The sequence below is a fragment of the Micromonospora sp. NBC_01699 genome, from assembly GCF_036250065.1.
Classification (GTDB): Bacteria; Actinomycetota; Actinomycetes; order Mycobacteriales; family Micromonosporaceae; genus Micromonospora_G.
Genome location: NZ_CP109199.1, coordinates 2,930,549 through 3,161,234, shown reverse-complemented (window position 1 = coordinate 3,161,234; position 230,686 = coordinate 2,930,549). Strand labels below are relative to the sequence as shown.

Annotated in this window: 182 protein-coding genes, 2 pseudogenes and 3 riboswitches (2 of these 187 cut by a window edge); of the genes and pseudogenes, 97 read left to right on the top strand and 87 right to left on the bottom strand. The window is 71.7% G+C overall.

The annotated features are described in order from the left end of the window. The 3 genes from OG792_RS14070 to OG792_RS14060 all read right to left on the bottom strand — a co-directional run. Positions 1 to 170 carry the start of an ABC transporter ATP-binding protein gene (locus OG792_RS14070; protein WP_329109975.1) on the bottom strand. 1,600 nt of this gene lie to the left of the window's left edge, so only the first 170 of its 1,770 coding nucleotides appear in the window; its start codon is at positions 168 to 170; its stop codon lies beyond the left edge, outside the window. A gap of 77 nt (positions 171 to 247) precedes the next feature. Then, positions 248 to 1,411, bottom strand: coding sequence for a zinc-dependent alcohol dehydrogenase (locus OG792_RS14065; protein WP_329109974.1), 1,164 nt, complete (start codon positions 1,409 to 1,411; stop codon positions 248 to 250). Continuing rightward, positions 1,404 to 2,429 carry a Gfo/Idh/MocA family protein gene (locus tag OG792_RS14060; RefSeq protein ID WP_329109972.1) on the bottom strand — a complete coding sequence of 342 codons (1,026 nt, stop codon included), beginning with the start codon at positions 2,427 to 2,429 and terminating at the stop codon, positions 1,404 to 1,406. Before OG792_RS14060 ends, OG792_RS14065 begins: the two co-directional genes overlap by 8 nt. A gap of 230 nt (positions 2,430 to 2,659) precedes the next feature. On the opposite strand from OG792_RS14060, the gene OG792_RS14055 reads away from it, so the two are divergent. The 4 genes from OG792_RS14055 (at position 2,660) to ctaD (ending at position 7,744) form a co-directional block, all read left to right on the top strand. Further along, entirely contained in the window at positions 2,660 to 3,652 is a 993-nt protein-coding gene (locus OG792_RS14055; protein WP_442932412.1) for a glucosyl-3-phosphoglycerate synthase, read from the top strand. Positions 3,653 to 3,668: 16 nt separating this feature from the next. Further along, on the top strand, positions 3,669 to 4,823 hold the full coding sequence (locus OG792_RS14050; RefSeq protein WP_329109970.1) for a glycosyltransferase: 1,155 nt from the start codon (positions 3,669 to 3,671) through the stop codon (positions 4,821 to 4,823). Positions 4,824 to 5,013: 190 nt separating this feature from the next. Next, on the top strand, positions 5,014 to 5,490 hold the full coding sequence (locus OG792_RS14045) for a DUF4383 domain-containing protein (RefSeq protein ID WP_329109969.1): 477 nt from the start codon (positions 5,014 to 5,016) through the stop codon (positions 5,488 to 5,490). Positions 5,491 to 5,743: 253 nt separating this feature from the next. After that, positions 5,744 to 7,744, top strand: coding sequence for an aa3-type cytochrome oxidase subunit I (gene ctaD / locus OG792_RS14040; protein ID WP_329109968.1), 2,001 nt, complete (start codon positions 5,744 to 5,746; stop codon positions 7,742 to 7,744). Positions 7,745 to 7,769: 25 nt separating this feature from the next. Here ctaD and OG792_RS14035 read toward each other — a convergent pair whose 3' ends face one another. The 4 genes from OG792_RS14035 to OG792_RS14020 form a co-directional block, all read right to left on the bottom strand. After that, the gene (locus OG792_RS14035; protein WP_329109967.1) at positions 7,770 to 8,951 is read right to left on the bottom strand and encodes a SigB/SigF/SigG family RNA polymerase sigma factor; all 1,182 of its coding nucleotides are present in this window, start codon (positions 8,949 to 8,951) and stop codon (positions 7,770 to 7,772) included. Positions 8,952 to 9,204: 253 nt separating this feature from the next. Next, complete coding sequence (locus OG792_RS14030) at positions 9,205 to 10,611, bottom strand: hypothetical protein (protein ID WP_329109966.1); 1,407 nt, start codon at positions 10,609 to 10,611, stop codon at positions 9,205 to 9,207. A gap of 276 nt (positions 10,612 to 10,887) precedes the next feature. Further along, entirely contained in the window at positions 10,888 to 12,678 is a 1,791-nt protein-coding gene (locus tag OG792_RS14025; protein ID WP_329109965.1) for a thiamine pyrophosphate-requiring protein, read from the bottom strand. After that, on the bottom strand, positions 12,671 to 13,795 hold the full coding sequence (locus OG792_RS14020; protein WP_329109964.1) for a baeRF2 domain-containing protein: 1,125 nt from the start codon (positions 13,793 to 13,795) through the stop codon (positions 12,671 to 12,673). The genes OG792_RS14025 and OG792_RS14020 overlap by 8 nt, the downstream gene beginning before the upstream one ends. Positions 13,796 to 13,986: 191 nt before the next feature. Here OG792_RS14020 and OG792_RS14015 point away from each other — a divergent pair, with 191 nt between their 5' ends. Then, complete coding sequence (locus OG792_RS14015) at positions 13,987 to 14,541, top strand: hypothetical protein (RefSeq protein ID WP_329111258.1); 555 nt, start codon at positions 13,987 to 13,989, stop codon at positions 14,539 to 14,541. A 64-nt stretch (positions 14,542 to 14,605) separates the two neighbouring features. Here OG792_RS14015 and OG792_RS14010 read toward each other — a convergent pair whose 3' ends face one another. Continuing rightward, positions 14,606 to 14,941: a DUF3817 domain-containing protein gene (locus OG792_RS14010; RefSeq protein ID WP_329109963.1), complete on the bottom strand. Its 336-nt coding sequence runs from the start codon at positions 14,939 to 14,941 to the stop codon at positions 14,606 to 14,608. A 257-nt stretch (positions 14,942 to 15,198) separates the two neighbouring features. Here OG792_RS14010 and OG792_RS14005 point away from each other — a divergent pair, with 257 nt between their 5' ends. Both OG792_RS14005 and OG792_RS14000 read left to right on the top strand, forming a co-directional pair. Next, on the top strand, positions 15,199 to 16,680 hold the full coding sequence (locus tag OG792_RS14005) for a glutamate--cysteine ligase (protein ID WP_329109962.1): 1,482 nt from the start codon (positions 15,199 to 15,201) through the stop codon (positions 16,678 to 16,680). 259 nt (positions 16,681 to 16,939) lie between these two features. Beyond that, positions 16,940 to 18,358: a glycosyltransferase family 4 protein gene (locus tag OG792_RS14000; protein WP_442932469.1), complete on the top strand. Its 1,419-nt coding sequence runs from the start codon at positions 16,940 to 16,942 to the stop codon at positions 18,356 to 18,358. A 94-nt stretch (positions 18,359 to 18,452) separates the two neighbouring features. Here OG792_RS14000 and OG792_RS13995 read toward each other — a convergent pair whose 3' ends face one another. The 4 genes from OG792_RS13995 to OG792_RS13980 form a co-directional block, all read right to left on the bottom strand. Further along, on the bottom strand, positions 18,453 to 19,736 hold the full coding sequence (locus OG792_RS13995; RefSeq protein ID WP_329109961.1) for a citrate synthase: 1,284 nt from the start codon (positions 19,734 to 19,736) through the stop codon (positions 18,453 to 18,455). Between the two features lie 155 nt (positions 19,737 to 19,891). Next, on the bottom strand, positions 19,892 to 21,967 hold the full coding sequence (locus OG792_RS13990) for a sulfatase-like hydrolase/transferase (RefSeq protein ID WP_329109959.1): 2,076 nt from the start codon (positions 21,965 to 21,967) through the stop codon (positions 19,892 to 19,894). Further along, complete coding sequence (locus OG792_RS13985) at positions 21,960 to 23,411, bottom strand: methyltransferase (protein WP_329109958.1); 1,452 nt, start codon at positions 23,409 to 23,411, stop codon at positions 21,960 to 21,962. Before OG792_RS13985 ends, OG792_RS13990 begins: the two co-directional genes overlap by 8 nt. 20 nt (positions 23,412 to 23,431) lie before the next feature. Then, entirely contained in the window at positions 23,432 to 23,578 is a 147-nt protein-coding gene (locus OG792_RS13980) for a hypothetical protein (protein ID WP_329109957.1), read from the bottom strand. A 285-nt stretch (positions 23,579 to 23,863) separates the two neighbouring features. Here OG792_RS13980 and OG792_RS13975 point away from each other — a divergent pair, with 285 nt between their 5' ends. Continuing rightward, positions 23,864 to 24,256 (top strand): VOC family protein, encoded by a 393-nt coding sequence (locus OG792_RS13975; protein WP_329109956.1) that lies wholly within the window; start codon positions 23,864 to 23,866, stop codon positions 24,254 to 24,256. Between the two features lie 255 nt (positions 24,257 to 24,511). Here OG792_RS13975 and OG792_RS13970 read toward each other — a convergent pair whose 3' ends face one another. After that, positions 24,512 to 25,213 (bottom strand): AraC family transcriptional regulator, encoded by a 702-nt coding sequence (locus tag OG792_RS13970; RefSeq protein ID WP_329109955.1) that lies wholly within the window; start codon positions 25,211 to 25,213, stop codon positions 24,512 to 24,514. A gap of 196 nt (positions 25,214 to 25,409) precedes the next feature. Here OG792_RS13970 and OG792_RS13965 point away from each other — a divergent pair, with 196 nt between their 5' ends. Beyond that, positions 25,410 to 26,564 carry a phospholipase D-like domain-containing protein gene (locus OG792_RS13965; protein WP_329109953.1) on the top strand — a complete coding sequence of 385 codons (1,155 nt, stop codon included), beginning with the start codon at positions 25,410 to 25,412 and terminating at the stop codon, positions 26,562 to 26,564. A gap of 46 nt (positions 26,565 to 26,610) precedes the next feature. Here the strand turns inward: OG792_RS13965 and OG792_RS13960 are convergent, their stop codons facing one another. From OG792_RS13960 to OG792_RS13950, 3 genes are all read right to left on the bottom strand, one after another. Beyond that, complete coding sequence (locus tag OG792_RS13960; RefSeq protein ID WP_329109952.1) at positions 26,611 to 27,471, bottom strand: NAD-dependent epimerase/dehydratase family protein; 861 nt, start codon at positions 27,469 to 27,471, stop codon at positions 26,611 to 26,613. Between the two features lie 111 nt (positions 27,472 to 27,582). Continuing rightward, on the bottom strand, positions 27,583 to 29,469 hold the full coding sequence (locus OG792_RS13955) for a Xaa-Pro dipeptidyl-peptidase (protein ID WP_329109950.1): 1,887 nt from the start codon (positions 29,467 to 29,469) through the stop codon (positions 27,583 to 27,585). Between the two features lie 226 nt (positions 29,470 to 29,695). Then, positions 29,696 to 30,973, bottom strand: a complete 1,278-nt coding sequence (locus OG792_RS13950) for a L,D-transpeptidase (RefSeq protein WP_329109948.1) — start codon at positions 30,971 to 30,973, stop codon at positions 29,696 to 29,698. Positions 30,974 to 31,191: 218 nt separating this feature from the next. Between OG792_RS13950 and OG792_RS13945 the strand changes: the two genes are divergently transcribed. The 10 genes from OG792_RS13945 to OG792_RS13900 all read left to right on the top strand — a co-directional run bounded on the left by OG792_RS13945 (position 31,192) and on the right by OG792_RS13900 (position 40,574). After that, complete coding sequence (locus OG792_RS13945; protein ID WP_329109947.1) at positions 31,192 to 31,869, top strand: HAD family hydrolase; 678 nt, start codon at positions 31,192 to 31,194, stop codon at positions 31,867 to 31,869. A 77-nt stretch (positions 31,870 to 31,946) separates the two neighbouring features. Next, a complete protein-coding gene (locus OG792_RS13940; RefSeq protein WP_329109945.1) occupies positions 31,947 to 32,486 on the top strand; it encodes a 2Fe-2S iron-sulfur cluster-binding protein in 540 nt (179 codons plus the stop codon). After that, positions 32,483 to 33,475 (top strand): FAD binding domain-containing protein, encoded by a 993-nt coding sequence (locus OG792_RS13935; protein WP_329109944.1) that lies wholly within the window; start codon positions 32,483 to 32,485, stop codon positions 33,473 to 33,475. The genes OG792_RS13940 and OG792_RS13935 overlap by 4 nt, the downstream gene beginning before the upstream one ends. Next, on the top strand, positions 33,472 to 35,580 hold the full coding sequence (locus tag OG792_RS13930; protein ID WP_329109943.1) for a xanthine dehydrogenase family protein molybdopterin-binding subunit: 2,109 nt from the start codon (positions 33,472 to 33,474) through the stop codon (positions 35,578 to 35,580). The genes OG792_RS13935 and OG792_RS13930 overlap by 4 nt, the downstream gene beginning before the upstream one ends. A gap of 194 nt (positions 35,581 to 35,774) precedes the next feature. Beyond that, entirely contained in the window at positions 35,775 to 36,983 is a 1,209-nt protein-coding gene (locus OG792_RS13925; protein WP_329109942.1) for a cytochrome P450, read from the top strand. Continuing rightward, positions 36,980 to 37,207: a ferredoxin gene (locus OG792_RS13920; RefSeq protein WP_329109940.1), complete on the top strand. Its 228-nt coding sequence runs from the start codon at positions 36,980 to 36,982 to the stop codon at positions 37,205 to 37,207. The genes OG792_RS13925 and OG792_RS13920 overlap by 4 nt, the downstream gene beginning before the upstream one ends. Positions 37,208 to 37,394: 187 nt before the next feature. Next, positions 37,395 to 37,751 carry a DUF952 domain-containing protein gene (locus tag OG792_RS13915; protein ID WP_329109939.1) on the top strand — a complete coding sequence of 119 codons (357 nt, stop codon included), beginning with the start codon at positions 37,395 to 37,397 and terminating at the stop codon, positions 37,749 to 37,751. Positions 37,752 to 37,893: 142 nt separating this feature from the next. After that, on the top strand, positions 37,894 to 38,370 hold the full coding sequence (locus tag OG792_RS13910; protein ID WP_329109938.1) for a hypothetical protein: 477 nt from the start codon (positions 37,894 to 37,896) through the stop codon (positions 38,368 to 38,370). Between the two features lie 45 nt (positions 38,371 to 38,415). After that, on the top strand, positions 38,416 to 39,045 hold the full coding sequence (locus OG792_RS13905) for a nucleotidyltransferase domain-containing protein (protein WP_329109937.1): 630 nt from the start codon (positions 38,416 to 38,418) through the stop codon (positions 39,043 to 39,045). Beyond that, positions 39,042 to 40,574, top strand: a complete 1,533-nt coding sequence (locus OG792_RS13900; RefSeq protein ID WP_329109936.1) for a PQQ-dependent sugar dehydrogenase — start codon at positions 39,042 to 39,044, stop codon at positions 40,572 to 40,574. Before OG792_RS13905 ends, OG792_RS13900 begins: the two co-directional genes overlap by 4 nt. 100 nt (positions 40,575 to 40,674) lie before the next feature. Here OG792_RS13900 and OG792_RS13895 read toward each other — a convergent pair whose 3' ends face one another. Further along, positions 40,675 to 41,583 (bottom strand): EamA family transporter, encoded by a 909-nt coding sequence (locus OG792_RS13895; RefSeq protein WP_329109935.1) that lies wholly within the window; start codon positions 41,581 to 41,583, stop codon positions 40,675 to 40,677. Positions 41,584 to 41,881: 298 nt separating this feature from the next. Further along, positions 41,882 to 42,172: a hypothetical protein gene (locus tag OG792_RS13890; protein ID WP_329109934.1), complete on the bottom strand. Its 291-nt coding sequence runs from the start codon at positions 42,170 to 42,172 to the stop codon at positions 41,882 to 41,884. A gap of 321 nt (positions 42,173 to 42,493) precedes the next feature. On the opposite strand from OG792_RS13890, the gene OG792_RS13885 reads away from it, so the two are divergent. The 5 genes from OG792_RS13885 (at position 42,494) to OG792_RS13865 (ending at position 46,514) form a co-directional block, all read left to right on the top strand. Then, complete coding sequence (locus OG792_RS13885) at positions 42,494 to 42,733, top strand: DUF397 domain-containing protein (protein ID WP_329109933.1); 240 nt, start codon at positions 42,494 to 42,496, stop codon at positions 42,731 to 42,733. Positions 42,734 to 42,944: 211 nt separating this feature from the next. After that, positions 42,945 to 43,775 (top strand): helix-turn-helix domain-containing protein, encoded by an 831-nt coding sequence (locus OG792_RS13880; RefSeq protein ID WP_329111255.1) that lies wholly within the window; start codon positions 42,945 to 42,947, stop codon positions 43,773 to 43,775. Positions 43,776 to 43,886: 111 nt separating this feature from the next. Then, positions 43,887 to 45,131, top strand: a complete 1,245-nt coding sequence (locus OG792_RS13875; protein ID WP_329109932.1) for an alanine racemase — start codon at positions 43,887 to 43,889, stop codon at positions 45,129 to 45,131. A gap of 302 nt (positions 45,132 to 45,433) precedes the next feature. After that, positions 45,434 to 46,312, top strand: coding sequence for a helix-turn-helix domain-containing protein (locus OG792_RS13870; RefSeq protein ID WP_329109931.1), 879 nt, complete (start codon positions 45,434 to 45,436; stop codon positions 46,310 to 46,312). Continuing rightward, on the top strand, positions 46,305 to 46,514 hold the full coding sequence (locus OG792_RS13865) for a DUF397 domain-containing protein (protein ID WP_329109930.1): 210 nt from the start codon (positions 46,305 to 46,307) through the stop codon (positions 46,512 to 46,514). The genes OG792_RS13870 and OG792_RS13865 overlap by 8 nt, the downstream gene beginning before the upstream one ends. Positions 46,515 to 46,548: 34 nt before the next feature. On the opposite strand, the gene OG792_RS13860 is transcribed toward OG792_RS13865, so the two are convergent. From OG792_RS13860 to OG792_RS13835, 6 genes are all read right to left on the bottom strand, one after another. Continuing rightward, complete coding sequence (locus OG792_RS13860; protein ID WP_329109929.1) at positions 46,549 to 47,961, bottom strand: xylulokinase; 1,413 nt, start codon at positions 47,959 to 47,961, stop codon at positions 46,549 to 46,551. Between the two features lie 280 nt (positions 47,962 to 48,241). After that, positions 48,242 to 49,660 (bottom strand): glutamine synthetase family protein, encoded by a 1,419-nt coding sequence (locus tag OG792_RS13855; RefSeq protein WP_329109927.1) that lies wholly within the window; start codon positions 49,658 to 49,660, stop codon positions 48,242 to 48,244. Continuing rightward, on the bottom strand, positions 49,657 to 51,459 hold the full coding sequence (locus OG792_RS13850) for an IucA/IucC family protein (RefSeq protein ID WP_329109926.1): 1,803 nt from the start codon (positions 51,457 to 51,459) through the stop codon (positions 49,657 to 49,659). Before OG792_RS13850 ends, OG792_RS13855 begins: the two co-directional genes overlap by 4 nt. A 1-nt stretch (position 51,460) precedes the next feature. Next, positions 51,461 to 53,272, bottom strand: coding sequence for an IucA/IucC family protein (locus tag OG792_RS13845; protein WP_329109925.1), 1,812 nt, complete (start codon positions 53,270 to 53,272; stop codon positions 51,461 to 51,463). A 51-nt stretch (positions 53,273 to 53,323) separates the two neighbouring features. Beyond that, entirely contained in the window at positions 53,324 to 54,691 is a 1,368-nt protein-coding gene (locus tag OG792_RS13840) for a lysine N(6)-hydroxylase/L-ornithine N(5)-oxygenase family protein (RefSeq protein ID WP_329109924.1), read from the bottom strand. Beyond that, on the bottom strand, positions 54,688 to 56,334 hold the full coding sequence (locus tag OG792_RS13835) for a pyridoxal phosphate-dependent decarboxylase family protein (RefSeq protein ID WP_329109923.1): 1,647 nt from the start codon (positions 56,332 to 56,334) through the stop codon (positions 54,688 to 54,690). The genes OG792_RS13840 and OG792_RS13835 overlap by 4 nt, the downstream gene beginning before the upstream one ends. Positions 56,335 to 56,775: 441 nt before the next feature. Here OG792_RS13835 and OG792_RS13830 point away from each other — a divergent pair, with 441 nt between their 5' ends. From OG792_RS13830 to OG792_RS13820, 3 genes are all read left to right on the top strand, one after another. Beyond that, complete coding sequence (locus OG792_RS13830) at positions 56,776 to 57,120, top strand: histone-like nucleoid-structuring protein Lsr2 (RefSeq protein WP_329109922.1); 345 nt, start codon at positions 56,776 to 56,778, stop codon at positions 57,118 to 57,120. A gap of 226 nt (positions 57,121 to 57,346) precedes the next feature. Beyond that, positions 57,347 to 58,030, top strand: a complete 684-nt coding sequence (locus OG792_RS13825) for a hypothetical protein (RefSeq protein WP_329109921.1) — start codon at positions 57,347 to 57,349, stop codon at positions 58,028 to 58,030. A 94-nt stretch (positions 58,031 to 58,124) separates the two neighbouring features. Further along, positions 58,125 to 59,090 carry a TAXI family TRAP transporter solute-binding subunit gene (locus OG792_RS13820; RefSeq protein ID WP_329109920.1) on the top strand — a complete coding sequence of 322 codons (966 nt, stop codon included), beginning with the start codon at positions 58,125 to 58,127 and terminating at the stop codon, positions 59,088 to 59,090. 7 nt (positions 59,091 to 59,097) lie between these two features. Here OG792_RS13820 and OG792_RS13815 read toward each other — a convergent pair whose 3' ends face one another. Further along, a complete protein-coding gene (locus OG792_RS13815) occupies positions 59,098 to 60,480 on the bottom strand; it encodes a sensor histidine kinase (protein ID WP_329109919.1) in 1,383 nt (460 codons plus the stop codon). Between the two features lie 12 nt (positions 60,481 to 60,492). Further along, positions 60,493 to 61,149 (bottom strand): response regulator transcription factor, encoded by a 657-nt coding sequence (locus tag OG792_RS13810; RefSeq protein ID WP_329109918.1) that lies wholly within the window; start codon positions 61,147 to 61,149, stop codon positions 60,493 to 60,495. 244 nt (positions 61,150 to 61,393) lie between these two features. On the opposite strand from OG792_RS13810, the gene gndA reads away from it, so the two are divergent. Beyond that, the gene (gene gndA / locus OG792_RS13805; protein WP_329109917.1) at positions 61,394 to 62,860 is read left to right on the top strand and encodes an NADP-dependent phosphogluconate dehydrogenase; all 1,467 of its coding nucleotides are present in this window, start codon (positions 61,394 to 61,396) and stop codon (positions 62,858 to 62,860) included. A 58-nt stretch (positions 62,861 to 62,918) separates the two neighbouring features. Here gndA and OG792_RS13800 read toward each other — a convergent pair whose 3' ends face one another. Both OG792_RS13800 and OG792_RS13795 read right to left on the bottom strand, forming a co-directional pair. Further along, positions 62,919 to 63,593: a TNT domain-containing protein gene (locus OG792_RS13800; protein ID WP_329109916.1), complete on the bottom strand. Its 675-nt coding sequence runs from the start codon at positions 63,591 to 63,593 to the stop codon at positions 62,919 to 62,921. Between the two features lie 130 nt (positions 63,594 to 63,723). Then, the gene (locus OG792_RS13795) at positions 63,724 to 65,577 is read right to left on the bottom strand and encodes a PAS domain-containing protein (RefSeq protein WP_329109915.1); all 1,854 of its coding nucleotides are present in this window, start codon (positions 65,575 to 65,577) and stop codon (positions 63,724 to 63,726) included. Positions 65,578 to 65,996: 419 nt separating this feature from the next. On the opposite strand from OG792_RS13795, the gene OG792_RS13790 reads away from it, so the two are divergent. The 6 genes from OG792_RS13790 to lysA all read left to right on the top strand — a co-directional run bounded on the left by OG792_RS13790 (position 65,997) and on the right by lysA (position 71,466). Then, positions 65,997 to 66,494: a hypothetical protein gene (locus OG792_RS13790; protein ID WP_329109913.1), complete on the top strand. Its 498-nt coding sequence runs from the start codon at positions 65,997 to 65,999 to the stop codon at positions 66,492 to 66,494. Beyond that, the gene (locus OG792_RS13785; protein ID WP_329109912.1) at positions 66,491 to 66,913 is read left to right on the top strand and encodes a hypothetical protein; all 423 of its coding nucleotides are present in this window, start codon (positions 66,491 to 66,493) and stop codon (positions 66,911 to 66,913) included. The genes OG792_RS13790 and OG792_RS13785 overlap by 4 nt, the downstream gene beginning before the upstream one ends. A 298-nt stretch (positions 66,914 to 67,211) precedes the next feature. Next, on the top strand, positions 67,212 to 69,509 hold the full coding sequence (locus tag OG792_RS13780; protein WP_329109910.1) for a bifunctional SulP family inorganic anion transporter/carbonic anhydrase: 2,298 nt from the start codon (positions 67,212 to 67,214) through the stop codon (positions 69,507 to 69,509). Between the two features lie 69 nt (positions 69,510 to 69,578). Further along, positions 69,579 to 69,704 carry a hypothetical protein gene (locus tag OG792_RS13775; RefSeq protein ID WP_329109909.1) on the top strand — a complete coding sequence of 42 codons (126 nt, stop codon included), beginning with the start codon at positions 69,579 to 69,581 and terminating at the stop codon, positions 69,702 to 69,704. Next, entirely contained in the window at positions 69,701 to 70,105 is a 405-nt protein-coding gene (locus OG792_RS13770; protein ID WP_329109908.1) for an Lrp/AsnC ligand binding domain-containing protein, read from the top strand. Before OG792_RS13775 ends, OG792_RS13770 begins: the two co-directional genes overlap by 4 nt. Then, positions 70,102 to 71,466, top strand: a complete 1,365-nt coding sequence (lysA, locus tag OG792_RS13765; RefSeq protein ID WP_329109907.1) for a diaminopimelate decarboxylase — start codon at positions 70,102 to 70,104, stop codon at positions 71,464 to 71,466. Before OG792_RS13770 ends, lysA begins: the two co-directional genes overlap by 4 nt. Before the next feature lie 210 nt (positions 71,467 to 71,676). Here lysA and OG792_RS13760 read toward each other — a convergent pair whose 3' ends face one another. The 7 genes from OG792_RS13760 to OG792_RS13730 form a co-directional block, all read right to left on the bottom strand. Continuing rightward, complete coding sequence (locus tag OG792_RS13760; RefSeq protein WP_329109905.1) at positions 71,677 to 72,852, bottom strand: VWA domain-containing protein; 1,176 nt, start codon at positions 72,850 to 72,852, stop codon at positions 71,677 to 71,679. Beyond that, the gene (locus OG792_RS13755) at positions 72,839 to 75,157 is read right to left on the bottom strand and encodes a DUF5682 family protein (protein WP_329109903.1); all 2,319 of its coding nucleotides are present in this window, start codon (positions 75,155 to 75,157) and stop codon (positions 72,839 to 72,841) included. The genes OG792_RS13760 and OG792_RS13755 overlap by 14 nt, the downstream gene beginning before the upstream one ends. Beyond that, positions 75,150 to 76,211, bottom strand: coding sequence for an ATP-binding protein (locus tag OG792_RS13750; RefSeq protein WP_329109901.1), 1,062 nt, complete (start codon positions 76,209 to 76,211; stop codon positions 75,150 to 75,152). Before OG792_RS13750 ends, OG792_RS13755 begins: the two co-directional genes overlap by 8 nt. Then, complete coding sequence (locus OG792_RS13745) at positions 76,208 to 79,063, bottom strand: DUF5691 domain-containing protein (protein ID WP_329109900.1); 2,856 nt, start codon at positions 79,061 to 79,063, stop codon at positions 76,208 to 76,210. Before OG792_RS13745 ends, OG792_RS13750 begins: the two co-directional genes overlap by 4 nt. 98 nt (positions 79,064 to 79,161) lie before the next feature. Further along, complete coding sequence (locus tag OG792_RS13740; protein WP_329109898.1) at positions 79,162 to 81,072, bottom strand: glycosyltransferase; 1,911 nt, start codon at positions 81,070 to 81,072, stop codon at positions 79,162 to 79,164. 98 nt (positions 81,073 to 81,170) lie between these two features. Next, a complete protein-coding gene (locus OG792_RS13735; protein ID WP_329109897.1) occupies positions 81,171 to 83,234 on the bottom strand; it encodes a glycerophosphodiester phosphodiesterase family protein in 2,064 nt (687 codons plus the stop codon). Between the two features lie 171 nt (positions 83,235 to 83,405). After that, a complete protein-coding gene (locus OG792_RS13730; RefSeq protein WP_329109895.1) occupies positions 83,406 to 85,286 on the bottom strand; it encodes a potassium channel protein in 1,881 nt (626 codons plus the stop codon). 114 nt (positions 85,287 to 85,400) lie between these two features. On the opposite strand from OG792_RS13730, the gene OG792_RS13725 reads away from it, so the two are divergent. The 4 genes from OG792_RS13725 to OG792_RS13710 all read left to right on the top strand — a co-directional run bounded on the left by OG792_RS13725 (position 85,401) and on the right by OG792_RS13710 (position 89,854). After that, positions 85,401 to 86,564 carry an acyltransferase family protein gene (locus OG792_RS13725; RefSeq protein WP_329109893.1) on the top strand — a complete coding sequence of 388 codons (1,164 nt, stop codon included), beginning with the start codon at positions 85,401 to 85,403 and terminating at the stop codon, positions 86,562 to 86,564. 104 nt (positions 86,565 to 86,668) lie between these two features. Continuing rightward, positions 86,669 to 87,115, top strand: coding sequence for a GNAT family N-acetyltransferase (locus OG792_RS13720; protein ID WP_329109892.1), 447 nt, complete (start codon positions 86,669 to 86,671; stop codon positions 87,113 to 87,115). A gap of 169 nt (positions 87,116 to 87,284) precedes the next feature. Continuing rightward, on the top strand, positions 87,285 to 88,499 hold the full coding sequence (serA, locus tag OG792_RS13715; protein ID WP_329109890.1) for a phosphoglycerate dehydrogenase: 1,215 nt from the start codon (positions 87,285 to 87,287) through the stop codon (positions 88,497 to 88,499). After that, positions 88,496 to 89,854 (top strand): FAD-binding oxidoreductase, encoded by a 1,359-nt coding sequence (locus OG792_RS13710; protein ID WP_329109888.1) that lies wholly within the window; start codon positions 88,496 to 88,498, stop codon positions 89,852 to 89,854. The genes serA and OG792_RS13710 overlap by 4 nt, the downstream gene beginning before the upstream one ends. Before the next feature lie 76 nt (positions 89,855 to 89,930). Here the strand turns inward: OG792_RS13710 and OG792_RS13705 are convergent, their stop codons facing one another. Next, positions 89,931 to 90,524 (bottom strand): TIGR03086 family metal-binding protein, encoded by a 594-nt coding sequence (locus OG792_RS13705; protein WP_329109887.1) that lies wholly within the window; start codon positions 90,522 to 90,524, stop codon positions 89,931 to 89,933. Positions 90,525 to 90,642: 118 nt separating this feature from the next. Between OG792_RS13705 and OG792_RS13700 the strand changes: the two genes are divergently transcribed. The 3 genes from OG792_RS13700 to OG792_RS13690 all read left to right on the top strand — a co-directional run bounded on the left by OG792_RS13700 (position 90,643) and on the right by OG792_RS13690 (position 92,834). Next, on the top strand, positions 90,643 to 91,014 hold the full coding sequence (locus tag OG792_RS13700; protein ID WP_329109886.1) for an Mth938-like domain-containing protein: 372 nt from the start codon (positions 90,643 to 90,645) through the stop codon (positions 91,012 to 91,014). A 118-nt stretch (positions 91,015 to 91,132) separates the two neighbouring features. Further along, on the top strand, positions 91,133 to 91,495 hold the full coding sequence (locus OG792_RS13695; RefSeq protein ID WP_329109885.1) for a YciI family protein: 363 nt from the start codon (positions 91,133 to 91,135) through the stop codon (positions 91,493 to 91,495). Between the two features lie 139 nt (positions 91,496 to 91,634). Further along, positions 91,635 to 92,834: an RNA polymerase sigma factor gene (locus OG792_RS13690; RefSeq protein ID WP_329111254.1), complete on the top strand. Its 1,200-nt coding sequence runs from the start codon at positions 91,635 to 91,637 to the stop codon at positions 92,832 to 92,834. Between the two features lie 77 nt (positions 92,835 to 92,911). Here OG792_RS13690 and OG792_RS13685 read toward each other — a convergent pair whose 3' ends face one another. The 7 genes from OG792_RS13685 to OG792_RS13650 all read right to left on the bottom strand — a co-directional run bounded on the left by OG792_RS13685 (position 92,912) and on the right by OG792_RS13650 (position 101,625). Next, entirely contained in the window at positions 92,912 to 94,339 is a 1,428-nt protein-coding gene (locus OG792_RS13685) for a GH1 family beta-glucosidase (protein WP_329109883.1), read from the bottom strand. A gap of 108 nt (positions 94,340 to 94,447) precedes the next feature. Then, complete coding sequence (locus OG792_RS13680; protein WP_329109882.1) at positions 94,448 to 95,467, bottom strand: ABC transporter ATP-binding protein; 1,020 nt, start codon at positions 95,465 to 95,467, stop codon at positions 94,448 to 94,450. Further along, positions 95,464 to 96,525 (bottom strand): ABC transporter permease, encoded by a 1,062-nt coding sequence (locus tag OG792_RS13675; protein ID WP_329109881.1) that lies wholly within the window; start codon positions 96,523 to 96,525, stop codon positions 95,464 to 95,466. The genes OG792_RS13680 and OG792_RS13675 overlap by 4 nt, the downstream gene beginning before the upstream one ends. Positions 96,526 to 96,528: 3 nt before the next feature. Further along, complete coding sequence (locus OG792_RS13670; protein ID WP_329109880.1) at positions 96,529 to 97,509, bottom strand: ABC transporter permease; 981 nt, start codon at positions 97,507 to 97,509, stop codon at positions 96,529 to 96,531. Beyond that, on the bottom strand, positions 97,506 to 98,612 hold the full coding sequence (locus OG792_RS34690) for an ABC transporter ATP-binding protein (RefSeq protein ID WP_442932411.1): 1,107 nt from the start codon (positions 98,610 to 98,612) through the stop codon (positions 97,506 to 97,508). Before OG792_RS34690 ends, OG792_RS13670 begins: the two co-directional genes overlap by 4 nt. 113 nt (positions 98,613 to 98,725) lie before the next feature. After that, the gene (locus OG792_RS13655) at positions 98,726 to 100,399 is read right to left on the bottom strand and encodes an ABC transporter substrate-binding protein (protein ID WP_329109878.1); all 1,674 of its coding nucleotides are present in this window, start codon (positions 100,397 to 100,399) and stop codon (positions 98,726 to 98,728) included. Between the two features lie 221 nt (positions 100,400 to 100,620). Then, a complete protein-coding gene (locus OG792_RS13650; RefSeq protein ID WP_329109876.1) occupies positions 100,621 to 101,625 on the bottom strand; it encodes a LacI family DNA-binding transcriptional regulator in 1,005 nt (334 codons plus the stop codon). A gap of 363 nt (positions 101,626 to 101,988) precedes the next feature. On the opposite strand from OG792_RS13650, the gene OG792_RS13645 reads away from it, so the two are divergent. Next, the gene (locus OG792_RS13645; RefSeq protein ID WP_329109875.1) at positions 101,989 to 103,905 is read left to right on the top strand and encodes a ricin-type beta-trefoil lectin domain protein; all 1,917 of its coding nucleotides are present in this window, start codon (positions 101,989 to 101,991) and stop codon (positions 103,903 to 103,905) included. Between the two features lie 210 nt (positions 103,906 to 104,115). Beyond that, a complete protein-coding gene (locus OG792_RS13640) occupies positions 104,116 to 104,463 on the top strand; it encodes a histone-like nucleoid-structuring protein Lsr2 (protein ID WP_329109873.1) in 348 nt (115 codons plus the stop codon). A gap of 445 nt (positions 104,464 to 104,908) precedes the next feature. Here the strand turns inward: OG792_RS13640 and OG792_RS13635 are convergent, their stop codons facing one another. Then, entirely contained in the window at positions 104,909 to 105,571 is a 663-nt protein-coding gene (locus OG792_RS13635; protein ID WP_329109871.1) for a 4'-phosphopantetheinyl transferase family protein, read from the bottom strand. Then, on the bottom strand, positions 105,568 to 106,446 hold the full coding sequence (locus OG792_RS13630) for a metallophosphoesterase family protein (protein WP_442932410.1): 879 nt from the start codon (positions 106,444 to 106,446) through the stop codon (positions 105,568 to 105,570). The genes OG792_RS13635 and OG792_RS13630 overlap by 4 nt, the downstream gene beginning before the upstream one ends. Before the next feature lie 170 nt (positions 106,447 to 106,616). Here OG792_RS13630 and OG792_RS13625 point away from each other — a divergent pair, with 170 nt between their 5' ends. Continuing rightward, the gene (locus OG792_RS13625; protein WP_329111252.1) at positions 106,617 to 106,964 is read left to right on the top strand and encodes a hypothetical protein; all 348 of its coding nucleotides are present in this window, start codon (positions 106,617 to 106,619) and stop codon (positions 106,962 to 106,964) included. Positions 106,965 to 107,021: 57 nt separating this feature from the next. Here OG792_RS13625 and cobN read toward each other — a convergent pair whose 3' ends face one another. Next, on the bottom strand, positions 107,022 to 110,642 hold the full coding sequence (gene cobN, locus OG792_RS13620) for a cobaltochelatase subunit CobN (RefSeq protein ID WP_329109869.1): 3,621 nt from the start codon (positions 110,640 to 110,642) through the stop codon (positions 107,022 to 107,024). A 123-nt stretch (positions 110,643 to 110,765) separates the two neighbouring features. Then, positions 110,766 to 110,886: riboswitch (cobalamin riboswitch) on the bottom strand. 136 nt (positions 110,887 to 111,022) lie between these two features. Between cobN and cobG the strand changes: the two genes are divergently transcribed. From cobG to OG792_RS13590, 6 genes are all read left to right on the top strand, one after another. Then, complete coding sequence (cobG, locus tag OG792_RS13615; RefSeq protein WP_329109868.1) at positions 111,023 to 112,288, top strand: precorrin-3B synthase; 1,266 nt, start codon at positions 111,023 to 111,025, stop codon at positions 112,286 to 112,288. Then, positions 112,288 to 112,911, top strand: coding sequence for a precorrin-8X methylmutase (locus OG792_RS13610; RefSeq protein WP_329111251.1), 624 nt, complete (start codon positions 112,288 to 112,290; stop codon positions 112,909 to 112,911). The genes cobG and OG792_RS13610 overlap by 1 nt, the downstream gene beginning before the upstream one ends. An 83-nt stretch (positions 112,912 to 112,994) precedes the next feature. Beyond that, positions 112,995 to 114,551: a precorrin-2 C(20)-methyltransferase gene (locus OG792_RS13605; RefSeq protein WP_329111249.1), complete on the top strand. Its 1,557-nt coding sequence runs from the start codon at positions 112,995 to 112,997 to the stop codon at positions 114,549 to 114,551. Between the two features lie 134 nt (positions 114,552 to 114,685). Continuing rightward, the gene (locus OG792_RS13600) at positions 114,686 to 115,900 is read left to right on the top strand and encodes an NAD(P)/FAD-dependent oxidoreductase (protein ID WP_329109867.1); all 1,215 of its coding nucleotides are present in this window, start codon (positions 114,686 to 114,688) and stop codon (positions 115,898 to 115,900) included. 4 nt (positions 115,901 to 115,904) lie between these two features. Next, positions 115,905 to 116,969, top strand: a complete 1,065-nt coding sequence (locus OG792_RS13595) for a hypothetical protein (protein ID WP_329109866.1) — start codon at positions 115,905 to 115,907, stop codon at positions 116,967 to 116,969. A 43-nt stretch (positions 116,970 to 117,012) separates the two neighbouring features. Further along, positions 117,013 to 117,519, top strand: a complete 507-nt coding sequence (locus OG792_RS13590) for an NUDIX hydrolase (RefSeq protein WP_329109865.1) — start codon at positions 117,013 to 117,015, stop codon at positions 117,517 to 117,519. An 88-nt stretch (positions 117,520 to 117,607) separates the two neighbouring features. On the opposite strand, the gene OG792_RS13585 is transcribed toward OG792_RS13590, so the two are convergent. Then, positions 117,608 to 117,982: a hypothetical protein gene (locus OG792_RS13585; protein WP_329109863.1), complete on the bottom strand. Its 375-nt coding sequence runs from the start codon at positions 117,980 to 117,982 to the stop codon at positions 117,608 to 117,610. A gap of 118 nt (positions 117,983 to 118,100) precedes the next feature. On the opposite strand from OG792_RS13585, the gene OG792_RS13580 reads away from it, so the two are divergent. Continuing rightward, the gene (locus OG792_RS13580; RefSeq protein WP_329109861.1) at positions 118,101 to 118,976 is read left to right on the top strand and encodes a helix-turn-helix domain-containing protein; all 876 of its coding nucleotides are present in this window, start codon (positions 118,101 to 118,103) and stop codon (positions 118,974 to 118,976) included. An 8-nt stretch (positions 118,977 to 118,984) separates the two neighbouring features. Continuing rightward, the gene (locus OG792_RS13575; protein ID WP_329111248.1) at positions 118,985 to 119,185 is read left to right on the top strand and encodes a DUF397 domain-containing protein; all 201 of its coding nucleotides are present in this window, start codon (positions 118,985 to 118,987) and stop codon (positions 119,183 to 119,185) included. 95 nt (positions 119,186 to 119,280) lie between these two features. On the opposite strand, the pseudogene OG792_RS34685 reads toward OG792_RS13575, so the two are convergent. After that, positions 119,281 to 120,135, bottom strand: a pseudogene (locus tag OG792_RS34685) (IS701 family transposase); the annotation flags it as partial. 174 nt (positions 120,136 to 120,309) lie between these two features. On the opposite strand from OG792_RS34685, the gene OG792_RS13565 reads away from it, so the two are divergent. Next, positions 120,310 to 121,095 (top strand): phytanoyl-CoA dioxygenase family protein, encoded by a 786-nt coding sequence (locus OG792_RS13565; RefSeq protein WP_329109858.1) that lies wholly within the window; start codon positions 120,310 to 120,312, stop codon positions 121,093 to 121,095. Between the two features lie 267 nt (positions 121,096 to 121,362). Here the strand turns inward: OG792_RS13565 and OG792_RS13560 are convergent, their stop codons facing one another. The 3 genes from OG792_RS13560 to OG792_RS13550 all read right to left on the bottom strand — a co-directional run bounded on the left by OG792_RS13560 (position 121,363) and on the right by OG792_RS13550 (position 127,648). Further along, positions 121,363 to 122,031: a hypothetical protein gene (locus tag OG792_RS13560; RefSeq protein ID WP_329109857.1), complete on the bottom strand. Its 669-nt coding sequence runs from the start codon at positions 122,029 to 122,031 to the stop codon at positions 121,363 to 121,365. Positions 122,032 to 122,141: 110 nt separating this feature from the next. Beyond that, entirely contained in the window at positions 122,142 to 125,810 is a 3,669-nt protein-coding gene (locus OG792_RS13555) for a LamG domain-containing protein (protein ID WP_329109855.1), read from the bottom strand. Between the two features lie 407 nt (positions 125,811 to 126,217). Then, positions 126,218 to 127,648 carry a GH1 family beta-glucosidase gene (locus OG792_RS13550; protein ID WP_329109854.1) on the bottom strand — a complete coding sequence of 477 codons (1,431 nt, stop codon included), beginning with the start codon at positions 127,646 to 127,648 and terminating at the stop codon, positions 126,218 to 126,220. A gap of 319 nt (positions 127,649 to 127,967) precedes the next feature. Between OG792_RS13550 and OG792_RS13545 the strand changes: the two genes are divergently transcribed. Continuing rightward, complete coding sequence (locus tag OG792_RS13545) at positions 127,968 to 131,441, top strand: discoidin domain-containing protein (RefSeq protein ID WP_329109853.1); 3,474 nt, start codon at positions 127,968 to 127,970, stop codon at positions 131,439 to 131,441. 134 nt (positions 131,442 to 131,575) lie between these two features. Then, complete coding sequence (locus tag OG792_RS13540; protein WP_329109852.1) at positions 131,576 to 132,625, top strand: LacI family DNA-binding transcriptional regulator; 1,050 nt, start codon at positions 131,576 to 131,578, stop codon at positions 132,623 to 132,625. Positions 132,626 to 132,757: 132 nt separating this feature from the next. Here OG792_RS13540 and OG792_RS13535 read toward each other — a convergent pair whose 3' ends face one another. Further along, entirely contained in the window at positions 132,758 to 134,104 is a 1,347-nt protein-coding gene (locus tag OG792_RS13535) for a DUF1996 domain-containing protein (protein ID WP_329109850.1), read from the bottom strand. 295 nt (positions 134,105 to 134,399) lie between these two features. After that, positions 134,400 to 135,149: a cobalt-precorrin-6A reductase gene (locus OG792_RS13530; RefSeq protein WP_329109849.1), complete on the bottom strand. Its 750-nt coding sequence runs from the start codon at positions 135,147 to 135,149 to the stop codon at positions 134,400 to 134,402. A 47-nt stretch (positions 135,150 to 135,196) separates the two neighbouring features. Here OG792_RS13530 and OG792_RS13525 point away from each other — a divergent pair, with 47 nt between their 5' ends. Next, positions 135,197 to 136,285 (top strand): cobalt-precorrin-5B (C(1))-methyltransferase, encoded by a 1,089-nt coding sequence (locus OG792_RS13525; protein WP_329109848.1) that lies wholly within the window; start codon positions 135,197 to 135,199, stop codon positions 136,283 to 136,285. Between the two features lie 230 nt (positions 136,286 to 136,515). On the opposite strand, the gene cobM is transcribed toward OG792_RS13525, so the two are convergent. The 7 genes from cobM to OG792_RS13490 all read right to left on the bottom strand — a co-directional run bounded on the left by cobM (position 136,516) and on the right by OG792_RS13490 (position 143,604). Next, on the bottom strand, positions 136,516 to 137,259 hold the full coding sequence (cobM, locus tag OG792_RS13520; protein WP_329109847.1) for a precorrin-4 C(11)-methyltransferase: 744 nt from the start codon (positions 137,257 to 137,259) through the stop codon (positions 136,516 to 136,518). After that, positions 137,256 to 138,554, bottom strand: coding sequence for a precorrin-6y C5,15-methyltransferase (decarboxylating) subunit CbiE (gene cbiE, locus OG792_RS13515; RefSeq protein WP_329109846.1), 1,299 nt, complete (start codon positions 138,552 to 138,554; stop codon positions 137,256 to 137,258). Before cbiE ends, cobM begins: the two co-directional genes overlap by 4 nt. A 100-nt stretch (positions 138,555 to 138,654) precedes the next feature. After that, positions 138,655 to 139,071, bottom strand: a complete 417-nt coding sequence (locus OG792_RS13510) for a pyridoxamine 5'-phosphate oxidase family protein (protein WP_329109845.1) — start codon at positions 139,069 to 139,071, stop codon at positions 138,655 to 138,657. Then, positions 139,068 to 139,604 (bottom strand): cobalamin biosynthesis protein, encoded by a 537-nt coding sequence (locus OG792_RS13505; RefSeq protein ID WP_329109844.1) that lies wholly within the window; start codon positions 139,602 to 139,604, stop codon positions 139,068 to 139,070. The genes OG792_RS13510 and OG792_RS13505 overlap by 4 nt, the downstream gene beginning before the upstream one ends. Next, the gene (locus OG792_RS13500; protein WP_329109843.1) at positions 139,595 to 140,944 is read right to left on the bottom strand and encodes a cobyrinate a,c-diamide synthase; all 1,350 of its coding nucleotides are present in this window, start codon (positions 140,942 to 140,944) and stop codon (positions 139,595 to 139,597) included. The genes OG792_RS13505 and OG792_RS13500 overlap by 10 nt, the downstream gene beginning before the upstream one ends. Continuing rightward, positions 140,938 to 141,540, bottom strand: coding sequence for a cob(I)yrinic acid a,c-diamide adenosyltransferase (gene cobO, locus OG792_RS13495; RefSeq protein WP_329109841.1), 603 nt, complete (start codon positions 141,538 to 141,540; stop codon positions 140,938 to 140,940). The genes OG792_RS13500 and cobO overlap by 7 nt, the downstream gene beginning before the upstream one ends. Before the next feature lie 33 nt (positions 141,541 to 141,573). Beyond that, the gene (locus tag OG792_RS13490; RefSeq protein ID WP_329109840.1) at positions 141,574 to 143,604 is read right to left on the bottom strand and encodes a VWA domain-containing protein; all 2,031 of its coding nucleotides are present in this window, start codon (positions 143,602 to 143,604) and stop codon (positions 141,574 to 141,576) included. 84 nt (positions 143,605 to 143,688) lie between these two features. Continuing rightward, positions 143,689 to 143,811: riboswitch (cobalamin riboswitch) on the bottom strand. Positions 143,812 to 143,910: 99 nt separating this feature from the next. Here OG792_RS13490 and OG792_RS13485 point away from each other — a divergent pair. Continuing rightward, positions 143,911 to 144,549 carry a hypothetical protein gene (locus OG792_RS13485; RefSeq protein ID WP_329109838.1) on the top strand — a complete coding sequence of 213 codons (639 nt, stop codon included), beginning with the start codon at positions 143,911 to 143,913 and terminating at the stop codon, positions 144,547 to 144,549. On the opposite strand, the gene OG792_RS13480 is transcribed toward OG792_RS13485, so the two are convergent. Then, entirely contained in the window at positions 144,461 to 145,336 is an 876-nt protein-coding gene (locus tag OG792_RS13480) for an SMP-30/gluconolactonase/LRE family protein (RefSeq protein ID WP_329109836.1), read from the bottom strand. The two genes, OG792_RS13485 and OG792_RS13480, sit on opposite strands and share 89 nt — an antisense overlap. A 955-nt stretch (positions 145,337 to 146,291) precedes the next feature. Between OG792_RS13480 and OG792_RS13475 the strand changes: the two genes are divergently transcribed. After that, on the top strand, positions 146,292 to 146,963 hold the full coding sequence (locus OG792_RS13475) for a C40 family peptidase (protein ID WP_329109834.1): 672 nt from the start codon (positions 146,292 to 146,294) through the stop codon (positions 146,961 to 146,963). Positions 146,964 to 147,216: 253 nt separating this feature from the next. Here the strand turns inward: OG792_RS13475 and OG792_RS34680 are convergent, their stop codons facing one another. Further along, positions 147,217 to 151,659 (bottom strand): DUF7507 domain-containing protein, encoded by a 4,443-nt coding sequence (locus tag OG792_RS34680; protein ID WP_442932409.1) that lies wholly within the window; start codon positions 151,657 to 151,659, stop codon positions 147,217 to 147,219. 297 nt (positions 151,660 to 151,956) lie between these two features. On the opposite strand from OG792_RS34680, the gene OG792_RS13460 reads away from it, so the two are divergent. Genes OG792_RS13460 through OG792_RS13450 form a run of 3 tightly spaced genes read left to right on the top strand, consistent with a single transcriptional unit; the run spans position 151,957 to position 155,221 of the window. Continuing rightward, positions 151,957 to 153,042, top strand: a complete 1,086-nt coding sequence (locus tag OG792_RS13460; RefSeq protein WP_329109831.1) for a Bug family tripartite tricarboxylate transporter substrate binding protein — start codon at positions 151,957 to 151,959, stop codon at positions 153,040 to 153,042. After that, entirely contained in the window at positions 153,042 to 153,674 is a 633-nt protein-coding gene (locus OG792_RS13455; protein ID WP_329109830.1) for a tripartite tricarboxylate transporter TctB family protein, read from the top strand. The genes OG792_RS13460 and OG792_RS13455 overlap by 1 nt, the downstream gene beginning before the upstream one ends. Next, on the top strand, positions 153,671 to 155,221 hold the full coding sequence (locus OG792_RS13450; protein ID WP_329109829.1) for a tripartite tricarboxylate transporter permease: 1,551 nt from the start codon (positions 153,671 to 153,673) through the stop codon (positions 155,219 to 155,221). The genes OG792_RS13455 and OG792_RS13450 overlap by 4 nt, the downstream gene beginning before the upstream one ends. Positions 155,222 to 155,263: 42 nt before the next feature. Here OG792_RS13450 and OG792_RS13445 read toward each other — a convergent pair whose 3' ends face one another. Together OG792_RS13445 and OG792_RS13440 are read right to left on the bottom strand one after the other, a co-directional pair. Then, complete coding sequence (locus OG792_RS13445; protein ID WP_329109828.1) at positions 155,264 to 155,941, bottom strand: response regulator; 678 nt, start codon at positions 155,939 to 155,941, stop codon at positions 155,264 to 155,266. 31 nt (positions 155,942 to 155,972) lie between these two features. Next, complete coding sequence (locus OG792_RS13440; RefSeq protein ID WP_329109826.1) at positions 155,973 to 157,532, bottom strand: sensor histidine kinase; 1,560 nt, start codon at positions 157,530 to 157,532, stop codon at positions 155,973 to 155,975. Positions 157,533 to 157,773: 241 nt separating this feature from the next. Here OG792_RS13440 and OG792_RS13435 point away from each other — a divergent pair, with 241 nt between their 5' ends. Further along, positions 157,774 to 158,757, top strand: coding sequence for a tripartite tricarboxylate transporter substrate binding protein (locus OG792_RS13435; RefSeq protein ID WP_329109825.1), 984 nt, complete (start codon positions 157,774 to 157,776; stop codon positions 158,755 to 158,757). A gap of 31 nt (positions 158,758 to 158,788) precedes the next feature. Here OG792_RS13435 and OG792_RS13430 read toward each other — a convergent pair whose 3' ends face one another. Further along, entirely contained in the window at positions 158,789 to 160,054 is a 1,266-nt protein-coding gene (locus OG792_RS13430) for a low temperature requirement protein A (RefSeq protein WP_329109823.1), read from the bottom strand. 123 nt (positions 160,055 to 160,177) lie between these two features. Then, positions 160,178 to 160,387, top strand: a riboswitch (cobalamin riboswitch). Between the two features lie 30 nt (positions 160,388 to 160,417). Here OG792_RS13430 and OG792_RS13425 point away from each other — a divergent pair. From OG792_RS13425 to OG792_RS13410, 4 genes are read left to right on the top strand one after another with little or no spacing between them, the layout of a single operon-like run. Continuing rightward, positions 160,418 to 161,449 carry an ABC transporter substrate-binding protein gene (locus OG792_RS13425; protein WP_329109822.1) on the top strand — a complete coding sequence of 344 codons (1,032 nt, stop codon included), beginning with the start codon at positions 160,418 to 160,420 and terminating at the stop codon, positions 161,447 to 161,449. A 2-nt stretch (positions 161,450 to 161,451) separates the two neighbouring features. Beyond that, positions 161,452 to 162,528, top strand: a complete 1,077-nt coding sequence (locus OG792_RS13420) for a FecCD family ABC transporter permease (protein ID WP_329109821.1) — start codon at positions 161,452 to 161,454, stop codon at positions 162,526 to 162,528. Beyond that, positions 162,528 to 163,295: an ABC transporter ATP-binding protein gene (locus OG792_RS13415; protein WP_329109820.1), complete on the top strand. Its 768-nt coding sequence runs from the start codon at positions 162,528 to 162,530 to the stop codon at positions 163,293 to 163,295. Before OG792_RS13420 ends, OG792_RS13415 begins: the two co-directional genes overlap by 1 nt. A gap of 40 nt (positions 163,296 to 163,335) precedes the next feature. Further along, positions 163,336 to 164,640, top strand: coding sequence for a CaiB/BaiF CoA transferase family protein (locus OG792_RS13410; RefSeq protein ID WP_329109818.1), 1,305 nt, complete (start codon positions 163,336 to 163,338; stop codon positions 164,638 to 164,640). 108 nt (positions 164,641 to 164,748) lie between these two features. Here the strand turns inward: OG792_RS13410 and OG792_RS13405 are convergent, their stop codons facing one another. Further along, positions 164,749 to 165,609 (bottom strand): PhzF family phenazine biosynthesis isomerase, encoded by an 861-nt coding sequence (locus OG792_RS13405; RefSeq protein ID WP_329109817.1) that lies wholly within the window; start codon positions 165,607 to 165,609, stop codon positions 164,749 to 164,751. Positions 165,610 to 166,111: 502 nt separating this feature from the next. On the opposite strand from OG792_RS13405, the gene OG792_RS13400 reads away from it, so the two are divergent. From OG792_RS13400 to trpA, 5 genes are all read left to right on the top strand, one after another. Further along, on the top strand, positions 166,112 to 166,828 hold the full coding sequence (locus OG792_RS13400; RefSeq protein WP_329109815.1) for a DUF981 family protein: 717 nt from the start codon (positions 166,112 to 166,114) through the stop codon (positions 166,826 to 166,828). A gap of 318 nt (positions 166,829 to 167,146) precedes the next feature. Further along, the gene (locus OG792_RS13395) at positions 167,147 to 167,890 is read left to right on the top strand and encodes a dienelactone hydrolase family protein (protein WP_329109813.1); all 744 of its coding nucleotides are present in this window, start codon (positions 167,147 to 167,149) and stop codon (positions 167,888 to 167,890) included. 37 nt (positions 167,891 to 167,927) lie between these two features. Then, positions 167,928 to 168,209: a DUF6295 family protein gene (locus tag OG792_RS13390; RefSeq protein WP_329109812.1), complete on the top strand. Its 282-nt coding sequence runs from the start codon at positions 167,928 to 167,930 to the stop codon at positions 168,207 to 168,209. 423 nt (positions 168,210 to 168,632) lie between these two features. Further along, positions 168,633 to 169,949, top strand: a complete 1,317-nt coding sequence (gene trpB / locus OG792_RS13385) for a tryptophan synthase subunit beta (protein WP_329109810.1) — start codon at positions 168,633 to 168,635, stop codon at positions 169,947 to 169,949. Beyond that, positions 169,946 to 170,740: a tryptophan synthase subunit alpha gene (trpA, locus tag OG792_RS13380; protein ID WP_329109809.1), complete on the top strand. Its 795-nt coding sequence runs from the start codon at positions 169,946 to 169,948 to the stop codon at positions 170,738 to 170,740. The genes trpB and trpA overlap by 4 nt, the downstream gene beginning before the upstream one ends. Before the next feature lie 165 nt (positions 170,741 to 170,905). Here the strand turns inward: trpA and rph are convergent, their stop codons facing one another. Further along, complete coding sequence (gene rph / locus OG792_RS13375) at positions 170,906 to 173,503, bottom strand: rifamycin-inactivating phosphotransferase (RefSeq protein ID WP_329109808.1); 2,598 nt, start codon at positions 173,501 to 173,503, stop codon at positions 170,906 to 170,908. 360 nt (positions 173,504 to 173,863) lie between these two features. Here rph and OG792_RS13370 point away from each other — a divergent pair, with 360 nt between their 5' ends. Beyond that, the gene (locus OG792_RS13370; protein WP_329109806.1) at positions 173,864 to 174,358 is read left to right on the top strand and encodes a nitroreductase/quinone reductase family protein; all 495 of its coding nucleotides are present in this window, start codon (positions 173,864 to 173,866) and stop codon (positions 174,356 to 174,358) included. Between the two features lie 67 nt (positions 174,359 to 174,425). On the opposite strand, the gene OG792_RS13365 is transcribed toward OG792_RS13370, so the two are convergent. After that, a complete protein-coding gene (locus OG792_RS13365) occupies positions 174,426 to 176,828 on the bottom strand; it encodes a galactose-binding domain-containing protein (protein ID WP_329109805.1) in 2,403 nt (800 codons plus the stop codon). 483 nt (positions 176,829 to 177,311) lie between these two features. On the opposite strand from OG792_RS13365, the gene OG792_RS13360 reads away from it, so the two are divergent. From OG792_RS13360 to OG792_RS13350, 3 genes are read left to right on the top strand one after another with little or no spacing between them, the layout of a single operon-like run. After that, positions 177,312 to 178,688, top strand: coding sequence for an ABC transporter substrate-binding protein (locus OG792_RS13360; RefSeq protein ID WP_329109804.1), 1,377 nt, complete (start codon positions 177,312 to 177,314; stop codon positions 178,686 to 178,688). An 8-nt stretch (positions 178,689 to 178,696) separates the two neighbouring features. Further along, positions 178,697 to 179,683: a carbohydrate ABC transporter permease gene (locus OG792_RS13355; protein ID WP_329109802.1), complete on the top strand. Its 987-nt coding sequence runs from the start codon at positions 178,697 to 178,699 to the stop codon at positions 179,681 to 179,683. Then, on the top strand, positions 179,680 to 180,528 hold the full coding sequence (locus OG792_RS13350) for a carbohydrate ABC transporter permease (protein WP_329109800.1): 849 nt from the start codon (positions 179,680 to 179,682) through the stop codon (positions 180,526 to 180,528). Before OG792_RS13355 ends, OG792_RS13350 begins: the two co-directional genes overlap by 4 nt. A gap of 27 nt (positions 180,529 to 180,555) precedes the next feature. On the opposite strand, the gene OG792_RS13345 is transcribed toward OG792_RS13350, so the two are convergent. Together OG792_RS13345 and OG792_RS13340 are read right to left on the bottom strand one after the other, a co-directional pair. Beyond that, on the bottom strand, positions 180,556 to 181,383 hold the full coding sequence (locus OG792_RS13345) for an SAM-dependent methyltransferase (protein WP_329109799.1): 828 nt from the start codon (positions 181,381 to 181,383) through the stop codon (positions 180,556 to 180,558). 195 nt (positions 181,384 to 181,578) lie between these two features. Then, on the bottom strand, positions 181,579 to 181,950 hold the full coding sequence (locus OG792_RS13340) for a hypothetical protein (RefSeq protein ID WP_329109797.1): 372 nt from the start codon (positions 181,948 to 181,950) through the stop codon (positions 181,579 to 181,581). Positions 181,951 to 182,547: 597 nt separating this feature from the next. Here OG792_RS13340 and OG792_RS13335 point away from each other — a divergent pair. Both OG792_RS13335 and OG792_RS13330 read left to right on the top strand, forming a co-directional pair. Next, positions 182,548 to 182,769 (top strand): hypothetical protein, encoded by a 222-nt coding sequence (locus OG792_RS13335; RefSeq protein ID WP_329109796.1) that lies wholly within the window; start codon positions 182,548 to 182,550, stop codon positions 182,767 to 182,769. An 800-nt stretch (positions 182,770 to 183,569) separates the two neighbouring features. Beyond that, complete coding sequence (locus tag OG792_RS13330; protein WP_329109795.1) at positions 183,570 to 184,541, top strand: hypothetical protein; 972 nt, start codon at positions 183,570 to 183,572, stop codon at positions 184,539 to 184,541. Between the two features lie 91 nt (positions 184,542 to 184,632). Here the strand turns inward: OG792_RS13330 and OG792_RS13325 are convergent, their stop codons facing one another. Further along, positions 184,633 to 186,270: an ABC-F family ATP-binding cassette domain-containing protein gene (locus OG792_RS13325; RefSeq protein WP_329109794.1), complete on the bottom strand. Its 1,638-nt coding sequence runs from the start codon at positions 186,268 to 186,270 to the stop codon at positions 184,633 to 184,635. A 348-nt stretch (positions 186,271 to 186,618) separates the two neighbouring features. Beyond that, a complete protein-coding gene (lon, locus tag OG792_RS13320; RefSeq protein WP_329109793.1) occupies positions 186,619 to 188,961 on the bottom strand; it encodes an endopeptidase La in 2,343 nt (780 codons plus the stop codon). Positions 188,962 to 189,183: 222 nt separating this feature from the next. Between lon and OG792_RS13315 the strand changes: the two genes are divergently transcribed. The 4 genes from OG792_RS13315 to OG792_RS13300 all read left to right on the top strand — a co-directional run bounded on the left by OG792_RS13315 (position 189,184) and on the right by OG792_RS13300 (position 192,152). Further along, the gene (locus OG792_RS13315) at positions 189,184 to 190,143 is read left to right on the top strand and encodes an ABC transporter substrate-binding protein (RefSeq protein ID WP_329109792.1); all 960 of its coding nucleotides are present in this window, start codon (positions 189,184 to 189,186) and stop codon (positions 190,141 to 190,143) included. Positions 190,144 to 190,303: 160 nt separating this feature from the next. Beyond that, positions 190,304 to 191,266, top strand: coding sequence for a PDR/VanB family oxidoreductase (locus OG792_RS13310; protein WP_329109790.1), 963 nt, complete (start codon positions 190,304 to 190,306; stop codon positions 191,264 to 191,266). A gap of 108 nt (positions 191,267 to 191,374) precedes the next feature. Beyond that, positions 191,375 to 191,521, top strand: coding sequence for a hypothetical protein (locus OG792_RS13305; protein ID WP_329109789.1), 147 nt, complete (start codon positions 191,375 to 191,377; stop codon positions 191,519 to 191,521). 13 nt (positions 191,522 to 191,534) lie between these two features. After that, positions 191,535 to 192,152 (top strand): DedA family protein, encoded by a 618-nt coding sequence (locus OG792_RS13300; RefSeq protein WP_329109788.1) that lies wholly within the window; start codon positions 191,535 to 191,537, stop codon positions 192,150 to 192,152. Positions 192,153 to 192,229: 77 nt separating this feature from the next. Here OG792_RS13300 and OG792_RS13295 read toward each other — a convergent pair whose 3' ends face one another. The 10 genes and pseudogenes from OG792_RS13295 to OG792_RS13250 form a co-directional block, all read right to left on the bottom strand. After that, entirely contained in the window at positions 192,230 to 192,598 is a 369-nt protein-coding gene (locus OG792_RS13295) for a SchA/CurD-like domain-containing protein (protein ID WP_329109787.1), read from the bottom strand. A 123-nt stretch (positions 192,599 to 192,721) separates the two neighbouring features. Further along, positions 192,722 to 193,027: pseudogene (locus tag OG792_RS13290) on the bottom strand (antibiotic biosynthesis monooxygenase family protein); the annotation flags it as partial. A gap of 17 nt (positions 193,028 to 193,044) precedes the next feature. Next, a complete protein-coding gene (locus OG792_RS13285; protein ID WP_329109786.1) occupies positions 193,045 to 194,304 on the bottom strand; it encodes a beta-ketoacyl synthase N-terminal-like domain-containing protein in 1,260 nt (419 codons plus the stop codon). Continuing rightward, positions 194,301 to 195,572, bottom strand: a complete 1,272-nt coding sequence (locus tag OG792_RS13280; protein WP_329109785.1) for a beta-ketoacyl-[acyl-carrier-protein] synthase family protein — start codon at positions 195,570 to 195,572, stop codon at positions 194,301 to 194,303. The genes OG792_RS13285 and OG792_RS13280 overlap by 4 nt, the downstream gene beginning before the upstream one ends. Next, positions 195,569 to 195,988, bottom strand: coding sequence for a cupin domain-containing protein (locus OG792_RS13275; RefSeq protein WP_329109784.1), 420 nt, complete (start codon positions 195,986 to 195,988; stop codon positions 195,569 to 195,571). The genes OG792_RS13280 and OG792_RS13275 overlap by 4 nt, the downstream gene beginning before the upstream one ends. Beyond that, entirely contained in the window at positions 195,981 to 196,859 is an 879-nt protein-coding gene (locus tag OG792_RS13270) for an SRPBCC family protein (protein ID WP_329109783.1), read from the bottom strand. Before OG792_RS13270 ends, OG792_RS13275 begins: the two co-directional genes overlap by 8 nt. Beyond that, on the bottom strand, positions 196,856 to 198,316 hold the full coding sequence (locus tag OG792_RS13265) for an acetyl-CoA carboxylase biotin carboxylase subunit (RefSeq protein WP_329109782.1): 1,461 nt from the start codon (positions 198,314 to 198,316) through the stop codon (positions 196,856 to 196,858). Before OG792_RS13265 ends, OG792_RS13270 begins: the two co-directional genes overlap by 4 nt. Before the next feature lie 18 nt (positions 198,317 to 198,334). Continuing rightward, a complete protein-coding gene (accB, locus tag OG792_RS13260; protein WP_329109781.1) occupies positions 198,335 to 198,802 on the bottom strand; it encodes an acetyl-CoA carboxylase biotin carboxyl carrier protein in 468 nt (155 codons plus the stop codon). Beyond that, a complete protein-coding gene (locus OG792_RS13255) occupies positions 198,799 to 200,601 on the bottom strand; it encodes an acetyl-CoA carboxylase carboxyltransferase subunit alpha (RefSeq protein ID WP_329109780.1) in 1,803 nt (600 codons plus the stop codon). Before OG792_RS13255 ends, accB begins: the two co-directional genes overlap by 4 nt. Beyond that, positions 200,598 to 200,942: a TcmI family type II polyketide cyclase gene (locus tag OG792_RS13250; protein ID WP_329109779.1), complete on the bottom strand. Its 345-nt coding sequence runs from the start codon at positions 200,940 to 200,942 to the stop codon at positions 200,598 to 200,600. Before OG792_RS13250 ends, OG792_RS13255 begins: the two co-directional genes overlap by 4 nt. A 475-nt stretch (positions 200,943 to 201,417) precedes the next feature. Between OG792_RS13250 and OG792_RS13245 the strand changes: the two genes are divergently transcribed. Next, entirely contained in the window at positions 201,418 to 202,254 is an 837-nt protein-coding gene (locus OG792_RS13245; protein ID WP_329111245.1) for an AfsR/SARP family transcriptional regulator, read from the top strand. A 17-nt stretch (positions 202,255 to 202,271) separates the two neighbouring features. On the opposite strand, the gene OG792_RS13240 is transcribed toward OG792_RS13245, so the two are convergent. Further along, positions 202,272 to 204,350, bottom strand: a complete 2,079-nt coding sequence (locus OG792_RS13240) for a multicopper oxidase family protein (RefSeq protein ID WP_329109778.1) — start codon at positions 204,348 to 204,350, stop codon at positions 202,272 to 202,274. A 303-nt stretch (positions 204,351 to 204,653) separates the two neighbouring features. On the opposite strand from OG792_RS13240, the gene OG792_RS13235 reads away from it, so the two are divergent. The 10 genes from OG792_RS13235 (at position 204,654) to OG792_RS13190 (ending at position 213,731) form a co-directional block, all read left to right on the top strand. Further along, on the top strand, positions 204,654 to 205,406 hold the full coding sequence (locus tag OG792_RS13235; RefSeq protein WP_329111244.1) for an NUDIX hydrolase: 753 nt from the start codon (positions 204,654 to 204,656) through the stop codon (positions 205,404 to 205,406). Next, complete coding sequence (locus tag OG792_RS13230) at positions 205,403 to 206,410, top strand: molecular chaperone DnaJ (protein WP_329109776.1); 1,008 nt, start codon at positions 205,403 to 205,405, stop codon at positions 206,408 to 206,410. The genes OG792_RS13235 and OG792_RS13230 overlap by 4 nt, the downstream gene beginning before the upstream one ends. Positions 206,411 to 206,435: 25 nt before the next feature. Beyond that, the gene (locus OG792_RS13225; RefSeq protein WP_329109775.1) at positions 206,436 to 207,413 is read left to right on the top strand and encodes a hypothetical protein; all 978 of its coding nucleotides are present in this window, start codon (positions 206,436 to 206,438) and stop codon (positions 207,411 to 207,413) included. A gap of 68 nt (positions 207,414 to 207,481) precedes the next feature. Next, positions 207,482 to 208,729, top strand: a complete 1,248-nt coding sequence (locus tag OG792_RS13220) for an adenylosuccinate synthetase (RefSeq protein ID WP_329109773.1) — start codon at positions 207,482 to 207,484, stop codon at positions 208,727 to 208,729. A 92-nt stretch (positions 208,730 to 208,821) separates the two neighbouring features. Then, on the top strand, positions 208,822 to 209,139 hold the full coding sequence (locus OG792_RS13215) for a hypothetical protein (protein ID WP_329109772.1): 318 nt from the start codon (positions 208,822 to 208,824) through the stop codon (positions 209,137 to 209,139). Positions 209,140 to 209,365: 226 nt separating this feature from the next. After that, positions 209,366 to 210,199: a helix-turn-helix transcriptional regulator gene (locus tag OG792_RS13210; RefSeq protein ID WP_329109771.1), complete on the top strand. Its 834-nt coding sequence runs from the start codon at positions 209,366 to 209,368 to the stop codon at positions 210,197 to 210,199. A gap of 82 nt (positions 210,200 to 210,281) precedes the next feature. Beyond that, positions 210,282 to 211,043 carry a glucose 1-dehydrogenase gene (locus OG792_RS13205; RefSeq protein ID WP_329109770.1) on the top strand — a complete coding sequence of 254 codons (762 nt, stop codon included), beginning with the start codon at positions 210,282 to 210,284 and terminating at the stop codon, positions 211,041 to 211,043. A 120-nt stretch (positions 211,044 to 211,163) separates the two neighbouring features. Beyond that, positions 211,164 to 211,997 carry a phosphatase PAP2 family protein gene (locus OG792_RS13200; RefSeq protein ID WP_329109767.1) on the top strand — a complete coding sequence of 278 codons (834 nt, stop codon included), beginning with the start codon at positions 211,164 to 211,166 and terminating at the stop codon, positions 211,995 to 211,997. Positions 211,998 to 212,027: 30 nt separating this feature from the next. Beyond that, entirely contained in the window at positions 212,028 to 212,765 is a 738-nt protein-coding gene (locus OG792_RS13195) for a phosphatase PAP2 family protein (protein ID WP_329109766.1), read from the top strand. Positions 212,766 to 212,921: 156 nt separating this feature from the next. Then, positions 212,922 to 213,731, top strand: a complete 810-nt coding sequence (locus OG792_RS13190) for an ArsR/SmtB family transcription factor (protein WP_329109765.1) — start codon at positions 212,922 to 212,924, stop codon at positions 213,729 to 213,731. Between the two features lie 45 nt (positions 213,732 to 213,776). On the opposite strand, the gene OG792_RS13185 is transcribed toward OG792_RS13190, so the two are convergent. Then, positions 213,777 to 214,532 (bottom strand): Stf0 family sulfotransferase, encoded by a 756-nt coding sequence (locus OG792_RS13185; protein ID WP_329109764.1) that lies wholly within the window; start codon positions 214,530 to 214,532, stop codon positions 213,777 to 213,779. 169 nt (positions 214,533 to 214,701) lie between these two features. Here OG792_RS13185 and yaaA point away from each other — a divergent pair, with 169 nt between their 5' ends. Then, complete coding sequence (yaaA, locus tag OG792_RS13180) at positions 214,702 to 215,499, top strand: peroxide stress protein YaaA (RefSeq protein WP_329109763.1); 798 nt, start codon at positions 214,702 to 214,704, stop codon at positions 215,497 to 215,499. A gap of 12 nt (positions 215,500 to 215,511) precedes the next feature. Here the strand turns inward: yaaA and OG792_RS13175 are convergent, their stop codons facing one another. From OG792_RS13175 to OG792_RS13165, 3 genes are read right to left on the bottom strand one after another with little or no spacing between them, the layout of a single operon-like run. After that, positions 215,512 to 216,765: a glycosyltransferase gene (locus tag OG792_RS13175; RefSeq protein WP_329109762.1), complete on the bottom strand. Its 1,254-nt coding sequence runs from the start codon at positions 216,763 to 216,765 to the stop codon at positions 215,512 to 215,514. 30 nt (positions 216,766 to 216,795) lie between these two features. Then, positions 216,796 to 218,880 (bottom strand): HAD-IIIC family phosphatase, encoded by a 2,085-nt coding sequence (locus OG792_RS13170; RefSeq protein WP_329109761.1) that lies wholly within the window; start codon positions 218,878 to 218,880, stop codon positions 216,796 to 216,798. Between the two features lie 7 nt (positions 218,881 to 218,887). Beyond that, positions 218,888 to 219,103 (bottom strand): MbtH family protein, encoded by a 216-nt coding sequence (locus OG792_RS13165; protein WP_329109760.1) that lies wholly within the window; start codon positions 219,101 to 219,103, stop codon positions 218,888 to 218,890. Between the two features lie 281 nt (positions 219,104 to 219,384). Here OG792_RS13165 and OG792_RS13160 point away from each other — a divergent pair, with 281 nt between their 5' ends. The 4 genes in view from OG792_RS13160 to OG792_RS13145 are tightly spaced (at most 33 nt apart) and all read left to right on the top strand, a layout consistent with a single transcriptional unit that may run on beyond the window. Continuing rightward, complete coding sequence (locus tag OG792_RS13160; RefSeq protein ID WP_329109758.1) at positions 219,385 to 222,510, top strand: condensation domain-containing protein; 3,126 nt, start codon at positions 219,385 to 219,387, stop codon at positions 222,508 to 222,510. 20 nt (positions 222,511 to 222,530) lie between these two features. Continuing rightward, positions 222,531 to 225,746 carry a non-ribosomal peptide synthetase gene (locus OG792_RS13155; RefSeq protein WP_329109756.1) on the top strand — a complete coding sequence of 1,072 codons (3,216 nt, stop codon included), beginning with the start codon at positions 222,531 to 222,533 and terminating at the stop codon, positions 225,744 to 225,746. A 33-nt stretch (positions 225,747 to 225,779) separates the two neighbouring features. After that, on the top strand, positions 225,780 to 229,250 hold the full coding sequence (locus OG792_RS13150) for an amino acid adenylation domain-containing protein (protein ID WP_329109755.1): 3,471 nt from the start codon (positions 225,780 to 225,782) through the stop codon (positions 229,248 to 229,250). A 26-nt stretch (positions 229,251 to 229,276) separates the two neighbouring features. Continuing rightward, on the top strand, positions 229,277 to 230,686 hold the beginning of the coding sequence (locus OG792_RS13145) for a non-ribosomal peptide synthetase family protein (protein WP_442932468.1). Its footprint extends 3,168 nt past the window's final position; the window shows 1,410 of its 4,578 coding nt (coding positions 1-1,410); it begins with the start codon at positions 229,277 to 229,279; its stop codon lies beyond the right edge, outside the window.

Sequence of the window (230,686 nt, the reverse complement as noted above, 5' to 3'; positions counted from 1 at the left end):
GCGGCACCGAGGGCGTCGAGCACCTCCCGGGTGAGCAGCGGTTGGACCAGCGCGGCGCCGGCGCTGAGCAGCGACAGTACGGCGACGACGAGCAGCGTGCCGCGGTGCGCCCGAAGGTAGGGCAGTAGCGCCGGCAGGCCGACGCGCCGGGTGGTGGGGTGCGCGGTCATGTGCCCACGGTAACGGGGCGACCCCGCTGCCGGCCCGACCACGCGCCGGCCCGTGCCTCGATCGAGCCGGACCGGGGTCAGCAGGCGAGGACGACCTGTAGCTCCCGGCGTCTGCCGGTGGCCAGGTCGACCAGCAGGGCGGGCCCGTCCTGGAACGGGACGATCGCCGACACCAGGTGCCGGGCGACGAGTTCGCCGTACGCCCGCAGCAGCGCGGTGGTCTCGCCGGAGAGCCGCTCGCGGTCCCAGGCCGGGGCGAGCCCGCGCGGCACCCGGCCGATCTGCGCGCACCGCAGGGTGAGGCCGTTGTGGTGGAACTCCTCGCCGAACCGGACCTGCTCCGCGCCGGACTGGTAGAAGGCCAGGTCGACGACCGTGCCCTGGGGGCGCAGCAGGCGCAGTGCCAGCCGCAGCGCCGAGTCCTGCCCCCGGCACTGGAACACCACGTCGGCGCCCCGGTCGCCCGGCCCGTGCGCCCACCGGGTCTTCAGCAGCACCGCCGGGTCGCCGGCCACCGGGTCCGGGATGGTCGGCTCGGTGCCGGTCGGCGGTCCCGGGTCGAGCGTCTCCAGGCCGAGTGCGGCGGCCACCGCGCGGCGCTGGGCGGTGGGGTCGACCACGACCACCGACGCGGCGCCGTGGTGGCGGGCGAGCAGGGCGGTGAGCAGGCCGACCACGCCGGCGCCGGTGACCGCCACCCGGCGCCCGCGCACCCCGTCGCCGACGGTACGGACGTCCGCGCCCACCAGGTCGGCGGCGGCGTGCAGCAGACCGTTCACGCAGATCGGGCCCATGTGCGCGACGTAGACCCCGAGCAACGGATCCAGGTCGTCGGGCAGCGGCACGAACCGGTCGGCCAGCGGATCGGCCAGGTAGCCGGTCCGGTGGCCGTACGCCATCGCCCCGATGGTGCCCACGGCGACGGCCGGGGTCCGGCTCTCGGTCACCTGGGCGACCTCCATGTAACCGAGGCGGTCCACCGGGTAGCCGGTCGCCGGCTCGCCCGGCTGGAACAGCCCGAGGTCGGCGTTCCAGGTCGCCGACAGGTAGGGGTTGGTGCCCTTGAGATAGCTCAGTTCGGTGCCGGCGGAGATGCCGGTGTAGAGGGTCCGGACCCGGAAGGTGTCCGGCCGCAGCGGGGCGGGCTTCTCCTCACGGACCGTCACCTCGCCCGGCCCGGTCACCACGATCACCCGGTCGGCCGCGTCCATCGGACCGTTGGCGGGCGGCCGGTCAGGCATCGAGGCCGAACCCGACCCGGTTGCTGCGGGTCGCGGTGGCGAGCGCCTCGACCACGGGCGCGATCCGTACCGTCCGCCCGGTCGCCGCCGACTGGGCCACGGCGCAGGCCAGCCGGTGGGTGCGCAACGCCTCCGGGTACGGGACCCGCACGTCGTCGCCGATGCCGCGGACGGCGTCGACGAAGGCCCGGTCCACGGCGATCCTGGCCGCCTCCGGGTCGGCCGCCAGCCAACCCTCCCCGGTCCCGTCCCGCCATCCCAGACCGTCCTCGGCCAGGGTGAGGACCAGCCCGTCGGCCACGATCTCCACTCCGGCCCGGTGCTTCCAGCCGAGGGTGCAGCCGGAGACCAGGGTGCCCACCGCCCCACTGGCGAAGCGCAGGCTGGCGGTGGTGACCGAGTCGATGTCGGCGCCCTCGACGTCCGGTGGACTGCCGTCGCCGTACGCGCTCACCTCGATCGCCTCCCCGGCGACGAGCCGGAGCAGGTCGAGTACGTGCGCGGCCTGCTCGACCACCGGGCCGCCGGACAACTCGCGCCGGCCCCACCAGGACACCGGCGGTACCCGGTCCAGCCAGGCGCCGGCGGCCATCCGTACCGGCCGGTCGGCCAGCAGGTCCCGGGCCCGGTCCAGGACCGGCAGGTAACGCCAGTGGTGGCCGACCGCGGTACGGATGCCCCGCTCGGCGACGAGCCCGGCGATCCGCTCGGCGGTGGCCAGGTCGGCGGCGAGCGGCTTCTCGACGAACATCGGCAGCCCGGCGGCGACCACCGCCTCCTCCACCGAACCGTGCGCGAAGGGCGGTACGCAGACGTACACCGCGTCCAGGTCCGTCCGTAGCAGCGCGGCGACGTCCGGGTACACCGGTGCGGCGTACCGGTCGGCCAGCCGCCGGCAGGCGTCGGGCAGTACGTCGGTGACGCCGGTGAGTTGTACGTCGGCGAAACCGGTCAGGACGCGGGCGTGACGCTGCGCTACATTTCCCGCGCCGATCAGCCCAACGCGACACCTGCCCATCAACCGACCTCCGCTTCGGCCCCGGTGACATCATCGGACACACCTGTCGCCACGACAGGGGTGACATCAAACGTTCATCGGGACGAGACAGGAAATAGCAGGTTTTGGTGATCAATATGTTAGAGCGTCGTCGGTTAGTCAGGTCCCCGTCCGGGAAATCCGCTACCGCTTCGATCGACTCTTGACTCGGGGGTGGGCCAGTGCGGCACTCGCAAACGACCGTCTCACCCGTGGTGGAGGCGTGGTCCACGTACCGTACCGGCTCGGCTCGGCAGTGGACCGCGCACCAACTCAGCCGGGCCAAGGGCGACACCTCGGTCAGTGTGGTCATACCCGCCTTCGACGAGGAGGCGACCGTCGGTGCGATCGTGGCGACCATCCGCGAGCACCTGGTCGAACGGGTGGCCCTGGTCGACGAGGTGATAGTGGTCGACTCCCGGTCCGGGGACCGCACCGCCGCGGTGGCGTCCGCCGCCGGGGCGCGGGTGGTCAGCCAGGACGAGGTGACCCGGGGGCTGCCCCGACTCGACGGCAAGGGTGACGCGCTCTGGGCCGGTCTGGCCGTGGCGGCCGGCGACGTCATCGCCTTCGTCGACGCCGACCTGCGCGAGTTCCGGCCGCACTTCGTCACCGGACTGCTCGGGCCGCTGCTCACCGACCCGTCGGTCTCCTTCGTCAAGGGCTTCTACCACCGGCCGCTGATCGAGGCGGGCACGGTCGAGCCGGACGGCGGCGGGCGGGTCACCGAACTGATGGCCCGGCCCCTGTTCAACCTCTTCTGGCCGGAGCTGGCGGGCTTCGTCCAGCCGCTCGCCGGTGAGTACGCCGGCCGCCGCGAGGTGCTGGAACGGGTCCCGTTCGTCTCCGGATACGGCGTGGAGACGGCCATGCTGATCGACCTGCTCGAACTGGTCGGGCTCGACGCGCTGGCCCAGGTTGACCTCGGCGAACGGCTGCACCGGCACCAGGACACCGCCGCGCTGGGCCGGATGTCGGCCCAGATCATGCTCACCGCCTGGTCCCGGCTGCACCGGCAGGGACACGTCAGCTCGGCCACGCCGCCGGCCACCCTGCTCACCCAGTTCCGCCGGGGCGGCACCGACACGCTGCCGAACCTGGAACGGGAGATAGTGGTCAGTGACGTGTCGGTGCAGGAGCGCCCGCCGCTGATCCAGCTGCGCCAGAAGATGCGACGCTGGCAGGGCGAAGCGGTGCCCCAGTGAACGCGGCGGGCCGCCGATGGGCCTGACCGTGCTGATGAACGCCGGGCCCTGGTTGTCCGTACCGCCGCCGGGCTACGGCGGGATCGAGAACGTGGTCGCCACCCTGGTACCCGAGCTGCGCCGGCTCGGGGTACGGGTGGTGCTCGCCTCGGTCGGCTCCAGCACCCTGGCGGCGGACGAACGGCTGTCGGTCTTCGCCGACGGCCAGTTCCCGTCGTTGCAGCGGCCGTACAACCAGGTGTGCGGGATCGCCCAGGCGCACCTCGGCGGGGTGGTCCGGGCCGTACGCGGGCGCGACGACATCGACCTGGTGCACGACCACGTCGAGGCGGTCGGCCTGGCGACCCTGGCGGCGATGGGTCCCGACGGCCCGCCCGTGCTGCACACCCTGCACTGGGATCTCGCCAAGCACCCGGACCTCTACGGGCAGCTCGACGGCGGCGACCGGGTCCGGGTCAACGGCGTCTCGGCGGCACAGCTGGCCCGCGCCCCGGCGGCGTTGCGCGCGCACTCGGTCGGCCACGCGCACCTGGCCACCCCGCTGGCGGTCGACGCGGACCGGCGGCCGGCGGTGGAGAAGGGCGAGCACGTGGTGGTGCTCGGCAGGATCAACCCCGGCAAGGGGCAGGAGGTGGCGGTGCGGTTGGCCCGCCGGGTCGGCTTCCCGCTGGTGCTGGCGGGACCGGTCGGCCCGTACCACCGGCCGGAGGAGTTGGCCGCCGCGGGCGACCAGGCCCGGCAGAACCCGGACGTACGGTACTGGGACGAGCGGGTGGCGCCGTACGTCGACGGTGTCCGGGTGCGTTGGGTGGGTACGGTCGTCGGCCGGGACCGCGACGACCTGGTGGCGAGCGCCCGCGCGACGCTCTTCCCGCTGCGCTGGGAGGAGCCGGGCGGGACGGCGGTGGTGGAGTCGCTGGCGCTGGGCACCCCGGTGGTGGCCACCGCGCGGGGTTGCCTGCCGGAGCTGGTCACCCACGGCCGGACCGGCCTGCTCACCGAGGACGAGGACGAGTTGGCCGACCTGCTGGTGGCGGCCACCCTGATCGAGCCGGACGAGTGCCGACAGGAAGCCGCCCGCCGGTTCACCCCGGCGGTGATGGCGCGACGCTATGTCGAGTTCTACGACCGGGTCCGGGACCTGGCCGGGCCCGTCCTGAAGGCCGCGTAAGCCAAAGGCCGCGTAAGCCACCCGAGGGCTGCGTAGGGGCCACCCTGGGGCCCACGCAGGGACCCGGCCACGTAGGCCCACCCGAGGGCGGCGTGGGCCGATCCGCTCTCCGGGCCAGTGGGAAGCGGCCGGGCATGTTTGTCCGTTGCCGTACCGGGGATCCCGCCGGGCGGCGGACGGAGGTACGGCAATGGCCGGAGAGTTCCGCGCCCCGAGCGGCGCAGCCGGCCCGGCGGCCACCGGATCGTCCCGACCGGCCCTGGTCCGGATCGCCGCGGCAACGGTGGCGGCGGCGTTCCTGCTGATCGGTGTGCTCGGCTTCATCCCCGGTGTCACCACCGGGTACGACCGCCTCGGCTTCGCCGGGCACACCTCCGGCGCGCAGTTGTTCGGGGTGTTCCAGGTGTCGGTCCTGCACAACCTGGTGCACCTGGCGTTCGGGCTGGCCGGCCTCGCGCTGGCCCGTACGGTCGCCGGATCTCGCGGATTCCTGGTCGGCGGCGGCGCGATCTACCTGTTGCTGTGGCTGTACGGCCTGGTGCTCGGGCACGGGACCACCGTCAACTTCCTGCCGCTCAACCGGGCCGACGACTGGCTCCACCTCGGCCTCGGCCTCGCCATGATCGGCCTAGGACTCCTAACCACCCGCGCCCCAGTCGCCCCATAACCCCCTCCCCCTCCCCTCCCCCTCTCCCCTCCCCTCCCCCCTCCCCGCCCCTTCACGTCGCCGATCTAGGGCGAATGGGGGCTACTTGATCTCTAATCACACGTATTTGCCCTAGATCGACGCGGTGGGGGGCGTGGGGTGGGAGGGCGGGATTGGGTGGTGCGGCGGGAATTTACCGAGGTGCCGGGTTTCGGCCCGGGCAGACCGGGTAGCCACGCCCGTCCTTTCTGTGGCCATGACGGAGTGAGAAGCGATGCCGAAGCGGGTTACCACCGAGCCGGAACGCGAGCGAGGGCCGATCGTGCTGGCACCGGCGCGCTTCGGCGGATACCCCGGTCCGATCCGGGAGGCGATCCGGGGCAGCCACCTGGTCAAGTTGATGGGCACCACCGACGCGAAACAGATCGGACTGCTCTACCTGGTCACGTCGTTCGGCTTCTTCATCGCCGGCGGGGTGATGGCGATGCTGATGCGGGCCGAACTGGGCCGGCCCGGCCTCCAGTTTCTCTCCAACGAGCAGTACAACCAGCTCTTCACCATGCACGGCACGATCATGCTGCTGCTGTTCGCGACGCCGCTGGTGTTCGCGTTCGGCAACTACGTCGTACCGCTCCAGATCGGCGCGCCGGACGTCTCCTTCCCCCGGCTGAACGCGTTCGCGTACTGGCTCTACCTGCTCGGTGGCTCGCTGGTGCTGCTCGGGTTCGCCACGCCCGACGGGGCGGCCGACTTCGGCTGGACCGCGTACACCCCGCTGAGCCGGGCGCAGCACAGTCCCGGCATCGGACCGGACATGTGGGTGATCGGCCTGGTCGTCTCCGGCCTGGGCACCATCCTCGGCGCGGTCAACATGATCACCACGATCATCACCCTGCGGGCGCCCGGCATGACCATGTTCCGGATGCCGATCTTCACCTGGAACGTGCTGCTCACCGCCGTACTGGTGATCCTGGTCTTCCCGCTGCTCGCGGCCGCGCTGCTCGCGCTCTACGCCGACCGCCGGATCGACGCCCATGTGTACGATCCGGCGACCGGCGGCCCACTGCTGTGGCAACACCTGTTCTGGTTCTTCGGCCATCCCGAGGTCTACATCGTGGCGCTGCCGTTCTTCGGCATCATCACCGAGATCATTCCGGTCTTCGCCCGTAAGCCGCTCTTCGGCTACAAGGGCATCGTCTTCGCCACCATCGCCATCACGGTGCTGTCGATGACGGTCTGGGCGCACCACATGTTCGGCACCGGGCAGGTGCTGCTGCCCTTCTTCAGCATTCTGAGTTACCTGATCGCCGTACCGACCGGGGTGAAGTTCTTCAACTGGATCGGCACCATGTGGAAGGGGCAGATCAGCTTCGAGACCCCGATGCTGTTCGCCATCGGTTTCCTGGTCACCTTCCTGTTCGGCGGGCTCACCGGGGTCCTGCTGGCCAGCCCGCCGGTCGACTGGCACGTCACGGACACCTACTTCGTGGTGGCGCACTTCCACTACGTGCTGTTCGGCACCATCGTGTTCGCGGCATTCGGCGGGATCTACTTCTGGTTCCCGAAGATGACCGGACGGATGCTCGACGAGCGCCTCGGCAAGCTGCACTTCTGGACCATGTTCATCGGCTTCCACGGCACCTTCCTGGTCCAGCACTGGCTGGGCAACGAGGGCATGCCCCGCCGGTACGTCGACTACCTGCCCGGCGACGGCTTCACCGTGCTGAACATGGTCTCCACGATCAGCTCCTTCATCCTCGGCGCCTCGACCCTGTTCATCATCTACAACCTGTGGAAGTCGTACCGATTCGGTCGGATAGTGGCCGTCAACGACCCCTGGGGCTTCGGCAACTCGCTGGAGTGGGCGACGAGTTGTCCACCGCCGCTGCGCAACTTCGACCGGATGCCACGGATTCGCTCCGAGCGACCGGCCTTCGACGACAAGTACGGTCCGCTCGTCGCCGACCTGGGCCGGGACCTGCCGCAGCGGTCGACGAAGCCGCCGCAGGGCATCGCGGACGAGTTGCACGCCGAGGAGCACCACGGCTCGGACAAGTCCAGCCCGGACGGCGCGTACGGGGCCCGCGAGGCGATCCGGTGGCAGCCCGATCCACGTTCGGGTGCCCGGCCGATCGAGGTGCCGGAGCCGGAGCAGGTACGCCGGCCGAGTTTCGAGCCGAGCGCGCCGGACGTGCACCTCGACGCCGACCGGGGCGGTCCGGGCAGCGAGCGCTGGCGGACCGGCCGCTCGAAGGACAGGGACGAGGAGGCGTGATCCGATGCCGGCGGACCGGAGGGGATCATTCGTGCAGCGGGGCCAGCCCGGCCGAGGCGAGCGAGTGCCGTACGCCGGGCTGGGCCCGGGTGAGCCTCAGGGCCACGCCACTGCGGGCGGCCGCGTCCCGGCCGGCGATCAGCGCGGCGATCCCGCCGGGTTCGAGCAGCCCCACGTCGACCAGGTCGACCACCACCTCGGTGGGCTGGCCGCTGCTGACCGCCTCGACCACCGCCCGCCGCAACTGGTCGCTGGTGTCGCGGTCGAGTTCGCCGCCGATCGCGATGACCGTACGGTCCCCGGACTGGCGGACCGAGAGCCTGGTGTCCGGCGCGTCCGGATCCACCCCGCCGGCCTGCCAGGGTGCCGGGGCGTCGGCGAGCATGGCCTGACGCAACCAGGTGAGCGCGCGGGAGAGCAGCCGGGAGACGTGCATCTGGGAGATGCCGAACCGGGCGGCGATCTCGGCCTGGGTCTGGTTGCCGTAGAACCGCATGGCCAGGATGCGGCGTTCCCGCCAGGGCAGCCGGCCGAGCAGACCGCTCACGGTCACCCGGTCGTCCACCGACTCCAGGTCGGCGTCGGACTCCCCGACCAGGTCGCCGAACTCGGCCGAACTCTCCCCGCCGACCGGGGCGTTGAGCGAGGCCGGGCTGTAGCCGGCGGCGGATTCGAGGGCCGCCAGGATCTCCTCCTGCGGGGTCTCCAGCCGGGTCGCCAGTTCGGCCACCGTGGGTGCCCGGGACAGTTCGCTGGTGAGCGCGGCGGTCGCCTGGCCGACCTCCAGGATCAGGTCGCGCAGCCGGCGGGGGACGTGCACCCCCCAGGTACGGTCCCGGAAGTGCCGCTTGATCTCGCCGACGATGGTGATCGCGGCGTACGCCGTGAACGATCCGCGTTCCGGGTCGTACCGGTCGACGGCGTTGACCAGACCGAGCCGGGCGACCTGTTCGAGGTCCTCCAGCGGCTCGCCACGTCCCCGGTAGCGGCGGGCCAGCCGACCGGCGAACGGCAGGGCGAACCGGACCAGGTCGTCGCGGGCCTCCTGCCGGCGCTCGTCCGGCAGGCCCTCGATCCGGGCCGCGTACGCCAGAGCGGCCGCGTCGAGGTCCTCCAGCCCGCGCTCGTTCGGCGCGGCCGTGGTCGTACCCGTCCCCGTGCCCGTGCCTGTGCTCGTGCCTGTGCCCGTGGTGATCTGTCCGAACATCCGCGCCTCCCGAAGGTCGGTCTCCCACCCGGATTTACGGAACCGGTCAGTGACGCCCATGCCACGGTGGACCGGACCGGAGCGCGACGATCTGACCGGAAACAGCCCAACCGCGCCCGCCCACCATTTCGTTACGTAGCGCAGTCGACCGGTTGCAGTCAGCGACGTTCCCGCTCTGTAGGTACTCAATCACGGGACCGGACTTTCGCGGGATGTTTTGCCGGCGGACCCCCTCGACGAAGCGGCCGACCGCTCAGCAGACCAGCAGCCCGTGCGCGGTGCCGGCGGCCCGCAGCCCGGCCAGGGCGTCCTGCACCCCCAGCCGGGCCGGTGCCGGCAGGTCGTAGGGCTGCCCGCGCAACACCTCGGTGGCGTGCCGGGTCGGTACCGAGGTGACCGGATAGCCCCGCGCCGCGATCCGGTCCAGGGCCCGGCGACGGCGGCCGAACGACGCCACCGCCAGCCACTGCGGCAGCCCGGCCAGCGCCGGTGACCGCATCCCCGGTGGTTCCGGCAGCACGTCGACCGAACTGAACGGCGTACTGCCGGCCAGCCACCACTCCGCGCCGGCCACCCGGCGGCTGGTGGCGTTCTCACACCAGTACGGCACCAGCCCGGCCCGGATCACCTGCCACGGGTCGAGCAGCCGTCCGCACTCCACCACGCACCGGTCACCGCTCTTGCCGGCGGCCCGCAGCCAGCCCCGGTACACGTCCGCGGTCGCCGCGCTCAGCGCCTCCGGCTCGGCGAACAGCACCCGGTGCAGCACACCGTCGGACTCCCGGACCCGGTCCAGCAGACTCTGCTCGAAACCGGGCTCGATGCCGTGCTCGGCGTAACCCTGCGGGCCGGCCGGCGGCGGCGGTTCCCACCGGTCGGGGGCACCGCCGGCGGCCCGCAGCACCTGGTCCAGCGGCTCGCTGAGGATGCGGAAGTCGGCCGGCGTCAGCCCGCTGCCCGGACTCCCCAGCTGGAACGCGTGCCCCTGCCCCTGATCGGCGACCGGCCAGGTCCGTACGTCACGCAGCAGCAACACCGGTGCACCGGGCGCCAGCCGCTCGTCGAGGAAGGTCCGGTACGCCTCCGGCAACTGCCGCCAGCGCAGGACCAGGGAGACGGTCGAACCGGCGAGCACGCCCCGGACCGCGGGGTCGTGCACCTGCCGGACCCGGATGCCGGGATTCGCCGCCACCAGTCGCTGGGCCACCTGGGCCCCGTACGCGAACGAACCGGCCAGGTTGTCCACCGCGCCCTGTGGCCACTGCACCGAGACCTCGAACCCGGCCGGCAGCCACGGCATGCCCAGCGCGGTGGCCAGGTGGACGGCGGCACCGCTCGGCGAGCCGAGCACCACCCCGGGGAACTCGCCGGCCGGGTAGTGGTCGACCATCCAGCGGGCCACCCACTCCGCGTCGACCTGGCCCACCTGGCGTACCGGCAGGGCCGCACGGGCGCCCGCGCGGGCCACCGCCGCCCGGCGTACCGCCTCCGGGGTGCCGGGGAACCGGGCCAGCATCGGCTGGTAGCCGAGATCCGCGCAGTCCTCGCCGCGCAGGGCCCGGGACGCCGCGGCGAGCAGCACCCGGGCCGGGCTGTCCAGCGCCACTATCCGGCGCGGTCCGGGGACGTCGGGCCCACTCTCGGCCACCCATTCCTGCATCTCCCGCACCGGGACCCGCCCTTCATCGTCCACTTGCCACACGCGGGCTTCCCGTCCGGATCGCGTTCAAACGACCTTCCGCAACCCTGAGGGAGTGAATCCGTGGCCGGAGCCCGTCTACGCCACCGCGGGCACAACGCACCCGGTCAGCCGGTTGCGTACCGGCCGTCCGGTTGCCGGCCGCGCGTCGTACGGAACACGCTCACGGGCCCGCTCCGGCGCCGCCCGGCGGCGACTCCACGCCCACCCGCCGCCGACAACCGGCGGCGGGTGGGGTCAGGTCAGTTCGTCGCCGCCGTCGGCCCGTTCCCGGATCAGTTCGGCCCGCGCCCGGCTGGCCACCTCGCCGCCGTCGGCCGACCGCTCGGCCAGCAACCCGCGCAGGTCGGCGAATGGCCGGTCGGGCGGGGACAGCGGCACCGAGGCGTCCACCACCGCCTCGATCAGGGTGGGCCGGTCGGCGGCGAGCGCCTCGTCCCAGGCCGCGCCGATCATCTCCGGCCGGTCGATGCGCAGCCCGTGCATCCCGAGCAGCCGGGCCCAACCCGCGTACGGGACGTCCGGCAGCCGCTGGGCCTCCGGCGTGGCCGGCTGCCCGGACCCGAGCTGGGTCTGGCTCATCCCGGCCTGGTCGCGGTTGTTCAGCACCAGCACGACGAACCGCGGATCGGCCCAGCCCGCCCACCGGTTCGCCACCGTGACCAGCTCGGCCAGCCCGTTGAGCTGCATCGCCCCGTCCCCGGCGAGCACCACCACCGGGCGGTCCGGCGCGGCCAGCTTCGCCGCCACGCCGTACGGCAGGGCGCAGCCGGTCGAGCCGAAGGTGCTGGACAGGTGGGCCGGCACGCCCGGTGGCAGTTGCACGTGGCGGGCGTACCAGTAGGTCACCGAGCCGACGTCCACCGCGACCGCGCTGTCCCAGGGCAACCGGGGCGACAGCTCGCGCAGCACGTGCTGCGGGTTCATCGGCTGTGCCGGGGCGTCGGCGCGGGCCGTGGCATCGCCCCACCACCGGTCGACGGCGACCTCGATGGTGTCCCGCCACTCCCGGTTCGCCCGCTGCGGCACCCGGTCCAGCAGGGCGCGCAGCGTCTCGGTGGCGTCGCCGACCAGCGGCACGTCGACCGGGTAGCGGTTGGCCAGCCGACGGCCGTCGATATCGATCTGGATCGTGGCCGCCTGACCCGGCATCGGGTAGTAGTCGGTCCACGGGTCGTTCGTGCCGACCAGCAGCAGGGTGTCGCAGCCGCCGAGCAGTTGCGCGCTGGCGGTGCTGCCCAACTCCCCCATCACCCCGGTGTGGAACGGCAGCCGCTCGTCCAGCACCGGCTTGCCGAGCAGCGAGGCGGCGATGCCGGCGCCGACCCGGTCGGCCAGCGCGACGATCTCCTCGGCCGCGCCGTAGCCGCCCTGCCCGACCAGGATCGCGACCCGTCGGCCGGCACCGAGCAGTTGCGCCGCCGCGTTCAGGTCCGCCTCGTGCGGCACCACCCGGGCCGGGGGCAGTCCCGGCGCCATCGACAACACGCCGTCCGCGCGGGGCGGCAGATCGGGTACGGCGGCCGCCTGCAACTGCTGCGGCACGATCACACAGGTCGGACTCCGGGTGGCGACCGCGGTGCGGAACGCCCGGTCGATCAGCGAGGGCACCTGTTCGGCGGTGTCCGCCACCCGGACGAACTCGCACACGTCGCCGAACAGCCGGACCAGCTCGATCTCCCGGTACGCCGCACCGAACGGGCCGTCCAGCTGCTGCCCGACGATCGCCACCACCGGCTTGCCGTCCAGCTTGGCGTCGTACAGGCCGGCGAGCAGGTGGATCGCTCCCGGCCCCTGGGTGGCCAGGCAGACGCCGACCCCGCCGGTGTACTTGGCGTGGCCGGTGGCCATGAATCCGGCCGTCTCCTCGTGTCGCGCCTGGACGAAGGCGGGACGGCCGCCGGCCCGGTGCAGCGCCGCGACGATCGGCTCGATCCCGTCCCCGGAGGCACCGAAGACGCGCGGTACGTGCCACGCCCGCAGCCGCTCGACCAGCAGGTCCGCCACCACCCGGGTCGGCTCAGCCATCGGTGCGCCCCGGCGTGCTGGCGTCGGCGTACCGCAGGATCGCGCCCACCCCGTCGGGCAGCTCCGGCGCCTCGTCCGGCCCGAGCACGGTCAGCCCGGCGTCGGTCCCGACCAGTGCCCGGACCAGCGCCGCGTCGGCCCGTACCGGTTGCGGGTCGGCCACCGACAGGGCGGTGAGCTGCTCCGGACCGATGGCGATCTCGGTCGGCTCCGAGCCGACCCACAGCTGCTCGGTAGAGGACGCGTCGTCGACCAGTAGCAGGTTCTCGACCTGGCCGCGTTGCAGCGCGGTCACCACCGCGTCCAGCCCGTTGCCGATCTGCTCCTGCATGCCGAACCTGTCCAGGGCCGCGTCGGCGTGCGCGGTCGCCACCTCCGCGATGGCCTGTACGGTCACGTCGTCGAGCGCGGCGTTGTCGGTGCCGGCGGCCCGGAAGCCCGCGTCGGTGTGCACTATCCGGTCCTGCCAGCGGGCCGGCAACTGGGCGGCGAGCATCTGCCGGGCCTGCGTGTCTCCGGCCACCACGACAACCTCGGCGCCGACCAGGTCGGCTAGTTCGGCGGTGGCCGCCGCCGCGTCACCGGCGTTGCGCTTCCACGCGGTGAGCGCCGCCCGTTGGAAGTTCCCCTGCGACCAGGCGCCGGGCTTGACCCGGCGGACCGGGAAGGTGTTGCCGCCGCCGACCTCCGCGCGCCGGGCCACCCCGCCGGCACTGACCCCCTCGACACTGGCGCCGGTACGGTCGGCCAGTACGCGTACCCAGGGCACCTGTTCGCCACGCTGGGCGAGCAGCGGCATGGTGTGGGCCAGCGGGCCGTTGGCGGCGATGTCCCTCAGCGGCGGGGCGGACAGGTACTCGGTGAGCACCACCTCCCCGTCGGTGGCGAAGGCGGCGATGCCGTAGTCGCCGGCCATCGGGTCGTGTCCGCGTACCACGCTGTCGAGTGCCGCGACCGTCGCCGGATCGGCCCGCTGCTCGGCCAGCCGCTCCCGCAGGGCGCGCCAGCGCAGGTCCAGTGCGGGCCGGGCGTCCTGGCTGTCGCGTGAGGCATCCAGGTAGACCGAGGCCCAGGGTCCGGGTCGGGCGTAGATCGGGCGCAGGAAGGACAGCTCCATGGTGGTCGACCCCTCTCCAACTCGCCCCTCGCATACCCGCGCCGCCCGGCTTGTCACCTGGCGGCCACCCGCCCCACCCGTTGCCCGTCACGGGGGACGCCGGCGGCGGTACGGGTCGCGGACGCGCGATTCACTCACTTTCCGCCCACCCCCCACTACAGATACAATGCGTGAACCAAAGCGGACTCTCGGTGGTGAAAATGGACAGCGAGCTCTATCCCGAGCGGGTGACGTACCGGCGGGGGCCGATCGTCACCGGCCGGGTCATCCGGTTGCTCGACGGCTATTCACGCGAGATGCGGGTGCAACAGCCCATCGTCGTCGCGGTGCTCGCCACGGCCGGGGTCTTCCGGGTGATGATGCTGCTGCTCGCCTCGCTGCTGCGCGCGGGCGCCGGGGCCGGGGCGCAGCGTCGCTGGAAGGAACTGCGCAAGGGCCCGGAGTTCCTGGTCACGCCGCTGCGGATCCGGGACTCCGAGGGTGTGCTCTGCGAGATGGAGATCCACGGCCACCTGCCGCAGACCGCTATCGAACCGGCCGACCACATCCAGGTGACCATCCGGCCGCAGAAGGATCCGCAGCTCGCACCGAGGGTGGAGCGGATCGTCAACCTGACCACCGCGCAACTGCTCACCCCACGCCCGCCGACCGTCTGGTCGCACCTGGGACCGGCGCTGCTGCTACAGGCAATCGTCGGGCTGCTGCTGATCGGCGCGATCGCCGCCTGCACCGTGGTTGCCGCCTGACCGGTTGCCGACCCACCCGAGCGCCGGTCGGCGAGCCGGCACGTACCGGCGGGGCGCGGGCGGCTCAGGCCACCGGCACCGGGGTCGGGGCCGGTGCGGGGTCGGCCAGCAGGCCCCGGCGGCGGGCCCAGCGCTCGAACCCGAGCGTCGCCAGCGGTGGCACCGCGCAGGCCAGCGCCACCAACGTCACCAGCCAGCTCCACCGGCCCAGGCGACTGACCAGCAGGACCAGCCCGACGTAGGCGACGAACAGGCCGCCGTGGATCGGGCCGAAGATCTGTACGCCGATCTCGTTCCCGGTCGGACCGTACTTGAAGATCATTCCGGTCAGCAGCGCCAGCCAGGAGATCGCCTCCGCGATCGCGGCCACCACGAACAGTTTCTGCGCCGTACGCCGCATCGGCCCTCCTTCGGCTTCCGACCCGTGATCGTACGCGACACCGCGACCGCTCCCCGGCGATACCGCCGATCGGGGCCCACCCGACGGTGCTCGCCCCGATCCTGCCCGTCGACCGACGGGCGGCGTACGGACCGACGGGCGGCGGACGCCGGGTGTGTCAGCACCGCCCGTGCGGGGAACGACGTCGATCGAGGACTTCCCATGCGGCACCGGCCGTGCAAGGTTGGAACAACTCGGAGTAGCTGGATGGTGACCTGATGGGTGAAGAGGTAGGCCCGCGGACGTTCACGCGTGAGGACCGCGCGCGGTACCGGGAGAAGATCCGGCACTGCCTGGACGTCTTCGCCGAGATGCTGCGCGAGGCCCGGTTCGACGTCGAGCGCCCACTGACCGGGATGGAGATCGAACTCAACCTGGTCGACGAGCACTCGCTGCCGGCGATGCGCAACGCCGAGGTGCTCGCCGCGGTCGCCGACCCGCAGTTCCAGACCGAGCTGGGACAGTTCAACGTCGAGATCAACGTGGCGCCGCGCCAGCTCTCCGGAACCGGCACGGCCGACTTCGAAGCCGACGTACGGGCGAGCCTCAACTCGGCGAACCTGAAGGCCCGTACGGTCGACACCCAGCTGGTCATGATCGGCATCCTGCCCACCCTGCGAACCGACCACCTCACCGTCGACGCGCTGTCGGCGAACCCCCGCTACACCCTGCTCAACGAGCAGATCTTCGCCGCCCGGGGGGAGAACCTGCCGATCCGGATCGCCGGGGTGGAGCGGCTGGAGACGACCACCGACACCATCACCCCCGAGGCCGCCTGCACCAGCACCCAGTTCCACGTGCAGGTCAGTCCGGGCCAGTTCGCGGCGTACTGGAACGCCGCCCAGGCGATCGCCGGGATCCAGATCGCGCTCGGCGCCAACGCCCCGTTCCTGTTCGGCCGGGAACTGTGGCGGGAGACCCGGATCCCGCTGTTCGAACAGTCCACCGACACCCGGCCGGAAGAGATCAAAGCCCAGGGCGTACGGCCTCGGGTGTGGTTCGGGGAACGCTGGATCACCTCGGTGTTCGACCTGTTCGAGGAGAACGTCCGCTACTTCCCCGCGCTGCTGCCGATCTGCGACGCCGAGCAGCCGGCGGCCACCCTCGCCCGAGGCGGCATTCCCGCCCTGTCCGAGCTGCGGCTGCACAACGGCACCGTCTACCGCTGGAACCGCCCGGTGTACGACGTGGTCCACGGGCGCCCGCACCTGCGGGTCGAGAACCGGGTGCTGCCGGCCGGACCGACGGTGGTCGACACCATCGCCAACGCCGCCTTCTACTTCGGGCTGGTCCGCAGCCTGGCCGAGTCCGACCGGCCACTCTGGTCGCAGATGTCGTTCAGCGCCGCCGAGGAGAACTTCCACACCTGCGCCCGGCAGGGCATCGCCGCCCAGGTCTACTGGCCCGGTCTGGGCTACCTGCCGGTGACCGAACTGGTGCTGCGCCGGCTGCTGCCGATGGCCCGCGCCGGCCTGGACCGGTGGGGGCTGGCAGCGGCCGAGTCGGAGCGGCTGCTGGGCATCATCGAGCAGCGCTGCCTGACCGGCCGCAACGGGGCGACCTGGCAGGTGGCGACGCTGCACGAGCTCGAACGGGCCGGCGGCCTTGACCGCCCGGCCGCGCTGTGCGAGGTGCTGCGCCGCTACATCCCGCTGATGCACAGCAACCAGCCGGTGCACGAGTGGCCGTACCCCGGCTGAGCCGACCCGGACCGTCCGGACCCCGCCGCCGGCCACTGTGGAGCCGGCCGATGGACGAGCGGTCGGTACGGCGGTGTCATCGGTCACCTTCGGGCCTTTCGGGATGCGAATCCGGCCCGAGTGCCCTTTCCTTGTACGTGGGTCGCGCTCCGCGGTGTGGCGGTGGGACGGCCCACCCCGGCCGGTTCGGCCGCCCTCCCCCTTACTTTCTGCCGGCACCGGCGCCGGCGTGCCCACTCTCGCTCGGATGGAGACGAATGTGACGACCCGACGGGTCGGCGAGCACCTCGCGAACGGTTCCAGCGGTCAGGACCTGCCCTGCCGCCCCAACCCCACCTCCCGCCCGCAGCACGGGCTGCCGACCGCCACCGGCGGTCCGGTCGAGGCCCGGCAGCGGATTCTGATGCTCTCCTGGGAATACCCACCCGTCCTCGTCGGCGGACTCGGCCGACACGTCCACGCCCTCTCCGTCGCCCTCGCCGCCGCCGGCCACGACGTCACCGTCATCACCCGCCACGCCGACAACACCCCCTACGAGGAATACGCCGACGGCGTCCGCATCATCCGCGCCCCCGAAGACCCCGTCACCTTCCCCCTCGCCACCGACTCCCTCCTCGCCTGGACCATGGCCTTCAACCACACCCTCACCCGCGCCGCCCTCCGCGCCAACAACACCAGCACCGGCTACGACGTCATCCACGCCCACGACTGGCTCGTCGCCCACACCGCCATCAACCTCAAAGAACACCTCGACATCCCCCTCGTCACCACCATCCACGCCACCGAAGCCGGCCGACACCAAGGCTGGCTCCCCGGCGACATGAACCGCTCCATCCACTCCATGGAATGGTGGCTCAGCCACGAATCCGACCGCGTCATCACCTGCTCCGGCTACATGCGCGACCAGGTCAACAACCTCTTCAACCTCCCCACCACCCAAATCGACGTCGTACCCAACGGGGTGGAGACGCACCGCTGGCAGGCCAGTGCCGCCGCCGTCGCCGCCGCCCGCAAGCGCTTCGCCGGGGACGGACCGCTGGTCACCTTCGCCGGCCGGCTGGTCTACGAGAAGGGCGTCCAGCACCTCATCGCCGGGCTGCCCCGGCTGCGCCGGGAACACCCCGGACTGCGCCTGGTGATCGCCGGCGACGGACCGTACCGGGGTGAGCTGGAGGCCGACATCGACCGGTACGGGGTACGGGGCGCGGTCACCATGCCGGGCTTCCTCGGTGGTTCCGACCTGCCGGCGATGATGGCCGCGTCGGACTGTTTCGCGGTGCCGAGCATCTACGAACCGTTCGGCATGGTGGCGCTGGAGGGTGCCGCGGCCGGTGCCCCGCTGGCGGTCGCCGCCACCGGTGGGCTGGCCGAGATCGTCCAAACCGGGGTGACCGGGATGACCTTCGAGCCGAAGGACCCGGACGCGCTCGCGGACGCCGTACACGCCCTGCTGGTCGACAGTGACCGGGCACGGCAACTGGCCCGCCGGGCCCGCCGGATGGTGGCCGACGACTACGGCTGGGCGTCGATCGCCCAGCGCACCTCGGCGACGTACGCCACGGCGATCGGCCGGGCCGCCGAGTTCACCACCGAGCAGGCGGCGCACCGGATGGCGCACGGCCGCCCGGTGCTGGACATCCCGGCGGGGAACCTGCTCGCCGCCGTCGGCGCCCGCTGACCGACAAACGAGCCCGTACGACTCCGGCCGCCGACGCCCTCGGGCATCGGCGGCCGGTGGTGTCTCGGCTCGTAAGTCGTACCGGTGGTGCCGTTCAGCGCTGGTCGACCGGGAGAAACGCCCGCTCGCCGGCACCGGTGTAGAGCTGCCGAGGGCGGCCGATCTTGGTCTCCGGGTCGGAGATCATCTCGCGCCACTGGGCGATCCAGCCGGGCAGCCGGCCGAGTGCGAAGAGCACGGTGAACATCTTCGTCGGGAACCCCATGGCCTTGTAGATCAGGCCGGTGTAGAAGTCCACGTTCGGGTAGAGCCGGCGGGACACGAAGAAGTCGTCGGCGAGCGCGATCTCCTCCAGTTGCAGGGCGAGGTCGAGCAGCGGGTCCGGCTTGTTCATCCGGGCCAGTACGTCCTGCGCGGCCTTCTTGACGATGGCCGCCCTCGGGTCGTAGTTCTTGTAGACCCGGTGGCCGAAGCCCATCAGCTTGACGCCCTGCTCCTTGGCCTTGACCCGGCGCACGAAGGCGTTGACGTCCCCGCCGTCGGCGCGGATGCCCTCAAGCATCTCCAGGACCGCCTGGTTCGCGCCGCCGTGCAGGGGCCCGAAGAGCGCGTTCACCCCGGCCGAAACCGAGGCGAACAGGTTGGCCTGGCTGGAGCCGACCAGCCGGACGGTGGAGGTGGAGCAGTTCTGCTCGTGGTCGGCGTGCAGCACGAACAGCATGTCGAGCACGCGGGCGACCACCGGGTCGACCTCGTACTCCTCGGCCGGTACGCCGAACGTCAGGCGCAGGAAGTTCTCCACGTACCCGAGCGAGTTGTCCGGATAGAGCTGCGCCTGGCCGATCGACTTCTTGTACGCGTACGACGCGATCGTCGGCACCTTGGCCATCAGGCGCACGGTGGAGATCTCGACGTGCTCGGGATCGAACGGGTCCAGGCTGTCCTGGTAGAAGGTCGAGATGGCACTCACCGCCGAGGAGAGCACCGCCATCGGGTGCGCGTCGCGCGGGAACCCGTCGAAGAAGCGCCGCATCTCTTCGTGGAGCAGCGAGTGCCGGCGGATCCACTCGCTGAACTCGGTGAGCTGCTGGGCGGTCGGCAGCTCGCCGTAGATCAGCAGGTAGGAGACCTCCAGGAACGAGGCCTTCTCCGCCAACTGGTCGATGGGGTACCCGCGGTAGCGGAGAATCCCAGCGTCCCCGTCGATGTAGGTGATCTCCGAGGAGCAGGCGGCGGTGTTGACGAAACCAGGGTCGTAGGTGACGTACCCGGTCTCGCCCAACAGCTTGCCGACGCCGATCCCGGACGGGCCCTCGACAGCGGGCCGCACCGGCATAGACAGTTGCCCGCCGGGGTGGTCGAGCTTGACATCCGTCATGTGGTTCCTCGCTTCGGCGGCAAAATCTTCGTTGAATTGCCTCTGTTCCTACGGTAATCGTGGCGCGGAACCAACACCTGGCCATGGTCGAGGGGTGAGGGATGCGTCACCCGTCACCCCACTTGCGAAACTGTCACCGGTGAATGTCGACCGCGTCACAGGTGTAACCGATGTAACGTCTGCCCGTCACTGACCAGGAACAACTCCAGTCGGTTCGCTCCGGGGACGAACAGCGACTCATCGCTCAACAGGGCACCGAAGCGACGACCGCGCTTGTCCGGGTCGACCACCGGGACAACCGCCCCGATCCGACCGTTGACCGCTACCGCGATCCGGGCACCGGTACGGACCGAGGCCGGGACGGTGCCGCAGACCAGCGCCGGCAACCGGCCGCCGGCCGGGTCGACATCGTCGAAGGCGGCCCGGTCGGTCACGCTGACCCCGGTACGGTCGTCGCTGACCGACAGCTCAGCGACCCGACGGCCGACCAGTTCCGGTGACGGGGGCGCGCGCAGTGCCGGCCGGGCCGCGCCGCTGATCACGTCGGCGAAGGTGTCGCCGGGAAGTAGCAGGGGAAACGTCGGCTGGTCGTGGAACCGCTTCTCCGACCGTTCCCGGCGGGCACCCGGCGCGACCAGGCCCTCCACCGGCCACGGGACCTCCACCCCGGCCCGGTCGGCGATGGTCGGCAGCAGGTCGACGTGCTCCCAGTTGCGGTCGTCGACCCGACCGTCGCGCTGCCCCGGTTCCTTGACGAACAGCGGCACCCAGGCCACCTCGCCGGGGGACCGGTCGATCGCCGCCCGGCCCCGGCCCTGCACGCCGGGGGTGAAGCTGAGGCCGTGGTCGGCGGTCACCACCACCAGGGCGTCGTCGTACAGACCGGTTTCCCGCAGGGTACGTAGCGTCTCGCCGATCAACCGGTCGGTGTAGCCGAGTTGCAGCAGGTGGCGCTCGCGGGCGAGTTCGACCCAGCCGTCACCGTCGTTGGGTACGCCCGGTGGTGAGTCGTACCGGATCCCGGACGGCAGGTAGCTCCACGGCGTGTGCGGCATCAGCAGGTGCAGGAAGTGCAGGGTGGGCTTGTCGGCGGGACGCAGGTCGGCGAGGAACCGGGTGAACCGGGCCGGCTGGTTGGCGTCCAGCGCGCCCCACCCGAACCTCGGGTCGGTCGGCCCCGGCTGCTCCTCCTGCTCCTCGATCTGCGCCTCCTGCCGGGTGGCCTCCCGGTACGACGACTCCGGGTCGTCCGGCACGTCGACCGGCAGGGCGATCTGGCGGAGCAGTCCGGCGCTCTCCCGCAGCAGCTCCGGCAGGCCGCCGCTGGCCGGTGCCGTGCGCTCGGCACACAGGCTGGGCGGACAGAGCTGGCTGATGCTCTCCTGCACCCTCAGGTCGTACGTCCCGCCCAGCGCCGTGAACAGGTTGTCCGGGTACTGCGAGTAGTGCGGGGCGCGGGCCGACGACGGGTAGCGGCCGGTGAGCATCGCCGGCAACGCGTACGGGGTCCAGCCGCTCACCCCGGTGGCGTTGCGGTACCAGGTCGATCCGCCGGCCAGCGCGGCGAAGTTCGGGAACCGCGACGCGTCGACCCGGCCGTCGTCGCCGAGCAGCGAGACCAGCGGCAGCTCGTCCAGGACGAGTATCACCACCGGTGGATGACTGGCCGCACCGTTGGCGGCGCCGGGGCCCGAGCCCCGCCCGGCCGGCAGCACGACCGCCGAGGCCGGTGAGGCGAAGACGAAGAGCAGGACGAACACCAGTGGCCCGACCGAGGCGATCCGCAGCAGCTGGCCGGCGGCCCGCCAGCGCCGGTGGGCGTACGCGCCGACGGTGCCGACCAGCAGCGAGACCAGCACCAGGGTCGGTCCACGCCACGGCAGCAGGTGCTTGCCGACCTGGATCGCGAGCGCGGCGAGCAGCAGCCCGACCGAGACCGTGTGCACGGCGGCCCGGACCGCCGGCCCGACCGGCCGGGTGAACGCGCCGACCGCCCAGACCAGCAGCGGCAGCGGGACGGTGAAGGCGGCCACCAGCAGCAGGACCTCGACCGGTCCGGCGCCGTAGAACAGGAAGAAGTCGGGGCTGCGCCCGGTGACGTCGAGCAGCGGTTGGGTGACGACCAGCCCGCAGAGCGCCACGATCTCCAGCAGCGCTGCCAGCTCGGCCCGCCACCAGCGGGACAGCCGACCCCGGGGCGGTACGTCGGGCGGGGCCGGCGAGTCAGCCACGCGGCACCCCGACGTAGAGCGTACGGGTGCCCGAGGGCAGTTCCTCCCGTGCGGTGATCTCGCACCGTCCGGCCAGCAGTCGCTCGAACTCCTCCCGGCGGTAGTCGGGGAACGTGCCGGCCGGCTTGTTGGCCAGCAGCCGCCGGGCCATCGGATCCTCCGGGTGCACGAACTCGGCCACCAGCCGACCGCGCCGGCCGGCGGTGGCCAGGAAACCGACCAGCCAGTCGACGACCCCGGTCAGCGGCACGTTGCGACCGATCGCCAGGTGGTGAATCACGGCGAGCGCGAGCACCGCGTCGGCGTCGGCCCGGTCGGCGAAGGAGGCCCGCTCGACCCCGCCCCAGCCGCCGCCGGGCGACGGGTCTGCCAGGTCGAGCACGAGCGGCAGGATCCGCCGCTCGCCGTCGGCGCGCAGCCGCCGGTAGAGCTGCTCGGCCACGGCCGGGTCGCTCTCCACGGCCACCACGTACGCGGCGTGCCGGGCGGCGAGTCGGGAGTAGTCCCCGTCGTTCGCGCCCAGGTCGAGGACGAGTCGGGGGGCGGTCCCGGCCAGCGCCACGTCCACGAACCGCGCCTTGCGTTCCCGATCCGCCTCGGAGTAGGCACAGGTCCGGCGGTACTGCTGCCAGTGGCTCGCCGGTGGCTGCCAGTCCAGCCGCCGGACCAGCTTCTCGACCGCCCGTACGCCGGTCAGCACCAGGTCCCGGGAGAAGCCGGCGTCGCGCAGTTCCTCCCGGACCGTCCCGGTGCTCGCGTCGGCGTGCCGGGCCTGCATGGCGTCGTGCAGGTGCACGTGCTTGAAGACGCCGGCGGAGAACCGGCGGGTGCCGCCGAAGAGGCGGCGCATCTGGCCCGGTTCGACGCCGTCGATCCGGGAGCGCAGCCAGGGCTGGAAGTCCAGGCCGAGATGGGCCTGCATCATCAGTGGGTAGAGCATCGTCTGGCAGAACTGCCGGTAGCCGGGCCAGGGTTCGCCGTCACGCGCCGGTTCGAAGGAGCCGACGTCGATGAAGACCGGCGTGGCACCGCGCCATTGCAGGTTGTACGCCGATCCGTCCTTGGTGCTGAAGCCGGCGCCCAGGGCGGTGGTGAGGATCTCCAGGTGCAGCAGTGCGGCGTCCCGCAGCATGCCGAACGACCACTCGTAGGGGTGGGAGACGAACGGGATCCGCTCGTGTCGCAGCACCGTGTCCCAGCGGCTGTCGTCCGGGATCGTCAGCGTGTCCCGGTCGACCGGTTCGGTGCCGCAGACCTTGCCGGCGGCGAGCAGCGGTGGGAAGAAGTCGCTGGCGGCCAGCGCGTGCCAGTCCTCGGTGGCCCGGCGGTCGAGCCCGCGCAGCACCTGTCCGTCGAGGTGGAAGATCCGGTTGCCGGGGTCGCGGAACGAGCCCGGCTCCGCGCGGGCGCCGGTCTCCGGCGCGGAAAGTGGTGGCGAGGACATGCGTCGACCGGTTCCCGCCCTCAGTCCTTGTCGGCCGACTGCCGGCGCAACCGGCCGACCAGTCGGCGCCAGTACAGCCTGGCCGCGACCGCGACCCCGGCGGCGCCGCCGATCACCGCCTGCACGATGAGACTGCCGGATCCCGCATCCAGATAGGCCAGGTCCATCTCGGCCGCCCCTTTCCTCTCGTCCCGCCTGGTGAGACATCGAACGGCCGCGTGGGTCCGCCGCTGCGACGACGCCGTCCTCCGCGTCGGCGGGTCGCGCGCAGCGACCACCGCCGGCAGCCCGCCGCCCACCCGGGCGTCAGATGTCGTTAATCACACGGTACGCCCGAGATTGCCCGCTCGCATACGCACTGCGGAGCTGGTGCCCGGTGTCCGTTTCGGTCCCCCGAACGGGTGTCCGATTCGTTCAAGACGACCGCCGGCCAGCGCCCCTATGGTGGGCCGATGACACCCGTTCTTGACGTGATTTCCCTGGTCGTTGCCGATATGGGTCGATCCCTGACCTTCTACCGCCGGCTCGGGCTGGACATCCCGGCCGATGCCGAGGGCGAGCCGCACGTGGAGGCGCCGCTGCCCGGTGGGCTGCGCCTGGCCTGGGACAGCGCTGAGATGACCGCCTCGATCGACCCGAGCTGGACCCCACCCACCGGCAACGGTCGAATCACCCTGGCCTTCCGCTGCGACAACCCCGCCGACGTCGACGCGACGTACGCGAACATGACCGACGCCGGCCACACCGGCCATCTCAAACCCTGGGACGCTTTCTGGGGCCAGCGCTACGCCACCCTGCTCGACCCCGACAACAACGGCGTGGACCTCTTCGCCCCGCTCGACTAACGCCGAAGTTGTCGCAACGGCGCGGCTCGGGGCTCACCTCAACCAACGCCGCCGGGCCGGCCCACGGCCGGACCTCCCCGACGCTGCCCGACGCTGCCTGACGCGAGCGCGCCGATCTTGCACTTGTGGTCGTGGATAAACCCGGACGAGTGTCCTAACTCGGGCACCACAAGTGCAAGATCGGCGAGAGGAGTGGTGGGGCGGGGGGCGGGGTGGGGGGCGGGGCGGGGGGCGGGGGGGGCGGGGGTGGGGGAGTTAGGGGGTGGTGGTTAGGAGGGTGCGGGGTGGGAGGCCGGTGAGGGCTCGGATCTCGCGGGACAGGTGCGGCTGGTCGGCGTAGCCGGTCCGCGCGGCGGCGTCGGCGGCCGGCACCCCGGTTCGGAGCAGGGACAGGGCCCGCTGCATTCGCAGGATCCGGGCCAGCGTCTTGGGCCCGTAACCGAACAGGGCCAGGCTGCGCCGGTGGAGTTGACGGGGGCCGAGGCCGAGATCGGCGGCGGCGCGAGCCACCTCCCCGCCGGCATCGAGCCGGGCCACCAGCGGACGGGCGACCGGGTCGGGGCCACCGGCCTCGCCGAGCCGGGCGGCGGCGACCGACTCCAGCAGGCGTTCGGGTCGGTCCGCGTACGCGGCGCGCTCGTCGAGTTCACGGGTACGCCCCTCGGACCAGAGTGCGGTGAGCGGAACCCGCCGGTCGCGCAGCTCGTACGCGGGCAGACCGAACACCGCCGGCCCGGTGCCCGGCGGGAACCGCAGCCCGACGTACCGCTCCCCCGGCGAGGCGGTCCCGACCTGGGCGGTGGTGTCCGGCCCCGCCACCAGCAGCCCGTGCCGCTGCGACCAGATCAGGTCCATGCAACCGTCCGGCAGGATCCGGACCGGGGTCGTCCACGACGGTGACGTGCTCCACCACAGCACGGCCCCGCGCACCCGCGCGGACGGCACCTCCCGGTACATGCGCCCAGCCTGCCAGTAGGAGCCCGCCGCCGAGGTAGCCCAGCGCCCAGCACCCGCCGTCGGTGTCGTGCCCGGGCCACCGAGACCGGCGGATGGCCCGAAATCCGCCGCTTGTGCTGGTAGGTGCGTGTTCCGGCACCGAGGTGGTCAAGGAAGCCGACACTACCCAGCGTTACGCAGTGTCAGCCTGACAGCTATGACACGTTTCGCCGCGGGCAAGATAGAGGCCTTCGTCGGGCCGCCCGAACTCGGCGCCGCCGACGATCTCGAACAGGTCATCGTCAGCTTCATCGCCGGCGCCAAGACCTCACTCGACGTTGCCGTACAGGAACTCGACTCGGAGCCGATCGCACAGGCACTGTTGGACGCCAGGTTCCGCGGCGTCGACATCCGGATCGTGCTCGAACAGGACTATCTCCGTACGGCGAAGGTGCCCCGGGTGGCGACGCGGACCGGCGAATCGGCGCAGGCCGCCCAACGACGGGTCCAGTGGGCGGCCGAACCCGGCGGCCGGAGCCTGGAACCCAACCGCAAGATCATGGCGGCGCTGCTGCGCTGCGCCGTCGACGTGAAGGCCGACTACAACCCGGCGATCTTCCACCAGAAGTTCATCGTCCGCGACTACCGGAAACGGGCCGTCGCCACCTCGGCCGTGCTGTCCGGCTCGGCGAACTTCACCAGCACCGACTGCCACCGCAACCTCAACCACGTGGTGACCTTCCACGACGCGCGGATCTGCCAGGAGTACGCGGGCGAGTTCGCGCAACTGCGGGCCGGGCTGTTCGGGCGCGGGGCGCACGGGCCGGTGCCCCGCGCGTACAACCTCGGCGGGATACCGGTGAAGGTGCTGTTCGCACCGGACCACACCCCCGAGCTGGAGATCATGAAGCAGATGCTGAAGGCCACCGCCCGGGTGGACTTCGCGGTGTTCACCTTCGCCGGCTCGTCCGGGCTGGACGACGCCATGATCGCGCTGGCCGCCGGCGGCCGAACGGTCACCGGCGCGGTGGACCCCGGTCAGGGGGCGCAGCGCTGGGCCGCGACCCACGACCTGAACCGGGCCCAGATCGCGATCTACGCCCCGGTCAGGTCACCCGCGTTCGGCAAGCTGCACCACAAGCTGATGACGATCGACGACAGTACGGTGATCGCCGGCTCGTTCAACTACACCGCCCCGGCGAACCTCTACAACGACGAGAACATCTTCGTCCTCGGCAGCCCGTACCCGGATCTGCCCAGCCGCGAGGGCGGGCCGGTCGACGTCGACCGGTGTGCCGAGCTGACCGGCTTCTTCCGGGCCGAGATCCAGCGGATCATCGACGCCGGCGAACGCTTCGTCGGCGCCGGCTGACCCGCCACGCTCGCCGAGCCGAGCCCGGGTGATGCCGGCCCCGACGTCACGCCGGCCCGTGTTCCCGCCAGGTGTGCGCGGGCCGGTAGCCGAGGATCCGGCGCGCCTTGTCGATCGACATCAGGGTCTCGTTGCCGACGAGTTCGCGGGTCAGCGGGACGTCCGGGAAGACCTCCGCGGCCAGCTCGGCACTGGGTCGACTCATCACCGTGTCGGCGTTGGCGATCACGAAGACGTCCACCCCGGTTCCCCGGTGCTCCAGCGCGAGACGGACCGCCTGGGCGCCGTCGCGGCAGTCGATGTACGACCACAGGTTCCACCGGCGCAGGGCGGGGTCGGCGTCGAAGGCCGGGAAGTCGGCGTAGTCGGCCGGCTCCATCACGTTGGAGAACCGCAGGCCGATCATCTTCAGGTCCGGCTGCCACCGGCAGAGCTGCCCGGCAAGCTCCTCCTCCAGGTGCTTGACCAGCGCGTAGTTGCTCTCCGGTCGGGCCGGGTAGCCCTCGTCGATCGGAATGTACGGCGGCGGCGTGTCGAACGGCAGCCCGAGCAGGGTCTCGCTGGAGGCCCAGACGATGTTCCGGATGCCGACCGCGCGGGCGGCGGTGAAGACGTTGTACGTGGCGGCGATGTTGTGATGGAAGGTCGCCGAGTTGGTACGCAGACCCGGCGCGGGAACCGCCGCGAGGTGCACCACCGCGTCCACCCCGCCGTGCCGGTCGTCGATCGCGCTGAGCGCCTCGATCGTCTGGCCGTAGTCGGTCAGGTCCACCCTCGTGTACGGGCACCGGGGCGCGGCGGGCGGCGCCGCGTCGAGGTTGACCACCCGGTAGTCGTGGCCGAGCAGGTCGTCGACGACGGCCCGGCCGAGCTTGCCGCTGCCGCCGGTGACCGCGACCCGGGTCACCACTGCCGTCCACCCGCGCTGGAGATCATGGAGTCAATCTAGTCAACCGGCCGCCGGGGATCGCTCCCCGGCGGCCGATTGACCCGTGTCACGTACGGGTGGTGCGCAGACTCAGAAGCCGAGCGCGGAGCGTCCGCCGACCACGGGGATACGCAGTTCACTGTCGTGCGGCGCGACCCGCAGGCGGGTGCCGCCCAGCGGCAGCAGGGTGTACTCCTGGTCGCTGGAGAAGACCACCACGCCGATCCGGTGCCCGGCGGCGAAGATGTAGTCCTTCGGTTCCAGGGTCCACCGGAAGTCGTACAGCTTGCCCTGCTTGATCTTCTCGGTGCGGTCGACGTCCTTGCGGTTCTGCGGGTCGGTCCACCCTCGGGTGACCACGACGGGCGCGGCGGTCGAGCCGGCCGGACCGTAGTCGACCAGGTAGGTGGTCAGGTTGGCGTCGGGCTTGTTGTCGATCGCCATCCGCAGTCGCATCTCCGGTCGGCCGGAGAGCCGGACGTCCCGGTCGAGCACCGGCGAGGTGTAGACCAGCCGGTTCGGGTTGGCGGTGTCCGGCTGGGCGACCAGTTGGTTCGGTGTGATCGTCCGTCCCTCGTCGACGAAGCCCTGTTCGACCCTGGTCTTCGGCGGCTTGCCGCTGGTCAGGGTGCCGGGCGCGGTCGCGGTGGTGGCGGCGAGGCGCAGGTCGACCTCGCGGGCGCCGGGGTCGGGCCAGTTGGCGTACGTGGTGTAGGCGCGGTTCTCCCGCTGCACCACCGCGGTCGGCTCGTCCATGATGCCGTTGGGCACCCGCCACAACCAGAAGTCGAACCAGCGGTTCTCGGTCTGCTTGTAGGTCCACGACCTACCGTCCGGCAGCGGTACGGTGGCGCCGCTACCGGGACCGCCGTGCCCGCCCTGGTGCAGCCAGATCTTGCGCGGTACGTCGTGCCGGGCGAGCTGGTCCCACCAGCCGGCGAAGTTCTCGGTCTTGACGTTCCAGTCGTTGAGTCCGTGTACGACGAAGACGCTGGCCTTCACGTCCCGCGCGCCGTCGAGGTAGTCGCGCTCGGCCCAGAACCGGTTGTAGTCGCCGCTGACCCGGTCCTGCTCGCGGGTGATCTCGGCGATCTCGTCGGCGCAGGTTCCCTCGGCCCGTGCCTGCCCACCGGTGTACTGGGCCAGGATGTCGGCGTCCTCACCCTGGTACGTGCCCGGCGCGACGACCAGACCGTTGGCCCGGTAGTAGTTGTACCAGCTGCTGATCGCCGAGACCGGGATGATCGTCTTGAGGCCCTTGACCCCGGTGGTGGCGACCTGGTTGGGCAGGCTTCCGTTGTAGGAGACCCCGGTCATGCCGACCGAGCCGGTGGTCCAGCCGGCGGTGACCGGCGTCCCGTTGGCGTCGAATCCCCTGGCCCGGCCGTTGAGCCAGTCGATGACCGCCTTGGTGCCGAGCGTCTCGGCCGAGTCGCCGCTGGTCGGGCAGCCGTCCGAGTCGCCGGTGCCGACGCTCTGGCCGAGCACGACGGCGTAGCCGCGCGGCACGTAGTAGTCGTCGAGCGAGCCGGGCAGGTTGGCCTTGGCGACCGCGCGCCGGGTGTCGCCGTCACCGGCTGATCGGGCGCCGTTGCGGCCGGTCAGGCCGTTCTGCGGCAGCTCGTCCACCAGCACGCTCGGGTACGGCACGTCGCCCCAGGTGCCCTTGCGGTACGGGCTGTGCTCGAAGATCACCGGCACCTTGAAGCCGCTGGTGGCGGTCTCGGCGGGACGGGAGATGTCGATGGCGACCCGGTCGAGGCGACCGTCGTGATCGGTGTCCAGCGGCGTCTGGACGTACACCCGCTCCTCGATCGCGTCGGCGAGGGAGAAGACCGGCTGGGTCATCCCGTCGACGACCACGATGGACGGTGGCGGGGTGGTGGTGCCGGCCGAGGCGGGCACCACGGGTGCGGTCAGCACCAGCGTGCCGGTCAGGGTGGCGGTGAGCAGTACCAGGCGACGGGGTCGACGCATGGGCAGTTCCCTTCGATCGGGCTCGTGGCCGGAACCGGGCAGGGGGGCGGATCGAGACAGTTCCATCGGCCACACATGCTAGGCGCGTCGACGCCGGTAGTCGATCAATAGCCGAGGGCCCCCTCCCGGTTGGGAAGGGGCCCTCGGCGACAACGGGACCGGGCGGCGAGGCCGGGCGGGGCGGGCTCCCCGTCGGCCGCACCGCCCGGCGTACGCTCCGGCTCGGTCAGCCGCCGGGGTTCGACGGTGCCGGGGCCGGCGGCTGGTTCGCCGACGGCGAACCGCTGGGCGCGGGTGCGCCGGCGGCCGCCGGCGGCGCCGCGGCCGGCTTCAGATCCTGCGGTACGGGCAACGCGCTGCCCTTGACGTACTCGTTCCAGTCCATGTTCCAGGCGGTCCAACCGTTGCCGTCCTCCAGTTGGACCTCGGTCCCGCGCACCGTGACCAGGTCACCGACCTGGGTGGTCTTCATCAGGAAGGCCGCGTCGGCGGGCGAGACGTTGGTGCAGCCGTGCGAGGTGTTCGTGCTGCCCTGGGCGTATTCCGACCATGGCGCCGAGTGGATGAACTCGCCACCCCAGGTCAGCCGCTGGGCGTCCTGGACGGTGACCACGTACGGGTCGGCCGAGCCGGTGGTGTCGAAGACCGTCTGCTCGTGCTTCTCCATGATCACCATCTTGCCGCTCGACGTCGGTGTGCTCGGCTTGCCGAGGCTGACCGGGATCTTGCGGACCAGTTTGTCGTCCTTGAACACCGACATCTGCTTCTTGCCGTTGTCGATGTCCAGGGTCACCTTCTCGCCGATCTTCGCGGTGGCGGTCCGGTCGGCGTCCCCGAAGCCCTCCTTGCCCATCGGCACCCCGCCGAGCATGGCCTTGACGCTGATCGTCGTACCCGGCTTCCAGAAGTCGGGCGCCCGGTAGTAGACCTGCTGGCCGTCCTCGGTCCAGTGCCAGGCACCGGGCTGGGCCGGAGTGGTCGTCACGAAGAGTCGTCGCTGTACGTCGGCCCGCTGCTCCTTGGGCACTCCCGGGTCGAAGTCGACCGTTACCGGCATAGCCACCCCGTACGTCCGTTTGTCCTGGAAATAAAGGGTGGAGAAGATTTCCTTGGCCGGCTTGTCCATGGTGGTGAAGTTGGTCGTCTGGGTCACCTTTTTGCCCACATCGTTGGTTGCGGTGACCTGCGCCGTATAGCGCTGTTTGTTCTTCAGTGCTTTATCCGGCAGCCAGGACGAACCGTCCGGGCGCAACGAGCCGGTGACCTTCCCACCCTTGTCGTCGGTGAGCGTTACCTCGGTTACCTTCCCGCCGGTGACGGTCAGGCCGACCTCGGTGCTGATCGGGAGGTCCTTCGCATTCGCCGCAGGACTCACGGCCAACTGCGGCGGCGCCGCCTCGGACTTACCCTCCTTCTTGTCCTGATTGCTGGTGCACCCCACCAGGGCCAGTGAAGCGGTAGCGACCATCGCCACCAGAATTGTGGCCCGTCGCCTCTTATTCATGATCCCCACCCCATTCCGCTAGCATCTCGCCACATTGTGTAACGAGAGTCGCGGGCACCGTGTCGGTTCGGAACAGAAGAATCGGAACGCGCAACGCGCATTCGGATTGATGCCGGACAGAGCGCGATTACCCGGTCCGGCGGCGAATAGACCAGTCGGATCCGGGTATGTCGGCGCCGGGGGAGACACCGGGCCCGGTGATCGGGCACGATGGGCCTGTGACGGACGCGGTGATCTTTGACCTGGACGGCGTGATCGTGGACTCCGAACCGGTGTGGGAGGAGGTCCGCCGGCGCTACGTCGCCGATCACGGCGGGCAGTGGCAGCCGGACAGCCAGCGCCGGCTGATGGGGATGAGCACCGGCGAGTGGGCCCGCTACCTCAGCACCGAGCTCGGCGTCGACCGGTCGCCGGAGCAGGTCGCCACCGAGGTGGTGGACGAGATGGCCCGGCGCTACCTCGATCACGTACCGCTGATCGACGGTGCCGACGAGGTGGTCCGCCGGCTCGCCGCGAGCTGGCCGATGGGGCTGGCCAGTTCGTCGCCGGCCCGGCTGATCGAGGCGGCGCTGCGGGCCACCGGGCTCACCGACGCGTTCACGGTGACGCTCTCCACCGAACAGGTGCCGAGGGGCAAGCCGGCACCGGACGTGTACCTGCGGGTGGCGCAGCGACTGGGCTTCGACCCCGCCCGCTGCGTCGCGATCGAGGACTCCTCCAACGGCATCCGGTCGGCCAGCGCGGCGGGTACCCGGGTGGTGGCCGTACCGCACGCGGCGTACCCGATCGACCCGGACGCCGAGCGGCTCGCCACGCTGGTCGTGCCGACCATCCGCGACCTGACCGACCAGGCCGTACGCGACGCGGCGCCGGGTGCCGGAGCGAGCGACGGTTAAGCCCGATCGAGCCCCCGTCGCCGACAAACCGGATAATCTGCGCGTATCCGGAGGAACGGGCGGGAGGCGTGGTCGGCATGCCCGAGGTGACAGAGCGGTCGTCGGTCACGTTGGCCGTCAACGGCGAGCAGCAGCGCCTCCGACTGGACAACCGGACCACCCTGCTCGACGCGCTGCGTGAGCAGTTGGGGCTGATCGGGGCGAAGAAGGGCTGCGACCACGGCCAGTGCGGCTCGTGCACCGTGCTGCTCGACGGCCGCCGGGTGAAGAGCTGCCTGATCTTCGCGGTGGCGGTGTCCGGCTCGGCGGTGGTGAGCGTGGAGGGCCTGGCCGATCGCGGCAACCTGCGGCCACTGCAACAGTGCTTCGTCGACCACGACGCCTTCCAGTGCGGCTACTGCACCTCCGGCCAGCTCTGCTCGGCCACCGGCATGCTCGACGAGGTCCGCCGGGGCTGGCCCAGCGTGGTGACCGAGGACGTCGCCGCCGCCGGACCGGTCCGGCTCACCGACGAGGAGATCCGCGAACGGATGAGCGGCAACCTGTGCCGCTGCGCGGCGTACCCGCAGATCGTGGCGGCGATCCGGGCGACCGCCACGGCGGAGGTGACCCGGTGAGGACGTTCCGCTACCACCGGGCCACCGACCCGGCCGAGGCCGTACGGCTGGTGGCCGGCGAGCCCGAAGCGGCCTACCTGGGCGGCGGTACGAACCTGGTCGACCAGATGAAACTGAGCGTGCAACGCCCCCGGCTGCTGGTCGACGTGACCCGGTTGCCGCTGGGCTCGGTCGAGCCCCTGCCCGACGGCGCGCTGCGGATCGGAGCGACCGTACGCAACAGCGACCTGGCCGCCCATCCGGTGGTCCGGCGCGACTTCCCGGTGCTGACCCGGGCCCTGCTCGCGGCCGCCTCCGGTCAACTGCGCAACATGGCCACCGTCGGCGGCAACCTGCTGCAACGGACCCGGTGCGTCTACTTCCAGGACGTCGGCAAACCGTGCAACAAGCGGGAACCCGGCGCCGGCTGCTCCGCGCTCGACGGCCAGAACCGGGACCTGGCCATCCTCGGCTGGTCACCGTCGTGCGTGGCGACCCATCCCTCGGACATGGCGGTGGCCCTGGCCGCACTGGACGCACGGGTCGAGGTGCTGGAGCCGGACGGCGCCCGGGAGATCCCGCTGACCGAGTTCCACCGGCTGCCCGGCGACCGACCCGACCGGGAGACCACCATGGCACCCGGAGGTCTGGTCACCGGCGTACGGATTCCGGCCCTGCCGTACGCCCGGCGGTCGACCTACCGCAAGGCGCGCGACCGGGCCTCGTTCGCCTTCGCGGTCGGCTCGGTGGCGGCCGTGCTCGACCTGGACGGGGACCTCGTCCGCGACGTCCGGATCGCGTACGGGGCGGTGGCGCACCGACCCTGGCGGGCCCGGCTGGCCGAGGAGGCGCTGCGCGGGCGACCGGCCACGGTGGAGAGCTTCGGCCTGGCCGCCGACGAGGAGTTGGCCGCCGCCCGACCGTTGCCGCACAACGGCTTCAAGGTGCCGCTGATCCGCAACCTGACCGTGCGTACGCTCGCCGACCTGGCCGAGACGGCCCCCCGGTGACCGCGCCGACCGGTGCCGTCGGCCAACCGCACACCCGACTGGAGGGCCGGGAGAAGGTCACCGGCACGGCCAGGTACGCGGTCGAGTACCCGGTCGACGGCGTCGTCTACGCCTGGCCGGTGCAGGCCAGCGTGGTACGGGCCGGGATCACCCGGCTCGACGCGGACGAGGCGCTGGCCACGCCCGGTGTGCTGGCCGTGCTCTGGTACGCCAACGCGCCCCGGCTGCACGCGGAGTCCGACGTCGACCTGTTCCTGTTGCAGCGCCCCGAGGTGCACTTCCGGGGCCAGGTGGTGGCGCTGGTGGTGGCCGAGACGCTGGAAACGGCCCGGGAGGCGGCCGGTCGGGTCCGGCTCGACTACGACACCCTGCCGCACAGCACGGTGCTGACCGAGACTCATCCGGGCCTGTACAGACCCGGCCACGTCAACCCGGCCTACCCCACCGACACCTTCGTCGGCGACTTCGAGGCCGGTTTCGAGGCCGCCGAGGTACGCGTCGACCACACCTACCGGACCCCGGCGTACCACAACAATCCGATGGAGCCGCACGCCGCCACCGCACAGTGGCGGGACGGGGAGCTGGTGCTGCACGACTCCAACCAGGGCTCGACGCCGGTCGTCGGGACGCTGGCCGCCCTGTTCGACGTGCCGCCGGGATCGGTGCGGGTGATCAGCCGGCACGTCGGCGGCGGCTTCGGCTCGAAGGGCACGCCGCGCTGCCAGTCGGTGCTGGCCGCGATGGCCGCCCGCGCGGTCGACCGGCCGGTACGGCTGGCGCTCACCCGACAGCAGCAGTTCTCCCTGGTCGGCTACCGCACCCCGACCATCCAGCGGATCCGGCTCGGCGCCGACGCGGACGGCCGGCTCGCCGCCATCGCCCACGACGCGATCAGCCAGACGTCGACGACAACCGAGTTCGCCGAGCAGACCGCCGTCTACACCCGGGGCATGTACGCCGCCCCGCACCGGCGTACCAGTCACCGGATCACCCGGTTGGACGTACCGACGCCGTCGTGGATGCGGGCGCCGGGCGAGTGCCCCGGCTCGTTCGCGCTGGAGTCGGCGATGGACGAGTTGGCGGTCGCCTGCGGGGTGGACCCGGTGGAGCTGCGGATCCGCAACGACGCCGTGGTCGATCCCGAGGACGGTCGCCCGTACAGCAGTCGCAACCTGGTCGCCTGCCTGCGCGAGGGGGCGCGGCGGTTCGGCTGGGCGGACCGGGATCCGACCGTCGGAGCCGACCGTCGGGGCCGGTGGCTGCACGGCAGCGGTGTGGCGGGCAGCAGCTATCCGGCCCGCGCCGGTGCCTCGTCGGCCTCGGCCCAGGCCAACCCGGACGGCACCTACCTGGTCCGGACCAACGCCGCCGACATCGGCACCGGAGCCCGTACGGCGCTCTGGCAGGTGGCCGTCGACGCGCTCGGTGCGCCGGCCGACCGGGTCCGGGTCCAGATCGGCGACAGTCGACTGCCCTGGGCGCCGGTGGCCGGCGGCTCGACCGGCATGGCATCGTGGAGTTGGGCGGTGGTCAAGGCGTGCCGGGAGCTGCGGGAACGGCTCGGCGACCGGACCCCCACCGAGGAGGTACGGGTCGAGGCGAACACCACCCCGGAGACCGGTGCCCTGACTGCCGACCCGTCGTACGCGCGCTACGCCTTCGGCGCCCACTTCGTGCAGGTACGGGTCGACGTGGACAGTGGCGAGATCCGGGTGGGCCGGATGCTCGGCGTGTTCGGCGTCGGGCGGGTGGTCAACCCCACCACCACCCGGTCCCAGCTGATCGGCGGCATGACCATGGGCATCTCGATGGCGCTGCACGAGGAGGGGCTGCTCGACCCCCGCTTCGGCGACTGGGTCAACCACGACCTGGCGACCTACCACATCACGTCGAACGCGGACGTGGAGCGGATCGAGGCGCACTGGGTCGAGGAGGACGATCCGCATCTCGGCCCGCTCGGCATCAAGGGCGTCGGGGAGATCGGCATCGTCGGTTCGGCCGCCGCCGTCACGAACGCGGTCTACCACGCGACCGGCGTACGGGTCCGGGAGCTGCCGGTCCGGCTGGACAAGCTGCTGGCCGGGGTCACCGCTCTCGCTGGTTAGCGACCCGCCGGGGTCCATCGTGGACCGTCGCGATGTCGATCACGGCATCGATGACCGCCGGTAGCATAAATGCACATGTTTCGCTACCATCCGTACTCGGAGCATGACCCGAGGTGAGCCCCCGCGTCATGGTCGCGCCACCGCACGTCGTACGCGTCATCTGAGTATGCGCAATCTGACGATAGGGAGCCACGGTGACGGAAACCCAGCAGGCGTCGAGCGCCCGCGCCTATCCGTTCCACCCACCCGAACGCCTGGACCTCGACCCGCACTACGCGCAGCTACGCGAGCACGAACCGCTGACCCGGATCCGGATGCCGTACGGCGAGGACGCCTGGCTGGCCACCCGCTACGCCGACGTACGGGTGGTGCTCGGTGATCCCCGGTTCAGCCGGGCCGCCGCCGCATCCCGCGACGAGCCGCGCAGTACGCAGCAACGGCTCGCCACCGGCATCCTCAGCATGGACCCACCGGAGCACACCCGGATCCGTACGCTGGTCACGAAGGCGTTCACCGCCCGCCGGGTGGAGCAGTTGCGGCCGCGTACCCAGCAGATCGCCGACGAGCTGGTCGACGAGATGATCACCACCGGCCCGCCGGCCGACCTGGTCGAGCACTTCGCCACCCCGCTGCCGATCCGGGTCATCTGTGAGCTGCTCGGGGTGCCGGTCGCCGACGAACACAGGTTCCACCTCTGGTCCGAGGCGATCGTCTCCACCACCTCGCTGCCCCCGGAGACGATCCAGGAGTACTACGGCAACCTGCACGCGTACATGGGCGGGCTGATCGCGCAGCGCCGCGAGGAGCCGACCGACGACCTGCTCGGCGCGATGGTCCGGGCCCGCGACGCCGACCAGGGCCGGTTGACCGAGGAGGAGATGGTGCGGCTGGCGGCCGGTCTGCTCGCCGCCGGGCACGAGACGACCGTGACCCAGATCCCGAACTTCGTCTACACCCTGCTCGGCCACCCGCAGGAGCTGGAGCGGCTGCGGGCCGACCGTACGCTGCTGCCCGGCGCGATCGAGGAACTGCTCCGCCACGTGCCGCTCGGGGCCGGCTCCGGCTTCGCCCGGTACGCGCTGGAGGACGTCGAACTCGGCGGGGTGCTGGTCCGGGCGGGCGAACCGGTGATCGTCGAACTCGGCTCGGCCAACCGGGACGAGCGGGTCTTCGCCGACCCGGACCGGCTCGACCTCACCCGCGAACACAACCCGCACATGGGCTTCGGACACGGCGTACACCACTGCCTCGGTGCGCAGCTGGCCCGGATGGAGTTGCAGGTGGCCATCGGTACGCTGCTGGACCGGCTGCCCGGACTGCGGCTGGCCGTGCCGCCGGCGGAGCTGACCTGGAAGAGCGGAATGCTGGTCCGCGGCCTCAAGCACCTGCCGGTGCAGTGGTGAGCGCCGACTGGCGGGTCCGGGTGGACGCGCGCCGCTGCATCGGTTCGGGAATCTGCGCCCACACCGCGCCGAAACACTTCGTCCTGGTCGACGGGCTCTCCACCCCGGTCGCCGAGACGATCGTGCCGGCCGACGAGGTCGCCGACGCGGCCGACTCCTGCCCGGTGGAGGCGATCACCGTACGCGACTCGACCGACGACCGGCTGATCGCGCCGGAGGCCTGAGCCGGGGAATCCCCGTACTCGGTGCGGCCCGCCCGACGACACCGGGTCGGGCCGTACCGAGCGGCGGGAGCCGGCGGGCGAGCTTGAGCCGACGGGATCGTGCGATCGGGTACGGTGCGGGTCGTACCCGAGGAAGAGGTGGTCATGGCCGTGCTCGCCGATCCGATGTGGCGCCGGGTGGTGACCGGTGGCTGAGACCGACCGGAGGATCTACAAGCTGCTGGCGGCCGCCGAGTGGGCCGAAGCCGAAGCCCTGGGCCGGTACGACGGTTCGGCGGTCGACCGCCGGGACGGCTTCATCCACCTCTCCGGGCGGGACCAGGTGGTCGAGACGGCGGCCCGGCACTTCGCCGGCCAGTCCCACCTCGTCCTGCTGACCGTCGCCGCCGACCGGCTCGACGCCGACCTACGCTGGGAACCGTCCCGTGGCGGAGCACTCTTCCCGCACCTGTACGGGCCGCTCCCGACCGACGCGGTGGTGACGGCGACGCCACTGCCGGAGCACCTTCCGGTGCCGGACGCGGTGTCCACCCTGCTCACCTGAACCCGACCCACCGCCGTACGGGGAAATGTGAAACACGCTCACGCCATTGGAAAAACCGGGCAGAAATAGTTCGTGGTCTGCGCCACACTGAACGCCATGAATACGCCTCGCCCGAATCCCCGTCGATCACGGTGGTCCCGACGTGGGTGAATCCGACGACGCGCTCGACGATCTTCGTGCCGAACTCGCGGTCGGGGTCCGGGCATATCTTTCCATGATCGATCGGAACTCGGCGGTCGGGCAGGAACGGCTGCAACGGGTCTGCGCCCAACTGGAATGGTTTCTCAACGGCCTGCTGCGCGACCATCCCGGCTGGACCCGCCACCGGTACGTGGACGGGCTGCTCCCCGAGTCCGTCACGGTCACCCCGCCGCTCGGGATCCAGGTCCGGGCGATGATGATCTGGGGCAAGGGGCGCAGTCAGTGGGCCGAGCCGTTTCTCGGCGCACTGGGCGTGGCCGCGACGGCGGACCGGATCGAGTCGTACACCCTTCGCTTCGGCGACGCCGAGCAGGGGCTCGGGCAGGTCCCGTTCCGGCCCCGTCGACGACGACCCGCCGACCCGGCGCGCTGGCTGTTCACGCTGACCGACGGGGACGACCCCGTCGACGGCGGCTGATCCGGACGACGGCCGACCGGCCGGGAACGGGGACACCTGATCTCCATGCGTGAGCCGGACCGGGACGACCTCTCCGGGCGGCAACTGCGGGCGATCGCCGAGGTGCTTGACCTGGCCGAGCGGGAGCGGATCGAGGTCTGGCTGCGCGGCGGCTGGGCGATGGACTTCTTCCTCGGGTCGCAGACCCGCGAGCACGTCGACGTCGACTGGTTCTGTTGGGCGGCGGACGCCGACCGGTTGTCCGACGCACTGGCCGACCTCGGCTTCCGGGCGACCGGTGGCGCACCGCCGGAGCAGCAGCGCGACCTCGTCCGGGGCGACGTCGAGTTGGGAATCGCGCTGCTCGACCGGGACGGGACCGGGTGGGTGGTGGTGGCCGGTGGACCGTACGCCGGTGAGCCCTGGCCGGACGGGATGCTCGACGCGGCGCCCGGTCGGCTCGCCGGGCTGTCCTGCCCGATCATCGCGGCGGCCGCCCAGATCGAGATCAAGCGGATGATGCCGGTCTGGGTGCCCACGATGCCCCGCCGGGACAAGGACCGGGCCGACATCCTCCGGCTCGGCCGGGCTCTGCCACCGGCCGGCGCCCTGGGCACGCTCCCACGCATCCCGTGTTACATTGACGATCGTCATTACATTGACGGTCGTCGTCGTAATTCGGGAGGGTGGAGATGAGAGGTCGCCTCATTGTCGGGTTGGCCACCGCGATCGGCGTCGGTGTCGCCGGGCTGGTCGCCGTGACCGCACCGGCGGCCGGCGGAGTCGGGGTCGCCGCGATCGGAGACTTCGACTTCACCCGCCCCCAGGTGGTCGCCACCAACCTCCAGACCCCGTGGGGAATGGCGTTCCTGCCCGACGGTAGCGCGTTGGTCGCCGAACGCAACAGCGCACGGGTGCTCCAGCTCCGCCCCGGCCAGACACCCCAGCAGGTGGCCCTGATCTCCGGGGTCGCGGCAACCGGTGAGGCCGGCCTGCTCGGGCTCGCCGTGTCGCCCAGCTACGGCCAGGACGGCTACGTGTACGCGTACTTCACCTCCAGCAGCGACAATCGGATCGTCCGCTTCCGGCTGACCGCACCGCAGACCCAGACACCGATCCTGACCGGGCTGGCCCGCGCGGCCATCCACGACGGCGGGCGGATCGGGTTCGGTCCGGACGGGATGCTCTACGCCGGGGTCGGCGACGCCGGCCAGACCGGCAGCGCCCAGGACCCGCAGAGCCGCAACGGCAAGATCCTGCGGATGCGGCCGGACGGCGGCGTACCGACGGACAACCCGACCGCCGGGTCGCTGGTCTACAGCCTCGGCCACCGCAACGTACAGGGGCTGGCCTGGGACGGGCAGGGCCGGCTCTACGCCAGCGAGTTCGGGCAGAACACCTGGGACGAGGTGAACCAGATAGTGCCGGGCGGCAACTACGGTTGGCCGACCGTGGAGGGCCGGGCGAACGACCCGCGCTTCCGCGACCCGATCGTCGCCTGGACCACGGCAGAGGCGTCCCCGAGCGGTGCCGCCATCGCCGGCAACCGGCTGTTCGTCGCCGCCCTGCGCGGCACCCGGCTGTGGACCGTGCCGTTGACCGGCAACGGCGGCGCCGGCACCCCGGTCGCCCAGCTCACCGGCCAGTACGGGCGGCTGCGTACGGTCGCGTACGGCCCGGACGGGTGGCTCTGGGTGAGCACCAGCAACCGCGACGGGCGCGGTACGCCGGCGACGACCGACGACCGGGTCCTGCGCTTCCCGCCGCTGGACGCCCCGCCCACCAGCACGCTCCCGCCCACCACCGCACCGCCCACCACGGCTCCGCCGACCACCGCACCGCCGACCACACCCCCGCCCACCACGGCACCACCCACCACGGCTCCGCCGACCACACCTCCGCCGGCCGGCAGCTCCTGCACCGTGGGTTGGGCGACGAACCAGTGGTCGACCGGGTTCACCGCGAACCTGACCATCACCAACCGTGGGCCGGCACTGAACGGCTGGACCCTGACCTGGGCCTTCACCGGCGGCCAGCAGGTCACCAGCGCGTGGAACTCCGTGATCACCCAGAGCGGCCAGAACGTCAGCGCCCGCAACGCCACCTGGAACGGCGCCATCGCCACCAACGCGAGCACCACCCTCGGCTTCCAGGCGAACCACTCCGGCAACACCCCGCGACCAGCCGAGTTCCGCTTGAACGGGACCGTCTGCGGCGCCGGCTGACCCGTCGTGCCGGCCGGTCGACCGCCGGCACGACGGCAGCCGTACCCGGTGGGTCGCCGACCGACGTCGGCGACCCACCGGCACGATCAGCCGGAGCCGGTCAGCTCGTCCCGGACCGTCCGGACGCACTGCCGGCGAGGAGCACCGCGACCGCGAGCAGGACCGCCCCGGCGATGCCGGCCGCGCCGAGCCGGTCGTCCAGCAGCACCGCCGCCAGCAGCGCGCCGGTCAACGGCTCCAGCAGCGCCAGCACCACGGCGGTGCTGGCGGCGACGGTACGCAGACCACGGAAGTACAGCGTGTACGCCAGCGCGGTCGGCGCGATTCCGAGGGCGACGAGCAGCCCCACGGTGAGCAGGCTCGGCTGGAAGCCCAGCCCGACCGTGGCGACCGCGAACGGCGCCACGAGCAGACCTCCGACCCCGAATCCGATGCCCACCGCCGCCTGCTCGTCCAACCCGGCGACCGGCCGGGTGCCGAGTCGGGTGACGGTGGCGAACCCGGCGGCGGACAGCAGCGCCAGCCCGGCACTGCCCAGTACGGCGCCCGGCGTGTGTCCGCCGGCCGGCAGCCCCACCAGCAGGCCCAGCCCGACGACGGCCAGACAGACGGTGCCGATCATCCGTCGGCTGGCCCGGCGCCGGCTGGTCGCCCAGTCGGCGGCCAGTACGAGCACCGGCGAGGTGCCGATGGTGACCAGGGTGGCCAGCGAGACCGAGGTCAGGGCCACCGCACCGAAGTAGCAGACCTGGTAGCCGGCGAACAGCAGCCCGAGTACGGCGATCCGGGACCACGCCGGCCGGCTGCGCGGCAGCGGCCGACCGGAGAGCAGCAGGACCAGGACGAGCAGTGCACCGCCCACCAGCAGGCGGTAGGTGGCGACCGCCACCGGGGACAGGCCGGCGTGCCGGCCGAGCAGACTGCCGAGCAGCCCGCCGGTTCCCCACAGCACTCCGGCAAGGGCGAGATAGGACAGACCACTACCGGTCCGGTGGCGGGCAGCCGCCATCGGCGTTGATGAGACAAGCATGGAGAGACGCTCCTGCGACGAGAAGGAATTGGTCGCGGAAGCGGGGCACGACGAACCGGCCCGGCGTACGGGCGGCGTCAGCTCAGACGGCGTGACGCGAAAGGCGCACGGCCCCGCTCAGGAGCGGGGCGGGGAAATCGGGAAGCTTCGCTGCACGGCGTCACTGTAGCCGGGACCGTGCAGGGCCCGCACCCGGCCCGCATGTCGACGACGCCGGCCGGGGGAACGTCCGGCGGCACCGGGCGCTGCGTCGTCGAGGCGCCCGTGCCGGTACGGATCAGCGCAGGTCGGCCACGTCGAGTCGGCGCTGCATGCCGCTCACCGCGTCGAGCGGGTCGAGGTCGGCGCGGGGCAGCACGTACCGGGCGGTCAGGGTGTCCACACCTGTCCCCCGGGCGCCACTGGGGCGGTAGGTGACCGTGGCGGCTCCCGCCGAGGCGACCTCGACAACACCGGCGCGCCAGGTGCCGGACCGGAAGATCCAGACCGGGTCTGTCGGTTGGTAACTGTCGGTGGGTACCACCTCGTGCGGTGCACGCTGGTTCGGGTCGATGGTCGGTACGGCCATCTCTGCCTAGCCTCCTGTCGTTGCGCGGCTGGTCGGGTGGTCGGCGCTCGTGTCGGCTCGGGTGACGGTAACCCCGAGCAGTTGAACGGTCACGGGCTAACCCACCCTCCCATTACTAACCGTGAGTAACCGGGCACACCTACACAAGCGCTATCATGCTCGCTGTGCGATGCAGACGCAAGAGCAGATGCACGTGCAGATGACCATGCAACGCGGTCGAGAGAGGGAGCGTTACCGCGCCGCCCACCTCCGCCCGGGAACCGGATCCCGGGCCGCAACCTGACCGACCCCGGCCCGTCCTGGCCGTTGAGAGAGACTTCGATGAATCAGCCATACAACGGGATCCCAGCCACCGAGCTACCGCCCATCGCCTGGCGGAAGAGCCGCCGCAGCAATCCGAGCGGGAACTGCGTCGAACTGGCGGAACTACCCGGTGGTGCCGGGATAGCGGTCCGTAACTCCAGGGACCCCGAGGGCCCGGCCCTCATCTACACCCCCGACGAGATCACCGCCTTCATTCTCGGTGCGCGCGACGGCGACTTCGACCACCTGATCGGATAACCGCGCACTACCGGTGTTCCTCGGATCCGTCCAGGTCGGGAGCCCGACGAATATTCGGGACCTCCCGTTGGTCCCGCACGGCACGCCGTCATGGCATGCTTACGCGGCAGAAAAGCCGGCCATCTCGGGCCGGGCGCAGCATCGGGAGGTCGGTGCATTGACGACTACTCGGCCCGACGGGGAGACCGCCACCGGTCCCACCGTGCTACGCATGCTGCTCGGCGCCCAGTTGCGTCGGCTCCGCGAGGCCAACGGGGTCAGCCGGGAGACCGCCGGCTGGGAGATCCGCGCCTCCGAGTCGAAAATCAGCCGGATGGAGCTGGGCCGGGTCGGCTTCAAGGAACGCGACGTGGCCGACCTGCTCACCCTCTACGGCGTACACGACGACGGGGAGCGCGCCGTACTGCTCGGGCTGGCCCGCGACGCCAACGAGCCCGGCTGGTGGCACCGGTACGGCGACATCCTCCCCCAGTGGTTCCAGTCGTACCTGGGCCTGGAGGCCGCGTCGTCGCTCATCCGTACCTACGAGGTGCAGTTCGTCCCCGGCCTGCTACAGAGCCGCGACTACGCCCGCGCGGTCGTCCTGCTCGGCCACCGGGCAGCCTCGCAGGAGGAGGTCGAGCGCCGGGTCAACCTGCGGATGGCGCGGCAACAACTACTCACCCGTCCGGACGCGCCGCAGCTCTGGGCGGTGGTGGACGAGGCCGCGCTGCGCCGCCCGATCGGCGGGCCCAAGGTGATGTGGGGCCAGATCAACGCCCTGATCGAGGCGACCAGCCTGCCGAACGTCAGGCTCCAGGTGATGCCGTTCGCCTCCGGCGGCCACGCCGCGGCCGGCGGGGCGTTCAGCATCCTGCGTTTCCCGGACCGGGACCTGCCCGACGTGGTCTACATCGAACAGCTCACCAGCGCGCTCTACCTGGACAAGCGCGACGACGTCGACCACTACGCCGCGGCGATGGAACAGGTCTGCGTGGAGGCCGAGCCACCCGCGCGTACGCCGGAGATCCTGACCCGCATCCTGGCCGAACTCGAAGGCTGACCGACGACGCCGGGGTTGTGCCCGTAGCCGCTGGCAGGGGCGCTGACCTGGCTGTCCGACGGGCCGGGGCAGCGGGATAGGGTGAGGCTCGCCTGAGCCAAAGGGAAACCCGTGGACCTGCCCCCCTCCGCCGCCGGACGACCGGCGCTCACCGCGGCGGACCTGCCCCCGGCCGTCCGCGACCACCTGCTGTCCGGCACCCACACGGCCGACCCGGTCAGCGGCTACCTGTACGACCCCGCGGTTGCGGTCAGGCGGGCCACCGAGCTGCGTACGGCACTGCCCGAGTGGGCCAGGGTCTGCTACGCGGTGAAGGCCAACTCCTATCCCCCGCTGGTGCACGCGCTCGCCCCGTACGTCGACGGGTTCGAGGTCGCCTCCGCCGAGGAGGCGACGCTCGCCCGACAGGTACGCCCGGACGCCGGCAACGGCGGGCGGCTGATGGTCGCCGCCGGTCCGGCCAAGACCGAGCGGCTGCTGCACCGGCTGATCGACCTCGATGTTGACGTGGTCAACGTGGAAAGTCCGCTGGAACTGCACCGGTTACAGGCGGTGGCCGACCGGCTGGACCGCCGGGTCGACGTGGCGCTGCGGGTCAACCCGGCCACGGTCGCGGTCACCGGCGCGCTGACCATGGGCGGAGCCGCCACCCAGTTCGGCATCCCCGAGGCCGAGGTGCCGGACGTGCTGCGACTCGCCGCCAGCCTGCCCCGGCTGCGGGTGGTCGGCTTCCACGTACACGTGGTGGGCAACAACCTCGACCCGGTCGCGCATGCCGCCTACGTGGCCTGGTGCCTGGACTGGAGCCGGCGTACCGCCGCCGCACACGGGCTGGACCTGCGGATTGTCGACGTCGGCGGTGGGCTCGGGGTGCCGTTCGGCGGCGAGGAACCGTTCGACGTGAAGGAGTTCGGAAGCCGGGTCGCCGACCTCACCCCGCCGCCGGACTGCCGGGTGCTCTTGGAACCGGGGCGTTACCTGGTCACCGACGCCGGCTGGTACGCCGCCGAGGTGGTCGACGTGAAGCACGCGTACGGGACCTGGTTCGTGGTGCTGCGCGGCGGTATCAACCATTTCCAGTTGCCGACATCGTGGGACATCCCGCACCGGTTCGCGATCCTGCCGGTGGAGCACTGGCCGCACCCGTACCCCCGCCCCGAGGTACGCGATCACCCGGTAACCGTGGTCGGCGAACTCTGCACCACCGAGGACACCCTCGCCCGCGACGTAACGGTCACCTCGGTCCGCCCCGGCGACCTGGTCGTCTTCCCCATGGCCGGCTCCTACGGCTGGGAATTCGCCATGCCCACCTTCCTCTCCCACCCCCCAGCCACCAGAACCCACCTCCACCCCTGACCCACCCCCACTCCCCGCCCCGCCCCACCCCACCCCACCCCTGGCCCGCCGCGCACCCCGCCCCGTTGATCATGAAGTTAGCGCACTTTTTCGGCCCGATTTCCGTCGCTAACTTCATGGTCAACAACAAAAACGGGGTACGGGAGCACCTGATCAAGCGGGTTCGTTTTAGGGTCGGGGGTCGATGGGATCTGTCGGGCGAAGAGTCTCATTGGGACATTCGATGGTGACTCGTTCTAGGCGGGTCGGGTGTCTCAGGTGAGACGGAAAACGCGCTCGGAATGAGACTGTGAGGGGTATTGGTGGGCGAGATCGGATCTACTGTTCCCCGGCGGCAACTCGGAAGGTATCTGCGGCAGGCCCGGGAGGAGGCGCAGGTGCACCTTGAGGCTGCCGCACGTGACCTGGAGTGGAGCCGCGCCAAGATGTACCGGATCGAGGGCGGACAGGTACCACTGCGGACACTCGACGTGGAGCAGATGTGCCGCCTCTACGGCGCCACTCCGGACCTGACCGAGGCACTTGTCGGCCTGGCCAGGGAAGCGAAGTCGGACGGCTGGTGGCAGGCGTACGGCGACGCGATACCCCGCTGGTTCGAACTGTACGTAGGGCTGGAGTCCGCCGCCTCGCAGATCCGGCACTACGCGACAGGGCTGGTACCGGGGCTGTTGCAGACCGAGGCATACGCCACAGCGGTCTTCCGTACGCTGCCCGGCTGCACCGAATCAGAGGTGGCGCGAAAGGTGGCGGCCCGGATGGAGCGGCAGCGGCTACTGCGCCGGGTCCGGCCTCGGGCGCCCGAATTGGAAGTGGTTCTCGACGAGTCGGTGCTTCGCCGCCCGATGAGCGACCCGGACGAATGGCGGCGACAACTCGCCCACCTCTCCAACGTCACCCGGGCAGAGAACGTAGAGATTTGGGTGCTGCCCGCAAGTGTCGGGCCCCACCGGGCATGGGGCACCGGTGACTTCGTGATCCTGGACTTCCCGGCCATCCGCACCCGGATACCCGAGCCGACGACCATCTACAGCGAGAACCTGACCGGCGGACTGTATCTGGAGAAGCCCGGCGAGGTGGCGGAGTACGGTGACGTCTGGGACGAACTGAAGAAGCTCGCCCTGGACACTCGTCAGTCGCTGGACCTGATTGCCGAAATAATCAAGGAGACCTACGATGACTGACCCTACTGGCGTGCTCTGGCGCAAGAGCAGCCGCAGCGGCGCCGGCGATTGCGTCGAGGTCGCCCATGACCTGTCCGGCGTGGTCGGGGTTCGGGACAGCAAGGACCCGAGCGGGCCGGTCCTGACCTTCACTCCCGCAGCCTGGGCCGGCTTTGTCAGCGCGACGGCGGCGGGCATGGTTACCGCCCGCTACAGAGGTTGAATCGCCACTCCGGTGGCGGCGATGGGGCCGTCGGTCAGACTCGGTCGGGGACGTTCGCGCGGGCCACGGCGTACTGATCGCGGACTGCCGGGACGGGGTCCGCCTCGTACACCTGGATTTGCCCGACCGTCCACGACGGCGGCTGCTGCCCGCCCGACACCACCCAGGCTGCCTGGCGGGCGGCGCCGTCCGCGACGTACTCGCCCAGCGGTGGGACCAGCACGGGGCAGCCGAAGACCGTGGGCGCTATCCGGCGTACCGCCTCTGAGCGGGCGCCGCCGCCGACCAGGATGACCCGGTTGACCGTCGTGCCCTGCGCGATCATCGCGTCCAGCCCGTCGGCGAGCGAGCACAGCATGCCCTCCACCGCCGCGCGGGCCAGGTGTGCGGGGGTCGAGGTCCGCAGGGTCAGGCCGTGCACGGCTCCGGTGGCGCGCGGCCGGTTCGGTGTGCGCTCGCCCTCCAGATAGGGCACCAGGACCAACCCGTCGGCGCCCGGCGGGGCGGACAGCGCCAGTGCGGACAGCCCCGCGTGGTCCACCCGCAGCATGGTCGCGGCCGCGTCCAGTACCCGGGCGGCATTGAGGGTGCACACCACCGGCAGGAAGCGGCCGGTGGTGTCGGCGAACCCGGCCACGATGCCGCTCGGGTCGGCGGCCGGCACGTCGGAGACGGTGGACACTATGCCGGAGGTGCCGATCGACACGATGACGTCGCCCGGTTCGGCGCCGACACCCAGCGCCGCCCCGGCGCAGTCGCCGGCGCCGGGGCCCAGCGGCGCCCCGGTGCGCAGGTGCCCGGCCCGGCCGGTCGGCCCGAGCACCTGTGGCAGCAGCAGATCATCGCGACCGAACGCCAGCCGGATCAGGTCTCGACGGTACTCACCGGTCGCGGCCGACCAGTACCCGGTTCCGCTGGCCTCGCTGCGGTCGGTGCGCAGCGCATCCAGCCCCGGTGCGCCGGCCAGTCGCCAGGTCAGCCAGTCGTGCGGCAGACACACGGCAGCCGTACGGGCGGCGTTGTCCGGCTCGGCCGAGGCCAGCCAACGCAGCTTGGTGACGGTGAAGCTGGCCACTGGCACCAGGCCGACCGCCTCCGCCCAGGCTCGCTGCCCGGCCTCGCCCCCGCCGAGATCCGAGATCAGGTCCACGGCGGCGCCGGCCGAGCGGGTGTCGTTCCACAGCACGGCGTCCCGGACCACCGCACCGTCGGCGTCCAGGCACACCATGCCCTGCTGCTGCCCGGCGATCGAGGCAGCCGCCACGTCGTCCAGCCCGCCGGCCCGCGCAATCGCGTCGGACAGGGCGGCCTCCCACGCGGCCGGCGGCACGGCGGTGCCGTGCGGGTGCGGTGCGCGGCCCTCGCGCACCGACTCTCCGCTCTCGGCGTCGCGGATGACGACCTTGCACGACTGGGTCGACGAGTCGACCCCGGCAACAAGCGGCACCGATCCTCCGGAGGTTGTCGGGTACGGGTCAGCGGAAGCGGTTCGTCAGCGGAAGCGGTTCGTCAGCGGAAGCGGTTCGTCAGCCAGAGCGGAACAGGAGGTCGACGGCGAACCGGTTGAGCCGGACGGACCCGAAGCCTCGGCGCCGACCGTGTCGGGGATGGACTCCCGTACCGCCGGTGGAGCCGGGCGACTAGGGATTTGTTTAGTGGCTGAATTATTTGACCGTGCGGTGGCATTGTCAAGACCGTACGCAGCCAGCCGGCGGGGTCGCCCGGGGTCAGAGGCGTTCGAAGCCTCGGTGGCGTTCCCAGTCAGTGACCACTCGGGCGTACTCGGACAGCTCGGCGTGGGCGGCGGTGGCGTAGTGGGTTACTACATCGGGGCCGAAGGCGTGGTGGGCTAGGGGGCTGTTTTCCCAGAGGTGGACGGCTTCGGCTAGGGACTGCGGGAGGCGGGGCAGGGTGGGGGCGGTGAAGGCGTTGCCCGCGTGTGCCGGCTGGAGGGGTAGTTCGCGGTCGATGCCGTGTAGGCCGGCGGCGATGATCGCGGCGACCACGGCGTACGGGTTGGCGTCGCCGCCGGCCACCCGGTGCTCGATCCGCAGCGAGTCGCCCGTACCGACGATCCGGATCGGGCAGGTGCGGTTGTCCCGGCCCCAGGCGATGGCGGTCGGGGCGAACGCGCCCGGCGCCAACCGCTTGTACGAGTTGACGTTCGGCGCCTGGAGCAGGGTCAGCTCGCGCAGCCCGGCGAGTTGGCCGGCGACGAAGTGTGCCATCAGCGGGGACATGCCCGCCTGGTCACCGGTGCCGTCACCGGCGAAGACCGGGGTGCCGTCGACGTGGCGCAGCGACAGGTGCACGTGGCAGGAGTTGCCCTCGCCCTCGTCGTACTTGGCCATGAAGGTGACGGCCAGGCCCTCCTGGGTGACTATCTGCCGTACCCCGGTCTTGTAGAGCGCGTGGTTGTCGCAGGTGGTGAGCGCGTCGGCGTACCGGAAGACGATTTCGTACTGGCCGGGGTGGACCTCGCCGCGCGCGGACTCCAGCCTGAGTCCGGCGCGGGTCATCTCGCGTCGGATCCGCCGGACCACCGGGTCGATCTCGGTCACCCCGGCGAGCGAATAGTCCACGTTGTGCCGGGTGGCGGTACGCAGACCCCGGTAGTCCCGGTCGTACGCCTCCTGGAAGCTCTCCTTGAACAGGAGGAACTCCAGTTCGGTGCCGGCGTAAGCGACCAGTCCCCGTTGCGCGAGCCGGTCGAGTTGGGTTCGCAGCACCTGCCGGGGCGCGAACCCGATCGGCCGCCCGTCTGCCGAGTACGCGTCGGCGAGCACCAGTGCGGTTCCCTGATCCCAGGGCAGCTCGCGCAGCGTACCAATGTCCGGGGTGAGGGTGAGGTCGCCGAAGCCGGCGGCCCACGGGTCGACGGCGTAGCCCGGCCCGGTGTTCATCTCCACGTCGGCGGCGAGCAGGTAGACGCAGGCGGCGAAGCCATCGGCAAGCACCCGTTCGCAGAAGTGTTCGGCGTCGATCCTGCTGCCCTGCAACCGGCCCTGAAGGTCGGGTACGGCGACGATGACGTTGTCGATCCTGCCGGCGGCGACCTCGGCCCGCAGTCGGTCCACCGGCAACGGGAACGGCAGCGGGGGCGGCGGCGGGGGCGGGGGCGGGGGCGGGGGCGAGGGTGCGTTCATCGGGGTGGCTCCGGGGCGGTCGGGGGCAGGTGCAGCGGGTTCGGGACCGGGGCGGCGTCGAGGTGGAAGGAGGCGTCCCGCTCGGCCCGGTCGTGGTAGCCGCCGGGCAGCAGGCGTTCCCGGTTCAGGCAGACCCGGCCGAACTCGGGCGCCAACAGGTCGAACCGGGCGAACCGCTCGGCCAGCTCCGGGAACCGGGCCTGGTACGCCAGGATCTGCGCGCGGACCAGCCGCCAAAACTCGTGCTCCGGCACCCCGAGCTGCTCCGCGCAGAGCGGGGCGAGGTAACGGAAGTGGCACATCAGCAACGATTTGACGATCGACCCGGTCAGTTCCTCGGCCCCGAACCGCATCAGTACGCCCAACGCCTGCGCCGGCAGGTCGGCGTACTCGGGCAGGTCCTCGTCGAGCAGTTTCATGTCGTCGACGAAGTCCTTCACCGCCAGCCGGACCGGCACGTCCGATTCGTCGTAGACGACTATCGCGTTCTCGCCGTGCGGGTTGAAGCCGATGCCGTACCGGTAAAGCAGGTGCAGCAGCGGCGGCAGCACGGCGGCGAAGAGCGCGGCCAGCCAACGTTGCGGCGGCAGCCCGGACCGGTCGACCAGTTCCGCGACGAACGCCCGGCCGGCGGGGTCGACGTGCAGCAGGGCGGCCAGCGTACGGGCCCGCTCGCCCGGATCGAGCGCGGCGGCGACCGGCTCCCGCCAGATCACCCCGAGCAGCTGCCGGTAGCGGTACGGCGCCGCCGGCAGCGCCTCGAACACCGGGTGCCGGACCGCCACGGCGGCCACCTCGCCGGGCAGGATCACCCGGCACTCGTCGCGCAGGAACGGGTCGGTGTCCCGGATGCGGTGGATCCAGGCGGTGCTGTGCGGGGCGGCGTGCACCAGTTCGGTCGGGATGCCCCGGTAGACCATGGTATTGAGGATGGACAGCGGCAGCTTCACGTCGTAACGGTCCGACCTGGACACGTTGCCGAACGTACGGATCGACTGCTGTGCCCGGTAGTGGTCGGGTGCCTCGCCCAGCGGCACTATCCGGCGCTGGGCCAGCTCCGCGGCGAACAGCGGCACCACCACCTCGTCCCACTGCCACTCGTGCACCGGCAGCCAGACGTACGCCGACGGGTCCAGTCGCTGGGCGGTGAGCAGTTCGGTGAACCGGTGCCGGGTGTGTTCGTCCAGTTCGCGCTTGCGCAGCGCCGCCTCGTCCAGCCCCGGTACGCCGTGGAAGCTGGCCAGGTCCCGGTGTACGGCCATCCAGTGCAGGGGCCCGGTGTGGCGGGACTCCGGCGCGTACCGGGACCGGTCGACGGCCGAGAAGCCGACCCGACCCTTGTTCGCGAAGATCCATGGGTGGCCGGTCTGGTGACCTTCGAGTTCGAGGTGCGGCAGCTCGGCCAGTTCGGCGACCGGGAGCCCGGTGCTGCAAAGCCACGAGTCGGCGGCGAGGGTGGCACTCAGCTCGCCGATCGTCAGCGCGGTCACCGCCGGATCCAGCCCCCACGCCCGGTGCAGGTCGAGCAGCAGCCGGTACGGATCCGCCGGTTCCGGCCCCTCGTCGGCGACCCGACAAACCGAGTCCGGCTCGATCCGCCAGGAGTCCATCAACACCGGGCGGCCCCGGAACTCGTAGCGCAGGCCGGGCAGCAGCGGTACCCGGTAGCGTCCGTCGCCGAGCGGGGTCGGGGTCAGCGCCTGCTCGAAGGCGAGTTCGGCGATCATCTTGGCCGCGAGCGCGGCGTTCACCCGCTGCCAGACCTCGGGGACCAGGCCGGGTGGGACGAGCAGGTCCATCTCAGGCTCCGTCCACTTCGGCGGTGTGCAACGGGTTGGCCAGGGTGCCGTACATGACGTCGAACTCGGCGTCGCGCTCGGCCCGGTCGTGGAAGCCGCCGCCGAGCAGTTGCTCGCGGTTGAGCGCCACCCGCCCGAACTCCGGCCCGAGCAGGTCGAACCAGGCGAACCGGTCGGCGAGTTCGGGGAACCGCCGGTGGTAGGCGTCGATCGGTTCCCGTACCAGGGACCAGAACTCCCGTTCCGGTACGCCGAGGTGCCGCTCGACGATGTCGGTGAAGAAACGGAAGTGCCCGGCGCAGATGGCGGACAGGATCGAGTGCGCCAGGTCGGTGGCCGGCCAGCGGTGCAGCAGGTCGCGGGCCTGCGCCGGGATGCGGTCGTACTCGGGCAGGTCGAATGGGAGCAGTTCGACGTCGGCGCCGAAGTCCTTCAGCGCGATCCGGCTGGGCCGTTCGGCCGCGTCGCTGATCAGCACCACGTTCTCGCCGTGCGGGGTGAACGAGGCGCCGTACCGGTAGAGGTAGTGCAGCAGCGGCGGCAGCAGCGCACCCAGGTACGCGCGCAGCCACTCCCGCGCGGTCAGTCCGGACCGGTCGACCAGTTCGCTGACCACCGCCCGCCCGTCGCCGCCCTCCAACAGCAGGGTGGCCATGGTCCGGGCCCGCTCCCCCGGCTCCAGGTAACCGTGCACCGGCTCCCGCCAGATCGCGCCCAGCAACTCCTGATATTTGTACGGTGCGTCCGGCAGGTCCCGGTAGGTCGGGTGCGGCACGGTCACCGAGGCGACCTCGCCGAGCATGACCACCCGGCAGTCGTCGCGCAGGAAGGCGTCGCCGTCGCGCAGGTCCTGCAACCAGGTGGTGAGCCGGGGCGCGCAGGTGGTCTGCGCCTCGGACAGGCCGCGCCAGACCAGCGTGTTGCGGATCATCAGCGGCACCTTGACGTTGCGCCGGCCGGGACGGTCCAGGTTGGTCAGGGTGCGGATCGACTGCAACGGGCGGTAGCGGTCGACGCTCTCCCCGAGGTGGACCACCGTCCCGTCGGCGATCTGCCCGGCGTACAGCGGCAGGATCACCTCGTCCCACTGGAACGGGTGCACCGGCAGCCAGACGTAGGCGTCCGGGTCGCCGCCCCGGTCACGTACCCGGTCGGCGAAGGTGGCGCGGGTGGCGGGGTCGAGTTCACCGGCGAGCAGGGTCTCCCGGTCCAGGCCGGGCACGGCGGTGAACCGGGCCAGGTCGGGCGTGACCGCGAGCCAGACCAGCCGGAACTCGCCGGCCGCCTCCGGGGTGTACCGGGCGGTGTCGGCGGCGGAGAAGCCGAGCCGGCCCTTGTTGAGAAACATGCACGGGTGGCCGGTCTGGTGCGCCTCCAGGTCCTCGTGGGACAGGTCGGCGAGGTCGGCGGCCGGGATCGCGCGAGCGTGCAGCCGGGCGTCGGCGGCGTGGGTGGCGGTGAGGTCGCGGACCAGGTCGGCGAGAACCGCCCGGGACAGGCCGAGCACGTCGGCCGCGTCCACCACGAACCGGGTCGGGTCGGTCGCCGGTGACTCGTGCTCGCCGACGCGGCGCAGCAGGCTCTCCGGCCGGATCCGCCAGGCCCCGAACGCGCCCCGGCGGGCCCGGAACGCGTAGCTCACCCCGCCCGGCAGGTCGAGCCGCCAGCTCTGGGCCGGGCCGTCGGAGCGCGGCGTGACCATTTCCTCGTACGCCATCTCGGCGATCGTGTGGGCCAGCAGCGTACGCCCGGCGGCGGTCCAGTGTGCCGGGACGAGGTGGGGCGGCGGTGCGGTGGCGGGCTCGACGGGCACAGCGCTCCTTCGTGCGGGGTGATCGGGGTGGACGGGGCCCGGCGTACGGGGTCAGTTCGCCAGGTCCCGGCCGACCGCGTCCTCGGGTACGCCGAATCCGGTGTACGCGGTCCGTTCCGGCAGCCGGTACGCCTTGCCCCCGGTGACGGCGTTCAGGATGGTGGCGCTGCGCCAGGCACCGAGCCCCAGGTCGGGGGTGCCGATCCCGTGGGTGTGCAGTTCGGCGTTCTGCACGAAGAGGGAACCGCTGACCGCCGGGGCAAGCGCCACCCGGTAGTCGGCGTCCACCCGGTAGCGCCCCTGCCCGTCCCAGCGGACCAGGTCGGCCAGGGGTTCGAGCAGCGCCGGCCGCCGGGCCCGGTAGCCGGTGGCCAGCACCACCCGGTCCGTACGCACGGTGAAGAGGCGTTCCTGGCGGGTCTCCCGGCAGGAGAGCAGGTAGCCGTCGGCGGTGGCGTGGGCGGACTCCACCGCCACGTTCGCGGTCAGGCCCACCTCGGGCCGGTTGCCGCCGACGGACCGCTCGTACAGCAGGGTGTGGATCTCGTCGATGGTCTCGGCGCTGATCGCCTTGTAGAGCTGCCACTGCTCGGGCACCAGCCGGTCCCGGGTGGGCTCCGGCAGGTCCCGGAAGTACGCCGTGTAGTCCGGGGTGAAGTGCTCCAGCCCGAGCTTGGAGTACTCCATCGGGGCGAAGCCCGGCGACCGGGTGAGCCAGCGCAGCCGCCAGCCGTGTTCGGGCGCCCGGCGCAGCAGGTCGAGGAAGACCTCGGCGCCGGACTGGCCGGATCCGACCACGGTGACATCGCGGGCACCGGCCAGGTCGGGCAGCCGGTCGAGGTAGTGCTCGGCGTGGAAGATGTGCTCGCCGACCAGGTGGGCCAGGGATTCGGGGACGACCGCCTCGGTGCCGACCCCGAGCACCACGTGCCGAGCGGTGACCCGGCTGGTGACACCGGTGTCCGGATCGGTCAGTTCGATCAGGAACCGGCGGGTCTGGTCGGACCAGCTCAGCCCGTCCACCCGCGCCCCGAACCGGCAGGAGGGCAGTGACTCGGCGACCCAGCGGCAGTAGTGGTCGTACTCGCGGCGCGGCACGTGGAACCGCTCGGCGAAGTAGAACGGGAAGAGCCGGTCGTGTTCGCGCAGGTAGGACAGGAACGACCACCTGCTGGTCGGGTCGACCAGGGAGACCAGGTCGGCGAGGAACGGCACCTGCAACTGGGCGTCCTCCAGCAGCAGGCCGGGGTGCCAGGCGAAGTCGGGGCGGGCGTCGACGAAGAGCGTACGCAGGCCGGCGATCGGTTCGGCCAACGCGGCGAGTCCCAGGTTGAACGGCCCCAGGCCGATGCCGACCAGGTCGTACCCGGTGTCGACCGGATCGGTGTCGGGAACGGTCGGTACGGCGTCGGTGCTCATCGGTTGGCTTCCTCCGGGATGTCGCTGGTGCTCGCCCTCGGGGCGACGGCGTCCGGTGCTGCCGTACCGGCTCGCCGTGCACCAGTCTGCTGCTGCGCGGCGGAGCGCCGCTCGGCGGCACCGGCCCGGATCACCAGGTCCAGCAACGCGTCCACGTCGGCGGTGGTGGCATGGGGGTTGAGCAGGGTGAGTTTGAGCCAGACCGCGTCGGCGACGTCGGTGCGGCCGACCACCGCCGAACCGTCGACGAGCAGGCGTCGGCGCAGTGCGGCGTTGACCCGGCTGCTGCGTACGCCCGCGCGGTAGCGGAACACGACGGTGGTGAGCACCGGGTCGGCGGCCAACTCCAGGTCCGGGTCGGCGGCGATCCGGGCGGCCGCGTACCGGGCCAGGTCGTGACATGCGTCGACCAGGGCGCCCATTCCCTGCCGTCCGAGCGCCCTGAAGGTGACCGCGAGCTTGAACGCGTCCAGCCGCCGGGTGGTGCGCAGCGAGTGTCCGAGCAGGCTCGGGTAGCCGGCCGTCTCGTCGTCGGCCGGGTTGAGGTAGGCCACCCGCTGGGCCAGCGGTGCCAGCGCGGCGGGGTCGGCGGTCAGGAACGCCCCGGCGGCGACCGGTTGCCAACCGAGTTTGTGCAGGTCGAGTGCGATCGAGTCGGCCCGGTGCAGGCCGTCGAGGAGGCCGGCGAGCCGGTCGGAGAACAGCGCCGCGCCACCGTACGCGGCGTCGACGTGCAGCCAGGTCCGGTACCGGGCGGCGGTTTCGGCGATCGCCGGTAGCGGGTCGATGCTGCCGAAGTCGGTGCTGCCGGCGGTCGCCACCACGGCCGCCGGTAGACCGCCGGCGCGGACGATGGCGGCCAGCCGGTCGGCCAGCGCCGCCGGGTCCATCCGGTACGCCCGGTCGACCGGCACCGGGACCACGGCCTCCTCGCCGAGCCCGAGCAGGGCGGCGTTGCGCCGGATGGAGAAGTGGGCGATCTCGCTGCAAAAGTAACGCAACCGGGAGCCGACCGCGCCGAGGCCGACGGTGCCGGCGGTCGAGCCGGTCGCCCTGAGTACGGCGGCGTCCCGGGCGAGCAGCAGTCCCATCAGGTTGGACTCGGTGCCGCCGGTGGTGACGACGCCGGCCGTACCGTCGGCGGCGGGGTATCCCACCAGTTCGGACAGGGTGGCGATGACCAGTGGTTCGAGTGCGGTCGCGGACGGTCCCTGGTCCCAGGAGTCGAGCGACGGGTTCAGTGCGGCGGCGACCAGTTCGGCGGCCACCGCGACCGCCAGCGGTGGGCAGTGCAGGTGTCCGGCGCAGTGCGGGTCGGCCGGGTCGGCGGTGCCGGCGGCGAGTTCGGTGGCGAGCGCGGCGAGCGCGGCCGGCGCACCGGTGCCCCGGTCGGGCAAAAGTTGCCCGCCGGTCGCTGCGGCGATGGCTCGGGCCGTCCGCGTCGGTGCTCCGGCGGGCAGTGGTCCGCCGCGCATGAGCGCGCCGTCCCGGAGCGCGGCGAGCGCCACCTCGACCAGGGGGCCCAGCGCGGACGGGCCGTCGACACCGCCGGCCAGTGCGGTGTCCAGCGCGGACGGGCCGTCGACACCACCGGCCAGTGCGGTGTCCAGCGGATCGGCCGGGGTGTCCGGCTCGTCGGTCATCGGCGGGATCCGGGACGGCTCGTCACCCGGGGCCCGGGACGGCTGGATGACGGGAGTTGCGAGACGACCACGAAGCCTCCAAGGTTAGCCTCACCTAACTACCACATCACGCCGACCGCAGGCATCCTGGACAGGCCGCTTTTCGGTTAATGTCCGAAAAGTCGTTGAGAATCGCCCATCCATCGGCCGCCGACGCGGGCATCCGGGACGGCGTCCCGTGACCGCCCCGGTCGGCCACTGACGATCATCCGCCCATCCTGGCACGCCGCCTTCCGGCCCGATTCTCTCGGTTCCGCACCGGCGGCCGGCTTCGTCCCGGCCGAGCGGAAATGCGCCGACGCGACGACATTAATGGCGAATACGTTGCAAAGTGTTCGACGATGAGCGAAACTCTGTGGGTCACAATGAACGTACCTATCAATTGCCCTTGGGGGCGCCGAGATGGCCAAGCAAACAATCACCCTACTCACCGACGACCTGGACGGTGGCAAGGCCGACCGCACGGTGGAGTTCGGTCTGGACGGGGTGAACTACACCATTGACCTGTCCGAGAAGAACGCGGGCAAGCTGCGTAAGGCCCTGGACGGCTTCATCGCCGCGGGCAGCCGAATGGGTCGCAGCAGTGTCGAGGGTCGCGGTGCCGCCCGGCGCGGTGCGAGAGGCACGACCCGGACCGACCGGGACCAGAACAGGGCCATCCGCGAATGGGCGGTCAAGAGCGGATACGACGTTTCCGAACGGGGCCGGATACCGGCCGAGGTGGTGCGGGCGTACCAGAATCATTGAGCCGTACCAGAATCATTGAGCCCTTGCCGGGCTGATTGAATCGCACCCGGAGCGGCGGGGAACGCGGCCGGAAACGGCACCGGCCCCGCCGGCCGGGGCGACACCGACCGGCGGCGCCGCCCGGACGCGCAAGATTCGCTCAAGACTCCCGCCGTGGGCCTTCCTGTGGTGACCCGCCCGATCCAGGCTGGTGAAAACCGTGCCGGATCCTGCGGGGAGCGAGTCGATGGCGACGATAACCCAGCTCAGAACGACAACCGCGAGCCGCGAGAACACCAACCTGCCCTGGCTGGACTGGCCGGAGCTGGTCGAGGCGCTTGAGGTCGCGGCACTGGTCCGGTGCACCCCCGTCGGTGCCGCCCCGGATGCCCGCCCGGCGGGCCCGCACGGCGTACACGGGATGCTGGTGGCGGAGTTCAACCAGCAACTCGCCGCGCACCGGATGGCGTACCTGCTCGGCCGGCTGAACCTGCCGGTCACCCGCGAGGCGACCGTCGCCGGGCTGCGGCGGCGCTACCAACTGCACCGGCTCTACCTGCCGCACGGCGCACAGGACGGCTACGGGGCGCTGATGACGGCCGCCTGGAGCCAGGGCCGGGCCGCGATCCTCGACCCGGCCGCCAGCGGCGGGTCGAGCGCCCGCCAACTGTGGCGCCCCCGGCTGGCCGGGGCCGTCTGGCGCTCGGTGCTCACCGCCGCCGGGCGCCACCTGCACAAGAACATCCTCGGCGTACGGGTGACCGACCACGACCTGGCCGCGATGCTGATCCGGGGCGCGCAACTGCTCGACGCCCGCGCCGCCCTGCGCCGCCGCTCCGGTTGCTTCCTGATCAGCGTGGACGTCGGTCCGGACACCCAGCGGCTGCTGGGTGCGCTGCGTTCGGGGGATCAGTTCGACCTCGCGGTGTAGGGCCGGGGGTTGACCGTTCGGTCGGTATGCACGACCGAACCGGGTGGGCCAGACTTGCCGCGGCGACCCCTACTTCCGCCGGAGAGTACGACCCGTGCCCCTCACCCCGCCGCCCCCGGACGGGTTTCCACGCTCGGCCCGGCGGGCCGTTTCCGCACTCTGCGCCGCCGTACTGACGGTGCTCGTCGCCGGCTGCGTCGACCCGGCCGAGGAGCCGATCCTGATCCGGATCGCCACCGGCAGCCCGACCGCCGTCTACCACGCCTTCGGCCAGTCCCTGGTGACGATCATCAACCGGGAGATCCCCGGCGTACGGGCGAGCGTGGTGGTCACCGCGGCCTCGGCGGAGAACGTCGAACTGGTCTCCCGGGGCGGCGCCGAACTCGGCTTCACCCAGGCCGACACCCTGCCCGCCACGGCCGGGGACTCCCCCGCCGTACTCGGGGTGGCCCGGCTCTACGACGACCTGCTGCACCTGGTGGTCCGCGCCGACCGGCCGATCCGCCGGTTGGCGGACCTGCGCGGGCGCACCGTCTCGGTGGGCGCGCCCGGTTCCGGTACGGAGATCACCGCGAGCCGGCTGCTCGACGTCGCCGGCCTGACACCCGGCTCGGTGGACACCCGACGGCTGGGCCTGGACGCCTCCGTCGCCGCGCTGGGCAGCGGCGAGATCGACGGCTTCATCTTCTCCGGCGGGCTGCCGGTCCAGGCGGTGGCCGAGTTCGTCCGGCGGACCCCCGCCCGGATCATCGACCTCGGCGAGTGGACCGAACCGCTGCGCCGCGAGTACAGCCAGGTCTACGTCAACCGGGACATCCCCACCTCGGTGTACGGCCTGGAACCGGTGACCACCGTCGCCGACCCCAACTACCTGGTCGTCTCGGCCAACCTGCCGAAACAGCTGGTGCAGGAGGTGACCCGGCTGCTGATGGAACGGCGGATCGAGCTGGGGCGGGCGCATCCGGCGGCGGGGCGGATGAGCGTCCAGTCGGCGATCGCCACCGCGCCGCTGCCGCTGCATCCGGGCGCCGCCGAGTACTACCGCTCCAGCAAACCCTGACCGCCGGCTACGCCGGTTCGTCGGGGGTACGGAACCAGAGCGCCGCGTCCAGCCCGCGCGGGATCGCCTGGCGCATGGTGAGCCGCCCGCCGGAGACGTCGACCAGCACCGCGACGATGGTCAGGCCGAGCCCGGCGCCGGAGATGTTCTGCGCGTCGGCGGCCCGCCAGAACCGTTCGGTGGCGTGCTTGAGCTGGGCCGAGGTCATGCCCCGCCCGTTGTCCCGGACGTGGATCGCCACCCCGCCGTCGAGCTTGTACACCGACACCTCGACCCGGCCGCCGTCGTCGGTGAACTTCACCGCGTTGTCGATCAACGCGTCGAGGGACTGGTCCAACGCCGTCGGCGCGGCGCTCGCGTACGCCGGGGTGCTCGGGGTGTTGACGGTGAGTTCGATGGACCGGCGGCGGGCCAACGGCCGCCACGCCGTCACCCGCGACACCGCGACCGCCACCGCGTCGACCACCACCATCTTGTCCGCGCCCCGCTCCGCGCGAGCCAGGGTGAGCAGGCCGTCGAGCACCTGGGCCAACCGGTCGCTCTCCTCCAGGGCGAGCGCGTGCTCGGTCCGACCGACCTCGTCGGTCACGCTCGGCCCGAGTTCCTCCACCCGCAGCCGCAGCGCGGTGAGCGGGTTGCGCAGCTGGTGACTGGCGTGCGCCACGAACGCCCGCTGCCGTTCCATCGCGTCGGACAAAGCGTCGGCCATGTCGTTGAAGCTGGCCGCCAGCCGGCGCAGCTCCGGTGGCCCGACCCGGTGCGGCGCGCGGGCGGCCCGGTCCCCGGCGGCGATCTCGTGGGTCACCGCGTCGAGTACGGTGATCGGCCGCAACACCCAGCCGGCCAGCCGGAAGGCGGTGAGGACGCAGGCGAGCAGGGCGAGCGCCCCGATCACGGCCAGCGCCAGCCACCAGGTGAGGGTGCTGCGGCCGATCCGGGACGTCGGCGACGAGATGATCACCGTGCCGAGCACCTCGCCGCTCTCGCTCACCGGCACCGAGACGACCAGCGGCTCGTCCCCCCAGGGCCAGACCAGTCCCGGCTCGGCGGACTGCTGTCCGGCCAGCGACGCCCGGGTGGCGGACTCCACCAGTTCCGCGTCGGGCCGGTAGCGCGGGGTGCGGATGACGACCGTACGGTCCCGGTCGACCAGGGCCGCGTGCAGGCCGTACAGCTCCGCGTAGCGGTCCAGTTCGGCACTGACCCCGCCGGTCGCGCCACCGCGCAGGGCCGGCCCGGACAGGGACGAGAACCGGGTCGCGTCGGCGAGCCGGTCGGCCCGGACCCGGTCCGTCTCGGCGGTGGCCAGGGTGAAGGCGAGCGGGATCTCCAGCGCGACCAGCACCAGGACCATCAACAGCAGATAGCTGAAGACCAGACGGCGACGCACGTCAGCTCCCGGTTACTCGACCCGGAGCCGGTAGCCCACGCCCCGGACGGTCTCCACCAGGCCGGGGTCGCCGAGCTTGGCGCGCAGCGAGCCGACGTGCACCTCCACCGTGTGCCGACCGGTCCAGGTGGTCTGCCAGACGTCGAGCAGGATCCGGTCGCGCGGCACCACCAGTCCGGGTTGGCGGGCCAGCGACATCAGAATGTCGAACTCCTTGCGGGTGAGCGCCACCGCGACCCCGTCGATCTCGGCCGACCGGGCGGTGACGTCGATCCGGATCCGGCCGGCCTCGATCACCGTACGCGGTGCCGCCGCGTAGGCGCCCCGGCGCAGTACCGCCTCGATCCGGGCGTGCAGTTCCGCCATCGAGAACGGCTTGACCACGTAGTCGTCGGCGCCGACGCGCAGCCCGAGCACCCGGTCGCGTTCCTCGCCCCGGGCGGTGACCGCGATGATCCCGAGCTGTGGGCTGCGCTGGCGCAGCGTCCGGCACACCTCCACCCCGTCGCCGTCGGGCAGGGTGAGGTCGAGCAGGACGAGGTCGCACGGGGCCGCCGCCAGCGCCGCCGCCGCGGTGGCCGCCTGTTCGATGTCGAACCCGCGGCGGGTCAGGGCGGAGGCCATCGCCGCCGCGACCCGGCTGTCGTCCTCGACCAACAGGATGCGCACACGCCCTCCCCACGCCGACTGCCCGCTATTGTGCCGGGCCGCCCGCCGGGCCTTCACCCCCGGCCGCCGCACGTCCACCGGCGGCCGGCCCGCGCCCGGACCGGTCCCGCCCACCAATCGGGACGGGCGGCACTGAGCCGGCGGCCCGGACCTGCATAGAGGAAGATCACATAGCTGGGCCGGCAGCCGGCGTGGAGAAACGCTGGCAGCATGGTCACCGACGTCGGACCGAGGGAGAGAAACAATGGCGGAACAGGCAGCGTTCGGAAAGCCGGCCGCGGGCAGCGCGCAGATCGGGGTCACCGGTCTCGGTGTGATGGGCCGGAACCTGGCCCGGAACCTGGCCCGGCACGGCTATCCGGTGGCGGTGCACAACCGCTCCGCGGACCGGACCCGGAGCCTGATCGCCGAGCACGGCCAGGAGGGCGAGTTCGTGCCGAGCGAGTCGATGGCCGACTTCGTGTCGTCGCTGTCCCGCCCGCGCGCGGTCATCGTGATGGTGAAGGCCGGCGGCCCGACCGACGCGGTCATCGAGGAACTGATCCCGCTGCTGGAGACCGACGACATCGTCATCGACGCCGGCAACGCCCACTTCGCCGACACCCGGCGGCGGGAGGAGACGCTGAAGGCGCACGGGCTGCACTTCGTCGGCACCGGCGTGTCCGGCGGCGAGGAGGGCGCACTGCTCGGCCCGAGCATCATGCCCGGCGGCTCGGTCGAGGCGTACGCCAAACTCGGGCCGATCTTCGAGTCGATCGCCGCGCAGGTGGACGGCGTGTCGTGCTGCACCCACGTGGGGCCGGACGGCGCCGGGCACTTCGTGAAGATGGTGCACAACGGCATCGAGTACGCCGACATGCAGCTCATCGCGGAGGCGTACGACCTGCTCCGGGACGGGCTGTCGGCGACGCCGGGCGAACTCGCCGAGATCTTCCGCACCTGGAACGAGGGGGACCTGGAGTCCTTCCTCATCGAGATCACCGCCGACGTGCTCGGCCACACCGACGCCGGCACCGGCAAGCCCTTCGTCGACGTGGTGCTCGACCAGGCCGAGCAGAAGGGCACCGGGCGCTGGACCGTGCAGAGCGCGCTGGACCTGGGCGTACCGATCACCGGTATCGCCGAGGCGACCTTCGCCCGCTCGCTGTCCGGGCACGCCGACCAGCGGGCCGCCGCCCGTGAGCTGTTCGCCGACGCCGGGGGCAAGGCGAGCATCGGTGACCGGGACGCGTTCGTCGAGGACGTCCGCCGGGCGCTGTACGCGTCGAAGGTGGTCGCGTACGCGCAGGGCTTCGACCACATCCAGGCGGGCAGCGACGAGTTCGGCTGGAACATCGACCGGGGCGCGATGGCCACCATCTGGCGCGGCGGGTGCATCATCCGGGCCCGGTTCCTCAACCGGATCCGGGAGGCGTACGACGCCAACCCCGAACTGCCCTCGCTGCTGGTGGCGCCGTACTTCGCCGACATCGTGTCGCAGAGCATCGAGAGCTGGCGACGGGTGGTCAAGTACGCCACCGAGGTCGGCATCCCGACGCCGGCGTTCTCTTCGTCGCTGGCGTACTTCGACGGGCTGCGCCGGGACCGGCTGCCGGCCGCGCTGATCCAGGGGCTGCGGGACAACTTCGGCGCGCACACGTACCAGCGGGTCGACCAGGCCGGCTCCTTCCACACGCTGTGGGCCGGCGACCGTACCGAATCGGCGGCCTGACCGGCGACGGCCCGCCGGTGTCGCGGGTGCGGCACCGGCGGGCCGTTGGTCTCCTCCGTCACCCGGCCGGGCGTTCCTCCACCAGGTAACCGTTGTCGAGCAGCCAGGCGACGCTGAGCGGCGAGGGTGCCTTCGGCAGGTGCCGCGACTCCAGCTTGTACTGGAGGCCGAGCCCCAGTTGCCCGAACCACGGCGCGATCGGCCCGGAGTCGACCCGGAACGCCCGCAGGACGCAGTACAGGTGGTAGTTGCTGGCCGGGGTTCCGCTCGGGGTGTTGAGGTTCTGCGGCGGCAGGGCCCGCTGGAGGAAGAGGGTCCGAGCCGGTGCCAGGTAGCCACCGCCGGGATAGCCGAATCGGTCGACCCGGCTGCCCGCCCACAGGGTCTGGGCGAGCCTGACCGGTTGGCCGTCGACGACGAGGAAGCCGTCGGCGGGTGGGTAGGTCCAGCCCGTCTCGCCACGGTATTTGGCGACGAACTCCGCTTCGGTGAGCCCGCCGAAGCGCTGGTAACCGAAGAGCAGTGGCCCCACCGGACGGTCCGCCGGCAGTTGCGCCGGTCCGAGTTCGGGCCGGGCGGGATTGTGGAACTGCTGGGTGGGTGTCGCCTGGTCGGGTGTGCCGGGGCGGCAGGCCGAGACGGCGGGGACCGGACCGGCGTACGCCGGCAGTGGCGGAGCGGTGACCAGGAGTACCGCGACGAGGGCGGCCGAGGCGAGCGAGCGGATCTTCATAAACCCCCCAAACCAGGCTGACATCGCGGTCAGTTTCTGAACGATCACCCAGGGTCGTCCAGCGAACTATCGGATTCCCGTCAATTCGCCCGGTGCGGGAGAGCCCGCGGGCAGGTCAGCGGAACCCGGGTCAGCGGAACCGGCGCCGCAGGCTGCGCCGGTTCAGGCCCGGCGCGGTGGTCTCCAACCGGCGCCGGAGCAGGTCCCACTCCCGGCGCCGCTCGTCGGTGACGTCGCGCAGCGTGATCGACACTCCGGGCGGGCCCGGCTCGGCCCGCAACGGCCGGCAGTTCACCTCGACCAGGACCCGGCTGCGATCGGCTCGACGCAGGGTCCACTGGAGGTCCACCCCGGACGGCTCGTCGCCCGCGCGTACGGCACCCAGGGTGCGGTCCACCTGGTCGTGGTCGTCCGGGTGGATGATGTCCCGCCAGGTGGCGAACGCCCGCGACTCGATGCCGAGGATCCGCCACAGCGCCGGGTTGGCGTAACCCACCCGGTCGTCGTCGCCGACGATCAGGACGCCGTCGTTGGTGCTGCCGGCCACCAGGTCCAGGTAGCGGTCCCGTTCCCGCAGGTTCGCCGCGCCGGTCACCGCCAGCCGTTGCAGGGCGAGCGTGGCCTGGCCGGCGGCCACCTCGATGACGTCCCGCGAGGCGACCAGGGTGTCTCGGTCGGCGGCCACCAGCAGGGCGGCGCCCGCGCGCCCGGCCACCGGCCCGACGTCGGGGGTCAGCGACGCCACGATGGTGGCCGGCAGGCCGCCCAGCGGCTCGACCAGCACCCCGGGCAGCAGCCCGGTCTCGACCAACAGGCTGCGCCGCCGGGAGTTGTTCGTCGGCAGCGGCCGGTCCAGGTCCACCTGCGGCGCCCCGACGAAGTCGACGTCGTCGGTCCACCGGCCGGGCGGCCGGTACCGGGCGAAGACGAGGCGGTGCGGGGTGCCGGCCGGCATCATCTGCGCGACCATCATCCGCAGCGCCTCGCCGACCTGGGCGCTGCCGGTCGCACCGACCAGACTGGTGCAGGTCTCCCGCAGATGCCGCTCCCGACGGACGGCGAGCCGGTGCTTGGTGCGGGCGTCGACCACCCGGATCACCACCAGCACCGTGCCCATCCCGGCCACGACGGCGATCACCGCGCCGTCGGGCACCGCACCGCCGATCGCCTCGACCAGCAGCACCACCGGAGCGGCCAGGCTGGCCAGCGCCACCAGCCCGACCCGGGTCGCGGCGGTCTCGTCCGGTGGCACGTCGACCCGCGCGGTCAGCCGGGTCATCGAGGGATGCAGCGCCGCGGCACCCCAGGCGAGGTAGCAGAGCAGCCAACCCAGCTCGGCCGGCCCGCCCGGTCGCCACCCCGGACCGAGCTCCGCGACGGCGTACGCGGTGTCCGCGGCGAGCAGACCGGCCGCACCCACCGTCAGCAGCAGCACCGCCACGTTGCGCGGTGCGGCGACCGCCAGTCGTCCCATCACGACCAGCACGAGCAGATCACCGAGTACGTGGCTGACCAGCACACACTGCTCGACCCGGGAGAGCCCGGTGCCGGGCAGCGCCGGTGCGACCACCTGGGTCCAGCCGACGAGCCCGACGGCGAGCACCACCGCGAGCAGGTCGGTCAGGCCGGAGCGGTCCCGGATGATCGCGCTGCTGCGGGTCAACTGCACCAGGGCGGCGGTCAGCAACGGGAACAGGGCCACGTACAGGGCGTCGGCGAGCAGGGCGCAGAGCCGACCAGCCGAGGAGGCCGACGCGACCGCGTACACCACGTCGCCGGCGGCCAGGACGGTGAGCGCCGCCCCGAGCAGCAGCCACGGCCCGGGGCGCGCGGGCCGGTGCCGGCGGATACCGTACGCGACCGCGGCCACGCTGGCCGCCCCGATCGTGCCCCAGAGGATCGCCGCCGCGGTGGGGAACAGCAGGACGCCCAGTCCGAGTACGGCGGTCAGCGTGACAAAGCCGATCATGCGGCGCTGCGCCAACCGGAATCCTCCCACCCGCGCCGCCGGGCAGCCGCCGCTCCAGGGCGCCGGGTCGCACCTGGTTCGACAGCGGGCATGGGCGTACGCATCCGTTTCCCGCGGCACCGACTATGCCGTACCGGACGGGGGTGGACGGACGGAACGCGCCGGGGCGGAGTTCGACACCTCATGTCGTGTGTGGAGCGTGCCCACGGCGGTCTCCGGCACGAGCGACCCGGACCGGGCCGGACCGAGCGCCCGGCCGAGCGACACGGACCGGTGTCCATAATCCGTCACTTATCCATGAGTGACTGATTGGGCATAGATTGTAGTATTCATGCACAAGGCGTCGTTCGCCTGCAATGCGACGTCACCAAGCCGGCCCGGATCAGCCGGACGACGCGGTCACCAGGACCGCCACACCTCCCAGAGGCACCAGCGTGAACAGAAACGATTCCCGGTCCGCCGATCACCGGGTCTCCGATGCCCCTCCCCCGCCGCCCACGCCCATCCGGATCACCTCCGGTCGGCACCCGTTCGAGCTGTCCTTCCTGCTCGGTGGCCTCGTCTGTGGCGTCATGATGGTCACCCTCGACGCCCTACCCCGCTCACTGGTCGCCGCCGTGCCCGCGACTGTCGAGTGGACCTGGGAGGTCAGCCTCGTGCTCGCCGGACTCGTCGGCCTGCTCGGCATCGGCTGGCCGGGGCAGATCTCCACCGGCCAGGGCCTCGAACTCGGTGCCATCCTGCTGCTCGGCGCGAACACCTGCATCTACGCCATCGCCCTGTTCGTGATCAGCGGCGAGGCCGCCCTGGCCGCCGGAACCTTCATCGGCGCCGTCTCGATCGGCTGTAGCTGGCGCGCCGGGCAGATCATGGGAAACCTGCGCCGGTTGGCCGAAGCACCCGACCGGCGTGCCCGGACGGGATCACCGTGAACACCCCGCCGACCCCCTCCAGCGGACCGGCCTGGATCCAGATCCTGCTGTCCGCCGTCGGTCTGCTCGGCTGCGTCGGCGGCGTGTTCGCGGTGGCCTCGGTGACGGTGCGCCGACACAGGTTCAGCACGGACACCGCGCAACTGCTGACCGACACCGCACTCACCATCGTGCGACCGTTGCGCGGCCGGGTGGCGGAACTCGAAACCGAGACCGCACAGACCCGCGGTCAGGCGCTCGCGGCCGAGCGGGAGATCAGCGAACTGCGGGTCACCCACCGGGAGCTGACCGCACTGCGCCACCGCTGGCGCGAGGCCATCCTGGCACCGGACGCGACCGTGGCCGCGATCCGCGCGCACGCCCGGCCCAATCGGGCGGTACGCGGCGACGAGTCCCCGACCACCGACTCCGAGGTCTGACCCCCGGTACGAGTCACTGCCGTCCACTGTGGCGACAGAGGCCGAGGGCTGTCCTCTTATGTCCACATTGGATGATCGCTTTCACCACTCAACGCACAGGTCAGCGACTTTCGATCTCCGTACGCCTCGGAAAACAGCAGGGTGTTATCGATCAAGTCCAGACGGTAATGTGCCCGATGAGCGGCATGAACACCCATACACGGCATTCGTTCTTATTTTTGTCATAATCCTGTCCGAGCCTTGTCACGACCCGGAGGATAAAATGGTGGATACCGGGCAACCGCAGAGCGCAGCCTCCATGCCCGTCCCGGATCCATCGAAGGGAAGCCGGGCGACCCGGTGGCGGCGTACGCTGCTCCGCCACGACCTACCCGCATCGTTCGTCGTCTTCCTCGTCGCGGTCCCGCTCTCCCTCGGCATCGCCGCGGCCTCCGGTGCCCCGCTGCTCGCCGGCATCATCGCCGCGGTGGTCGGCGGGATAGTGGTCGGCGCCATCGGCGGCGCACCACTGCTGGTCAGCGGACCGGCCGCCGGGCTCTCGGTGATCGTGGCCGACCTGGTGATCCGGCACGGCTGGACGGCCACCGCCACCATGGTCACCCTCGCCGGCCTGCTCCAGATAGTGCTCGGACTCAGCCGGTTCGGCCGGGCCGCGCTGATGCTCTCCCCCGCCGTGGTGCACGGCATGCTCGCCGGCATCGGCATCGTGATCGCCCTCAGTCAACTGCACGTGGTGCTCGGCGGTGCGCCACAGCGATCGGTCTGGGAGAACCTGCGCGAACTGCCGGCCCAGCTCGTCGGCTACCACGACGCCGCGGTGCTGGTCGGTGTGGTCACCGTCGCCGTACTGCTCGTCTGGCCCCGGCTGGTACGCGTGTCGTACCTCCCGGCGCCGCTGGTCGCCATCACGGTGGCCACCGCCATGTCGAGCGGACTCGATCTCGACCTGTCCCGGGTGTCCCTGCCCGACGACCCGCTCAGCTACCTGACCCTGCCCCGGTGGCCGGACGCGGCGCTGACCGACGTGCTCTCCGGGGTGCTCCTGCTCGCCGTGGTCGCCAGCGTGGAGTCCCTGCTCTCCGCGGTCGCGGTGGACCGGCTGCACGACGGTCCACGGGCCAGGCTGGACCGCGAGCTGATCGCCCAGGGCGTCGCGAACTCCGCCTCCGGCGCGCTCGGCGGCCTGCCCGTCACCGGCGTGATCGTCCGCAGTTCGGCGAACGTGGAGGCCGGGGCCCGCACCCGCGCCTCGGCGATCATGCACGGACTGTGGATCGCCGTCTTCGCCCTGCTGTTGGCCAGCGTGCTCGAACTGATCCCGATGTCCGCGCTCGCCGGGGTGCTGGTGATCGTCGGCCTGCGGCTGATCAGTGTCGCGCACGTACGCGACCTGATGCGGCACCGGGAGTTTCCCGCGTACGCGGTGACGGTCGCCGGGGTGGTCTTCCTCGACCTGGTCACCGGCGTGCTGCTCGGCATGGCGGTAGCCCTGGTCGCGGCGCTGTACCGACTCACCCACTGGCGGATCGACGTCGACCGGCGCGGCCCCGACGAGTGGCTCGTGCAGATCACCGGCACCCTGCTCTTCCTCGGCGCCGGACGGCTCAACCAGGAACTGCGGCGGCTGCCGCCCGGCGCCCGCGTCCAGCTGGAACTGCGCCTGGACTTCCTCGACCACGCCGCCTTCGCGGTGATCCAGCACTGGCGGGCCGGCTACGAGCGCAACGGCGGTCAGGTACGGGTGGAGGAGGCGCCGGACGGCTGGTTCGACCGAGCCGTCCGCGATCGCCTCGGCAACCGCAAGACCCTGCCCGAGCGCCTGCCGCGCTGGCTCGCCCCGTGGTCACACTGGCAAACCGGCACGGCACCGCCCACCCGGTCCGACACCGGGCAGCCGACGGCCGACACGTCCGACCCGCCGGTCGCCCAGACGACCGGTGAGATCGGCGACAACATGCTGGTGGGCGTGCGGGAGTTCGAGCGGCGGGTCGCCCCGCTGGTCCGGCCCTACCTGACCGAGCTGGCCCGCGACGGACAACGCCCGAGCGAACTCTTCATCACCTGCGCCGACTCCCGGCTGGTCCCCAACCTGGTCACCGCGAGCGGACCCGGCGACCTGTTCTGCCTGCGCAACATCGGCAACATCGTGCCCCGGCACGGCACCCCCGGCGACCACAGCGTCGGCGCCGCCATCGAGTACGCCACCGACGTGCTCCAGGTGTCCACCATCACCGTCTGCGGGCACTCCGACTGCGGGGCGATGCGGGCGGTCCTGCGCGGCGGTGTCGCCCGGGAGTCGCACCTCGGCTCCTGGCTCAGCCACGTACGCCTCGGCGGGCGACGCGACGACCGGCGCGGCCCGGTGGCGCCACCGCCCAGGGACCCGGCCGGGCCGGCCGACAACCCGGCCGCACTGGAACGCCAGGCCCTGGCCAACGTCGCCCAGCAGCTCGCCAACCTGCGGACCTATCCGAGTGTCCGACGACGCCTGGAGGCCGAGCAACTGACCCTGGTCGGACTCTACTTCGACCTGCACGAGGCACGGATGTACCTGGTGGACGCCGGCAATGGTGCCCGGCGGCCGCTGCCGCTGTAGCACACCGACACGCACGGCGGTCCGGCCCGGTAGCGGCCTCCCCCGCCACCGGAGCCGGTGCGATTGCCGGTGCCGGTGCTGATGCTGATGCCGATGCCGATGCCGATGCCGATGCCGGTGCTGATGCCGATGCCGGTGCCACGGCGGCGTCAAGAAGGCGTCGGGATAGCCGGGCCGGGCGTGGTGAACGCGTGAAGATCCGGGTCGGTCGGGCGGCGGAGCGCCACGATCGGCACATGCACAGCCCGGCCCTGCCCCGCCGTACCGCCGACGCCCGGCCACGCCCGGACGAGCTGCTCGCGCGGACGCCGACCCGGATCGAGGCGCTGGTCTGCGTACGGCTGGCCGCCAGCACCGTCGGCGGCCGGTTCGCCCGGCATCTGCGCACCGACCCCCGGGTGGTCGCCGCGTGGTGGGTCGCCGCCGACATCGACCTGATGGTGCGGCTGTCCTGTACCAGCCTCACCGAGCTGAACATCGCCGTCGCCGACCTGCGGCTGCGCGGCGGCGCCACGGAAACCGTCACCCACCTGCTGCTCCGCCCGCTCGACATCCCCGAGCGGGCGCCCGCCGACCCCGAAGGCGACCCGTCATGACCCTGGCCGAACTCATCCCATCGCTGCGTACGTCACTCCCCGCCCACCTGCACGGCGACGTGTGGCCGGCGACCGCCCGCCGCGACGAGCACGGCGAGATCTCGGTCGGCGGGGTACGGCTCGGCGAACTCGCCGCACGGTTCGGCACCCCGGCGTACGTGCTGGACGAGGCGGACGTACGCCGACGCTGCCGGGAGTACGCCCGCGCCTTCGGACCCGGCGACGTCGTGTACGCGGCAAAGGCGCTGACCTGCCGGGGTGTGCTGCGGTGGATCGCCGACGAGGGCCTGTCCCTCGGCGTGCAGTCGGCCGGGCAGCTCGCCACCGCCGCCGCCGTCGGCTTTCCCGCCGACCGGATAGTGCTCCAGGGCGACGCCAAGAGTCCCACCGACCTGGCCGCCGCGCTGGACCACGGCGTCGGCACGATCGTTATCGAGTCCGGCTCCGAGATACCCCGGCTGGCCGCGCTGCTGCGCCGCCGGCAACGGGTGCTGCTGCGGGTGCTGCCCGACTGGGACGCCGGCCGGGTCGACACCATGTCGATGCTGCCCGCCGCGCCGGTCGCGGACCGGTTCGGGGTACCGGCCGCCGGCACCACCCTGGACGAGATGGTCCGCCGGATCACCGACCAGCCGATGCTGGAGCTGGTCGGCCTGGACTTCTACCTCGGCTCGCGGACCTCCCGCTTCGGCGGCTACGAGCGGGCGATCAGCCACCTGGTGGCCACCATGGCGGCCCTGGCGCAGCGGCACGGCACCCGGCTCACCGAGATCAACATCGGTGGCGGGCACGCCGTTCCCGGCACCGACACCGACGGGCAGTTCGCCCTCGACGCGTTCGCCTCCCGCGCCCGCAAGGTGCTCCGGGTCGCCTGCGACGAGCACGACCTGCCGGTGCCGAGGCTGGCGGTGGCGCCCGGTCGGGCCATCGTGGCGCGGGCCGGCGTGGCGCTCTACCGGGTGCTCGCCGTACGCCGCGACCCGGACGGGCACCAGCTCGTCGCGGTCGACGGCGGGCTGAGCGACAACCCGCGCCCGGCCCTGTACGGCGCCCGGTACACCGCCGTCCTGCTCGGCCGGCTCAGCCATGCCGGGGACCAGCGGACCACGGTCGTCGGGCGGCACGACGAGTCCGGGGACGTACTCGTCCGGGACGCGCCGCTGCCGGGCGACCTGCGACCCGGCGACCTGCTCGCGGTGCCCTGCTCCGGGGCGTACCAGCTCAGCCTGGCCTCGAACTACAACCTGGTGCCCCGGCCGCCGCTGGTCGCCGTCGACAACGGCCGGGCCCGGCTGCTGGTACGCGCCGAGACGTTAAACGACGTACTCGCCCGCGACCTCGATCCCGACATAGAGGAGTAATTCCTACCTTCCGCCGCTGCCTGCTCCACCGATTCCCTCGACGATCTTGCACTTGTGGTGCCCGGATTAGGGCTCTCATCCGGATTTGTGCGCCACCACAAGTGCAAGATCGTCGCGCCGTCCGGGGCGGCGGGGACGACAATCAGCCGGTGTCGGGGCGGCGCTCCGGTCCGTCCCGGAGCGTCGCCAGCCGGTTCACCGGTCAGCCGTTCAGCGGCCGGCGAAGCGTTCCGCGAAGGCGCGCAGGTCGCGCCGCTCGATCGCCGCCGCCATCAGGTCCGGGAAGGCGTCCGGGGTGCACGCGAACGCCGGTACGCCGAGCGCGGCGAGCGCCGCCGCGTTCTCGTGGTCGTACGCCGGGGCGCCCTCGTCGGAGAGTGCCAGCAGCACCACCACCTGCACGCCGGCCTCGACCATCGCCGCCACCCGACGTAGCATCTCGGCCCGCACACCGCCCTCGTACAGGTCGCTGATCAGCACGAAGATGCTGTCCCGGGGACGGGTGATCAGGCCCTGGCAGTAGCCGATCGCCCGGTTGATGTCGGTGCCGCCGCCGAGTTGGGTGCCGAACAGCACCTCCACCGGGTCGCTGAGCTGCTCGGTGAGGTCGACGACGGCGGTGTCGAAGACCACCAGCGAGGTACGCAGGGACCGCATGGAGGCGAGCACGGCGGAGAAGATGCCGGAGTAGACCACCGACGCCGCCATCGAGCCGGACTGGTCGACGCAGAGGAAGACGTCCCGCTGCACCGCCGAGGTACGCCGGCCGTACCCGATCAGCCGCTCGGGCACGATGGTGCGGTACTCGGGCTGGTAGTGCTTCAGGTTCGCCCGGATGGTGCGGTCCCAGTCGATGTCGGCGTGCCGGGGCCGGTTGATCCGGGTGGCCCGGTTCAGCGCGCCGGCCACCGCCGCCACGGTGCGCTGCGCGACCCGCCGTTCCAACTCCTCGACCACCCGGCGGACCACCTGGCGGGCCAGGTCCTTGGTTTTGTCGGGCATCACCCGGTTCAGCGAGAGCAGCGTGCCGACCAGGTGCACGTCGGGCTCGACCGCGGTCAGCATCTCCGGTTCGAGCAGCAGGCTGGTGAGGTTGAGCCGGTCGATCGCGTCGGCCTGCATCACCTGCACCACCGTGCTGGGGAAGTACTCCCGGATGTCACCCAGCCAGCGGGCGACCCGGGGCGCCGAGGCGGACAGCCCGGCCGACCGCTGCCGGGAGCGCCCGCCGTCGGTCCCTTCGCCGTCGGGGCCGTCACTGTCGTAGAGCGCGGCCAGCGCGGCGTCCATCCCGGCGTCGCTTCCGGACGGTTGCCCGCAGGACGGATCGGCCGCCCCACCGAGCACCAACCGCCACCGGCGCAACCGTTCCTCATTCGGGTCCACGGACATCCCCCAACAGCGTCTGGTGACCGAGCAGGGCGGCCAGGGTGGGCAGGACCAGGGCGGCCCGGTCATGGTCGATCGGCCGTACGCCGGCCGGCGTACCGGCGTCGGACCGGTCGCCGCGTACCCGCTCGCCGATGGCCCGTCGCTCGGGCGGGGCGAACGCGCCGAAGGTACGCCGCAGCAGCGGCAGCACGTCGGTGAACGCCTCCGGGTCGATGTCGGTCAACCACTCGTCGACCAGGGCGAGCAGGGCCGTGTCGTGCACGAAGAGCAGCCCGCCACCGGCGAGGAAACCCTCGATCCACTGGGCCGCCTGCGCCGGTGGGGTGCCGGGGGTGAGCACCAGGCCCATCCGCCGCCGGGTCTCGGCGGCGTCGAGCCGCTGCGCGTCGTGCAGGATCCGGGTCAGCCGACCGACCACCAGACCGTGGACGGCCTGCTCCGGGCCGGCGTGCGCCTCGGTGTCGCGGGCGGCGAGATCGGCCAGGGTGTCGAGCCAACGGCCCCGCAGGTCGGGCTCGTCGAGCAGTCCGATCGCGGCGTGCACGGCGTCGACGTGCTCGCGCATCGTCCGGGCGGCGTCGTCGGAGAGCGAGCGCACCGCCGGTGGCAGACCGACGCAGATCCGGACCAGCAGGCTCGCGGTCACCGTACGCAGGGGGCCTAGTTCGGTTCCCCGGACGTCGCCGTAGCGCAGCGTACGGGCCAGCGCCGGCACCGCCGCCATCAGTCGGGTCACGTCGGCGTCGAGAGCGGCCCGCTGGTGCAGTGCCCGCAGCACCGCCGGGTACGCGTCGGTGAGGTCGGCCAGCAGGCAGCTCTCCACCAGCGGGGTAACCTCGGCGAGTACCTCCGCGTCGCGGGCGGCACCGGTGATCTTCGCGGTGGCGGCGCTCCGTACGGTGGTGCCGTGCGTCCCGGCCTCGACCACGGCGATCGCGAACTCGGGCGACCAGCGCAGCCGCCAGCTCTCCCGGAAGGTGCCCTTGCCCTGCCGGCCACGGGTTGATTCGCCCCACGGTATGCCGAGCAGCCGGAGCCGGTGCAGCAGTCGGCTGCGCCCCAGGTCGGTCTCCTTGCGCAGGTCGAGGTCGAGTTCCCGGTCGAGCGCCTCCGGCTTGAGGCGGAGGGTGCGCTGTTGGGCGGCCAGGTCGCGGGCGAGCGGTACCGCCGGCATGTCGTCGGGCACCGCCCCGAGCCGTTCGCCGACCACGAGCTGCCGGTCGACCAGGTTCAGCCGCAGGTCGTCGCCCTCGCAGATGACCGCGCGGGTCGCCTCGGTCAATTCGGCCAGCCCGGCCAGCGGCCGGCCCCGGATGGTGGCCAGGGCCTCTGCCAGCCGGACCGCCTCGATGACGTGCGCGGACGAGGTCGGCACCCCCTCGGCGCGCAGCACCCCGGCGGCGGCGACGAGCCAGCGCGGCACCACCTCGTCGGTGGTGGTGAACAGGTGGTGGTACCAGCCGGGGGAGGTCACGCCGGCGCCGTAGCCCTGCCAGGAGGCCAGCCGGCCGTAGGTCCACGGCACCCAGGTGAAGGTGACCCTCGTTTTGCGCCGCCCCTTGAGCAGGGCGGTGTCGTGGCTGGCCGGCACGCTGGCGGTGAGCGCCGGCACGTGCCACGCGCCGCAGACGACGGCGAGGTTCCGGTGACTCTTCCGGGCCTCGCGCAACACCCCACGCATGTACGCCTCGCGGAGCAGGTCGTCCGGGTCCTCCGGGGACTCGGCCCGAATCGCGGCCATCGCCTCCCCGATCGCCTCGAAGGCCGGTGCGCCCCGGTGCTCGACCACGTCCTCCCACCAGCGCTCGGGGTCGTCGTAGCCGGCCGCGGCGGCAAGCTCGCCGATCGGGTCGACCGGCCGGACCGGCTGCTCCGGTTCACCCGACCCGGTCCCGGCGTCGCTCCCGCCGTCGGTCTCGTCGGCCAACGGCCCGTCGACCCCGGTGTCGCCGTCGGTGCCCGGCTCGTCCGTCCCGGCGGTGGCACCGAGCCGGTACGCGTACGGCAGGTCGAAGAAGCGCACCGGCACGCCGTGCTCCGCCGCCCAGCGGATCGCCTGCCATTCCGGGGAGAAGACGGCGAACGGCCAGTACGCCGCCCGGCGCGGGTCGTCGGCGGCGTAGCCGAGCAACGCCACCGGTGGCTCCAGCCCCTCGTCGGCGACCCACCGGACCAGCTCGTCGGCCTCCGGCGGGCCCTCGATCAGCAGCAGGTCGGGGCGCTGTTCGGCCAGCGCCGCCAGCACCGCCCGAGCGGATCCGGGACCGTGGTGGCGTACCCCGTAGAAGCGCTCAGGCATCGCGGGCGGCGCGGTAGAAGGCGGTCCAGCCCTCGCGTTCGCGGACCACGGTCTCCAGGTATTCGCGCCAGACCACCGGGTCGCTGCTCGGGTCCTTGACCACCGCGCCGAGGATGCCGGCGGCCACGTCGCCGGGGCGGAGCACCCCGTCGCCGAAGTGGGCGGCGAGTGCCCAGCCGTTGGTGACCACGGAGATCGCCTCGGCGGTGGACAGGGTGCCGGTGGGCGACTTCACCTTGGTCCGGCCGTCCTCGGTGAGGCCGCTGCGCAGCTCGCGGAAGACCGTGACCACCCGGCGGATCTCCTCCAGCGCGGGCGGCACCTCGGGCAGTTCGAGCGAACGGCCGAGCTGCGCCACCCGGCGGGCGACGATGTCGACCTCCTCGTCGGCGGAGGCGGGCACCGGCAGGACGACGGTGTTGAAGCGGCGGCGCAGCGCGCTGGAGAGTTCGTTGACGCCCCGGTCCCGGTCGTTGGCGGTGGCGATGATGTTGAAACCCTTGACCGCCTGCACCTCGCTGGCCAGTTCCGGCACCGGCAGGGTCTTCTCCGACAGGATGGTGATCAGCGTGTCCTGCACGTCGGACGGGACCCGGGTCAGCTCCTCCACCCGGGCGATGGCACCGGTCTCCATCGCCCGCAGCACCGGACTCGGCACCAGGGCCGCCGGGGACGGGCCCTCACTGAGCAGGCGGGCGTAGTTCCAGCCGTACCGGATGGCCTCCTCGGCGGTGCCGGCGGTGCCCTGGACCAGCAGGGTGGAGTCGCCGGAGATGGCCGCCGCGAGGTGTTCGGAGACCCAGGTCTTGGCGGTGCCGGGCACACCGAGCAGGAGCAGTGCCCGGTCGGTGGCCAGGGTCGCCACCGCGACCTCCATCAGCCGGCGCGGGCCGACGTACTTCGGGGTGATCTTGGCGCCATCGCCGAGCAGGTAGGTCACCACCGCCTGCGGCGAGAGCCGCCAGCCGGGCGGCCGGGGTCGGTCGTCGGCCGTGGCGAGCGCCGCCAGTTCCTCGGCGAACAGTTGCTCGGCGTGCGGGCGCAGGGCGGTCATCGCAGCTCCTCGTACATCTCGTGACGGAAGGTCAGGGTGGTGGCGAGCCGGCTGATGGTCCCGCCGTGCCGGGTGTCGGGGTTGTCCCGCTGGATCGTGTCGGCCAGTTCGGCCACCCGGGCGGCGTAGGCCGGTGGCATCGCGGTCGCGGCGATCCGGCACAGCTCGTTGGTCTGCCAGGCGGTCCGCTCGCCGCTGGCCAGGACGGCGATCGCGTCGAGCACCGCGTCGGCCAGCGGCTCGGGCCACGGGCCGGGATGCAGTTCGACCAGCCGCAGCGCCCGGCCCGGATCCCGGCGCAACCCGGCCGCCGCGTACCCGGCCAGGTCGGCCGGGGACAGCGCCTCGTACAACTGCGCAATCAACCGCTCGTCGTACGGGTCGAGGTCCCTGTTCACCGGTCGGGACATCTCGTCGGCGAGCAGGGTCACCCAGACCGGGTCCCGTTGCAGCACCGCCGCTCGGGCCAGTCCCTTGTGCAGCACCGGACCCCAGTCGTCGGCCACCGGCAGGGCCAGCACCCCGTCGGCCGGTCGCCCGAACGCGGTGGACCAGGTTTCCAGCGGCGTACGCGCGACCACCTCGCCCAGCAGCCAGGCCCCGGTGCCGATCCCCCGCGGTGCCTTGGCCGGTACGCCGTCGCGGCGCATCCCGGTATCGCACTCGGCCGGCGGGGTGACCACCAACCGCCCCTGGTCGAGCCGGACGTAGGTGAGCGCGCGGGCGGCCATCCGCTGCCGCAGCGCCGAGCCGGCCAGCCCGCCGAGCAGCCGGGCGGCGGCCTCGCGTACCTCCTTGCGGCGGTCGTCGAGGGCCCGTTCGAGCAGGGGTTCGTCCCGCTGCGACAGACCGGTGGCGAGGGCGCCGACGAAGCGGGCCCGGTCCTCCGGTGCCTCGTCGTCGAAGACCGGGGCGAGCAGGTCGAGGCCGGCGGCCGGGTCGACGCCCCGGAGCGCGACCAGGTGGGCGAGGCGTTCACCGGGTGTGCCGGTGGCCCAGTCGGCCGGGTCCGGATCGGCGGTGGCCTCGCTGCGGAGGTAACCCCAGTCGGCGTTGCGGGCGGCGAGCCAGCCGCCCCGTCGACCGGCGACGGCGGCGAGTGCGGGCCGCAGCGCGCTGCTGCGCCGACCGTTGTCCAGCAGCGCCGGCAGGGTGTGCGCCGGGGCGAGGTAGCCGCGTTCGGCGGCGGTGTGCAGCCATCCGCCGAGCAGTCGGTGGGCCAGATCGCTGCCGCCGGGCCCGCCGCCGGCCAGCAGCGAGGCGAGCCGGCGGGCGGCCGGGGCGGGGACGGTGCGGCGGCTCTCCCCCGGCGCGGCGTCGACCGGTGGGCGCCCCACCTCGGCGGTGACCCCGGCCCGGCGGTAGGTCCAGGCGACCGCGGCGGTGTCCAGCAGGGACGTCGCCGGCTCCCCGCCGGGAACCACCGGCAGCGCACGCCCGTCGAGGTCGACCGTGGCGGCGGTGAACGGCCGGCGGTCGGTGCCGATCAGCGCGGCCGAGACCAGGTCCGGCGGGAGCAACGCGGGCCGGCGGTCACCGCCGGTACGGGCCGGGGCGGGCAGGTATTCCCCGTCGGGCCAGGCGGCCAGCGGGCGGAACCCGGCGGCGGAGTATTCGCCGGCCACCGGGACGGGTCGTCCACCGGCGGCGGCCAGCAACCACCACGGCGGGTCTTCGCCGGGGCGCAGCGCCACCGCGTCACCGGCCGCGTCGACCAGGTACCCGTCGCCGGTCGGCACCACGTCGGCCAGCAGCATGCCCACCTGCTCGCACCACGGCTCGGCGGCGAGGGCGGCGGTCCAGCCGGCCAGCGCCGCCCGGACCGGCATCGCCCCGGTCGGTGGCCCGGCCGGTCGGGTGCCGTGTCGTCGGGCCAGCAGCGCCCGTTGCGCGAACGCGCCCGGATACCAGCACAGGTCGGCGTCGAGCACGGTGCCCGGTACGACGTCCGCCGGCAGGGCCTGACCGGGTGCGGCGAACGCCAGCAGCAGGGCGTACCGCCCGGTTGTGGTGCCGTGGAGCCAGGTTCGGCGGGCGACGAGCCGTTCGTCGGGCAGATCAACCTGGCCGAGCACCAGCCAGTGGTCGCGTTGCGTCGGGCCGGCGAGCACGTCCTCGGTCGACACCGGGATGCCGATCCGGGCGCGGACGGTGGCGGCGAGATCCGCCGGCAGGTCATCGATCCGGGTGTAGCCGGCGACCAGCAGGCGGAGCAGGGCCAGTTCGCCGAGGAGCCGGTCAGCCCAGTCCGGGCCGATGCCGACGACCTCACCGAGCCGCCGTACGGTGCCGGCCGCGGTCGGGGCCTGCGCGTCCACCAGCCGGGCCGCCATCGCCGCGAACGGGGCGGATCCGCTCCGTTGGGCACCGGCGAGCCCCTGGCTCACCTGGTCGGTCACCCACCGGTCCAGCTCGACCAGCCCGGTGGCGACCCGGTCGGCCCGCTGTCCGGCCCGTTTCTGCGCGGCGGCCTCGTCGACCGGGCCGGCCTGCGCCCGCTTGGCGGCCGTGGTCTCGGCCCGAGCCGAGCGCCGGGCCTGCCATTCCGTCACCCAGTCGGGCGCGGCCTGTTCGGTCACCCCGCCGCCGGACCAGAGCAGCAGCAGGCCGAGCGCGTGCTTGCAGGGAAACTTGCGGCTCGGGCAGGAGCACCGGTACGCGGGCTCGGTCAGGTCGACGCACGCCTGGTACGGATTGCTGCCGCTGCCCCGGCACAACCCCCACAGCACGTCACCGTCCAGGCCGGTGGCGACCCACTTCGCCGCACCGCTGACACTGCGCGCCCCCTTGGCGGAACTGGCGTCGGGAGCCAGCGCGAGCACCTGTGCGTTGGACCACGGTTCGATTGGCACAGCGGCACTCTAGAGAGCCGGTCCGACACTTCCGCGGACGTACCGGCGGGCCTGTTCACCGGCCGTTCAGCTCGTGGCGCCGGCCCTGGTCGGGGCGCTCAGGCTCCACTGTGGACGGCATCGGAGGAGGGTACGGAGGACCGTGGATCCGACGCCGTTCCGGTGCCGGTCGGCTCCGGGTTGGCGAACGCCTCGGCCGGGATGTCCGGCCAGCGGGCGAACGCGGTGTCGAGGAAGTACTGCTGCCCCGGATCCCAGGTGTGGCCGGACTCGCGGCGGTGGTAGACGTAGCCGAACGGGTGGGTCCGGTAGATCGCCGCGCCGTCGCGGCGGAGCCGGTCGAGCACGCCGTAGTCGACCGACCGGGGCACCGGTCGCCAGCCGCCGACCGCTTCGAGGTCCCCCTTGGCCAGCAGCATGGTGCCACCGGCGACCACCTCGCCGTCGGACTCGGGTGCGCCGGACGGACGCCGTACGGTGGTGCCGAGCGTTTCCAGGAAGACGAACTCGGCACCCTTGCCGACCAGGGTGGCCCCGGAGTAGTGCCGGGCCAGCACCAGGTCCCAGACGTGCTCGACGCCGTAACTGTCGTCGTCGTCGAACTTGGTCACCAGGCTGCCCCGGGCCCGCCGGGTCGCCTCGCCGAGCGCGGCACCGAACCCGGTGCCGGCCGGCACCCGGACGATCTCGTACGGCCGACCGGATTCGGCGAGCAGTGCCGCCACCTCGGCCGGCAGGTCGATGCCGTGCAGGCAGAGGACGAGTTCCAGCTCCGGGTAGGTCTGGTCGACGATCGCCCGCACCGCCCCGGCCAGCATCTCGGCCCGGCGGGTGGCCAGGATCGCGCTGACCGACGGCGGGCGCGCCAGTTCCGGCAGGGCGTCCGCGGTCACCTGCGGCAGCGCGAAGCCGGCGGCGTGGCCGCGCAGCGCGGCCCGGCGCTGACGTACGCTGCGCGCCTCCAGCGCCAGCGGGTCGCCGGCCGGCAGCGGGCGGGTCAGCAGGTCCCGCAGCTCGGGCCGGATCAGTTCGGCGACCCGGGGCGGCAGTGCCGGTATCCGCAGCACCGCGCCGGTCATCGCCAACTGGACCAGCAGCGCCGCCGTCTCGACCGGCCGCTCGTCGGTCAACGGCGGACACTCCACCACGCCGACCTGGCGCAGGGTGGCCAGGGTGGCGGCGTCGAGTCCGGGGCCGCCCAGCGGATGCCGGTCGGCCCCGCCACGGGCCCGTCGGGCGTTGCCGCGCGGGTCGAGTTCGAGCCGGACGCCTGGTGCGTCGGGCCGGTACGCGCCGGCCCGGCGCCCCTTCGGGTTGATCCGGCGGGCGTCCACCAGCAGCACGGTCCCGCCGCCGGGAGCGGTCACGCCGTGCCGACCGGCCGGCACCGCCACCGCGTACGGCTGGTCCTGCGCCGGTCCGCCCGGTTCGGCCACGGTCGGGTGGCGCAGTACGACGTCGTGTGCCCGGATGTCGGAGCTGAGCGGCAGCGCGCCGGCCACGACGGAGGCGCCGAGCTGCGCCGGCAGGTACGCCGGCAGCCCGCCCCACCCGGTCAGGTTGGCGCTCACCGGTGCGGGCAGCGGGCGGGTCGGGCCGAGGGCGTCCACCGCCCCGCGCACGATGTCGCGCAGCGGGGCCGGGTGTCGCAGGCGGAGCCGGACGGTGGCCGGGCCGCGTCCCATCCGGGGCAGGGCGACCCGGTGCCGGACCAGGTGGTCCAGCGGGCCGATCCGGCCGGACCAGCCGGCGCGCGGCGAGCGCCAGTAGACAACGACGATCCGGGCGCGGGTGGTCGGCGTCAGCGCCTCGGGATAGGCGTGCAGCAGGTCGTGCAACCGTTCCGGTGTCCCGGCGACAACGAGCACGCCACGCGAACCGGGCAGGCGCAGTGTCCGCAGGCCGACGAGGCGGCCCAACCGTTCGCTGAGCGGCGGCGGCGGGCCGTCGACCAGCCGCCACGTACCGGCCGGGTTCACGCGCTGCGAGCCAGTTGTGGCTTTCGACATGCCTCATCCTGTTTTGATCGGTGACCGTCGAACCACTCTACGCGGCACGACGGAACCCGTTCGCGGGCGCCGACCGGTCGACCGGCGCCCGCGAACGGTCAGCGCAGACCGTTGCGCACCGCCACCGTGATCAGCGTGTCCGGGTCGTCGGTGATGATGCCGTCCACCCCCAGGTCGATCGCCCGCTGCATCAGCGCCGGATCGTCCACCGTGTACGGCACCACCTTCAACCGGTCGCGCCGCTGCAACACGTCCACCGTCGGCCCGTGGAAGTAGCTCGGGTCCTGGCGCAGGTACCAGTCCGGCGAGACGACCGTCGGCTGGTCCGGGTCGTGTACCTGCCAGTTCGCCGAGACGGTGCCGGCGCCGCTGGCCCGGACCAGCTTGCCCAGGTCACGGAAGCGCCACCAGTCCAGGCCATCGGTCCACGGACTCTTCACCGAGGGATCGTCGTAGTCCGCCCGCAGCGAGCACTCGTCGGCCAGCGAGGCGCACTCGGCCGGGCCGTACTGCCAGACCAGCGCGACCGTCTCGATCTGCCGGTTGAGCGAGCGGGCCAGCGTGATGGTCCGCCAGTCGAAGGACTGGATGGTGACCCGGTCGACGAACCGCGCCCGTTCGATCGCGCGTACCAGCTTGGTGGTGAAGACCGGGTACGCCAGGGTGTCGGCCACCAGCGGGCTGATCTTCGTTTCGATGTTCAGCGACACGTCGGTCCGGCCGCTGGACCGGACCAGGTCGAAGACCTCGTTCAGGGTCGGGATCCGGGCTCCCGGCGCGGGCACCTGGTGGGGCAGTTCCGGCAGCGTCCTCGTGCCGCAGTCGAGGGTCTTGAGCTGGCGCAGCGTCAGGTCCCGGACGAGCTTGCCGACGTACGGGAACTGCGGGTCGCCGGGTCGGGCCGGGGCGGTGTCGACGCAGTGCGAGCCGTTGACGGTACGGTCGTGCAGCACCACGAGTTCCCCGTCCCGGGTGACCCCGGTGTCGAGTTCCAGGGTGGAGATCGCCGGATTCGCCAGCGCGTACGAGAACGCGGGCAGGGTGTTCTCCGGTCGGACCGCCCGGCCGCCCCGGTGCGCCTGGATGTCGAACGGCGCCACGTACGGCCGGGGCAGGGCGAAGCCGCGCCGCTTCAGCAGCCCGCGCAGCAGGTCGGGGTAGTCGGTGATGAGCCCGTCGACCCCGTCGTCGATCAGCTTGCTCATCGTCGGCACGTCGTCGACCGTCCACGGCACCACCGCGATGCCGTTGCGGTGCGCGTGCCGGACCATCTCGGCGGTCACGTACGGCCGGTAGCCGGGGTCGCCGACCTTGCCGTTCTGCGGGAAGCCGTGCACCGGCGAGAACGCGGTCGCGCCGAAGGTCTTGATCGCCCGGATCGGGTCGCCGCCGAAGTCGTCGATGTCGAGACCGCCGAGCCACGGGGAGGCACCCGGTTGACCGGTCTGGAGGAAGTCGTAGTTGGTCAGCGCTACCAGCGGCAGCCGCGGCTCGACCCGGCGCATCAGGCGCAGCGCGCCCCAGTCGAAGCTCTGGATGGTGACCTGGCCGAGCAGGCCGGCGGCCCGGATCTCGGCCACGGTGACCCGGACGAACTGTTCCCGGGGCGCGGTCTCGCTCGGTGCCCCGGCCTCCACCTTGGTCTCGACGTTGAGCTTGACCCGGTCGGCACCGTACCGCTTGACCAGCGCGAAGACCTCGCTCAGCAGCGGCATCCGGGAGCCCGGTACGGCGAGCTGTCCGGGCTTGTCGGGCAGCGTCCGGCTGCCGCAGTCGAGCGTACGCACCTGGGCCAGGGTCAGCGTGTTGACGAACCTGCCGACGTACGGGAATTCCGGGTCACCGCTGGTCGCCGGCCCGGTGTCGACGCACTTGGTACCGCTCACCCGCCGGTCGTGGGTGACCACGGCCCGGCCGTCCTCGGTGATCTGCACGTCCAGTTCGAGCGTGCTCACGCCGAGTTGGAGGGCGTTGCCGAACGACGCGAGGCTGTTCTCCACCCGCAGGCCGAGCCCGCCCCGGTGGGCCTGTAGGTCGAAGCTGTCCGGTCGTACCGGCTTCGACCGGCCGTCGGCGTGCCCGGCGGTGGCGGGCAGTCCGGCGAGGACGGTGACCGCCGCGATCGCGGCGACAGCGACCCTGCGCCATCGGGTGAGAGCCATCTGCGAATGTCCAATCGGGTCGTCCGGACGCTTCCGCGCGCATCGTCGGCGGGTCAGGCGACCATGGGGCGTGCGGCAGGCAACCTCCGGGTTAAACCGATGGGACATTCACCTTCGTCATCTCCGCGCATCGACGCCGGAGGTGCCGGAGGGGCGTTCCGGGGCCGCCGGTCAGCCGGAGCGGGAGTCGTCGGCCGACAGCTGCTCGCCGTCCCGACCGCGGGGCGGTCCGGCGAGCAGCGGGAGCGGTTTCGGTTCGACCAGCGGGGGCGGGTTCGGCGAGGCGGCCGTCCGGGCGAGCAGTGCGGCCAGTCCGGCCCTGGTGGCGACCACCAGCAGCCGGTCGGTGCGGACCAGCGGCCGCCGGTCCGGCAGCGTCCAGAGGGTCTGCCCGACCCGACCGGTCCGCACCGCGATCAGGCGTACCTCGTGCGGCCGGCTGACCTCGGGGCAGAACTCGCCCTCCAGCTCGGATCCGGCACCGACCGGGATCTCCGCGACCAGCAGCACCCGCCGGCCGACCGAGACGGTGTCGATCACCTCGCGGCCGAGCAGGGCGGCGGCGAAGGCGGGCGCGGCCAGGTAGGAGACGCTGCGCGAGATGTTGATGCCGAACGATCGCCGGATCCGGCCGGCGAACTCCTCGTCGAACAGCCGCAGCACCACCCGCAGCGGCGGTGCGGGATCCGCCGCCGGGCCGCCCCGGTCCTGCTCCGTCCGGTGTACGGAGCGCGCCAGCAGTGCGGTCTCCAGGTTCGTCACGTCGTCGCGGCAGAGCACCACCAGCGCCCGGCAGGTCTGCACCGACGCCGCCCGCAGCGTCTCGGCGCTGTTGGCGTTGCGGACCAGGACCGGGATGTCGAGGTCCCGGGCCACCTGCACACCCCGGGCGTCGGCGGCCCGGTCGATCGCGACCACGCCCACCCCGAGCGCGTGCAGCTCCTCCATCACCCTGGTGCCGATGTTGCCCAGGCCGACGACGACCACGTGTCCGGAGATCGGCTCGGTGAGTTCGCCGGCGGCGAGCGCCAGCCGTACGTTGACCACCAGCCCGACCAGCAGCACGGTGACGGTCGGGATCAGCGCGACCCCGGCGAGGACGAGGACGAGTTGCACCGCCTGTACGGCCGCCGAGCCCGCGAGGTCGGCGTCGGCCCCGCCGAGGGCGGTGACGGCGGTCAGGTAGACCGCCTGCCAGAAGCTGAGGTCACGCAGGATCGCGAGGGTCGCCGTGCCGGCGAGCAGCAGCCCGGCCACCGAGCCGAGGGCGAGCCGCAGCTTGCGGTCGAGCAGCAGCCGGGTGGTCCGCAACGGCCGACGTCGGCGTCGGCGGGCGGGGCGCGGCCGGGGCCCGGAGACCCGCGCGAGTACGAGGTCGGCCGCGCTGTCCCGCTCCGGCAGGGTGACCGGTTCGGTCGTTCCGCCGGTGACCGCGAGGCCGCAGAGGATGTCGTCCGGGTCGGGCACCCGGTCCCGGTTCACCGCCATCAGCAACTCGTCCGGCAGCCGGACGTACCGTGGGGTGTCGTCGCCGAGCGCGGCGGCGACGAACGCCGGTGCCGCGATCTCCGACCCGGAGAGTACGTCGCAGTCGCCCAGCATGGCGGCGACGCCGTCACCGAGCACCGGGTTGAAGATCCGGACCACGATCCGGACGGTCGGGCTGACCTCGCGGGCCATCATCGCCGCGTCGACGTTGTCGATGTCGTCCCGCCCGACCAGCGCCAGCGCGGCGGCCCGGTCGACCCCGACGTGCCGGAGCACCTCCTGGCTGAGCCGGGGCGCGACGACCACCACGGGCCGCAGCGCGGGGTCGCCGTCCTCGGGTCGCAGCCCGGCGATGTCCGGTGCCTGACCGGCCGACATGGATCCGACGATCACCGTGACCGGCGCGTGGTACGTGTCCATCAGCTCGGCGACCAGCCGGCGGGCGAGCGGGTTGTCACCCCAGACGACGAAGTGCCCGGCCCGCCCGTGCTCGGTCGACTCGGTCGGGCCGATGGGCGCGCCGGACCCGGGCGACTGCACAGCGGGCGGCGGGTCACCGGGCACGGCTCGATGATAGGCAACCCGGACACGCCGTCGCGCCGGCCGATCGCCGCGTCACTGATCGGTTCTTGGCGATGTGCGACCCGGCAGGACACAAACTAAGTAAGTTCTCATCCTATGTCACGAAATGCCCGAATTGTCGAGAGGGACACGCCCACGGCGGCGATCGCCCGTGATCCACCCGGCTACCGACGCAGCCGCTACCTGGACCTCTGGCGGGCGATCGCACTGGTACGCGTCGTCGTCTACCACGCCCTCGGCTGGATCTGGGTGTCCGTCTCCTTCCCCGCGATGGGCCTCATGTTCGGCCTCGCCGGGTCCCTCATGGCCAGTTCGCTCGACCGATCCGGCTCGACCGCCGTCGGGCGGCGACTGCGCCGGCTGCTGCCCCCGCTGTGGGCCTTCGGCACGATCACCGTCGTCCTGCTGCTGTCGAACGGCTGGCGCGCCGTACCCTCCGGCCCACTCGGCTGGGCCGCCCTGACCCTGTGGGCGTTCCCCGTGCAGGTCCCGCCGGTAGGCGGCCCGGCGTGGTCCTGGGCGTTCAACATCACGCTCTGGTACGTCGTCACCTACCTCTGGCTGATGCTGCTCTCGCCGGCACTGCTGGCCCTGTTCCGACGGTGGCCGTACGCCAGCCTCGCCGCCGCCTGCTGCCTGTCGGTCGGCTTCCAGGTCTTCGGGGAGAACGTTCCCGGCTACTTCATCGCCGGCTACCTACCCTGCTGGTTGCTCGGATTCGCCCACCACGACGGGCTGCTGCACCGGATCGCGGCCCGCCGGTACGCCTGCGGCGTCGCCGCGCTCGCGACCTCCGGCATCGCCTGGGTGGTCGTCGCCGCCTGGCGCGACGGCGAGTTCGACCTGGACCGCATTCCGAGCGGCAACGTGCTCTGGACGATGGCCGTCGTCGCCACCGTCCTCCGGTTCCGGCCCCGGCTCGACTGGCTCGCCCGGATCCGTCCGCTCGACCGGATGCTCCAGGCCGTCAACGCCCGCGCCGTCACCATCTACCTGTGGCACGTGCCCGTCGGGATGCTCGTCGCCACCGTGCTGGTCTCCACCGGGCGGGTCGAGCCGGGCTGGCAGGCCGCGGTCCGGTTGGCCGGCGTACTCGCCCTCACCGCGCTGGCGGTCGTGCTGCTCGGTTGGATCGAGGACCTAGCCGCCCGCCGCCCGGCCACCCTGTTCCCCCGCGACCCGACGGTTCGTCGACCGGCGACACACCGCGCCGCCTCCGGTCAGCGTCGGCGAACGGAGAGCCGATCGGTGGCGTCGTAGTCCAGCCGGCCACCCTCGCCGTCCCCGGCCACCCGACACCGGCCGAGCGCCGGGTCAGCCCCACCGTCCGGCGAGCGACGGCCGGTCGGTGGGAGAGTGGAGCCGTGGCGATCACCATTCGGACAGCGGTGGAGACGGATCTCCCGGCGCTGCTGGCGCTGTACGGGCAACTGCACCCGGACGACACCCCGCTCCCGGTCGACCGGGCCGGGCCGATCTGGCGGGAGATCACCGCACAGCCCGGGCGTACGGTCCTGCTCGCGTCGAGGGACGGGGTGCCCGCCGGCACCCTGGACTGCACGGTGCTGCCGAACCTGACCCGGGGCGGTCGGCCGTTCATGCTGGTGGAGAACGTCGTGGTCGACTCCTCCGTACGCCGTCGCGGGGTCGGCCGGCGGTTGCTCGCGGCGGCGGTCGACCTGGCCCGGTCGACCGGCTGTTACAAGGTCCAGTTGCTGTCCCGGTCGACCCGCGACGAGGCACACGATTTCTACGAGTCGTGTGGATTCCGGCAGATCGCCGCCGGGTTCCGGCACTATCTGGCCGGTTGAGGGACGGGTTTCGCACCGGGGAACCGGACGCGCGGGATCCAAGGGTCGGGACGGGGCGGACGAGGCGTGGGAGCGACTCGGCGCTGGACTAACCTTGGCCTCTGGTCGGGCTCTATGGCGCGCTCGCCGCTGATCAACGCAACGGACCGCAACGGACGGAACAAAGATCATGATCGACCAGGCCAAGACACGCGTCCTGCTGCTGGAGAACATTCACCCCGACGCGGTCACCCGGCTGGAGTCGGAGGGATTTCTCGTCGAGTCGCTGCGCAACGCGCTGGACGAGGACGAGCTGATCGCCCGGATCGAGGGCGTGCACCTGCTCGGCATCCGCTCCAAGACGCAGGTCACCGCCCGGGTGCTGGCCGCCGCGCCGCAGCTCGTCGGCATCGGCGCGTTCTGCATCGGCACCGACCAGATCGACCTGGCCGCCGCCGCAGCGGCCGGCATCGCGGCGTTCAACGCGCCGTTCTCCAACACCCGCAGCGTGGTCGAGCTGGCGCTCGCCGAGATCATCATGCTGGCCCGGCGGCTGCCCGAGAAGAACGCCGGAATGCACGCCGGGATCTGGGACAAGGCGGCCAACGGCAGCCACGAGGTGCGCGGCCGGACCCTGGGCATCGTCGGGTACGGCAACATCGGCGCCCAGTTGTCGGTGCTCGCCGAGAACCTCGGCATGCAGGTCTACTTCTACGACACCGCCGACAAGCTCGCCCTCGGCAACGCCAAGCGCTGCGACAGCCTCGACGAGTTGCTCCAGGTGGCCGAGACGGTCACCCTGCACGTGGACGGCCGACCGGGCAACAGCGGCTTCTTCGGCGAGGAACAGTTCGCCCGGATGCGTCCCCGCAGCCTCTTCCTGAACCTCTCCCGTGGCTTCGTGATCGACTACGCCGCCCTGCGCGACAACCTGGTCAGCGGGCACCTGGCCGGCGCCGGCATCGACGTGTTCCCGCACGAGCCCAAGGGCCGGGGCGACGAGTTCACCTCCGAGCTGCGCGGCCTGCGCAACGTGATCCTCACCCCGCACATCGGCGGCTCGACCGAGGAGGCGCAGGCCGACATCGGCGGGTTCGTGGCCAACAAGCTGGCCCAGTTCGTCGGCGAGGGCAACACCACGCTGAGCGTGAACCTGCCCGCGATCCAACTGCCGGCGGCGGCCGGAACGCACCGGATCGCGCACACCCACCACAACATGCCGGGCGTACTGGCGCAGGTGAACAGCATCCTGGCCGAGCACGCGGTGAACATCGAGGGCCAACTGCTGGGCACCCGTGGCGAGTACGGCTACCTGCTCACCGATCTCGGCGCCGGCTACACCGAGGACGTCGTGCTCCAGTTGCGGGCGATGAGCCAGACGATCCGGCTGCGGGAACTGTCGTGAGCGACCTCGAAGAGGACCTGCGGGCGATCGTCGGCCCGGCGCACCTGCTGGTCGACCCGGACCTGCGCGACGCGTACGAGACGGACTGGACCCGCCGGTTCACCGGCACCGCGCGTTGCGTCGTCCGCCCGGCGGACACCGCCGAGGTGGCCGCCGTGGTCCGGGCCTGCGCCACGGCCGGCGTGCCGATGGTGGTCCAGGGCGGCAACACCGGCCTGGTCGGCGGGGGTGTGCCGGGCGGCGGCGAGGTGCTGGTCAGCCTGACCCGGCTGACCGGGCTGGAGCCGGTCGACGTGATCGAGGGCCAGGTCACCGTCGGGGCCGGCGTCACCCTGGAGAAACTCCAGGCGCACGCCCGCCCGGCCGGACTGGACGTCGGCGTCGACCTGGCCGCCCGCTCGTCGGCGACCATCGGCGGCATGGTGGCGACCAACGCCGGTGGCATCCGGGTGCTGCGCTACGGCAGCATGCGCGACCAGCTCACCGGCCTGGAGGCGGTGCTGCCCGACGGCACCGTGATCACCAGGCTCGCCGGACTGGCCAAGGACAACACCGGGTACGACCTGACCCAGTTGCTCGCCGGCAGCGAGGGCACCCTGGCGATCATCACGCGGGTACGCCTGCGCCTGGTCCCGCTGCTGCCCGCCCGAGCGGTGGCCCTGGTAGCGGTCGATGGCACCGACGCGGCGCTGACCCTGCTCGCCGCCGCCCGCGGTCGCCTGTCCACCCTCGCCGCGGCCGAGATCTGCTACCCCGAGGGCATGGAACTGGTCCGGTCGTACGGTCGGCTGCCCGCCCCGTTCGACACCGACTATCCGGCGTACGTGCTGCTGGAGTGCGCGGGGCACGCCGACCCGACCGACGAGTTGCTGGACATGTTGGGCGAGTGTGCGGCGGTGCAGGACGCCACGGTCGCCTCCGACGCGGCCGGTCGGGCTCGGCTGTGGGCGTACCGGGAGACGCACACCGAGGCGATCAACACGGCGGGCGTGCCGACCAAGCTCGACGTCTGCGTACCGTTGCGCGAACTGGCCGGACTGGTCGCGGTGCTGGCGGAGACGGTCGAAGCGGTCGCGCCGGGCGCCCGGACGATCCTCTTCGGCCACCTCGGCGAGGGCAACCTGCACGTCAACGTGCTGGGCGCGGGCGAGCGGGCCGAGCAGGTGACGGACGCGGTGCTGCGGCAGGTCGCGGCCCGACGCGGCAGCATCAGTTCGGAACACGGGGTGGGCCGGGCGAAGGCCGAGTGGCTGTCGCTGTCCCGCTCCCCCGAGGAGATCGAGGTCCTGCGCCGGATCAAGTCCGCCCTGGACCCGGCCGGTGTGCTGAACCCCGGCGTCCTGCTGCCCAACTGACCAACACGTGCGCCCCGGCTGTGGCGGCCGACTGCCCATTCAGGGGCAGCGGATCGCCACAGCCGTCGGCCTTCGATCAGACGTGCTGCGGCTCGCGTCCGCAGAACGCGGCGAGCCGGTCGTACAGCGGGGCGTCGGCGGCTACCTGGACCTCGGGGCCGAACAGCCGACCGCTCCCCTCCGGGCCGCGCATCTCCGGCGGCACCACGACGCGGATCCAGTCCAGGGCGAGCTGCCCGAGCTCGGGTTTGAAATCGACCGGCTGGCCCGTCGCCTTCGCCAGGTCCCAGGCGTGCAGCGTGAACTCGAAGATCTGCTGGTCGATCGGAAAGCGGGCCGGCACCTCGCCGATGTCGGGCAGGGTGATCGTCCCGGTCGGCTCACCCACGGCACGCCAGGCGTCGAGCAGTTCGGCGGCGCCCTTACGGAAGGCCACGAAGCGGTCCTGCGTCACCGGCGGGGTCGGTTCGGTCCAGTCCGGCTGGACCCCGGTCGCCACCTTGAGGTACTGGCTCAGATCGTGCACCAGATGGTTCATGAGCTGACCGACCGTCCAGGACCGACACGGCGTCGGCAGATCCAGCTGGTCCTCACGGATCCCGGCAAGAACCTCATCGATCTGGTCCAGCGCTTGCGACAGCAACGCGATCGGCTCGTTCTGCGTCGTCACGGCAAATCTCCTCGATGATGATGAATACCTGCGGAGAGCAGACAACCACATCCGTACGCACAGAGCCAGATCGACTACTCCCCGTCGGCGTCGCCACGCATCTGGCACAGTTCTGGTCATGACAGAGCGAAAGTCACCGTTGGTCACCGCCATCTCCTGGGGCGAGATCAAGGTCGAGGGCCTGGGTACGGTGAAGGACGCCAAGCTCTACCCGGGCGGCGGCCGTGCCTGGGACTGGTCGGAGACGGGCACCGGCCACTCACCCGGCATCCAACCGGCCGACGTGGCGGAAATCGTTGACAACGGCGCCACGGTCGTCGTCCTCGGAGTCGGGATGGAGCAACGGCTCGGGGTGATGGTCGAGACACTCGACCTGCTGCGGAGCAGGGGCGTCGCCGTACACGTCCGGGAGAGCAGCGAGGCGGTACGGATGTACAACGAGCTGGCGGCATCGGTTGCGGTCGGGGCGTTGCTGCACTCGACGTGCTGAGTCACGGTGTCGAACGGAGGATGTTTCCCGACCTGGTCGGGAGCTGTCGAGTTCGGTGTCGGCCGTTCGACGTAGAGGTGTGGGGCGACCCGAACCCGGACCCGATTGGAGAAACACGATGGCCCAGTACGCGATCCTGCTGTTCGCGAAGGCCCCGGCCGACGCCGCCGACCTGACGCCGCAGGAGCGGCAGGCACACGACCGGCACGGGGAGGACGTGGAGCGGTTCGGCGGGACCATGCTCGCGGCGTACGCGCTGGAGCCGAGCACCACGGCGACCTCGGTCCACGGTGACGTCGTGACGGACGGCCCGTTCCTCGACGCCAAGGAGGTCGTCGCCGGCTTCTACGTGATCGAGGCACCCGACCTGGACGCCGCCCTGGAGATCGCCCGCCGCAACCCCGCCACCCAGCAGGGCGGCGGCGTCGAGGTACGTCCGGTGGCGGCCGGCTTTCCCACCGTACCGCCGGCGCGGCGCTGACGGACCGGGTGGACGCATGACGGACCGGGTGGACGCATGACGGACCGGGTGGACGCATGACGGACCGGGTAGAGCGATGACGGACCGGGAGGACGTACGGGCGGCCGTCGCGGAGGCGCACGGGAGCGAGTGGGCCCTGGTGCTCGCCGCGACGGCGCGGGTCGCGCGGGACCTGGACCTGGCCGAGGAGTGCGTGCAGGAGGCGTACGCGGCGGCGCTGACCGGCTGGGCCCGGCACGGGATCCCGGCCAATCCGGCGGCCTGGCTCACCACCACCGCCAAGCGTCGGGCGATGGACGCGATCCGGCGGGAGCAGGTGTTTCGCGCCAAGCTGCCGTTGCTGGTCGAGCCCGAGGAATCGTTGGAGGTGGACGTGCCGGTTGCCGAGGAGCCGACGGACGTCGTACCGGACGAGCGGCTGCGGCTGATCTTCATGTGCTGTCACCCGGCGTTGGCGCCGGAGGCGCAGATGGCGCTCACCCTGAGGCTGGTGTGCGGGGTGTCGACCGCCGACATCGCCCGCGCGTTCCTGGTGTCCGAGCCGACGATGGCCGCCCGGTTGACCCGGGCCAAGAAGAAGATCTCGGTCGCCCGGATCCCCTACCGGGTGCCGAAGGCGGCCGAGCTGCCGGAACGGCTGGCCGGGGTGCTCGGTGTGATCCACGTACTGTTCACCCTCGGGCACACGGCACCGGCCGGCGCCGAGCTGGTGCGTACGGATCTGGTGGACCGCGCGGTCCATCTGACCCGGATGCTGCGGAAGCTGATGCCCGACGAGCGGGACGTGTGGGGTTTGCTCGCCCTGCTGCTGGTCACCGACGCCCGGCGGGCCACCCGGGTCGACGCCCGGGGCCGGTTGCTGCGGCTGGAGGAGCAGGATCGGTCGCGCTGGGACCGGTCGGCGATCGCCGAGGCGGGTGACCTGATAGTGGCCGGGCTGCGCGGCGGCCGACCGGGACGGTACCTGCTCCAGGCCGCCATCGCCGCCCTGTACGCCGAGGCGCCGACCTACGAGCAGACGAACTGGCAACAGATAGTCACCCTGTACGACGTACTGCTGTCGGTGTGGCCGTCGCCGGTGGTGGCGTTGAACCGGACGGTGGCGCTGGCCGAGGTGTCGGGGCCGGCGCGGGCGCTGGCCGAGGTGGAGCGGTTGGAGTCGGACGACCGGCTCGCGGAGTACCAGTACCTGCCGGCGGTGAAGGCGGACCTGCTGCGACGGCTCGGTCGCGCCCACGAGGCGGCGGTCGAGTACCGCAGGGCGCTGGAGTTGACCGGGAACGAGGCCGAGCGGGAGTTCCTGACCGAGCGCCTGGCCGCCGCGACCGAGCCCGAGTAGTCACCGGTACGGGTGCCGGGGCGACACAGCCGGACCGGGTACGGCGACCGGGTGGCCCGGTCGCCGTACCCGAGGGTTCAGCCGCCGGCGTGGCGGATGCGGCGGATGGTGTCGCGGTACCAGAGCGCGCTGGCCTTGGGCGTACGCACCTGGGTGTCGTAGTCGACCCGGATGATGCCGAACCGCTTGTCGTAGCCGTAGGCCCACTCGAAGTTGTCCATCAGCGACCAGGCGAAGTAGCCGCGGATGTCGGCGCCCTGTTGCCGGGCGAGCGCGACCGCGCCGAGGTGCGACACGAAGTAGCCGATCCGGTCGTCGTCCTGGACGAAGCCGTTGGCGTCCGGCTGGTCGTCGAAGGCGGAACCGTTCTCGGTGATCACCATCGGCAGGTCGGGGTAGTCGCGGCCGAGGCGTACCAGCAGTTCGGTGAAGCCCTCGGGGACGATTTCCCAGTCCATCGCGGTCCTGGGCCGACCGAACGGCACCTCACGGCTGACCGGCAGCCCGTCGGCGTCCTCGGTGCGTCCCTGCTCGTCCACTCCGGAGTGCTGGGTGCTGAAGTAGTAGTTGACGCCGAGCACGTCGATCGGAGCCGAGATGATCTCCAGGTCGCCGTCCCGCACCGGCAGTTCGATGCCGCGCGCGGCCAGGTCGGCGACGATGTCCTGCGGGTAGCGGCCGTGCCGCAGCGGGTCGAGGTAGATCCGGACACCGAGCCCGTCCGCCCGGCGGGCCGCGTTCAGGTCGGCCTCGCTCTCGGTGGCCGCGACCGAGGTGCTCATGTTCAGTGTGATCCCGAGGTCGATCGGGCCGGGCGCCGCCGCCCGCATCCGCTGGGTGGCCAGCCCGTGTCCGAGCAGAAGATGGTGTACGGCGTGCATGCCGGCCTCGAAGTCCTGCCTGCCCGGCGCGTGCCGCCCGTACGCGTAACCGAGCATCGCCGAGCACCACGGCTCGTTCAGCGTGGTCCAGGTGCGTACCCGATCCTTGAGCTGGTCGAAGACGAGCATGGAGTAGTCGGCGAACCGGTAGGCGGTGTCCCGCGCCGGCCAGCCGCCCGCGTCCTCCAGTTCCTGCGGCAGGTCCCAGTGGTAGAGGGTGACCCACGGGTCGATCCCCTGGGCCAGCAGTTCGTCCACCAGCCGGTCGTAGAACGCGAGCCCGGCCGGGTTGGCCGGGCCGCGGCCGCCGGACTGGACCCGGGGCCAGGCCACCGAGAACCGGTAGGTGTCCACCCCGAGGTCACGCATAAGTCCGACGTCGGCGGGCATCCGGTGGTAATGGTCGCAGGCGACGTCGCCGTGTTCGCCGTTGTGCACCGCACCGGGGACCCGGCAGAACGTGTCCCAGATCGACGGGGTGCGCCCGTCCTCGGCGACGGCTCCCTCGATCTGGTACGACGAGGTCGCCACGCCCCAGCGGAAGCTGGCCGGCAGGCTGTCGATCGGGTCGGGTTGACCGCTGGCGACGCGGGCGGGATCGAGTGTCGAGGCGGTCGTGTCCATGGCTCTCCTGATCGGTGTGGGGAACTGGTGTCGGGCTGGCGGGTGCGCGGCGGCCGGCGGCGGGTGGGCCGCGGGCGACGCGACGGGGAACGGTCGACACCTTCGGAGTCAGCCCCGGCGGATCACGACGGTTTCCCGGGTGGGGTGCAGCCAGCAGGCCACCTTCCGGTCGGCGGCGGTCCCCTCCTTCGGCACGCCCAGCACCGGAATCTCCCTGGCGCACGGGTCGAACGCCTTCGGACAGCGCGGGTGGAACGAGCAGCCGTTCGGCATGCCGCGCAGGTCCGGCGGGGATCCGGGGATGCCGCTCAGCTCGCGGCGCGGTCCGCGCAGCGCCGGGAAGGAATTCAACAACCCCTCGCTGTACGGGTGCAGCGAGTCGCGGTAGAGCGCCGCCGCCGGCGCCTCCTCGACGATCCGGCCCCCGTACATGATCGCGATCCGGTCGGAGAACTCGACCAGCAGCGACAGGTCGTGGGTGATGAACAGCACCGAGAAGCCGAGCCGTTCGCGCAGCTCGACGAGCTGCCCGAGGATCTGTCGCTGCATCACCACGTCGAGGGCGGTGGTCGGCTCGTCCATGATGACGATCTGCGGCTCCAGCGCGAGCGCCATGCCGATCATGACCCGTTGCCGCATGCCGCCGGAGAGCTGGTGCGGGTAGCTGTCCAGCCGGTCGGCGGCGATGCCGACGAGTTTGAGCAACTCGCGGGCGCGGGCCAGCCGGGCGGCCGGGGTCGTCCTCGGCTCGTGCGCCTGGATCACGTCCATCAGCTGGGTGGAGACCTTGTGCACCGGGTTGAGCGAGTTCATCGCCCCCTGGAACACGATCGAGGTCTCGGCCCAGCGGAACCGGCGCAGTTGCGCCGGGCTGAGGGTCATGATGTCGATCGGTTCGCCGCTCGGCGGGTGGTAGACCACCGAGCCACCGCTGATCACACCCGGCGGCGGCAGCAACCGGGTCACCCCGTACGCCAGGGTGGACTTGCCGCTGCCGCTCTCCCCGGCCAGCCCCAGCACCTCGCCCCGGTGCAGGGTGAGGCTGACGTCCCGGACCGCCTGTACGGCCTGTTCGCCGAGCCCGTAGTCGACGTTCAGGTTCTTGATCTCCAGCACGGGTCGGCTCATCGCCCGGCCGCCTTTCCCTCGGCGTTGGTCAGCACGGCGGCACCCCTGGGCGCCGGTGGCGGGCTCGGCGGTGCCCCGAGGACCGGGGTGAAGCCGACCCGCATCCGGACGATCCGCCCGTCGGCCGTACGCACCTTCGCCTTGCCGCTGCTGCGCAGCCGGGGGCTGACGAACTCGTCGATGCCGAAGTTGACCAGCGACAGCGCGGTGCCGAGGATGGCGATCGCCAACCCGGCCGGGACGAACCACCACCAGGCGCCCTGGGCCAGGGCCTGCTGGCTCTGCGCCCAGAACAGGATGGTGCCCCAGTTCCACTCGGAGATGGTGGAGATGCCGATGAAGGCCAGGGTGATCTCGGACATGACGGCGAAGATGACGGTGCCGACGAAGTTCGAGGCGATGATCGCGGTTAGGTTCGGCAGGATCTCGAAGCCGACGATCCGCCAGGTGCTCTCCCCGCTGGCGCGGGCCGCCTCCACATAGTCGCGGCGGCGCAGCGAGAGCGTCTGGGCGCGCAGCACCCGTGCCCCCCAGGCCCACGAGGTCAGCCCGATGACCAGGGCGACAACCAGGTCACCGGCGGACGAGATGGTCGAGGCGACGATGATGACCAGCGGCAGCGCCGGGATCACCAGGAACACGTTCGACAGGGCGGAGAGGCTCTCGTCGGCGGCTCCGCCGAGGTAGCCGGCGGTGACCCCGATGACCACCGAGAGCACGGTCGCCACCACCCCGGCGAGGAAGCCGACGAAGATGACGCCTCGGGTGCCGACCAGCACCTGACTGAAGATGTCCTGGCCGAGGTGGGTGGTGCCGAACCAGTGCGCCCCGGACGGCGGCGCCACCAGGTCCGGGCCGCGCCCGGACGGGTCGTACGGGGCGATCCACGGGCCGATCACCGCGATCAGCAGGAAGATGCCCAGGATGACCAGCCCGGTCGCGGCCTTGGGGTTGGCCACGAACCGGAACTTGCGACGGCGCGCGGCGGCCGGCGGCGCGGCCTCGGTCACCGGGCCGGTGGGGATGACGGCGTCGATGCTGCTGGTGGGGATGGCCATCGCTCAGCCCTCCTTGCGGGTTCGGGGGTCCAGGGCCAGGTACGCCAGGTCCGCCAGCAGGTTCGCCAGCAGTACGGAGAGCGTGATGATCAGGAAGATGCCCTGCATCAGCGGGTAGTCCTTGGCGCCGACCGCCTGGAAGAGCTGGAAACCGAGGCCGGGATAGGAGAAGACGATCTCCACCAGCAGGGTGCCGCCGACGATGAAGCCCAGCGACAGCGCGAAGCCGGAGACGTTCGGCAGCAGCGCGTTGCGGGCGGCGTAGCTGACCGCTACCCGGCGTTCGGACAGGCCCTTGGCGTGCGCCACGGTGATGTAGTCCTCGGCCGCGACGGTGACCATCATGTTGCGCATGCTGAGGATCCAGCCGGAGACCGACGAGATCAGGATGGTGAACGCCGGCAGGATGCTGTGCTGGATCGCGCTACCGATGAAGTACTGGTCGAACGCCGGCACCAGGCCGGGTTCGTAACCACCGGAGGACGGGAAGAAGCTGCCCGGCCCGGCGAGCAGGGCGATCGAGATCAGCCCGAGCCAGAAGTACGGCACCGACGACAGGAACGTCGTCGCGGGCAGCAGCCCGTCGATCCAGGAGCCGCGCCGCCAGCCGGCCACCACCCCGAGCATGGTGCCGGTGAGGAAGCTGATCACGGTGGTGATGCCGACCAGGGACAGGGTCCAGGGCAGGCTGTCGGCGAGCACCTGGGAGACCGGCGCCGGGAAGAACGTGAACGACAGCCCCAGGTCACCCCGGAAGAGCTGGCCCCAGTACTCGATGTACTCCTGCCAGATGCTCTTGTCCTTGTCCAGGCCGAACAGGACGTAGAGCGACTGCATCGCCTGGGTGCTGATCTGCCCCTGGTAGCGGGAGATCAGCGACTGGACCGGGTCGCCGGGGATCATGCGCGGGATGAAGAAGTTGATGGTGATCGCGGCCCACGCGGTGAACAGGTAGAACGCCATCCGTTGCAGGAGGAACTTCACGAGGCCACCGTCCGTACCTCGCGCGCGGCGGAGCCGGGCGTCTCGGTGTTCTCCGGGTCGTAGAGCCAGCAGGAGGCCCAGTGGCCCGGCTCGCCCTGCACGGCCAACCGGGGCGGCAGCGCGGTGGAGCAGCGCGGCATGGCGCTCGGGCAGCGGGGATGGAACCGGCAACCGGACGGTGGGTTGATCAGGCTGGGCGGTTCCCCTCCGCCCCGGTCCTCCGGGGTGGCGGCGGCCGCGTCGGTGGGCGAGCCCTGGATCCGGTCCGGGTCCGGCGCCGAGGCGATCAACAACCGGGTGTACGGGTGCGCCGGGCGCTGCGTCACGGTTTCGCTGTCGCCGCCCTCCACCATCCGGCCGGCGTACATGACCAGGGTGTCGTCGGCGAAGTAGCGGGCCGAGGCGATGTCGTGGGTGATGTAGAGGATCGCCAGGTTCAGCCGTTCCTTGAGGTCACGCAGCAGGTTCAGGACCCCCAGCCGGATCGACACGTCCAGCATCGACACCGGTTCGTCGGCGAGCAGCACCTCCGGGTCGGCGCCGAGCGCGCGGGCGATCGCCACCCGCTGGCGCTGGCCGCCGGAGAGTTCGTGCGGGAACTTGTCGATGTAGCGCTCGGGCGGGGTGAGGGCCACCCGGCCGAGCAGTTCGTGCAGCGCCTGTTCCAGTTCGGCGTTGGTGTTGCCGCCGTGTCCGTGGATGCGCAGCGAGCGGGTGAGGTGGTAGCGGACGGTGTGCACGGGATTCAGCGAGGCGAACGGGTCCTGGAAGGTCAGCTGCACCCGCCGGGCGTACGCCCGGAACCGCCGGCCGCCGCGTACGGTGGTCGACTCGCCGTGCAGCCGGATGTCGCCCCCGGTGCGGCGGTAGAGCTGGGCCAGCAGTCGGGCCACGGTGGACTTGCCCGATCCGGATTCGCCGACGAGCGCGGTGACCCGACCCCGGTACAACACCAGGTTCACGTCGTCGACCGCGTGCACCACCCGCCGCTCGCGGGAGAGGAGGTCCCGGACCCGCCGTCGGACCGGGAAATGTTTGGTCAGGCCATCCGCCTCCAACACCACCTCGGTCGGCGCGGGGGTGGAGGTCTCGCTCATGGTCATGCCGGAGCTCCTGTCGAAGAGATCTGATCCCCGCGCGGCGCTGCCTCCCCCGCGCGGCTGCGCCGCCCCCCGGGTGGCCTGGTACGGCACACCCGGGAGGCAGCGCGGCTGGATCAGGAAGCGGGCTTGAGGTGCAGGACGACGTCGACCGCGTTCGGTTGCGTCGGCTGCGCCGGCGCGTACGGGTTCTGGTCGTCCGGCCAGCCCACCCAGTTCTTCGTGACGTAGGCGCCACCGGCGTTGTCCGCGCCGACCGGGATCATCGGCATCTGCTCGACGAAGATCTTCTGGAGCGTGTTCATCGCGGTGGTACGGGCGGCGTCGTCGGGAGCACTGGCGTACTCCTCCAGCGCCTTGGTCGCCTCCGGGCTGTTGAACCGCCCGAAGTTGCCCTGCGGCGACGCGGTGCCGATCGGCTTGAGCAGCCGACCGTCCATGATCGTCTGGTAGATGTCGTACGGGGTGGCGCCACCGTTGGTCCAGCGGAAGCTGGCCTCGAAGTTGCCCTCCTCGACGGCGGTGAACCAGGCGTCCTGGTTGGCCTTCTCCACGGTCGCGGCGATGCCGATCTGGGAGAGGTTGTCCTTCACGATTTCCAGGCTGGTGATGTAGTCGGACCAGCCGGCCGGGTCGCTCAGCTTCAGGGTGACCGGCTTGCCGGTCGGGTCCTTCAGCACGTTGCCCTCAAGCTTGAAACCGGCACCGGTGAGCAGCGTCTTGGCGCCCTCGACGTCGACCTTGTGGGTCTGTCCCTTGTACTCCGGTGCGATGAACGACTCGCCGGCCGGCAGCGGGATGCCGGTCACCGAGGTCACCTCGGGGTGGAAGTAGGCCGCCTCGGCCTGCACGAAGATGTCGTTCCGGTTGATCACCATGTTCATCGCCCGGCGCAGGACCGGGTTGTCGAACGGCTTGCGGGTGACGTTGATGTAGAGACCGTGGATGCCCAGTACGGACGCCGGCCAGACCTTGTTGAACTCGGGGTTCTTCTCCACGTACACGGTCTTGTAGTTCGGGATGAAGACGAAGCTCCACTCCGACTCGCCGTTGGCCAGCGCGGTGGTCTGCGCGTTGTTGTCGTTGTACGACGTGTAGCGCAGCTCCTTGACCTTCGGCAGTTCCTGCCAGTAGTTGTCCCGCACGGTCAGCGTGGTGGTCTGCGGCGTGAACGACTTCAGGGCGTACGGACCGGTGCCGACCGGGTTCTTGTTGATGTCGGTGGCCGGGTCGGCGATGGTCGACCAGATGTGCTTGGGCACCATCGGGATGGTGGTGAGGATCTTGTGCTGGTTGACGAACTGCGGCGCGCCGAAGTTCACCGTGACCGTGCTGCCGCTGGTCGTGATGTCCAGCAGCGGCAGGGCGTTGATGTTCAGCGCCTCGGTCTTCTTGATCAGTTCCCAGGTGAACGCGACGTCCTCGGCGCTGAACGGCTTGCCGTCGGACCACTTGACACCGTCGCGGATGGTCAGCGCGAGGGTCTTGTAACCGTTGCTCCACTCCGCCTTGGTGGCCAGCCACGGCTTGCCCGCGTCGGAGGGACGGATCAGGTTATCCATGATCAGCGGCTCGTAGATCATCCAGCGGTAGCCGAGCGACGCGGCCGACGCGGAGGTCAGGAACGGATTGTGGTTCTCGGTCTGCGGACCGTTGGGCATGCCGATGTTGAGCACGGACGGGGCGTTGTTCCCGTCCCGGTTCGCGTTCGGGCTGTCGCCGCAGGCGGCGAGTGCACCGACCGCCATCACGCTGGCGAGGGCGACCGCGAGAGTGCGCCTGACGTGCATGTATTCCTCCCTGTGTCGTGGTGGTGAGGGTGGTCATCGGGTTGATCGGAAAGGGCGTTTCTGACGGGGCCGACCGATCGGTAGAGCGCTCTCTCGATCGGGTGGACGGGTCCGAAGGATCTTGACTGTCAGTGGGGGTGAGCGTGTGGTGCGGCCGGTCGGGGTGGTCCGGTGGAGCCGGGCGGACCGGTCGGGGGTGGGACCGGTCGGGATCGGGTGGGTTAGGCGGGAACCATGGTGGAGGCTCGGATGATCAGCGTGGTGGGCAGCACGTGCGGGGCGTCGGGCAGCGGGGTGCCGTCGAAGTACGCGAGCAGCATCCGCGCCGCCGCCTCGCCCATCTGACGCATCGGCTGGTGCACCGTGGTCAGCGGCGGGTCGGTGTGCGAGGCGTACGGGATGTCGTCGAAGCCGACCAGGGCGACGTCCTCCGGCACCCGGCGGCCCGCTTCCCGGATGGCCAGCAGGGCGCCGGCCGCCGAGAGGTCGTTGTGGGCGAAGACGGCGTCGAACTCGATCCCCTCGGCGATCAACTGCTTGACCACCGCCCGGCCCCGGTCGAAGGTGAAGTCGCCCTCCACCACGAGTCTCGGGTCCAGCGGCAGGCCCGCCTCGGCGTAGACGTCGCCGAACCCGGCCATCCGTTCCTGGGTGCAGCCGAACGGCTCGATGCCGGTGATCACCAGCGGCCGGCGCCGGCCGAGTTCCAGCAGGTGGCGGGCGGCGGCCGCACCGCCACTGCGGTTGGTGGTGGCCACCGACGGGAAGAGCGGCTGGTGGCCCCGGTCGTCGATGAGCACCACCGGCAGGCCACGGGCGTGCAGGTCGGTGATGTAGTCGAGGGTGCCCTCGGGCTCGATCACCAGCAGGCCGTCGAACGACTTCGCCGACACCTGGGAGGCGAACTGCCGCATCGACTCCTCACCCCGGTTGCAGGTGAACAGCAGCAGGCCGTAGCCCTCGGTCTCCACCACGTCCACCGCGCCCTGCAACACCTCGCCCATCCAGGGCCAGGTCAGTGACGGGACGAGCATGCCGACCACCCGGGTACGGCCCCGCGCCAGCCCGACCGCCCGCGCGCTCGGCACGTAGCCCAGTTCCTCGATCACCCGGCGCACCCGCGCCGCTGTCTGCACGTCCAGCTCACCCTTGCCGTTCAGCACCCGGGAGACCGTGGTCTTGCTGACCCCGGCTCGGGCCGCGACGTCGGCGATGGTGATCGGCACCGGGTGCCCCTTCGTGTCAGGACGGTTAACGGCTGGTTCGGAACCGGTTGCGGAAGCGGTTCCGGGCCGAGTCAACCGGAGTGACGCGGGCCACGTCAATCACGGTCGCGTAACAAAACAGATTACTAAACAAACCTTGCAGTTAGCTGTACGGGCGTGTTACCTCTTCACCATCATCGATGCGTTCCGTCGCATCACGGGCTCCATCCCGACGACCACGGGCATCGCACCCCGGCCGACCAGCGCATCCGCCACACCCGGCCGTGGCCCGTCGTCGTCGCCCGGACGGTGACCGCCCCCGCCGAACGGGCGCGGGGCGCCCACCGTCGGCCGAGAAAAACTCCTCGCGGAAAGGAAAATCCTGTGCCATCGACAGCGACTCCACCGCTCGTCGCACCCACCCGCCGGAACGGACAAACCCGCCGACGCGCGCTCCAGGCCGCGCTGCTGGCCTGCTGCCTGGTCGCCACCGGGCTGGCCGTGCTCCGGGCACCCGCCGCCTTCGCCGCCGGCGAACAGGTCAACATCTGGCTGACCACGACCTCGGACGCCCGCGGTCGTACGGTCACCCGCGGGCTCCAGCCGCAGACCCCGATCGCCTTCGCGACCAGCAGCGGCGCCGGCAACCAGACCGTCACCGTCAACGAGAACGTCACCTACCAGCAGTTCGAGGGGGCGGGCGCCTCGTTCACCGACACCGCTGCCTGGCTCATCCACGGCAGCGGCGCACTCAGCCAGAGCACCCGCGACAGCGTGATGCGCCAACTGTTCGACCCGGTCAACGGAATCGGCCTCAGTTTCACCCGCAATCCGATGGGCGCCTCCGACCTGGCCCGATTCAGTTACTCGTACGACGACACCTGCTGTGACCTGTCCGACTTCTCGCTGGGCCGGGACACCGACGTGATGGCGTTGACCAAGCAGGCGAAGAGTCTCAACCCGGCTCTGAAGGTCATGGCCTCGCCGTGGAGCGCACCGGGCTGGATGAAGGACAACAACAGCATGACCCAGGGTTGGTTGCAGTGGCAGCACTACCCGACCTACGCCCAGTACTTCGCCCGGTACGTGCAGGGCTACGCCGCCCAGGGCGTGAAAATCGACTACGTGACGGCACAGAACGAACCGACCTGCTGCGCCGGTTACCCCTCCATGCAGTGGAACGCCGCCGGGTTGCAGGAGTTCACCAAGAACCACCTCTACCCGGCGTTCCGCAACGCGGGGATCAACAGCAAGGTGCTGGTGCACGACTGGAACTGGGACGGTTACCAGGAATGGGCCGCACCACTGCTCAACGACCCGGCGATCCGCAACGACCCGCTCTTCGGCGGAATCGCCTGGCACGGGTACGGCGGGAACGTCAGCACCCAGACCACGGTGCACAACCAGTTCCCGAACGTGAACGCGTACATGACCGAGCACTCCGGCGGTGACTGGATCGCCAACCAACAGACCGAGGACATGCTGAACCTGGTCGACTACACCCGCAACTGGGACCGTAGCTGGATCAAATGGAGCCTCGCCCTGGACCAGAACCAGGGCCCGCACAACGGCGGCTGCGGCACCTGCACCGGGCTGGTGACCGTGCACAACGGCGACAGCCGGCACGGCCAGGTCGACTACACGATCGAGTACTACACGATGGGACACCTGACCAAGTTCGTGAAACCGGGCGCGTACCGGATCGACTCGACCGGCAACGCCTCGGTGCCGAACGTGGCCTGGAAGAACCCGGACGGTTCGAAGGCGCTGATCGCGTACAACAACACCGGGGGCACCCAGAACGTCAAGGTGAACTGGGGGAACCAGTCCTTCACCTACCCCCTGCCGACGAACACCTCGGCCACCTTCACCTGGAGCGGGACACCGGGCACCGGTCCCACCACTCCCCCGACCGGCCCGGCCGGACAGATCACCGGCCTCGGCGGAAAATGCATCGACATCGCCGGCGCCAACTCCGCCGACGGCACCCCGGTGCAGTTGTACGGTTGCAACGGAACAACCGCCCAGCGGTGGACCCGGGCCAGCGACGGGACGCTGCGCGCACTCGGCAAATGCCTCGACATCAGCTCCGGGTCGACCGCGAACGGCGCCCGCGTGCAGCTCTACACCTGTAACGGCTCCGGCGCGCAAGTGTGGACCTACACCAGCGGTCGGGACCTGGTCAATCCGCAGGCGAACAAGTGCCTGGACGTGACGGGTAACACCAGCGCCGACGGCACCCCGCTTCAGATCTGGACCTGCACCGGCGCCGGAAACCAGAAATGGACCGCCCCGGCTTAGTAAGCGCGGAGCGCTTCGTACCGTACCGGCAGCCGCCGGCGCCCACCGAACCGGGAGGCGCCGGCGGCGTCGTTTATGCCGGCCGGAGGAGTTTCCGGGCCGCTCGGGGCACCCGCGCCACTCCCGCAATGGGGTGAGCGTTGCGAAAGCAGTGATTGATGAGTCAAACTCATCACCTGGAACCCCATTGTTCACGTGGAGTGATCAACCATGGCTAAAAAGGTAATCACCGTCCTGACCGACGACCTCGATGGCGGCGAGGCCGACCGCACCGTCGAGTTCGGGCTCGACGGCGTCAGCTACACCATTGATCTATCCGAAGAGAACGCGGGCAAGCTCCGCAAGGTGCTCGACCCGTTCATCGCCGCCGGTACCCGCGTGGGTCGGGGCGGCGTGGAAAGCCGTCGGCCGGCCCGCCGCAGCGGCAACGCGGCGCCCACCCGCAGCGACCGGGACCAGAACAAGGCGATCCGGGAATGGGCGTCGAAGAACGGCTACGACGTTTCCGAGCGCGGCCGGATTCCGGCTTCCGTGGTCGAGGCGTACAACAACCACTGAGCTGGCAGCTCAGGGGGTGCGGTATGCGCGGGAGATGCCCGGCGGGGCATCCCCCGGAAAATATCGGCCGCCTCCGCCTGTCGGGCCCGGCCTACCCGCCGTCGGTGAGCCGGGCTTGTGAAGCCCCACGCGGAAATTGCACCATGGCAAAGAGCGCCCGAAAGACGCCCCGCGGCGGTTCCATGCGGAACCGCCCCGGCCCCGGTTTCCGCAAGCGGGTATACGGGGCGTGACGAACAGAGACCGGAACCCGACGCGCGCGACGCCCGAACGGGTCCCGCGACGGTTCACCGTACGGCCCCATCAAATGCGCGTTGACCAGGCATTCCTGCCGCTCTGAGGCAGCGCCGAATGGTCCGTTCACGCCGCCATGACCCCAGTGCACACGCTCATTCAACGGAGTCGACCCGTCTGTCAAGAAACCGACCCGGCCCGCCCTCGCGGGTCAGGCGGGCGGCGGGACGGTGATCGCGGCGAGCAGCAGGCCCCGGTCGACCAGCCAACGTCCGTCGAACCCGGTCAGCGGCGCGTCGCCGACCAGTGGTCCGGGCACCAGCAGGGTGGCGGTGAAGGTGCCGGTGGCCGGCGCGATGTCGATCTCCGCCTCGTGGAAGTCCAACCAGCGTCGGGCGAGCGGGAACCAGGACTTGTAGACCGCCTCCTTGGCGCAGAAGAGCAACCGGTCCCAGCAGACCGACGGGTCGACCGCCGCCAGTCGCGCCAGCCGGGCGATCTCGGACGGCAGCGCGATCGCGTCGAGCACGCCGGGCGGCAACGGTTGGTGGGGTTCGGCGTCGATGCCGATGGTCACCAGGTCGGTGGTCCGGGCGACGGCGGCGGCCCGGTAGCCCTCGCAGTGGGTGATGCTGCCGGCCACCCCGGCCGGCCAGCGCGGCTCCCGCTTCGGGCCGGGCAGCAGCGGCGCCGGGGGAAATCCCAGCCCGGCCAACGCCTCCCGCGCGCACCGGCGGGCGGTGACGAACTCCCGCCGCCGCTTGTCGACGGAGTTGACCAACAGCGCCTCCTCCTCCGGGAAGAGCAGGCCGGGAACGCTGTCGTCGAACGCCTCCACCGCAACGGCCGGTGGGGCCAGCAGCCGCTCGATCACTGGTTCACCTCCACCGGGGTCAGCAGTCGGACCGGCACCCGTGGCGGCTGCTCGCGGCGCCCCCATTCGCGCGGATAGCCGAGCGACACCTCCTCGAACCGCACACCGTCGTGCCAGGTGGTACGCGGGATGTGCAGGTGGCCGTAGACCGCGACCGCCGCCCGGAAGCGCAGGTGCCAGTCGGCGGTCCGGTCGGTGCCGCACCACTGCGCGAACTCGGGAAAATACAGCACGTCGGTCGGCTCCCGGACCAGCGGGTAGTGGTTGACCAGCACGGTGGGGATGGTCGGGTCGCAGGCGGCGAGGCGGCGCTCGGTCTGCTCCACCCTGGCCCAGCACCATTCCTCCCGGGTCGGGTACGGGTCCGGGTGCAGCAGGAACTCGTCGCTACAGACCACACCCACCTCGTACGCCCGCGCCAGCGACGCCTCCTTGGTGTGCAGGCCGGGCATCCGAAACGAGTAGTCGTAGAGCAGGAACAGCGGCGCCACGGTGACCGGGCCACCGGTGCCGTGCCAGACCGGGTACTCGTCCTCGGGCGTGACCACACCGATCTCCCGGCACATCCGTACCAGGTGCCGGTAGCGCTGCTCGCCACGCAGTTGCAGCGGGTCACTGGCGTGGGTCCACAGCTCGTGGTTGCCGGGTGCCCAGATCACCCGGGCGAACCGCTCGGCCAGCCCGGTCAGGACGGACTCGATGTCGGCGGCCATCTCGCCGATGTCACCGGCGACTATCAGCCAGTCGTCGTCGGACTCCGGCCGCAGCTCGTCGGCGATCCGGCGGTTCTCGGGATAGCTGACATGCAGGTCACTCACGGCAAACAGGTGACCCGTCACGAACACGCTCCACTCTTCACCGCACCAGCCTCGCATCCCGGTGTTGCAAACAGGATATCGACGTGAGTCGTGCCGGGCGGATGCGGCTCGGGGCCGCGCCGACCGGCCGGGCGCCGGATGTCAGGATGGGTGGGTGCAGGCAGGGGTGGGACACCGTGGTTGAGCCGGCCGGTCGGCGCCGCTGGTCACCACCCACCGGTTGCGCGTTGACCGTCTGTCGCGGCTGTTGCTGCGGTTCGGTCCGCAAGCACCCGGAAGTGGACCACGCCGGCCAGGTGGAGCGGCTCCGGGCCGAGGTCGGTGCCGAACATCGGGTACGCGTGACCGACGACTGTCTCGACGCGTGTGAACGGTCGAACGTGGTGGTCGTACATCCGTCACCGGCGGGGCGGGCGGCCGGTGCCCGTCCGGTCTGGTTCGGGTTCGTCCTGGACGACCCGGCGGTGGACGAGATCGCCGCCTGGGTACGTGCCGGTGGCCCCGGCGTCGTCCCGCTGCCCCCGGTGCTGGAGCTGTATTCGGTCCCCGCGCCCGGCCCGGCGACCCGTCGCTGAGAGACCCGCACCCGGTGCCGGCAGGGCGGAGGCCCTGCCGATCACCCGGTGACGGGGTTACTCGGAGCCGTCGTCCTCCAGGTCACCCTCGGTGCGCACGTACAGCTCGCGCAGGGCGTCGAGGGTGGCCTGCTCCGGGTGCTCCCAGAGCTGCCGGTCGGCCGCTTCGAGCAGCCGCTCGGTGATGCCGTGCAGCGCCCACGGGTTCGACTCGGTGAGGAACTTCTGGTTCTCCGGGTCGAGCGCGTACGTCTCGGCCAGTTTCTCGTACATCCAGTCGGCGACGACGCCGGCGGTGGCGTCGTACCCGAACAGGTAGTCGACGGTCGCGGCCAGCTCGAACGCGCCCTTGTAGCCGTGCCGGCGCATAGCGGCCAGCCAGCGGGGGTTGACCACCCGGGCGCGGAAGATCCGGGCGGTCTCCTCGCTCAACGTACGGGTGCGCACCGCGTCCGGCCGGGTGCTGTCCCCGATGTACGCCGCCGGTGCCTTCCCGGTGAGCGCCCGGACGGTGGCGATCATGCCGCCGTGGTACTGGAAGTAGTCGTCGGAGTCGGCGATGTCGTGCTCGCGGGTGTCGGTGTTCTTCACCGCCACCGCTATCCGCTTGTACGCCGTCTCCATGTCGCCGCGGGCGGGCACCCCGTCGACGCCCCGGCCGTAGGCGTAACCGCCCCAGACGGCGTACACCTCGGCGAGGTCGGCGTCGTCGCGCCAGTTCCGGCTGTCGATCAGCGGCAGCAGTCCGGCCCCGTACGCGCCGGGCTTGGAGCCGAAGATGCGCATGGTGGACCGGCGCTCGTCACCGTGCTCGGCCCGGTCGGCGAGGGCGTGTGCCCGTACGTAGTTCGACTCGTCCGGCTCGTCGAGTCCGGCGACCAGCCGTACGGCGTCGTCGAGCAGGGCCACCACGTGCGGGAACGCGTCCCGGAAGAAGCCGCTGATCCGCATCGTCACGTCGATCCGGGGTCGGCCGAGTTCGGCCAGGTCGACCGGTTCGAGTCCGGTGACCCGGCGGGACGCCTCGTCCCAGCGCGGCCGTACGCCGAGCAGCGCCAGCACCTCGGCGATGTCGTCACCGGCGGTACGCATGGCGCTGGTGCCCCACATCGACAGCCCGACCGAGCGCGGCCACTCGCCGGTGTCGGCCCGGTAGCGGGCCAGCAGCGAGTCGGCCATCGCCTGCCCGGTCTCCCAGGCGAGCCGGCTCGGCACCGCCTTCGGGTCGACGGAGTAGAAGTTGCGGCCGGTGGGTAGCACGTTGACCAGGCCGCGCAGCGGCGACCCGCTCGGGCCGGCGGCCACGTATCCGCCATCGAGCGCGTGCAGCACCGCGGTCATCTCGTCGGTGGTCCGGTCCAGCCGGGGCACGATCTCGTCGGCCGCGAACTCCAGCACCCGGACCACCGGCGCGTGGTCGGCCACCGAGTCGCCGAGCACCCGCTCGCACACCTGCGCCGCGACCCCGGTCGCCCAGTCCCGTTCCTCCATCGCCAGCACCAGCGCGCGGGCGGTCTCCTCGATCCGGTCCACCTCGACGCGGGCGGCGGTGCCGTCCTCGGTCAGCCCGAGCGCTTCGCGCAGGCCGGGCAGGGCGGCGACCTGACCGGCCCACATCTGCCGGGCCCGGAGCATGGCCAGCACCAGGTCGACCCGGTTCTGTCCGCTCGGCGCCACCCCGAGCACGTGCAGCCCGTCGCGGATCTGTACGTCCTTGACCTCGCAGAGCCAGCCGTCGACGTGCAGGATGAACTCGTCGAACTCGGCGTCGTGCGGGCGGTCGGACAGGCCGAGGTCGTGGTCGAGCTTGGCGGCCTGGATCAGGGTCCAGATCTGGGCCCGGATCGCCGGCAGCTTCGCCGGGTCGAGCGCGGCGATGTTCGAGTGTTCGTCCAGGAGCTGTTCCAGCCGGGCGATGTCGCCGTAGCTGTCGGCGCGGGCCATCGGCGGGATCAGGTGGTCGACCAGGGTGGCGTGCGCCCGCCGCTTGGCCTGGGTGCCCTCACCGGGGTCGTTGACCAGGAACGGGTAGATCAGCGGCAGGTCGCCGAGGGCGGCGTCGGAGCCGCAGGCGGCGGACATGCCGAGGGTCTTGCCGGGCAGCCACTCCAGGTTGCCGTGCTTGCCGACGTGCACCATCGCGTGCGCGCCGAACTCGTCGGCCAGCCACCGGTACGCGGCCAGGTAGTGGTGGCTCGGCGGCAGGTCCGGATCGTGGTAGATGGCGACCGGGTTCTCCCCGAAGCCGCGCGGCGGCTGGACCATGACGACGGTGTTGCCGGCCCGCAGCGCGGCGAGCACGATCTCACCCTCGGGGTCGCGGGAGGTGTCCACGAACAGCTCACCGGGCGGCGGTCCCCAGTGCCGTTCCATGCCCTCGCGCAGCTGCGCCGGGAGGGTGTCGTACCAGGTGCGGTAGCGGCTGGCCGGGATCCGGATCGGGTTGGCTTCGAGCTGTTGCTCGGTGAGCCAGTTGAGGTCCTGGCCACCGGCGGCGATCAGTGCGTGCACCAGGGCGTCGCCGTCACCGGCGGCCACTCCGGGGAACGCGTCCGGGCCGTCGGTCGGGCCGATGTCGTACCCCTGCTCGCGCATGGCGGTGAGCAGCCGGACGACGCTGGCCGGCGTGTCGAGGCCGACCGCGTTGCCGATCCGGGCGTGCTTGGTCGGGTACGCCGACAGCATCAGCACGATCCGACGCTCGGCCTTCGGGGTGTGCCGCAGCGAGCCGTGCCGGACCGCGATGCCGGCGACCCGCGCGGACCGCTCGGGGTCGGCGACGTAGACGGTCAGCCCGTCGGAGTCGATCTCCTTGAACGAGAACGGCACGGTGATGATCCGGCCGTCGAACTCGGGGATGGCGACCTGGGTGGCGGTGTCCAGCGGGGAGAGGCCGTCGTCGTTGTCGGCCCAGACGGCGCGGCTGCTGGTGAGGCAGAGCCCCTGGAGGATCGGCACGTCGAGGGCGGCGAGCGCGCCGACGTCCCAGGCTTCGTCGTCACCGCCGGCACCGGCCTCGGCGGGGCGGGTGCCACCGGCGGCGAGCACGGTCACGACCAGCGCGTCGGCCTCGCCGAGGGTCTCCAACAGGGCGGCTGCGGGGCTGCGCAGCGAGGCGCAGTAGATCGGCAGCGGTCGGCCACCGGTGTCCTCGATCGCGGCGCAGAGCGTCTCGACAAAGGCGGTGTTGCCGGCGACGTGATGGGCCCGGTAGTAGAGCACCCCGATCACCGGCCCGGCGGTGTTGCGCTCCTCGCGCTCCAGCCGGCCCCACTCCGGGGTCGGCACCGGCGGGGCGAAGCCGTAGCCGGTGAGCAGGACCGTGTCGGAGAGGAACCGGTGCAGCTCGGTGAGGTTCGCCGGTCCACCGTGCGCGAGGTAGGCGTGGGCTTCCGCGGCCACCCCGGCGGGCACGGTCGAGCGGCGCATCAGCTCCGCGTCCGGTGCCTGTTCACCACCGAGGAGTACGACCGGCAGCGCCCCGGCCAGCAGCGAGTCCAGCCCCTCCTCCCAGGCGCGGTAGCCGCCGAGGATGCGTACGACCACCAGGTCGACGCCGTCGAGCAGGGCGGGCAGGTCCTCGACCGAGGTGCGGGCCGGGTTCGCCAGCCGGAAGTCGGCGCCACTTGCCCTGCCGCTGAGCAGGTCGGTGTCCGAGGTGGAGAGGAGCAGGATCATCGGGCACCGCGCAGGGCGTGGCGTGACATGGTGGTTCCTCCCTCGGGGTCCGCGCCCCGGGTTCGTCGGTTGCGGCTCGGGGCGGGCCCGGACGGGTCCGCTCCACGCCGCGCGGTGACCCGGAGTCTCCTGGCTCCCGGATCGTCGCTCGCCCCGGTCTTCCCGCCCGTGTGGGCCGTGACCGTGTCGGGGTCCGCTCCCCGGTAACAGTGGCGGGACCGCGCCGGGATCTCACCGGCTTCCTCCACCTGTCGCCGCGTTCAGCGGTTCTCACTCTCACGACTCGGACCCCGGTTCGTCAAGCCGCTCCCGCCAGGGGTGCTGGTGTGCCGGTCGGCGTGCCGCCGGGGTGGGCCCACGCAGGCCGTAGTATCCGCCGGGTGTGGTCACCACGAGGGCGGTCGGCACCGGACGCCTGTCCGGGGACACTGCGCGTACATGTCGCCGCCGACGGGAACCTGGCTCGGGTGCGGGTGCCCGGTGGGCGGTTGCACACCGAACAGCTCGTCGCGCTGACCGCCGCCGCGCTCGATCTGGGTGACGGCGCCCTGGAGTTGACCTCGCGCGGCAACGTGCAGCTGCGTGGCCTGCGGGCGGGCACCGAGCGGGACCTGGCCGCCCGGTTGTACGCGGCCGGGCTGTTGCCGTCAGAGAGCCACGAACGCGTACGCAACGTGATCGCTTCCGTACTCAGTGGTCGGATCGGTGGGGGGCTGCTCGACGTCCGGGCGCTGGTCGATGAGCTGGACGAGGGGCTCTGCGCGGATCCGGTGCTGGCCGGGTTGCCGGGCCGGTTCCTGTTCACCGTCGACGACGGGCGGGGCGACGTGACCGGCTTCGGCGCGGACGTCGGGCTGCTCGCCGTACCGGGCGGGGCGGTGGCGGTGCTGCTGGCCGGCACCGACACGGGGGTACGCGTACCGCCGGCGGCCGCCGCGTCGACCGCCCTGCTCGCCGCCCGCGCCTTCCTCACCGAGTCCACCGCCCAGCACAGCACCGCCTGGCGGCTGGCAGAACTCGACAACGGCGTACGCACCATCACCGCCCGGTTGCACGCGGCGCTGGACCTGCCGATGGTCGCCCCCGTGCCCGCCGACATCCCCGAGACGCCGAACCGGGCGCCGGTCGGGTTGGTGGACCAGCTCGACGGGCGGGTCGCGCTCGCGGCGGTGGTGCCGCTCGGTCGACTCACCGACACCCAGCTCATCGCGTTGGCGGCGGCCGCCGGGGCGGGCGGCGACGAGATCAACATCACTCCGTGGCGCACCGTTGTCGTACCCGATCTGGACACCGGCGAGGCTGGGCGCCGGCTGGCGACACTGGCCGCCGCGGGTCTGGTGGCCGATGCCGCCGCCGGTTGGGTCGGCGTGACCGGCTGCGCCGGGTCGCCCGGCTGCGCGAAGGCGCTCGCGAACGTACGGACCGACGCGACGGTGGTGCACGCCGCCGCGCCGTCGGGGCCGACCGGACTGCCGGTGCACTGGGTCGGTTGCGAGCGGCGCTGCGGCCGGCCGACGGACCGGCATGTCGAGGTGCTGGCCACCATCGAGGGTTACCAGGTCAGCCTGGACGGTCGACCGCGCTCGCGGTCGGCGACGCTGGACGAGACCGCCGCCACGATCGCGGCGGCACGGAGGGGTACGTGATCGACTACGTCCGCGACGGTGCGGAGATCTACCGCCGGTCGTTCGCCACTATCCGCGCCGAGGCTGACCTGTCGGGCCTGCCCGACGACGTCGCGACGGTGGCCGTACGCATGATCCATGCCTGCGGCATGGTCGACCTGCCGGCGGACGTCGCCCACTCCCCCGGCGTGGTGTCGGCGGCGCGGGCGGCGCTGCGCGCCGGGGCGCCGATCCTCTGTGACGCCGAGATGGTCGCCGCCGGGGTCACCCGGACCCGGCTGCCCGCCGACAACGAGGTGATCTGCACCCTGCGCGATCCTCGGGTGCCGGCCCTGGCGGCGCAACTCGGCACCACCCGCAGCGCCGCCGCGCTGGACCTGTGGGGCGATCGGCTCGACGGCGCGGTGGTCGCCGTGGGCAACGCGCCGACCGCCCTGTTCCGCCTGCTGGAGATGGTCGAGGCGGGTGCCGGGCGGCCGGCGGCGGTGCTCGGCATCCCGGTCGGTTTCATCGGCGCGGCCGAGTCCAAGCAGGCGCTCGCCGCGCATCCGGGTGGGCTGGAGTACCTGGTCGTGCACGGGCGGCGCGGCGGCAGCGCGATGACCGCGGCGGCGATCAACGCCATCGCCAGCGAGAGAGAGTGACCAACGTGGACGGTGTGCCGGTGAACGAGACGGGCCCGGCCCTCGACGGCGACGCGCCCGGACCGGGCCGGAACACCGGCCGGCTGTACGGGGTGGGGCTCGGACCGGGTGACCCGGAGCTGGTGACGGTGAAGGCCGCCCGGCTGGTCGAGCGGGCCGACGTGGTCGCGTACCACAGCGCGCGGCACGGGCGCAGTGTGGCCCGGACGATCGCGGAACCGTACCTGCGGGACGGGCAGATCGAGGAGGCGCTGACCTACCCGGTCACCACGGAGAAGCCGGAGCACCCGGACGGCTACCGGGCCGAGATCGAGGAGTTCTACGCGGCGAGCGCGGCCCGGCTCGCCGCACACCTGGACGCCGGGCGGGACGTGGTGGTGCTCTGCGAGGGCGACCCGTTCTTCTACGGCTCGTACATGCACATGCACAAGCGGCTCGCCGGTCGCTACCCGACCGAGGTGGTGCCGGGCGTGACGTCGGTCAGCGCGGCTGCCGCCGTACTCGGGCGTCCGCTGGTCGAGCGGGACGAGATCCTGACCGTGCTGCCGGGGACCCTGCCGACGGAGATCCTGGCGGAGCGGCTGGCGGCCACCGACTCGGCGGCGATCATGAAGCTGGGCCGCACCTTCGGCAACGTCCGCGCGGCGCTCGCGCAGGCGGGCCGGCTGGACGAGACCTGGTACGTCGAACGCGCCACCACCGATCGGCAGCAGTCGGCCAGACTCGCCGAGGTGGATCCGGCGACGGTGCCGTACTTCTCGCTGGCGTTGCTGCCGAGCCGGGTGCACGAACGTACCCGCGCCGAGCTGGCGGGTGCGGTGACTCCCCCGGCCGTCCCCGAGCCGGTGGCTGTCCCCGAGTCGATCGGTGGTCCCGAGCCGGTCGCGGCGGGGATGGGTGAGGTCGTCGTGATCGGGCTCGGTCCGGCGGGACGCGAGTGGTGCACCCCGCAGGCGCAGGACGCGTTGGCCGTTGCCGACGACCTGGTCGGCTACGGGCCGTACCTGGACCGGGTGCCGGCCAACCCGCGCCAGCGCCGGCACGCCTCGGACAACCGGGTGGAGGCGGAACGGGCCGAGTTCGCCCTGGACCTGGCCCGACGCGGCCGGCGGGTGGCGGTGGTGTCGTCCGGCGACCCCGGTGTCTTCGCGATGGCCGCCGCCGTCCTGGAGGTGGCCTCCGAACCGAAGTGGACGGACATTCCGGTACGGGTGCTGCCGGGGCTGACCGCCGCCCACGCGGTGGCGAGCCGGGTCGGCGCCCCGCTCGGGCACGACTACTGCGTGCTGTCGCTGTCGGACCGGCTCAAGCCGTGGGAGATCATCGCGAAGCGGTTGACCGCCGCCGCCGAGGCCGACCTGGTGATCGCGATCTACAACCCGGGGTCGAAGAGTCGTACCTGGCAGGTGGCGGCGGCTAAGGAACTGCTGCTGGCGCACCGGTCACCGGAGACCCCGGTGGTGCTCGGGCGGGACGTCGGCGGAACGGGTGAACGCGTACGCGTGGTCCGGCTCGCCGACCTCGACCCGGCCGAGGTCGACATGCGTACGCTGCTGCTGGTCGGCTCGTCCGGCACTCGGGTGGTGGAGCGGGGTTTCGCCGGTCCGGTGGTCTTCACGCCCCGCCGCTACCCGGCCTGATCGCCGGCTCGCCGGTCGACCGACGGAGCCGGCGGGATCGGTGACCGCCCGCTTCGAGAGGTTTGGCGATCGGTGCCGAGCCCGACCGCTCCCGACTTCCGTAGTGGAGCGATCACGCCTGGCAATATGAGCGCATGGGCCCACTCCGGTTCGATGTCGTGGTGGCCGGATCCGGCCCGGCCGGCGCCACCGCCGCGATCGTGGCCGCCCGTCGCGGGTGGCGCGTCGCCCTGGTCGACCAGCGCACCTTTCCCCGGGACAAGCCCTGCGGTGACGGGCTGGGACCGGGCGTGGCCCAGTTGCTGCGCCGGCTCGATCTCGACCACATCCTGGCCGGCGAGACCCCGGCCGCGTCGCTGACCGTCTACGGCCCGGCCGGCGTGGAGCTGAACGCCGCGCTGACCGGCCTGGACGGGATGTCGACCGAGGGGTACGTGGTGCCGCGCGCCGACTTCGACCAGCGGCTACGGCTGGCGGCGCTGAACGCCGGGGCGGTGGACCTGAGCGGGCACAAGGTGACGGCGACCGGCCTGGCCGACGACCGCCGCTGGGTGTCGGTCCGGCGGGCCGGCACCGAGCACCGGTTGGAGGCGGGACTGGTGATCGGTGCGGACGGCGCGTACTCGGTGCTGCGTCGGCAGCTCGGTGCCGGGCGGCCGAGCGGCCGGAGCACCGCCATCGCGATGCGCGCCTACGCCGACAGCGACGCCTTCGACCCCGACGGGCCGCTCGGCCAGCGCATGATTTTCGAGTGGTCGAAGGAGATGCTGCCCGCGTACGGCTGGGTCTTTCCCAACGGGAAGGGCACGGTGAACGTCGGCGTGGGCATCATGGTCTCCGAACTGCGTCGCCGGTCACTGGACCTGCGCCGGGTCCTCGACCGGTTCGCCGACTCGTGCCGGCAGCGCGGCATCGAACTCGGTGACCTGTACGCCCACCGGGCCCACCACCTGCCACTGGCGCGACCGATACCCCGGCTGGCGCACGAGCGGGCGGCGCTGATCGGTGACGCCGGATCGATGATCAATCCGCTCAGCGGGGAGGGCATCGTCTACGGCATGAACGCCGCGTACGAGTTGGTCACCCGGCTGCCCGCGAACCTGTCCGGGGCGGTCGAGCAGGCGCGGGCGTTGGCCGAGTTCGAAACCTGGTTCCGGCGCACCTACCGCGCACACCTGATCTCCAGCCGGGTCGCACACGGCCTGATGTCCATACCGTGGTGGGCCCGGCACATGATCCGCGCCGCGAACAACGACCCGGTGGTCTTCCGCGACGCGGTGGACCTGCTGTTCGGGCTCGGCCGCATCCGCGCGGAAACCACCTGGCGCATTCTCCGACACGGCTGGTAACCCCGTGACGGCCGTCGAGACCTGGGTGTCGCCGTACACCTCGGTGCCCCGGCGGGTCCCCCGGGCCGGGCCGGCGCGACACCGCCAGCGTCTCGCCTGCGCCGCGATCTTCGCGCTCGGACCGACCGCGCTGTTCTGGTGGTGGTTCGCCACCGCCGTGGTCGACCGGATGGGGTCGCAGCCGTCGACCATGCGCTGGGCCATCCCGACCGCCGCGCTCTGGGTGAGCCTCAGTCCGCTGCTGATGCAGCAGGCCGAGTTCAGGTTGGAGAACCTGCTGCGCGAGTTCAGCCGGCACGGCGGCCGCGCCGGCTGGGACCTCGGCGCGATCCAGCGCTGCGTCGACTCCTGGGACCGCGCCTTCTACCTGCTGGTACTGCCGGTCGGACTCGCCCCGCTGGTCGCCCTGGCGCTGTCGTTCGAGCCGCTCGACGCGGTCATCCCGGTCCACCACGGCTGGCACCGGGCCGCCGGTCTGGTGGTCATCGGTGCGGTCGGGCTGTGCAGCGCCGCCGGCATCTGGGGCATCAGCAAGGCGATCGCCCTGGTGTACGCGGCGACGAAGGGCGCGCGACTGCACTGGACCCCGTTCCGTACCGAGCGGGCGTGGGGCATCCGTCAGCTCTACACCTTCGCCTGGGTCGAGGGGTTGATGTTCAGTTGCGGTGCCCTCTTCGTACCGGCCATGCTCGGCGTACAGCCGCAGCTCACCCCGGCCAGCCGGGCCATCGTCTGGGTGTTCGTGGTGCTGCTGTTCGGCGGTGGGCTGACCGTGTTCAGCATCCCGGTCTGGTTGCTGTACCGACTGTCCAGGGAGAGCCAGGAGCGGGCGCTGGACACCTTCGCGCCGGCGATCGAGGACGCGGTCCGGGTGGTGACCGCTCCCGGCAATAGCGCGCATCCGCTGATCGAACGGGAGTGGAGCAGACTGGACGTGGCGCTGCGGCTGCGCCAGGTCATCGTGACTACGGAGCCCGCGCCGTTCTCCTTCGGCTACATCGGACGGGCCGCCACCACGCTACTGCTGCCGATCGCGCTGACCGTGGTGCAGGTCGTCACCTCCAGGTAGTTTCCCCTTCTGGACCGTGTTGCCAGGTCGGTAACCTGGGCCGATGACCGACGAGGCAACGTACCGGCGGCGGGCGGCGCGGGTGCTGCTGCTCGACGGTGCCGATCGGGTCCTGCTCCTGCAATACCTGAGCGACCCCGACAACCCCGGTCTCGGCTACTCGTGGAGCGTGCCCGGTGGCGGCGTCGACGAGGGCGAGTCGCTGGCGCAGGCGGCGGCCCGCGAACTCCGGGAGGAGGTCGGGCTCGCCGTCCACCCGGACCAGCTCGGCGATCCGGTCGCCTACACCAGCGGGTACGCCGACCTCGGCTGGGCCGCCGGCAACTTCCGCGACGACTTCTTCCGCCTGCGGGTCGACTCGCACGAGGTCGACGTGAGCGGAATGGCCGGGTATGAGCTGACGGTCCACGTGGGGCACCGGTGGTGGCCCGTACCCGAACTTGCCTCCACCCGCGACACGGTCCACCCAACCGGACTCGCCGCCCTACTGACCAACCTGCTCACCGAACCCCGCCCGCCCCACCCCCACCAACTCCCCTGGCACCACTGACCCAGCCCCGCATCGTCGGCTGTGGCGGATTACTACCCCGATAGGGGTAGTGGACGACCACAGCTCGACTGAATCCGCCCGGCTACGGCTACGCGACTCGGAGCCTGGCTGTCCAGTAGGTCAGGTCGGAGTGGTGTTCGACCAGGATGACCGGCTCGCCGCACGCCTCCTCGATCATGGCGGCGACCTCGTCCAGGTCGCCCGGATTGTGGTCCCAGTCCGCGTCGCGGTACATCCGCAGGCCCACGTCGGTACGGTCGTAGCCGATCACCTCGGCCGCCTCCGGCGGCACCAGCACCACCGTGTAGCGACCGGCCTCGACCTCCGCCTCGCTCGGCGCGGGCTGCTCGGGCCGCCCGCGCCGGAACCGCTCCAACACCGAAGGGATCGGCCCCGGCGAGTCGGCCGGGTCGTACGGCTGCGACCAGGTAGGGACGTATGGGCTCGGTTTGACGTCGGTCATCTTGTACGCCTCCCAGCAGTGTTCCGGGTTCGGACGAATATTCAGCAACGTTGCCCCTGACTCTTGTGCCCAAGCGCGGGACTGTCAATACTCAACGTGACACCAACAGTCGATCAACGTGACATCGAATGTCCCGGAGGAGCAGATGTCGAAGGCGAGCCAGCCCACAGTGGTCGGACGTGGCCTGGGCGGTGAGTTACGCGAGCTGCGCGAGACGCGCAAGCTCAGCCTGCGTCGGGTCGCCGCCCGGCTGGACTGGGCGCCGTCCAAGCTGTCCCGGATGGAGACCGGCATCCAGGGCATCCCGGCGGCGGACGTGGCCTCGCTGCTGGTCATCTACGGCGTCACCGGCGACGAACGCAAGCGCCTGCTCGGCATGGCCGAACGGTCCGCCGAAACGGGTTGGTGGGAGGTGATCGGCGGCCTGTCCGACGAGTCCCGCACCCTGATCCGGCTGGAGGCCGAGGCGACCAGCGTCGTCAACTGGGAGCCGCTACTCATCCCCGGGCTGCTCCAGACCGCCGACTACACCCAGGCGTTGATGCGCGACGGCGGGGTCGAGGACGAGGATGCCCAGTCGCGGGTGGCCGCCCGGCTGGGTCGGCAGGCGATCCTCACCCGCCCCACCCCGCCGGACCTGCTGGCCATCGTGGACGAAATGGTGCTGCGCCGGGTGCTCGGCAACCGACGCCTGATGGCCCGGCAGCTCCGCCACCTGGTCGAGCTGGCCGACCGGCCGAACATCACCCTGCGGGTGGTGCCGTTCGAGGTCGGCGGACACTCCGGTCTCGACGGCGCGTTCGCGCTCTTCGACTTCCCGCGCAACAGATCCGTGGTCTATCTCGACCACAAGCTCTCCGGCCTGTTCCTGGAGGAGGCGCCGCAGGTGGCGTTCTTCCGACGGGAGTCGGACCGGCTCGGCAAGGTAGCCTTGAGCCCCGCCGAGTCGGTCGACTTTGTTGCGCGGGTCGCAACGGAGCACGAACGAGAGTGAGCCCCGGGATGATCGTCACCGACCTGTCCGCAGCCACCTGGCGCAAGTCCAGCCGCAGCGGCACCAACGCGAACTGTGTCGAGATCGCCGAACTGCCACAGGCGGTCGCCGTACGCGACTCCAAGGATCCGGCCGGGCCGGTGCTCGCCTTCGACCGCGCCGCGTGGGGCACCTTCGTCAGGGAACTTCCGGGACGTCGCCTCGCCTGACGCGGTCTCAGCTTTCCTGCTGCTCCTGGGCAGGAGTGGGACGGTAGCCGGCGACGTGGGCATGGCGCTCTACCTAGTACGGCAGCCCCGCATCGTTATGTAGATCCTGGTCGATTCGTAAGCTGCCCTCGACTCCGATAGTGACTGGTCCGGGCGCGGGCTTGGTGTCGGCGGCGCCAGTGGGACCAGGCCAGGCAGTGGCTGACAGGGTGGATGGTGTTGGCGATCAGTTTCGCGAACAGCGTGCGGATTCGTTGAACGTCAAGGGAATCAGCGTCTGGTCGGTGTGTTGCTGGCATTCCTTGGCGGCGATGACGGTGAGGACGGCGTGAGCGAGCATGACCAGGGTGGTGTGCCGGTACCAGGAGTCCCAGCGGCGGACCTGGGGTTCGTCCAGTCCGATGGTCTTGCTGGTCTGGAAGCAGGTCTCCACGTTTCCAGCGGGTTCCGCCCACCCGGACCAGGGCTCGCAGGGGGACCGGATGCGGTGACCAGCATAGGTAGAACGCCAGCTCACCGTCGCTGATGCGGCGGCGGATGAGCAGGCTGCGCGCCACGGCGAGGACGTAACCGGCCCCTTGGGCTTGCAAGTCGCGGCGGAGGTGCCGGTCCCCGCCATAGAACTCGTCTGCCGTGCACCACTGAGTGGGTACCCCGGCGTCGAAGGTGCGGGCGAGCATCCGCCGGGCCAGGGCGACTTTGGTGGCGAAGCGGACATGCGCCGGGACGCCGGCCGCGGCGCACCGCTGTGCGTCGTCGGTCCACGCCTTGGGCAGGTAGACCTCCCGGTCAATGAGCGTGGACCCGCTCGGCGCGGCGTAGGCCAGGTACACCGCCACTTGCGCGTTTTCGATTCGACCGGCGGTGCCGGTGTACTGTCTCTGGGTTCCAATGGTGTGGGTCCCCTTTCTGAGATCACCGGTGTCGTCGAGGATCAACACTGCGCCTGGGCGTCTACGCTGACACTTGCGGCCGCCGCCAGATATTCGGTTGTCTCCACAAGTTACTCATCATCGGGGGCGGTTGCCTGCACACCTGCCCGGCACGCTGACCACCCTGGAGGCGCGGGCCTTGTCCAGTTCGACGAGCCATGGTCGCCCGCGCCGATGCTAGATTCGCAGGCTATGGCCGAGACTGCTGACATCGATCACATCCCCGCTGCTGCGGCGCTGCAAGAGGATGGCTTTGTCGTGCTGCCCGCGCTGCTGTCCGATGAGCAGCTGACCGCGGCTGTTCGGCACGCAGACAGCCTTTTACACAGCGTGGGCTGGAGCGACAACGACTTCGACGGACGACGGACCCGGCGCGTCTACTCCTTGCTGAGCCGCCTCGGCGGCTTCGAACCATTGCTGATCCACCCCCAGGTGCGTCGCCTCGTCACGGCGCGTCTGGGCGAGGTTCATCAGTTCGGGATGCTGTTCCTCTCCGCGGTCGACCCGGGCCAGGGATCCCAGCCGCTGCACTTCGACGCGGGCGTCTACCCACTTCCCCGCGAGGTCGAGGCAGAGACCAACGTCATCTGGGCTGTTGACGACTTCACCGTGGACAACGGCGCAACCGTGATCGCTCCCGGCAGTCACCGCTGGCCAGCCGGTCGGCGCCCACAGCAACACGAGCTGGTCCCGGTGGTGATGCCTGCCGGAAGCGCCGTGGTCTACAGCGGCCGGCTCTGGCACGCCGCCGGCGAAAATCGCACCCAGACGACGCGCCGCGCGCTTATCTGCGAGCACGTCCTGCCGTGGCTGCGACCGGCGGACAACCACATCCTCGCCACCGGCGTTGAACAGCTCCTGAGCCTCACACCAGAACTTCGCCGCCTTGCCGGTGTGGCACCCGCCAGCAAGTACCTAGGCGTGGTCGCAGGTCAAGACCCCGAGCAATGGCTACTGCAATCGAACCGATCTAGCTAGCCCAACAGCCCGCGGAACCATCGATCCAAGCCTACATAATGATCCTGGACGGCCGTACTAGGCCAACAGTTCGAAGCGGCGGCGTCGGCCGACAGCGAACTCTCACTCTCGACCGACGCCGCCCCACCAGACCGATGAACCCCTCTCACCCAGCAGAGCGTGTCTGCCGTACCGAGAGTCTCGGCAATGCCGAGGCGGGTCCATGTGCAATCACATCAGGCAACGCCGGCGGACCGCCCGGCCCCGACTCCTGCTATCCCCGTTGGATCACGCTGTCGAACTCAGCCAGCGCTCGCCTTCAGCTCGAACATCCGACGCTGTCCTTGGATTGACGATCAGGCGCCCGACGTAGTCCCGGACAAGTTGGATACGGCTCGGATGGCGCACCGCAAGCGAGCCGATGCTGCGTTGCCAGGTGGTCCCACCGACAATCACCTCGCCATCCAGGGACATCATGACGAATCCCGGCCACCCGCTTCCTGCACCAAGGATCCCGGAAGCGGCGCCAGCCCCCATGATGTCCCAATCATCCTGCAACTGGACCCGAACCCAACGAAGAATCGGCGCCGCGTCCTGCCCGGCGAAGTCGACGCCGAGCAGGAACTCCCGGCTCTGCGAGAACAAGCCGTACTCGCTCGCCAACCGAAACCACCCGGCGTTCGCCTTTTCTACGAGGTGAGGATCGCCCAGCTCGACCACCTCGTCGCGCCGCCCATGCTCAGGGCCGCAACTGGTGACCAGAGAGGCAGCAGTAACCGGCAATTCATCACCCGAGCCAGGAACATCGAGCAGCTTCAACCCGGCTCCAGCCAACAGCGCCGAGAGCTTGTCCCTGCTCGACATACAGGCCGCGACGACCGATCGGGTACGCCCCCGGATCACCGCCGCCCGTACGTCGGGAGGGCCGTCGCCCATCGAATCCACCCTGTTGACCATTCCGCCTCCGTTACCATGCCGATCCGGACGAGTTCCGGAAAGCTGTCTGCCTCGTGAGCAGAGATCGGTGCGGTGGGCCGGGATCGGCCCACCGCACCAACTCGCGGGAACTACGGCTCCACGGTCTCCACGGACTGGTCCGCGAAGAGTTCCCTGGCTCCCGCATCGGTCAGTGCGCCCTGGTAGAAGCGCAGGTCGTCGATCCCGCCGGCCCACTGGTCGATGAGTTCGTCCTGCCAGAACGCGCGTCCCACGACCACCCGCTTCGTCGCGGAGAACGGCACGTACGAGAGCGCGTGTGACGCGGCCCGCTGACCGTTGACGTAGATCCGCAGCTCCGACCTGTTCCGGTCGTAGGTACCGATCACGTGGGTCCAGACACCGCCCGAACCGGGCACGTGCGCGCCGACACACTCCAGTGGGCCGGTGGCGCCGTCCACGGCCTTGGTGCAGAGGTACCAGGATTCGATGGACGGCACGTAGGTCATCCAGAGGCTGGACTGGTGCTCACCGGCCTGCGCCACCACCGTACGGATCACGGTTCCGTCCTCGGGAAGTACGTCGTCCGGTCGTGCCCAGACGGACACGGCGTACGAGTCGTCCGTACGCAGGACCGGTGTGTCCTGCCAGACCGGGCTCTCCTCGGTGGCGGTGTTCTTCTGCGAAAGCCCGTACTCGGTGGTGGTCAGGCCGTGGTAGGGGTCGCCCGGATCCTCGGCGAAGTGCACGTTGTCGAGCAGTAGACCGTCGTCGCGGTGCCCGTAGCCGATGAAGCTGCCCTGGGTCAGGGCCAGCCGCCGGCCAAACTGCCCCGCTTCCGGAGACTGGCAGAACAGGGGGTCGCTGCCCGCCTCGTAGCAGGACCGCGCCCCGGAAAAGTCCCAGTCACCGACCTGGACCGGGTTGAGGAAGCCCGGTTCGTGGACGCCACCGGAGAGCGGGGCCTCGGCTTGCTGGCCGACGAAGTCCTCCTCGACCAGCACCCGGTCGAAGACCTGCACGTCGGAGAGCGCACCGTCGAGGACCGCATTCTGGAACCCGATGTGACCGAGCCGCATGCCCCCGGTGGCGTTCCAGGGAGTGCTCGCCAGCGGAACCCGGGTCACCTGGACACCGTTGATGAACAGGGCGACGCTGCGGTCGGCCTGGTCGTAGGAGAAGGCGAGATGCTGCCACCGGTTCAGGTGGGCGGCGGTGATCGGATCCGACCAGGCCGCCGTGAAGGTACGGGTCGTCACGCAGTCGCCGTTCGGGATGGTCACGTTCCACCGGGGAACGCCGGCCAACTTCTGGTATCCGAAGAAGAAGCCGAAGTAGCAGTTACCGTCCTGTCCGGCGATCGTGGAGGCTTCCGGCGCGAGGCCGGACAATCTCACCCAGGCCGCGACACTGTACGACTTCGTCGTGTCCACCACCGGTCCGGCCGTGGTGACGGATGAATTGATGGTGTTGAACGTCGCGGTCTTCGCCCCGACCATCCGGATGTCGTCCGTCCAGCCGATCCCGCTGCTACTCAGCGGCGTGTTCGCCGTCAACGGGCCCGCGCCGTCGGTGTCACCCGACGCCGCCTGGACGTCCTGGAGAGCCTGCGCCTGGGTCACCCCGGGATAGCTGTCCAACCGCCACCGGGCCACCGGTGGCGCCGGGCGGCTGACTTCGACCGGCCACGATCCATGGCCCTGGTTCAGGGTGGTGTCGATCGCGGAGACGTACAGGATGTTCGAGCCGTACTTCGGCGGGGCCAGGGTCACCGTCGCCGACCTGGTGGTCGTACCGGTCGCCGCGATCTCGGTCGTCGCGGCCGACCAGCCGTACCGGAATTTCGTCACGGTCGGTTTGGTCGAGCTGATGGTGAACGTGCGCGGCAGTCCGGGTCCGGGCGGAGGCGTCGTCGTCGGCGCCTCCGTCACCGTCACGTCCGGTGCCAGGGTGTCCGCCGCGAACTCGCACCAACCCGACCAGCCGCTGGTCCGCGAGTACGGCGCCGGGTCGGTTCCGCGGGACCGGAACGCGTACGCCTTGCCCGGCTCCACCCCGGCGAGCGCGCCCGTGGTGGCCCGCCCGTTCGCCGGCACGGACATGCCCGGTGGCGCGGCCTTGCGCGGCGTCGAGTCGTTGTAGACGCCCGACCCGGGGATCTCCAGCCACTCGAACTGGGTGGTCAACGCCTGGCCGGTGTCCGCGTCCGGGAACACCGCCGACACCGTCGGGCTCAACGTCCCGATCATCGTCCGGCCGGAGCCGCACGCCACCCCCGACACCTGCGGGTTGACCGGCGGCTGCGGGTACGAGTCGTAGTCGACGATCAGCTTCGCGTCGTTCGGGAAGAACTTCTTCCACCGGTCCTGGACCGATTCGTTCGCCCCGCCGGTGTCGCCGCAGGCGCAGAACCCCACCGTCACGTTCGTCCAGTTGTTGGTGGCGTGGTTCTGCACCAGGTTGAGGACGTTGCCGCCGCCGAAGTTCACGATCATGTCTGGTTGCGGCGAGTCGGAACACCCCGCCCCCTCGTTCGCGTGCGAGTTCGCCTGCTGGAGCCAGGCGTTCAGCTTCGGCGCCCACCCGGTCCGGGGCGTCGAGGCGATCCCGTTGGTGTGGTAGAGGTGGGTGATCGTGTCGTTGCACGACCAGGAGTGGTCGAGCTTCATCTGCACGTACGCCGAGGCGATGTACTTGCCCTGCAAGGCGCTCAGCGGAAAGTCGAAGTAGGAGCGGTAGACCACGCCGCCCTCGGGGTTCTTGCCGACCCGGGCGACCGAGGTGTCGGTGTTGTTCGAGTTGTTGTTGGTCGCGTACGCCCACCGGGACCTGGCCGTCGACCACGCCGGGTCGACGTAGATCGGGAACTTCGCCGTGTCGCTGTCCAGCAGGGACGCGTCCGGGTGCAGCAGGAGGTCGCCGTCACCGGTCACCTCCGGCCGTACCGCCGCCGTCAACGCGGCGTCGCCCGGTCCGGCCGCCGACGACTCCTGGCTCGACGGGGCGGCGTCCGGCCCGGCCGCGCCGGCCCGTGACGCGGTGGCGCCCGACCGGTCGACCGACCCGGACGAGTCCCACATCGCCGCCGGTTCCGCCGACGCGAGCACCGCCCCGTCCGCCTCGGCACGCAGTTCGCCGCCGGGCAGGGACACCAGGCGGGCGTCACCGGCGGTGTCGAGCCGGATCCGCCGCACCGCCGGGTTCGCCGCCGCCTGCGCGGTCTTCACCACCAGCACGTGGGTGAATCCGGTACGGGTCGCCCGCGCCACCAGGTCGACCCCCGGCAGAACCTCCGGGTACGTCGCCGACTCCCCGGCGACCACCGGCGCGGGCAGCGTGCCCGGCCAGGACATCGAGAACGTCTTGCCACCCCGGACCAGGGTCACGAACGGTCCCGATCCGCCGCCGGAAAACCGGACGTCCGCGATCGACACAGCCGGCCGCAGCTGGTTGTCGCCGCCACGGCGCAGGCCCAGGTCGATGTCCACCCACGAGCCGTTCGACTGGCGGGCCCGCTGCGGTACCACGGCGGATTCGAGTTGGAAGCCACCTTCGGGCTTGGCGAACACCCGGGTCAACTCCGAGGTCGCCGACCCCACTTCGACCCGCTGGCCGGACGACTTCGCCGCGACGGCGGCGGCCGTGGGATCCGGCGCCACCGACGGGCGTGCGGGTGCGGGTGCCGGTGGAGCCGGTGCCGCCTGCACCGGCACACCGAACGAGGACACCGCGACCACGGCGAGCGTCGTCGACACCAACCAGCCGGGCGTACGTCTCCGGCGCCTTTTTTCCCTCTGCACGGACGAATTCCTCACTGCCACCTCAAATCATCATGATCAACTTTTGGTCGGAAGGGCACCGTCGCGGTGAGACTCGGATCGGCCGGACACACGGGTGACCCGGAACAGCCGGAAGGGCCGGATCGACGGGTCGAGTACCGGTGGCGGACTACACCTGCGTGGACCGTGCGGCGAAAGGCTCCCCGAACGCGGCGGATGCCAGCGAGGTCGACAACCGTCGAGGCCGACCCGAAGCGGTCCGACCGACAGGCATGAAGAAGCGCGCTTTTGTCACCATGACCCCCGTGATCACCGGACAGTGCGCCGGAACACTAGGTCAACCTACGCCTGGATGTAAAGGGAAGATCACAAACGGTGAAGACAAACCCACCGAAGCGGCTTCAACGACACGGTCGCGCCACCGTGCGTCACTCGTACGGCAAGCGGGCGACAACACCGCCGGCCGCGATTACCCTCCGGTACCAGTGGGCGCTGTCCTTCAGCGTGCGGGCCTGGGTGGCGTAGTCGACGTGGACCAACCCGAACCGCTTGGTGTAGCCGTACCCCCACTCGAAGTTGTCCAGCAGGGACCAGACGAAGTAGCCCCGTAGGTCCACCCCGGCCGCGATCGCCTCGTGCGCGGCGGCGAGGTGGGCGTACAGGTAGTCGATCCGCTCCGGGTCGGGCACCCGCCCGTCCGGTGTGACCCGGTCGGCGTACGCGGCGCCGTTCTCGGTCACGTACATCGGGATGTCGCCGTAGTCGCGGCGAATCCGCAGCAGCAGTTCGCGCAGGCCGGTGGGGTCGATCGACCAACCCATGTCGGTCACCGGACCGGGCGTCGGGTGGAAAACGATGTCCTGCGCGGTCGGATAGGGCGTGCGGGGATCGGTTGCTCCCGCCTCGGCCGCGCCGACCAGGTCGGGTTGGTAGTAGTTGACGCCGAGCGCGTCGATCGGGGTGCTGATCACGGCGAGATCGCCGGGACGGACGAAGGCCCAGTCGGTGATGCCGGCGGTGTCCGCCTGGACGTCGGCCGGGTAGGCGCCGCGCAGCAGCGGGTCGAAGAAGATCCGATTGAGCAGTCCGTCGATGCGCCGGGCCGCGTCGAGGTCGGCGGCGGTGTTCGACACCGGCCGCACCGTGCCGGCGTTGAGGGCGATGCCGACCTGGCCGGTGATCGCGGCGGCGCGCAGCGCTCCGGTGGCGAGACCGTGCGCGAGCAGCAGGTGGTGGGCGGCGGTCAACGCCTCGCGGTGGCTGGTCCGGCCGGGGGCGTGGCCGCCCGAGCCGTAGCCGAGGAAGGCCGAGCACCACGGTTCGTTGAGGGTGTTCCACAGTCGTACCCGGTCGCCGAGCCGGCCGGCGACGGCGGCGGCGTAGTCGGCGAAGCGGAAGGCGGTGTCGCGGTTGGTCCAGCCGCCGGCCTGCTCCAGTTCCTGCGGCAGGTCCCAGTGGTAGAGCGTGGCGACCGGGCTGATCCCGGCGGCGAGCAGCGCGTCGACCAGACGGTCGTAGAAGTCGAGTCCGGCGGCGTTGACCCCGACGCCGCCGGCTCGGCGGACCCTGGGCCAGGAGACCGAGAACCGGTACGCGGCCAGGCCGAGTTCGGCCATCAGCGCGACGTCCTCGCGGTAGCGGTGGAAGTGGTCGGTCGCGTTCTCGCCGGTGCTGCCGTCGTCGATCCGGCCCGGCGTCGCGGCGAACACGTCCCAGATCGACGGGGTACGACCGGCCTCGGTGACCGCGCCCTCGATCTGGTACGCGGCGGTCGCGGCTCCCCACCAGAAGTCGGCCGGGAACGGTAGTGCGGCCCGGCGACCGCCGGCGAGCGTCTCCGTTAGCCCGAGGGTGCTCATCCGATCTCCCAGCTTCTGCGACGAGGACCACGAAGAGCACGGTGGAGAGCGCTCTCCCATAGCCCCGTCAGGGTCCCGTGCGTCGGGCAACCGTGTCAAGGCGTGGCGGGGTCGCGGATCGCCCCCGGAGCGGCGAGCCGGCGAACCCGGCCCGGATCCGACCGAGAACGAGCACCATCCATCGATGACTCTCTTGACATGCCGGAAAAGCCGGCGTAACACTTCGACCATACGGAGAGCGCTCTCCAATCGACACCGGCCCATCCCCCGCCGATCCCACCCGCCGCGACCCCTGGTCGTCGAGAGGCAGGAGTCCACCGTGTACCCGGTTCCCCCACCCCCATCAGCCGGCCGGACCGTCCCAGCCCCACGCTGGCAGCTCCTGCTACCGGTCGCCCTGCTCGCGCTGGTCACCGCCTACCTGGTCGTGGCGCCGCCACCGGCCAGCGCCGCCGATGTGCTGCTGTCCCAGGGCCGTCCGGTGGTGTCGTCGTCGGACCAGGCCGCCGACACCCCCGCCTCGGCGGCGGTCGACGGCGACCCCGGCACCCGCTGGTCGAGCCAGTGGTCCGACCCACAGTGGATCCGGGTCGACCTGGGCAGCACCGCCACCATCAACCAGGTGGTCCTGCGGTGGGAGGGCGCCCACGCCCGCGCGTTCCAACTCCAGACCTCGGCCGACACGATCACCTGGACCACCGTCTACTCCACCACCACCGGCACCGGCGGCACCCAGACCATCCCGGTCACCGGCACCGGCCGCCACCTGCGCCTGTACGGCACCGCCCGGTCCAGCACCTACGGCTACTCGCTCTACGAACTCCAGGTGTACGGCACCACCGGCGCCACCCCCACTCCCAACCCGACCGGCGGCTGCGGCACCGGCAACGCCGCCCTCGGCCGTCCCGCCACCGCCTCGTCCGCCCAGGCCGTGGACACACCCGCCGCTGCGGCCGTGGACGGCAACCCCGCCACCCGCTGGTCCTCGGAGTGGTCGGACCCGCAGTGGCTGCGCGTCGACCTCGGCACCGTGCAACCGATCTGTCAGGTCACCCTGATCTGGGAGGGCGCGTACGCCAGCGCGTACCAGATTCAGACCTCGACTGACGGGACCACCTGGACCGCCGTGTACACCACGACCACCGGCACCGGCGGCACCCAGACCATCCCGCTCACCGCCACCGGCCGCTACCTGCGGATGTACGGCACCGTTCGGGCCAGCGGCTACGGCTACTCGCTGTACGAACTACAGCTGCGCACCGGGACCGACACCCCCACCCCGACGCCCACCACACCCGGACCGACCGACCCGGTCCCCGGCGACTGGACCACGCTCTGGACCGACGACTTCACCGGGCCGGCGAACACCGGCCCGTCGGCGGCCAACTGGTTGCTCCGGACCGGGACGCAGTATCCCGGCGGGGCGCCGAACTGGGGCACCGGCTCGGTCGAGACGGCGAGCGCGTCGACCGCCAACGTCTCTCTCGACGGCGCCGGGCGGCTCAACCTGCGGGCGATCCGGGACGGGGCCGGCAACTGGACCTCGGGTCGGATCGAGACCCAGCGCGCCGACTTCACCCCCCGCCCCGGTGAGCTGCTGAAGTTCAGCGCGGTGCTCAAGCAGCCGGACGGGGCGAACGCGCTCGGTTACTGGCCGGGTTTCCGGGCCACCGGGTCGGCGTACCGGGGCAACTTCAACAACTGGCCGGGCGTCGGCGAGACCGACATCATGACCGACGTCAACGGTCGCAGCCAGCTCTCCCAGACCCTGCACTGCGGCACCGCACCGGAGGGCGTGTGCAACGAGTACAACGGTCGGACCAGCGGGCTGGCGAGCTGCACCGGCTGCCAGACCGGCTACCACGAGTACGCCCAGGTGATCGACCGGACGAAGACCGACGAGGAGATCCGGTTCTACCTCGACGGCCGGCAGACCTGGGTGGTCCGGCAGAGCCAGGTCGGTGTGACCGCCTGGCAGGCGGCCGTGCAACACGCCTTCTATCTGCGGTTCGACCTCGCCATCGGCGGCTCGCTGCCGAACGCGGTCGCCGGCCAGAGCACCCCGACCCCGCAGACCGTCTCCGGCGGCACGCTGAGCGTCGACTCGGTGACCGTCGCCCGCGCCACCGGCACCGTCCCGCCCGCGATGACCGACCCGGCCACCCCGGCCGGGCCGAGCGTGGTCCGGGTCACCGGCAGCCAGGGCAACTGGCAACTACAGGTCAACGGCGCAGCGTACGAGGTGAAGGGGCTCACCTACGGTCCGCCGCAGGCGGCGGCCGACGGGTACATGCGCGACCTGAAGAACGCGGGCGTGAACACCATCCGCACCTGGGGCGTGGACGACGCGCAGACCCCGACGCTGCTCAACCGGGCCGCGCAGCAGGGCATCAAGGTGGTCGTCGGGCACTGGCTCAACCAGGGCGCGGACTACGTCAACGACACCGCGTACAAGACCGCCGCCAAGAACGAGATCGTGGCCCGGGTCAACGCGCTCAAGGGCTACCAGGGCGTGCTGATGTGGGACGTGGGCAACGAGGTGATCCTGACCATGCAGGATCACGGGTTGCCGGCCGCCGAGGTCGAGGCGCGGCGGGTGGCGTACGCGCGGTTCGTCAACGAGGTCGCGGTGGCGATCCACGCCGCCGACCCGAACCACCCGGTCACCTCCACCGACGCGTGGACCGGGGCCTGGCCCTACTACCGGACGTACGCGCCGGCGCTGGACCTGCTGGCGGTCAACGCGTACGGCGCGATCGGCACGGTGAAGACCGACTGGATCGCCGGTGGTTACACGAAGCCGTACCTGGTCACCGAGGCCGGACCGGCCGGTGAGTGGGAGGTCGACCCGGACCCGAACGGCGTCGCCAAGGAGCCGTCCGACCTGGAGAAACGGGCCGGCTACACGGCGAGCTGGAACGCGATCAAGGCGCATCCGGGGGTGGCGCTCGGCGCGACCGAGTTCCACTACGGGTTGGAGAACGACTTCGGCGGGGTCTGGCTGAACGTCACCACCGGCGGCTGGCGCCGGCTCGGCTACCACGCGCTGCGGCAGGCGTACACCGGGCAGGCGTCGGCGAACACACCGCCGGAGATCACCGCCATGACGGTCGGCTCGCCGACCTCGGTGCCGGCCGGCGGGCAGTTCACCGTCGAGGTGGCCGCGACCGATCCGCAGCAGGACCTGATCCGCTACAACCTGATGGTCAACAGCAAGCACATCAACGCCAACCGCGGGTTCGACCACGTCAGCTTCACCGAGACCGGCAACGGGCGATTCACCGTACGGGCGCCGGAACAGCTCGGCGTCTGGCTGGTCTACGTGTACGCGTTCGACGGTCACGGCAACGTCGGCATCGAGCAGCGCTCGTTCCGGGTGGTGCCGCCGACCGTACCCGGCACCAACGTGGCGCTGGGCAAGCCGGCGACGGCGTCGTCGTACCAGCCGACCGGGCCGACCGGGCCACAACTGCCGTCGTACGCGGTGGACGGCAACTTCGGCACCCGCTGGGCGAGTGAGTGGGTCGGAGCGGCCTCGATCCAGGTCGACCTCGGTACGGTCACCACCTTCAACCACGTACAACTGGCGTGGGAGGCGGCGTACGCGAGGTCGTACCAGATCCAGACCTCGACCGACGGTGCCACCTGGACCACTGTCTACTCGACCACCAGCGGCAACGGTGGCTTCGACAGTCTCGCCATCTCCGGCACCGGCAGATACGTACGGATGAACGGCACCGAACGGGCCACCGGGTACGGGTATTCGCTGTGGGAGTTCGGCGTCTACCGCTGACCGCTCCCGGGGCACGGGAGGGGATGGCGGGTGCCGGTCGGGCGCCCGCCATCCCCGCCGACCGCCAATCGATTGGAGAGCGCTCTCCATCCGCCGTGCTATAAATGCCGGCATGAGCATCGGTGCCGCCCTCGATGACCGGTGAGACCCGAGCCGGTGCCCGGCTGCCCACACTGGAGGACGTGGCCCGGGTCGCGGGCGTCTCCCGGGCCACCGTCTCGCGGGTCGTCAACGGGATCCGCAACGTCGACCCACAACTGCACGAGGTGGTCTGGCACGCCGTCGAGGTGACCGGCTACGTGCCGAACCGGGCGGCCAGGTCCCTGGTCACCCGCCGTACCGGCACGATCGCCCTGGTCGTCTCCGATGCCGAGGACCACGACGACGACCCGTTCATGAGCCGCTTCTTCGCCGACCCGTTCTTCGGCCGGGTGGTCGGCGGACTGATGAGCGTGCTGCGCCCACTCGGCCTCCAACTGGCGCTGCAACTGGTCGGCACCCAGCCGGCCAGGGTCCGGCTCGTCGGTGACCTGCGCCAGGGCCAGGCCGACGGCGCGGTCGTCCTCTCCCTGCACCCGCAGGACTCCCTGCCGGGACTGATGGCCGACGCCGGTCTCGCCGCGGTGCTGATCGGCCGGCCGGCCACCCCGCTACCGCTCAGCTACGTCGACGTCGCCAACGACAGCGGTGCCGCACTCGCCGCCGACCACCTGGTCGCCCGGGGCTGCCAACGAATCGGCATGATCAGCGGCCCGGTGGACGTTCCGGCCAGTCAGGACCGGATCGGCGGGTTCCGGCGGGCGATGGCCCGCCACGGCTACCCCTATGTACCCTCCATCGCCGGCAACTTCACCCACGACAGCGGCGAGCAGGCCATGCACCTGCTCCACCGGCAGCACCCGACGCTCGACGGCATCTTTGTCGCCAACGACCTGATGGCCCAGGGAGCGCTGGTGGCGCTGCGGGAGGCCGGTCGTCGGGTGCCGGACGAGGTGGCCGTGATCGGCTTCGACGACAGCAGCGCCGCGCTCGCCGCCCGTCCGCCACTGACCACCATCCGGCACCCACTGGAGGACATGGCGGCGGAGAGCGCGCGCCTGCTGCTGGCCCGGATCGACGACCCGGAGCTGCGCGTCACCTCGGTGATCTTCGACCCGAACCTGGTGCAACGCCGGTCGGCGTGACCGTCGGTCGCCAGCCGTGTGCACAAGGCCGTCATCCGGTCCACTTCCGGCCGCGACGCGGCGCGGCACGGACGCCGGACGACGGGGCCGCACGATCGCGTGCGGCCCCTCGCCCGTGCTCGTCGGTTCGGGTTACGGCAGTTCGTAGCGGTCGTTCAGGGCGGCTCCGGCCTCCGGGTGGAACTGGTCGTAGCCCCGGGCGTCGCACTGGAGACCACCGTTGATGCAGTGACCGACCATCGCGGCCAGCGTCGGCGACTGCCACGCGTTGTAGAAGTCGTAGTGGAACGAGTAGCCCCGGCCACTGGCCAGCCTCACCTGGGACATGTTGCCGCTGACCGGGAAGGCCATCTTGAACTCGACCATCGGTACGGCCACCGGATGGGTGGTCGGGCAGATCCCGTCCACCGGGTACGCCATGTGGCTCTTGTGGTCGGGGGTGTCCAGGTAGAGGCCGTTCCAGCAGCTCGGTGACTGGTAGCGGACGTTGAGCTGGCTGCCGGCCGGACAGGTGGCCGGGAAGTCGGCGTTGCGGAAGCTCTCCCCGCACTCCCAGCCCTCCACCGAGCCGGCCAGGAACTGGGCGGCGGTGTCGGTGGGACTGCCCACGACGTACCGCAGGCCGGTCGGGAACGGCCGGACGCTGGTGTAGTCGATCACGCCGGTCTTGTAGTAGATAACCTGGTGGCCGATCGGGCTGACCACCTGGTTGCCGTTGTACATGGTGGGCATCCAGTAGCCGGACTTGTCACCGGGGACCTTGCAGGAGGTGCCACCGGCGAGCAACGACCCGATGGTGCTGTTCGCGTCGGTCGTGGTGTTGCCCATGAAGGTGTGCATGTGCGACGCCCCGGCCAGACCGGGGAAGACGATCGGGTCGTCCGGCAGGTCCCGGGTCACCGTGCAGTTGGCCTGGAACTCGTGGAAGTAGCGGTGCGGCGGGGTGGCGGTCGACGGCGTAACCCCGGTCACCGGCGGGTTGGCCGGGACGTATCCGGGCGGTGGCGGGATGGGGGTCGTCGGTGTGCCGTACACCTTGAACTCCCAGAGCGAGAAGCCGTGGCCGGTGGCGCGGCTGGTGCCGTACATCCGGACGTAGCGGCCGGTGCCGGTCACCGCCAGGGTCTGGGTGCCGCCGGATCCGGCGGCGGTGGTGTACACGGACGTCCAGGTGACGTCGTCCGGGGACACCTGGATCTGGAAGGCGCGGGCGTAGGCGGCCTCCCACTGGAGCACGACCTGGCTGATGGTGGCGCTGCCGCCGAGGTCGACCCGCAGCCACTGCGGATCGGTGGCAACGCTGGACCAGCGGGTGTCGGCGATGCCGTCGACGGCGGCGCCGGCCGGGGTGCCGGTGCTCTGCACGGTGGACGAGGTCGTCGGGCGCCCCTGGGAGAGCAGACTGACGGCCGCGCCGGCGGGCGATGTCGGCGCGGTGACCACGATCAGCGCGCTGACCAGGGTGAGAGCCGCGAACATGGCGAACGTCCGGCGAAGGTGGAAGGGGTGATCGGGTCTGGTCCCGGCTGGTGCGGACCTGGATGACATGAGGGCTCCTGGATGGCTTGATGGCGCGCCGCCGCACCCGGGCGGGCGGCGGCACGCCGAACTGGGGGCACCGCACCGGTACGAGCAGCGGCGCGGCGGGCTGCCCGTGCGCCGGTCACCGGTACGGTTGGAGAGCGCTCTCCAAGGAATGTTACGCCGATGTTGCGAGCCGTCAATACATCGACCTGGCTCACTACCGCGAGGGGGTGGAAGCGGCGGACGCGGCTCAGCCGGACCGGCGCAACAGCCAGGGCAGGACGTCCTCGACGCGCTCCACCTCTTCGGCGGGCGGGGTCGGGGGCCGGTCGACCATGACGACCGGAAGGCCGAGCCGGCGGGCGGCGTGCAACTTCGCGGCCGTCATGCTCCCGCCACTGTCCTTGGTGACCAGCACGTCGACGGCGTACCGGTGCAGCAGGTCCAGCTCAGCGTCCAGGGTGAACGGGCCACGATCCAGCACCACCGTCAGCCGGCGCGGCAACGGCGGCTCGGGCGGATCGACCGAGCGGACCAGGAACCACTGCCGGTCCAGGCCGGCGAAGGCGGCGAGACTCTGCCGTCCGGTGGTGAGGAAGACCCGCTCGCCCAGTTCGGCGACCGTCTCGGCGGCGGCCTCCAGCGACGGCACCCGCCGCCAGGCGTCACCGGGCTGCGCGGTCCAGCCCGGTCGGCGTACGACCAGCAGTGGCACGCCGACCTCCGCGCAGGCGGTCACCGCCGTGGCACTCATCCGAGCGGCGAACGGATGGGTGACGTCCAGCACCGCGCCGACCCGTTCCCGACGCAGCCACTCGACCAGCCCCGCCGGCCCGCCGAAGCCGCCGACGCGTACCTCACCCTCGGGCAGCGCCGGTTGGGCCACCCGACCGGCGAGCGAGGTGACCACCCGCAGATCCGGTCGCTCCCGGGCCAGCAGCGCGGCCAGCCGACGGGCCTCGCCGGTGCCGCCGAGCAGCAGCACGGTCAGCCCGTCCATCGGACCCCCCGATCGGCGGTGATCCGGCCGGCAGGCATGCTGAGCTGGTGACCAGTGACAGGACCTCGACCCAGCTGCGGTACGGCTGGACGACCGGGGCCTGTGCCACCGCGGCGACCACCGCCGCGTACACCGCACTGCTCACCGGCTCCTTCCCGGACCCGGTGGAGATCACCCTGCCGAAGGGGCAGCGGCCGGTGTTCGCGCTGGCGCGCGAGGAACTGGGCGACGGGCTGGCGCTCGCGGGCGTGGTGAAGGACGCCGGTGACGACCCCGACGTGACCCACGGCGCCCTGGTGTACGCCACCGTGCGGCCGGCACCGGCCGGTGCCGGGGTGGTGTTCCGGGCCGGTCCGGGAGTCGGCACCGTGACCAAGCCGGGCCTGCCGTTGCCGGTCGGCGAACCGGCGATCAACCCGGTCCCCCGGGACATGATGCGCCGGGCGGTGGCCCAGGTCGCCGACCGGCACGGCGGCACCGGGGACGTGTACGTGGAGATCTCCGTCGAGCACGGCGAGGAGCTGGCCCGGCACACCTGGAACCCCCGGCTGGGCATCCTCGGTGGGCTCTCCATCCTCGGCACCACCGGCATCGTGGTGCCGTACTCCTGCTCGGCCTGGATCGACAGCATCCGGCGCGGCATCGACGTGGCCCGCGCCGCCGGACACCAGCACGTGGCCGCCTGCACCGGCAGCACCTCGGAACGCGTCGCCACCGAGCTGTACGGGCTGCCCGACGACGCCCTGCTCGACATGGGCGACTTCGCCGGGGCGGTGCTGAAGTACCTGCGCCGGCACCCGATCCCCCGGCTGACCGTGGCCGGCGGCATCGGCAAGCTGACCAAACTCGCCAACGGTCATCTCGACCTGCACTCCGGCCGATCGCAGGTGGACTTCCGGGCCCTGGCCGAGTTGGTCGCCGGGGCGGGCGGCGGAGCCGACCTGATCGAGGGCGTACGCGGGGCCAACACGGCGCTGGACGCGCTGCGCCAGTGCCAGGCGGCCGGACTGCCGCTCGGCGACCTGGTCGCCGTCGGCGCCCGCAACACCGCCGCCGAGGTCCTGCGCGGCTCCCCCGTCAAGGTCGACGTCCTGGTAATCGACCGAGCCGGCACCATAGTCGGCCAAACCCCCTAACCCGCCCCCTCCCCCGCCCCCGCCCTCTCCCCCGCCCCACCCCGCCGATCTTGCAGTTGTGGCTGTGCGCGAAGGCCGTGAATCTGGGTGAATCCGGACACCGGCGAGGCACCACAACTGCAAGATCGGCGGGAGGGGGGTGGGGTGGGGGTGGGGTGGGGTGGGGGTGGGGGTGGGGGTGGGGGTGGGGTGGGGGTGGGGTGGGGGTGGGGGTGGGGGTGGGGTGGGGGTTAGGCACGGGAGCGGGTGGTGGAGTAGAGGTGGCTGTCGGGGAAGGAGGCCGCGGTGAGGACGGTGCCGACGATGATCACGGCGGTGCGGAGGATGCCGGCGGCGCGGACCTGAGCGGCGATGTCCGCGAGGGTGCCACGGAGGACCAGTTCGTCCGCGCGGCTGGCACGGGCGACCACAGCCACCGGACAGTCCTCGCCGTAGTTCGGGATGAGCTCCTCGACCAGTTGCTCGATCCGTTGCACGGCCAGGTGCAGCACCAGCGTGGCCCGGCTGCGGCCGAGGGTGGCCAGGTCCTCCCCCGGCGGCATGGGCGTGGCCCGAGCCGAGATCCGGGTGAGGATCACCGTCTGACCCACCCCGGGCACGGTCAGCTCCCGGCCGAGCGCCGCCGCCGCAGCGGCGAACGCGGGCACCCCGGGCACCACCTCGTACGGCACGCCGTGCGCGTCGAGTCGACGCATCTGCTCCGCCACCGCGCTGAACACCGACGGGTCACCGGAGTGCAACCGCGCCACGTCCAGCCCGGCAGTGTGCGCGGCGAGCAGTTCGGCCACGATCTGGTCCAGGTCGAGGTTGGCGGTGTCGACCAGCCTGGCCCCCGGCGGGCAGTGGTCGAGCAGTTCCGGCGGGACCAGGCTGCCGGCGTAGAGGCAGACCGGTGCCGCGGCCAACCGGTCCCGGCCCCGGACCGTGATCAGGTCCGCGGCACCCGGACCGGCACCGATGAAGAAGACCGTCACCGTTTCACCACCGTCCACTGGGTCACCGGCAGCATCGGCCGCCAACCGGTGAAGTTGCCGACCGGTGCCGCCCGCTGGACCGCCAGCCGGACCAGGTCACCACCGAGCCGGTCGTACGCCTCGGCCACCACCCGCTCGGACTCCAGGGTGACCGCGTTCACCACCAACCGTCCGCCCGGCCGCAACGCCTGCCAGCACCGGTCGACCAGCCCCGGCACGGTCACCCCGCCACCGACGAACACCGCGTCCGGTGATTCGAGTCCGGCCAGCGCCTCGGGCGCGGCACCGCGTACGACGATCAGCTCCGGAACGCCGAGCGCGGCGGCGTTCCGGGCGATCCTGTCCGCCCGCGCCGGCTCCCGTTCGATCGCCACCGCCCGGCAGGACGGGTGCGTACGCGACCACTCGATCGCGATGCTGCCCGCGCCCCCGCCGATGTCCCAGAGCAGTTGGCCGGGGATCGGCGCCAACCGGGCCAGCGTCACCGCCCGGATCTCCCGCTTGGTCAACTGGCCGTCGTGGTCGTACGCGTCGTCGGGCAGACCGGGCACGAGCGGGCGTGCCGCCGCGTCCGGGTCGGCCCGGCAGTGCACCGCGACGATGTTGAGCGCCCCGACGGGCTGGTCCCAGCCGGCCGCCGTGCCGGACCTGACCCGCTCGTCCGGGCCGCCGCCGAGTGACTCCAGCACGGTCAGCGCGCTGTCACCGTAGCCACGCCCGGTGAGCAGGGCAGCCACCGCCGCCGGGGTACGCCCGTCGGCGCTGAGCACGAGCAGCCGACGATTCGGGTGCACCGACCGGTGCAGTCGGTCCACCGCGCGCCCGACCACGCTGACCACCTCGACCTCGTCAACCGGCCAACCAAGCCGGGCGCAGGCGAGCGAGACCGACGACGGGTGCGGCAGCACGCGTACCCGCTCGGGTCCGAGCAGTCGGGTCAGGGTCGTACCGACGCCGAAGAACATCGGATCACCGCTGGCCAGTACGCACACCGCCCGCTCGGCGTGGGCATCGAGCAGACCGGGCAGCGCCGGCAGCATCGGCGACGGCCAGGCGATCCGTTGCGTTTCGGCCGGTACGCCTTCCGGAGATGTCGCTACGACCGGGGCGTCAGATGTCGTTTGGGCCGGGGCGTTGTCGCCCGGAGCCGGTTGCCGGGGTGCGGGCGGGTTCGTGGGGAGCAGGGCGAGTTGCCGGGCGCTGCCGAGCAGCACCTCCGCCGCGCGGATCGCGGCGCGGGCCGGACCGGTCAACCCGGCCCAGCCGTCCGCGCCGATCCCGACCACGGTCACCACGCCCGTCGTCCCGGACCCGCCCCCGCCGCGTCGGCCGGAATCCGCCGGGTCGGGCCGTCCGGAAACGACCGAGCCGGGCGGCGGGGCCGGGTCGGGCCGCTCAGACATTGCCGAGCACGCGGGTGACCCGGATCTCGATGACCACCCGCTCCGGGTTCGGCCGCGGCTGCCGGTAACGCTCGGCGTAGCGGCGCTCGGCGTCGGCCACCGACTCGGGGTCGTCGCGGATCACCGCGTGTCCCTCCAGGGTCGACCAGCGGCGGCCGTCGACCTGGCACACCGCCACCGGGCCACCGGCAGCCGCCAGGTGGACGACCTTGCGGGAGGTACGGGAGGAGATGACCCGGGCCAGACCGGTCCCGATGTCGTAGGTGACGCCGACCGGCACCACGTGCGGGGTGCCGTTGGGCCGGATCGTGGTGAGCGTGCACAGGTGCCGCTCCCGCCAGAACTGCCCGAGCGCACCGTCGCCCGGTTCGATCCGGTGGTCCACCTTCCCGCCGGTCCGCTCGCTCATACCGTCTCCTCGCTGTGCTGATCCGTACCGTGCCGAGTCGTGCTGTGCTGGTCCGCGCCGCGCCGGCGATCGCCGCGCCGGTCGGCGTCGTGCTGGGGTTCGCCGCGCCGGTCGGCGCCGGCATCCTGGTGACGGTACGTGTCCGTCTCGCCGGCCGGGGCGGCGACCGCCACCGTGGCCGTACCGTCGGTGTGCTTGCCGACCAGGAGCACCGGCTCGGCACCGGTGTCCCGTACGGCGTGCAGGGCGGCGGCCTCCGCCACGCTCGGCGTACCGACGACGGACCGGACCAGGGGCGACGGGTGCGGCACCGGCTCGCCGGCCAGTTCCTCGGCCGGGTAGCCGAGCAGCGGCCAGCCCCGGCGGGCGGCCACCTCGACCAGGGCCGGGCCTGTTGCTCGCCGGTCCACCGTCGCCAACGCGGTCACCCGAGCCGGGTCCAGCCCGTACGCGGCGAGGGTCGCGCCGATCAGCGTGTCGAGGTTGTCGGCGTGCACCGTCGACCGGGCTCCGACGCCGACGATCAGCGGCACCCGGCCACCAGGTTCCGCGCCAGCGACGGCTCACCGGCCCAGTGCAGGTGCAGGTACGACGCGTGCACACCACCGGCGACAAAGCCCTCCGGTGCCGCGTCCCGCCAGGCCCAGGCCGGTGCCGTACCCGCTCGCGGGGTGACCGTGGTGCGGTGGAACTCGTGCCCGGTGACCCGGGTGCCGGTCGGCGCCAGCACGCTGTCGGTCAGCGCGACCGCGTCCCGGTAGCCCAGGGTGAGCTTGCCGGTCATCTTCGCCTCGGCGTCCAGCACCCCGCACATCGGGGCGCCGTCCAGACTGTGGCAGAGCCAGAGCAGGCCGGCGCACTCGGCGGCGATCGGGGCACCGGACGCGGCGAGCCGGGCCACCTCGGCGCGCAGCGGGGCGTTCGCGGTGAGCTGGTCGGCGTACACCTCGGGGAAGCCGCCGCCGACGACCAGGGCGGCCGTGCCGGCGGGCAGTGCCTCGTCGTGCAGCGGGTCGACCACGGCCACCTCGGCACCGGCGGCGCGGAGCAGTTCGGTGGTCTCGGCGTACCCGAAGCTGAAAGCCGGACCACCGGCGACCGCGACCACCGGGCGCGGCCCGGCCACCGCGAAGGTCGGCGGTTCCCACGGCCGGGCGGCCAGCGGCGGCGCGCTGCGGGCCACCGCGAGTACGGCATCGAGGTCCACACTCTCGGTGATCAGGCTGGCCAGCGCGGCGACCGATTCGAGCGCCTCGGCCCGCCGCTCCACCGCCGGTACCAGGCCGAGGTGACGGGACGGGGCGGCGATCACCGCGTGCCGGCGCAGCACGCCCAGGACCGGCGTGCCGACCTCGGCGCAGGCGTCCCGGAGCAACTGCTCGTGCCGGTCCGAACCGACCCGGTTGAGCAGCACCCCGGCGATCCGGATCGCCCCGGTCGCGGCCGAGCCGAAGGACCGGAACCCGTGCACCAGGGCGGCGACGGAACGGGCCTGGGCGGAGGCGTCGACGACGAGCAGCACCGGGGCGTCGAGCAGGGCGGCGACGTGCGCGGTCGAGCCGAAGTCACCGGCGCCGACGCGACCGTCGTACAGTCCCATCACGCCCTCGACCACGGCGAGGTCGGCGCCGGTCGCGCCGTGCGCGAACAGCGGCCCGACCAGGTCCTCGCCGACCATGACCGGGTCCAGGTTGCGCCCCGGACGGCCGGCGGCGAGCGTGTGGTAGCCGGGGTCGATGTAGTCGGGGCCGACCTTGAACCCGGCCACCCGCACCCCCCGCGCGGCGTACGCGGCCAGCAGCCCGGTGGCCACCGTCGTCTTGCCGTGCCCGGAGGCGGGTGCCGCGATGACCAGTCGGGGAACCGTCACCACTCGATGCCCTGCTGGCCCTTGCGGCCGGCGTCCATCGGGTGCTTCACCTTGGTCATCTCGGTGACCAGGTCGGCGAGGTCGACCAGGTCCGGGTGGGCGTCCCGGCCGGTGATCACCACGTGCTGGTTGCCCGGTCGGTCGCGCAGCGTGGCGACCACGTCGGCGATGTCGACCCAGCCCCACTTGATCGGATAGGTGAACTCGTCGAGCACGTAGAACCGGTACGCCTCGGCGGCCAGGTCCCGCTTGATCTGCGCCCAGCCCTCGGCCGCCTCGACCGCGTGGTCGCGCTCGGTGCCGGGGCGCTGGATCCAGGACCAGCCCTCGCCCATCTTGTGCCAGACCACGCTGCCGCCCCGGCCGCTGTCGCCGAGCGTACGCAGGGCGGTCTCCTCGCCGACCTTCCACTTCGGACTCTTCACGAACTGGAAGACGGCGATCGGCCAACCCGCGCTCCAGGCCCGCAACGCCATCCCGAACGCGGCGGTCGACTTGCCCTTGCCCTGACCGGTGTGCACCGCCGTGACCGGCTGACGGCGCCGCTCGCGGGTGGTGAGGCCGTCGTCGGGTACCTGCTCCGGCTTGCCCTGGGGCACGTCAGGCCGCCTTTCCGAGAGTATGCAAGGCGTTCAGGCCGCCTTTCCGAGAGTGTGCAACGCGTCCAGCGGGACGCAGTCGGCGTCCAGGGCGGTGGCCAGGCGCCGGGCCAGGCCGAGCCGGATCGGCCCGGACTCGCAGTCGACCACCACCGAGGCGACGGCGGCCAGCGACGGCACCACGGTCAGCGGGTCGGGCCCACTGGTCGCCCTACCGTCGGTCACCACCACCAGCAGCGGCCGCCGGCGCGGGTCGCGGCGGCGTTCGGACTCCAGGGTCCGGGCCGCCTGACGCAGGCCGGCGGCGAGCGGGGTACGGCCACCCGTGCGCAGTTCGGCCAGCCGCAGCACGCCGACCTCGTGGCTGGCCGTCGGCTCCAGCACCGTACTCGCCCCGGTGCCCCGGAACGTGATCATGCCGATCTTGTCCCGCCGCTGGTAGGCGTCGCGCAGCAGCGACAGCACGGCGGTCTTCACCACCCCCATCCGGCGACGCGCCGCCATCGACCCGGAGGCGTCCACCACGAACAGCACCAGGTTCGCCTCCCGCCCGACGTGCACCGCCTCGCGCAGGTCCGCAGGCGTGACCGTGCGGGCGCCGCGCCGGGCCGTGGCGAGCAGGGTGGCGGGCAGGTGCAGGCTGGTCAGCCGGCCGGCCGGCAGCCGGGACCCGACCACCCGACCCCGCCGGGCGTACGCCGGGGAGCGGCGACCGGTGTGCGCACCGGTACCTCGTCCGCGTACCGCCAGCGCGCGGGTCCGGTACGGACTCGTCGCCGCGACCGTGGGCTGGTTCCCGGCGCTCGGCTTCTGCTGCTCCGGTGCGGGCTGCTCGTCCTGGCCGACCGGCTCGTCCTGGCCGGTCTGCTCCGGTCCGGTTGCCGGCGGTGGCGGCCCGTCGTGCCCATCGGACCGATCCGGCGTTTCCGGGCCACCGTCGGGTCCGCCCGGTGGCGGGCCACCGGCTGGTCCCTGCGGCGGGCCGTCGGACGGGCCGGCGTCGGGATCGTCGTCCGGTCCGGCCGGCGGGTCGGGCTCCGGATCGGTGTCGGCGGCGTGCTCACGCAGCAGTTCTTCGAGCTTTTCCTGGTCGGTGCCGGGCGGGTCGAGCGGGTCCCGGCGGCGGCGGTGCGGCAGGGCCAGCCTGGCGGCGGCGGCCACGTCGTCGGCGCTCACCACGTCGCGGTCGTGCCAGGCGGCGAGCGCCACCGCCGTACGGGCCACCACGATGTCGGCGCGCAGCCCGTCCACCCCGTACCCGAGGCAGATGGTGGCGATCCGGTCCAGTTCCCGGTCGGGCAGCCGTACCGAGGGCAGCCGTCGGCGGGCGACCGCGATCCGCCCCGCGAGTACGGCGTCCTCGTCGACCCAGCGCGCCGCGAAGCCCACCGGATCCGTCTCGTACGCCAGCCGCCGGCGGACCACCTCGGCCCGGGGTGCCGCCTCGCGGGGCGCGGTCACCGCGACGACCAGCCCGAACCGGTCCACCAGCTGGGGGCGGGGTTCGCCCTCCTCCGGGTTCATGGTGCCGACGAGCAGGAACCGGGCGGCGTGCTTGACCGACACCCCGTCCCGTTCGACGTGCGCCCGCCCCATCGCGGCGGCGTCGAGCAGCAGGTCCACCAGGTGGTCCGGCAGCAGGTTCACCTCGTCGACGTAGAGCACTCCCCGGTGGGCGGCGGCGAGCAGCCCCGGCTCGTACGCCTTGATCCCGTCGGCGAGGGCGCGTTGCAGGTCGAGGGTGCCGACGACCCGGTCCTCGGTGGCGCCGACCGGCAGTTCGACCAGGGTGGCGCGGCGCCGCTGGGCGGCCGCGCCCGGTTCGTGCGGGCCGTCCGGGCAGTCGGTGTCCGGGTTGGCCGGGTCGCAGGCGAACCGGCAGCCGGGCACCACGTCGACGTCGGGCAGCAGCGCGGCGAGCGCCCGGACGATGGTCGACTTCGCGGTGCCCTTCTCGCCCCGGACCAGCACCCCGCCGATCGCCGGGGAGACGGCGTTGAGCAGCAGGGCCAGTCGCAGTTCGGCCAGGCCGACGACGGCGGAGAACGGGTACGGCGGGGTCATCGCCCGCTCAGGCGTGCAGCCATGCTCAAGTCCCTTCCGCGGGTGTCCACGCCCGCGTGTGGCTGGGTGTCACCGAGCGGTCGGAGTCTCCTGACTCCCGGATCGACGCTTCCCCTCGACCTTCCGGCCGCTCGGCCGTGGCCCGTACGTGAGGGGTCGCTCCCCGGTCACAGTGGCGGGACCGCCCCGGACTCGCACCGGGTTCCTCCGCGCACCGCTCGTGCAGGCCATGCTGTCCCACGGACCGCTCCGTCGTCAACGTGAGCACGGTGACCGCCCGGCGACCGACGTCGCGCCGGACCTGTGGTGGGGGCGGCCACCACGTTCGTCTGGATCCAGCATCACGGCGCGGTTCTCGCCGCGAGCAACAGCGACCGCCCGGGGATCCGGGAGACCTGGCTGGGTCCGCTGACCCGGGGCGAGCGCCGGTGCGCGACCGTGTTGGCCGGGCCGCGTCCCGGTCCGGCTCCGCTGCGGGTACGCCGGACCGACGACGGTTACCTGCTCGACGGCACCGCCCCGTGGGTCACCGGTTGGGGTCTGGTCGACACCCTGTACCTGGCCGCCCGCGACGGGGACGATCTGATCCACTACTTCCTGCTCGACGCCGCCCCGGCCCGTGGCCTCAGCGTGCACACGTTCGGCCTGGTCGCGGTCAACGCCAGCCGTACGGTCGACGTCACCCAACGGCTGGTCCGGGAGGCGACGTTCCTGCTGGTCTTCGGCTCGCGGCCGGCGAACCCTGCTGCACCGACTCACCGGATAGGCGGTGAACGCCGAACAGATCACCCAATCCCCTCGTTGACCATGAAGTTAGCGCGGAATTATGGGCTCGAAAGTGTCGTTAACTTCATGATCAACGAAGGGTGGCGGGGTGGGTGGGGAGGCCGGGGGTGGTGGTGTCGATGGCCAGGAGGGCGCCGTCGATCCGGTGGGGGGTGGTGAGGGTCTGGTGGGCGGTGGTGATGAACAGGCGGGTCAGGTTCGGGCCACCCAGGCAGACGCTGGTGGGTTGGGCGGTTGGTAGGCGCAGTTCGCGGTCGAGGGTGCCGTCGGGGCGGTAGCGGCGGACGGCGTACCCGCCCCAGAGGGCGATCCAGAGGTGGCCGGCCGCGTCGACCGTCATGCCATCCGGCAGGCCCTCGGCGGCGGTGAGCCGCACGAACGGCTCCCGGCCGGAGAGGTCCCCGGTACGCGGGGCGACGGTGAACCGGTCCACCTCGCCGCGAGGGGTGTCGGCGAGGTACATGGTGGTGCCGCCGGCGTCGAACGCGGGCCCGTTGGCGATCGTCAGGCCGGTGACCACGGGGACCGGTGCGCCAGCGCCCGCGTACCGGTAGAGGGTGCCGGCGCCGGGGGTGCTGTCGTACGCCATGCTGCCGGCCCAGAAGCGGCCGTGCGGGTCGGCGATCGCGTCGTTCATCCTGGCGGGTGCGGGATTGCCGCTCTCCAGGTCGGCGATCCGCCGGTAACCGTCGGTGCCGGTGAGCACGGCGATGCCGGTCCCGGTGGCGGCCAGCCAGTCGCCGGGCTGCCCGGCGATCGGCGCCACCGCGCCGAGCGGGGCGTCCAGCCGCCGGAGTTCCCGCAGCGGAGCGGGGGCGTCGCCGGTGGTTTCCAGCAGCCGGCCGGCGAGCAGGTCGACCAGGACCAGTCGGCCATCCACCCAGCGGGCTCCCTCGCCCAGCTCGAACCGGTCGTCGCTCCACGGGGTCGGCTCGGTGAGCCGCATCGTCTCCTCCAGGGATGGTCGGTGACCGGCACACGCGGGGCGGATCAGCGTACGGCGCGGCCGGGCTCGTGGTCGAGCACCGGCGGGGCGCAGACAGTGGTCGACCACCGGAATCGAACGGGCCGATGTGTACACAGCACACTATCCACCGTAGAGCACTATGTCCTTTGTGGTGCGTTTTCGCCGCCGACTCAACCCCACCGACCGAGCTTCGGTCGGCCGGGTGTGACGGGTCGACGGCGGCGTTCGGTCGCGGGGGGCGGTGTGCGCCCGGACCGTCCGGGTATTGGTCCGCCTTCGATGCCGAAAACGTGAATGGGAAAAGAATTACCTGGACCGGTTCGAACCCGGCCGGACCGGTTCGACCTCGGCGGTACGGGCAGCCGCGGGGCGGTCGGGGGCAAAGTCAGCACGAACGCGTACCCCGGCCCGCTCGGCCCGGCCGCCGGACCGAGCGGCGGCGCCCGGATGGGCCGTACGCGGTGTGGACCTCCACCTCTACCAGGTGATCCTCCGGGAGCCACGGATCCGGCGGGACGGACAGCGGCCGAGCGCAGGACCCTCCGGGTGATCGTGGCGGCGGCCGGGCGGGCGGGCCGTTTTTGGCCGCGAATCGCCCGGCGAGTCCCTTGAGGATTGCCCGAATAGGGACCAATATAGGTGGTTTGAAACGGCAATCGGGCAGGTATCCGCGACGTTCCGTCGAACTAGTCGTTGGTATGGGTGAGTCGGCTCACCTGAAGAAGCGATCAATCCGGTGAGCGCCTAGCGTCCGGAGCGGCCCTCATTACGGCCGGAGCACTTCCATACCGTTTCGCCCGGTACTTCGGGCCTGCGGCCGGCACCTCGGTTGCAACGTCCGAGACACGCATGAGAGCACCGGGCCGACATTGGAGCGACCCTGAACGTACGGCATCCGCTGCATCGATTCGCAGCCGGTACCACCGTCCTGACCGTGACCGCCCTCTGGCTCCCGCCGGCAGCCATCGGGGCCCGACCCGATCCGGAACCAGCGACAGTCAAGACCAGCGCCGCTCTGGAGGTCTCGACCGAGGCCCGACTGCTCGCCGCCGAACGCGCCGACCGCGCGCACCGGCTACCGATGACTCCACCGGTACCTCCCGCCACCCCGGCCACGGCGACGACGCCGCCGAAGGCGAAGGCAACCAAGGAGAAGGCGAAGACCCCGAGCCGGGGTACGGCCGGCACTCCGAAGCGTACGACCCCGAACACCGCACCGGCGCGGAAGAAGTCAACCGGCAGCCCAAAGCCGGGAACCACCGTCAAACCCCCGTCCGGCGCCGCCGGCACGGTCGTCTCGTACGCGCTCGCCCAGGTCGGCAAGCGCTACGTCTACGGTGCATCCGGCCCGAACAGTTTCGACTGTAGTGGCCTGGTCGCGGCGAGCTACGCCCGGGTCGGCATCAAGTTGCCGCACCAGAGCGGAGCGATCGCCAGCCGCGGCAAGCGTGTCCCGGCCGGCCAATGGAGGCCGGGCGACGTGATCTACACACCCGGTCACGTGGCCATCTACCTGGGCAACAACAGGATGGTCGCGGCGACGAAGCCCAGCACGGGCGTACGGATCGGCACCGTCCGGGGTGGAACCGCGTACCGGTTCCTGTAGGCCCCGACCGCGGTTCCGGTAGCCCGGAACCACCGGCCCGCGCACGCGGCGGAGGCCGGTAGCCCGACCGGCAAGACGGATCAGCACGTGGTGCCCGGAGCAGTGTTGCTCCGGGCACCGCCCGTCGTTGGTGGACGGATCGCCGTCGGGTAACCGGCCGAGCAGCGGCCGAGCCCGGCTGAACTGCCGGACCCGGCCGCTGCGCCTCGTACGAGGTTTCCCGCCTCAGCGCCCGCTCGCGATCACCGCCCGGTCACGTACGGACCCGGCGGCGCACGCCGGCCAGCACCAGTGCCGTTCCGAGCAGCACCGACGTCAGTCCGATCGTGATCCACCGCCCGGCGGCCGGGCCGGTCACGGGCAGGTGGTGCTTTGCCTTGACCGGGATGGTCAGCGTCGACTCCGGTGACACGGGTGCCGGCCCCGACGGTGGTGTGCCGGTGACGGTGGCGACGTCGCGGACCGAGCCGTGCCTGTAGTCCTCCCAAGAGACGGTGTAGGTCGCCCGGCAGGTGATCGAGTCACCGGCGGCCAGGGTCACCGAGCCGTTCGGCACACCGGTCAGGCCACAGGTGATCGGGCCGAGGTTCGCCGAATCCGCCGGGGCGACCAGGCGGTCGGTCACCGTCACGTTGGTCAGCCGTACGGAACCGGTGTTGGTGACCAGGAAGGTGTAGGGGACCTGCTGCCCCGGCTTCCAGATCACCTTTGTGCCGGACGACTTCACCACGGTCAGCGAGGCGTCGCCGGTGGCCGTCACGATGGCCGAGGAGGGTGCGGATTGCACCGGGTCCGGCGGCGGCTGGCCGGGGATGGTCGGCGGGGTGCCGAGCGCGACGGCCGTGTTCGTGATCTGTCCCGCGTCGATGTCGGCCTGGGTGACGGTGTAGGTGCCGACGCACTCCCGCTCCCCTCCGGGTGCCAGCGGAAGGTCGGGGCTCCCGCAGTCGATCGGCCCCGGGGTGCCGGTGCCGGAGAACGCGGTCTCGTCGACGGTGATCGCGGTCAGCGCCACGTTGCCGATGTTGGTCACGTCGTACCGGTAGACGACCTGGTCACCGGCCCGGTTGACGGTGCTCGGGTCGGCCGACTTCGCCAGGCTGAGGGCCGGGTCCGGGTCCACCGGGATGCTCACCGTCGAGCCGGGCGAGACCGGCGCCGGTCCCGAGGGCGGCGTGCCGGTCGCGGTCGCCACGTTCGTCACGGCCGAACCGCTGTAGTCGGCCTCGGAGACCGTGTACGTGGCCCGGCAGGTGACCGTGCCACCGTTGCCCAGGGTGACCGAGCCGTTGGGGACATTGGTCGGCCCGCAGGTGATCGGACCCAGGTTCGCCGGGCTTGCCGGCGGGGTCAGGGTGTCGGTCACGGTGACGCCGGTCAGGGTGACGTTGCCGGTGTTGGTCACCAGGAACTCGTACGGCACCTGCTGGCCGACCGAGGTGATCGCCGTCGTGGTGGACGACTTGACCACCGTGATCGCCCCGGCGGTGATGGCCGGAATGGTCAGCACCGATGGCCCGGAGTCGACCGGGGTCTGCGACCCGGCCGGGGTGCCGTGCGCGATAGCGGTGTCCGCGACCGAGCCGCTGTCCAGGTCGGCCTGGCTGACCGTGTAGGTGCCGGTGCAGGTGGTCGACGTTCCGGGAGCCAGGGTGGTCACCGGGCAGGTGATCGGCCCCAGGTCCGTGTTGGACGACGGCGGCGTCTGCACGTCCGTCACGTTCACGTTCGACAGCGTGACCTGCCCGGTGTTGGCGACCAGGAACGAGTACGGGACCTGCTGGCCGATCCGCGAGATCACCGAGCTGGCGGACGCCTTCACGATGGCGATCGAGGACAGTCCCTCGGCCTCCGGGATGGTCAGCGGCGACGGTGCCGAGTCGATCGGCGTCTGCGAACCGGCGGGTGTGCCGTGCGCGGTCGCGGTGTCGGACACCGACTCGTTGTCCAGGTCCGCCTGGGTGACGGTGTACGTCGCGGTGCAGATGGTCGACGCACCCGCCGCCAGGGTGGTCACCGGGCAGGTGATCGGACCCAGGTTCGCGTTGGACGACGGCGGCGTCTGCACGTCCGTCACGTTCACGTTGGACAGCGTGGCCTGGCCCGTGTTCGTCACCAGGAACTGGTACGGCACCTGCTCGCCGAGCGCCGTGATCGCCGTGGTGGTCGACCACTTCACGATCGAGATCGCGGCGGTCGGTGCCACCGACGGGATCACCAGTGTCGACGGCTCGGAGTCGATCGGGCTCGGCGACCGCGGCGGGGTGCCGTGCGCGGTCGCGGTGTCCGACACCGACCCGTTGTCCAGATCCGCCTGCGTCGCCGTGTACGTCGCCGTACACGTGGTCGACACCCCGGGCGCCAACGTGGTCACCGGACACGTGATCGGCCCCAGGCCGGCGTTCGACGACGGCGGCGCCTGCACGTCGGTCACGTTCACATCACTCAGCGTTTGCCGGCCGGTGTTCACCACGGTGAAGGTGTAGGGCACCTGCTGGCCGACCGACGAGATCAGCGTGGTGGTGGACCATTTCACTACCGAGATCGAGTCGAGGAGTACGCCGTCGGCGATGGTGAGCGACGACGGTGGTGAGTCGATCGGGGTCTGCGAGCCGGTCGGGGTGCCGTGCGCGGTGGCGGTGTCCGTCACCGACCCGTTGTCCAGGTCGGCCTGCGTGACGGTGTACGTCGCGGTGCAGGTGGTCGAGTCTCCGGGCGCCAACGTGGTCACCGGGCAGGTGATCGGACCCAGGTTCACGTTCGACGACGGCGGGGTCTGGACATCCGTCACGGTCACGTTCGACAGCGTCACCTCTCCCGAGTTGATCACCAGGAAGTCGTACGGCACCTGCTGGCCGACCGCATTGATCACCGTGGTGGTGGAGGACTTGACCAGTGCGATCCCCGGGGTGGGTGACACCGCCGGAATGGTCAGCGTGGACGGGGCGGAGTCGATCGGGCTCGGCGACTGCGGCGGGGTGCCGTGCGCGGTCGCGGTGTCCGACACCGACCCGTTGTCCAGATCCGCCTGCGTCGCCGTGTACGTCGCCGTACAGCTGGTCGACGCAGCGGGCGCCAGGATGGTCACCGGGCAGGTGATCGGACCCAGGTTCGCATTGGACGACGGCGGCGTCTGCACGTCCGTCACGTTCACGTTGGACAGCGTGAGCTGGCCCGTGTTCGTCACCAGGAAGGCGTACGGCACCTGCTGGCCGACCGCGTTGATCGCGGTGGTGGTGGAGGACTTGACCAGCGCGATGGAGGCGATGGCCGCCGCACCGGGAATGGTCAGCGACGACGGTGCCGAGTCCACCGGGGTCGGCGAGTCCTTTGGGTTGCCGTGCGCGATCGCGGTGTTGGTGAGCGCGTCGTTGTCCAGGTCGGCCTGGCTCACCGTGTAGGTGGCGGTGCAGGTGGTGGATTCGCCCACCGCCAGGTCGGTGACCGGGCAGGTGATCGGGCCCAGGTTCGCGTTCGACGACGGCGGCGTCTGTACGTCGGTCACGTTGACGTTCTCCAACGTCACCTGACCGGTGTTCGTGACCAGGTACGAGTACGGCACCTGCTGTCCGACGGTGGTGATCGCCGTGGTGGTGGAGGACTTCACGACCGAGATGCCGGCCGCCGGTTCACCGTTGCAGGCCAGTGTGGTGGCGAAGGGGAAGTAGTGGACCTCGCCGCCCTGGTGGTCGAAGGAGCGGGTGATGACGCTGCCCTCGGTGTTGGTCGGGGACAGGTCGACCAGGTCGGCGTTGGGGGCGTAGATGCTGCCCTCGACGGTCGCCGCGGCCGGGGTCAGGGTGAGCGAGGTGGCGGTCGGGAAGTTGATCAGGATGTAGCGGGCGTCCTGTCCGCCGACGCCGGAGAAGTTGGGTGCGGTCCAGGCGAAGCTGTTGCCGATCCCGGTCGTGTCAACGTTGATCAGCAGTGGCGTGGTCGCGGTCGGCGGGGTGGTGAAGGTGAGGATCGCGATGTTGTTGAGGTCGGCGGCGGTCAGGTCGAGCACGTTGGTCACGCCCGGCGTGAGCGAGACGACCGCGTTGCTGCCCGGTGGGATCGGCTCGGGCAACGGATCCCCGTTGGGTGTCCGCAACAGCAGGGTGTTGTCGCAGGTGGCAAGGTCCGTGGAGGTCGTACGGAAGGTGCTGAAGGCGGCCGCGAAGTCGATCGGGGACGTCGGGCCGACGCTGCTCACCGGTTGCTGGGTGGTCAGTTCGATCCGGGGCGACGCGTCGTAGTCGTCGGCGGGCAGGATGCGGGTGTTGACCGACGCCTGGTTGTTGTCGAGATCCCGGACGAAGGTCCCGGTCAGGTTGCCGATCTTGGCGTACCCGCCCTGCTGCACCTGTAGCCGACTGCCCGGCACGCTCCCGGTGAAGTTCACCCGGCCGCCCACGACCAGGGCGGTGGGGCGGGCGTCGCCGGGGACGGTGAACGAGCCGACGCTGCTGCCGGCGACCTGGTAGTTGCCGAAGCTCAGGTCACCGCCGACGGCGAGGGTGCCCTCGTTCTCGTTGGTCACCACGTTCGCGTTGCCCTCGGTCATCACCCCGAAGCTCAGTGCCGCGGCGACCGGGTTCACCGGTCCCACCGGGGCGGCCTCGGCCGGCTGCGGCAGCAGTACGCCGAGCCCGACCGTCACCGCGCTGGCCAGTGCCAGGGACCAGCGCCTCCTGGACCTTGTCGAAATTCCCATTACGCCCCCGTTTAGTGCGATTCATATCGCCGTTGCAACGAGGCAGTCCGCTGGGAGATTCGACCTTGGAACGGGCTTCGCCCGATCGAGCGACTCACCGGCGATTCTCGCCCGCCCCGAACCCCGGACGCCCCGTACACCCCGAACCCCGGAGGCCCGAGCGCCGGCCGTGACCACAAAGACCACAACGAACTCCGCGACCGCAACCGTGACCGGAGTCACTCGGACCGGAAGCATTCACGCAACCCAGTGGAAACGCTGCGGCAACAGATGACGATCCCGGCCGAGGAGATAGCGATGACAGACGTTCGAGGCACGGCGGGCCAACGATCCCGCGGCGGCCCGTACTCGCCCGGCCGTGGACCGGCGGTCCGGCATCGGGTCGCCGCGCTGGTGTGCGTACCGCTGCTGGCGCTCGCGGCGGGCGGCTGCGCCAAGGACGGCGACGACGCCGGCTCCGACGCGGCGGCGGTCAAGTACCCCACCACCACCCTGGAACTGATGGCACCGGCGGCACCCGGCGGCGGCTGGGACAGCACCGCGCGGTCGTTGCAGAAGGCGCTGACCGACAGCAAGCTGGTCACCGAGTCGGTCGAGGTCTACAACGTGCCCGGCGCCGGCGGCACCCTCGGCCTGTCCCAGCTCGTCACCAAGAACAAGGGCGACGCGCACCAGCTCATGGTCACCGGCCTGGTGATGATCGGCGGCGTGGTGACCAACAAGTCCCCGGTCAAGCTGAGCCAGGTCACGCCGATCGCCACGCTCACCGCCGAGCAGGAGGTGATTGTGGTCCCGGCCGCGTCGAAGTACACCACCCTGCAACAGCTCATGGACGACGCCAAGGCGAACCCCACGTCGATCAACTGGGGCGGCGGCTCGGCCGGCGGCACCGACCAGATCCTGATCGGCCTGCTCGCCAAGGCGGCCGGCGCCGACCCCAAGGCGATGAAGTACATCGCCTACTCCGGCGGCGGCGAGTCCAAGGCCGCCCTGCTCTCCGGTGACCTCACCGCGGCCGTCTCCGGCGCGAGCGAGTACTCCGACCTGGTCGCGTCCGGCAAGCTGCGCGCCCTGGCGGTCTCCGGCTCGGCCGGCATCGACGTCGGCGCCGGCAAGCCGACCCCGACGATCAAGGAATCCGGGTACGACGTCGAGCTGATGAACTGGCGCGGAGTGGTAGCGCCGCCCGGGATCAAGGCCGGCGAGCGGGCCGCCATCATCAAGCTGATCGACGACCTGCACTCGTCGGCGCAGTGGAAGCAGACCCTCACCGACCAGAAGTGGGAAGACTTCTACCGCAGCGGCGACGAGGCCAAGGCGTACTTCGAGAGCGAGAACGACCGGATCACCACGGTCCTCAGCGAGATCGGCCTGGCCGGTTAATGGCTCTGCCGACAACTGACGCACAGGGGAGGGTCGACCCGCGGGTCGCCCTCCCCCGGGCGCCGTGGGGACCCCGGATCCTCGGCGCCGTACTGCTGGTGGTCGGGCTGTTCCTGTGCTGGACCGCGTACGACTCCGCCGAGGGCGACTTCTCGGCGCACGGGCCGTGGCTGGCGCCCCTGGTGGTGACGGCCGGCTGGGTGGTCCTCTCCGCCTGGTACCTGGTCAGCCAGTTCGTCCGCCCCGCCGGTCCGACCGGCGACGCCCCGGTCGAGGCGGAGTCGGCCGCCGAGCCGGCACCCGCCGACCGCCCGGTCCCGACCGACACGCCGGTCGACGAGCCCGAGCTGGTTGACGAGCCCGAGCTGGTTGACGAGACGGAGGCGACCGGGCCGGTGCAGTGGCTCACCCCGGTCCTGCTGAGCGTGGCCCTGCTCGGGTACGTGCTCGTCCTCGAACCGGTCGGCTTCGTACTCGCCTCGGCGGTCTTCTTCGTCGCCGCCGCCCGGATCCTCGGTAGCCACCACTCGATCCGGGACGTGCTGGTGGCGGTGCCGCTGGTCGTCGCCATCTATCTCGGCTTCACCCAACTGCTAGAGATCTCGCTGCCGGCCGGAGTGTTGCCGCTGTGAACGTTTTCGGAGACCTGATCGGCGGCTTCGGCACCGTGCTGGAGCCGCAGTACCTGCTGTACGCCGCGATCGGGGTCACCCTCGGCACCTTCGTCGGCGTACTGCCCGGCATCGGGCCGGCGCTGACCATCGCCCTGCTGCTGCCGGTGACCTTCAACCTGGACGACCCGATCGGTACGTTCATCATGTTCGCCGGGATCTACTACGGCGCCATGTACGGCGGCTCGACCACCAGCATCCTGCTGAACACACCGGGTGAGTCCGCCTCGGTCGCCACCGCCATCGAGGGTTACCAGATGGCCCGGCGGGGTCGGGCCCGCGCCGCGCTGGCCACCGCCGCGATCGGCTCGTTCGTCGCCGGCACCATCTCCACCCTGCTGCTCACCCTCTTCGCCCGGCCGGTGGCCGCGCTGGCGGTCGAGTTCCGGGCGGCGGACTACTTCGCGCTGGCCCTGCTGGCCATGGTCGCGGTCACCGCGCTGGTCGGCAAGTCCCTGGTCCGCGGGCTGCTCTCGCTCAGCCTGGGGCTGTTCCTCGGGCTGGTCGGCCTCGACGGTCTCACCGGCCAGGCCCGGTTCAGCTTCGGCACGCTGGAACTGCTCGACGGCATCGACGTCGTGGTGATCATCGTCGGGCTGTTCGCCATCGGCGAGACGCTCTACGTGGCGAGCCGGCTGCGGCAGCTGCCCGAGCACGTCACCCCGCTGGAGCCGGGTCGGGGCGGCTTCGGCTGGCTCAGCCGGTCGGACTGGTCCCGCTCCTGGCGGCCCTGGCTGCGCGGGACCGCCGTCGGCTTCCCGTTCGGCGCGCTGCCGGCCGGTGGCGCCGACATCCCCACCTTCCTCTCCTACACCTTCGAGAAGTACCGCTCGAAGAACAAGGCGGAGTTCGGCAAGGGCGCGATCGAGGGGGTGGCCGGTCCGGAGGCGGCGAACAACGCGGCCTTCTCCGGCGTACTCGTGCCGCTGTTGACCCTGGGTATTCCGACCTCGGCCACGGCGGCGGTGATGCTGGCCGCGTTCCAGATCTTCAACCTGCAACCCGGCCCGCAGCTGTTCGACAAGTCACCCGAGCTGGTCTGGGCGCTGATCGCCTCGCTCTACGTCGGGAACGTGCTCCTGCTGGCGCTGAACCTGCCGCTGATCCGGCTCTGGGTGAAGGTGCTCCAGATCCCCCGCCCGGTTCTCTACGCCGGCATCCTGGTCTTCGCCACCCTCGGTGTGTACGCCGCGTCGAACGACATCACCCAGGTGCTGATCGCGTACGGGATCGGGGTGATCGGGTTCTTCATGCGGCACTACGACTTCCCGATCGCACCGGTCATCCTCGGCGCCATCCTCGGCCCGATGATGGAGTTGCAGTTCCGGCGCACCCTGGTGCTCAGCAACGGGGACCTGAGCGTCTTCGTCACCCGGCCGCTGACCGCCGTACTGCTCTCGCTGGTGGTGCTGGCGGTGCTGGTGCCGTACCTGCCGAGGATCATCGCGCGGATGCGCGGCCGGTCGGCGGCATCGGTGCAGCGGCTCGCCTTCGGCGAGGACGACTGAACCAGCCGCACGAGGACGACTGAACCACGCTCGGCGGAAGGCTCAGGCTCCGCCGGTCCACCGGTAACGACGTTCCGGTCGGCCGGCGGAGCCGTACCGCAGGCTCACCCCGGCCTTGCCCGCGCCGACAAAATGCTCCAGGTAGCGGCGGGTGCTGACCCGGGACAGGCCGACCCGGTCCGCGCACTCGGTCGCCGACAGGTCTCCGCCGGCCGTCCGCAGCGCCTCGGCGACCAGGTCGGCGGTCGGCCGGGTCAGCCCCTTGGGCAGCTCGATCGGCGGTGCCGGGCGCAGCGCCAGGAAGAGCCGGTCGACGTCGTCCTGGGCCACCTCGCGGGAACCGGCGAGCCCGTGGTGGGCGACCGCGTACCGCTCCAGCCGGTCGCGCAGCGCGTCGAAGCTGAACGGCTTGATCAGGTAGTGCACCACCCCGCTGCGCAACGCGGTCCGGATGGTGTTCACGTCCCGCGCCGCCGTCACCGCGAGTACGTCCACCACCGCGTCGCCCTCGCGCAGCCGACGCAGCACCTCCAGCCCGGAGACGTCCGGCAGGTAGATGTCGAGCAGCACCAGGTCCGGCCGGAGCCGCTCGACCTCGGCGAGCGCCTCGGCGCCGGTGTGCGCCACCCCGGCGACGGCGAAGCCCGGCACCCGGTCGACGAACCCGCACTGCACCTTCGCCACCATGAAGTCGTCGTCCACGACCAACACCCGGATCACGCCGACGCCCCGTCCACTACCAGCACCCGGATCATGCCGGCGCCCCGACGACCAGCGGCAGCCGGGCCACGAACGACGATCCGCGCACCTGCACGCTGCCGCCCCGGTGCTGGCAGATCAGCCGGATCAGGGCGAGGCCGAGGCCGTGGTGACCGAGGGACTCGTCCTTGGTGCTGTAGCCCTGCCGGAACACCTGCTCGACCAACTCCGGCGGTACGCCCGGACCGGAGTCGCTGACCGTCACGTGAACCTCGCCGTCGTGCACCCGTACCCCCGCCTCGACCCGGCCGCCGGGCTCGATCGCGTCCAGCGCGTTGTCGATCAGGTTGCCGATCACCGTGACCAGATCACCGGCGAGCCGTTCGTCGACCACCGGCAGGTCCGACTCGGCGGAGATCACCAGCTGCACGCCCTGCTCGGCGGCGAGACTGGCCTTGGCGATCAGCAGCGCGGCCAGCGCCGGGTCCCGGATCAGGCTGGTCACCTCCCGGTTGAGCTCCTCGTGCACCTGGCTGGCCCGGGTGATGTAGCGGACCACCTCCTCGTGTTCGCCCAGCTCGACCAGCCCGGCGATGGTGTGCAGCCGGTTGCTGAACTCGTGTGCCTGGGCCCGCAGCGTGTCGGTGGTGTGCCGGCTGACGTCGAGTTCGCGGCGCAGCGCGGTCAGCTCGGTCCGGTCCCGCAGCGTCGTCACCGAACCTACCCGCCGGCCCCGGACCAGCACCGGCCGGCGGTTGAGCACCAGCACCCGGTCGTCGCTGAGCACTATCTGGTCCACCCCGCTGACCCGCCCGGTGAGTACGTCGCGCAGCCGGGGTTCCATCGGCTGGGCGTGCAGCGACTGCCCGACCGGCGAGGCCGGCAACCCGAGCAGGCGTACGGCCTCGTCGTTGACCAGGGTGACCCGGTCGGCGGCGTCGGTGCCGAGCACGCCCTCCTTGATGCCGTGCAGCATCGCCTCCCGGTGCTCGACCAGACCGGTGATCTCGTCCGGTTCCAGGCCCAGCGTCTGCCGCTTCACCCGGCGGGCCAGCAGCAGCGACCCGGCCACCCCGAGCACCCCGCCGAGCAGCAGGTAGGTGAGCAGGTTGGTGAACCCGGCGGCGAGCTGTTCGGGCAGCGTGGGATAGACGTCGCCGACCACTATCAGGCCGAGGAAGGCGCCGTCCCGTTCGTCGAGGACCGGCACGTGCGCGACCAGCGCCTTGGAGCCGTCGTCGACGACACCGACCCAGGACCGGCCGGCGAGCCCGTCGCTGGTGCCGAGCACCGCCGGGGTGCCGGCGTCCGGACCGGTGACGAGCTTGCCGGTGGCGTCGGCGATCAGCACGTACGAGGCGCCGGAGACCGCTCGGGCGCTCTCCGCGACCGCGGCCAGCGCCTCCTGCCCGGCCGGGTCACCGAGCCCCAGCCGTACGGTGCGGTTGATCGCCGCGTTCTCCCCCACCGAGCGCAGCCGGGCGCCCTCCTCGCGGCGGAACGCCGCGTCGGATTCGGCGATCGACACGGCCGCGACCGCGCCGACGACCAGCAGCACGATGCCGAGTTGGAGCAGCAGGAACTGACCGGCCAGGGACATCCGCTGACGCATCGCTCCTCCTCCGCCGGGGGGCCGGCAGCCACGAGGCGCCGGGACGGGCATATACCGGACCCGGACGGGCGTGCTGGGTAGCGTCCGCCCGACCGGCGCCGGAGTCAACCGAAAACTACCCGAGCCCCGGCTGATGACAACCGGCCGCCGGACGAGCAGGATCGTCAGGTACCTCCGCCGGACGTCAGCTATCAGCACTCGACGGCCCCAGGGCGGGAGAAACCGGCAGAGGAGGATCGAAATGCGACGGCTGACCCGAGCAGTCGCGGTCGGCCTGGGCCTGCTGCTGGTCGGCGTACCGGGGTGCGACGTCGGACGGCCCGCCGACAACCTGTCCGAACTGCGGGTGCTGGTGCCGAACGCGCCGGGCAGCGGTTACGACGTCACCGCGCGGATCGCCGCCAAGGCGCTGGAGGACGCCGGGGTGATCCGCGGGGTCGAGGTGTTCAACCTGCCCGGCGGCGGAGGCGTGGTCGGTCTGCGCCGGCTCGGCTACGAACGCGGCAACGGCCGGCTGATGATGCTGATGGGGCTCGGGGTGGTGGGCAGCCAGTACACCGGGAGCGCCCCGGTGACGCTCCAGGACACCACGCCGATCGCCCGGCTGATCGAGGAGCCGGCGATCGTGGTGGTGACCCGCGAGTCGCCGTACCGGGACCTGGCCGAGCTGATCGCGGCCTGGCGGGCGGACCCGGCGGCCGTACCGGTCGGTGGCGGGTCGTCGGCCGGCGGCCCGGACCACCTGGCCCCGATGCTGGTCGCGGACGCCGTCGGCATCCCGCCCCGGCAGGTCGCCTACCAGCAGTACGACGGCGGCGGCGACCTGCTCGCGGCGATCCTGCACCACCAGGTGGCGTTCGGTGTCTCCGGCCTGAGCGAGTACGCCGACCAGATCAACTCCGGGCAGTTGCGGGTCCTCGCCGTCACCAGCGAGCACCGGGTTCCCGGCATCCTCGCCCCGACCCTGCGCGAGGAGGGGGTCGACGTGCTGTTCAGCAACTGGCGCGGCATCGTCGCCCCGCCCGGACTCGCCGAGCGGGACGTGGCGGCGATGCGGGACGCGATCGCCCGGCTGCACGACTCCGCCCAGTGGCACACCGCCCTGGCCAGGTACGGCTGGACCGACGCCTACCTCGACGGCGACGCCTTCGGCGACTTCCTGCGTACGGAGAACGACCGCCTCGACCACCTGCTCGGCGGCCTCGGCCTGACCGAAACGCAGTAGCGGGGCGCGGGCGCAACCGGTGCGGCGCCGGTCAGTCGCTCACGATCGGCCCGTTGTCGGTGGTGTCGACCTCCCGCCCCGGCCCGATCCGCACCCCGCCCTCGGCCCCGGAGTCGGAGTCGATCTCGGCCTTGACCTCGGCTTCGGCGCCGTCCGGGCGGTACGGGCCGATACCGGAGAACCGGCCGGCGCCGTGCCGGCGCAGGATCGCCTGCTCCACCACGTTCACCACGATGATCACCCCGGCCAGGGTGACCAGCGCGGCCAGCGCGGGGATGAGCGTGGCGACGGGGAAGAAGACCAGGCAGGCGGTGGCCGCGAGCAGGCGGCGCCAGGCCACCGTCCGGTGCAGCCGCCAGTGGGTGTAGGCGAAGGTGCCCAGAAAGAGCGCGGATCCGGCGTAGAGCAGGGCCGCGTCGCCCATCCTCATCCCGCTCAGCGGTGACCGGACCACCTCGGCCTGGCCGACCGAGATGGCGATGATCCCGCAACTGAAGCCCAGGTGCGCGTAGAGCAGGATCGAACGGCGTACGTCGCCGTGCCCCTCGGACTGGACCACCGCCCGGCGGAACGCCCAGAGACCGTGGATGAAGTAGGCCCACCAGAGCCCGGACGCGAGCGCGTACGAGCCGGCGACGGCGATCATCCGGGGCCAGGTCAGCGGCAGGCTGGACGCGACCGCGCCGACCTGCACCACGGACTCGCCGAGGACGAGGATGAGCAGCAGCCCGTACCGGTGGGTGTAGTGCACCGGCCGGACCCGGAACTTGGCCAGTTGCCGGCGCAGCACCAACGGGCTGAAGATGTCGATCGCCGAGGCGGTCGCCCAGAGCACTATCCGGGCGTCGCCGTCCACGATGCCGCCGATCAGCAGCAGCGGACCGGAGATCAGGGCGCCGACCCCGTACGGGCCGACGAAGAAGCCCCGCCACTCGCGGAAGTTGTTGAGGGCGAACCCGGCGAGCAGCACCCGAATGATCACGTAGCTGACGCCGTAGAGCAGGCCACGATCGTCGAAGGCGCCGGGGATGGCGAGAGCCAGGACGAGGTTGCCGAAGCCGAGGGTGAAGATGACGACCCGGTCGCGTACGTTGCCGATGTCGCGCTGGTTGGCGTAGATCGTGACGCCGACCCAGGCCCAGTACATCGAGATGAACAGGATCAGCCCCTGGGCCACGCCGAGCCAGTCGTGGTCGGCGAACAGCTCGGCGGTGATCTGGGTGACGGCGAAGACGAAGGCCAGGTCGAAGAAGAGTTCCTCCCAGGTCACCCCCTTGTCCGACTGCGGCTGCCGCACCAGATCAACATACCGATCACGGTGCGTCGCCGGAGCCGGAGCGACCAGATCACGCGGCCCGATCCAGGGTCGTCTACGCCGTGAGAATCGTCGCTGCGAATGGCGGCGGGCGGGGCGCCGCCGCTAGCGTGTCGCTGCCGTGGTGCTCGGGAAGACCGGTGCGAAACCGGAGCGGCCCTCGCCACTGTGATCGGGAAGTCGTTGGTCTGAGCCCGGACGCCGGCGCGCCACGCGCGGCGACGGACCGGGCAACCACTGGGCAGCCGCCCGGGAAGGTTGACCGACGACGTGTCACCCGTCAGCCAGGAGACCGGCCACGGCACCGAACAGACCCATCCACGAGGTGCTGGAGAGGTGGTCCCCATGCGCGTGCGCGCATCCCGACCGCAGTCCCGCCGACGCGTACCCGCGCCGGCCATCGTCGCCCTGGTCGCGGTGGCGGCGCTCGCCGCCGGCTGCGGCGGCAGCGACGAACCACGGGGTACGGACGTCGCCGGGTCGGCGTCGACCGGACCGGTGACGCTGAAGAACTGCGGCTTCGACGTCACGGTCACCGCCGTGCCGGCCAGGGTCGTGACGATGAACCAGGCGGCCACCGAGATCATGCTCGCGCTCGGCCTGGGCGACCGCCTGATCGGTACGGCCTACCTGGACGACACCATCCTGCCGGAGTACGCCGACGCCTACCGCGCCGTGCCGGTGCTGGCGAAGGAGTACCCGTCGAAGGAGAAGCTGCTGGAGGTCGGGCCGGACTTCGTCTACGGCTCCTTCGCCAGCGCCTTCGGCGAGGAGGGTGCCGGCGACCGGGCCGCCCTGCGGACCCTCGGCATCGGCAGCTACCTGTCCCCGGCCGGCTGCCCGGCCGACGCCAGGCCGGCGACGCTGACCGTCGACCACGTGTTCGACGAGATCCGCGAGGTCGCCACCGTCTTCGGGGTGCCGGACCGGGCCACCGCCCTGGTCGACGCCCAACGCGCCCGAATCACGGCCGCCGCCGCCAAGCCGCGCGCCGGTGTGTCCGTCTTCTGGTGGGACGACGGTACGGACGCGCCGAGCGCGGGTGCCTGCTGCGGCGCCCCCGGAATGATCATGTCGGCGGTCGGGGCGCGGAACATCTTCGCCGACGTCACCGGGAGCTGGGGCGACACCAGCTGGGAGGCGGTCGTCGAACGGAACCCCGACGTGATCGTGCTGATCGACGCCGAGTGGAGCCCGGCCGCCGGGAAGCAGACCTACCTGGAGGCGAGTCCAACCCTGCGGGACCTGCCGGCGGTACGGGACAAGCGGTTCGTCACCATCCCCTTCTCCGCCACCTCGGCCGGGATCCGCAACGTGACCGCGATCGAGGGGCTGGCGAACGGGCTCGCCGCCGTGGCGCCGCGTACCGGCGGTTGACCGTGACCGCGTACCGGCGGGTTGACCTGACCGCCTCCCGTGCCGGCGCCGCCGGTCGGACCGGTGCCGCCGGTTACGCGGGGCTGCTGTTGGGCCTGACCGCCGCCCTGGTCCTGTCGACCGGGGTGGCGGTCACCATCGGCCCGGCGGACCTGTCCCTGGCTACGGTCTGGTCGGTGATCGGGGACCACCTCGGACTGGTCCACTCCGACGTGCCACTGCTGCGGGACCACATCGTCTGGCAGCTGCGGCTGCCCCGGGTGCTCACCGCGGCGGTGGTCGGGGCCGGGCTCGCCGCCGTCGGCGCGGTGACGCAGACCCTGACCCGCAACCCGCTGGCCGACCCCTACCTGCTGGGCATCTCCTCCGGCGCGTCACTGGGCGCGGTCCTGGTCGTCGTCGCCGGGTTCGGCGCCGGACTGTGGGCGGTCTCCACCGGGGCGTTCGTCGGCGCGCTCGGGGCGTTCGCGCTCGTGCTGGTCGTGGCCAGCCAGCGCGTCCGGCTGGCGCCGACCCGGATGATCCTGGCCGGGGTGGCGATCGGGCAGCTCTGCGCGGCGGTCACCTCGTTCGTCATCATCTGGCAGGCGGATCCGCACGCCACCCAGGAGATCACCTTCTGGCTCTCCGGTTCGCTCGCCCGATCCGCCTGGACCCCGCTGGCGTACGGCTGCTTCGCCCTCGCGGTGACCATGCTGCTCTTCCTCTGGCACGCCCGTACGCTGAACGCCTTCGCCTTCGGCGAGGACGCCGCCGCCAGCCTCGGTGTCGACGTCACCCGCGTCCGCTGGCTGCTACTGGTCTGCGCGGCGCTGCTCACCGGCACCCTGGTCGGCATCAGCGGGGCCATCGGTTTCGTCGGGCTGATCCTGCCGCACGCCGTCCGGTTCTTCACCGGGCCGGACCACCGCCGCCTGCTGCCGGTGTCGGTCCTGGTCGGCGCCGTCTTCCTGATCTGGGTCGACACCGTGGCGCGGACCCTCTTCGAGCCACGGGAACTGCCGGTCGGGGTGCTCACCGCGCTGCTCGGAGTGCCCGCCTTCGTCGTGCTGATGCGCCGCCGGGAGGTGCGTGGCTGATGCTCACCGCCGCCGGACTGAGCTGGTCGGTCAGGGGCACGTTGATCGTCGACGGGGTCTCCTGTTCGGTGCCGGCCGGCACGCTGGTGGGGCTGCTCGGGCCGAACGGCTCCGGGAAGACCACGCTGCTGCGCCTGATCGCCCGGCTCACCACCCCCGACCGGGGCACGGTGCTGCTCGGCGGGGACGACCTCACCGGCCTGGACCGGCGTGACCTGGCCCGACGGCTCGCCCTGGTCGAGCAGTACGCCGACACCGATCTGGACCTGACCGTGCTGGACGTGGTCCTGCTCGGCCGTACCCCGCACCGGCGCTCGTGGTGGGGTGAGGGCGCCGCCGACCTGGCCGCCGCGTACGCCGCGCTCGACCGGGTCGACCTGGCCGGGTTCGCACGGCGACGCTGGCACACCCTCTCCGGTGGCGAGCGCCAGCGGGTGCAACTCGCCCGCGCGTTCACCCAGGAGCCCGAGCTGCTGCTGTTGGACGAGCCGACCAACCACCTCGACATCGGACACCAGTTGCAGCTCCTGCACCTGGTACGCCGCTCCGGGGTGACCACGCTGGCCGCGCTGCACGACCTCAACCTCGCCGCCATGTTCTGCGACACGCTGGTGGTGCTGCACCGGGGTCGGGTCGCCGCCGCCGGCCCGGTCGCCGAGGTGCTCACCCCGGACCTGCTCCGCGAGGTGTTCACCGTGCACGCCGACGTCGGTACGCACCCGACCACGGGTCGACCGTCCCTGACCTTCCACCCGCCCACGGACTGACCGCCCCGACCGGTCGGTCGGATACGCCTATCGTGGCAAGATGCCCGAACGACCCCGTACCGTCGACCCGCCCGCCGGCAGCTCGCCTCTTGGTTCGCCCCTTCCTCCTTCCGACAGCTCGGGCACCTCGGATGCCTCAGGCGGCTCGGACGCCCCGGACGCCTCGGACCGCTCGGACGCCTCGGACCGCTCGGGCGGTGGTCCGCTGCGCGGGGTGCGGGTGGTGGAGCTGGCCGGCATCGGGCCGGGGCCGTTCGCCGCGATGATGCTGGCCGACATGGGCGCGGACGTGATCCGGGTGGACCGGGCCGCCGAGGTGCGCCCGGACAGGTTCGGCACCCCGCATCCCGACCTGCTCAACCGGGGCCGCCGCTCGATCGGGCTGGACCTGAAGGCCGACGGCGCGCGGCAGCTCGTACTCGATCTGGTCCGCGACGCCGACGTACTGCTGGAGGGGTTCCGGCCCGGGGTGACCGAACGGCTCGGCCTCGGCCCAGCCGACTGTCACCAGGTCAATCCCCGGCTGGTCTACGGCCGGATGACCGGCTGGGGGCAGGACGGCCCGAACGCCGGGTACGCCGGACACGACCTCACCTATCTCGCGCCGACCGGGATCCTGCACGCCATCGGCCGGGCCGGCGAACGCCCGGTGCCGCCACTGAACCTGGTCGGCGACTTCGGCGGGGGCGGGATGATGCTCGCCTTCGGGGTGGTCTGCGCACTGCTCGACGTACGCGCCGGCGGTGCCGGACAGGTCGTCGACGCCGCCATCGTCGACGGTGCCACCCTGCTCTCGACCGCCCTGCACGGTCTGCGCGGGCTCGGCATGTGGCGACCCGAGCGCGGGGCCAACCTGCTCGACGGCGGGGCACCCTTCTACGACACGTACGAGTGCGCCGACGGCAGGTTCGTCGCCGTCGGCGCACTGGAACCGCGCTTCTACGCCGAGCTGGTCGCTCGTACCGGATTCCGGCCGCCGTCCGGGGCGGGGGAAGCCAGGTTCGATCCGGACTCCTGGCCGGACGACCGGGCCGCGTGGGCGGACCTGTTCCGCAGCCGGACCCGGGACGAGTGGGCGGCGCTCCTGGAACACAGCGATGCCTGTGTCGCCCCGGTACTGGACTGGGACGAGGCACCGGAGCATCCGCACCTGGCCGCGCGCGGGGTCTTCGTCACCCACGCCGGCACCATCCAACCCGCCCCGGCACCGCGGCTCAGCCGTACCCCCGGCGCGATCCGCCGCCCCCCACCCCACCCCGGCGAACACACCGACGAAATCCTCACCGAACTGGGCCTCTCCCCCACCACCATCACCCACCTCCACCAAACCAAAACCATCGCATAACCCCCCTCTCCTCCCCCTCCCCCCTCCCCTCCCCCCTCCCCCCCACCCCTCTCCGCGTCGATCTAGGGCGTATGGGGGCTTGTTGATCTCTGATCACCCCCATATGCCCTAGATCAACGCGGGGGGAGGGGCGGGGAGGGGGACGGCGGGGCCGGTTACGGTGATGCCGGAGGTGGGGGTGGCGGGGATGCCGATGGTGAGGACGCTGGGGCGGCCGAGGTCGGCGCCCTGGTGGATGGTGACGATCGCGGGTGGGGTGACCAGGCCCAACTCGCGCAGGTAGCCGCCGAGGGCGGCTGCGGCGGCGCCGGTGGCCGGGTCCTCGACCACGCCGCCGGGCGGGAACGGGTTGCGCGCGTGGAAGACCGTCGGTGACTCGCGCCAAACCAGGTCGACGGTGGTCCAGTCGTGGCGAGCCATCAGGGCGGCCAGCACGGGCAGGTCGTAGTCCAGGTCGGCGAGCCGCTGCCGGGTTGCCGCCGCGATCACCGGGTGCCGGGCACCGGCGAAGGCGACCCGTGGCGGCAGGGCCGGGTCAAGATCGGCCGAATCCCAGCGCAGGGCCGCGAGCAGCTCGGCGAGGTCGGCGGCCACGATCGGATCGGTACGCGGAGCGACGCTGGTCAGCGTGGCGATGGTCGTACCGTCCGGAGTGAACGCGGTGGTCACGTCGATCAGACCGGCGCGGGTGGACAGGTGCATCCGCCCGGCGCCGTGCCGCTGGGCGTACGCGGCGGCGGTGGCGATGGTGGCGTGGCCGCAGAACGGCACCTCCGCCAACGGGCTGAAGTAGCGGATGTCGAACCGGTCGTCGCCGCGCGGCAGTAGGAAGGCGGTCTCGGAGTAGCCCACCTCGGCGGCCACCCGGAGCATCTCGTCGCCGTCCACGCCGGTCGCGTCGAGCACCACTCCGGCCGGGTTTCCGCCGCTCGGGTCGGCGCTGAAGGCGGCGTACCGCAGGATCTCCATGATCGCGACCCTACGCGCGGCCCACGGCGCCCAGCCACGACCAATTCGCGCCCGCTGGACCGGCCATGACCGATCGGCGGCCGCTGGACCAGCCGGCGGCGACCCCGCGGCCGGGGAGGTGGATCCGCAGCTCAGAGCAGGACGTGAGGGGGTGGATCCGCAGCTCGGAGCACCGATGTGAGTGAGTCCGAGAATAGTTCATTTTCATTCATCGACCGGGTCGCGACCGCGGCTCACATTGTTGACAGACTTGCATATATCGGGGACCGGCGGTGGTCAGTTCCAACCGATACCGGCGGTCGCCGGACGACGACCGCGGGCAGACTGATCACCGATCACGAGCAACCCCGAAAGCCCTCCGTAGGCACCCATCCGCAGCCCTGGTGACACCCGCCCCACGGCAGCCGGATCCCATCCTCTTCAGCCTCCTTCCCTACCGCGACACGTTCGGTTCGGACGGCACCACGATGGCAGTTCTCGCCGCACGACAAGGAGAGACACCATGCGGCTGATTATGTTCAACACCCTGATGGGCGCTTGCGCCGGCGTCGCGCTGCTGCTCGTACCGCGCTTCTGGGCGGTGGTACGGGGTGAACGACCCCCGTTGCTGCTGCTGGGCAACCTGCCGGTCAGTCCGAGCGGCTGGGCGGCGACGTTCGGCATCCTCGGTGTCGTACTCACCTCGCTCGGCTTCGTCACCACGATCTGGCATCCCTCCGCCCCCGCCAAGGACTACATAGACACGATCTTCGGCGAGCCGACCCTGCTGCTCGGTGTCATCCTGCTCGCCGCCGCCTGGTACCTCGGCCGGCGGCGCGACGACGAGGAACTGGACGTGACGGCGCTGCGCGCGGTGCTCGCCCCGGTGGGCTGGGTGGTGTTCTGGCTCGGCATCATCCTGGTCTGGTGCACGCTGGCCATCGTCCGCTTCAACGTCGTCGGCGGCGCGCCCCGCGAGGAGCCGATCACCGGGCTGCTCAACGCCCTGCCGATAGTGGAGAACCTCTTCTTCGCCCTGCTGCTCTACGGCCCCGCCGCCGTCGGCTGCCTGCTCTTCCCCGCCGCCGTACGCGGCAACAGCCGGGCCGCCTGGCTCACCCTCTACTGGTGCTGGACCATCGCCGGATTCGGGTTCGCCATGTTCAGCGCGATGAACTTCTACACCCACACCGGAATGCTGATCAACTTCGGTTCGGACGGCCCCGACTACCGCTGGTGAGCCCCGCCCGCACCAGCTGAATATGCAGCGTGACCAGGTCGGTGTCCGCCACGAGCGGCCCGACCGGGTCGCGTCCGACCCGCTGACCGCCGCCCGCCGGTGGCGATCCCGGTCCGGCCGACGGGGGACCGGGATCGCGTACGGCGGCGGCGGTCAGCGCCGCGTCGGGGTCGCCGGTGAGCAGGATTCCCGCGTCCGCGCCGTCGATTCGCGGTGCCGACGGCCTGCCCGGTTTGGTCGATCCAGTTGATCTAAGCTGACCGGGTCCGGGCCGGAGTACCGGCCAGGCACGTGAACGCGCGGAAATCAGAGGCCATCATGTACGACGCGATGCTGGCGGAGACGGTCACCCTCGCCGGGGCCGACGGCGACGAGATCGAGGGTTACCTGGCCCGGCCGCTGGGCCCCGGCCCGTACGGCGCGGTGGTGGTGATCCACCACATGCCCGGTTACGACGAGGCGACCAAGGAGATGACCCGGCGGCTGGCCCACCACGGGTACCTGGCCCTCTGCCCGAACCTGTACAGCCGGGAGGCGCCCGGCGCGAGCCCCGACGACGCGGCCGCCGCCGCCCGCGCCAACGGCGGGGTGCCGGACGTACGGCTGGTCGGTGACGTGGCCGGTGCGGCGGCGTACCTGAAGGGGTTGACGTCGAGCAACGGCAAAGTCGGCGTGATCGGTCACTGCTCCGGCGGCCGGCAGGCGTTCCTGGCCGCCTGCCAGTTGCCGCTGGACGCGGCGGTCGACTGCTACGGCGCGTTCGTGGTCGGTACGCCCCCGGCGGGGATGCCGGCGACGTTCCAGCCGCTGCTGGGCATGGCCGACCGGCTCTCCGCCCCGCTGCTCGGGCTCTTCGGTGCGCAGGACAAGTACCCGTCGCCGGAGCAGACCGCCGAGTTGGAGCGGGAGCTGACCCGGCTCGGCAAGACCTTCGAGTTCCACACGTACGACAACGCCGGGCACGCCTTCTTCGCCACCGACCGGCCCAGCTACCGCCCGCAGGCGGCGGTCGAGGGCTGGCAGCAGATCTTCACCTGGTTCGACCGCCACCTGAGCGCCTGATCCGCCCGTCACCCGAGCGCCCGAGAAGGAGCCGGACATGTGCACCTACGTCACCGAGAAGATCGAGATCGACGGCAGCGGCAAGGGACCGACCGGCTGGTTCGGGCTCACCGGGGCGACCGTGTACGTCGACCACCCACAGCACGCCCCGTACGAGCACACGGTGAACATCGACCTGGTCAATCCGGCCGCCGGTCCGGCCGCCCGGGTGGCGGTGGAGCTGACCGAGGAATCGGCGCTGGCCCTGATCGCCGCGATCCAGGCGGCGCTGGCGAGCGCACCGCCCGGCCTGGCCAGCGCCCCGCGCCCGGCGGCCTGATCCGGAACCGCCCGGCGTCCTGATCCATCCAAGGCCGGCGTCCCGGTCCTCCGGAGGCCCGCGTCCTGATCGGTGGAATCACCGTGCACGGCATCACCAAAGCCGACGAGGAGGGCTGGCGTCCTGATCCTCGGGAAGGGTCGGATCCGGTGCGTCGGAGCGGCTCAACACGGAAAGTAAGCTTGCCCGCAGGCAGAAGGTGGCCCGGCCAGGGTCATCCTCACGCCGAGCGACCGCCGCCGCTGCGAGCCGCCCCGGCGCTGGCGGGTTTCCGCCGCGCGACGCGACCCGGACGACGGTGGTCACCGGCGGCCGACGGCGGCACCCCGCCGGCGCGCCGTCCCACTCGGGCCACGCCAGGCCGCCGCGACCTGACGATCCGAGCTGATCGCGACCCAACCGATCCGAACTGATGAGGACCCGGTGACTCAGACTGTCGACAACACCGCACAGGATCCCGCGGCCCCGGCCGCCCCGCTCTCCGCGCAGACCGGCCCGTACTTCGGGCGGTTCGGTGGGCGGTTCGTGCCCGAGGCGCTGATCGCGGCGCTGGAGGAGTTGGACGCCGCGTACCGGGCGGCACTGGTGGATCCGGAGTTCGTCGCCCAGCTCGACGAGCTGCACCGCAGCTACTCGGGTCGGCCGAGCATCCTGACCGAGGCGCCGCGGTTCGCCGCGCACGCCGGCGGTGCCCGGATCATCCTCAAGCGCGAGGATCTGAACCACACCGGGTCCCACAAGATCAATAACGTGCTGGGGCAGGCGCTGCTCACCGTACGGATGGGTAAGACCCGGGTGATCGCCGAGACCGGCGCCGGCCAGCACGGCGTGGCCACCGCGACCGCCGCCGCCCTGCTCGGCCTCGAAGCCGTGATCTACATGGGCGAGGAGGACACCCGGCGGCAGGCGCTGAACGTGGCCCGGATGCGGCTGCTCGGCGCCACCGTCATCCCGGTCACGGCGGGCTCGCGCACGCTCAAGGACGCGATGAACGAGGCCATGCGCGACTGGGTCACCAACGTGCACAACACGCACTACCTGATCGGTTCGGTGGCCGGGCCGCACCCGTTCCCGTCGATGGTGCGCGACTTCCAGAAGATCATCGGGATCGAGGCCCGGCAGCAGGTGCTCGACCTGGTCGGCCGGCTGCCGGACGCGATCTGCGCCTGCGTCGGCGGCGGCTCCAACGCGATCGGGATCTTCCAGGCGTTCCTCGACGACAGCGAGGTCGAACTGGTCGGATTCGAGGCGGGTGGCGACGGCGTCGACACCGGCCGGCACGCGGCGGCGATCAGCGGCGGCGCGCCGGGCGTGCTGCACGGCAGCCGCTCCTTCATCCTCCAGGACGAGTTCGGTCAGACCGTGGAGAGCCACTCGATCTCCGCCGGGCTCGACTATCCGGGCGTCGGGCCGGGGCACTCCTGGCTGCACGAGATCGGTCGGGGCCGCTACGAACCGGTGACCGACGCGGACGCGATGGAGGCGTTCCTGCTGCTCTCCCGTACCGAGGGGATCATCCCGGCGATCGAGAGCGCGCACGCGCTGGCCGGCGCGCTGCGCGAGGGCCGCCGACTCGGCCCGGACGGGGTCATCCTGGTCAACCTGTCGGGTCGCGGTGACAAGGACGTCGACACCGCCGCCCGGTACTTCGGTCTGCTGGACGGCGCGCCCGCGCCGGACGCCACCCCCGCACCGGCCGGGGCGGCCGACGCGGCGCACGGAGAGGACGCGGCCAAGTGACCGTCCGTACGACCATCGAGAAGGCTCGGGCCGAGGGCCGCGCCGCGCTCATCGGTTACCTGCCGGTCGGGTTTCCCGACGTCGAGACCTCGGTCGCCGCTATGCGGGCGATGGTGGCCGGGGGCGTGGACATCGTCGAGGTGGGCCTGCCGTACTCGGATCCGCTGATGGACGGCCCGGTGATCCAGCGCGCCACCGAGGCGGCACTGGCCGCCGGTACGCGTACCCAGGACGCATTCACCGCCGTACGCGGGGTGGTCGACGCCGGCGCGCCCGCACTGGTGATGACCTACTGGAACCTGGTCGACCGGTACGGCGTGGACCGGTTCGCCGCCGACCTGGCCGACGCCGGCGGCTCGGGGCTGATCACACCGGACCTGATCCCGGACGAGGCGGCGCAGTGGCAGGCCGCCTCGGACGCGCACGACCTGGACCGGGTCTACCTGGTGGCGCTCACCTCCACCCCGCAGCGGCTGGAGATGACGGCGAACGCGTCACGCGGCTTTGTCTACGCGGCCTCGTTGATGGGCGTGACCGGTGAGCGCAACTCGGTCGGGGCGGGCGCTCGAGACCTGGTCGAACGGGTGAAGGCGGTCACCGACGTACCGGTCTGCGTCGGTCTCGGGGTAAGCAACGGGATCCAGGCCGCGCAGGTCGCCGCCTTCGCCGACGGCGTCATCGTCGGCTCGGCCTTCGTCCGCGCCCTGCTCGACGCCCCCGACCGCCCCTCCGCCCTCGCCGCCGTCGAAGCCGTCGCCAGGGACCTGTCCTCCGGCGTCCGCTCCGCCTGATCCCTCGCCGGCCCAGGGACACATGTTCGGCGGTGTTCGAGCCCGTTGACGCCGCAGACGACCGCGTAATGCTGTTGGTAGACGTGGGGGTCGAAGGTCGGCAGACCACTGACCTTTGACCCCCTGCTTCCGCCGGGCGGCGGGCCATCCCGGCGAAACCGTCGGTCAGGACAGAAGCTCGACGTACCCGTCGCCGCCGCGCACGCGGATCCGCTGCCCATCGGAGATCAGCCGGGTGGCATCCAGCACACCGACGACGGCCGGTAGGCCGTACTCGCGGGCGATCACCGCGCCGTGTGTCATCAATCCGCCGACCTCCGTCACCAGGCCGGTGATGGCGACGAAGAGGGGCGTCCAGCTCGGGTCCGTGTGGGGCGTGACGAGGATGTCACCCGGTTCGAGATCGGCCTCGTCCATGTTGAGGATGACGCGGGCGCGTCCCTCGATGGTCCCGGCGGAGACCGCCAGGCCGATCAGGGCACCGCTCGGTACGTCGTCGCGTCGGTACGCCCCGGCGATGGCCTCCCCGTCGGAGGTCAGCACCCGGGGCGGGGTGAGCGCGTGGTAGGACCGGAACGCCTCCCGGCGCTGCCGGATGAGCTGGTCGTCCACCTGGTTCGCGCGCACGACGTCGTGGAACTCCTGGAACGTGAGGTAGAAGACGTCCTCCTTCTCGGCGAGCACGTTGGCCCGTACGAGGCGCTCGGCCTCTTCCAGCAGGGCCCGCTTGTAGACGAGGTAGCGGCTGACGATGCCGTACTTCGGGTACTCCCGGTAGCCGATGAAGGTCCGGACCCGGTCGATCATCCGCTTGGTCTCGTCGGCCCTGTGCTCCCCGTCCGGCAGCGCCCGCAGGCGTGACAGCACCTCCTGCGCCTTCCTCTGCGCCGCCTGCCGTCCCTGCTCGAAGCGCCGCTCGGCGGCGCCCGGCTCGAAGAGCTTGATGTTGTCGAGGATCAGGGGCACGAGCGTGGTGGGGCGTTCGCTCCAGCGCGGCCTCGTGATGTCGATCTCGCCAACGCAGCGCATGCCGTACCGGTCGAGGTATGCCTCGATGGCGTCGCGCGCCTCGGTCCCGCCCGCGACCTTCGGCAACTCGTCCAGGAAGCCGTCGTGCTCGACGTCCCGCAGGAGCGCCACCACCGCCGGGTACGGGCGGATCACGTCCGCGACGTCGAGCAGCGCCAGTCCCATCTGCGACGTGACGTTGCCGGGGGCGGACAGCGTGAGGGTGTCGGCCGCGTTCTTCTCGCCCAGCCATTCCCCCAGCCGGTCGTTGAGCCACCAGGTGGCCTCCATCCCCGCCATGATCGCCCGCATGCTCAGCGGATCGCCGAGGACTCGCCTGTGCTCCTCGAATGCCTCTAGCAGGAAGTCGAACAGCGCCGGTCCGGTCTTCGTCCGGATGTCGCGCCGCAGGGCGGCGATGGAGGTCTGGCTGCGTTCGATCAGCTCGGCGACGATGGCCGGATCGGGCTCGATCGGGGCGGACGCGCCGCTGGCCGGCGGCCCGCCGGGGCCCGCGTCCGGCAGCGTCGGGACGAAGTCGTCGCGGTCGAGGACTGTCTCCAGCGCGTCCCTGATCAGCGGATCGCCTCGCCCGAGGGCGTCCAGGAGGCCGGCGCGGCTCGCGGGCGCGGCGAGGCGCGGGGTGACGTCGACGAACAGCCTCCCGCCGGCCTCCTGCATCGGCGCCATGGCCGTCAGCCGCCACACGGAGAGCCCCAGCGGCTTCATCGGGTCGGTCATCATCTGCCCGTGACCAACGGAGACGTAGACGTGATTCTCCTGGTCGCCGGTCTCGGGGATGGGGAACAGCGTGGTGATCGGCCGGCTCTGCACGATCTGGAAGTCGTCGTCGACCAGGCACCATTCGATGTCCTGCGGGCGGCCGAAGTGCGCTTCGATCCGCCGCCCGAGCCGGACGAGCCGTACGACCTGCGCATCCGTCAGCGCCGGCTGCTCCTGCCGCTGCGGGTCGATCGCCACTTCCCGCGTACCGCCGGCCGGTAGGGGGTGGATGGCACGCTGTTTGGCGGCGATCGTCCTGGCGACGATGTCGCCGTCGCGCACCCTGAAGACGTCCGGGCTCACCAGGCCGGAGACCAGGGCCTCGCCGAGGCCGAAGCTGGCGTCCACGGTGGCGACCTTCCGGTTGCCCGTGACCGGGTCGGCCGTGAACAGGATGCCGGCCGCGTCCGGGAGGACCAGCTGCTGCACGACCACGGCCATCCGGACCGTACGGTGGTCGATGCCCTTGCGCCGGCGGTAGGTCACCGCCCGCTCGGTGAACAGCGACGCCCAGCACCGGCCGACGTGCCGCAGGATCGCCGCCGGCCCCACGACGTTCAGGTACGTGTCCTGCTGACCGGCGAAGGAGGCCGTCGGCAGGTCCTCCGCCGTCGCGCTGGACCGCACGGCGTAGGCGGCTTGCTCGCCGGACTGGGCGAGCGCGCGGGTGATCGCCGCCGCCAGGTCGCCCGGAAGGGCGATCCCCTCGATGGTCCGGCGGATCTGTGCGCTGAGCGTACGGATCGCCTCCCGGTCGTCCGGGTTCAGACGCGACAGCCGATCGAGCAGATCGTCGATCGACGGCGCTTCCGCCATGATCCGCCGGAACGCGTCCGTCGTCACGCAGAACCCGGCCGGCACCCGGACGCCCTCGATCCGCGACAGCTCGCCCAGGTGCGCGCCCTTGCCGCCGACGATCGCGACCCGCGTCTGGTCAACCTCGTGTAGATCCAACACATACTGCTCGATCATCGCGACACCGCCGGGGCAGCCATACTCCTCGGCGGTTCGAGGTCGCCGCGTCCCCCGTACATCGACAACACACCCACCTGGTGCCCCCGTTGCTCGTCGGTGCCGTGTCCGGCCGCCGATTCTGCGGCACAACCGGGGCCTTGCCGCAAGGCCCCCTGTGCGGTATACGTTAGAAGTGGCAAGGAGTGCGATCTCCTTGCCTTTGCCTTTTTCGCCCGCCGCAGGCCGAGATCCCTCGACCGCCCGGAGCGGGTCGGGTGCCCCGTCGCATCGACGGACTGTTCGGCTCTACCGGCCCCCCGGCGCTGCGGCTAGCGTCGTGACTGTGTCCGCAGCCAACCGGGTGTGCAGGAGGTCACCATGTCGGTCGAGCGCCGGGCGAAACCACCTCAGCTTCCGCCACGATGGTTCATCCGGCTGGCCTGGTCGGTGCACCGGGGCGTGTACCGGGTCTTTGCCGGCCGGGTCGGACTGTGGCGACCACGCGCCAATGCCTGGGGCACGCTGAGGCTGACCACCACCGGGCGCCGCAGCGGCCGGCAGCGCAGCGTCATCGTCGCGTACGTCGAGGACGGTCCGAATCTGGTGACGCTGGCGATGAACGGGTGGGGTGAGGGTGAGCCCGCCTGGTGGCTCAACCTACGGACGCACCCGGACGCGACCGTCGAGCTGGTCGACGGGCGGCGGCTGGTGCGCGGTCACGCCGCGACCGGCGACGAACGGATGCGACTGTGGGCCCGGTGGCGCGAGATCGACACCAATCTGGACGCGTACGCGGCGCGGCGGCCGTCCGAGACCGCGGTGGTCGTCCTGGCGCCCGGACCCGGCACGTCGGACACCTCGCGGGAGCGCTGACCCGTACAGCGCCCGGCCCGGCCGGCGACCGGCCCGGACCGCGCTGGTCCGGGCCGGTGGTGGCGGGTCAGGGGGTGCTGTAGATCTCCAGTTCCGACAGCTGGCCGGCGGGCCAGCCGGTGTTGGCGGTGAAGACCACGCGGACGTAGCGGGTGGTGGTCGCGGGCAGGGCGACGGTCGCGGTGTTGGCGCTGGCGGGGTTGAACGTGACGCTGCTCGGGCCGGTGATGGTGGTGAAGGTCGAGCCGTTGGTGCTGCCCTGCACGGTGACCGTCTGGTTGCGGGTCGCCCAGGCCGCCGACGGGGGCAGCTTCAGCACGACCCGGCGGATCGGGGTCGCCGCGCCGAGGTCGACCTGCACCCACTGCGGGAAGGCGTTGCTCGGGCTCTCCCAGTAGGTGTTCGGGTTGCCGTCGACCACGTTGGATGATCCGTAGACCTGGACGTGGCCGCTTTCCGAGGTGGGTCGGTTCAGCGCCAGGTTCGCGGTGGTCGGCGGGGCCGCGTCGGTGGTGACGGACACCGTGTTCGACGGCGACGAGACGTTGTTCGCCGCGTCCAGCGCCACGACCGAGAAACTGTACGCGGTCGCCGGGCTCAACCCACCCACCGTGTACGACGTACCGCTGGGCGAGCCGACCACGGTGCCGCCCTGGCGGACCTGGTAGCCGGTCACCCCGATGTCGTCGACGGACGCGGTCCAGGCGAGCGCGACGCTGGTCGCCGTCTTGGCGGTGACGGTCAGCCCGGCCGGTGCGGTCGGCGGAGTGCCCGGTTCGGTGACGACACCGCCGTAGACCTCCACCTGGGACAGTTGCGCCGCCGGCCAGCCGGTGTTGGCGGACGTGGTGAGCCGCAGGTGGCGCAGGTTGGCGGTGGCGAAGTTGATGGTGACCGTGTTGCCGCTGGCCGGGCTGAACTGGTAACCGGCGGCGCCGACGACGGTGGTGAAGCTGGACCCGTTGGCGCTGCCCTGTACGGCGATCGTCTGGGTACGGCTCTCCCAGCCGGCCGGCAGCCGCAGCACCACCCGGTTGACAGCGGCGCTGGCGCCGAGGTCCACCTGGAACCACTGCGGCAGGCTGCCGCTGCTCTCCCAGTAGCTGGACGGGTTGCCGTCCACCGCGTTGCCCGCCGGGTACGGGCCGTTCTGGCTGCTGGCGGTGGTCGGCTTGCCGGCGGCGAGGTTGGTCGGGCCGGGGCCGGGACCACCGCCACCGACGACCGGCTGGGTCGGGCGGACCGGGGTGAGGGCGAGCTGTCCCTTGAGCATCCGGCCGCCGTCGGCGGTGATCCGCAGGTAGTAGTCGGAGGAGCAGGCGGTGCCGTCCTCGTCGAGGGCGCGGATGCCGGCGCCGACCGGCACCCAGGCGGCGCTCTCGGCGGTCTTGGCGATCTGGTTGCCCTCGTTGTACTCGTCGAACATGGAGACGTAGAGGCCCTGCGCGCCGACCCGGATCATGTTGTAGAGGTGCCGCCAGTAGAAGTCACCGTGGTAGCGGTGGCCGGAGGAAAGGTCACCGGGCATGACGCAGGGCTGGTAGTCGATCCCGTGGGCGTTGCAGTCGGCCTGGTCGGGGACGTTGACGTTGTTGTAGAACCAGTCCAGCCCGTCCAGGGTGCCGGTCCGGCCGACCATCCACGGCGAGATCATGTTGAAGGCGTGGTAGACGTCGAGGAAGCCGGGCCGGGAGTCGTTCACCCCGGTACGCCAGTACGTCGGCACCCCGCCGATCACGTAGCAGCCCTGCGCCTTGAACCAGTTGATCACTTCGAGGCAGGGTGCCGGCGGGAACGGTCGGCCGCTGTCGTTGAAGCCGAAGCCCCAGATGCAGACCACCGGCTTGCCGTTCTGCCGGGCGTACGCGGGTGAGGCGGTGAGCGCGGACATCTTCGTGGTCCAGTCGGTCTTCAACTCGGACTGGAAGTTCGTCCAGCTCGTGACGTCGTACATGATGTAGAACTTGCGGGCGAAACGTTCCGCCGCGCCGCGGACCTTGACCGCCATGGCGTCGCGGGTGGGGCCCTCGTCGCCGAACGGGTTGAAGCGCTGGAGGGCGGCGGTGTCGCAGTTGTGTTCCTGCATCCAGCGGAAGTGGGTGTCGACGGTCTGCTGGTCGTAGGAGGAGAACAGCGCCGCCGGCTGGCCGTTGCCGAGGTTGGGGTACGCGGTGTTGTAGGTACGCGTGTACTCGCGGTTGTCCGGCCAGGAAACGATGGTGGTGTTGCTCGGTGAGGGTGACTGGAACCGGTCCCGGCTCCAGTGCCACCAGCCGCCGATCGGTGCCCCGTCGCCGGGGGCGGAGAACCAGCCCTGGTAACCCACGGAGATCTTGCCGACGACGTCGCCGGGCGGGCTGGCCGCGTGGGCCGGGCTGGCCGCGGCGGCGAGCAGCTCCGAGGTGGACACCGCGGCCAGGGCCGAGCCGGCCACGACCGAGGACATGAACCTGCGGCGGGAGACTGCCATGGGTGCACTCCCTTTCGTGATGCAGCGGGGGGTCGGTACCGCGTCGTACCGGGGGCGAGGGGTGACTGCGGGCGCGCGCCGGGGCCGTCGACCGCGGGGCGTACGCCCACGGGCCGATCACGGTCATCCTGCCAGCTTTGTTCACATGACCGCAATACAAGGATCGATGTCTGAAACATTTGGACGACCGGAAGCAAAATCCCGACCGAGGCCGTACGGGCGACGGCCGGCCGAAGCCCCACGAGCGCGAAGCAGACAAAGTCCATGAATATTTACCGACATCTTGTTTCTTCGTCGTGATGCTCGTAACCTGCGATAAACATCGGATGCCTACCCGCCTTGGCCAGGCGTAATGCTCCTGATCGGAGCGATGCCAGCCGATCCCGCCGGGATAGCTCGGATGACTGGCGCGCGAAGAAGGTGATCACCCGCAGCACTGGCGGCACCCGACCCACCCGTCCTCCTGGGGAGCAGACCGTGACCATGAGCAGATCATCGGCGGCCCGCCGCCGGGTGTTCGCCAGTATCGCCGCGGCGACGCTGGCACTCGGCATGACCGCCTGCGGCAACGACGACAACGCCGACTCGACCGACGGGTCGGTGACCATGTGGACCTTCAAGAACACCCACGTCACCGCCCTGGAACAGGTGGCCGCCGAGTTCAAGACGAAGACCGGGATCAGCGTCGAGATCGAGGCGTACACCCCGGACGACGTCTTCACCAGCAAGATCCAGAGTGCCGCGCAGACCGGTGACCTACCGGACGTACTCGAACTGCACGCCGGTGGCGAGGACCTGCGGATCGGCGGCGCCGGGCTGCTCGGCGACCTCGCCCCCGACTTCCCCGACTCCGCGCTGCAACGGTTCCTGCCCAGCACCAGGGCGGCCGGGCTGGTGACCGAGAAACGCCGGGCCGAGCAGGAAGAGGTCAAGGACGCGAAGGTCGGCAGCCTGTTCAGCGTGCCGTTCACCGCCGGCACCTTCGGCATCGTCTACGGCAACCGGGAGAAGATGAAGGCGGCCGGGCTCGACCCCGACTCCCCGCCGCGCACCTGGGAGGACTTCGTCGGCTACCTCAGGGCGACCGGCGCCGCCGACCCGAAGCAGGGCGGTCTGTCGCTGGGCCTGAAGGTGAGCCAGACCGGCTTCAACTGGATCTACGAACAGCTCGCCTTCGCGTACCTCGGACGGGCCGGCTTCCAGGCGCTGTTCGACAAGGACCCCGCGCAGGGCTTCGCCAGCCCGGACGGCCTGACGACACTGCGGCTCTACCAGCAGCTCACCCCGCACTGGATCGCCGGGGTGAGCGCACTCGGCATCGACGAGGCCGACGTCGCGTTCGCCCAGGGAAAGTCGGCGTTCAACATCGGCGGCACCTTCACCCTGGCCTTCCTCGCCCAGAACGGCATGCCGGCGGAGAACCTGGTCACCTTCCCGATCCCACCGGCCACCGGCGGCAAGGTCACCGACCTGCGACTGGCCCCGCTGGCGCTGACCGGTCTCTCGGTCAGCGCCCAGACGAAGAACCGGGCCGCGGCGATCAAGTGGATCGACCACCTCACCTCCCCGGAGGGGTCCGGCGCGTTCGCCAAGGCGTCGCTGGACCTGCCGGCGACCGACCTCGGCGACCAGGCCGCCGCCCTGCTCGGGCCGAAGCTCGCCGCGTTGCAGCAGTACTTCACCGGGCCGCCGGAGGCCACCTACGACGCGGCCGACAAGAGCTTCCGGCCGCCGGACTACGACGAGGTGCAGGTCGGCGACCCACTGGTCAGGTTCTCCCCGCTGGGCGAGACCGACCCGGCGGCCACCGCCGCGCAGCTCGACAAGGTGCTCACGGCCATGTGGCAGAAGTCCGGTTAGGACGCACAGTGGCGCTGCTGAACACGATCGACCCGTCGGGACGGCCCGGAGCCGGGCCGTCCCGACGGTCACCCCGCCGCGCCCGCCGGGCCGGGCGCCGGGCCCGGCGCCAGTGGCTGATCGGGTACGCCTTTGTCGCGCCCGCCGTCCTGCTCTTCCTGGTGATGGGGCTCTACACGATCGGCTACAGCGTCACGCTGAGCTTCGCCAAGTGGAACGGCTTCACCCCGAACTGGGAGTGGGTGGGGCTGGACAACTACCGGGACCTGCTCTACCGCGACCCGACCCTGGCGCCCGAGCTGCGGTCCGCCGCCCGGCACACCGCGATCGCGATGCTCGCCGTACCGGTCGGCACGGTGGCGGTGGCGCTACCGCTGGCCGTACTGCTCAACACCGTCCGACGGCTGCGCGGCCTGCTCCGGTCGGTCTACTTCCTGCCGTACGTGACCACCGGGATCGCGGTCTACTACGCCTGGCGGTACGTGCTCGAACCGGACGGGTCGATCAACCTGCTGCTCCGCTCGGTCGGGCTCGGCAGCCTGGCCCGACCCGAGGGCTGGCTCGCCGACCCGGACACCGCACTCGCCACCCTCATCGTGATCATCATCTGGGGCAGTGTGCCGGTGGCGATGCTGCTCTACCTCGCCGGGTTGCAGGCCATCGACCCGCACCTGCTGGAGGCCGCGCAGCTCGACGGCGCCGGTGGCGTCCGCGTGGTCCGGCACATCACCTGGCCACTGCTGGTGCCGATCACGGCGGCGATCACCCTGCTCGGCATCCGGGACACCATGCAGGGCTTCCAGATCTTCCTGCTGATGACCAACGGCGGGCCGGGCGGTCACACCGACGTGCTCGGGTTGCAGGCGTACCAGCTCGCCTTCTTCCAGAACCTGTCCCCCACCCTCGGGGTGGCCAGCGCGCTCGGCTGGCTGATCTTCCTGGCCGCGCTGCTGCTCACCGTCGTCAACGCCCGACTGCTGCGGAGCAGCCAATGAATGCCACCCGCGCCGCCACCGGCCGCCGTCCGTCGGTCGGCCGGCTGGTCGCGTACGCCGGTCTCGCCCTGTACGCCGCGGTCAGCCTCTATCCGTTCGCCTGGATGGTCTCCGGTGCGCTCAAGGACCGGGACGAGATCCTGCGCGGCGGTCACCTGGTGCCCCGCCGGCCGACCTGGGACACCCTGGCCGAGACGTGGAGCCGGCTGCACTTCTTCGACTACCTGCTGAACAGCCTGCGGGTGACCGGCCTGACCGTGCTCGGCGTGCTGGTCGTCTACAGCCTGGCGTCGTACGCGTTCGCGGTGCTGGACTTCCCCGGCCGCCGGTTCCTGTTCTGGTTCTTTGTCGCGCTGCTGTTCGTGCCCGGCATCACCGTGCTGCTGCCGCTGGTGATCCTGGAGAACCGGCTCGGCATCCTCGGCACCCACCTGGGGCTGGTGCTGCCGTTCGTCAACGGCACCGCCCCGCTGACGGTGCTGCTGCTGACCAACGCGTTCCGGACCATCCCCCGCGAACTGCACGACGCGGCGCGGGTCGACGGGGCCGGCGAGGTACGCATCTTCTGGCGGGTCTACCTGCCGCTGAGCCGCCCCGCGTTGATCACCATCGCGGTGCTGACCGCCGTGCCGACCTGGAACGAGTACGTGCTGACCCGGGTCTCGCTCAACGACGAGTCCCGCTACACCCTGCCGCTGGCGCTGGAGATGCTCGCCTCGGGCAACGTGCCCCGGTACAACGAGATCATGGCCGGCTCGCTGATCCTGGTGGTGCCGGTCATCGTGCTGTTCCTCGTCGCCCAGCGTTACTTCGTCAACGGTCTCGCCGGCGCCGTGAAGGACTGAGCCCGGCGCCGGCCACCCCGTACCGGGTCAGGGCTTGATCGCCACCCCCACCCAGGCGGGCGTGCCCTTGGCCCGTTCGACGTCGGCGGGCTCGACCAGCTCCTCCGGTTCGGGACGCCAGAACGGGGGCTGGACCAGCCCCGGCTCCAGCAGGTCCCAGCCCTCGAAGAGCCGTTCGACCTGCTCACGGCCGCGCAACGCGACCGGCGCGGTCCGCTCGCTGTACTCCTTCTCGGCCCGGACGCCCGCCGCGGTGAGCTGCGGCGGTCGCGAGGCGTGCGAGATGACCACATAGGACCCGGACGGTACGGCGTCGCGGAGCCGGGCGATGATTGCCTCCGGATCGTCCGAGTCCTGGACGAAGTGGAGCACCGCCACCAGCAGGATCGCCACCGGCCGGGTGAAGTCCAGACCGGCCTCGGTGGCCAGCCGTACCACCTCGGCCGGGTGGCGCAGGTCGCCCCGGAACGCCGACACCAGGGGCTGGTCGCGCAGGATCTCGTTGGCCTGGGCGACCACCACCGGATCGACATCCAGGTAGAGCACCCGGGCGTCCGGCGCGACCTGCGCGGCGATGTCGTGCACGCTGCCCGGGGCGAGCAGGCCGGCGCCGACGTCCAGCACCTGCCGGATCCCCGCCTCGAACACGAACCTGGCCGACCGGGCCAGGAACGCCCGGTTGGTACGCACCCAGTACGCCAACTCGGGCTGTACGGTCAGCAGCTGGTTCGCCATCTCCCGGTCCGCACCGAACGTGTGGGTGCCACCACCGATGGCGTTGTAGACCCGGGCCAGGTTCGGTCCGGTCGGATCCGTCTCGTCCGGCATCCACTGCTTGTCCTCGGACAGCCCCATCGCTCCTCCTCCGGTCGACCGGATTGATCCCCGTCACGAGGGACCATCGATCCGTTCGGTTGGGAGCCATCATCATGCCTGCCCGTGGCCGGCGACAAAATCCGTCCCCGTCAACAGAAGCGGAGCCGACCACGACGGGTGCCGGTGGGGCCAGCCGTGCCCGGCCCGTCCCCGGCACCCGTCGTCACGGCCGTCTCAGAGCAGGTGCACCCGTTCGGTGCCGCCGTCGCGGTTTTGCAGGGTGAGGCTCCCCCCGCCGCGTTCCATCAGCTCCAGCACCAGGTTGTAGACGACCAGTGCCCGGTTGATCGTGTCCGTCTTGGTGTCCCTGGTACGCGCACAGGACGCGTCGAGGGCGTCCACCGCGCGCGGGGTGAGGTTGACGGTGACCTTCACCAGCGAGCGGCTGCCGTCGCCGGCACCCGGCCCCCCCTCCTGCCCCCCGGTGCCGGGTCCGTTGCCCGGATTATTGGCTGCCCCCGCCCCGGAACCGGACGCCCCGGACGACGACTCCGGCGGCACTCCGATACCGCCCGCCCGGTCGGCCACCGCTCGATCGTCAGCCACGCTTCGCCCATCGGTCGTGGTTCGTTCGTCAGTTACCCGCGTCATGGGCGCCATCCTTTCCCGGGGCCCGGGTAGGAAGCTGTTGTCCCAGTGCCGCCTCTGGTCGTCGCGATGCGCTCCCCCGGTGTGATCACGGCAATCCCCTCGAATGACCAGTCGACTATGGACCAGGCATGACCACCGCCACAACGGCGACCACGCCCTCACAATTTTCGCCTCCGGTGGCGGTTGCTGGAGGTTATTCCCGACACCGCGCGGGCTGCTGTCAGAAATGCGACTGCCGGGCCAAGGGACGCCGGACCGACGGACCATGTGTGCGACATCGACTTAGGCGGTTGACAATCGCCGTCGCGGCGTACTCATTCAGCCATTCCACATTCACCGCAGACCTCGGCGTCGGGACTGTCATTCAAGTAGATAATCCGATCCCGCACTATTTTGCACCTATTGCCAGGACACACCCCGCCATAGGGGTACAGATGCGGGGAGGTGGAGCCAGTCAATGTATGGTCGGTAGCGTCTCGATCACACTAAGCGATCTTGATTCAGCCGTACTGGCCACGAACCCCGTTTCACTACGACAGGAGGAATCAGCAAGTGAGCCAGCAAGACGGAGCGTATCTCCGAGTCGGCGACGAGCAGACCGATGCATCGGACCCGGAGGACGCACTGACCATCCGGGGGTACACGATCGACATCCAGATCGTCGAGGACCCACAGGTCGAGATCGACGCCGAGACCCCTTGGCACCTGGCCCCCGAGGACCACAACCGGAACCGGAAAGGTCCGAATGCCCAACCCAGCAGACCAGCGCTTTGATTCCATGGTGGACAGACAGGGTCGCCTGAGGCGGATCAGGCGCAACGCCGGCCGCCACCGGGAAAGCCGGTCAGACCTCCGGCGAGCGCTCTATCGCAATCTTTCCCGGCGAGCGGCCGACACCGGGCCGACCGGGATGATCTGAACGGACCCACCGGGATATCGGTCGCTCACTGGGGAGGATGAGCGACCGATATCCTTTTCCGGCGCGGCACACAGACAACCCTCGGGCGCGGTCGTACGTCCATCTTTTCGTCACCCGCACCACTTACCGGCATCCTCGTTTCAACTGGTCCACTCCACCCGCGCCGGGGTCCGGATCCGCAGCGGGCGACGCGCCCCGGAGGGACACAGACGACGCCGGGACGCGACGGCCCCGACACCCCGACATCCCGGCCCAACGAAGCCGGCCACGCCCTCGACGCAGGCACCCGGACCAGCGCAGACATCGACAGCGGGGCCGGCGAGGGGGCCGCTACCCGGCCGGTCGCCCCGGAGCGTTTCCGGCCCGACGGCCGGGGTGCACCCGTCGCCGACCCCGGGCGCGGGCCGCTCGTCGAGGCGGCATTCCAGTTACCTTGGAAATAGCAATCATACCGACATAACCGGGCAGGCACGACAACCGGAATCACGACTCATCACATAGTCGCTGATCTGTGTCATACATTAACTCGGCCGACTGGCCACCCATCTGGGCGGCGAATTGCCGGACCTACTCCACCACCAAACGGAGGGCATGACACATGTTCACCCCAAGACAAAGTGGGCGTCGATCGGCGCCCCGACTAATCGTCGGAACAGTGTTGGCGACACTGATGACCCTGGCCACCGCCGGGGCCGCGCTGGCCGGCCCGACCACGGACGGTGTCACGGTGGCGGCGCGTACCGACGCGTTCATCCGGGACGTCGCGGGCGACGTCGGCCTGGAGCCGCACGCCCTCGACCCGATCTGGGCCAGCCCGGACATCAAGGTCTGCCCGACCGCGGTCGAATGCGCGACCAGCCAGAACCCGATCGTCGGAGTGACCAACTGGGTCTTCGTCAAGGTGAACGTCGCCGGCCCGTACGGCAGCGGCCCGAGCACCGGCTTCGTGGAGCTCTACCGGACGACGCCGGGTGGCGGCTCGACCTGGTCGAGTGAGTGGACCCACATCGGCAACAGCATCGTGACGACCGCCTACCCGGGTGTCACCACCGTGACGATCGAGTGGAACGGCGTACCCGGTCCCGGGCACTTCTGCTTGCAGGCCCGGTGGATCTCCAGCACCGACCCGATGACGTCCATCGGCCCGAACCACAGCGAGAACACCCGGAACAACAACAACATCGCCTGGCGCAACGTCGACTCGGTCAACCCGCTCCCCGGTTCCCCCCAGGTGCGTCCGTTCGCGATCGGCAACGAGACCGAGACGGTGACCAGGAACGACCTCGTCATCGCCCAGCGCGGAGAGCCGTTCCAGAACATCGGTGGCAAGATCATCGTTGACCTGGGCCCGGTCCTGTTCCCGCGTTGGGTGCAGGCCGGACGACCCGGCACGGGCATCCGCGAGGCCGGCCGCAACCAGGTGGAGGTGGTGGCGGCCAACGCCAAGATCATCGACCTGGTGCTCAATCCCGGTGAACGACCGGAGTTCAGTCTGATCTTCTCGACCACGACCGTGTCCTCGAAGCTGTTCACGATCGACGTGGTGCAGTTCGGGCAGGCCAGGGCCGGCGCACCGAAGACCGATGCCGGCGGCGTGCAGTACCTGGTACGCCCGACCCGGCAGTAACGACAGTCCGTCCGGGCTGCGGGCCGGACGTGGGCGTGGTCACCCTGGTGGGGGTGGGTCACCAGCCCGCGTCCGGCCCGTCCGTACGCGCTCAGTCGGTCTCGGGTGCCCGCGACTGCGACAACCGGCCCTCGGCCAGCCGCAGCCAGCGGTCCACCCCGATCTCGGTGAGGAACCGTTCGTCGTGACTGACCACCACGAACGCACCCTCGTACGCGTTGAGCGCGCTCTCCAACTGGCCGACACTGACCAGGTCGAGGTTGTTCGTCGGCTCGTCCAGCAGCAGCAACTGGGGCGCCGGCTCGGCGAACAGCACACAGGCCAGGGTGGCGCGCAACCGTTCACCACCGGACAGCACCCCGACCGGAAGGTGGATGCGCGCGCCCCGGAACAGGAACCGGGCGAGCAGGTTCATCCGCGCCGCCGCCGGCATCGCGGGCGCGAAGGCGGCCAGGCTCTCCGCCACGGTACGGTCGGGATCCAGCAGGTCCAGCCGCTGCGACAGGTACGCGATCCGGCCGTCGGCCCGCCTGAACTCGCCGCCCTCCGGCTCCTGGTCGCCGTTCACCAACCGCAGCAGGGTGGACTTGCCGGCACCGTTCGGGCCGGTCAGGGCGATCCGCTCGGGTCCCCGGATGCTCAGGTCGACGCCCCCGTCGGCGAACAGGGCGCGCTCGCCGTACCGGGCCTGCATCCGCTCGCCGAGGAAGACCGTACGTCCGGCCGGGACCCTGGTGTCGGGCAGTTCCAGCGTGATCCGCTGCTCGTCCCGCAGGGCGCGACCGGCCTCGTCGAGTCGGGCCTTCGCGTCACCGACCCGTGCCGCGTGGGTCGTGTTCGCCTTCCCGGCCGACTCCTGCGCGCCCCGTTTCATCGTCCCGGCGAAGATCTTCGGCAGTCCGGCGTTCCCGAGGTTCCGGGAGGCGTTGCCGGCCCGGCGTTCGGCCCGCTCCCGGGCCTGCTGCATCTCCCGCTTCTCCCGTTTGACCTCCTGCTCGGCGTTGCGGACGTTCTTCTCGGCCACCTCCCGCTCACCGCGCACGGCCTCCTCGTACGCGGTGAAGTTCCCGCCGTGGGAGCGGACCTCGCCCCGGTCGAGTTCGAGGATGCGGTCCATCCGGTCCAGCAGTGCCCGGTCGTGGCTGACCAGCAGCAGGCAGCCGGCCCAGTCCTCGACCACGCCGTAGAGCTTGCGGCGGGCGTCGAGGTCGAGATTGTTCGTCGGCTCGTCGAGCAGCAGCACGTCGGGCCGCCGGAGCAACTGGGCCGCCAGGCCGAGGGAGACGACCTGTCCGCCGCTGAGGGTGTGCAGGTGCCGGGTGAGGGCGACGTCGGCGAGGCCGAGCCGGTCCAACTCGACCCGGGTCCGCTCCTCGATGTCCCAGTCGTTGCCGATCGTGGTGAAGTGCCGCTCGCTCGCGTCACCGGACTCGATGGCGTCCAGCGCGCCGAGTACGTCGGCGATGCCCAGCACCTCGGCCACGGTCAGGTCGCCGACCAGCGGCAGGGTCTGCGGTAGGTAGGCGAGCAGCCCGTTGACGGTCACCGACCCACCGGTGGGCGGCAACTCCCCGGCGATCAGCCGCAGCAGGGTGCTCTTGCCGGCGCCGTTCGGCGCGACGACGCCCGTACGGCCGCCGCCGACGGTGAAGGAGAGGTCCCGGAAGACCGGGGTGTCGTCCGGCCAGGAGAAGGACAGGTTCGAGCAGACGATGAACGCATCGGACATGCGAGTGCCTCGGGAGTGTGATGCGGGCGACCGGGGTCACCCGGTGGAGGAACAGGGATGGGTGGAACGACGACATGGCCACGTCGGCGCTCTGCGCGCCCACCGGTGGCCGATCACGTCCGGGTGTCACCCGGAGATGTCGTCGTCACCCGCCATGTCTGGTCTCCCTGATTTCGATCGCCCTGATTCCGATCACTCGTGGGCCACTTTACCAGCGGACCCCTGCTCCCATCGGGGGCTCGGGTGGACCGGCGCGGGTGTGCCGTTCGGCGTACCCGAAGGGGTGTGCACGGACGGCGGGGGCGCCCCACCGAAGTGGAGCGCCCCCGCACGGACCGTCGGTCGGTGTTACGCCACCGCGAGCGCCGGACCGTCCAGCGTCTGCACGTCGTCGGCCTCCTCGGCCGGCCGCAGGGCCAGCGCGAGTACGTCCGCCACGTCGGCCAGGGTGTGCACGGTCAGTGCCTCGCGCACCTCGGTCGGCAGGTCGTCCAGGTCGGGCTCGTTGCGGGCCGGGATGATGACCTCGGTGAGGCCGGCCCGGTGCGCGGCGAGCAGCTTCTGCTTCACCCCGCCGATCGGCAGCACCCGACCGGCCAGGGTGACCTCACCGGTCATCCCGAACTCCGGACGGACCGGCCGCCCGGAGGCGAGCGAAGCCAGCGCGGTGACCATGGTGATACCGGCACTGGGGCCGTCCTTGGGCACCGCACCCGCCGGTACGTGCAGGTGGATCCGGCGTCCGGCCAGCGCGTTCGGGTCGAGCCCGAACTTGCGGCCGTTCGAGCGCAGGTACGACAGGGCGATCTGCGCCGACTCCTTCATCACGTCGCCGAGCTGGCCGGTCAGGGTCAGCCCCGGCTCGCCCTCCATGCTGGTCGCCTCGATGAAGAGCACGTCACCACCGGCGCCGGTGACGGCCAGGCCGGTCGCCACGCCCGGTACGGCGGTGCGCTCGGCCGACTCCGGGGTGAACCGGGGCCGCCCCAGGTACGTCTTGAGGTTGTCGGTGTCGACCCGTACCGGTCCGTCGCTCGTCGCCAGCGCGACCGCGACCTTGCGCAGGATCCTGGCCAGTGCCCGTTCGAGTTGCCGTACGCCCGCCTCGCGGGTGTACTCGGCCGCGAGGCGGGCCAGGGCCTCGTCGCTGACGCTGAACTCCTCGGCGGTCAGGCCGGCCCGGTCGAGCTGCCGGGGCAGCAGGTGGTCGCGGGCGATGGCGACCTTCTCCTCCTCGGTGTAGCCGTCGAGCGTGACCAGTTCCATCCGGTCCAGCAGCGGGCCGGGGATGGAGTCGACCACGTTGGCGGTGGCCAGGAAGAGCACGTCCGAGAGGTCGAGGTCGACCTCCAGGTAGTGGTCCCGGAAGGTGTGGTTCTGGGCCGGGTCGAGGACTTCGAGCAGGGCGGCGGCCGGGTCACCGGCGTAGCCCGCGGAGATCTTGTCGACCTCGTCCAGCAGGATCACCGGGTTCATCGAACCCGCCTCGCGCAGCGCCCGGACGATCCGGCCGGGCAGCGCGCCGACGTAGGTACGCCGGTGACCCCGGATCTCGGCCTCGTCGCGGATACCGCCGAGGGACACCCGGACGAACTTGCGGCCGAGCGCGTGGGCGACCGACTCGCCGAGGCTGGTCTTACCCACCCCGGGCGGGCCGGCGAGGGCGAGCACGGCACCGGAGCCACGGCCGCCGACCACCTGGAGGTTGCGGGTGGCGCGACGGTTGCGCACCGCCAGGTACTCCAGGATCCGGTCCTTGACGTCGCTCAGGCCGGCGTGGTCGGCGTCGAGCACCTCGCGGGCCGCGGCCAGGTCGGTGTTGTCGTCGGTCCGGGTCGTCCAGGGCATTTCCAGTACGGTGTCGAGCCAGGTGCGGATCCAGCCCGCCTCCGGGGAGGCGTCACTGGCCCGCTCCAGCCGACCGACCTCGCGCATGGCCGCTTCGCGTACCTTGTCGGGCAGGTCGGCGGACTCGACCCGGGACCGGTAGTCGGCCGAGCCGTCCGGCTCGTCCTCGCCCAGTTCCTTGCGGATCGCGGCGAGCTGCTGCCGGAGCAGGAACTCGCGCTGGGACTTCTCCAGCCCCTCGCGTACGTCCGAGTTGATCTGCTCGGTGACCTCCTGCTCCGCCAGGTGGGCGCGGACCCAGCCGACGAGCAGTTCGAGCCGCGTCGTCACGTCCGTCGCGGCGAGCAGTTCGGTCTTCTGGGCCAGGGTGAGCCAGGAGGTGTAACCGGCCGAGTCGGCCAGTTCGGAGAGGTCGGTCATCCGCTCCAGCGCGTCGATGACCTGCCAGGCGCCACGCTCCTGGAGCAGCGACGTGGTGAGGGCCCGGTACTCGCGGGCGAGTTCCTTGGCCCGGCCGCTCGGGGCGGGTTCGTCGAGCTCGGTCGCCTCGACCCAGAGCGCCGCTCCGGGTCCGGGCACGCCGGAGCCGATCCGGGCCCGGGACACGCCCCGGACCACGGCTGCCGGCTCGCCGCTGGGCAGCCGACCGACCTTCTCGATCAGGGCGACAACGCCCATGGAGCCGTATTCCCCGTCCACCCGGGGTACCGCGAGAACTTTCTTGTCACCGGCCGCGCGAGCGGCGTCGACGGCAGCCTGGGTGCTCGGGTCGAGGGTCACCGGGATGACCATCCCGGGCAGCAGGACTGCGTCGGTCAGGGGCAGAACCGGAAGAGTTGCCATCGAACACCTGCCATCGTTTGAGTTGAGCCTGTACGACTCAAGTAACAAACCGTGCCCCGTGTTCCGTGCTGTGGCGCAGGCCACATCCGGCCCGTACGCCGGGACCCGACCTTTGTTGACCTTCCGACGAACCGGACCCTAGGGTCCTGAGCGGAATTCGCCTTCGCGATTCGCACGGGGTTGGTCGGGCGCGTTGGTCGCCGGCCGGATCGGGAGCACCAGTTGCGTAGAGGACTTGCCGTCATCCTGGCCGCCGCCATGTCACTCACCGCGTGCGGCGGTGCGGACGGCTCCGCCACCGGCGGCGGGACCGGGATCGGGCACCGGGAGATCACCGTCGGGGTGATCCCGATCCTCGACGTGGCCCCGATCTATCTCGGCATCCAGCAGGGATTCTTCGCCGAACGCAAGCTGAGGGTCAAACTCGAACCCGCCCAGGGTGGCGCCGCGATCGTGCCGGCCGTGCTCTCCGGCCAGTTCCAGTTCGGATTCAGCAACAACACCTCGCTGCTGCTCGCCCAGACCCGCGGGCTCCCGCTGAAGATCGTGGCGCCGGGCTCCTCCTCGACCGGTACGCCCGGCCGGGACTTCGCCGGGGTGGTGGTCCCGGACGGCAGCCCGATCAGGTCCAGCGCCGACCTGTCCGGCCGATCGGTGGCCATCAACACCCTGAACAACATCGGCGACACCGTCGTACGCGAGGCGGTCCGCAAGGCCGGCGGCGATCCCGCAACGGTGAAGTTCGTCGAACTGCCGTTCCCGGAGATGCCGGCCGCCGTGCTGAGCGGCCGGGTCGACGCCGCGTTCGTGGTCGAGCCCTTCCTGACCATCGCCCGCAACCAGCGGAGCCGGGACATCTCGTCGGCGTACGCGGAGGCGACGGCGAACCTCTCGGTGGCGTCGTACTTCACCTCGGAAGACCTGATCGAGTCCGAACCCGCCCTGGTCGAGGCGTTCACCGAGGCGATGGTGGAATCGCAGGCGTACGCCGCGTCGCACCCGGACGAGACCCGTCAGGTGCTGTCCACGTACACCTCCATCGGGGCCGACCTGATCCCCACCCTGACGCTGCCCTCCTTCGCCGCGAAGATCAACCGGCAGTCGGTACAGGCGCTCGCCGACATGGCCGAGCGGGACGGCCTGGTCACGAAGCCGCCGCAGGTGGACGCGCTCTTCCGGTGACCGCGACGGGAACCTCTACCGCCACCGGGCCTACCGGAAAGTGCGCACGGCATCGATACCGGCCGACGGGTCGCGCTCCGCATACTGAAACGAAAGGCGGCGGCGACGAACACGGCGACACCGGCGGCGGCGCGGGTGTGGACCGGCAGGAGGAGCGAACATGGGCGGGACCGGAGACGAGGAGAAGCTCGACCTGGTCGTCCGGCGCCGGGAACAGGCTGCCGACGGCGTGGTCCGGCTGACCCTGGCCCAGCCCGACGGGAGCGCGCTGCCGGACTGGGCGGCCGGCGCCCACATCGACGTGATCATGGATGACGGCACCACCCGGCAGTACTCGCTCTGCGGCGACGCCGCCGATCCGGGGCAGTGGACGATCTCGGTGCTGCTGGAGCCGGCCTCCCGCGGCGGCTCCCGGTTCATGCACGACACCCTGAGGCCCGGCCATCCCGTACGGGTGCAGGGCCCGCGCAACCACTTCGCGCTCGAACCGGCACCCCGTTACGTCTTCGTCGCCGGTGGCATCGGGATCACCCCGATCCTGCCGATGCTCGCCGCCGCCGAGACCGCCGGTGTGCCGTGGCGGCTGGTGTACGGCGGCCGGACCCGCTCCTCGATGGCCTTCGTGGACGAGTTGACCGAGCGGTACGGCGACCGGGTGACGATCCGGCCGCAGGACGAAACCGGGCTGCTCGACCTCGACGACATCCTGGCCGACCCGGACCCGACGACCCTGGTCTACTGCTGCGGGCCGGAACCCCTGCTGCTCGCCATGGAAGCGGCCTGCCGGCAGCGGCGGCCGGGCACCCTGCGGGTGGAACGGTTCGCCCCCAGGGAACAGGGCGCGCCGGTCCTGGACGGTTCGTTCGAGGTCGAACTCGCGGCGTCGGGACTGGTGCTGACCGTACCGCCGGACCGCTCGGTGTTGGCGACGATCGAGGCCGCCGGGGTGGACGTGAACTACTCCTGCACCGAGGGGACCTGCGGGACCTGCGAGACGAGCGTGCTCGCCGGGGAGCCCGACCACCGGGACTCGCTGCTCACCGAGGAGGACCGGGCGGCCAACAACCGGATGTACATCTGCGTCTCCCGGTCCCGGGGGCGGCGACTCGTACTCGATCTCTGAGCGGGCTCGGGCGGACGTCGGGGGTGCTCACCCCGTGCCAGCCCGAAGGGCGCGGGCGGGGGCAGGGCTGGGCGATTTCCCCCGGCCCTGCCCCCGCGGGGTGTTCTGATGGTGCTGGTGGCCGAAGGTCCACCGCCGCTCGCGATGCCGGCGGCCGTACCCGCCGGACGAGAGGACACGATGCGCACACCCGTCGGAGTCGACGCGCGCCGGACGGGCGGCGACCCGACCCGCGCGCCGTCCGGCGGCGGCTGAGCGGGGCGCGCGGGTGGACCAGCTCAACAACGCGCTGTCCAACCTGTCCGGCTGGCCGCTGCTGGTCATCGTCGGGCTGCTCGCGTTCGGCGAGTGCGCGGCCTTCATCGGGCTGATCCTCCCCGGTGAGACGGCCCTGCTGATCGGCGGTGCGCTCGCCGCGACCGGTCGGACCAACATCGCCGCGCTGGTCATCATCGCGGCGGTGTGCGCCGTCGTCGGGGACAGCGTCGGATACGAAATCGGTCGCCGGGTCGGGATGCCGCTGCGGCACAGCCGGTTGGGGCGGTGGGTCGGCGAGGAACGCTGGCAGCGGGCGGAGAGGTTCATCCACCGCCACGGCCCGTCCGCCGTCATGCTCGGCCGCTGGGTCGGGGTGCTGCGGGCGCTGGTGCCGGCGCTGGCCGGGATGACCCGGATGCCGTACCGCAGGTTTCTCGCCTTCAACGTGATCGGCGGGGTGACCTGGGCGACGGCGGTGATCCTGATCGGCTATGTCCTCGGCGCGTCGTGGCAGAAGGCGCAGAGCTACCTCGGCGAGGCGAGCGTGGGGCTGGCGGTGGCCGTGGTGCTGGCGGTGGTCGTCCGCTGGTTGATCGTACGGCGACGCAAGCGGCGGCACGACCACTGACCGGTCCCCCGTGGGTAGCTCGGGAGGGCGTACCGCCACCCGAGCTACCACCGCACCGGGCCGGACAGCCCGCCGCACTACTGGTCGTGCCGACGGGACAGGACGCACTCCATCGAGGCGCTGCGGAAGAAGTCCCGGGCACCCTGCGGGGTGGCCATGTCCCGGGGTACGGCGAGATGCTCCTGCAACTCCCGCTCGAACTCCCGTACCGCCTCCTGCCGGCTCATGTGCGCGGCGACCAGACCGAGCGGGCCCTCGACCTCGATCACGCGTACGGCCATCTCCCGGCCGACGAAGGCCATCGTGCCGAGCAGCCGCCCGACCAGCTGCCCGTCATCGCCGAAGATCTCGAACCGGGGCCGCCCGCTGATCCGGAACAGCTCCTTGACCTTCTCCTCGCTACCCGGCTTGAGCGGGTAGTAGAGCGCGTGCCAGTTCGAACCCATCCGTTCTTCCTTCCCTCGGTCGGCGCGGCGGCGTCCCGGTCAGACCTCCACCGTCACCGTCTCCATCTCCTCGTCCACCCGGTCCCCGGACGCGTCCCGCTCGGGCGCACCGCGGCGGGCCGAGGTCTGCTCCTGGACGACGAACCGCATCGAGCGGGCCTCGGTCATGCACTCGCGCATCGGCCCGACCAGTTCGCGGTGTTCGCCGCTGCGCTCCCACGCCTCGAACTGCGCCAGCGACGCCCACTCGCTGGTGATCAACCACTGCTCCGGGTCGGTGAGCGAGCGGCAGACCTGGTCCACCAGGTGCCCCGGCACCCCCTCGGCGACCTGGTAGCGGATCCGGTCGTACGCCCGGAGGAACTCGTCGGTCCGCTCCGCCGGTATCCGGATGAGGAACACCACCCGCCCCTTGCCCGATCCAGCCATGGCCGTCCCCTTCCGGATCACTGCTCGCCGCCGGCCCGTTGACCGGGCGGCTGGTAGGCACGGATCAACACCGAACTGTTGAATCCGTCGAAACCCCGCGCGCCGACCAGCGCCGTACGGACCGGGCCGGACCGCGCCTGCCGGACGAAGTCCAGCTCGCACCCCGGAGCCGGCCGGTCGAGTCCGGCGGTCGGCGGCAGCACCCGGTGCCGGAGGGCGAGCAGCGCGTTTGCCGCGTCCAGCGCCGAACCGCCCTGGTGGGCCCGCCCGATCAGCGGTTTCTGGGTGGTCACCGGCGGCGAGTCCGGGCCGAACACGCTACGCAGCGCCGCCGCCTCGGCCCGGTCGTAACGCGGCACCCCCAACGCGTCGGGGAACACCACGTCCACCTCCTCGGGCGGGCACCGCGCCCGCTCCAGCGCCAGCCGCATCGAGCGGGCGTACTGCGTCTCGTCGGCGGCGCCGACCCGTACGGTGTGCCGGCCGTCGTGGGTGGCGCCCCAGCCGGCGATCTCGCCGTACACGGTGGTCACCCCCCGGGCCAGGGCGTGTTCGAGGTCCTCGACCACGAACACCGCTCCGCCCTCGGCCGGCACGTAACCGGACGCGGCGACGTCGAACGGCAGGTACGCCCGCTGCGGGTCGTCGCTGTCGCTGAGCAGTCCGTTGCGGATCTGGCAGGCCAGCGCGTACGGGCTCAGCGGGCACTCGGTCCCGCCGGCGATCACCACCGGGGTACCCCGGCGGATGATCCGGGCGGCGTGGGCCAGGCTGTCCAGCGCGCCGGCCGCCTCGGCGACCAGCACCCCGCACGGTCCCTTGAACTGGTGGTGGATGGAGACCTGGCCGACGCTGGCGGCGTAGAACCAGGCGATCGACTGGTACGCCCCGACGGTCCGCGCCGGCTGCCCCCACAGCCGTTGCAGTTCGCGCTGGCCGAACAGGTTGCCGCCGGAGGAGCTGGCCAGCGTGACCGCGTAGCCGTACGGGTCGGTGGCCACCTCGGGCAGGCCGGCGTCGGCGAGGGCGAGCCGGGTGGCGGCGAAACCGAGGTGGGTCCAGCGGTCGGTCTGCACCAGCCGGCGGTTGTCGGCGAAGGCGGCGGCGTCGAAGTCGGCGACCTCGCCGGCCAGGGTGGTCGGATAGCGGTCCGGATCGAACAGGGTGATCCGGCCGATCCGGTTCTCGCCGGCCAGCACGCTCTTCCAGTGCGCCTCGGTGCCGATCCCGCTCGGCGCGACCACGCCGATGCCGGTGACCACCGGCCGTGGCGTCATCGGTGCAGCTCCCGCAACCGCTTGAACACCATCGCCGACTGGAAGCCGCCGAAGCCGCTGCCGACCGACAGGGCCACGTCGACCGGCAGGTCACGGGCGGTGTTGGGGATGTAGTCGAGGTCGCACTCGGGATCGCGGTTGGCCCAGTTCGCGGTCGGCGGCACCACGCCGTACTCGATCGCCAGGGCGCAGGCGGCCATCTCGATCGAGCCGATCGCGCCGAGCGAGTGCCCGACCATCGACTTGATCGAACTGATCGGCACCCGGTACGCGGCCGGGCCGAGCGAGCGCTTGAACGCGGCCGTCTCGTGCCGGTCGTTCTGCCGGGTGGCCGACCCGTGCGCGCTGATGTACGAGACCTCGTCCGGGTTGACCCGGGCCTGGTCCAGTGCGGAGCTGATCGCCAGCGCCATCTCGACGCCGTCGGGCCGCAGCCCGGTCATGTGGTAGCCGTTGCTCCGGTTGGCGTACCCGCCGACCTCGCAGTAGATGTGCGCGCCCCGGCGCCGGGCGTGCTCCAGCTCCTCCAGCACCAGCACCGCCGCGCCCTCGGCGAGCACGAAGCCGTGCCGGTCCCGGTCGAACGGCCGGGAGGCGTGCGCCGGGTCGTCGTTGTCCGGGGTGGTGGCCCTGATCGCGTCGAAACAGGCGACGGTCACCGGGGAGATCGGCGTGTCCGAGGCACCGGTCACCACGATGTCCGCCTCGTCGTCGGTGATGAGCTGGTAGGCGTACCCGATCGAGTCGATGCCGGAGGTGCAGCCGGTGGAGATCACCTGCGCCGGTCCGTGCAGCTCGTGCCGGACCGCCACGTCCGCCGCCAGGCTGCTCGGGACCAGCGCCTGATAGAGGTACGGGCCGCTGCACTCGTGGTCGACCAGCCAGCGGGTGCCTGCGTCGCTGGCCACCACGTACTCGTCTTCGAGGGCCATGGTGCCGCCGACGGCCGAGCCGAGCACCACGCCGGTACGCGACCGGGTCGCCTCGGTCAGGTCGAGTCCGCTGTCGGCCAGCGCCTCGATCGAGCCGGCCAGCGCGAACTGGACGTACCGGTCGGCGCGGCGCCGTTCCCTCGGGGTGAGACCGGCGGCGACCGGGTCGAAGTCGCACTCGGCGGCGATCTGGGAGCGGAACGGCGACGGGTCGAAGAAGCTGATCCGGCGGGTCGCCGTCTGGCCGTCGGTGATGGTGGCCCAGAACTGCTTGCGGGTCGGCCCGCCCGGAGCGACCACCCCGATGCCGGTCACCACCGTGCGGCGCGCCGTCATGACGCGAACTCCGGTCTGGTCGGCGGGGCGCCGGCACGTTCGGTGTCGACGTGCCCCAGTTCCGGGCGGGGGGCCAGCGGTCCGAGTTGGAAGACCACCTCGGCCGGTTCGTCGCCGGTGTTGCGCAACCGGTGTCGGGTGTCGACCGGGATGAACAGCGCCTCGCCCGCGCCGACCGGCACCGGTGCGTCGTCGAGGTCGACGGTGATCGCACCGCGCGCGACGTAGAGGAACTCCTCGCTGTACGGGTGGTAGTGCTCGGCGATCCGCTCGCCGGGTGCGAGGGTGGCCACGCCCATGAAGCCCGAGGTGGCGCCGACGGTCTTCGGGCCGAGCAGCACCCGCAGCTCGCCACCGCGTCGCTGGTCCGGCGGCACGTCCCGGGCGGCCACCACGTACGACTCTCGCTCACTCATCGTCGCCCCCGGCGGGTACGTCGAGGGCCCGCTCACGTGCGGCCGCCTCGATCTGGTCACGGATGACGCTCATCTGGATCTTGCTGTTGCCGTTGATCCGGTCGACCATCTGCGGATTGTCGACCGGGGCGGTGGGTTTCATGGCGAAGTCCTGCACCCAGGTCATCCGGGTACCGCCGGCAACCTCGTCGTAGCGCCAGTAGATCCGCATGTACGCGAACGGCCCGGTCTCCACCCGGCGCGCGTGCACCTCGTACGTGATCGGGTCGGTGGTGCGTTCGCTGACCCAGCTCCAGGCGATGCCGTTCTCGTCCGGGAACATGGTGAGCCGGAACAGCACCCGGTTGCCCCGCTGTTCCAGCACCTCGGCGATCTGGTACTCGGTGAACAGCGTCGGCCAGCGGCTGACGTCGTTGGTCAGGTCCCAGACGAGCTGCCGGGGTGCGGCGATCACGATGCTGTTCTCCGTGTGCCCCGGCGGATCCCCGCCGACGGTGGCGACCGGTTCGATGGTGGTCACCGGCCCGGTGGTGGCCGCGGCCGGTTCCGTCGCCCCGGTGTCGCCCTCGACGGGTTCGGCGCCGGCCCCGGTCGCCTGTACCGGCACGGTGGCCTGGTCGGCCTGGCGGTCCACCAGCTCGGCGATGTCGGCGATGGTCAGGTGCTTCACCTCGTCCGGGATCTGTACCCGGTACCGGTCGGCGACGACGGCCTGTAGTTCGAGCAGGGCGAGGGAGTCCATGCCGAGTTCCTCAAGCGACGCGGTGGGTGCCGCGGCGGCCGAGTCGGCGTCGAGTCCGCAGTTGCGGACGAGGATCGAGGTGATGTCCTCGGCTGTCGCCAGCCGCTTGTCCGCCCTCTGCACGGTCATCTGGTCTCCTTGGCTCGGACGATCGGTTCTGGTCTGGAGTCGACGCCCGGAACCGGTCCGGGGTCGAGCGGGATCGAGCGGGGGTGCGGCGGATCGCCGGGTGCGCCGGCGTCGCGCAGCAGGCGGTCGACCAGGTCGGTGGAGTACCGGCCCTTGCGGAACCGGGCGTCGTCCAGGACCCGCCGGATGAACGGGATGGTGGTGTGCACGCCGGGTCCGGCGATGTCGAACTCGTCCAGCGCGCGTTCCATCCGGTCCAGCGCCAGGGCCCGCTCCGGCGCCCACACCACGACCTTGGCCAGCAGCGAGTCGTAGTGCGGCCCGACCACGTAACCGGGCCAGCCGTGGGTGTCGACCCGGGTGAACGGACCGGCGGGTGGCTGGAACCGGTCCAGCCGGCCGGGAGTGGGCAGGAAGTCCCGGTCCGGGTTCTCCACGTTGACCCGGCACTCGATCGCGACGCCGCGCAACTGGACCTCGTCCTGGCGGACCCGCAGCGGTACGCCGCTGGCCACGTAGAGCTGCTCGTGCACCAGGTCGATCCCGCTGATCATCTCGGTGACCGGGTGCTCCACCTGGATCCGGCAGTTGATCTCCATGAAGTGGAACCGCTCCGCCTCGTCCACCAGGAACTCGACCGTGCCGGCACCGCTGTACCCGACGCTGAGCGCACCGTGCAGCCCGGCCGCCGCGATCGCCTCCAGGGTGGCGACCGAGAGCGCCGGCGCCGGGCCCTCCTCCACCAGCTTCTGGTGGCGGCGCTGCACCGAACAGTCGCGGGTGCCCAGGTGCACCCCGCCGCCGTGCCCGTCGCAGAGCACCTGCACCTCGACGTGGCGGGCCTGGGGCAGGTACCGCTCCACGTACACCCGGTCGTCGGAGAAGACCGCGCGGGCCACGGTGCGGGTGTGCGCGTACGCGCGGGCGAAGTCGGCGCCCGACCAGACCACGGTCATGCCGCGACCACCACCACCGGCGGCCACCTTGATGATCACCGGGTAGCCGATCTCGTCCGCGACCGCGCGGGCCTCCCCCACCGTGGCCAGCGTCTCGACGCTGCCCGGCAGCAACGGCAGCCCCGCGTCGCGCATCAGCGCCCGGGCCCGGGACTTGTCGCCGAGCGCGGCCATCACCTCGGGGCGCGGGCCGACGAAGACCAGCCCGTTGTCGGCACAGATCTCGGCGAAGTCGGGGTCCTCGGAGAGGAAGCCGTAGCCGGGGTGAATCGCCTCGGCGCCGGTCTGCCGGGCCGCCTCGATGATCGCGGCGGCGTTGAGGTAACTGTGCCGACTGGCCGCCGGTCCGATACAGACACTTTCGTCGGCGTACCGGACCACGGCCGAGTCACGGTCGGCGGTCGAGTGCACCGCTACCGTACGGATTCCGAGTTCCCGACAGGCGCGGGCAACCCGCAGGGCGATCTCGCCCCGATTGGCGATCAGCAGCTTTTCGAACATCGGACACCGTCCTGTGCGTCAGGCGGATACCAGGGCGATCAGCGGCTGGTTGAACTCCACCGGCTCGCCGTTGCCGACCAGCACCTCGGCGACCTTGCCGGCGTGCTCGGCCGTGATGTGGTTCATCAGCTTCATCGCCTCGACGATGCCGATCACCTGTCCGGGCTCGACCAGGTCACCGACCTCGACGAAGGGCGCCGCCCCCGGCTCGGCCGCCCGGTAGAACGTGCCGACCATTGGTGCCACCACCCAGTCGGCGGATTCCCGGTCGGCCGGGGCTCCGGCCACCATCGACCCCGCGAGCACGGTCCGATCGGGTACGTCCGCGACCGGTGCCGGTACGCCGTGCCACTCGATCTCCAGCACCGCGCTGCCGCTGCGCATCCTGATCCGGCGCAGCGGCCCGGCCACCTCGGCCACCAGCCGGCTCGCCTGCTCGCGCAGCTGCGCCAGCAGATGCTCCTCGTCGGACACCTCGCCGGTCACCGGGGACCCACCGGCGGCAGCACCGGACGGCCGCCCGCGCCGAACCTGCGGAAGCGCAGCCGGCGCTGACGGACCAGGGCGTCGGCCGGCACCCGCAACAGTGGGGTGAGCGTCTCCACGACGGCCCGGCGCAGCAGGTCGGCGGCGGCGAGCGGATCGGTGTGCGCGCCCTGCGGCGGCTCCGGCACGACCCCGTCGACCACGCCCAGCCGGAGCAGGTCGGGGGCGGTGACCCGGAGCGCCCGAGCGGCCCTCGGGGTGGCGGTCGGGTCGTTCCAGAGGATCGCCGCGCACCCCTCCGGGCTGATCACCGAGTAGACCGCGTTCTGAAGCATCAACACCCGGTCGGCGACCCCCAGCGCGAGCGCGCCGCCGCTGCCGCCCTCGCCGGTGACCACGGCGACGACCGGGACCGGCAGGCCGGTCATGGCCAGGATGCTGTCGGCGATCGCGGCGGCCTGGCCCTGTTCCTCGGCCTCGATGCCCGGGTACGCGCCGGGTGTGTCGATCAGCGTCACGATCGGCAGCCCGAGCCGGACGGCCAGCCGCATCACCCGCTGGGCCTTGCGGTAACCGGCCGGTGCCGGCATGCCGAAGTTGCGGGCCAGCAGGTCCTTGGTGTGGTGTCCCTTCTGGTGCCCGACCACCACCAGGTGCTGGTCGCCGAGGCGGGCGAGGCCGGCGACGATCGCCGGGCAGTCGGCGCCGAGCCGGTCGCCGTGCAGTTCGGTGAAGCCGTCGAACGCGGTGGCCAGGTAGTCCAGGGTGGTCGGCCGGTCCAGGTGGCGGGCGGCCTGCACGGCCTGCCAGCCGTCCGGCTCGGCGAGCCGGCCCGGGTCCCGGATCAGCACCGACGGCACCGCCCCGGCAGCCGCCGTCGTCGTCTCGCCGCCCCCGGCCGCGCCGGCATGGGCGTGGGCGGCGTGCGCGGTAGGCGCGGGGTGGGCGGCACGGGCGGAAGGCGCGGGGTGGGCGGCACGGGCAGTGTGGGCGGCGTGGGCGGCGGCGAGTAGCGACCGGAGGCGGGCGCGCAGGCCCCACCGCTCGACCACCATGTCGGCCTGGCCGTGGCGCAGCAGGAACTCCGCGGTCTGGAAGCCGTCCGGCAGCGGCTTGCGGATGGTCTGGTGGATCACCCGGGGCCCGGCAAAGCCCATCCGGGCGCCGCTCTCCACCACCACCAGGTCGGTGTTGGTGGCGAACGAGGCGGCCACGCCGCCGAAGGTGGGGTCGGTGACCAGGCTGATCGTGAGCAGTCCGGCCTCGCCCAGCGCGGCGATGGCCTGGCTGACCGTGGCCATCTGCATCAGCGACAGCACCCCCTCCTGCATCCGGGCACCGCCGGACGCGGTGACCAGGAGCAGGGGCAGGCCGCGGTCGAGGGCCCGCTCGGCGGCCCGGGTGATCAGTTCGCCGACGACGGTGCCGAGACTGCCGCCCAGGAACCTGAAGTCCATCACCGCGACGACCAGCGGGTGGCCGTCGATCCGGGCCTCGCCGCAGAGCACGGCCTCGGCCAGGCCGGTGTCCGCGCGGGCGGCGGCCAGCCGCTGCGGGTACGGCACCGAGTCGGCGAACTCGATCGGGTCCACCGGGACGACCTCGGCGGGCAGCTCGGCGAAGCTGCCCGGGTCGACCAGTTGCCGGATCCGTTCGGGCGCGGCCAGGCGTTGGTGGTCGCCGCACTCGGGGCAGACGTCGAGGTTGCGACGCAGGCGTTTTCGGTAGAGCAGCGAGGAGCAGGAGCGGCAGCGGGTCCAGAACTGGTCCGCGACCGACTCGGTGGTGGTGACGGTCATCGTCCGCTCCCGGTCACCGGGACCGACGCGTCCCACCGGTAGAAGCAGCCGGCCACCGCGTCGCGCGGCGAGCGCCAGGTCGACAGGTACGGCGAGATGTGCGGCCCCAGCCGCTCGCTGATCCGTACGAACTCGGGGTGCCGGCTGGCCGCCATCAGTCCGGCCGCCACCGGTTCCACCGTCTCCAGCAGGTGCACGTAGAGATCGTCGAGGCGGTACAGGGACCGGTGTCGTACGCCGACGATGGCCGGCAGTTCCGTCTCGTCGGACTCGCCGAAGATCCGGGCCACCTCCGACTCGGCGCCGGGCATGATTCTGGCGACGATCAGCGATCGATGCATCTGCTACCTCCCAACGTTCTGTGCCCCGGACCGGCTCGGATCCCGGGTCGGGACGTGATGTGGCGCGAAGTGCGATCGGACCAGCGGGGTTTCCGGTCGCCGCCGCCTGCGGAGGCGACGGCGCATCCACAGAAACGCTGGTCACGATGCGCCAGGGGCCGTCAACGGGATGTCACTCGGGTCCACCGCCCGGTGACCCGGTCCGGTGACGTTGCGGTGACGCCGGCCGGGACGTCACCCAACGAGTCGCCGACCCGCCGGGGCGCGCGGAAGTCGGAAGATCGCCCCTAAGATTGACCGAGGATATGGGCGATTGCTACTCTTCGTCACACTTTCGGGGGCATGGGACAGTTCAACGACAGAGCCGTTGGCGCCACGGTCATGCCCAGCCAGACCGGGGCACCACTTCCCCGGTCAGCACGGTTCGGGACAAGGTTCCGGTGCAGGGGGTTCGACCATGACCTCTGACAGCAGCATGGCGCCCACCGTGCTCCGCCAACCGGTCCCCGGCGAGCACTCCTCGGCGGGGACCGTCCAACTATTCCTGCTCGACGGCTTCCGCCTGCTGCACGCCGGCACACCCACGGTCGTACCACGGGGACTGCAACGGGTCGTCGCGCTGATCGGGCTGCGGCCGGGTGCCACGCGTACGCACCTGGCCGGGCTGCTCTGGCCGGACACACCGGAGGAGCGGGCGCTGTCCCGACTGCGTACGGCCCTGTGGCGGCTGCGTCGCGGCGGGAGCTGCCCGGTGCTCACCGCCGGCGGCGCGGTACGCCTCGACGGGCGGGTCGAGGTGGACGTGGACGACCTGGTCCGCACCGCCGCCCGGGTACGCGAGGGCGGTGACCCGCGCCGGGCCGAGGGGGTGCTCGCCGCCGGCCGGCACGACCTGCTGCCCGGCTGGTACGACGACTGGGTGCTGGTGGAACGGGAGCGGCTGCGGCAGTTGCGCCTGCACACGCTGGAGCAGGTCGCCCACGCGTACCTGCGGGCCGGTCAGCACGGCGAGGCGTTGCAGGCGGCACTGGAGGCGATGCGGGCCGAACCGTTGCGGGAAACCCCGCACCGGCTGATCGTGCAGGTGCACCTCGCCGAGGGGAACGCGTACGAGGCGCTGCACGCCTTCTACGCGTACCGCCAGTTGATCCTGAGTGAACTCCAACTGGAGCCGTCGGTGGCGATGCGGGCCCTGCTCGCGGACATTCTCGCCCCAATCGGCGGCGGCCCGACGTCGGGTACGACGCCGGGCCGCTACCCGTACTCCCCGAAACCCCCGCCGCCCCCGGTGCCGCGCGGTCCGCGGCCCTGACCTCGACGGACGTCCGGTCAGGCGGACGGCTCCGGGTCGGCGGTACGCCGGGACAGCACGATCCCGGCGGCGGCGGCCGCCGCCAGCATGGTCACCCCGGCCGCGCTCAGCACCGGATCGGTGCCGCGCCGGCCGCCGTCGCCGGTGTGCGCGCCGCCCTTGGGCGCCTGCCCGACGAAGAACGGCAGCATCATCTCGTTGTCCTCGTGCTCCAGGATGTGGCAGTGCCAGACGTATCGGCCGGGCAGGTCGAACCTGGCCTTGACCCGGGTGAGGTGGCCGGGCAATGCGACGACGGTGTCCTTGAAACCGGACTCCGAGGGCTCCGGTGGGGTCTGCCCGTCCGGCCCCCGGCCGAGCACCTGGAACTGGACCTGGTGGATGTGCACCGGGTGGGCGTGCGGGGTGAAGTTCCGGAACTCCCAGATCTCGGTGGCACCCAGGCTCGGGTTGTCCCGGATCGGATCGTGCCAGCGCAGCGGCACCCGCGCGCCGTTCGCGTCGACCACACCAGCCAGGTGGGCGACCGTACCGGCGGCCGGGGTGACGGTCGAGTTCTGCACGTTGAGCGAGAGTCGCCGGGTGCCGGACTCCTTGCCCAGCGGGGTGAAGGCCGGCAGTTCCAGTTGCTCCGGCGGCAGGCTCTCGTCGGGTGCGACGAGCGAGCCGACCAGGAACTTCATCACCTGCCCGGTGGTCGCCGGGTTGGCGACGGCGAAGTCGGCGCCGGGCGTACCGCCGCGGAACTCGTGGTCGGGCCCCTCGTTGATCAGGTACAGCGCGGTGCCCTCGGCGATGCCGGTGAAGTCGACGACCACGTCGACCCGCTCGGCGTTGCCGATCACCAAGTGCTCGTGCCGGACCGGCTCGGGCAGGAAGCCGCCGTCGGAGCCGATCTGCCAGAACGGTACGGCGGTGGCGGCCGGCCGGGCGGTCGCGTCCCCCGCGATCCGCAGTACGAGGAAGCGCGAGTTGCAGGCGTTGAGCAGGCGGAACCGGTAGCGGCGCGGCTCGACCTTGAACACCGGCCAGGTGCCGCCGTTGACCACGATGGTCTCGGCGAAGAACGTCTGGTTGAACATCGGCGACACGTCGCTGTCCGGGATGTACGGCCCGTCGAACCCGTCGATCGCCGCCACACTCGGGTACGACAGTGAGCCGTCCTCGTTGAACGTACGGTCCTGGATGATCAGTGGCAGTTCGTAGTAGCGGGTGCCCGGCGGGTCGTTCAACGCCGGTGCCGGTCCGGGCAGGACGCCCGGCGCCACGTCGGCGGGGCCGCCGCGCAGCAGGTAGAACCCGACCGGTCCGGCGTAGATGTTCAGCCGGGTCATGCCGAGGGTGTGGTCGTGGTACCAGAGCGTGGTGGCCCGCTGGTCGTTCGGGTACTGGAAGGTGGCCGTACCGGCCTTCCAGGCCACCCCGTGCTGCCGGGTGAAGGTCTCGTGGAACTCGTCGTAGAACTTGCCGACGGGGGCGAAGCCGTCCGGGGTGTTCTTGGCCGCCGGCAGGTACCACGCCTCGGGGTAGCCGTCGTTCTCCGGTGTGGTGTGCGCGCCGTGCAGGTGGGTGATCATCGGAACCGGCCCGGTGTACGGCTCGGGCGTGGAGGTGAAGGTGGGGCGGTGGTCCCGGTGTTCGATGCCGCCGCCCGGGTTGGCCCAGTGCAGGGTGGGGTCGACGGGCAGCAGGTGCGGCAGGAAGTTGCCCGACTCGTCGACCAGTTCGTTGGCCCAGGTGATCCGGACCGGGCGGCCCACCCTGGCCTCGATGGTGTACGCCGGCCAGGAGAAGGTGTTGCCGTGGCCGGGTGAGCCGTAGCTCCAGACCGTCGTCTTCGGCAGACCGGGCGGCAGCACCTGCTGCTGGAACTGCCGGACCGCTATCCGGTATTCGTCGAGGGCCTGCTTCCCGTCGGAGGCGAGCGGTGGCATCACCGGTGGGATCACCAGGTCGGTGACGTACTTGGGGATGGTCGTGGGGTTGAGCGTGAACGCGGAGCGTTCGTTCGCGCTCGCCGGGCGGCTCGTCGCCGGGATCATCAGTGCGGCACCGCCCGCGACACCGGCCGCGAGCAGTTGCCTTCGTGCAACCATGAGCCTTTCCACCTTCCGCCACTTCTTCGACACGTTTGGTTGGCAACGGCCCGTCCAAGGTCAATGTCCGACTTGGGCGAATCTTCCGGTTGACGCTAACCGAAGAAGACTCGCGGTCAGTCAGCTACCGGCTGATTCACCCCGAAGGTGGAAGATGCGGAAAACAGGGTGTCGTACCCACAAACCAGGCACGAACCGACCGGCTTGACCGGAGCCGGATCCGGGGTTAAGTTACTCTCGATCTGAGAAACACTCAGTTCGAGCACAACGGTCCGGAGACGGGCCATGACGACAGGCGGGACCATGACGACCGAGCGGGAATTCCTCGACGACTACGACCCGCGCGCCTTCCCGGCGCTGGCCGTCACCGTCGACGTGGTCGCCCTGACCATCCGCGACGGCGGACTGCACGTCCTGCTGGTCACCCGCGGGGTGCCGCCGTACGCCGGACACCGCGCCCTGCCCGGCGGATTCGTCCGCAACGAACCGCTGGAGACGGCGGCCGTACGCGAACTCGCCGAGGAAACCGGGCTGCACCCCGGCGAGGGTGAGCTGGCCCGGCTGCACCTGGAGCAGCTCGCCAGCTACGGCAACCCCGACCGGGACCCGAGGATGCGGGTCGTCTCCGTCGCCTACCTGGCGTTCGCGCCCAGCATGCCCGACCCGCAGGCCGGCTCCGACGCCGCCGAGGCCACCTGGGTCCCGGTCGCCGCCGCCGGCGACCTCGCCTTCGACCACACCGCGATCCTCGCCGCCGGGCTGGAACGGGCCCGGTCCAAACTGGAGTACACCCCGCTGGCCACCGCCTTCCTCGGCGACCGGTTCACCATCGGCGAGCTGCGCGCGGTCTACACCTCGGTCTGGGGCGAGGAACTGCACGCCGGGAACTTCCACCGCAAGGTGCTCTCGGTGCCCGGCTTCGTGGAGAGCACCGGGGAGACCACCAGCCGGGGCGGTGAGCGCGGCGGCCCCCGAGCCCGGCTCTACCGGGCCGGCGACGCCAGGCTGCTGCACCCGGCCCTGCTGCGGCCGTCCCGAGAGGACGGTGTGCGATGACCTTCGCCGAGGCCGCCGCACTGGTCGACGCCGCCCGTACGCCCGGCGACCTGTTCGGCGGGGACCAGCCCGCGGTGACGTACCGGAAACTGGCCCGGCTGCTGCACCCGGACGCCGCGCCGGCCGGACGGACGGTGACCGCGACGGCCGCCTTCGCCCGGTTGTCCAGCCTCTGGGCCACCCACCAGGGCCGGGGGAACACCACCCTCACCACCCGGCGACACCGCTACACGCTCGGCGACCGGTTCGCCACCGGCGACCTGGCCAACCTCTACCGGGTCCGCTACGACGGCCGGCAGGGCCTGCTCAAACTGCCCCGCCAACCGGCCGCCAACGACCTGCTCGACCGGGAGGCGACCGCGCTGGTCACCCTGCGCCGGAACGGCGACCCGCGACACCGCGCCTACGCACCGGAGCTGGTGGAGAGCTTCCGGCACGAGGACCCGACCACCGGCGTACGCCGCACCGCCAACGTGCTGTCCCACTGCGCCGGTCTGGTCCCGCTCACCGAACTGGCGCGGGCCTACCCGGACGGCCTCGACCCGCGCGACGTCGCCTGGATCTGGCGACGCCTGCTGGTCGCCCTCGGCTGGGCGCACCGGGCCGGGGTGGTGCACGGCGCGGTGCTGCCCGAGCACGTGCTGATCGAACCGGACCAGCACGGGGTGGTCCTGGTCGACTGGTGCTACTCGGTCACCACCGAGGGCGGCTCGGTACCGGCGCTGGTCGCCCGCTACCGCGACTGGTACCCGCCCGAGGTCGCGAAACGCGCCCCGGCCACCCCGGCCACCGACATCCACCTGGCCAGCGGCTGCATGCGGTGGCTGATGGGGACCGGGGCACCCGACGCCCTGTTCCGCTTCATCCGCGGCTGCACCCAGCCCAGCCCGCGCCGACGCCCGCAGGACGCCTGGCGACTGCTGGCCGAACTCGACGAACTACTGGAGAAGCTCTACGGCCCGCGCCGGTTCCGGCGCCTGGTGCTACCGACCACAACCGTCTGAAGACACGAGGAAGAGGAGCAGGATCATGGGTAGTGGACGCTGGTCCACCGACGTGTACGGCGCCGCCGCCAGCTACCGGGCGGCCACCGGACGCAGCGCGTTCGCGTACAGCGACAGTGGGGCTCGGAAGGTGCACGAGCGGCTCGACCCGCGCGGGGTCGACGTGCGGGAGAGCCGCGACAGCGACGAACACCCCCGGTCGACGCCGATCGCGGTGCTGTTCGACGTGACCGGCTCGATGGGCAGCGTGCCCCGTACGCTCCAGAGCAAGCTGCCGGAGCTGTTCGGCCTGCTGCTGCGCAAGGGTTACGCCACCGATCCGCAGATCATGTTCGGGGCGATCGGCGACGCCACCTGTGACCGGGTGCCGTTGCAGATCGGGCAGTTCGAGTCGGACAACCGGATGGACGACGACCTCGGCAACATCGTGTTGGAGGGCGGCGGTGGCGGCCAGCGCACCGAGTCGTACGAGCTGGCGATGTACTTCATGGCCCGACACACCAGCCTGGACAGTGTCGAACGCCGGGGCCGGCGCGGCTACCTGTTCCTGATCGGCGACGAGCTGCCGTACCCGCAGGTGAAGCCGGCCGAGGTGCGGCGGTGGACCGGCGACGAGCTGGCCGAGCCGATCTCGGTCGCGGCGATCGTGGCCGAGCTGCGCCAGCGCTTCGAGGTCTACTACATCCTGCCCAGCGGGGCGAGCTACGCGGGTGACCCGGAGATCCTCGGCTACTGGCGCCGGCTGCTCGGCCAGCACGTGATCGAACTCGACGACCTGGACGCGGTCTGCGAGACGATCGCGCTCACCGTCGGCCTCGGCGAGGAGGCGATCGACCTGGCCGAAGGGCTGACCGACCTGGCCGACGTCGGCTCGACCGCGACCGGCAGCGTCGGCCGGGCGCTGGCCACCATCGGTTCGACCCGTGGCGTGGCGGTCCGGACCGACCTGGCCACCGCCGGCCTGGACACCGACGGGCCGGACGACGGGCTGATCCGGCTGTGACCGGTCCGGCTCTCACCGGTCCCGTTCACACCTGGCCCGTTCACACCGGGCCCGATCGGCACACCGTCGTGGTCGACCTCGGTTACGGCGACGCCGGCAAGGGAACCGTGGTCGACCTGCTCTGCGCGGACGGGCCGGTCGGTGCGGTGATCCGGTTCAACGGGGGCGCGCAGGCGGCGCACAACGTGGTGACGTCGGACGGGCGGCACCACACCTTCGCCCAGTTCGGGTCGGGCACCCTGCACGGGGTGCCCACCCACCTGTCCCGCTTCGTGGTGGTCGACCCGCTCGCCCTGGCCGCCGAGGCGGAACAGCTCAACGCGATCGGCGTACCGGACCCGTTCGGGCTGCTCACCATCGATGCCGAGGCGCTGCTCAGCACACCGTGGCACGCCGCCGCCAACCGGCTGCGCGAGCTGGGTCGGGGCGCGGGCCGGCACGGCTCCTGCGGCATGGGGGTCGGCGAGACCATGGCGTACGCGCTGCGCCACGCCGACGCGCCCCGGGCCGGTGACACCCTCGACCCGACCCGACTGCGGCACCGGTTGACGGCCGTACGCGACCGGCTCACCGACGAGCTGGGTGACCTGGGCGGGCCACCGGTGGACGAGGTGGTGTCGGTGTTCCGGGCGTTCGGCTCGATCGTGTCCATCGTGGACGGCTGGTCGACGCGCAGGGCGTTGCTGGACGCGGGGCGGTGTGTGTTCGAGGGGGCACAGGGGGTGCTGCTGGACGAATGGTTCGGCTGGCACCCGTACACGACCTGGTCCACCACGACGTTCGCGAACGCGGAGACGCTGCTGGCCGAGGCGGGGCACGGGGCACTGCGGTTGGGGGTGGTCCGGACGTACACCACCCGGCACGGCGCCGGGCCGCTGGTCACCGAGGACCCGGCGCTGACCGCCGCCCTGCCGGACCGGCACAACGGCACCGGCCGCTGGCAGGGCCCGTTCCGGGTCGGTCACTTCGACGCGGTCGCCCACCGCTACGCCGTCGAGGTGGCCGGTGGCGTCGACGCGCTCGCGGTCACCCACCTGGACGCCCCGGACCGGGCACCGGAGCTGCGGATCTGCCCCGAGTACGCGCTCGCCCCCGGTGCGCCGACGCTGGATCGGCTGGTGCCGGGCGGGCGCGGCGACCTGGCGTACCAGGAACGGCTGACCGCCCTGCTGGCCGGCGCCCGCCCGGCGCGGCTCGACCGGCCCGCGCGCTGGGCGTCCGCGATCGGCGCGCTGCTCGACGCCCCCGTCCTGATCGAGTCGTACGGACCCAGCACGGCCGACAAACGGGTGCTGGGCCGCGCGTTGGCCGCCTGACCGGGCTGTTCCGGCTGTTCGGCCACCTTGTCAACGGTCAAGGTACGGATAGACGATGGTCGCAGCACTCGCCACGAATCGAGGAGGGCGCCATGCCACAGGTCATTCACCACCCTCGGGTGGCATGGGACACGGCCCGGGTCGTCGTGGCCGCCGCCGAGACCGACGAGGTGTTCGGTTGGCTGACCGACCGGGTCGCCACGATCCTCGGCCCCGAGCACCGGCGGGAGCTGATCGACACCCGCGCCCGCCTACGGTGGCCAACGCGGGCGAACGCCGAGGCAATCGAAGCCGGCCGCTGGCGCGCCCGCCTCCAGGACGCCCTCGACGACTACCCCGAGGCAGCCGAACCCCTACGCCAGCTAGCCACCGCCACCACCGCCCGCCTACGCGCCCACCCCGCCACCTAACCCCTCCCCTCCCCTCCCCTCCCCTCCCCCTCTCCCCGCCCCCCTCCCCCTCCCCCTCCCCGCGCCCTCTCTCCGCGTCGATCTAGGGCAAATACAGGCGAGTTAATCTCCAATCACCTGTATTTGCCCTAGATCGCGGGTGTGGGGGGGTGGGTGGGGTGGGGTGGGTTCGTGGGGGTTGGTGGTGTTGTTGTTACGGTGGTGTATGGGCGGCGGATCCTTTGGGGTGGCGGGGCGTCGGCGTGAGCAGTTGCGCGACTTTTTGCGTACGCGGCGGGCGCGGCTCAGGCCCGGTGACGTCGGCATGGCGGCGGTGGGCCGGCGGCGTACGCCGGGCCTGCGGCGCGAGGAGGTCGCGGTACTGGCCTCGGTCGGCGTGTCCTGGTACACCTGGCTCGAACAGGGACGTGACATCAGCGTCTCGGCCGAGGTGCTCGACGCGATCGGTGGGGCGCTGCGGCTGACCGAAGCGGAGCGTACGCACCTGTATCTGCTCGCCGGGCTCAACCCGCCGCGCGCCGACGGTACGCGCGGCGCCGTGGTCACCCCGGAGCTGCGGAACCTGATCGACGCGTGGCTGCCCCGGCCAGCGGTGCTGCGGGACCGGTACTGGAATCTGCTGGTGGTCAACGACGCGGCGCGCACGGTGTTCGGTTACGGCGACACCGACCACAACTGCCTGTTCACGTTCTTCACCAATGCCCGATACCGCGAGATGCACGTCCACTGGGCCTCGGTGGCGCCGGCCGTGGTCGCCGCGTTCCGGGCCGACGCGGGGCACGCGCCAGACGACCCGGAATTCGCCCGGGTGGTCGACGGCCTGCGCACCGTGAGCCCGGAATTCGCCGAGTTGTGGGCCCAGCACGAGGTGGGCCTCCCGATCCAGGCGGTGAAGGCGGTGCGTCACCCGGAGGCCGGTGACCTGTTCTTCGACACGACGACGCTGGCTGTGGTCGACCACCCGGACTGGTATCTGGAGCTGTACAACCCGAGGCCCGGTACCGGAACCGGGGACGGGCTCGAACGACTGTCGCGCCCGCGAATCGGCGTACCGGACTGAGCATCCCGGCGAGACGGGTGGTGCCACTCCCCGGATATCTGCGCCCTGTTCGGACCGGGCGCCGGTCGACAGGCTGAGTCGCATGACGCAGAGCAGTTCCCGATTCGGCGACAAGATCGCACTCATCACCGGCGGTACCAGCGGCATCGGGCTCGCCACCGCGCGCAGGTTGCTCGCCGAGGGTGCGCGGGTGGTCATCACCGGGCGCGACAAGACCCGGCTGGACGCGGCGGTAGCGGACCTGGACGGCGGGGACCGGGTCCTCGCGGTACCCGGCGACACGGCGAGTCTCGCCGATCTCGACGCGCTGACGGACAGGATCCGGGACCGGTACGGGCGCCTGGACGTGCTCTTCGCCAACGCTGGTGTCGCCTCGTTCCGACCGTACGGCGACTTCACCGAGGCCGAGTTCGACCGTGTCGTGGACATCAACTTCAAGGGGGTGTTCTTCACCATCCAGAAGACCATTCCGCTGCTGTCCGACCACGCGGCGATCGTCGTCAACGCCTCCTGGTCGCTGCACCGGGGCATGGCCACCGCCTCCCTGTACGCGGCGACCAAGGCGGCGGTGCACAACCTGACACACACCCTCGCGGCCGAGTTGGAACCCCGGAGGATACGGGTCAACTCGGTGAGCCCCGGCTACATCGAGACGCCGATGTTCCACGATGCCATCTCGCCCGAGGCGCAGACCGCCATTGTCGCCCGGATCGCCGCCGGCCGGGTCGGCACCTCCGACGACGTCGCCGCCGCGGTCGCCTATCTCGCCTCCGCCGAGGCGTCCTACGTCAACGGGCAGGACCTGGTCATCGACGGCGGCCTGATCGCCGTCGTGGGAGGGTAGCCACGACCACCACCATCGTCCGAGGATCAAGGGGGCGAGCCGTGGTCCGGGTGGTGGCAGCGGTGATCGTTCGGACGCTGGGCGTGCATGGTTGGCGGGCCGGACGGGTAGGGCTGGTGCATGCGTTCACCACAACCACCGACAGATGAACATTCGGCAAAACCTGGCTGGTGGGCGCGGCGCCTCGATCCGGACCGGTCGCTGAGTCTGCGGCTGACCTTCGCCGCCGTGGCGGCGGTGCTCGTACTGGTGCCATTCTCGGTGTTGTCGCTGCTGGTGATCTCGGCCTGGTGGCCGCTGCGCAGCCTGGACGAGGGACTGGCCGAGTCGCTGCACGCCGAGGCGGTGGCGCATCCGGGCTGGGCGTCGGCGACACAGGTCTGGACCGACGTCTTCGGGCCGGGGCCGTTGCGGGTGCTGGTCCTGGCGGTGGTGGTCTGGCTGTGGTGGCGGGGCGCCCGTCGGGTGGCGCTGTGGGCGGTCACGACGATGGTGACCGGTGGCGTGCTGGGCGCCTCGCTCAAGCTGCTCTTCGGCCGGGGCCGCCCCGAACTGCTCGATCCGGTGTCACACGCGCCCGGTTACGCGTTCCCGTCCGGGCACGCACTCACGGCGGCGCTGGCCGCCGGCGTACTCGTGCTGGTTTTCCTGCCCTTTGTCGCCGAGATCGGTGATGCCCGGCGGCGGCGCGCGGCCCGGTGGGGGTTGTGGGCCGGCGCCCTGCTGGTCACGATGGTGACCGGGTTGAGCCGGATCGCGCTGGGTGTGCACTGGCTCAGTGATGTGCTCGGCGGCTGGGTGCTCGGCGCAGCGGTGGTGGCGGCGACGACGGCCGCGTTCGCCACCTGGCGTGGCCGGGTCGGACACCGCCCCACCTCACCGCTGAACGACGGTGTGGTCGAGGAGGAGGGCCGACCACTGCCCGAGCGCGCCGCCCACCACCGGCAGGCATAGGTACGGTCGGGATCGGGTAGCTGAGGGGCCATGTCGATCGCGGCGGTATCCCATGTACTCCGGCAGGTCGCCACCCGCATCCTGCTGCCGGTGGCGGTTCTCTACGGCGTGATGGTCGGGCTCGGACTGCTGGTCACGAAGGTGCTGGACGATGTCTGGCCGCTCACCGTCGAGGACACGGTCAATCGGCAGTTGGAGGCCGATCGCGGCGGCACCGCGAACGCCGTGTCGCTGGTGTTCAGCACGATCGCCAGCACACAAGCGATCGTCGCGGTCACCGCCGTGGTGGCGTGCATCCTGGTGGTGACGAGGCGTCGGTGGCGGGAGCCGGTGTTCCTCATCGGCGCGGTGACCGCCCAGGCCGTGGTCTTCCTGCTCACCACGCTGGTGATCGACCGGCCACGTCCGGCGGTCGAGCACATGGACGTGTCCCCGCCGACCTCCAGCTTCCCCTCCGGTCACACCTCGGCGGCCATTGCGCTCTACTGTGGACTGGCCCTGCTGCTGGCCCTGCACGCCCGGCGTACGTCGACCAGGGTGGCCTGGTGGACGTTGCTGGTGGCGATCCCGCTCGGGGTGGCACTGACCCGGATGTACCGGGGCATGCACCATCCCAGCGACCTGGTCGGCTCCCTGGTCAACGCCGGCACCTGCGTGGTCATCATGGCGCGCGGCGTCCTGGACCGGACGGTCCGGTGGGGACGGGAACACGTACCGGGCCGGCGGGTCGCCCGTCGGCGCCGGCCCGCCTCCGCAACCGCTGCCTGAAACTCGCACAGCCCCCGCTACCCAGCCTGCTTCCTGAACTCGCTCAGCCCGCCGTTCGGCGGGCTGAGCAGTCATTTCTTTGACATGCAGCCGTTTGGCTGCCTAGGCTTTGGGCAGCCCGACGGCTGCATGTCGGGACGACGGTCGAGGTGATGAATGGACGAGGTGTTCAAGGCGCTGGCCGACGCCAGTCGTCGCCGACTGCTCGACAGTCTGAACGCCCGCAACGGCCAGAGCCTGCGTGAACTCTGCGCCGGCCTGGACATGGCACGGCAGTCCGTCAGCAAACATCTGGCGGTGCTGGAGTCGGCCAACCTGGTGACCCCGGTGTGGCGCGGCCGGGAGAAGTTGCACTACCTGAACGCCGCCCCGATCAACGCGATCAGCGAACGCTGGATCAGCCGCTACCACCGGGAGCGGGTGCACGTGCTCGCCGACCTGAAAAGAGCGCTGGAAGAGGAACTCATGAGCGATTTGGAATTCGTCTACACCAACTACATCAACACCACGCCGGAGCGGCTCTGGCAGGCGTTGACCGATCCCACCTTCACCCGGCGCTACTGGGGTGTCGTCTTCGAGTCCGACTGGCGGGTCGGGTCGACCATGGTCTGGGAGGTCGGCAGCGTACGGATAGCCGACCACGCCCAGGTCGTACTGGAGGCCGACCCGTACCGCCGGCTGTCGTACACCTGGCACACCGTGACGCCGGAGTTCGCCGCGGCCCACGACACCGGCGACGGTCTGGTGGCCAGGATGGCCGCGGAACCCCGTTCGAAGGTCACCTTCGAGATCGAACCGCTCGGCGCGACGGTCAGGCTGACCGTCACGCACGACGGCTTCGAGCCCGGAAGCGCGATCCGCGAGGGAATCCAGCACGGCTGGCCGGAACTGCTCTCCAGCCTGAAGAGCCTGCTGGAGACCGGCGAGCCGCTACCCTCCCCGGACCCGGCCACCCAACCGGCCTGACCGGGAGAATGGCCGCACCCGCCCGTGCCGGCCGGTGCGGGCGGGTCAACCGGTGTCGGCGAGGGCGCGGTAGCGGAGGGCCCAGTCGTGGTTGAGCTGGTCGGCCTGCCGGCGGTGCCGGGGGACGAACGCGTGCCCTGCCGGGAGATCCAGCCCGAGGAAGCCGAGGATGCCGCTGGTGACCCGGTCGATATCGGTGGTGAGGTCCTCATAGCGCACGGTGTGCGGTTGGACGTCGAACGTCGTGAACCAGTTTCGCCAGGCGTCGTTGTGTTCCTCGATGGTCTGGACGAGGTCGTGGATCTGCGCGAAGTCGAAGCGGGGCTCGTGGTCGGGCAGGGCGGCGTCGCCGTACTGCCAGAAGTGAGTCTGTTCGGCGCGCGCCCATGACACGGCCTGCGCCACCGTGTCCTCACGCCGGCAGTGGACGAAGCGGACGCGGCCGAAGGCTCGGGTCAGCAGGTCGAGGTCGGCGCCGGTAGACCGAAGATCGGAGTGTGCGGCGCCGAGCTTGGCGACCATCTCATCCAGCGTTCCCCACATCACCCGGGCAGCGAAGATGCCGTTCGAGGTACGTCCATCCGCGATCGCCGCCCGTACGTAGTCGCGGTAGTCGAACGATCCGTCCTCGTCGCGGGGCAGGTGCCAGCGGTCCGCCCAGGACTGCTCGTCCGGCAGCCGGAAGTAGGACTCTGGCCGACCGGCGATCCCGGTGTCGCGTAAAAGCCCGCACAGCAGCGTGCTCCCGGTCCGCGGCGTACCGCAGATCAGGTACGCGTCGAAGCCGTTGCCCGTGACCACGGTCCACAGTCAACCAGCCGTGCCGCCACCACCGCAGCAGGATTTCCGGCCTGGTCGCCGCCGATGAAGCGGAAGGGTCCGCGCCGTCACACGCCGGCAACACCACCGAGCCACGCCGGCAGCTCACCACCCGGCCGGACCCGCCGCCGGAGGCCGTACGCTGCTCGTCGTGCTGATCCTGCTGCCACCCTCCGAGGGGAAGACCGCACCCCGGTCCGGCCGCCCACTGAACCTGGACACGCTCACCCTGGGCGACCTGAACACCGGCCGGGAGAGGGTGCTGGACGCACTGGTCGAGCTGTGCACGGCCGGCGACCGGGAACGGGCGCGGACGGTTCTCGGGTTGACTCCGGGCCAGGACGACGAGATCGACCGCAACGCCCGGCTGCGGAGCGCACCGGCCCAGCCGGCCGCCAGGATCTACACCGGGGTGCTCTACGACGCGCTGGACATCGGCAGCCTGACCGGGGCGGCTCGGGCCCGGATCCGGCGCAGCGCACTGGTCTTCTCCGGACTCTGGGGCGTGGTACGGGTGGACGACCGGATCCCGGCGTACCGGTGCGCGATCGGGGTCAACCTGCCCGGCGTGGGCGGGCTGACGGCGTACTGGCGGGGGCTGCTCGATCCGGTGGTCACCGACACCGCCGACGGTGGGCCGATCCTCGACCTGCGCTCCGGCGCGTACGCGGCGATGTGGCGGCCGACCGGGCGCACCGCCGAACGCACGGTTGCCGTACGGGTGCTGCACGAGCAGGTTGTCGACGGGGTGGCCAGCCGGTCGGTGGTGAGCCACTTCAACAAGGCGACCAAGGGGCGGCTGGTACGCGAGCTGCTGCTGGCCGGTGCGGTGCCGCGCAGCCCGGCGAAGCTGGTGGAGGCGCTGCGCGACCTGAAGTACACGGTCGAGGAGCAACCCGCCGCCGCCGGAAAGCCCCGCCAGCTCGACATAGTGGTCAACGAGCTGTAGCGCCGACGGGGATCAGGGGGCCGGGACGCCGGCCGGGGTCAGCAGCGCCTCGATCCGTCGCCCGGCCCGGTCGGCGGCGGTGGTGTCGATGGCGGCCCGCAGCCGCGCCGCCCGATCCCGGTAGCCGCGCTCGTCGAGCAGCCGGCGCATCAGCGCCGCCGCGCGGGGCGGCTCCCACCGGGTCGACGGCAGCCACTCCCCCACCCCGAGCCGGCGCAGCCGCGCCCCGGTGTCCGGCTGGTCGAAGCTGTGCGCCAGCACCAGTTGCGGCACCCCGGCGGCGAGACACTGGGCGATCGTGCCGGTCCCGCCGTGGTGCACTACCGCCGCCACCCGGGGCATCACCGCCCGGTACGGCAACCAGCGGAACCAGTGCACGCCGGCCGGCAACGTCGCCGGCAGCAGGTCCCGGTACGGCGTCACCAGCAGCACCGTACGGCCGGCGTCGAGCGCGGCGGGCACCGAGGCGGCGTAGAAGTCGTGCAGCAGCATCTGCCCGCTGCTGCCGGCGACCAGCACCGGCGGCACCTCCCCGGCCAGCACCTCGGCCACCTCCGGCGGCACCGGTCCGGAGCCGGCGTCCGGGTCGGGCTCGGAGTCGGACCCGCCGTCTGTGCCGGGGTCGAGCAGGAAGCCGACCTTCGCCACCCGGTCGGCGGTGGGGTCACCGGCGGCGTCGAACCAGCGCGGCCAGAGCCCGAGTTGCAGGTCGGCCGAGCCGAGCCAGGCGGCCCAGTCATCGACCGGGGCCAGCCCGAGTTCCGCCCGGAGCTGATCGATCGGGGCGGCCAGGGCGGTCCGGTGCAGGTGCTCGGTGACCGGCAGCAGCAGATGTTGCGCCGGGGTCATCGCCGCCCAGGCCACCGGCAGCCGGTCGAGTTCCGCCACGATCAGCGTGGACAGCCCCGAGGTGTGCCGGCCGACCAGCACTGTCCGTCCCGGTACGGCGAGTTCGCGGAGGGTGTCGATCTCCAACCGGAGCTGGCCGAACAGGTTCGTCCGCCGGTAGTGCGCGAGCAGGTCCGGCGGGCTCGGCGACCCGACCCGGTCGAGCAGGATCGTGCGGGCGTCGGCGAGGTAGGCCGCGTACTCGTCGGGGGTGTCGATCGGCACGAACCCGAGACCGGCCGCGCGTACGGGCTCGGCGTAGGGGGCGTGGGTGAGCAGGGTGACGTCGTGGCCCCGGCCACGCAGGCCGGCGCCGAGATGGATCATCGGCCACACGTCGCCGTGGGTGCCGTGACTGACCATCAGAACGGTGACCACCGTACGGCCTCCTCGTCCCCGCTCGGCGGGCTAGGCGTCCTCTTCGGCGAGCAGGAGTTCGATCTCGTCGTCGGAGAGCCGGTCCAGCTCGGCCAGCAGGTCGGTCAGCTCGGCGCTGTCGGCACCGGCGAGCTGACGCTGCCGGATCTCCCGGGACACCTCCGCGACCGTGAACGCCGGGGTGAACAGCAGCTCGACCGGGAGTTCGACCGCGAACACCTCGCGCACCCGGGCCATGAACTGGACCAGTTGCAGCGACTGCCCGCCGAGGGCGAAGAAGTTGTCCTCGGGCGTGCCGGGGCGTACCGCCAGCAGTTCCGCCCAGATCTGCATCACCCTGGCCTCGACCGGGTCCCCGGTCGCCGTGACCGCTCCCGGAAGGTGGCCGGCGAGGACCGCCGCCCGGATCGCGGCCGGGTCGGCGAGCGCGGTGGCGATCCGCTCCACCACCCGCCAGGCTTCGACCGGGGTGACGGGAGCCGGCCGGTCGGTGGCGGGGGTGGGCGGCTCCTGCGCCGGCTGGTCGGACCCGCCGGGCCGATGGCGTACGGCGGCAGCCGTGCCCGCCGGCAGCAGGTGTCCGGTGCGGGTCGGGGCGTCGGGGTCGCCGGGCCGGGCCGCCCCGGCACCGAGCGGCTCGGCGGTCACCTCGGCGAGGAAGGCGCGGGCGGGTCCGTTCCGGCCGGTGGCGGTGTACGGCAGCTCGATCGTGCCGGCACCCCGGTCCAGGGCCAGCTCGCCGAGGTGGGCGAGCATCCGGTGCTCTACCCCTCGGCCAAGCGCGCGACAGCTCAGCAGGAACGTGTCGACCCGCAGCAGGTCGCCGTCGACCGCGTACAGCATCGCGCCGACCAGCCCGTAGTCGCCGAACCGGTCGGCCACGGTCACCACCAGGCAGTCCAGGTCGAGGGTGCGCAGGTCGCGGGCGTCCCGGCGTACCGGGGAGAGGTTGAACTGGTTGGTCCGCTGGGTGAGCTGGGCGACCCGCTCGTGCTGGTCGGGCCGGGCCGGGGTGACGTCGACCCGCAGGTCCAGATTGGCGTGGAAGTCGGCCAGCGACATGCCGCTGTCGCGCACGGCCCGACGTTGGGCCTCCTGCTCGTAGCGGGCCACCCGCTGGCGGTCCTCGTCGGTCAGTGCCCGGTCGACGTCCAGCGGCCAGCAGTGCCGCAGGAACGCGGCGGCGCGGCGGGCGTCCGCCGGGACGGTCAGCGCCAGCACCTCCGGGCAGGCGGCGCGGACCTCGGCGACCTCGATCGGGCTGTCGTCGAGGAAGACGAAGCTGTCCAGGCCGAGATTCAGTTCCTCGGCGAGCGAGCGCAGGTTCTCCGACTTGGGCCGCCAGTTGACCCGGCTGGCGGTGAGGTGTTCGGGTCGCAGCAGCAGGTCCGGGCGACCGGCGAAGACCGCGTCGACGTCGGCGGGGTTGTTGCGGCTGCACAGGCAGAGCAGTCGGCCGGCGTCCCGCTGGGCGATCAGCAGTTCCTGGAACGCACGCCGGTCGTGGTCGACGGTGATGCCGGCGACCCCGTCCTCGCCGACGATCCCGGTCCACAGGGTGTTGTCGGCGTCCACCACGACGACCTTCGGTCGCGGCCGGACGATCGCGTGCACCGTACGGGCCAGTGCGGTGCCCAGCGCGGCGAAGAACTCCGGCGTGTACGGCACCCGCCCGAGCCGGTCGGCGTAGTCGTCGTGCGGGTCGGCCACCGGGTAGCCGTCGGCGAGTTCGGCCGACCCGAGCAGGCGCAGGTGCCCGCTGCCGGCCACGCCGTCGCGTACCGCCCGCTCGGCCGCCTCGCCGGTTCGACCGTCGGTGCCGGGCGGATCCGGGCAGATGGCGACCAGCAGCGGGACCGTCGTGTCCCGGTCGGCGGCGCGCAGTGCGGCGACGAACCCGTCCGGGTCGGCCAGGTCGGTGAGCCGGACCGCGACGACGTTGACGCCGTCGCGGTTGGTCCGCAGTGCACCGTCCGGGTCGAGCAGTTGTTGGAACACCTGACCGTACGGGGCGAAGCTGACCGCCATCGGCAGCGCCAGTTCACCGGCCCAGAACCGGAGCACCTCGGCCAGCGGTTCGGCGGTGAACGAGGCGACGACGCGTACGGTCAGCACGCGCGGTTCACCCAGTGGTGGCGGCGATCCGGGCGCGCAGCGACGCCGGGCGCATGTCGGTCCAGACCTGGTCGACATGGTCGAGGCACTCGCGCTTGGTGCCGGCCGTTCCGACCTGGCGCCAGCCGGCCGGCGGCGGGGTGCCGTCGCGCCAGATGGAGTACTGCTCCTCGTCGTTGATCACGACGATGTAGCTGGTGGTGTCTTCGTCTTCGTCGTACATAGCTTGCTCCGCCTCGGATTCCGGGTGGGTGAACGGGGCATGACCATCGGTACGGATCGCTGTGGCTGTGCACGTTTTCATTGCTGCCCGGAGCCTGTCAAGTGTCTGTCGGCGGGTCGGAAAAACGCCCGACCGGAACCCCAACTGTTAGGACAGTGATCTCTACTGTTAGGACTAATTACATATCGACAAGGCGCTCGTTACGGTGGGTCCGACGCGGGGGCGGCAGACCACCGGCGCCACGGTATGCAGACGAAAGGGCCGCCATGCTGACCCATCCGGTGCGCACCGCATCGACCGTGCCGGCGCTGCTCGATGCCCGATCCGTCACCGAGCCGGACCGGACCGCCCTGATCGTCACCCGCCCCGGCGAACCGACCGGCGAGCGGGCCGACCCGACCGACAACGGGCCGACCGACACCGGGCCGGACCGGCTGACCTTCGGGCACTGGCGGACCCGCGCCGACGCGGTCGGGCACGGGCTGATCCACCGTGGAGTCCGACCCGGCGACCGGATCGGACTGCACTTCGACGGCCTCGACTGGGTCAGCTTCGCGGTCGCGTACGCGGCGGTCACCTCGGTCGGCGCGGTCGCCGTACCGCTGCCCGAGCGGGGCACCCCGACCCAGCTCCGGGACCTGCTCGAATGGTGTGGAGCCAGCGGGGTGATCCACGGTGGCGACACCGTCGCCCCGCGAGCCGGCTGGGCGGCCACGGTCGACGAACTCGACCTCGGGCCGGCCGGACCGGTCCACGTCCCGGTCGAGCCGACCGACCTCGCCCAGATCCTGTTCACCTCCGGCACCACCGGGCGACCGAAGGCGGTCGCGGCCAGCCACGCCAACCTGACCTTCGGCCTGCTCCCCCACCCGCGTCGCCGACCACTGGCCCACTCACGACATTTCCTGCACGCCTTCCCGCTCGGCACCAACGCCGCCCAGACCATGCTGATGCAGACCATCGCGGCGCAACCGGCGGCACTGGTCCTGCCGGGCTTCGACCCGAACCGGTTCGCCGCGCTGGTCGCCGCGTACCGGGTCGGCACGCTGTTCGTCGTGCCGGCGATGGCGATCGAGCTGCTCAACAGCGGCGCCGCCGACCGCCACGACCTGTCCAGTGTGCTGCTGCTCGCCTCGACCGCCGCACCGCTGCCCGGCCCGGTCGCCCGCGCGCTCTGCGTCGCACTGCCGGCCGCCACCATCGTCAACAACTACACCTCGACCGAGGCCGCCCCGGCCCACACCACCGTGGTCTTCGACCCCGACCGCCCGGCGGCGCTGGGCCGACCGGCCGCCGGCGCCGAACTGGTGATCGGCGACCCCGACGGCGTACGGCTGCCACCCGGCACGGTCGGCGAGGTGCACCTGCGCGCGGACACCGTGCCCCGCAGCTACTACCGGGACCCGGACGCCAGCGCGGCGGTGTTCCGCGACGGCTGGGTCCGGATGGGCGACCTCGGCTACCTCGACGACGACGGCTACCTGCACCTGGTCGACCGGGACAGCGACGTGGTCAAGTCCGGCGCGTTCAAGGTGTCGACGCCGCACGTCGAGGCGACCCTGCACGAGCATCCGGCGGTCGCCGACGCGGCCGTGGTCGGCGTGCCGCACCCGACGATGGGCACCATGCTCGCCGCGGCGGTGGTCGCCCGGACCCCGGTGGACCCGGCCGAACTGCGCGCCTTCCTCGCCGAACGCCTCGCCCCGCACGAACGGCCGACCCGGCTGCTGCTGGTCGACACGCTGCCCCGCAACGACGGCGGCAAGCTGCGCAAGCCCGAACTGCGGGACCTGTTCACCGCCCGCGCCGACCCGGCGCACCGGCCGCCGCCGGTCACGCCGGCCGAGGTCAGGCTCGGGGCGCTCTGGGCGCGGGTGCTGTCGACGTCCGGGGTCGGCCGCAACGACGACTTCTTCGCCCTCGGCGGCGACTCGCTGCGGGCCACCCAACTCGCCACCCTGGCCGGCGAGAGCTTCGGGGTGGCCGTACCGGCGTCGCTCGCCTTCGACCAGCCGGTGCTGAGCGCCCAGGCCCGGTGGCTGGCCGACGCCGCCCCGGCCCGGCCCGCGACGCCCGACCCGGAAACCCCGGTGCTGGCGTACGACGAGGTGCCGCTGAGCGCACAGCAGGAGAACTTCTTCACCTGGATGTACGCCACCGAGGAACCCCGCGACGTCGGGCCGATCAGCGTGGCGATCCGGATCCGGGACGAGTTCGACCCGGAACTGTTCACCAGCGGCCTGCGCCTGCTGGTCCACCGGCACGAGTCACTGCGTACGGTCTTCGCCTCCGGGCAGGACGGGCACCGGGCGTACGTCCGGCCGGACTGCCCACCGAGGGTGACCGTCGTCGCGGCGGTCGGCGCGGACGCCGAGGCCCGGCGGGAGCACGCCGCCACGGTCGTCCGGACCGACCGCGAACACGGCTTCGACCTCGCCACCGGTCCGCTGGTCCGGGCGGTGGTGGTCCGGCTCGACGCCGACGACCACGTGCTCGGCCTGGCCGTGCACCATCTGGTCTTCGACGGCTGGTCGATGGGGGTGCTGCTGCGCGAACTCGGGCTGGCCTACTCGGCGCTGCGCGCCGGGCGGCCGGTGGTGCTGCCGCCGCTGCCGGTGCCGTACCCGGAGGCGGTGCGGTGGACCCGCGAGCAGTGGTCCCGGACCCGCGGGTTCTGGTCCCGCCACCTCGACGGCGCCCCGACCGGCATCGAGCCGTTCCCCGGCCGGCGGCGGGCGGTCCGGCTGCGCAGCGACTCGCTGGAGTTCCGGCTCGACCGGGACGCCGCCGACCGGCTGCGCGGGTTCGCCCGTGACCGGGGCGCGAGCACGTTCATGGTGGTCGCGGCGGCCTGGGTGACGGTGCTGTCCCGGTTCACCGGCGCCACCGAGATCGTGATCATGTCCCCGGTGCCGGGCCGGACCCGGCCGGAGTTCGAGCCGCTGCTCGGCTGCCTGGTCCAGTCGCTGCTGCTGCGGATCGACGCCCGCGCCGACCCGACCTTCGACGAACTGCTCGACCGGGTACGCAGCACCGCGCTGGCCGGCATCGACCACCAGTACTACCCGTACGCCGAGTTCTACCCGCGCTTTCCGAACTCCGCCTGGCTGCGGTTCGAGAGCTGGGGCGGGGTGACCCACTTCCCGGGGCTGGACTCCGAGCCGTTCGAGCTGCCGCGCGCGCTGGACGCCGACTGGCCCACCCCGAACGGGGAGCCGGATCTCGGCGTACCGGAGCTGGCGATGCTCGAACAGCCGGACGGGTCGATCTCCGGCTGGCTGCTCTGGAACTCGTACGCCTTCGACCGATCCACAATGGAACGTTTGGCGGCGATGCTGGTCCGGTTGGCCGCGTACGCACCGGAGCGGGCCGGTCGGCGGCTGTCCCAACTGACGGAGGCGACGTGACCACGGTTGACCCATGCGTTGTGACCACGGTGCAGATCCCCCGGCGCGACCGGCGCCCGGCCACCACCGCCCAGCACGGGATGTGGTTCACCGAGCGGCTGGGTACGGCCGGTTCGGCGTACCACATGCCGGTGCCGATCCGGCTGGACGGCGTACTCGACCCGCTGGCCCTGGTCGACGCGTGCGCGGCTCTGGTGGCCCGGCACCCGGTGCTCGGCAGCGCGTTCGAGGAGCACGACGGCGAGCTGTTCAACGTCCCGGCGCCGATCGGCCCCCGGGTCACCCTGACCACGCTTCCCCCGCCGGAGTCCGCCCCGGACGCGGCGGAGGAGGACGAGGAGACCCTGGCGGGGCTGGTCCGGGCGGAGACGCTGCGGCCGTTCGACCTGCGGCACGGGCCGCTGACCCGGTTCACCCTGTACGGCCTGTCCCCGACCCGGCACCTGCTGCTGGTCGTCGCCCACCACCTGGTCTTCGACGGTGAATCCAAGGACATCCTGGTACGCGACCTGGGTGAGCTGTACCGGAGCTTCGCCGAGGGGCGTACCCCGGAACTGCCGGCGCTGCCCGTCTCGTACGCCGACCATGCCGCCGCCGAACCGGCACGGCTCACCGCCGAGCAGGCCCCGGCCGGCGAGTTCTGGGGTCGGCACTGGCGTGAGCCGGCACCGGTGGTGCTGCCCGGCCTGCGCCACCAGCAGCCGGCGGCGGCGCCCGGCGCGACCGTGGACCACCTGTTCGACCCGTGCCTGCGGGCGGCCCTGGCCGGCGCCGCCGACCTGCTCGGCGCCACCCGGTTCGAGGTGCTGCTCGCGGCGGTGCAGGCACTGCTGCACCGGTACGGCAACGCCGAGCCGACGGTCGCGGTGGACCTCGGCACCCGTACCCCGTCGACCCGCGAGTGCATCGGGCTGTTCGTCAACGAGTTGCCGGTCGGCACCGCGCCCCGACCGGACCAGACGTTCCGTGACCTGGTCGCCACCACCCGGACGGCGCTGCGGGACCGGTACCCGTTCCGGGCGGTCCCGCTGGCCCGTGCCACCGCCGGGGTCAGGCCCCGGATCGCCCTGGCGCCGGTGTCGATCAGCTACCGGCGCCGCCCGAGCCGACCGCCGTTCGCCGGGCTCGCCGCCGACGTCGAGTGGCTGGCGTTCAACCACACCGCCCGAAACGCCCTGCACCTGCAATTGCTGGACAGCCCGGAACAGCTCGCGCTGCGCCTGCACTACGGCCGGGACACCCTGGACCGGGCCGACGCGCAGCGGATCGCCGGCCACTTCACCACCCTGCTCACCGCCGCGACGGCCGCTCCGGACACCCCGCTGGCCGACCTCGACCTGCTCGACGCCCGGGAACGCGACCTCCTGCTGACCACCTGGGCCCACCCCGCCACCGAGTTTTCAGCACCAGCACCGGCATCGGCCACACCGGGGGTCCCGCCGCCGAGCCTGCCCGAGCTGTTCGCCGCCCGGGTGGCCGCCGCCCCGGCCGATCCCGCGCTCGTCTGCACCGACCAGACCTGGACGTACGGGAAGCTGGGGGCGGCCGTCGACCGGCTCGCCGGACGGCTGCGCGGGTACGGCGTCCGTCCCGGCGACCGGGTGGCGGTGCTGGTCCGGCGCTCGCCCGCGTTGCCGGTCGCCCTGCTCGGCGTGCTCCGGGCCGGTGCCGCGTACGTGCCGCTGGACCCGGACCATCCGACCGCCCGGCTGGACACGATCCTGGCCGACGCGGCGCCGACCGTGTTGATCACCGACCAGCCGACCACCGGCCTGTCCCCCCGCTGCCCCACCGTCGCGCCACTCACCGCCGAGGCCCCCACCGACGGTTTCGACGCCGCCCCCGACGGCGATCCCGCCGCCGGCCGCCACGACGGGGAGGCCGACGGCGTCTCGTTCCCGCCGCCGCAGCCGGACGACCTGGCGTACCTGGTCTACACCTCCGGCTCGACCGGTCGACCGAAGGGCGTGCAGATCGAGCACCGGGCGCTGGCGAACCTGCTGCTCGGGATGTCCGACCTGCTCGGCTCCGCGCCCGGTCACGGCTGGCTCGCGCTCGCCTCGGCCGCGTTCGACATGTCCAAGCCGGAACTCTTCCTGCCGCTGGTCACCGGCGGTCGGGTGGTGCTCGCCACCGAGGCGCAGACCAGGGACGGCGCCGAGCTGCACCGGCTGGTACGGCAGCACCGGGTGAGCCACGTACACGCGACGCCGTCGACCTGGCGGCTGCTGCTGGACGCCGGATTCGACGGGCCGGACGTGGTCGGGCTCAGCGGTGCCGAGCCGCTGCCACCGGCCCTGGCGCGGGAGCTGCGCGGGCGGGTCGCCCGGCTGTGGAACCTGTACGGCCCGACCGAGGCGACCGTCTGGTCCACCGCCGCTGAGCTGCCCACGGTGGTGGACTCGGTCGGCATCGGCGCGCCGATCGCGAACACCCGCCGGTACCTGCTCGACGGCCGACGCAACCCGGTCCCGGTCGGCATCGCGGGCGAGATCCACCTCGGCGGGGTCGGACTGGCCCGGGGCTACCTGAACCGTCCCGCCCTGACCGCCGCGCAGTTCGTGCCCGACCCGTACGGTCCGGCCGGGTCGCGGCTCTACCGGACCGGGGACCTGGCCCGTTACCGGCACGACGGGGAGGTCGAGTTCCTCGGCCGGATCGACAACCAGGTCAAGATCCGGGGGTACCGGGTCGAGCTGGGCGAGATCGAGGCGCGACTGGGCGATCATCCGGACGTGCTCGACTGTGCCGTGGTGCTGCGCGACCGGGAGGGCACCGGGCCGGTGCTGGTCGCGTACGTGGTGCGGCGGGCCGGGGGCGCCGAGCCCACGCCCACGCTGCTGCGCCGGCACCTGGCCGGGACGCTGCCGGCGTACCTGCTGCCGAACTTCTTCGTGGAGTTGCCCCGGCTGCCCACGACCGGCAACGGCAAGCTCGACCGCGGGGCCCTGCCCGAACCGGCCGCCGAAACCGACACCGACGCCGACGCCGGGGAGGCGGCGATGCCGGGATACAGCGGTGTGGCGCGGGAGATCTACGAGATCTGGCGGCAGGTGTTGCGGATCGACGATATCGGCCCCGACGACGACCTGTTCGATCTCGGCGGGCACTCGTTGACCGTCACCCAGATCGCCGCCCGGATGCGCCGGCAACTCGGCATCGACCTGCCGCTGCACGTCTTCTTCGACACGCCGACCATCGCCGGTCTGGTCGCCGCCGCCAATGATCAACCATGATGGATCTCCACTGTCCACTGAGGAGGCAATACCGTGCCATCCACCGCCGACCCTGACGCCGGCACGCCGACGGCACCGGCGTCGCGTACCAACCTGGAGAGTGTGGGCGCGTTGTCGCCGCAGCGGCAGGCGCTGCTGGCCCGCCGGCTGGCCCAGCGCGGGTTGGCGACGGTGTCCGAGCCGGTCATCGCCCGGCTGCCGCGGACCGGCCCGGAGCAGCTTTTCACCTGCTCGTCCGGGCAGCAGCGGATGTGGTTGGCCAGCCAGTTCGACCCGTCGGACCCGTCCTTCCACGTGTCGATGTCGCAGCGGTTCGGCGGCCGACTCGACGTCGCCGCGCTCCGCCTGGCGCTGACCGACCTGGTCGCCCGGCACGAGATCCTGCGCACGGTCTACCTCGGTGCCGACGGGGCGCCGCGCCAGCTGGTCCGGCCGCCGGAACCGGTGCCGCTGCCCGAGGTGGACCTGCGCGACCTGCCGGTCGCCGACCGGGAGCCGCACGCCCGGTCGCTGGCCCGGCGGGCCTTCGCCGAGCCGTTCGACCTGGCCACCGGGCCGGTGCTGCGGGCGACGGTGTACCGGCTGGCCGACGACGACCACGTGCTGATGATGACCAGCCACCACATCGCCATCGACGGCTGGTCGATCGGCAACGCGCTGCGCGAACTGGCCGCGCTCTACACCTGGCGACTGCGGACGGCCGCGACCGGCGCGTCCGCGACCGGCGGGCCGCCGCTGCCCGAGCTGCCCATCCAGTACGCCGACTACGCGCACTGGCAGCACGATTCGCTCACCGACGGCGAACTCGCCGACGGGCTGGAGTTCTGGCGCCGGCAGCTCGCCGCGCCGAGGGTCGACCCCGAGCTGCCGATCGCCCGCCGACGCGAGTCACCCGGCGACGGGGCCGGCGGCAAGGTCAGCCTGCCGATCGGACCGGAACTGCTCGACGGGCTGCGTACGGCGGCCGGCGCGACCAAGGGCACCACCCCGTTCGTCACCCTGCTGACCGGGCTCAAGGCGCTGCTGGCCCGCTACCTCGGTCAACCCGACGTCACCGTCGGTACGCTGGTCGCCGCCCGTACGCACGTCGAGTTGGAGCCGCTGGTCGGCTACTTCGCCAACCCGCTCGCGTTGCGTACCCGGCTCGACCCCGGGTTGACCTTTGCCGAGGCGGTGGCGCGGGTACGCCGTACGGTGATCGACGGGTTCGCGTACCAGAGTGTGCCGTTCGACCTGGTGGTGCAGGAGCTGGCGCCGCGCCGGGACGCGCAACGGCACCCGTTCTTCCAGGCCGCGCTGATTCTGCACAACTTCTCCGCGGGGGAGCGGCCGGATTGGCCCGGTCTCGACGTGCGCTGGTGGGACAGCGAGCTCGACGACATGCTGTTCGACCTGACCCTGGTCGCGGTTCCGCAGCCGGACGGCGGGCTGGAGGCGACGTTCTCGTACCGTACCGAGGTCTTCGACGCCGCCGACGTGGAACGCCTCGCCGCCGGCTTCCACCAACTGCTGACCGGGATCGCGGCCGATCCGGGGCGGCGGCTCGGCGACCTGGCGCTGCTGCCACCGGCGGACCGGCGGCGGGCGCTGGTCGACTGGCAGGGCCCGGTCCGGGAGCTGCCGGCCGGTTCGGCGACCTTCCCGGCGCTCTGGGCCCGGTCCTGTGCCCGTCATCCGGACGCGGTGGCGGTGGCGGCGGAGGACGGGACGCTGTCGTACCGGGAACTCGACCGCCGGGCGAACCAGCTCGCGTTTCGGTTGCGGGCCGGCGGGGTCGGGCCGGAGACGCCGGTCGGCATCTGCCTGGACCGTACGTCGGACCTGCTGGTCGCGGTGCTCGGCGTCTGGCGCGCCGGCGGCGCGTACGTGCCGCTCGACCCGGCCTTCCCGACCGGCCGGCTACGGATGATGGTCGACGACGGAGATGTCCGCGTCCTGGTGACCGACCAGGGGGTACGCGAACGAATGGGCGAGCTGTGCGACACCGTCGCCGAACTGGTCTGCCTGGACCGGGACCGGGCCGAGTTGGCCGCGCTGCCGACCGAGCCGCCCACCGCCGACCCGGATCCGGACCGGCTCGCGTACGTGATCTTCACGTCGGGGTCGACCGGCCGACCGAAGGGCGTCGAGGTCAGCCACGGCGCGGTCGGCAACCTGCTGCTGGCGTTCGGTGAATCGCTCGCGCTCACCCCGGCCGACCGGCTGCTCGCCGTCACCACCCTCTCGTTCGACATCTCGGTGCTGGAACTGCTGCTGCCGCTGGTCAGCGGGGCGCGGGTGGTGATCGCCACGAACACGGAGGTGGTCGACGGGTCGGCCCTGCTGGCCCGCGCCCACGCCAGCGGCGCCACCGTGCTCCAGGGCACCCCGGCGACCTGGCGGATGCTGCTCGCGGCCGGCGAACTGCCGGCGACCGTACGGCACCGGCTCTGCGGCGGCGAGGCGTTCTCCCGCGACCTGGCCGACCGGCTGGCCGGCGGGACCCTCTGGAACGTGTACGGCCCGACCGAGACCACCGTCTGGTCCGCCGCCGGAGTGGTCGACCCGTCGCGGTCACCCACGGTGGCCGGACCGGTGACGATCGGGCCGCCGATCGGGAACACCCGGATCCACCTGCTCGACGGTTGGGGCCAGCCGGTGCCGGTCGGCGTCACCGGCGAGCTGCACATCGGCGGCGCCGGCGTGGCCCGTGGCTACCGGGGTCGACCGGCACTGACCGCGCAGCGGTTCGTCCCGGACCCGTTCGGCACCGTGCCCGGAGGCAGGCTCTACGCCACCGGTGACCTGGCCCGGCACCTGCCCGACGGCCGGATCGAGTTCCTCGGGCGCGGCGACCAGCAGGTGAAGATCCGGGGCTTCCGGGTCGAGCTGGGCGAGATCGAGTCGGTGCTGCGCGAGCAGGAGGACGTACGCGACGCGGCGGTCGCCGCGTGGACCGAGGGCGCCGACGGGGACGCCCGGCTGGTCGCGTACGTGGTGCCGAGGGAGGCGACCGACGCGGCGCGGCTCTGGACAGTGCTGGCGCCCCGGTTGGCGTTGCGGCTGCCGGCGTACCTGATCCCGGCGACCCTGGTGCTGCTCGACGCGCTGCCGCTGACCCCGAACGGGAAACTGGACCGCTCGGCACTGCCGGCGCCTACCTGGGGCGCGACCGACTCCACCCCGTACGTGGCCGCCCGTGGGCCGGTCGAGGCGGCGATCGTACGGATCTGGGAAGAGGTCCTGGACGTGGCACCGATCGGGGTGGACACCGACTTCTTCGCCCTCGGCGGGCACTCGCTGCTGGCCGAGCGGGTGCTGTCCCGGCTGCGGGCGTACTTCCAGCTGGCGGCGCCGACGCGGGTGCTGTTCGACGCGCCGACCGTCGCCGGGCTGGCCGCCGCGCTGATCGAGCTGGAACCGGTGCCCGGTCAGGTGACCGCCGTCGCCGAGGTACGCGCGGAGATCGAGGCGATGTCGCCGGAGGCGGTGGCGTCGCTGCTGGACGAGGGTGTTGCCGGGTGACCGGGCAGACCGACGAACTACTGGCGATGCTGCTGGCGCGGCGGGGCATCGCGCTCACCGCGAGCCAGACGATCCGCCCCGGCCCACGGGGACCGGAGCTGCCGCTGTCGCCGGCACAGCAGCGGATCTGGTTCCTCGACCGGTTGGCGGTGGGCGACTCGGCGTACCTGATGTCGACCGCGTACCGGCTCGACGGGAAACCGGACGTGGCCGCGCTGACCGGGTCGTTGCGCCGGCTGGTCGGGCGGCACGAGCCGCTGCGTACCGCGTTCGTGGACCGCGACGGGCGCGCGGTGCAGGTGGTCCGGGCGGCCGACGAGCCGGACCTGGCGGTGACGCTGCCGGTGGTGGACCTCGCCCGCCTGCCGGCGGGGTCGCGGGAGCGGGGCCTGCGGCGGCTGGCCCGGCACGAGCTGGCCCGGCCGTTCGACCTGGGTCGGCCGCCGCTGGTCCGGGCCACCCTGGTCCGGCTGGCCCCGGACGATCATGTGCTGCTGCTGGTCTTCCACCACATCGTCTGCGACGACGTCTCCCTCGGGCTGCTCACCGACGAGCTGGCCGCCGGCTACGACGCGCTGGTCGGCGGCCGCGAGCCGGCGCCGGCACCGCTGCCGGTCCAGTTCGCCGACTACGTACGCTGGCTGGCCGACCGGGACCCGGCGGTGCTGCGGGACCAGGAGGACTACTGGCGCGACCACCTGACCGGCGCTCCGGCGCTGCTGGAGCTGCCGACCGACCGACCGCGCCCGGCACCGGTCGACGCGGCCGCCGGCAGTTTCCGGTTCACCCTGTCGACGGAGTTGACCGGGGCGGTCGAACGGGTGCGCCGGGATACCGACTCCACCCTGTTCACGGTGCTGCTGGCCGGGTTCACCATCGTGCTGGCCCGGCAGAGCGGCCAGTCCGACCTGGTGGTCGGTGTGCCGGCGGCGAACCGGTCGCTGCCGGAGCTGGAGACGATGGTCGGGATGTTCGTGAACACCCTGGCGCTGCGGACCGACCTGTCCGGTGACCCGACCCTGCGGGAGGCGCTGGACCGGGTCCGGCGTACGTGTGTCGGCGGGCTGGGACACCGGGAGGTGCCGCTGGAGCGGGTCACCGAGATCGTGGCGCCGGACCGCAGCACCGGTCACCATCCGCTGTTCCAGGTGATGTTCGTCCTCGCGGCAAACGGTTCGGGCAAGTCGCTCAACGCGGGCGGCGACGGCGACGCTCCGGCGATGTCCGGGTTGCGGGTGCGCCCGGCCGGCTTCGGCAACCCGACCGCGCGGTTCGATCTGACCCTGGTGCTGGACGCGGGCCGGGACCGGCTCACCGGCCAGCTCGACTACCATTCCGGGCTGTTCGACCGGCGTACGGTCGAGCGGCTGGCCGACCGGTTCGAGCTGGCCCTGCTGGCGCTGACCTCGACCCCGGACCGCCGACTGTCCGAGGTG

Excerpts from the sequence above, each read along its gene's own strand:
- OG792_RS14065 (WP_329109974.1), bottom strand. The coding sequence starts at position 1,411 with ATGCCTGACCGGCCGCCCGCCAACGGTCCGATGGACGCGGCCGACCGG.
- OG792_RS14060 (WP_329109972.1), bottom strand. The coding sequence starts at position 2,429 with ATGGGCAGGTGTCGCGTTGGGCTGATCGGCGCGGGAAATGTAGCGCAG.
- OG792_RS14050 (WP_329109970.1), top strand. The coding sequence starts at position 3,669 with ATGGGCCTGACCGTGCTGATGAACGCCGGGCCCTGGTTGTCCGTACCG.
- OG792_RS14045 (WP_329109969.1), top strand. The coding sequence starts at position 5,014 with ATGGCCGGAGAGTTCCGCGCCCCGAGCGGCGCAGCCGGCCCGGCGGCC.
- ctaD (WP_329109968.1), top strand. The coding sequence starts at position 5,744 with ATGCCGAAGCGGGTTACCACCGAGCCGGAACGCGAGCGAGGGCCGATC.
- OG792_RS14035 (WP_329109967.1), bottom strand. The coding sequence starts at position 8,951 with ATGTTCGGACAGATCACCACGGGCACAGGCACGAGCACAGGCACGGGC.
- OG792_RS14030 (WP_329109966.1), bottom strand. The coding sequence starts at position 10,611 with ATGCAGGAATGGGTGGCCGAGAGTGGGCCCGACGTCCCCGGACCGCGC.
- OG792_RS14025 (WP_329109965.1), bottom strand. The coding sequence starts at position 12,678 with ATGGCTGAGCCGACCCGGGTGGTGGCGGACCTGCTGGTCGAGCGGCTG.
- OG792_RS14020 (WP_329109964.1), bottom strand. The coding sequence starts at position 13,795 with ATGGAGCTGTCCTTCCTGCGCCCGATCTACGCCCGACCCGGACCCTGG.
- OG792_RS14010 (WP_329109963.1), bottom strand. The coding sequence starts at position 14,941 with ATGCGGCGTACGGCGCAGAAACTGTTCGTGGTGGCCGCGATCGCGGAG.
- OG792_RS14005 (WP_329109962.1), top strand. The coding sequence starts at position 15,199 with ATGGGTGAAGAGGTAGGCCCGCGGACGTTCACGCGTGAGGACCGCGCG.
- OG792_RS13995 (WP_329109961.1), bottom strand. The coding sequence starts at position 19,736 with ATGACGGATGTCAAGCTCGACCACCCCGGCGGGCAACTGTCTATGCCG.
- OG792_RS13985 (WP_329109958.1), bottom strand. The coding sequence starts at position 23,411 with ATGTCCTCGCCACCACTTTCCGCGCCGGAGACCGGCGCCCGCGCGGAG.
- OG792_RS13980 (WP_329109957.1), bottom strand. The coding sequence starts at position 23,578 with ATGGACCTGGCCTATCTGGATGCGGGATCCGGCAGTCTCATCGTGCAG.
- OG792_RS13975 (WP_329109956.1), top strand. The coding sequence starts at position 23,864 with ATGACACCCGTTCTTGACGTGATTTCCCTGGTCGTTGCCGATATGGGT.
- OG792_RS13970 (WP_329109955.1), bottom strand. The coding sequence starts at position 25,213 with ATGTACCGGGAGGTGCCGTCCGCGCGGGTGCGCGGGGCCGTGCTGTGG.
- OG792_RS13965 (WP_329109953.1), top strand. The coding sequence starts at position 25,410 with ATGACACGTTTCGCCGCGGGCAAGATAGAGGCCTTCGTCGGGCCGCCC.
- OG792_RS13955 (WP_329109950.1), bottom strand. The coding sequence starts at position 29,469 with ATGCGTCGACCCCGTCGCCTGGTACTGCTCACCGCCACCCTGACCGGC.
- OG792_RS13950 (WP_329109948.1), bottom strand. The coding sequence starts at position 30,973 with ATGAATAAGAGGCGACGGGCCACAATTCTGGTGGCGATGGTCGCTACC.
- OG792_RS13940 (WP_329109945.1), top strand. The coding sequence starts at position 31,947 with ATGCCCGAGGTGACAGAGCGGTCGTCGGTCACGTTGGCCGTCAACGGC.
- OG792_RS13905 (WP_329109937.1), top strand. The coding sequence starts at position 38,416 with ATGCGTGAGCCGGACCGGGACGACCTCTCCGGGCGGCAACTGCGGGCG.
- OG792_RS13900 (WP_329109936.1), top strand. The coding sequence starts at position 39,042 with ATGAGAGGTCGCCTCATTGTCGGGTTGGCCACCGCGATCGGCGTCGGT.
- OG792_RS13895 (WP_329109935.1), bottom strand. The coding sequence starts at position 41,583 with ATGGCGGCTGCCCGCCACCGGACCGGTAGTGGTCTGTCCTATCTCGCC.
- OG792_RS13890 (WP_329109934.1), bottom strand. The coding sequence starts at position 42,172 with ATGGCCGTACCGACCATCGACCCGAACCAGCGTGCACCGCACGAGGTG.
- OG792_RS13885 (WP_329109933.1), top strand. The coding sequence starts at position 42,494 with ATGAATCAGCCATACAACGGGATCCCAGCCACCGAGCTACCGCCCATC.
- OG792_RS13880 (WP_329111255.1), top strand. The coding sequence starts at position 42,945 with ATGCTGCTCGGCGCCCAGTTGCGTCGGCTCCGCGAGGCCAACGGGGTC.
- OG792_RS13865 (WP_329109930.1), top strand. The coding sequence starts at position 46,305 with ATGACTGACCCTACTGGCGTGCTCTGGCGCAAGAGCAGCCGCAGCGGC.
- OG792_RS13855 (WP_329109927.1), bottom strand. The coding sequence starts at position 49,660 with ATGAACGCACCCTCGCCCCCGCCCCCGCCCCCGCCCCCGCCGCCGCCC.
- OG792_RS13850 (WP_329109926.1), bottom strand. The coding sequence starts at position 51,459 with ATGGACCTGCTCGTCCCACCCGGCCTGGTCCCCGAGGTCTGGCAGCGG.
- OG792_RS13840 (WP_329109924.1), bottom strand. The coding sequence starts at position 54,691 with ATGAGCACCGACGCCGTACCGACCGTTCCCGACACCGATCCGGTCGAC.
- OG792_RS13835 (WP_329109923.1), bottom strand. The coding sequence starts at position 56,334 with ATGACCGACGAGCCGGACACCCCGGCCGATCCGCTGGACACCGCACTG.
- OG792_RS13830 (WP_329109922.1), top strand. The coding sequence starts at position 56,776 with ATGGCCAAGCAAACAATCACCCTACTCACCGACGACCTGGACGGTGGC.
- OG792_RS13825 (WP_329109921.1), top strand. The coding sequence starts at position 57,347 with ATGGCGACGATAACCCAGCTCAGAACGACAACCGCGAGCCGCGAGAAC.
- gndA (WP_329109917.1), top strand. The coding sequence starts at position 61,394 with ATGGCGGAACAGGCAGCGTTCGGAAAGCCGGCCGCGGGCAGCGCGCAG.
- OG792_RS13800 (WP_329109916.1), bottom strand. The coding sequence starts at position 63,593 with ATGAAGATCCGCTCGCTCGCCTCGGCCGCCCTCGTCGCGGTACTCCTG.
- OG792_RS13780 (WP_329109910.1), top strand. The coding sequence starts at position 67,212 with ATGCCCGTCCCGGATCCATCGAAGGGAAGCCGGGCGACCCGGTGGCGG.
- lysA (WP_329109907.1), top strand. The coding sequence starts at position 70,102 with ATGACCCTGGCCGAACTCATCCCATCGCTGCGTACGTCACTCCCCGCC.
- OG792_RS13755 (WP_329109903.1), bottom strand. The coding sequence starts at position 75,157 with ATGCCTGAGCGCTTCTACGGGGTACGCCACCACGGTCCCGGATCCGCT.
- OG792_RS13750 (WP_329109901.1), bottom strand. The coding sequence starts at position 76,211 with ATGACCGCCCTGCGCCCGCACGCCGAGCAACTGTTCGCCGAGGAACTG.
- OG792_RS13740 (WP_329109898.1), bottom strand. The coding sequence starts at position 81,072 with ATGTCGAAAGCCACAACTGGCTCGCAGCGCGTGAACCCGGCCGGTACG.
- OG792_RS13735 (WP_329109897.1), bottom strand. The coding sequence starts at position 83,234 with ATGGCTCTCACCCGATGGCGCAGGGTCGCTGTCGCCGCGATCGCGGCG.
- OG792_RS13725 (WP_329109893.1), top strand. The coding sequence starts at position 85,401 with ATGTCACGAAATGCCCGAATTGTCGAGAGGGACACGCCCACGGCGGCG.
- serA (WP_329109890.1), top strand. The coding sequence starts at position 87,285 with ATGATCGACCAGGCCAAGACACGCGTCCTGCTGCTGGAGAACATTCAC.
- OG792_RS13700 (WP_329109886.1), top strand. The coding sequence starts at position 90,643 with ATGACAGAGCGAAAGTCACCGTTGGTCACCGCCATCTCCTGGGGCGAG.
- OG792_RS13695 (WP_329109885.1), top strand. The coding sequence starts at position 91,133 with ATGGCCCAGTACGCGATCCTGCTGTTCGCGAAGGCCCCGGCCGACGCC.
- OG792_RS13685 (WP_329109883.1), bottom strand. The coding sequence starts at position 94,339 with ATGGACACGACCGCCTCGACACTCGATCCCGCCCGCGTCGCCAGCGGT.
- OG792_RS13680 (WP_329109882.1), bottom strand. The coding sequence starts at position 95,467 with ATGAGCCGACCCGTGCTGGAGATCAAGAACCTGAACGTCGACTACGGG.
- OG792_RS13675 (WP_329109881.1), bottom strand. The coding sequence starts at position 96,525 with ATGGCCATCCCCACCAGCAGCATCGACGCCGTCATCCCCACCGGCCCG.
- OG792_RS34690 (WP_442932411.1), bottom strand. The coding sequence starts at position 98,612 with ATGACCATGAGCGAGACCTCCACCCCCGCGCCGACCGAGGTGGTGTTG.
- OG792_RS13655 (WP_329109878.1), bottom strand. The coding sequence starts at position 100,399 with ATGCACGTCAGGCGCACTCTCGCGGTCGCCCTCGCCAGCGTGATGGCG.
- OG792_RS13640 (WP_329109873.1), top strand. The coding sequence starts at position 104,116 with ATGGCTAAAAAGGTAATCACCGTCCTGACCGACGACCTCGATGGCGGC.
- OG792_RS13630 (WP_442932410.1), bottom strand. The coding sequence starts at position 106,446 with ATGCGAGGCTGGTGCGGTGAAGAGTGGAGCGTGTTCGTGACGGGTCAC.
- cobN (WP_329109869.1), bottom strand. The coding sequence starts at position 110,642 with ATGATCCTGCTCCTCTCCACCTCGGACACCGACCTGCTCAGCGGCAGG.
- OG792_RS13600 (WP_329109867.1), top strand. The coding sequence starts at position 114,686 with ATGGGCCCACTCCGGTTCGATGTCGTGGTGGCCGGATCCGGCCCGGCC.
- OG792_RS13590 (WP_329109865.1), top strand. The coding sequence starts at position 117,013 with ATGACCGACGAGGCAACGTACCGGCGGCGGGCGGCGCGGGTGCTGCTG.
- OG792_RS13585 (WP_329109863.1), bottom strand. The coding sequence starts at position 117,982 with ATGACCGACGTCAAACCGAGCCCATACGTCCCTACCTGGTCGCAGCCG.
- OG792_RS13575 (WP_329111248.1), top strand. The coding sequence starts at position 118,985 with ATGATCGTCACCGACCTGTCCGCAGCCACCTGGCGCAAGTCCAGCCGC.
- OG792_RS13565 (WP_329109858.1), top strand. The coding sequence starts at position 120,310 with ATGGCCGAGACTGCTGACATCGATCACATCCCCGCTGCTGCGGCGCTG.
- OG792_RS13560 (WP_329109857.1), bottom strand. The coding sequence starts at position 122,031 with ATGGTCAACAGGGTGGATTCGATGGGCGACGGCCCTCCCGACGTACGG.
- OG792_RS13550 (WP_329109854.1), bottom strand. The coding sequence starts at position 127,648 with ATGAGCACCCTCGGGCTAACGGAGACGCTCGCCGGCGGTCGCCGGGCC.
- OG792_RS13540 (WP_329109852.1), top strand. The coding sequence starts at position 131,576 with ATGACCGGTGAGACCCGAGCCGGTGCCCGGCTGCCCACACTGGAGGAC.
- OG792_RS13535 (WP_329109850.1), bottom strand. The coding sequence starts at position 134,104 with ATGTTCGCGGCTCTCACCCTGGTCAGCGCGCTGATCGTGGTCACCGCG.
- OG792_RS13530 (WP_329109849.1), bottom strand. The coding sequence starts at position 135,149 with ATGGACGGGCTGACCGTGCTGCTGCTCGGCGGCACCGGCGAGGCCCGT.
- OG792_RS13510 (WP_329109845.1), bottom strand. The coding sequence starts at position 139,071 with ATGAGCGAGCGGACCGGCGGGAAGGTGGACCACCGGATCGAACCGGGC.
- OG792_RS13490 (WP_329109840.1), bottom strand. The coding sequence starts at position 143,604 with ATGACCCCGCCGTACCCGTTCTCCGCCGTCGTCGGCCTGGCCGAACTG.
- OG792_RS13480 (WP_329109836.1), bottom strand. The coding sequence starts at position 145,336 with ATGCGGCTCACCGAGCCGACCCCGTGGAGCGACGACCGGTTCGAGCTG.
- OG792_RS34680 (WP_442932409.1), bottom strand. The coding sequence starts at position 151,659 with ATGGGAATTTCGACAAGGTCCAGGAGGCGCTGGTCCCTGGCACTGGCC.
- OG792_RS13460 (WP_329109831.1), top strand. The coding sequence starts at position 151,957 with ATGACAGACGTTCGAGGCACGGCGGGCCAACGATCCCGCGGCGGCCCG.
- OG792_RS13455 (WP_329109830.1), top strand. The coding sequence starts at position 153,042 with ATGGCTCTGCCGACAACTGACGCACAGGGGAGGGTCGACCCGCGGGTC.
- OG792_RS13440 (WP_329109826.1), bottom strand. The coding sequence starts at position 157,532 with ATGCGTCAGCGGATGTCCCTGGCCGGTCAGTTCCTGCTGCTCCAACTC.
- OG792_RS13435 (WP_329109825.1), top strand. The coding sequence starts at position 157,774 with ATGCGACGGCTGACCCGAGCAGTCGCGGTCGGCCTGGGCCTGCTGCTG.
- OG792_RS13425 (WP_329109822.1), top strand. The coding sequence starts at position 160,418 with ATGCGCGTGCGCGCATCCCGACCGCAGTCCCGCCGACGCGTACCCGCG.
- OG792_RS13415 (WP_329109820.1), top strand. The coding sequence starts at position 162,528 with ATGCTCACCGCCGCCGGACTGAGCTGGTCGGTCAGGGGCACGTTGATC.
- OG792_RS13410 (WP_329109818.1), top strand. The coding sequence starts at position 163,336 with ATGCCCGAACGACCCCGTACCGTCGACCCGCCCGCCGGCAGCTCGCCT.
- OG792_RS13405 (WP_329109817.1), bottom strand. The coding sequence starts at position 165,609 with ATGGAGATCCTGCGGTACGCCGCCTTCAGCGCCGACCCGAGCGGCGGA.
- OG792_RS13400 (WP_329109815.1), top strand. The coding sequence starts at position 166,112 with ATGCGGCTGATTATGTTCAACACCCTGATGGGCGCTTGCGCCGGCGTC.
- OG792_RS13395 (WP_329109813.1), top strand. The coding sequence starts at position 167,147 with ATGTACGACGCGATGCTGGCGGAGACGGTCACCCTCGCCGGGGCCGAC.
- OG792_RS13390 (WP_329109812.1), top strand. The coding sequence starts at position 167,928 with ATGTGCACCTACGTCACCGAGAAGATCGAGATCGACGGCAGCGGCAAG.
- rph (WP_329109808.1), bottom strand. The coding sequence starts at position 173,503 with ATGATCGAGCAGTATGTGTTGGATCTACACGAGGTTGACCAGACGCGG.
- OG792_RS13370 (WP_329109806.1), top strand. The coding sequence starts at position 173,864 with ATGTCGGTCGAGCGCCGGGCGAAACCACCTCAGCTTCCGCCACGATGG.
- OG792_RS13365 (WP_329109805.1), bottom strand. The coding sequence starts at position 176,828 with ATGGCAGTCTCCCGCCGCAGGTTCATGTCCTCGGTCGTGGCCGGCTCG.
- OG792_RS13360 (WP_329109804.1), top strand. The coding sequence starts at position 177,312 with ATGAGCAGATCATCGGCGGCCCGCCGCCGGGTGTTCGCCAGTATCGCC.
- OG792_RS13350 (WP_329109800.1), top strand. The coding sequence starts at position 179,680 with ATGAATGCCACCCGCGCCGCCACCGGCCGCCGTCCGTCGGTCGGCCGG.
- OG792_RS13345 (WP_329109799.1), bottom strand. The coding sequence starts at position 181,383 with ATGGGGCTGTCCGAGGACAAGCAGTGGATGCCGGACGAGACGGATCCG.
- OG792_RS13325 (WP_329109794.1), bottom strand. The coding sequence starts at position 186,270 with ATGTCCGATGCGTTCATCGTCTGCTCGAACCTGTCCTTCTCCTGGCCG.
- lon (WP_329109793.1), bottom strand. The coding sequence starts at position 188,961 with ATGGCAACTCTTCCGGTTCTGCCCCTGACCGACGCAGTCCTGCTGCCC.
- OG792_RS13310 (WP_329109790.1), top strand. The coding sequence starts at position 190,304 with ATGGGCGGGACCGGAGACGAGGAGAAGCTCGACCTGGTCGTCCGGCGC.
- OG792_RS13305 (WP_329109789.1), top strand. The coding sequence starts at position 191,375 with ATGGTGCTGGTGGCCGAAGGTCCACCGCCGCTCGCGATGCCGGCGGCC.
- OG792_RS13295 (WP_329109787.1), bottom strand. The coding sequence starts at position 192,598 with ATGGGTTCGAACTGGCACGCGCTCTACTACCCGCTCAAGCCGGGTAGC.
- OG792_RS13285 (WP_329109786.1), bottom strand. The coding sequence starts at position 194,304 with ATGACGCCACGGCCGGTGGTCACCGGCATCGGCGTGGTCGCGCCGAGC.
- OG792_RS13280 (WP_329109785.1), bottom strand. The coding sequence starts at position 195,572 with ATGACGGCGCGCCGCACGGTGGTGACCGGCATCGGGGTGGTCGCTCCG.
- OG792_RS13275 (WP_329109784.1), bottom strand. The coding sequence starts at position 195,988 with ATGAGTGAGCGAGAGTCGTACGTGGTGGCCGCCCGGGACGTGCCGCCG.
- OG792_RS13270 (WP_329109783.1), bottom strand. The coding sequence starts at position 196,859 with ATGACCGTGCAGAGGGCGGACAAGCGGCTGGCGACAGCCGAGGACATC.
- OG792_RS13265 (WP_329109782.1), bottom strand. The coding sequence starts at position 198,316 with ATGTTCGAAAAGCTGCTGATCGCCAATCGGGGCGAGATCGCCCTGCGG.
- OG792_RS13255 (WP_329109780.1), bottom strand. The coding sequence starts at position 200,601 with ATGACCGTCACCACCACCGAGTCGGTCGCGGACCAGTTCTGGACCCGC.
- OG792_RS13250 (WP_329109779.1), bottom strand. The coding sequence starts at position 200,942 with ATGCATCGATCGCTGATCGTCGCCAGAATCATGCCCGGCGCCGAGTCG.
- OG792_RS13245 (WP_329111245.1), top strand. The coding sequence starts at position 201,418 with ATGGCGCCCACCGTGCTCCGCCAACCGGTCCCCGGCGAGCACTCCTCG.
- OG792_RS13240 (WP_329109778.1), bottom strand. The coding sequence starts at position 204,350 with ATGGTTGCACGAAGGCAACTGCTCGCGGCCGGTGTCGCGGGCGGTGCC.
- OG792_RS13235 (WP_329111244.1), top strand. The coding sequence starts at position 204,654 with ATGACGACCGAGCGGGAATTCCTCGACGACTACGACCCGCGCGCCTTC.
- OG792_RS13230 (WP_329109776.1), top strand. The coding sequence starts at position 205,403 with ATGACCTTCGCCGAGGCCGCCGCACTGGTCGACGCCGCCCGTACGCCC.
- OG792_RS13225 (WP_329109775.1), top strand. The coding sequence starts at position 206,436 with ATGGGTAGTGGACGCTGGTCCACCGACGTGTACGGCGCCGCCGCCAGC.
- OG792_RS13215 (WP_329109772.1), top strand. The coding sequence starts at position 208,822 with ATGCCACAGGTCATTCACCACCCTCGGGTGGCATGGGACACGGCCCGG.
- OG792_RS13205 (WP_329109770.1), top strand. The coding sequence starts at position 210,282 with ATGACGCAGAGCAGTTCCCGATTCGGCGACAAGATCGCACTCATCACC.
- OG792_RS13200 (WP_329109767.1), top strand. The coding sequence starts at position 211,164 with ATGCGTTCACCACAACCACCGACAGATGAACATTCGGCAAAACCTGGC.
- OG792_RS13195 (WP_329109766.1), top strand. The coding sequence starts at position 212,028 with ATGTCGATCGCGGCGGTATCCCATGTACTCCGGCAGGTCGCCACCCGC.
- OG792_RS13190 (WP_329109765.1), top strand. The coding sequence starts at position 212,922 with ATGGACGAGGTGTTCAAGGCGCTGGCCGACGCCAGTCGTCGCCGACTG.
- OG792_RS13165 (WP_329109760.1), bottom strand. The coding sequence starts at position 219,103 with ATGTACGACGAAGACGAAGACACCACCAGCTACATCGTCGTGATCAAC.